The sequence below is a fragment of the Ferrovibrio sp. GW821-FHT12E11 genome, from assembly GCF_058806975.1.
The window spans coordinates 3,227,897-3,452,366 of record NZ_JBXAQG010000001.1 but is presented as its reverse complement, the minus strand read 5'-3'; the positions used below and the strand labels follow the sequence as shown (position 1 = coordinate 3,452,366).

The 224,470-nt window shown below is 63.2% G+C and carries 225 protein-coding genes and 1 tRNA gene (2 of these 226 cut by a window edge); 81 read left to right on the top strand and 145 right to left on the bottom strand.

Going from position 1 to position 224,470, the window contains the following annotated elements:
• The 5 genes in view from pth to AC1ROT_RS17130 are tightly spaced (at most 22 nt apart) and all read left to right on the top strand, a layout consistent with a single transcriptional unit that may run on beyond the window.
• On the top strand, nt 1–341 hold the 3' portion of the coding sequence (pth, locus tag AC1ROT_RS17150; RefSeq protein WP_493000437.1) for an aminoacyl-tRNA hydrolase. It extends 313 nt beyond the left edge of the window; 341 of the gene's 654 nt are visible here — the last part of the coding sequence; its start codon lies off the left edge, out of view; its stop codon occupies nt 339–341.
• Nucleotide 342: 1 nt separating this feature from the next.
• Complete coding sequence (gene ychF / locus AC1ROT_RS17145) at nt 343–1,443, top strand: redox-regulated ATPase YchF (RefSeq protein ID WP_493000436.1); 1,101 nt, start codon at nt 343–345, stop codon at nt 1,441–1,443.
• Nucleotides 1,444–1,463: 20 nt separating this feature from the next.
• Nucleotides 1,464–1,928 carry a MaoC family dehydratase gene (locus AC1ROT_RS17140; protein ID WP_492971346.1) on the top strand — a complete coding sequence of 155 codons (465 nt, stop codon included), beginning with the start codon at nt 1,464–1,466 and terminating at the stop codon, nt 1,926–1,928.
• Between the two features lie 8 nt (nt 1,929–1,936).
• Nucleotides 1,937–2,383 carry a MaoC family dehydratase gene (locus AC1ROT_RS17135; protein WP_493000434.1) on the top strand — a complete coding sequence of 149 codons (447 nt, stop codon included), beginning with the start codon at nt 1,937–1,939 and terminating at the stop codon, nt 2,381–2,383.
• Nucleotides 2,384–2,405: 22 nt separating this feature from the next.
• Nucleotides 2,406–3,062 carry a dienelactone hydrolase family protein gene (locus AC1ROT_RS17130; RefSeq protein WP_493000432.1) on the top strand — a complete coding sequence of 219 codons (657 nt, stop codon included), beginning with the start codon at nt 2,406–2,408 and terminating at the stop codon, nt 3,060–3,062.
• A gap of 7 nt (nt 3,063–3,069) precedes the next feature.
• Here AC1ROT_RS17130 and AC1ROT_RS17125 read toward each other — a convergent pair whose 3' ends face one another.
• The 6 genes from AC1ROT_RS17125 to petA form a co-directional block, all read right to left on the bottom strand.
• A complete protein-coding gene (locus tag AC1ROT_RS17125) occupies nt 3,070–3,924 on the bottom strand; it encodes a VOC family protein (protein ID WP_493000430.1) in 855 nt (284 codons plus the stop codon).
• 22 nt (nt 3,925–3,946) lie between these two features.
• The gene (locus tag AC1ROT_RS17120) at nt 3,947–4,477 is read right to left on the bottom strand and encodes an adenine phosphoribosyltransferase (protein ID WP_492971350.1); all 531 of its coding nucleotides are present in this window, start codon (nt 4,475–4,477) and stop codon (nt 3,947–3,949) included.
• A 22-nt stretch (nt 4,478–4,499) separates the two neighbouring features.
• Nucleotides 4,500–5,564: an S-methyl-5'-thioadenosine phosphorylase gene (locus AC1ROT_RS17115; protein ID WP_493000429.1), complete on the bottom strand. Its 1,065-nt coding sequence runs from the start codon at nt 5,562–5,564 to the stop codon at nt 4,500–4,502.
• Between the two features lie 122 nt (nt 5,565–5,686).
• On the bottom strand, nt 5,687–6,451 hold the full coding sequence (locus AC1ROT_RS17110; RefSeq protein ID WP_493000428.1) for a cytochrome c1: 765 nt from the start codon (nt 6,449–6,451) through the stop codon (nt 5,687–5,689).
• A gap of 13 nt (nt 6,452–6,464) precedes the next feature.
• Nucleotides 6,465–7,718, bottom strand: a complete 1,254-nt coding sequence (locus tag AC1ROT_RS17105; RefSeq protein ID WP_492971353.1) for a cytochrome b — start codon at nt 7,716–7,718, stop codon at nt 6,465–6,467.
• Between the two features lie 12 nt (nt 7,719–7,730).
• Entirely contained in the window at nt 7,731–8,264 is a 534-nt protein-coding gene (petA, locus tag AC1ROT_RS17100; RefSeq protein ID WP_492971354.1) for a ubiquinol-cytochrome c reductase iron-sulfur subunit, read from the bottom strand.
• 200 nt (nt 8,265–8,464) lie between these two features.
• Between petA and AC1ROT_RS17095 the strand changes: the two genes are divergently transcribed.
• Together AC1ROT_RS17095 and hemF are read left to right on the top strand one after the other, a co-directional pair.
• A complete protein-coding gene (locus AC1ROT_RS17095) occupies nt 8,465–8,953 on the top strand; it encodes a tRNA (cytidine(34)-2'-O)-methyltransferase (RefSeq protein WP_493000427.1) in 489 nt (162 codons plus the stop codon).
• Nucleotides 8,950–9,819: an oxygen-dependent coproporphyrinogen oxidase gene (gene hemF, locus AC1ROT_RS17090; RefSeq protein WP_493000426.1), complete on the top strand. Its 870-nt coding sequence runs from the start codon at nt 8,950–8,952 to the stop codon at nt 9,817–9,819. The genes AC1ROT_RS17095 and hemF overlap by 4 nt, the downstream gene beginning before the upstream one ends.
• A gap of 576 nt (nt 9,820–10,395) precedes the next feature.
• On the opposite strand, the gene AC1ROT_RS17085 is transcribed toward hemF, so the two are convergent.
• Genes AC1ROT_RS17085 through AC1ROT_RS17070 form a run of 4 tightly spaced genes read right to left on the bottom strand, consistent with a single transcriptional unit; the run spans nt 10,396 to nt 13,210 of the window.
• Nucleotides 10,396–11,661 carry a CCA tRNA nucleotidyltransferase gene (locus AC1ROT_RS17085; RefSeq protein WP_493000425.1) on the bottom strand — a complete coding sequence of 422 codons (1,266 nt, stop codon included), beginning with the start codon at nt 11,659–11,661 and terminating at the stop codon, nt 10,396–10,398.
• Nucleotides 11,662–11,667: 6 nt separating this feature from the next.
• The gene (locus AC1ROT_RS17080; protein ID WP_492971358.1) at nt 11,668–11,922 is read right to left on the bottom strand and encodes a DUF6111 family protein; all 255 of its coding nucleotides are present in this window, start codon (nt 11,920–11,922) and stop codon (nt 11,668–11,670) included.
• Complete coding sequence (locus AC1ROT_RS17075) at nt 11,919–12,629, bottom strand: CoA pyrophosphatase (protein ID WP_493000424.1); 711 nt, start codon at nt 12,627–12,629, stop codon at nt 11,919–11,921. The genes AC1ROT_RS17080 and AC1ROT_RS17075 overlap by 4 nt, the downstream gene beginning before the upstream one ends.
• Nucleotides 12,626–13,210: a DUF1285 domain-containing protein gene (locus AC1ROT_RS17070; protein ID WP_493000423.1), complete on the bottom strand. Its 585-nt coding sequence runs from the start codon at nt 13,208–13,210 to the stop codon at nt 12,626–12,628. The genes AC1ROT_RS17075 and AC1ROT_RS17070 overlap by 4 nt, the downstream gene beginning before the upstream one ends.
• A gap of 47 nt (nt 13,211–13,257) precedes the next feature.
• On the opposite strand from AC1ROT_RS17070, the gene AC1ROT_RS17065 reads away from it, so the two are divergent.
• Genes AC1ROT_RS17065 through AC1ROT_RS17050 form a run of 4 tightly spaced genes read left to right on the top strand, consistent with a single transcriptional unit; the run spans nt 13,258 to nt 20,055 of the window.
• The gene (locus AC1ROT_RS17065; protein WP_492971361.1) at nt 13,258–14,256 is read left to right on the top strand and encodes an AAA family ATPase; all 999 of its coding nucleotides are present in this window, start codon (nt 13,258–13,260) and stop codon (nt 14,254–14,256) included.
• Complete coding sequence (locus tag AC1ROT_RS17060) at nt 14,253–15,173, top strand: DUF58 domain-containing protein (protein WP_492971362.1); 921 nt, start codon at nt 14,253–14,255, stop codon at nt 15,171–15,173. The genes AC1ROT_RS17065 and AC1ROT_RS17060 overlap by 4 nt, the downstream gene beginning before the upstream one ends.
• A 3-nt stretch (nt 15,174–15,176) precedes the next feature.
• The gene (locus AC1ROT_RS17055) at nt 15,177–17,942 is read left to right on the top strand and encodes a DUF4159 domain-containing protein (RefSeq protein WP_493000421.1); all 2,766 of its coding nucleotides are present in this window, start codon (nt 15,177–15,179) and stop codon (nt 17,940–17,942) included.
• A gap of 10 nt (nt 17,943–17,952) precedes the next feature.
• A complete protein-coding gene (locus tag AC1ROT_RS17050) occupies nt 17,953–20,055 on the top strand; it encodes a hypothetical protein (protein WP_493000419.1) in 2,103 nt (700 codons plus the stop codon).
• 4 nt (nt 20,056–20,059) lie between these two features.
• Here the strand turns inward: AC1ROT_RS17050 and AC1ROT_RS17045 are convergent, their stop codons facing one another.
• On the bottom strand, nt 20,060–20,581 hold the full coding sequence (locus tag AC1ROT_RS17045; protein ID WP_492971365.1) for a GNAT family N-acetyltransferase: 522 nt from the start codon (nt 20,579–20,581) through the stop codon (nt 20,060–20,062).
• Nucleotides 20,582–20,866: 285 nt separating this feature from the next.
• Complete coding sequence (locus tag AC1ROT_RS17040; protein WP_492971366.1) at nt 20,867–21,811, bottom strand: LysR family transcriptional regulator; 945 nt, start codon at nt 21,809–21,811, stop codon at nt 20,867–20,869.
• A gap of 114 nt (nt 21,812–21,925) precedes the next feature.
• Here AC1ROT_RS17040 and wrbA point away from each other — a divergent pair, with 114 nt between their 5' ends.
• On the top strand, nt 21,926–22,525 hold the full coding sequence (gene wrbA, locus AC1ROT_RS17035) for an NAD(P)H:quinone oxidoreductase (protein ID WP_492971367.1): 600 nt from the start codon (nt 21,926–21,928) through the stop codon (nt 22,523–22,525).
• A gap of 55 nt (nt 22,526–22,580) precedes the next feature.
• The gene (locus AC1ROT_RS17030) at nt 22,581–23,312 is read left to right on the top strand and encodes a pirin family protein (RefSeq protein ID WP_493000418.1); all 732 of its coding nucleotides are present in this window, start codon (nt 22,581–22,583) and stop codon (nt 23,310–23,312) included.
• Here AC1ROT_RS17030 and AC1ROT_RS17025 read toward each other — a convergent pair whose 3' ends face one another.
• The gene (locus AC1ROT_RS17025; RefSeq protein ID WP_493000417.1) at nt 23,313–25,730 is read right to left on the bottom strand and encodes a DUF3772 domain-containing protein; all 2,418 of its coding nucleotides are present in this window, start codon (nt 25,728–25,730) and stop codon (nt 23,313–23,315) included. It lies immediately after the preceding gene.
• A gap of 191 nt (nt 25,731–25,921) precedes the next feature.
• Between AC1ROT_RS17025 and AC1ROT_RS17020 the strand changes: the two genes are divergently transcribed.
• The 4 genes from AC1ROT_RS17020 to AC1ROT_RS17005 all read left to right on the top strand — a co-directional run bounded on the left by AC1ROT_RS17020 (nt 25,922) and on the right by AC1ROT_RS17005 (nt 31,409).
• The gene (locus tag AC1ROT_RS17020) at nt 25,922–27,355 is read left to right on the top strand and encodes a dihydrolipoyl dehydrogenase family protein (RefSeq protein WP_493000415.1); all 1,434 of its coding nucleotides are present in this window, start codon (nt 25,922–25,924) and stop codon (nt 27,353–27,355) included.
• Nucleotides 27,356–27,373: 18 nt separating this feature from the next.
• On the top strand, nt 27,374–28,798 hold the full coding sequence (locus AC1ROT_RS17015; RefSeq protein WP_492971371.1) for a sensor histidine kinase: 1,425 nt from the start codon (nt 27,374–27,376) through the stop codon (nt 28,796–28,798).
• Nucleotides 28,799–28,935: 137 nt separating this feature from the next.
• Nucleotides 28,936–29,496, top strand: coding sequence for a hypothetical protein (locus tag AC1ROT_RS17010; RefSeq protein ID WP_493000414.1), 561 nt, complete (start codon nt 28,936–28,938; stop codon nt 29,494–29,496).
• Nucleotides 29,497–29,567: 71 nt separating this feature from the next.
• Nucleotides 29,568–31,409 carry an adenylate/guanylate cyclase domain-containing protein gene (locus AC1ROT_RS17005; RefSeq protein ID WP_493000413.1) on the top strand — a complete coding sequence of 614 codons (1,842 nt, stop codon included), beginning with the start codon at nt 29,568–29,570 and terminating at the stop codon, nt 31,407–31,409.
• A 3-nt stretch (nt 31,410–31,412) separates the two neighbouring features.
• Here the strand turns inward: AC1ROT_RS17005 and AC1ROT_RS17000 are convergent, their stop codons facing one another.
• Nucleotides 31,413–32,921 carry a 3-hydroxyacyl-CoA dehydrogenase gene (locus AC1ROT_RS17000; protein ID WP_493000411.1) on the bottom strand — a complete coding sequence of 503 codons (1,509 nt, stop codon included), beginning with the start codon at nt 32,919–32,921 and terminating at the stop codon, nt 31,413–31,415.
• Between the two features lie 137 nt (nt 32,922–33,058).
• Between AC1ROT_RS17000 and AC1ROT_RS16995 the strand changes: the two genes are divergently transcribed.
• Together AC1ROT_RS16995 and AC1ROT_RS16990 are read left to right on the top strand one after the other, a co-directional pair.
• A complete protein-coding gene (locus tag AC1ROT_RS16995) occupies nt 33,059–33,523 on the top strand; it encodes an Hsp20 family protein (RefSeq protein WP_492971375.1) in 465 nt (154 codons plus the stop codon).
• A gap of 23 nt (nt 33,524–33,546) precedes the next feature.
• A complete protein-coding gene (locus AC1ROT_RS16990) occupies nt 33,547–33,792 on the top strand; it encodes a DUF1150 family protein (RefSeq protein ID WP_492971376.1) in 246 nt (81 codons plus the stop codon).
• A 47-nt stretch (nt 33,793–33,839) separates the two neighbouring features.
• Here AC1ROT_RS16990 and ptsN read toward each other — a convergent pair whose 3' ends face one another.
• From ptsN to AC1ROT_RS16940, 10 genes are all read right to left on the bottom strand, one after another.
• Nucleotides 33,840–34,304, bottom strand: a complete 465-nt coding sequence (gene ptsN / locus AC1ROT_RS16985) for a PTS IIA-like nitrogen regulatory protein PtsN (protein ID WP_492971377.1) — start codon at nt 34,302–34,304, stop codon at nt 33,840–33,842.
• A 54-nt stretch (nt 34,305–34,358) separates the two neighbouring features.
• Nucleotides 34,359–34,688, bottom strand: coding sequence for a ribosome hibernation-promoting factor, HPF/YfiA family (hpf, locus tag AC1ROT_RS16980; RefSeq protein ID WP_492971378.1), 330 nt, complete (start codon nt 34,686–34,688; stop codon nt 34,359–34,361).
• Between the two features lie 197 nt (nt 34,689–34,885).
• Nucleotides 34,886–35,533, bottom strand: a complete 648-nt coding sequence (gene can / locus AC1ROT_RS16975) for a carbonate dehydratase (protein WP_492971379.1) — start codon at nt 35,531–35,533, stop codon at nt 34,886–34,888.
• 10 nt (nt 35,534–35,543) lie between these two features.
• A complete protein-coding gene (gene rpoN, locus AC1ROT_RS16970) occupies nt 35,544–37,097 on the bottom strand; it encodes an RNA polymerase factor sigma-54 (protein WP_493000409.1) in 1,554 nt (517 codons plus the stop codon).
• A gap of 13 nt (nt 37,098–37,110) precedes the next feature.
• Complete coding sequence (gene lptB / locus AC1ROT_RS16965) at nt 37,111–37,899, bottom strand: LPS export ABC transporter ATP-binding protein (RefSeq protein ID WP_492971381.1); 789 nt, start codon at nt 37,897–37,899, stop codon at nt 37,111–37,113.
• Entirely contained in the window at nt 37,896–38,507 is a 612-nt protein-coding gene (locus AC1ROT_RS16960; protein WP_492971382.1) for an LptA/OstA family protein, read from the bottom strand. Before AC1ROT_RS16960 ends, lptB begins: the two co-directional genes overlap by 4 nt.
• A gap of 5 nt (nt 38,508–38,512) precedes the next feature.
• Nucleotides 38,513–39,196 (bottom strand): LPS export ABC transporter periplasmic protein LptC, encoded by a 684-nt coding sequence (lptC, locus tag AC1ROT_RS16955; RefSeq protein ID WP_492971383.1) that lies wholly within the window; start codon nt 39,194–39,196, stop codon nt 38,513–38,515.
• An 8-nt stretch (nt 39,197–39,204) separates the two neighbouring features.
• A complete protein-coding gene (locus tag AC1ROT_RS16950) occupies nt 39,205–40,314 on the bottom strand; it encodes a KpsF/GutQ family sugar-phosphate isomerase (RefSeq protein WP_493000406.1) in 1,110 nt (369 codons plus the stop codon).
• A gap of 142 nt (nt 40,315–40,456) precedes the next feature.
• Nucleotides 40,457–41,071 (bottom strand): ribonuclease D, encoded by a 615-nt coding sequence (locus tag AC1ROT_RS16945; RefSeq protein WP_493000405.1) that lies wholly within the window; start codon nt 41,069–41,071, stop codon nt 40,457–40,459.
• Between the two features lie 59 nt (nt 41,072–41,130).
• Nucleotides 41,131–41,217: transfer RNA gene (locus tag AC1ROT_RS16940), tRNA-Leu, on the bottom strand.
• Nucleotides 41,218–41,397: 180 nt separating this feature from the next.
• Here AC1ROT_RS16940 and AC1ROT_RS16935 point away from each other — a divergent pair.
• Complete coding sequence (locus tag AC1ROT_RS16935; RefSeq protein WP_493000403.1) at nt 41,398–42,513, top strand: NAD(P)/FAD-dependent oxidoreductase; 1,116 nt, start codon at nt 41,398–41,400, stop codon at nt 42,511–42,513.
• The gene (locus AC1ROT_RS16930; protein WP_493000401.1) at nt 42,513–43,379 is read left to right on the top strand and encodes an SMP-30/gluconolactonase/LRE family protein; all 867 of its coding nucleotides are present in this window, start codon (nt 42,513–42,515) and stop codon (nt 43,377–43,379) included. The genes AC1ROT_RS16935 and AC1ROT_RS16930 overlap by 1 nt, the downstream gene beginning before the upstream one ends.
• Here the strand turns inward: AC1ROT_RS16930 and AC1ROT_RS16925 are convergent.
• Both AC1ROT_RS16925 and AC1ROT_RS16920 read right to left on the bottom strand, forming a co-directional pair.
• The gene (locus AC1ROT_RS16925; RefSeq protein ID WP_493000399.1) at nt 43,366–44,301 is read right to left on the bottom strand and encodes a fumarylacetoacetate hydrolase family protein; all 936 of its coding nucleotides are present in this window, start codon (nt 44,299–44,301) and stop codon (nt 43,366–43,368) included. The genes AC1ROT_RS16930 and AC1ROT_RS16925 overlap by 14 nt on opposite strands.
• A 6-nt stretch (nt 44,302–44,307) precedes the next feature.
• The gene (locus AC1ROT_RS16920) at nt 44,308–45,084 is read right to left on the bottom strand and encodes a cyclase family protein (RefSeq protein ID WP_144069049.1); all 777 of its coding nucleotides are present in this window, start codon (nt 45,082–45,084) and stop codon (nt 44,308–44,310) included.
• 137 nt (nt 45,085–45,221) lie between these two features.
• Here AC1ROT_RS16920 and AC1ROT_RS16915 point away from each other — a divergent pair, with 137 nt between their 5' ends.
• The 7 genes from AC1ROT_RS16915 to AC1ROT_RS16885 are packed head-to-tail and all read left to right on the top strand — an operon-like array spanning nt 45,222 to nt 51,863.
• Nucleotides 45,222–45,956, top strand: coding sequence for a GntR family transcriptional regulator (locus AC1ROT_RS16915; RefSeq protein ID WP_493000397.1), 735 nt, complete (start codon nt 45,222–45,224; stop codon nt 45,954–45,956).
• A 50-nt stretch (nt 45,957–46,006) separates the two neighbouring features.
• Nucleotides 46,007–46,954 carry an ABC transporter substrate-binding protein gene (locus AC1ROT_RS16910; protein ID WP_493000395.1) on the top strand — a complete coding sequence of 316 codons (948 nt, stop codon included), beginning with the start codon at nt 46,007–46,009 and terminating at the stop codon, nt 46,952–46,954.
• Complete coding sequence (locus tag AC1ROT_RS16905; RefSeq protein WP_493000393.1) at nt 46,951–47,760, top strand: ABC transporter ATP-binding protein; 810 nt, start codon at nt 46,951–46,953, stop codon at nt 47,758–47,760. The genes AC1ROT_RS16910 and AC1ROT_RS16905 overlap by 4 nt, the downstream gene beginning before the upstream one ends.
• Entirely contained in the window at nt 47,757–48,518 is a 762-nt protein-coding gene (locus AC1ROT_RS16900) for an ABC transporter permease (protein ID WP_493000392.1), read from the top strand. Before AC1ROT_RS16905 ends, AC1ROT_RS16900 begins: the two co-directional genes overlap by 4 nt.
• Nucleotides 48,515–49,288 carry an ABC transporter permease gene (locus AC1ROT_RS16895; protein WP_493000390.1) on the top strand — a complete coding sequence of 258 codons (774 nt, stop codon included), beginning with the start codon at nt 48,515–48,517 and terminating at the stop codon, nt 49,286–49,288. The genes AC1ROT_RS16900 and AC1ROT_RS16895 overlap by 4 nt, the downstream gene beginning before the upstream one ends.
• Before the next feature lie 8 nt (nt 49,289–49,296).
• Nucleotides 49,297–49,872, top strand: coding sequence for a cupin domain-containing protein (locus AC1ROT_RS16890; RefSeq protein ID WP_493000388.1), 576 nt, complete (start codon nt 49,297–49,299; stop codon nt 49,870–49,872).
• Between the two features lie 17 nt (nt 49,873–49,889).
• A complete protein-coding gene (locus AC1ROT_RS16885) occupies nt 49,890–51,863 on the top strand; it encodes an acetoacetate--CoA ligase (protein WP_493000386.1) in 1,974 nt (657 codons plus the stop codon).
• On the opposite strand, the gene AC1ROT_RS16880 is transcribed toward AC1ROT_RS16885, so the two are convergent.
• Nucleotides 51,860–52,759, bottom strand: a complete 900-nt coding sequence (locus AC1ROT_RS16880) for a DMT family transporter (protein ID WP_493000384.1) — start codon at nt 52,757–52,759, stop codon at nt 51,860–51,862. The genes AC1ROT_RS16885 and AC1ROT_RS16880 overlap by 4 nt on opposite strands.
• A gap of 222 nt (nt 52,760–52,981) precedes the next feature.
• Between AC1ROT_RS16880 and AC1ROT_RS16875 the strand changes: the two genes are divergently transcribed.
• Nucleotides 52,982–53,977 (top strand): TAXI family TRAP transporter solute-binding subunit, encoded by a 996-nt coding sequence (locus tag AC1ROT_RS16875; RefSeq protein WP_492971397.1) that lies wholly within the window; start codon nt 52,982–52,984, stop codon nt 53,975–53,977.
• A gap of 141 nt (nt 53,978–54,118) precedes the next feature.
• Nucleotides 54,119–56,143: a TRAP transporter permease gene (locus tag AC1ROT_RS16870; RefSeq protein WP_493000382.1), complete on the top strand. Its 2,025-nt coding sequence runs from the start codon at nt 54,119–54,121 to the stop codon at nt 56,141–56,143.
• Between the two features lie 4 nt (nt 56,144–56,147).
• On the opposite strand, the gene AC1ROT_RS16865 is transcribed toward AC1ROT_RS16870, so the two are convergent.
• From AC1ROT_RS16865 to AC1ROT_RS16855, 3 genes are all read right to left on the bottom strand, one after another.
• Nucleotides 56,148–57,929 carry a glycoside hydrolase family 17 protein gene (locus AC1ROT_RS16865; RefSeq protein ID WP_493000380.1) on the bottom strand — a complete coding sequence of 594 codons (1,782 nt, stop codon included), beginning with the start codon at nt 57,927–57,929 and terminating at the stop codon, nt 56,148–56,150.
• A 38-nt stretch (nt 57,930–57,967) separates the two neighbouring features.
• Nucleotides 57,968–60,622, bottom strand: a complete 2,655-nt coding sequence (locus tag AC1ROT_RS16860; RefSeq protein ID WP_493000378.1) for a glycosyltransferase — start codon at nt 60,620–60,622, stop codon at nt 57,968–57,970.
• Between the two features lie 193 nt (nt 60,623–60,815).
• On the bottom strand, nt 60,816–61,289 hold the full coding sequence (locus tag AC1ROT_RS16855) for an Lrp/AsnC family transcriptional regulator (RefSeq protein ID WP_492971401.1): 474 nt from the start codon (nt 61,287–61,289) through the stop codon (nt 60,816–60,818).
• Between the two features lie 138 nt (nt 61,290–61,427).
• Between AC1ROT_RS16855 and AC1ROT_RS16850 the strand changes: the two genes are divergently transcribed.
• Genes AC1ROT_RS16850 through AC1ROT_RS16840 form a run of 3 tightly spaced genes read left to right on the top strand, consistent with a single transcriptional unit; the run spans nt 61,428 to nt 64,012 of the window.
• Entirely contained in the window at nt 61,428–62,396 is a 969-nt protein-coding gene (locus AC1ROT_RS16850; protein ID WP_493000376.1) for a DMT family transporter, read from the top strand.
• 11 nt (nt 62,397–62,407) lie between these two features.
• On the top strand, nt 62,408–62,785 hold the full coding sequence (locus tag AC1ROT_RS16845; RefSeq protein WP_493000375.1) for a VOC family protein: 378 nt from the start codon (nt 62,408–62,410) through the stop codon (nt 62,783–62,785).
• 21 nt (nt 62,786–62,806) lie between these two features.
• A complete protein-coding gene (locus AC1ROT_RS16840; protein ID WP_493000373.1) occupies nt 62,807–64,012 on the top strand; it encodes a pyridoxal phosphate-dependent aminotransferase in 1,206 nt (401 codons plus the stop codon).
• Here the strand turns inward: AC1ROT_RS16840 and AC1ROT_RS16835 are convergent.
• Nucleotides 63,993–64,367 (bottom strand): hypothetical protein, encoded by a 375-nt coding sequence (locus AC1ROT_RS16835; RefSeq protein ID WP_493000371.1) that lies wholly within the window; start codon nt 64,365–64,367, stop codon nt 63,993–63,995. The two genes, AC1ROT_RS16840 and AC1ROT_RS16835, sit on opposite strands and share 20 nt — an antisense overlap.
• 155 nt (nt 64,368–64,522) lie before the next feature.
• Nucleotides 64,523–65,716, bottom strand: coding sequence for a class I SAM-dependent rRNA methyltransferase (locus AC1ROT_RS16830; protein WP_493000370.1), 1,194 nt, complete (start codon nt 65,714–65,716; stop codon nt 64,523–64,525).
• Between the two features lie 78 nt (nt 65,717–65,794).
• On the opposite strand from AC1ROT_RS16830, the gene AC1ROT_RS16825 reads away from it, so the two are divergent.
• From AC1ROT_RS16825 to AC1ROT_RS16815, 3 genes are read left to right on the top strand one after another with little or no spacing between them, the layout of a single operon-like run.
• Nucleotides 65,795–66,205, top strand: a complete 411-nt coding sequence (locus tag AC1ROT_RS16825; RefSeq protein ID WP_493000368.1) for an HIT domain-containing protein — start codon at nt 65,795–65,797, stop codon at nt 66,203–66,205.
• Nucleotides 66,206–66,222: 17 nt separating this feature from the next.
• The gene (locus AC1ROT_RS16820; RefSeq protein WP_493000366.1) at nt 66,223–66,513 is read left to right on the top strand and encodes a SemiSWEET family sugar transporter; all 291 of its coding nucleotides are present in this window, start codon (nt 66,223–66,225) and stop codon (nt 66,511–66,513) included.
• 43 nt (nt 66,514–66,556) lie between these two features.
• Nucleotides 66,557–67,573, top strand: coding sequence for a TAXI family TRAP transporter solute-binding subunit (locus AC1ROT_RS16815; RefSeq protein ID WP_492971409.1), 1,017 nt, complete (start codon nt 66,557–66,559; stop codon nt 67,571–67,573).
• A 102-nt stretch (nt 67,574–67,675) separates the two neighbouring features.
• Here the strand turns inward: AC1ROT_RS16815 and AC1ROT_RS16810 are convergent, their stop codons facing one another.
• Nucleotides 67,676–68,338, bottom strand: coding sequence for a glutathione S-transferase family protein (locus tag AC1ROT_RS16810; protein ID WP_493000364.1), 663 nt, complete (start codon nt 68,336–68,338; stop codon nt 67,676–67,678).
• A 122-nt stretch (nt 68,339–68,460) separates the two neighbouring features.
• Here AC1ROT_RS16810 and AC1ROT_RS16805 point away from each other — a divergent pair, with 122 nt between their 5' ends.
• The 3 genes from AC1ROT_RS16805 (at nt 68,461) to AC1ROT_RS16795 (ending at nt 71,543) form a co-directional block, all read left to right on the top strand.
• Entirely contained in the window at nt 68,461–69,834 is a 1,374-nt protein-coding gene (locus tag AC1ROT_RS16805; protein WP_493000362.1) for a leucyl aminopeptidase family protein, read from the top strand.
• A gap of 200 nt (nt 69,835–70,034) precedes the next feature.
• Nucleotides 70,035–70,235 (top strand): hypothetical protein, encoded by a 201-nt coding sequence (locus AC1ROT_RS16800; RefSeq protein WP_492971412.1) that lies wholly within the window; start codon nt 70,035–70,037, stop codon nt 70,233–70,235.
• Nucleotides 70,236–70,862: 627 nt separating this feature from the next.
• Nucleotides 70,863–71,543 (top strand): LuxR C-terminal-related transcriptional regulator, encoded by a 681-nt coding sequence (locus AC1ROT_RS16795; RefSeq protein ID WP_492971413.1) that lies wholly within the window; start codon nt 70,863–70,865, stop codon nt 71,541–71,543.
• A 5-nt stretch (nt 71,544–71,548) separates the two neighbouring features.
• On the opposite strand, the gene AC1ROT_RS16790 is transcribed toward AC1ROT_RS16795, so the two are convergent.
• Entirely contained in the window at nt 71,549–72,079 is a 531-nt protein-coding gene (locus AC1ROT_RS16790; protein WP_493000360.1) for a hypothetical protein, read from the bottom strand.
• A 109-nt stretch (nt 72,080–72,188) separates the two neighbouring features.
• Nucleotides 72,189–72,854, bottom strand: a complete 666-nt coding sequence (locus AC1ROT_RS16785; protein WP_492971415.1) for a LuxR C-terminal-related transcriptional regulator — start codon at nt 72,852–72,854, stop codon at nt 72,189–72,191.
• Between the two features lie 357 nt (nt 72,855–73,211).
• On the opposite strand from AC1ROT_RS16785, the gene AC1ROT_RS16780 reads away from it, so the two are divergent.
• The 5 genes from AC1ROT_RS16780 (at nt 73,212) to AC1ROT_RS16760 (ending at nt 76,971) form a co-directional block, all read left to right on the top strand.
• A complete protein-coding gene (locus AC1ROT_RS16780; RefSeq protein WP_492971416.1) occupies nt 73,212–74,009 on the top strand; it encodes a CsgG/HfaB family protein in 798 nt (265 codons plus the stop codon).
• Nucleotides 74,006–75,022, top strand: coding sequence for a hypothetical protein (locus AC1ROT_RS16775; protein WP_493000358.1), 1,017 nt, complete (start codon nt 74,006–74,008; stop codon nt 75,020–75,022). Before AC1ROT_RS16780 ends, AC1ROT_RS16775 begins: the two co-directional genes overlap by 4 nt.
• Before the next feature lie 84 nt (nt 75,023–75,106).
• Nucleotides 75,107–75,514, top strand: a complete 408-nt coding sequence (locus tag AC1ROT_RS16770) for a hypothetical protein (RefSeq protein WP_493000356.1) — start codon at nt 75,107–75,109, stop codon at nt 75,512–75,514.
• Between the two features lie 24 nt (nt 75,515–75,538).
• Nucleotides 75,539–76,498, top strand: coding sequence for a tetratricopeptide repeat protein (locus AC1ROT_RS16765; protein ID WP_493000354.1), 960 nt, complete (start codon nt 75,539–75,541; stop codon nt 76,496–76,498).
• Nucleotides 76,495–76,971, top strand: coding sequence for a hypothetical protein (locus AC1ROT_RS16760; protein ID WP_493000352.1), 477 nt, complete (start codon nt 76,495–76,497; stop codon nt 76,969–76,971). The genes AC1ROT_RS16765 and AC1ROT_RS16760 overlap by 4 nt, the downstream gene beginning before the upstream one ends.
• A gap of 136 nt (nt 76,972–77,107) precedes the next feature.
• On the opposite strand, the gene AC1ROT_RS16755 is transcribed toward AC1ROT_RS16760, so the two are convergent.
• Together AC1ROT_RS16755 and AC1ROT_RS16750 are read right to left on the bottom strand one after the other, a co-directional pair.
• The gene (locus AC1ROT_RS16755; RefSeq protein ID WP_493000350.1) at nt 77,108–77,524 is read right to left on the bottom strand and encodes a TfoX/Sxy family protein; all 417 of its coding nucleotides are present in this window, start codon (nt 77,522–77,524) and stop codon (nt 77,108–77,110) included.
• A gap of 264 nt (nt 77,525–77,788) precedes the next feature.
• A complete protein-coding gene (locus tag AC1ROT_RS16750) occupies nt 77,789–78,559 on the bottom strand; it encodes a GGDEF domain-containing protein (RefSeq protein WP_492971422.1) in 771 nt (256 codons plus the stop codon).
• Nucleotides 78,560–78,741: 182 nt separating this feature from the next.
• On the opposite strand from AC1ROT_RS16750, the gene purE reads away from it, so the two are divergent.
• The 3 genes from purE to AC1ROT_RS16735 all read left to right on the top strand — a co-directional run bounded on the left by purE (nt 78,742) and on the right by AC1ROT_RS16735 (nt 80,908).
• A complete protein-coding gene (purE, locus tag AC1ROT_RS16745) occupies nt 78,742–79,293 on the top strand; it encodes a 5-(carboxyamino)imidazole ribonucleotide mutase (RefSeq protein WP_493000348.1) in 552 nt (183 codons plus the stop codon).
• Nucleotides 79,290–80,387: a 5-(carboxyamino)imidazole ribonucleotide synthase gene (locus AC1ROT_RS16740; protein WP_493000346.1), complete on the top strand. Its 1,098-nt coding sequence runs from the start codon at nt 79,290–79,292 to the stop codon at nt 80,385–80,387. The genes purE and AC1ROT_RS16740 overlap by 4 nt, the downstream gene beginning before the upstream one ends.
• 146 nt (nt 80,388–80,533) lie before the next feature.
• Nucleotides 80,534–80,908 (top strand): hypothetical protein, encoded by a 375-nt coding sequence (locus AC1ROT_RS16735; RefSeq protein WP_493000344.1) that lies wholly within the window; start codon nt 80,534–80,536, stop codon nt 80,906–80,908.
• 22 nt (nt 80,909–80,930) lie between these two features.
• Here the strand turns inward: AC1ROT_RS16735 and AC1ROT_RS16730 are convergent, their stop codons facing one another.
• Both AC1ROT_RS16730 and def read right to left on the bottom strand, forming a co-directional pair.
• Nucleotides 80,931–81,581, bottom strand: a complete 651-nt coding sequence (locus AC1ROT_RS16730; protein ID WP_493000343.1) for a COQ9 family protein — start codon at nt 81,579–81,581, stop codon at nt 80,931–80,933.
• Nucleotides 81,578–82,111, bottom strand: coding sequence for a peptide deformylase (gene def, locus AC1ROT_RS16725; protein WP_493000341.1), 534 nt, complete (start codon nt 82,109–82,111; stop codon nt 81,578–81,580). Before def ends, AC1ROT_RS16730 begins: the two co-directional genes overlap by 4 nt.
• A 207-nt stretch (nt 82,112–82,318) precedes the next feature.
• On the opposite strand from def, the gene rpsU reads away from it, so the two are divergent.
• Both rpsU and AC1ROT_RS16715 read left to right on the top strand, forming a co-directional pair.
• The gene (gene rpsU / locus AC1ROT_RS16720) at nt 82,319–82,525 is read left to right on the top strand and encodes a 30S ribosomal protein S21 (RefSeq protein WP_492971429.1); all 207 of its coding nucleotides are present in this window, start codon (nt 82,319–82,321) and stop codon (nt 82,523–82,525) included.
• 116 nt (nt 82,526–82,641) lie between these two features.
• Entirely contained in the window at nt 82,642–84,306 is a 1,665-nt protein-coding gene (locus AC1ROT_RS16715; RefSeq protein ID WP_493000340.1) for a sensor histidine kinase, read from the top strand.
• A 3-nt stretch (nt 84,307–84,309) separates the two neighbouring features.
• Here AC1ROT_RS16715 and AC1ROT_RS16710 read toward each other — a convergent pair whose 3' ends face one another.
• From AC1ROT_RS16710 to AC1ROT_RS16655, 12 genes are all read right to left on the bottom strand, one after another.
• Nucleotides 84,310–85,515, bottom strand: coding sequence for a cytochrome-c peroxidase (locus AC1ROT_RS16710; protein WP_493000339.1), 1,206 nt, complete (start codon nt 85,513–85,515; stop codon nt 84,310–84,312).
• Nucleotides 85,512–85,916: a hypothetical protein gene (locus tag AC1ROT_RS16705; RefSeq protein ID WP_492971432.1), complete on the bottom strand. Its 405-nt coding sequence runs from the start codon at nt 85,914–85,916 to the stop codon at nt 85,512–85,514. Before AC1ROT_RS16705 ends, AC1ROT_RS16710 begins: the two co-directional genes overlap by 4 nt.
• Nucleotides 85,917–85,921: 5 nt before the next feature.
• On the bottom strand, nt 85,922–86,755 hold the full coding sequence (locus AC1ROT_RS16700; protein ID WP_493000337.1) for an amidohydrolase family protein: 834 nt from the start codon (nt 86,753–86,755) through the stop codon (nt 85,922–85,924).
• A gap of 123 nt (nt 86,756–86,878) precedes the next feature.
• Entirely contained in the window at nt 86,879–87,988 is a 1,110-nt protein-coding gene (locus AC1ROT_RS16695) for a 5-methyltetrahydropteroyltriglutamate--homocysteine S-methyltransferase (protein ID WP_492971434.1), read from the bottom strand.
• Between the two features lie 23 nt (nt 87,989–88,011).
• Nucleotides 88,012–88,725, bottom strand: coding sequence for an ABC transporter ATP-binding protein (locus AC1ROT_RS16690; protein WP_493000335.1), 714 nt, complete (start codon nt 88,723–88,725; stop codon nt 88,012–88,014).
• Complete coding sequence (locus AC1ROT_RS16685; RefSeq protein WP_492971436.1) at nt 88,718–89,473, bottom strand: ABC transporter ATP-binding protein; 756 nt, start codon at nt 89,471–89,473, stop codon at nt 88,718–88,720. The genes AC1ROT_RS16690 and AC1ROT_RS16685 overlap by 8 nt, the downstream gene beginning before the upstream one ends.
• Nucleotides 89,470–90,495, bottom strand: coding sequence for a branched-chain amino acid ABC transporter permease (locus tag AC1ROT_RS16680; protein WP_493000333.1), 1,026 nt, complete (start codon nt 90,493–90,495; stop codon nt 89,470–89,472). The genes AC1ROT_RS16685 and AC1ROT_RS16680 overlap by 4 nt, the downstream gene beginning before the upstream one ends.
• A gap of 9 nt (nt 90,496–90,504) precedes the next feature.
• On the bottom strand, nt 90,505–91,365 hold the full coding sequence (locus AC1ROT_RS16675; RefSeq protein ID WP_493000331.1) for a branched-chain amino acid ABC transporter permease: 861 nt from the start codon (nt 91,363–91,365) through the stop codon (nt 90,505–90,507).
• An 85-nt stretch (nt 91,366–91,450) separates the two neighbouring features.
• Entirely contained in the window at nt 91,451–92,608 is a 1,158-nt protein-coding gene (locus AC1ROT_RS16670; protein WP_493000329.1) for an ABC transporter substrate-binding protein, read from the bottom strand.
• Nucleotides 92,609–92,761: 153 nt separating this feature from the next.
• Nucleotides 92,762–93,742: a PDR/VanB family oxidoreductase gene (locus AC1ROT_RS16665; protein WP_493000327.1), complete on the bottom strand. Its 981-nt coding sequence runs from the start codon at nt 93,740–93,742 to the stop codon at nt 92,762–92,764.
• A gap of 12 nt (nt 93,743–93,754) precedes the next feature.
• Nucleotides 93,755–94,474 carry a GntR family transcriptional regulator gene (locus tag AC1ROT_RS16660; RefSeq protein WP_493000325.1) on the bottom strand — a complete coding sequence of 240 codons (720 nt, stop codon included), beginning with the start codon at nt 94,472–94,474 and terminating at the stop codon, nt 93,755–93,757.
• A gap of 2 nt (nt 94,475–94,476) precedes the next feature.
• The gene (locus tag AC1ROT_RS16655) at nt 94,477–95,562 is read right to left on the bottom strand and encodes an aromatic ring-hydroxylating dioxygenase subunit alpha (protein ID WP_493000323.1); all 1,086 of its coding nucleotides are present in this window, start codon (nt 95,560–95,562) and stop codon (nt 94,477–94,479) included.
• Between the two features lie 152 nt (nt 95,563–95,714).
• On the opposite strand from AC1ROT_RS16655, the gene AC1ROT_RS16650 reads away from it, so the two are divergent.
• Complete coding sequence (locus AC1ROT_RS16650) at nt 95,715–97,136, top strand: amidase (protein WP_493000322.1); 1,422 nt, start codon at nt 95,715–95,717, stop codon at nt 97,134–97,136.
• 4 nt (nt 97,137–97,140) lie between these two features.
• On the opposite strand, the gene AC1ROT_RS16645 is transcribed toward AC1ROT_RS16650, so the two are convergent.
• Genes AC1ROT_RS16645 through AC1ROT_RS16625 form a run of 5 tightly spaced genes read right to left on the bottom strand, consistent with a single transcriptional unit; the run spans nt 97,141 to nt 101,496 of the window.
• Nucleotides 97,141–98,355, bottom strand: a complete 1,215-nt coding sequence (locus AC1ROT_RS16645) for an FAD-dependent oxidoreductase (protein WP_493000320.1) — start codon at nt 98,353–98,355, stop codon at nt 97,141–97,143.
• 1 nt (nt 98,356) lies between these two features.
• Nucleotides 98,357–99,124, bottom strand: coding sequence for an ABC transporter permease (locus AC1ROT_RS16640; protein ID WP_493000318.1), 768 nt, complete (start codon nt 99,122–99,124; stop codon nt 98,357–98,359).
• Complete coding sequence (locus AC1ROT_RS16635; protein WP_492971446.1) at nt 99,121–99,981, bottom strand: ABC transporter ATP-binding protein; 861 nt, start codon at nt 99,979–99,981, stop codon at nt 99,121–99,123. Before AC1ROT_RS16635 ends, AC1ROT_RS16640 begins: the two co-directional genes overlap by 4 nt.
• Nucleotides 99,981–100,988 carry an ABC transporter substrate-binding protein gene (locus AC1ROT_RS16630; RefSeq protein WP_493000316.1) on the bottom strand — a complete coding sequence of 336 codons (1,008 nt, stop codon included), beginning with the start codon at nt 100,986–100,988 and terminating at the stop codon, nt 99,981–99,983. The genes AC1ROT_RS16635 and AC1ROT_RS16630 overlap by 1 nt, the downstream gene beginning before the upstream one ends.
• 16 nt (nt 100,989–101,004) lie before the next feature.
• A complete protein-coding gene (locus AC1ROT_RS16625) occupies nt 101,005–101,496 on the bottom strand; it encodes a VOC family protein (RefSeq protein ID WP_493000315.1) in 492 nt (163 codons plus the stop codon).
• Between the two features lie 270 nt (nt 101,497–101,766).
• Here AC1ROT_RS16625 and atzD point away from each other — a divergent pair, with 270 nt between their 5' ends.
• On the top strand, nt 101,767–102,864 hold the full coding sequence (gene atzD / locus AC1ROT_RS16620) for a cyanuric acid amidohydrolase (RefSeq protein WP_493000313.1): 1,098 nt from the start codon (nt 101,767–101,769) through the stop codon (nt 102,862–102,864).
• Nucleotides 102,865–102,867: 3 nt separating this feature from the next.
• Here atzD and AC1ROT_RS16615 read toward each other — a convergent pair whose 3' ends face one another.
• Nucleotides 102,868–104,073 carry an acyl-CoA dehydrogenase family protein gene (locus AC1ROT_RS16615; protein ID WP_493000312.1) on the bottom strand — a complete coding sequence of 402 codons (1,206 nt, stop codon included), beginning with the start codon at nt 104,071–104,073 and terminating at the stop codon, nt 102,868–102,870.
• A gap of 96 nt (nt 104,074–104,169) precedes the next feature.
• Complete coding sequence (locus AC1ROT_RS16610; protein WP_493000310.1) at nt 104,170–105,069, bottom strand: helix-turn-helix domain-containing protein; 900 nt, start codon at nt 105,067–105,069, stop codon at nt 104,170–104,172.
• A gap of 187 nt (nt 105,070–105,256) precedes the next feature.
• Here AC1ROT_RS16610 and pobA point away from each other — a divergent pair, with 187 nt between their 5' ends.
• Nucleotides 105,257–106,432: a 4-hydroxybenzoate 3-monooxygenase gene (pobA, locus tag AC1ROT_RS16605; protein ID WP_493000308.1), complete on the top strand. Its 1,176-nt coding sequence runs from the start codon at nt 105,257–105,259 to the stop codon at nt 106,430–106,432.
• 4 nt (nt 106,433–106,436) lie between these two features.
• Here pobA and AC1ROT_RS16600 read toward each other — a convergent pair whose 3' ends face one another.
• A complete protein-coding gene (locus AC1ROT_RS16600) occupies nt 106,437–107,429 on the bottom strand; it encodes a pyridoxamine 5'-phosphate oxidase family protein (RefSeq protein ID WP_493000306.1) in 993 nt (330 codons plus the stop codon).
• 18 nt (nt 107,430–107,447) lie between these two features.
• Nucleotides 107,448–108,083: a glutathione S-transferase family protein gene (locus AC1ROT_RS16595; RefSeq protein WP_493000304.1), complete on the bottom strand. Its 636-nt coding sequence runs from the start codon at nt 108,081–108,083 to the stop codon at nt 107,448–107,450.
• Nucleotides 108,084–108,185: 102 nt separating this feature from the next.
• Here AC1ROT_RS16595 and AC1ROT_RS16590 point away from each other — a divergent pair, with 102 nt between their 5' ends.
• Nucleotides 108,186–109,079, top strand: coding sequence for a LysR family transcriptional regulator (locus tag AC1ROT_RS16590; RefSeq protein WP_493000302.1), 894 nt, complete (start codon nt 108,186–108,188; stop codon nt 109,077–109,079).
• Here the strand turns inward: AC1ROT_RS16590 and AC1ROT_RS16585 are convergent, their stop codons facing one another.
• From AC1ROT_RS16585 to AC1ROT_RS16505, 17 genes are all read right to left on the bottom strand, one after another.
• Nucleotides 109,080–110,069 carry an ABC transporter ATP-binding protein gene (locus AC1ROT_RS16585; RefSeq protein ID WP_493000301.1) on the bottom strand — a complete coding sequence of 330 codons (990 nt, stop codon included), beginning with the start codon at nt 110,067–110,069 and terminating at the stop codon, nt 109,080–109,082.
• Nucleotides 110,066–110,983 (bottom strand): ABC transporter ATP-binding protein, encoded by a 918-nt coding sequence (locus AC1ROT_RS16580; RefSeq protein ID WP_492971457.1) that lies wholly within the window; start codon nt 110,981–110,983, stop codon nt 110,066–110,068. Before AC1ROT_RS16580 ends, AC1ROT_RS16585 begins: the two co-directional genes overlap by 4 nt.
• 140 nt (nt 110,984–111,123) lie before the next feature.
• A complete protein-coding gene (locus tag AC1ROT_RS16575) occupies nt 111,124–112,014 on the bottom strand; it encodes an ABC transporter permease (protein ID WP_493000299.1) in 891 nt (296 codons plus the stop codon).
• 3 nt (nt 112,015–112,017) lie between these two features.
• Nucleotides 112,018–112,971, bottom strand: a complete 954-nt coding sequence (locus AC1ROT_RS16570; RefSeq protein ID WP_492971459.1) for an ABC transporter permease — start codon at nt 112,969–112,971, stop codon at nt 112,018–112,020.
• Nucleotides 112,972–113,030: 59 nt separating this feature from the next.
• Nucleotides 113,031–114,644, bottom strand: coding sequence for an ABC transporter substrate-binding protein (locus AC1ROT_RS16565; RefSeq protein WP_493000297.1), 1,614 nt, complete (start codon nt 114,642–114,644; stop codon nt 113,031–113,033).
• 170 nt (nt 114,645–114,814) lie between these two features.
• On the bottom strand, nt 114,815–116,239 hold the full coding sequence (locus AC1ROT_RS16560) for an amidase (RefSeq protein WP_493000295.1): 1,425 nt from the start codon (nt 116,237–116,239) through the stop codon (nt 114,815–114,817).
• Complete coding sequence (locus tag AC1ROT_RS16555) at nt 116,236–116,493, bottom strand: hypothetical protein (RefSeq protein ID WP_493000294.1); 258 nt, start codon at nt 116,491–116,493, stop codon at nt 116,236–116,238. Before AC1ROT_RS16555 ends, AC1ROT_RS16560 begins: the two co-directional genes overlap by 4 nt.
• The gene (locus tag AC1ROT_RS16550) at nt 116,490–117,425 is read right to left on the bottom strand and encodes an N-carbamoyl-D-amino-acid hydrolase (RefSeq protein WP_493000292.1); all 936 of its coding nucleotides are present in this window, start codon (nt 117,423–117,425) and stop codon (nt 116,490–116,492) included. The genes AC1ROT_RS16555 and AC1ROT_RS16550 overlap by 4 nt, the downstream gene beginning before the upstream one ends.
• A 1-nt stretch (nt 117,426) precedes the next feature.
• Nucleotides 117,427–118,635, bottom strand: a complete 1,209-nt coding sequence (locus AC1ROT_RS16545; protein WP_493000291.1) for a diaminopropionate ammonia-lyase — start codon at nt 118,633–118,635, stop codon at nt 117,427–117,429.
• Between the two features lie 206 nt (nt 118,636–118,841).
• The gene (locus AC1ROT_RS16540) at nt 118,842–119,684 is read right to left on the bottom strand and encodes an amidohydrolase family protein (protein WP_493000289.1); all 843 of its coding nucleotides are present in this window, start codon (nt 119,682–119,684) and stop codon (nt 118,842–118,844) included.
• Nucleotides 119,685–119,689: 5 nt separating this feature from the next.
• Nucleotides 119,690–120,727 carry an aldo/keto reductase gene (locus tag AC1ROT_RS16535; protein WP_493000288.1) on the bottom strand — a complete coding sequence of 346 codons (1,038 nt, stop codon included), beginning with the start codon at nt 120,725–120,727 and terminating at the stop codon, nt 119,690–119,692.
• The gene (locus tag AC1ROT_RS16530) at nt 120,717–121,166 is read right to left on the bottom strand and encodes an RbsD/FucU family protein (RefSeq protein ID WP_493000286.1); all 450 of its coding nucleotides are present in this window, start codon (nt 121,164–121,166) and stop codon (nt 120,717–120,719) included. The genes AC1ROT_RS16535 and AC1ROT_RS16530 overlap by 11 nt, the downstream gene beginning before the upstream one ends.
• 65 nt (nt 121,167–121,231) lie before the next feature.
• Entirely contained in the window at nt 121,232–122,758 is a 1,527-nt protein-coding gene (locus AC1ROT_RS16525) for an ABC transporter substrate-binding protein (protein ID WP_493000285.1), read from the bottom strand.
• Between the two features lie 92 nt (nt 122,759–122,850).
• Nucleotides 122,851–123,828, bottom strand: a complete 978-nt coding sequence (locus tag AC1ROT_RS16520) for an ABC transporter ATP-binding protein (RefSeq protein WP_493000283.1) — start codon at nt 123,826–123,828, stop codon at nt 122,851–122,853.
• A complete protein-coding gene (locus AC1ROT_RS16515) occupies nt 123,825–124,838 on the bottom strand; it encodes an ABC transporter ATP-binding protein (protein ID WP_493000282.1) in 1,014 nt (337 codons plus the stop codon). The genes AC1ROT_RS16520 and AC1ROT_RS16515 overlap by 4 nt, the downstream gene beginning before the upstream one ends.
• Before the next feature lie 4 nt (nt 124,839–124,842).
• The gene (locus AC1ROT_RS16510) at nt 124,843–125,664 is read right to left on the bottom strand and encodes an ABC transporter permease (protein ID WP_493000280.1); all 822 of its coding nucleotides are present in this window, start codon (nt 125,662–125,664) and stop codon (nt 124,843–124,845) included.
• A 68-nt stretch (nt 125,665–125,732) separates the two neighbouring features.
• Nucleotides 125,733–126,674 (bottom strand): ABC transporter permease, encoded by a 942-nt coding sequence (locus AC1ROT_RS16505; RefSeq protein ID WP_492971472.1) that lies wholly within the window; start codon nt 126,672–126,674, stop codon nt 125,733–125,735.
• 286 nt (nt 126,675–126,960) lie between these two features.
• Here AC1ROT_RS16505 and AC1ROT_RS16500 point away from each other — a divergent pair, with 286 nt between their 5' ends.
• Genes AC1ROT_RS16500 through AC1ROT_RS16485 form a run of 4 tightly spaced genes read left to right on the top strand, consistent with a single transcriptional unit; the run spans nt 126,961 to nt 132,158 of the window.
• A complete protein-coding gene (locus tag AC1ROT_RS16500) occupies nt 126,961–127,998 on the top strand; it encodes a LacI family DNA-binding transcriptional regulator (protein WP_493000279.1) in 1,038 nt (345 codons plus the stop codon).
• 8 nt (nt 127,999–128,006) lie between these two features.
• Entirely contained in the window at nt 128,007–129,434 is a 1,428-nt protein-coding gene (locus AC1ROT_RS16495) for an amidase (protein WP_493000277.1), read from the top strand.
• Nucleotides 129,427–130,599 carry a fumarylacetoacetate hydrolase family protein gene (locus AC1ROT_RS16490; RefSeq protein ID WP_493000276.1) on the top strand — a complete coding sequence of 391 codons (1,173 nt, stop codon included), beginning with the start codon at nt 129,427–129,429 and terminating at the stop codon, nt 130,597–130,599. The genes AC1ROT_RS16495 and AC1ROT_RS16490 overlap by 8 nt, the downstream gene beginning before the upstream one ends.
• A 29-nt stretch (nt 130,600–130,628) precedes the next feature.
• Nucleotides 130,629–132,158, top strand: coding sequence for a UxaA family hydrolase (locus AC1ROT_RS16485; RefSeq protein ID WP_493000274.1), 1,530 nt, complete (start codon nt 130,629–130,631; stop codon nt 132,156–132,158).
• A 9-nt stretch (nt 132,159–132,167) separates the two neighbouring features.
• Here AC1ROT_RS16485 and AC1ROT_RS16480 read toward each other — a convergent pair whose 3' ends face one another.
• The 12 genes from AC1ROT_RS16480 to AC1ROT_RS16425 are packed head-to-tail and all read right to left on the bottom strand — an operon-like array spanning nt 132,168 to nt 142,666.
• Nucleotides 132,168–133,100: a VOC family protein gene (locus AC1ROT_RS16480; protein WP_493000272.1), complete on the bottom strand. Its 933-nt coding sequence runs from the start codon at nt 133,098–133,100 to the stop codon at nt 132,168–132,170.
• A gap of 17 nt (nt 133,101–133,117) precedes the next feature.
• On the bottom strand, nt 133,118–133,921 hold the full coding sequence (locus AC1ROT_RS16475; protein WP_493000270.1) for an aspartate dehydrogenase: 804 nt from the start codon (nt 133,919–133,921) through the stop codon (nt 133,118–133,120).
• Nucleotides 133,921–135,567, bottom strand: a complete 1,647-nt coding sequence (locus tag AC1ROT_RS16470; protein WP_493000268.1) for a thiamine pyrophosphate-binding protein — start codon at nt 135,565–135,567, stop codon at nt 133,921–133,923. Before AC1ROT_RS16470 ends, AC1ROT_RS16475 begins: the two co-directional genes overlap by 1 nt.
• The gene (locus AC1ROT_RS16465) at nt 135,560–136,423 is read right to left on the bottom strand and encodes an IclR family transcriptional regulator (RefSeq protein WP_493000266.1); all 864 of its coding nucleotides are present in this window, start codon (nt 136,421–136,423) and stop codon (nt 135,560–135,562) included. The genes AC1ROT_RS16470 and AC1ROT_RS16465 overlap by 8 nt, the downstream gene beginning before the upstream one ends.
• Nucleotides 136,413–137,243, bottom strand: coding sequence for an alpha/beta fold hydrolase (locus AC1ROT_RS16460; RefSeq protein WP_493000264.1), 831 nt, complete (start codon nt 137,241–137,243; stop codon nt 136,413–136,415). The genes AC1ROT_RS16465 and AC1ROT_RS16460 overlap by 11 nt, the downstream gene beginning before the upstream one ends.
• Nucleotides 137,221–137,979, bottom strand: coding sequence for an SDR family oxidoreductase (locus AC1ROT_RS16455; RefSeq protein ID WP_493000263.1), 759 nt, complete (start codon nt 137,977–137,979; stop codon nt 137,221–137,223). The genes AC1ROT_RS16460 and AC1ROT_RS16455 overlap by 23 nt, the downstream gene beginning before the upstream one ends.
• 10 nt (nt 137,980–137,989) lie before the next feature.
• Nucleotides 137,990–138,604 (bottom strand): cupin domain-containing protein, encoded by a 615-nt coding sequence (locus AC1ROT_RS16450; RefSeq protein ID WP_493000262.1) that lies wholly within the window; start codon nt 138,602–138,604, stop codon nt 137,990–137,992.
• A gap of 42 nt (nt 138,605–138,646) precedes the next feature.
• Entirely contained in the window at nt 138,647–139,711 is a 1,065-nt protein-coding gene (locus tag AC1ROT_RS16445; protein WP_493000261.1) for a Rieske 2Fe-2S domain-containing protein, read from the bottom strand.
• Between the two features lie 19 nt (nt 139,712–139,730).
• Nucleotides 139,731–140,525 carry an ABC transporter permease gene (locus tag AC1ROT_RS16440; RefSeq protein WP_493000260.1) on the bottom strand — a complete coding sequence of 265 codons (795 nt, stop codon included), beginning with the start codon at nt 140,523–140,525 and terminating at the stop codon, nt 139,731–139,733.
• A 34-nt stretch (nt 140,526–140,559) separates the two neighbouring features.
• The gene (locus tag AC1ROT_RS16435) at nt 140,560–141,534 is read right to left on the bottom strand and encodes an ABC transporter substrate-binding protein (protein WP_492971487.1); all 975 of its coding nucleotides are present in this window, start codon (nt 141,532–141,534) and stop codon (nt 140,560–140,562) included.
• A 32-nt stretch (nt 141,535–141,566) separates the two neighbouring features.
• Nucleotides 141,567–142,361, bottom strand: a complete 795-nt coding sequence (locus tag AC1ROT_RS16430) for an ABC transporter ATP-binding protein (protein ID WP_493000258.1) — start codon at nt 142,359–142,361, stop codon at nt 141,567–141,569.
• Nucleotides 142,358–142,666 carry a recombinase-like helix-turn-helix domain-containing protein gene (locus tag AC1ROT_RS16425; RefSeq protein ID WP_492971489.1) on the bottom strand — a complete coding sequence of 103 codons (309 nt, stop codon included), beginning with the start codon at nt 142,664–142,666 and terminating at the stop codon, nt 142,358–142,360. Before AC1ROT_RS16425 ends, AC1ROT_RS16430 begins: the two co-directional genes overlap by 4 nt.
• A gap of 129 nt (nt 142,667–142,795) precedes the next feature.
• Between AC1ROT_RS16425 and AC1ROT_RS16420 the strand changes: the two genes are divergently transcribed.
• Complete coding sequence (locus tag AC1ROT_RS16420; RefSeq protein WP_493000256.1) at nt 142,796–144,262, top strand: aldehyde dehydrogenase; 1,467 nt, start codon at nt 142,796–142,798, stop codon at nt 144,260–144,262.
• 11 nt (nt 144,263–144,273) lie between these two features.
• A complete protein-coding gene (locus AC1ROT_RS16415; protein ID WP_493000254.1) occupies nt 144,274–145,053 on the top strand; it encodes an SDR family oxidoreductase in 780 nt (259 codons plus the stop codon).
• A gap of 5 nt (nt 145,054–145,058) precedes the next feature.
• On the opposite strand, the gene AC1ROT_RS16410 is transcribed toward AC1ROT_RS16415, so the two are convergent.
• The 6 genes from AC1ROT_RS16410 to AC1ROT_RS16385 all read right to left on the bottom strand — a co-directional run bounded on the left by AC1ROT_RS16410 (nt 145,059) and on the right by AC1ROT_RS16385 (nt 151,853).
• Nucleotides 145,059–145,997, bottom strand: a complete 939-nt coding sequence (locus AC1ROT_RS16410; RefSeq protein WP_493000252.1) for a 2-hydroxyacid dehydrogenase — start codon at nt 145,995–145,997, stop codon at nt 145,059–145,061.
• A complete protein-coding gene (locus AC1ROT_RS16405; RefSeq protein ID WP_493000251.1) occupies nt 145,994–147,604 on the bottom strand; it encodes an ABC transporter ATP-binding protein in 1,611 nt (536 codons plus the stop codon). Before AC1ROT_RS16405 ends, AC1ROT_RS16410 begins: the two co-directional genes overlap by 4 nt.
• A gap of 2 nt (nt 147,605–147,606) precedes the next feature.
• Nucleotides 147,607–148,443, bottom strand: coding sequence for an ABC transporter permease (locus tag AC1ROT_RS16400; RefSeq protein ID WP_493000249.1), 837 nt, complete (start codon nt 148,441–148,443; stop codon nt 147,607–147,609).
• Nucleotides 148,440–149,411: an ABC transporter permease gene (locus AC1ROT_RS16395; protein ID WP_492971495.1), complete on the bottom strand. Its 972-nt coding sequence runs from the start codon at nt 149,409–149,411 to the stop codon at nt 148,440–148,442. Before AC1ROT_RS16395 ends, AC1ROT_RS16400 begins: the two co-directional genes overlap by 4 nt.
• An 81-nt stretch (nt 149,412–149,492) precedes the next feature.
• Nucleotides 149,493–151,049, bottom strand: coding sequence for an ABC transporter substrate-binding protein (locus tag AC1ROT_RS16390; protein ID WP_492971496.1), 1,557 nt, complete (start codon nt 151,047–151,049; stop codon nt 149,493–149,495).
• Nucleotides 151,050–151,076: 27 nt separating this feature from the next.
• The gene (locus AC1ROT_RS16385) at nt 151,077–151,853 is read right to left on the bottom strand and encodes a class II aldolase/adducin family protein (protein WP_492971497.1); all 777 of its coding nucleotides are present in this window, start codon (nt 151,851–151,853) and stop codon (nt 151,077–151,079) included.
• Between the two features lie 119 nt (nt 151,854–151,972).
• Between AC1ROT_RS16385 and AC1ROT_RS16380 the strand changes: the two genes are divergently transcribed.
• Both AC1ROT_RS16380 and AC1ROT_RS16375 read left to right on the top strand, forming a co-directional pair.
• On the top strand, nt 151,973–152,683 hold the full coding sequence (locus AC1ROT_RS16380; protein WP_493000248.1) for a GntR family transcriptional regulator: 711 nt from the start codon (nt 151,973–151,975) through the stop codon (nt 152,681–152,683).
• Nucleotides 152,680–153,708 (top strand): histone deacetylase family protein, encoded by a 1,029-nt coding sequence (locus tag AC1ROT_RS16375; RefSeq protein WP_493000246.1) that lies wholly within the window; start codon nt 152,680–152,682, stop codon nt 153,706–153,708. Before AC1ROT_RS16380 ends, AC1ROT_RS16375 begins: the two co-directional genes overlap by 4 nt.
• A gap of 9 nt (nt 153,709–153,717) precedes the next feature.
• Here the strand turns inward: AC1ROT_RS16375 and AC1ROT_RS16370 are convergent, their stop codons facing one another.
• Nucleotides 153,718–154,941 (bottom strand): NAD(P)/FAD-dependent oxidoreductase, encoded by a 1,224-nt coding sequence (locus AC1ROT_RS16370; RefSeq protein WP_493000244.1) that lies wholly within the window; start codon nt 154,939–154,941, stop codon nt 153,718–153,720.
• A 219-nt stretch (nt 154,942–155,160) separates the two neighbouring features.
• On the opposite strand from AC1ROT_RS16370, the gene AC1ROT_RS16365 reads away from it, so the two are divergent.
• Nucleotides 155,161–155,847 carry an ImuA family protein gene (locus tag AC1ROT_RS16365; RefSeq protein WP_493000242.1) on the top strand — a complete coding sequence of 229 codons (687 nt, stop codon included), beginning with the start codon at nt 155,161–155,163 and terminating at the stop codon, nt 155,845–155,847.
• Between the two features lie 15 nt (nt 155,848–155,862).
• Here the strand turns inward: AC1ROT_RS16365 and cysW are convergent, their stop codons facing one another.
• The 7 genes from cysW to phnC form a co-directional block, all read right to left on the bottom strand.
• Nucleotides 155,863–156,717: a sulfate ABC transporter permease subunit CysW gene (gene cysW, locus AC1ROT_RS16360; protein WP_493000240.1), complete on the bottom strand. Its 855-nt coding sequence runs from the start codon at nt 156,715–156,717 to the stop codon at nt 155,863–155,865.
• 14 nt (nt 156,718–156,731) lie between these two features.
• Nucleotides 156,732–157,586: a sulfate ABC transporter permease subunit CysT gene (gene cysT, locus AC1ROT_RS16355; RefSeq protein ID WP_493000238.1), complete on the bottom strand. Its 855-nt coding sequence runs from the start codon at nt 157,584–157,586 to the stop codon at nt 156,732–156,734.
• An 87-nt stretch (nt 157,587–157,673) separates the two neighbouring features.
• Nucleotides 157,674–158,675 carry a sulfate ABC transporter substrate-binding protein gene (locus AC1ROT_RS16350; protein ID WP_493000236.1) on the bottom strand — a complete coding sequence of 334 codons (1,002 nt, stop codon included), beginning with the start codon at nt 158,673–158,675 and terminating at the stop codon, nt 157,674–157,676.
• Between the two features lie 45 nt (nt 158,676–158,720).
• The gene (locus tag AC1ROT_RS16345) at nt 158,721–159,827 is read right to left on the bottom strand and encodes a sulfate/molybdate ABC transporter ATP-binding protein (RefSeq protein ID WP_493000235.1); all 1,107 of its coding nucleotides are present in this window, start codon (nt 159,825–159,827) and stop codon (nt 158,721–158,723) included.
• A gap of 207 nt (nt 159,828–160,034) precedes the next feature.
• A complete protein-coding gene (phnE, locus tag AC1ROT_RS16340; protein ID WP_492971506.1) occupies nt 160,035–160,847 on the bottom strand; it encodes a phosphonate ABC transporter, permease protein PhnE in 813 nt (270 codons plus the stop codon).
• A gap of 60 nt (nt 160,848–160,907) precedes the next feature.
• Complete coding sequence (gene phnD / locus AC1ROT_RS16335; RefSeq protein WP_493000233.1) at nt 160,908–161,909, bottom strand: phosphonate ABC transporter substrate-binding protein; 1,002 nt, start codon at nt 161,907–161,909, stop codon at nt 160,908–160,910.
• Nucleotides 161,910–161,950: 41 nt separating this feature from the next.
• Nucleotides 161,951–162,832 carry a phosphonate ABC transporter ATP-binding protein gene (gene phnC, locus AC1ROT_RS16330; RefSeq protein WP_492971508.1) on the bottom strand — a complete coding sequence of 294 codons (882 nt, stop codon included), beginning with the start codon at nt 162,830–162,832 and terminating at the stop codon, nt 161,951–161,953.
• A gap of 161 nt (nt 162,833–162,993) precedes the next feature.
• On the opposite strand from phnC, the gene AC1ROT_RS16325 reads away from it, so the two are divergent.
• A complete protein-coding gene (locus AC1ROT_RS16325; protein ID WP_493000231.1) occupies nt 162,994–163,689 on the top strand; it encodes a DUF1045 domain-containing protein in 696 nt (231 codons plus the stop codon).
• On the opposite strand, the gene AC1ROT_RS16320 is transcribed toward AC1ROT_RS16325, so the two are convergent.
• Genes AC1ROT_RS16320 through phnG form a run of 8 tightly spaced genes read right to left on the bottom strand, consistent with a single transcriptional unit; the run spans nt 163,686 to nt 170,017 of the window.
• Nucleotides 163,686–164,237, bottom strand: coding sequence for a phosphonate degradation HD-domain oxygenase (locus tag AC1ROT_RS16320; RefSeq protein WP_493000229.1), 552 nt, complete (start codon nt 164,235–164,237; stop codon nt 163,686–163,688). The genes AC1ROT_RS16325 and AC1ROT_RS16320 overlap by 4 nt on opposite strands.
• 25 nt (nt 164,238–164,262) lie before the next feature.
• Nucleotides 164,263–165,408, bottom strand: a complete 1,146-nt coding sequence (locus AC1ROT_RS16315; RefSeq protein WP_493000227.1) for an alpha-D-ribose 1-methylphosphonate 5-triphosphate diphosphatase — start codon at nt 165,406–165,408, stop codon at nt 164,263–164,265.
• Nucleotides 165,405–166,109, bottom strand: coding sequence for a phosphonate C-P lyase system protein PhnL (phnL, locus tag AC1ROT_RS16310; protein WP_493000225.1), 705 nt, complete (start codon nt 166,107–166,109; stop codon nt 165,405–165,407). Before phnL ends, AC1ROT_RS16315 begins: the two co-directional genes overlap by 4 nt.
• Nucleotides 166,110–166,116: 7 nt before the next feature.
• A complete protein-coding gene (phnK, locus tag AC1ROT_RS16305) occupies nt 166,117–166,893 on the bottom strand; it encodes a phosphonate C-P lyase system protein PhnK (RefSeq protein WP_493000223.1) in 777 nt (258 codons plus the stop codon).
• Nucleotides 166,890–167,822: an alpha-D-ribose 1-methylphosphonate 5-phosphate C-P-lyase PhnJ gene (locus AC1ROT_RS16300; protein WP_492971514.1), complete on the bottom strand. Its 933-nt coding sequence runs from the start codon at nt 167,820–167,822 to the stop codon at nt 166,890–166,892. Before AC1ROT_RS16300 ends, phnK begins: the two co-directional genes overlap by 4 nt.
• Nucleotides 167,819–168,919 carry a carbon-phosphorus lyase complex subunit gene (locus AC1ROT_RS16295; RefSeq protein ID WP_493000221.1) on the bottom strand — a complete coding sequence of 367 codons (1,101 nt, stop codon included), beginning with the start codon at nt 168,917–168,919 and terminating at the stop codon, nt 167,819–167,821. The genes AC1ROT_RS16300 and AC1ROT_RS16295 overlap by 4 nt, the downstream gene beginning before the upstream one ends.
• Before the next feature lies 1 nt (nt 168,920).
• Nucleotides 168,921–169,535, bottom strand: a complete 615-nt coding sequence (gene phnH, locus AC1ROT_RS16290) for a phosphonate C-P lyase system protein PhnH (RefSeq protein WP_493000220.1) — start codon at nt 169,533–169,535, stop codon at nt 168,921–168,923.
• 2 nt (nt 169,536–169,537) lie between these two features.
• Nucleotides 169,538–170,017 carry a phosphonate C-P lyase system protein PhnG gene (gene phnG, locus AC1ROT_RS16285; protein ID WP_493000218.1) on the bottom strand — a complete coding sequence of 160 codons (480 nt, stop codon included), beginning with the start codon at nt 170,015–170,017 and terminating at the stop codon, nt 169,538–169,540.
• 116 nt (nt 170,018–170,133) lie between these two features.
• Between phnG and phnF the strand changes: the two genes are divergently transcribed.
• Nucleotides 170,134–170,865 (top strand): phosphonate metabolism transcriptional regulator PhnF, encoded by a 732-nt coding sequence (gene phnF / locus AC1ROT_RS16280; RefSeq protein ID WP_492971518.1) that lies wholly within the window; start codon nt 170,134–170,136, stop codon nt 170,863–170,865.
• A gap of 23 nt (nt 170,866–170,888) precedes the next feature.
• On the opposite strand, the gene AC1ROT_RS16275 is transcribed toward phnF, so the two are convergent.
• The 8 genes from AC1ROT_RS16275 to AC1ROT_RS16240 all read right to left on the bottom strand — a co-directional run bounded on the left by AC1ROT_RS16275 (nt 170,889) and on the right by AC1ROT_RS16240 (nt 179,275).
• Entirely contained in the window at nt 170,889–172,793 is a 1,905-nt protein-coding gene (locus AC1ROT_RS16275; RefSeq protein ID WP_493000216.1) for a bifunctional sugar phosphate isomerase/epimerase/4-hydroxyphenylpyruvate dioxygenase family protein, read from the bottom strand.
• Nucleotides 172,794–172,813: 20 nt separating this feature from the next.
• A complete protein-coding gene (locus tag AC1ROT_RS16270; protein ID WP_493000214.1) occupies nt 172,814–173,689 on the bottom strand; it encodes an SMP-30/gluconolactonase/LRE family protein in 876 nt (291 codons plus the stop codon).
• Nucleotides 173,689–174,567, bottom strand: coding sequence for a shikimate dehydrogenase (locus AC1ROT_RS16265; RefSeq protein ID WP_493000213.1), 879 nt, complete (start codon nt 174,565–174,567; stop codon nt 173,689–173,691). Before AC1ROT_RS16265 ends, AC1ROT_RS16270 begins: the two co-directional genes overlap by 1 nt.
• A gap of 82 nt (nt 174,568–174,649) precedes the next feature.
• Entirely contained in the window at nt 174,650–175,399 is a 750-nt protein-coding gene (locus AC1ROT_RS16260; protein ID WP_492971522.1) for a TetR/AcrR family transcriptional regulator, read from the bottom strand.
• Between the two features lie 4 nt (nt 175,400–175,403).
• Nucleotides 175,404–176,336 carry an alpha/beta hydrolase gene (locus AC1ROT_RS16255; RefSeq protein WP_493000211.1) on the bottom strand — a complete coding sequence of 311 codons (933 nt, stop codon included), beginning with the start codon at nt 176,334–176,336 and terminating at the stop codon, nt 175,404–175,406.
• 57 nt (nt 176,337–176,393) lie between these two features.
• Nucleotides 176,394–177,401 (bottom strand): DctP family TRAP transporter solute-binding subunit, encoded by a 1,008-nt coding sequence (locus AC1ROT_RS16250; protein ID WP_493000209.1) that lies wholly within the window; start codon nt 177,399–177,401, stop codon nt 176,394–176,396.
• Between the two features lie 33 nt (nt 177,402–177,434).
• Entirely contained in the window at nt 177,435–178,718 is a 1,284-nt protein-coding gene (locus AC1ROT_RS16245; RefSeq protein WP_493000207.1) for a TRAP transporter large permease, read from the bottom strand.
• A complete protein-coding gene (locus AC1ROT_RS16240) occupies nt 178,715–179,275 on the bottom strand; it encodes a TRAP transporter small permease (RefSeq protein ID WP_493000205.1) in 561 nt (186 codons plus the stop codon). The genes AC1ROT_RS16245 and AC1ROT_RS16240 overlap by 4 nt, the downstream gene beginning before the upstream one ends.
• 245 nt (nt 179,276–179,520) lie before the next feature.
• Between AC1ROT_RS16240 and AC1ROT_RS16235 the strand changes: the two genes are divergently transcribed.
• Complete coding sequence (locus AC1ROT_RS16235; RefSeq protein WP_493000204.1) at nt 179,521–180,498, top strand: dienelactone hydrolase family protein; 978 nt, start codon at nt 179,521–179,523, stop codon at nt 180,496–180,498.
• A 130-nt stretch (nt 180,499–180,628) separates the two neighbouring features.
• Here AC1ROT_RS16235 and gyrB read toward each other — a convergent pair whose 3' ends face one another.
• The 6 genes from gyrB to rpsT all read right to left on the bottom strand — a co-directional run bounded on the left by gyrB (nt 180,629) and on the right by rpsT (nt 188,255).
• On the bottom strand, nt 180,629–183,070 hold the full coding sequence (gyrB, locus tag AC1ROT_RS16230; RefSeq protein ID WP_492971528.1) for a DNA topoisomerase (ATP-hydrolyzing) subunit B: 2,442 nt from the start codon (nt 183,068–183,070) through the stop codon (nt 180,629–180,631).
• 12 nt (nt 183,071–183,082) lie between these two features.
• Nucleotides 183,083–184,279 (bottom strand): DNA replication/repair protein RecF, encoded by a 1,197-nt coding sequence (gene recF / locus AC1ROT_RS16225; protein WP_493000202.1) that lies wholly within the window; start codon nt 184,277–184,279, stop codon nt 183,083–183,085.
• Between the two features lies 1 nt (nt 184,280).
• Complete coding sequence (gene dnaN, locus AC1ROT_RS16220; RefSeq protein ID WP_492971530.1) at nt 184,281–185,399, bottom strand: DNA polymerase III subunit beta; 1,119 nt, start codon at nt 185,397–185,399, stop codon at nt 184,281–184,283.
• A 191-nt stretch (nt 185,400–185,590) separates the two neighbouring features.
• The gene (gene dnaA / locus AC1ROT_RS16215; protein ID WP_492971531.1) at nt 185,591–187,072 is read right to left on the bottom strand and encodes a chromosomal replication initiator protein DnaA; all 1,482 of its coding nucleotides are present in this window, start codon (nt 187,070–187,072) and stop codon (nt 185,591–185,593) included.
• A gap of 47 nt (nt 187,073–187,119) precedes the next feature.
• On the bottom strand, nt 187,120–187,563 hold the full coding sequence (locus tag AC1ROT_RS16210) for a rhodanese-like domain-containing protein (RefSeq protein WP_492971532.1): 444 nt from the start codon (nt 187,561–187,563) through the stop codon (nt 187,120–187,122).
• A 428-nt stretch (nt 187,564–187,991) separates the two neighbouring features.
• Entirely contained in the window at nt 187,992–188,255 is a 264-nt protein-coding gene (gene rpsT, locus AC1ROT_RS16205) for a 30S ribosomal protein S20 (protein WP_492971533.1), read from the bottom strand.
• Nucleotides 188,256–188,389: 134 nt separating this feature from the next.
• On the opposite strand from rpsT, the gene AC1ROT_RS16200 reads away from it, so the two are divergent.
• The 3 genes from AC1ROT_RS16200 (at nt 188,390) to ggt (ending at nt 193,141) form a co-directional block, all read left to right on the top strand.
• A complete protein-coding gene (locus AC1ROT_RS16200) occupies nt 188,390–189,040 on the top strand; it encodes a hypothetical protein (RefSeq protein WP_493000200.1) in 651 nt (216 codons plus the stop codon).
• Between the two features lie 87 nt (nt 189,041–189,127).
• Nucleotides 189,128–191,464 carry a bifunctional salicylyl-CoA 5-hydroxylase/oxidoreductase gene (locus AC1ROT_RS16195; protein WP_493000199.1) on the top strand — a complete coding sequence of 779 codons (2,337 nt, stop codon included), beginning with the start codon at nt 189,128–189,130 and terminating at the stop codon, nt 191,462–191,464.
• Between the two features lie 72 nt (nt 191,465–191,536).
• Nucleotides 191,537–193,141 (top strand): gamma-glutamyltransferase, encoded by a 1,605-nt coding sequence (ggt, locus tag AC1ROT_RS16190; protein WP_493000197.1) that lies wholly within the window; start codon nt 191,537–191,539, stop codon nt 193,139–193,141.
• On the opposite strand, the gene AC1ROT_RS16185 is transcribed toward ggt, so the two are convergent.
• Complete coding sequence (locus AC1ROT_RS16185) at nt 193,138–193,668, bottom strand: carboxymuconolactone decarboxylase family protein (RefSeq protein WP_493000195.1); 531 nt, start codon at nt 193,666–193,668, stop codon at nt 193,138–193,140. The two genes, ggt and AC1ROT_RS16185, sit on opposite strands and share 4 nt — an antisense overlap.
• Before the next feature lie 79 nt (nt 193,669–193,747).
• Here AC1ROT_RS16185 and AC1ROT_RS16180 point away from each other — a divergent pair, with 79 nt between their 5' ends.
• Nucleotides 193,748–194,080 carry a winged helix-turn-helix transcriptional regulator gene (locus AC1ROT_RS16180; protein ID WP_493000193.1) on the top strand — a complete coding sequence of 111 codons (333 nt, stop codon included), beginning with the start codon at nt 193,748–193,750 and terminating at the stop codon, nt 194,078–194,080.
• Here the strand turns inward: AC1ROT_RS16180 and AC1ROT_RS16175 are convergent.
• Both AC1ROT_RS16175 and AC1ROT_RS16170 read right to left on the bottom strand, forming a co-directional pair.
• Entirely contained in the window at nt 194,066–195,049 is a 984-nt protein-coding gene (locus AC1ROT_RS16175; protein WP_493000192.1) for a YeiH family protein, read from the bottom strand. The two genes, AC1ROT_RS16180 and AC1ROT_RS16175, sit on opposite strands and share 15 nt — an antisense overlap.
• Nucleotides 195,050–195,060: 11 nt before the next feature.
• Nucleotides 195,061–195,636 carry a hypothetical protein gene (locus tag AC1ROT_RS16170; protein ID WP_492971540.1) on the bottom strand — a complete coding sequence of 192 codons (576 nt, stop codon included), beginning with the start codon at nt 195,634–195,636 and terminating at the stop codon, nt 195,061–195,063.
• A 203-nt stretch (nt 195,637–195,839) separates the two neighbouring features.
• On the opposite strand from AC1ROT_RS16170, the gene ispH reads away from it, so the two are divergent.
• From ispH to rnhA, 3 genes are read left to right on the top strand one after another with little or no spacing between them, the layout of a single operon-like run.
• Nucleotides 195,840–196,802 (top strand): 4-hydroxy-3-methylbut-2-enyl diphosphate reductase, encoded by a 963-nt coding sequence (gene ispH / locus AC1ROT_RS16165; protein ID WP_493000191.1) that lies wholly within the window; start codon nt 195,840–195,842, stop codon nt 196,800–196,802.
• A gap of 10 nt (nt 196,803–196,812) precedes the next feature.
• Complete coding sequence (locus AC1ROT_RS16160; protein ID WP_492971542.1) at nt 196,813–197,802, top strand: homoserine kinase; 990 nt, start codon at nt 196,813–196,815, stop codon at nt 197,800–197,802.
• Between the two features lie 4 nt (nt 197,803–197,806).
• Nucleotides 197,807–198,316, top strand: coding sequence for a ribonuclease HI (gene rnhA, locus AC1ROT_RS16155; protein ID WP_492971543.1), 510 nt, complete (start codon nt 197,807–197,809; stop codon nt 198,314–198,316).
• Nucleotides 198,317–198,327: 11 nt separating this feature from the next.
• Here rnhA and AC1ROT_RS16150 read toward each other — a convergent pair whose 3' ends face one another.
• A complete protein-coding gene (locus AC1ROT_RS16150) occupies nt 198,328–198,810 on the bottom strand; it encodes a peroxiredoxin (protein WP_492971544.1) in 483 nt (160 codons plus the stop codon).
• Between the two features lie 124 nt (nt 198,811–198,934).
• Nucleotides 198,935–199,732, bottom strand: coding sequence for a protein-disulfide reductase DsbD domain-containing protein (locus AC1ROT_RS16145; RefSeq protein WP_493000189.1), 798 nt, complete (start codon nt 199,730–199,732; stop codon nt 198,935–198,937).
• A gap of 109 nt (nt 199,733–199,841) precedes the next feature.
• Here AC1ROT_RS16145 and AC1ROT_RS16140 point away from each other — a divergent pair, with 109 nt between their 5' ends.
• The gene (locus tag AC1ROT_RS16140) at nt 199,842–200,429 is read left to right on the top strand and encodes a YqgE/AlgH family protein (protein ID WP_492971546.1); all 588 of its coding nucleotides are present in this window, start codon (nt 199,842–199,844) and stop codon (nt 200,427–200,429) included.
• Between the two features lie 3 nt (nt 200,430–200,432).
• Here AC1ROT_RS16140 and AC1ROT_RS16135 read toward each other — a convergent pair whose 3' ends face one another.
• The 12 genes from AC1ROT_RS16135 to coxB all read right to left on the bottom strand — a co-directional run bounded on the left by AC1ROT_RS16135 (nt 200,433) and on the right by coxB (nt 211,423).
• On the bottom strand, nt 200,433–201,026 hold the full coding sequence (locus AC1ROT_RS16135; RefSeq protein WP_493000187.1) for a GNAT family N-acetyltransferase: 594 nt from the start codon (nt 201,024–201,026) through the stop codon (nt 200,433–200,435).
• A gap of 26 nt (nt 201,027–201,052) precedes the next feature.
• Nucleotides 201,053–202,315: a M16 family metallopeptidase gene (locus tag AC1ROT_RS16130; protein WP_492971548.1), complete on the bottom strand. Its 1,263-nt coding sequence runs from the start codon at nt 202,313–202,315 to the stop codon at nt 201,053–201,055.
• A complete protein-coding gene (thrC, locus tag AC1ROT_RS16125) occupies nt 202,312–203,724 on the bottom strand; it encodes a threonine synthase (RefSeq protein ID WP_493000185.1) in 1,413 nt (470 codons plus the stop codon). The genes AC1ROT_RS16130 and thrC overlap by 4 nt, the downstream gene beginning before the upstream one ends.
• Before the next feature lie 8 nt (nt 203,725–203,732).
• A complete protein-coding gene (locus tag AC1ROT_RS16120) occupies nt 203,733–205,223 on the bottom strand; it encodes a carboxypeptidase M32 (RefSeq protein WP_493000184.1) in 1,491 nt (496 codons plus the stop codon).
• A 4-nt stretch (nt 205,224–205,227) separates the two neighbouring features.
• Nucleotides 205,228–205,959 carry an SURF1 family protein gene (locus AC1ROT_RS16115; protein ID WP_493000182.1) on the bottom strand — a complete coding sequence of 244 codons (732 nt, stop codon included), beginning with the start codon at nt 205,957–205,959 and terminating at the stop codon, nt 205,228–205,230.
• A gap of 4 nt (nt 205,960–205,963) precedes the next feature.
• Entirely contained in the window at nt 205,964–206,263 is a 300-nt protein-coding gene (locus AC1ROT_RS16110; RefSeq protein ID WP_493000180.1) for a DUF983 domain-containing protein, read from the bottom strand.
• A 92-nt stretch (nt 206,264–206,355) separates the two neighbouring features.
• Nucleotides 206,356–207,165 (bottom strand): cytochrome c oxidase subunit 3, encoded by an 810-nt coding sequence (locus tag AC1ROT_RS16105; RefSeq protein ID WP_492971553.1) that lies wholly within the window; start codon nt 207,163–207,165, stop codon nt 206,356–206,358.
• A 23-nt stretch (nt 207,166–207,188) separates the two neighbouring features.
• Nucleotides 207,189–207,782, bottom strand: coding sequence for a cytochrome c oxidase assembly protein (locus AC1ROT_RS16100; RefSeq protein ID WP_493000179.1), 594 nt, complete (start codon nt 207,780–207,782; stop codon nt 207,189–207,191).
• A complete protein-coding gene (locus AC1ROT_RS16095) occupies nt 207,779–207,916 on the bottom strand; it encodes a cytochrome c oxidase system small membrane protein (RefSeq protein ID WP_492971555.1) in 138 nt (45 codons plus the stop codon). Before AC1ROT_RS16095 ends, AC1ROT_RS16100 begins: the two co-directional genes overlap by 4 nt.
• Complete coding sequence (locus tag AC1ROT_RS16090) at nt 207,913–208,857, bottom strand: heme o synthase (RefSeq protein WP_493000177.1); 945 nt, start codon at nt 208,855–208,857, stop codon at nt 207,913–207,915. The genes AC1ROT_RS16095 and AC1ROT_RS16090 overlap by 4 nt, the downstream gene beginning before the upstream one ends.
• Before the next feature lie 30 nt (nt 208,858–208,887).
• Nucleotides 208,888–210,507: a cytochrome c oxidase subunit I gene (ctaD, locus tag AC1ROT_RS16085; RefSeq protein WP_492971557.1), complete on the bottom strand. Its 1,620-nt coding sequence runs from the start codon at nt 210,505–210,507 to the stop codon at nt 208,888–208,890.
• A 31-nt stretch (nt 210,508–210,538) separates the two neighbouring features.
• Nucleotides 210,539–211,423, bottom strand: coding sequence for a cytochrome c oxidase subunit II (gene coxB, locus AC1ROT_RS16080; protein ID WP_492971558.1), 885 nt, complete (start codon nt 211,421–211,423; stop codon nt 210,539–210,541).
• Nucleotides 211,424–211,651: 228 nt separating this feature from the next.
• Here coxB and AC1ROT_RS16075 point away from each other — a divergent pair, with 228 nt between their 5' ends.
• The 4 genes from AC1ROT_RS16075 to AC1ROT_RS16060 all read left to right on the top strand — a co-directional run bounded on the left by AC1ROT_RS16075 (nt 211,652) and on the right by AC1ROT_RS16060 (nt 218,336).
• On the top strand, nt 211,652–214,975 hold the full coding sequence (locus AC1ROT_RS16075) for an EAL domain-containing protein (RefSeq protein WP_493000176.1): 3,324 nt from the start codon (nt 211,652–211,654) through the stop codon (nt 214,973–214,975).
• Between the two features lie 112 nt (nt 214,976–215,087).
• Nucleotides 215,088–216,527, top strand: a complete 1,440-nt coding sequence (gene tldD, locus AC1ROT_RS16070; protein WP_493000175.1) for a metalloprotease TldD — start codon at nt 215,088–215,090, stop codon at nt 216,525–216,527.
• Between the two features lie 25 nt (nt 216,528–216,552).
• On the top strand, nt 216,553–217,365 hold the full coding sequence (cysE, locus tag AC1ROT_RS16065; RefSeq protein ID WP_493000173.1) for a serine O-acetyltransferase: 813 nt from the start codon (nt 216,553–216,555) through the stop codon (nt 217,363–217,365).
• Nucleotides 217,366–217,451: 86 nt separating this feature from the next.
• Nucleotides 217,452–218,336, top strand: coding sequence for a hypothetical protein (locus AC1ROT_RS16060; protein WP_493000171.1), 885 nt, complete (start codon nt 217,452–217,454; stop codon nt 218,334–218,336).
• On the opposite strand, the gene AC1ROT_RS16055 is transcribed toward AC1ROT_RS16060, so the two are convergent.
• Nucleotides 218,317–219,681 (bottom strand): glutamate--cysteine ligase, encoded by a 1,365-nt coding sequence (locus AC1ROT_RS16055; protein WP_492971563.1) that lies wholly within the window; start codon nt 219,679–219,681, stop codon nt 218,317–218,319. The two genes, AC1ROT_RS16060 and AC1ROT_RS16055, sit on opposite strands and share 20 nt — an antisense overlap.
• Nucleotides 219,682–219,843: 162 nt before the next feature.
• Complete coding sequence (locus AC1ROT_RS16050) at nt 219,844–220,602, bottom strand: 16S rRNA (uracil(1498)-N(3))-methyltransferase (protein WP_492971564.1); 759 nt, start codon at nt 220,600–220,602, stop codon at nt 219,844–219,846.
• A 40-nt stretch (nt 220,603–220,642) separates the two neighbouring features.
• Between AC1ROT_RS16050 and ubiA the strand changes: the two genes are divergently transcribed.
• Nucleotides 220,643–221,584 carry a 4-hydroxybenzoate octaprenyltransferase gene (ubiA, locus tag AC1ROT_RS16045; RefSeq protein WP_493000170.1) on the top strand — a complete coding sequence of 314 codons (942 nt, stop codon included), beginning with the start codon at nt 220,643–220,645 and terminating at the stop codon, nt 221,582–221,584.
• Nucleotides 221,585–221,638: 54 nt separating this feature from the next.
• On the top strand, nt 221,639–222,391 hold the full coding sequence (locus AC1ROT_RS16040; RefSeq protein ID WP_492971566.1) for a hypothetical protein: 753 nt from the start codon (nt 221,639–221,641) through the stop codon (nt 222,389–222,391).
• Here the strand turns inward: AC1ROT_RS16040 and AC1ROT_RS16035 are convergent, their stop codons facing one another.
• Nucleotides 222,392–223,126 carry a hypothetical protein gene (locus tag AC1ROT_RS16035; RefSeq protein WP_493000169.1) on the bottom strand — a complete coding sequence of 245 codons (735 nt, stop codon included), beginning with the start codon at nt 223,124–223,126 and terminating at the stop codon, nt 222,392–222,394. It abuts the gene before it with no gap.
• A 75-nt stretch (nt 223,127–223,201) separates the two neighbouring features.
• Between AC1ROT_RS16035 and AC1ROT_RS16030 the strand changes: the two genes are divergently transcribed.
• Together AC1ROT_RS16030 and AC1ROT_RS16025 are read left to right on the top strand one after the other, a co-directional pair.
• Nucleotides 223,202–224,113, top strand: a complete 912-nt coding sequence (locus AC1ROT_RS16030; protein ID WP_493000168.1) for a DMT family transporter — start codon at nt 223,202–223,204, stop codon at nt 224,111–224,113.
• Nucleotide 224,114: 1 nt separating this feature from the next.
• A protein-coding gene (locus tag AC1ROT_RS16025; protein WP_492971569.1) for a UbiD family decarboxylase crosses the window boundary here: on the top strand, nt 224,115–224,470 show its 5' portion. It continues 1,159 nt past the right edge of the window; the window shows 356 of its 1,515 coding nt (coding positions 1–356); its start codon is at nt 224,115–224,117; the stop codon falls past the right edge of the window.

Sequence of the window (224,470 nt, the reverse complement as noted above, 5' to 3'; positions counted from 1 at the left end):
GCGGCGGCCATGCCGGACATAACGGCCTGCGCTCCATCGATGCGGCGATCGGTCCCGATTACCGCCGACTGCGCATCGGCATCGGCCACCCCGGCAAGGATCGCGTGCTGGGCTATGTACTGCAGAATTTCCATACGGACGAGCATGTGTGGCTCGATCCGCTGCTGGGTGCCATGGCCGCCGAGGCCGGCTACCTGGCCAAGAACGACGATGCTGGCTTCATGACCAAGGTGGCGCTGCTGCTGCAGCCGCCCAAGGCCGAAAAGCCCCAGATCGAAAAGCCGAAGGCCGAAAGGCCGAAGACAGACAAAAGCAACAAGACAGACTCGAAGGACGCGTAACATGGGTTTCAAATGTGGCATCGTCGGCCTCCCCAATGTCGGCAAGTCGACGCTGTTCAATGCGCTGACACAGACGGCAGCAGCGCAGGCAGCCAACTATCCGTTCTGCACCATCGAGCCGAATACGGGCCTGGTTGGTGTGCCGGATGAACGCCTGGATGTGCTGGCCGAGATCGCAGGCTCAGCCAAGATCATCCCGACGCAACTCACCTTCGTCGACATCGCCGGCCTGGTGCGCGGCGCCTCTAAGGGCGAAGGCCTGGGTAACCAGTTCCTCGCCCATATCCGCGAGGTCGATGCGATCTGCCATGTGCTGCGCTGCTTCGAAGACGGCGACATCACCCATGTGGAAGGCAAAGTCGATCCCGTCGCCGATGCCGACACCGTCGAGACCGAACTGATGCTGTCGGATCTCGAAAGCCTGGAGCGTCGCGCCGAGCAGACCGCCAAGCGCGCCAAGCAGGGCAACGAGGAAGAAAAGGCCCGCCTCGCCGTCATGGAAAAGGTGCTGGTGGCCCTGCGCGCAGGCAAACCGGCCCGCACTGTGGTGCCGACCGAGGACGAGAAGAAGCTCTACAAGGAGCTGATGCTGATCACCGCCAAGCCGGTGCTGTATGTCTGCAATGTGGAGGAGGCCTCGGCCGCCGAGGGCAATGCCTTCTCGGCCCGGGTAAAGGCCAAGGCCGATGCCGAGGGCGCTGCCATGGTGGTGATCTCGGCTGCCATCGAGTCCGAAGTCGCCCAGCTCGACAGCGATGAGGAAAAGACCGCCTTCCTGGCCGATCTGGGCCTGAAGGAAACCGGCCTGACCCGGGTGATCCGTGCCGGCTACGGCCTGCTCGAGCTGCTCACCTTCTTCACCGTCGGTCCCAAGGAAGCCCGGGCCTGGACCGTGCGTAAAGGCGCCAAGGCGCCGGAAGCGGCCGGCGTCATCCACACCGATTTCGAGAAGGGCTTCATCCGCTCTGAAACCATTGCCTATACCGACTATGTGGCCGGCAAGGGCGAAGCCGGCGCCCGCGACGCCGGGAAATTGCGGCTGGAAGGCAAGGAGTACATCGTGCAGGATGGCGACGTCCTGCATTTCCGCTTCAACACCTAAGAGCTGCCCAAAGAGCCACCATGAAATACCTGGAGGATTTCACCGTCGGGCAGACGATGACCTATCCGCCCCACACGGTGAGCGAAGACGAAATCATCGCCTTCGCGCGCGCCTACGACCCGCAACCCTTCCATCTCGACAAGGAGGCCGCCAAGCAATCGCTGTTTGGCGGCCTTTGCGCATCTGGCTGGCACACCGCCGGCCTGATGATGCGCATGCTGGTCGATAACATGATCGGCAAATACGCCAGCATGGGATCGCCCGGCGTGGACCAGCTGCGCTGGGTCAAACCGGTTTTTCCCGGCGACACGCTGCAGCTGAGCGGTGAAATCCTCGATGTCAAATTCTCCCAGTCCAAACCGGATCGCGGCGTCATCACCTCGCGCTACGAAATGCGCAACCAGAACGGCGATGTGGTGCTGACCATGCAGGCCAAGGGCATGTATGCCCGCCGGCCGCCGCAGTCCCAATCCTCTGGGGCCTGAGGCGCGCCATGCAGTATTACGAAGATATCCAGCCCGGTACGGTGCGCGAGATCGGCAGCCACACCTTCACCGAAGCGGCCATCGTTGAATTCGCCCGGCAGTTCGACCCCCAGTCCTTCCATATCGATCCGGTCGCGGCAAAGCAGTCGGCATTCGGCGGCATCATCGCCTCGGGCTGGCATACTGCCGCCACCGTGATGCGCATGATCGTCGATTCCGCCATCGAGGTGGAAGCCAGCCTCGGTTCGCCCGGCTTCGACGACCTCGCCTGGCTCAAGCCCGTGCGCCCCGGCGACACCATCCGGGGGCGCATGACCTGCATCGACAAGACGCCGTCACGCAGCCGGCCGGGCATCGGCTCTGCCCGTTTCCTGATCGAAGCCTTCAATCAGAATAACGAGCTGGTCATGCGCTATACCAGCATCGGCATCATGCGTTTCCGCAACCCCACCTGATCCGGAGATCGTTATGGGTACGATGACCAGCCTGACTGCCGCCGATGGCCACCGTTTCGGCGCCTATATCGCCGAGCCGAAAGGCACGCCCAAGGGCGGCATCGTGGTGATCCAGGAAATCTTTGGCGTGAACAGCCATATCCGGGCCGTCAGCGATGGCTACGCCGCCGACGGCTATTACGTAATCGCCCCGGCGATCTTCGACCGCATCCAGCCTGGAGTCGATCTGGGCTATACCGGCGACGACATGACCAAAGCGCGCGAAATCCGTGGCAAGATGATCTGGGATGGCGTGTTGAAAGACGTCACGGTTGCTGTCGCGGCTGCGGCCCAGGCCGGACGCGTCGGCACCGTGGGTTATTGCTATGGCGGTGGAGTCACCTGGAAGATGGCCTATGCCGTGTCCGGCGTCGCCGCCGCTGTGGGCTATTATGGCGGCCCCTGGGGCGAACTGAAGGACGAGGCGCCGAAAGCCCCGTCCCTGCTGCATTTCGGCGCACTCGACAAGATGATTCCGCTCAGCCTGGCCGAGGAGCTGAAGGTGAAACATCCCTTCATCACCACCCATGTCTATGACGCCGACCATGGCTTCAACTGCGACCAGCGCGCAACTTACAATGCCGCCGCTGCCGTGACGGCGCGACGTCGCACCCTGGCCTTCTTCGACGCCCTGCTCTGAAGTTTCCTCAGCCGCGACTGGAAAACTCCAGGAAGCAGCCATTCGCGGCCTCGGCGGGCACCAGCACGGTACCATCCAGGCTGCGTTCATGGGCAATGCCGGCAGCCTTGAAATAGGCCGCCGCCGCTTCCGTGTTGTGGACGCGGAAACGCATGCCGGCCACAAAGGGCGTCGGGCGCGGCTGATGTGTCAGGTCCGGGAACAGCGTATCGAGATCGTCGGGTGTGACGAACAGCAGCGTCTCGCGGCCAGTACGCACCGCAACCATACGGTCGGTTCGTACTGCTGCGCCGGCACCGACCAGCTTTTCATACGCCAGTTCCAGCGCCACCGGATTCTCGGTCACAATAATGACGCCGCTGATATGTTCCGCGCCATTGGGATGCACCAGCCATTCCGGTTTGCGCAGCATCTCCGGCGTCAGGTGCTGGCACAGGAACAGCGAGAGGTCCGGCGTGGCCTCAGTCGGCAGATGTACCAGGCTGAAGGCCGGCAGCACGGTCCCCTCGGGCAGTTCCAGCTCGCGCTTCAGATCCTGTGGCGCCGAAGGCTTGAAGCCCGAGGCGGTCAGCTCCGCCACAGCCGCGGCAGAGTCATCGATGCCCAGCGCCACCTTGTGCACGCCCTCGCCCCTGGTCTGCAGTGCCTCTTCCATGCCGGCGGTGTAGCCACCCGCCTCGGCAATGCCGAGCAGCTCATGGTAGTTGGTGGGGAACATCACGCAGTAATTGCCGGTGGCCCAGCCGATATGGCGGCCACGTGGCGTCACCGTGAAGCCGAGCCGCTGCCAGGTCTTACGGGCGGCTTCCAGATCGGCCACCGCCAGCACGGTGTGATCGAGGCCGATGATGTGATGCGCCACGGCGATACTCCGGAAAAAAAACTCAGTGCCCGTCGAATTCGCAGAGCGACAGGACCTCGACATTGAGCGCTTCCAACCGTTTGCGGCCACCCAGTTCGGGCAGGTCGATGATGAAGGAGCAGCCGACCACATTACCCTTGTGCGCGCGGATCAGCTTGATCGCCGCCTCGGCCGTGCCGCCGGTGGCGATCAGGTCATCGACAATCAGCACATTCTCGCCCGGCTGGATGGCATCGACATGGATTTCCATCGAATCGGTGCCGTATTCCAGCTGGTATTCCTGCGACATGGTCTTCCAGGGCAGCTTGCCGCGCTTGCGCACCGGCACAAAGCCGACTGAAAGCTGATGGGCGATGGCGCCGCCGAGAATGAAGCCGCGCGCCTCGATGCCCACCACCTTGTCGATCCGGGTGCCGGCCAGCGGCTGCACCATCTCGTCAACGGTCTTGCGGAAGCCGCGAGCGTCCTGCAGCAGCGTGGTGATGTCGCGGAACATGATGCCCGGCTTCGGATAGTCGGGAATGGCGCGAATCTTGTCCTTAATACCCTGCATGATTGCGGGTTCCTTCCTATGGTCAGGCCTTGAGGATACGGCCGGCGACCGCATCGAGTTTTTTCAGTACCTTGGGGTCGCGCTTTTCCGGCGCAGTGATCAATGCCGTGTCCAGAACCCGGTCGCAACCCTGCGGGCAATGATCGGGGCGTTCGCGCAGATAGGGCACCGTCTTTGCCACCAGCGACTGGCCCTTCTCGGCATTGCCAAGCAGCACGCGGATAACGGCGGCGACGTCCACATGATCGTGATCCGGATGCCAGCAGTCATAATCGGTGACCATGGCAACCGAGGCGTAGCAAAGCTCGGCTTCGCGGGCCAGCTTGGCCTCTGGTGCATTGGTCATGCCGATCACGTCGCAGCCCCAGCTCTTGTACAGGAAGCTTTCGGCCTGGGTGGAGAATTGCGGCCCTTCCATGCATAGATAGGTGCCACCGCGCTGCGCCGTGATGCCGGCGTCCTTCGCGGCCGCCTCCAGCGCATCGCCCAGGCGCGAGCAGACCGGATGTGCCGCCGAGACATGGGCCACCATACCGGTGCTGAAAAAACTCTTCTGCCGCATGAAGGTGCGGTCGATGAACTGATCGACGATCACGAAACTGCCCGGCGGCAGATGTTCCTTGAACGAGCCGCAGGCCGAAACCGAGATCACATCATGACAGCCAACACGCTTGAGCGCATCGATATTGGCGCGATAATTCACTTCGGACGGTGAATGGACATGGCCACGGCCATGGCGCGGCAGGAAGACCAGCTCGGCACCATCCAGCTCCCCGAACAGCAATTCGTCGGACGGGTCGCCCCAGGGCGTGGAAACCTTGCGCCACTTCGTCTTCTTCAGGCCGGCCATGCCATAGAGGCCGCTGCCGCCCAGCACCCCGATGCGGACCGGGTCGCCCTTCTTGGCGATATGCGGCTTCGGGATGCCGGCCGATTTGTTGCCGCCCGCCACCGACTTCGCGGCAGCCCTGGCCACGGCGGCGGCAGACGTCGTCACTTTGCGAACCAGCGTTTTGGCCTTGGCTTTCGCAGCGGGTTTTTTCGCCGGCTTGCGGGCGGGCGCCGCTTTCTTCTTCGCTTTTGCCATGGCTGAAAATCTCCGTCTGGACCGGCCGAACGCCGCGCGAGACTTAAGCAAACCGCCCCTTGCGGCGCAACAAAAAAGGCCGCCGTTTCCGGCGGCCTTTTCCTAACTTGATTGAGATCCGATCAGTGCAGCTTGGCCCAGATGCGCTTCTTGGCGAAGAAGAACAAGCCGGTCAGCACCACCAGGAACACCATCACCTTGAAGCCCAGGCGCTTGCGATCTTCCAGCTTGGGCTCGGCGGCCCACATCAGAAAGGCCGATACGTCATGCGCCATCTGCTCGACACTGGCCTTGGTGCCATCGGCATAGGTCACCTGGTCGTCGTTGAGCGGCTTGGGCATCGCGATCTGATGGCCCGGGAAATACTCGTTGTAATGCAGGCCTTCGCCCACCGTGGTGCCGGCCGGAGCCGTCTTGTAGCCCACCATGAGGGCATGGATGTAATCCGGACCCTGCGCGCGAGCCTTGGCGATCAGCGACAGATCGAGCGGATAGGCGCCACCGTTGGAAGCACGCGCCGCCTTCTCGTTCGGGAAGGGCGACGGGAACTTGTCGGAGGCCAGCCCCGGGCGCTTGAACATCTCGCCCTGGTCGTTCGGGCCGTCATTGACCTCGAAGGTGGCCGCCAGAGCCTTCACTTCGGCATCGTTGAAACCGATGTCCTTCAGATTGCGGAACGCGACATACTTCATCGCGTGGCAGGCCGAACAGACTTCCTTATAGACCTGATAGCCGCGCTGCAGCTCGCCACGGTCGAACGTGCCGAACGGGCCGTTGAAGCTCCAGTTCTGCTTCGGTGCCACCGTTTCGTTGCCCGCGGCAAAGGCCGGGACGGTCAGACCCAGGGTCAGGGCGGCGAGGATCGCACGCATGGTCATCGTCTTCATGGTTCGATCCCCCTTACGCTTTGCTGCCGGCGGCGCCAGTGGCGTCGCCTTTAAGCACAGCCTCGCTAATCGAGGCAGGCAGCTTCAGCGGCTTCTCGAACCAGCCGACCAGCGGCATCAGGATGAGGAAGTGCGCGAAGTAATACACGGTGCAGACGCGGCCGATCACCAGGGCCATGCCTTCCGGCGGCAGGCCGCCAGCATAGGTCAGGCCGACGCAGGCGATCAGGAAGACCCAGAACAGCTGCTTGTAGATCGGGCGGAACTTGGCCGACCGCACCTTACTGGTGTCGAGCCAGGGCAACAGGAACAGGATCAGGATCGCGCCGAACATCAGCAGCACGCCGCCCAGCTTGTCGGGCACCGAACGCAGGATCGCGTAGAACGGCAGGAAGTACCATTCCGGCACGATATGCTCCGGCGTCACCAGCGGGTTCGCCGGGATATAATTGTCCGGGTGGCCCATGAAGTTCGGGGCATAGAACAGGAAGAACGAGAAGAAGATCAGGAACACGCCCACGCCGAACGCATCCTTGATCGTGTAGTACGGATGGAACGGGATGCGGTCCTGCGGGCCCTTGGTATCGATGCCCAGCGGGTTGTTGGACCCATGCTGATGCAGCGCCAGCACGTGCAGGATCACGATGCCGACGATCACGAACGGCAGCAGGTAGTGCAGCGAGAAGAAACGGTTCAGCGTCGGGTTGTCGACGGCGAAGCCGCCCCACAGCCAGGTCACGATCGGCTCGCCGACCAGCGGGATGGCCGAGAACAGGTTGGTGATCACGGTGGCGCCCCAGAAGCTCATCTGGCCCCAGGGAAGCACGTAGCCCATGAAAGCGGTCGCCATCATCAGCAGGAAGATGATCAGGCCGAGGAACCACAGAATTTCGCGCGGCGCCTTGTACGATCCGTAGTACAGACCGCGGAAAATGTGGATGTAAACCACGATGAAGAACATCGAGGCGCCGTTGGCGTGCATGTAGCGCAGCAGCCAGCCATAGTTCACGTCGCGCATGATGTGCTCGACCGAGTCGAAGGCCATCAGGGTATGCGGCGTATAATGCATGACCAACACGATGCCGGTGAGGATCTGGACCACCAGGCAGAGGCCGGCAAGCGAGCCGAAATTCCACCAGTAGCTCAGATTCTTCGGCGTCGGGTACTGGGTGCCGACCATGTGGTCGAGCGTGGAGAAGACCGGCAAGCGGTATTCGATCCACTTGACGAGCGGGTTGGCAAAGAAGCCGGAATTGTTGTCAGCCATCGGTTGGGGTCCTTAGCCGATGCGGATGCGGGTATCGTTGAGGAAGGCGTACTGCGGCACGGGCAGGTTCGCCGGCGCAGGGCCTTTGCGGATGCGGCCCGAGGTATCGTAGTGCGAGCCGTGGCAGGGGCAGAACCAGCCGCCGAAATCGCCCTTCTGGCCGAGCGGCACGCAGCCCAGATGGGTGCACACGCCCATCATGACCAGCCATTCGGGCTTCTTCACGCGGTCGGCGTCCTTGGCCGGATCCGGCAGGGCAGCCGTGTCGTCCTTCTGCGCCTGCTCGATCTCCGCAGGCGTACGATGCCGCACGAAGACCGGCTTGCCACGCCACAGCAGGGTGACGCTCTGGCCGGCGGCGATCTGGCTGAGATCAACTTCGGTGCTGGACAGCGCCAGCACGTCGGCCGACGGGTTCATCTGATGCACGAACGGCCAGATGGCTGCTGCCGCACCCACCGCACCGAACGCCCCCGCAGCGATGACAATAAAGTCCCGCCGGGTCGGCTCGGTCGTCCCGGCCGTCTGGGTCCCTGTCCCTGCCATAGATCCCTCGAAGATAATAAGACTTGGAAACGTGACGCGATATTTCTCACTATATGTTGGCGAAGTCCAGCACTTAGCCGGACGGATGCGACAGGTTGCCGCAGGGGTCTTGAGGTTGGAATCACGCCGGCAAACCGCCAAAAAACCGATAGCGCTTCGCAGCGTCCCGAAGCCCGATTCAGAACCCCCTTTGGAAGGCCATGCGGCTCGCCCTTTTTGAACCCGATCTGCCGCCCAATCTGGGCACGATTCTGCGCCTGGGTGCCTGCCTGGCAATACCGGTGCATGTCATCGAACCCTGCGGCTTCCCCTTTTCCGTCCAGACCGTGCGGCGCAGCGCCCTGGACTATCTGGAACATGCCGAGATCCACCGGCATCTCAGCTGGCAGCATTTCCTGGCCGAGAAGCCGCCCGGCCGCCTGCTGCTGATGACCACCAAGGCAGCCGTGCCTTATACGGAGTTCCGGTTTGCCGCCGACGACATCCTGCTGATGGGCCGGGAAACCAAGGGCGCGCCCGATTATGTGCACGAGGCCGCCGATGCCCGGCTGGTCATCCCGATCCGCGCCGGTTTGCGCTCGATCAATGTCGCAACCGCAGCCGCCATGGTACTGGGCGAGGCCCTGCGGCAATGCGATGCCTTTCCGTCGCGTCCCGCCGGGATGCAGCAAGGAGACCCGCAATCATGAGTGACGCCCTGCACGCCGATCCTGCCATTGCCGAACGCCAGCAGCGCGCGCGGACCTGGTTCGAGGAATTGCGCAACCGCATCTGCTCCGCCTTCGAAAAACTGGAAGACGACCTGACCGGCCCCCTCAGCAGCCGTCCCGCCGGACGCTTCGAGCGCCAGCCGTGGGACCGCCCGGGCGGCGGCGGCGGCGTGATGAGCGTCATGCGGGGCCGGGTCTTCGAAAAAGTCGGCGTCAACATTTCCACCGTGCATGGCGAATTCAGCGAAGAGTTCCGCAAGCAGATACACGGTGCGGGTACGGATGGACGCTTCTGGGCATCCGGCATCTCTCTGGTGGCGCATATGCAGTCGCCGAAAGTGCCCGCCGTGCACATGAACACCCGCTTCCTGGTCACCAGCAAGGCCTGGTTCGGCGGCGGCGCCGATCTCACACCCATGGTTCCCGACGAAACCGACACCGCCAGCTTCCATGCGGCGCTCAAGAGCGCCTGCGACCGCGCCGATCCGGGCTACTACCCGCGGTTCAAACAGTGGTGCGACGATTATTTCTACCTGCCCCACCGTAACGAGCCACGCGGCGTCGGCGGAATCTTCTTCGATCAACTCGACAGCGGCGACTGGGAACGCGATTTCGCATTCACAAAATCGGTCGGCGAATCGTTCCTCGAATCATATCCAAAAATCGTGCGCCGAAGCCTGAATGATTCGTGGTCGGCGGCCGAAAGAGAGCACCAACTGGTCCGTCGCGGACGCTATGTCGAGTTTAATTTGCTCTACGATCGCGGCACCACATTCGGTCTGAAAACCGGTGGCAACACAGAAGCGATTCTGATGTCGATGCCGCCGGAAGTGAAATGGCCGTGATTAAAAAAGACCAGATTTCATGCGGCTTTTTTGCACGTCGTAATTCTCGCAAGTCATCGCGCGCGTTTTACTTGAGCAATGCTTTTTCGTTCGCGCGACATGCTGTCGAGTGTTGCGGATTAGATACGCGCTTAACCATTTTTTAAGCGCGCGCAAGATTTAGTGGTTAATACTGCAGCGTTGTGCTACAGATATACCTGTTCGGGAAACATTTCCCGAAAACTTCGTTGCGGTGAAAACCGCACTCTAATCCATGGAGGAGAAACTCATGGCTGCGAAGAAAAAGGCCGCTAAGAAGAAAGTGGCGAAGAAGGTTGTGAAGGCTAAGAAGGCCCCCAAGGCCAAGAAGAAGGCTGCCAAGAAGAAGGCTGCCAAGAAGAAGTAAAGTTAGTACCTGAGTTTGTGGTCTCGAGCTCCACATCGACGTCCGGGTTTGCGGCGCCGACGTGGAGCTCGAGTTCTTTTAGGGACCTGGCCATCTTTACTTGATGCGCCGCTGACAACAGTCCCATCGGCCGGAAAATCGGCCAATATTCTTTGAAAATCAAAAATTTAGCCTAGGATCGACTGGCTTCGCTATTGCTGAGCCGTCATTTGCACGCGCTGCAGCAATCGCTGCATGCAGGCCTCGCGGTTCGGCCGGAAACCTTCCCCTGCCCACCATTCCTCCAGTTCCTTGAGCAGGGCGCTGACCGTCGGTCCGGGCGTGAAGCCCACCGCGAGGACATCGGCCCCGCGCAGGGGGAAAACCGGGCGGCGCCAGGTGGTGCTGGCCACGGCAAGCCGGATCGCCAGGTCTTCATCCAGAAGACCGGCGCTTGCTGCCAGCAGGGCGTAATCGCGGCAGCGCTCGACGCCGGCCCGATAGAACGCAACCTGATGGGACGATTCGTCCGCCACGGCGGCCGGATCGAATGGCGGCGGCGCCAGCAGACCCTCCATACGAAGGCGCTGGGCATTCGACAGCTTCAGCCGGTCAGCGATCCGACCGGCACAGACTGCATCATCGGCAGGGAGCAGCACGGCCAGGCGCGGCCAGACCTCGGGCTGCACCTCGCTCTGCATCGCCAGTATCTGCTGCAGGGCAACCAGGCGGCCGAAGCGGATCGCATCGAACTGCGCCTCAGGCAGCAACGCCGGCAGCACCCCGCTGTCCTGCATCAGCAGCAGGGCATCCCCTGCATTGGGTAGCGCCAGGATTTTCAGAAGCTCGTCGCGCACCCGCTCGCCCGACAGGCGCTCCAGCTGATCCGCCGCCGCCGCACAGGCCGCCAGGGACGCCACATCCGGCGCCCCTTTGGCAAAACGGGCGTGGAAACGGAAAAATCGCAGCACCCGCAGATAATCCTCTGCCACGCGGGCTGCCGGGTCGCCGATAAAGCGCACAATACCTGCCACCAGGTCGGCGCGGCCGTCGGTGAAATCATGCAGCCTGCCGTCGGCATCGGCATACAGCGCATTGATGGTGAAATCGCGCCGGGCCGCATCCTCGGCCCAGTCGCTGCCGAAAGAGACGACCGCATGGCGGCCATCGGTGGCAACATCGCGGCGCAGGGTCGTGACCTGGAAGGTCGCCGGGGGCACAACGGCGGTAACAGTGCCATGGGCAAGGCCGGTGGGCACCGCCTTCAGCCTGGCCTTCTCCAGCCGCTTGATGACAGTGTCCGGCATTTCGGTGGTTGCCAGATCAATATCCTCGGGCTGCAGGCCCAGGATGGCATCTCGCACGCAGCCGCCGACGAAACGCACCGTGGCGCCGCCGGCAGACAGGGCCTGCAACAGGGCAAGCGTGGGGGCCGCCGTCATCCAGCCGGGCGCGGAGATGCGGTCGGGCAGAGCCATGGCGGCTTACTGACCGATGCGGCCGGGCACCACCCGGCCATCCTCGAAGCGGGCCGGCGCATAAGAGCCCAGCTCTTCGTCGAAGAAGGCGCCCCAGATCACGAAGCTGAGGATCATGAGCAGCAGGCCGATAGCGGCAAGCCAGTACCAGGGCGTGACCTCGGGGCCATCCTTGCCGCTGCGCTTCACATGCCAGATGTAGACGCCGTAGAGAAGGAACGGCAGCAGCAGCGGCAGGATGTGGACGATAATGCGGCTCACAGCCCGCCCCCAGTCTGTATATCGGCCTGTATATCGGCGGTCTGGGCGTCGCCATGCAGCAGGTCATGCAGATTACGCAACATGCCGGCGGTGGCGCCCCAGATGTAATAGTCGCCATAGGGCATGGCCCACCAGTGGCGTTCCACGCCGTTGAATACGCCTTTATGGCGCTGGTGGTTGCGCTGGTCCATCAGGAAGGCCAGCGGCACCTCGAAGACCTCGGCCACCTCGTCACGGGCCAGCGTCAACGCAAAACCCGGTCGCACCAGGCCGACCACCGGCACCACCACGAAGCCAGTGCCCGTCACATAAGGGTCCAGTGCGCCCAGAATGGTGACATGGCCGCGATCCAGTCCGATCTCCTCCTCGGTCTCACGCAGCGCCGTGGCAATCACATCGGGATCTTCCTGGTCGACGCGGCCGCCGGGAAAGCTCACCTGGCCGGCATGGTTGGAAAGATGCGCGGTGCGCTTGGTCAGGATGACCCGCTCGCTGTCATCATAGGCGACCAGCGGCACCAGCACGGCAGCCGGCATCAGCGGGCCTTTGCGCGTCGGCTGAAAGCCGGGATTGAGCTGGAAGTCGCCTTTGCCGGCCGCATGATAGTCGCGCGGAATGGCGTCGAAGGCCGGCACCGGCTGCAGCTTGCTGCGCAGGTGTTCGACGGCAGGCGTGCTGTCGATGATCAGCGGTGCGGCGGAATTCATGCCGCGTCTCCCATGACGAAAAACTGTCCCGCACTCTGCAGGCCCAGCACGGCGCGGCCATCCAGCATGCGCTCTTCCGCCATCTCGACCAGCTGATAGTAAACCGGCCGGGCGATCAGGGCCTCGAGCCGGTCCCGCACAAGGATATAAGGAGAGGGCTCGCCGCTCTGCGGGTTGATCTCGATATGCAATGGATGCGTGGCATCCAGCGGCACCACATCGTCGACATTGGTCCGGAAAGCGACCAGGCGCTCCTCGCCCGCCCCGGCGACGGTTAACTCAACCGCGAGGAAGGGTGCATCGTCGACTCGGATCTGACATTTCTCGGCCGGGGTCACCAGAACGAAGCTGTCATCCGGCTCCCGGCGCAGGATGCTGGCAAACAGCTTGACCATAGCGGGACGCGGAATCGGGGTGCCCATATAGTGCCAGCTCCCGTCCCGCGCGATCCGCATGTCGATCTGACCGCAAAATGGCGGATTCCACAGATGCACTGGCGGTTTTTTACGCAAACCGTCCTCACCCCCGAACCGGGCGATCACATCCTGGAGAGTAGGTACCTTGGTGGTGGCGGCGGACATATGAGACATCTGGGCTTTCGTTTCGCTTCTACTATATACTCATTCCCATGCACAATTTGAGCGATACGGCCGAACATATCGTCCCCGAGATCGAACGGATCGGAGGCAGGCTTGGAACAGCCCGCGACGCCGTTGGCCGGGTCATCTTCGGACAGGGCGATGTGGTGGAGGAAACCCTCATCACTTTGCTGGCCGGAGGCCATGCCCTGCTGGTCGGCGTACCCGGCCTCGCCAAGACCAAGCTGGTGGAAACCCTGGCCAAGGTTCTGGGCCTGGATGCCCGCCGCGTGCAGTTCACACCCGATCTGATGCCGGCCGATATCGTCGGTTCGGAAGTGCTGGAAGAAAGTGAAACGGGCCGCCGCTCGTTCCGTTTCATTCCCGGCCCGGTCTTCTGCCAGTTGCTGATGGCAGACGAAATCAACCGCGCCAGCCCGCGCACCCAGTCAGCCCTGCTGCAGGCCATGCAGGAGCGCCAGGTTTCGGTGGCGGGTCAGCGTCACGAACTGCCGGCACCCTTCCATGTGCTGGCAACGCAAAATCCGCTGGAGCAGGAAGGCACCTATCCGCTGCCGGAAGCCCAGCTCGACCGCTTCCTGCTGCAGATCGATGTGCGCTATCCCGACCGCGAGGCCGAGCGGCGCATGCTGTTCGCCACCACCGGCGCCGCCGAAGACCCGATCCCGACCGTGCTGAATGCCGCCGACCTGATGGCTGCCCAGCGCCTGGTGCGCCGCATCCCGGTGGGTGAGAGCGTGGTGGAAGCCATTCTCAACCTGGTCCGCAACGGCCGCCCGGAGGAAACCACCATCGACGGCCTGCGCGAGCAGATCGCCTGGGGCCCCGGCCCGCGCGCCAGCCAGGCACTGATGCTGGCGGTGCGCGCCCGCGCCCTGCTGCAGGGCCGCCTCGCTCCGTCCATCGAGGATGTGCTGGCGCTGGCCGCTCCGGTCTTGCGCCATCGCATGGCGCTCACCTTTGCCGCCCGCGCCGAAGGCGTCACCGTCACCGATGTCATCAACCGCCTGACCGCACCGTTGCGATGAGTGAAGCGGCGGCGGCCGGGTTAACAACAGCCAATGCCCGGCGCCAGCGCGCCGAACACTTTGCCGCATTCCTGCCGCCGCTGCTGGTTGCGGCGGAACGCGTCGCCGCCACGGTCGAGCAGGGCGTCCATGGCCGCCGCCGCGTCGGACCCGGCGATGCCTTCTGGCAATTCCGCCGCTACAGTCCTGGCGATGCCCTGACCCGCATCGACTGGCGCCAGACCGCCAAGCGCCAGACCGCCTTTATCCGCGAAAATGAATGGGAAGCCGCCGAAAGCGTCTGGCTGTGGCGCGATCCTTCGCCCTCCATGCGCTGGAAATCGCCGCAGGGGCAGGAACAGAAAGACGAACGTGGCGACCTGTTGCTGCTTGCCCTTGCCCACCTGCTCCTGCGTGGTGGCGAACGCATCGCCCTGCTCGGCCATCCGCAACGCCCTTCATCCGGGCGCCTGGTGCTGGAGCGCATCGCCGAGCGCCTGATCCGTTCGCGGTTCGAGACCGCCGAGGCCAGCCTGCCGCCGACCCAGCCGTTGCCACGCTATGCCCATGTGGTGCTGCTTGGTGACTTCCTGTATCCGGTTGCCGAGATCGCCAGTCGCCTGCGCGGCTTGGCCGATATGGGCGTGAAGGGCACCGTGCTGCGCATTGTCGATCCGGCGGAAGAAGATTTCCCCTATCGCGGTCGCACCCGCTTCCTGGGACTGGAAGGCGAAAACCCGCTGCTGGTGCCGCGCGCCGAAACCATGACCCAGGACTGGCGCGCCACCTTTGCCGCGCATCAGCAGGAGCTGGCCGAGATCTGCCGCCGGCTCGGCTGGCGCCATATCAAGCATCGCACCGACCGTCCGGCCCAGACCGCGCTGCTGTCGCTCTATCAGGCCCTGCAGGGCGAACGCGCTCTGGCGATGGGACGCTGAACCATGTTCTCGCTCGGCGCCCTTGCCTTCGCCACCCCCTGGGCCCTCGCCGCCCTTGTCGGCCTGCCCGTGCTGTGGTGGCTGCTGCGCATCACCCCGCCGCAGCCCAAGCTGGTCACCTTCCCGCCGTTGCGCCTGCTGCTGTTGCTGCGGCCCAAGGAAGAGACCCCTGCCCATACACCGCTATGGCTGCTGATCCTGCGGCTGCTGATCGCTGCCCTGGCGATCCTGGCCCTCGCTGAACCGATCCTGAATCCGCAGGTGGCACAGCGCGACGGCAATGCCCTGGTTCTGGTGATCGATGATGGCTGGACGGCGGCACCGCGCTGGCGTGAAAAGCTGGCCCGCGCCAGCGATATCCTGGATGCCGCCGAACGCGACGGCCGCCCCGCCCTGCTGATTACCACCGCCGCACCGGTCAATGGCGAACCCCTGCAGCCCGGACAGCTGGTACCCGCGGCCGAACTGAAGCCCGTGCTGGCAGCGCTGCAGCCGAAAGCCTGGCCGAGCGACCGCGCCGTGCTCGTGCAGACGCTGCAGCAGTCCCGCCTGCCCGACTCTGCCGACGTCGTCTGGCTCGCCGATGGCCTGCGCGATGATGAAAACGGCGAAGCGGCCTATACGCTGGCCGAATGGCTGCGCCGTCTGGGGCCGCTCAGCGTAATAACGACAGCGTCGGATGACGGTCCGCTGGCGCTGCTGCCACCCACAACCAGCACCCAGGGCGACACGGTCACCCTGCGCCGGCCGGGCGGCGCCACGGCCGAACTCGGCGTCACGCTGCGGGCTGTCACCGATCAGGGCCGCGTACTGTCGCGCGAGACCATCAGCTTTGCCAGCCGTGCCGATACGGCGACGCTGAAACTCGACCTGCCGACCGAGCTGCGCAACCAGCTGGCGCGCCTGGAAATCGAACAGCAGCCCAGTGCCGGCAGCGTGCAGCTGCTGGATGACCGCTGGCGCCGCCGCCCCGTCGGTCTGGTGTCCGGTGGCGCAGTCGAAACCCGCCAGCCGCTGCTGGGCGATCTGTTCTATCTCGAACGCGCGCTCACACCGTATGCCGAGCTGCGCATTGCCACCATTGCCGAACTGCTGCAGCGTGAAATCGCCATGATCGTGCTGGCCGATGTCGCCCAGGTGGTGGCGAGCGAAGGCCGTCAGCTCGACGACTGGATCGACAAGGGCGGTGTGTTGCTGCGCTTTGCCGGCCCGCGCATGGCCGAAGCCAATGACAGCCTGCTGCCGGTGAAACTGCGTCAGGGTTCGCGACAGCTGGGCGGAGCGCTCTCCTGGTCGCAGCCGCAGCGACTGGGCAACACGCCGGAAAGCAGTCCCTTCTACGGCCTCAGCGGCAGCAACGAAGTCACCGTCAGCCGCCAGGTGCTGGCCGAACCCGAGCCGCAGCTGGGCGACAAGACCTGGCTGCGCCTGGAAGACGGCACGCCGCTGGTCACCGCCATCCAGCGCGGCAAGGGCTGGCTGATCCTGGTGCATACCAGTGCCAATACGCTGTGGTCCGATCTGGCGCTCAGCGGCTTCTATGTCGACATGCTGCGCAAGGTGATCGACCTGTCGCAGGGCGTGGCCGTCACCGGCGAAGCCGCCGATGTGCCGCTGCCGCCGCTCAGCGTGCTGGATGGCTTCGGCCGCACGGTCGAGCCGGGCCCGGCCGTGCAACCGTTGCCCGCGCGCGGTCTCGCGACCGCCAAACCCGGTCCGCGTCATCCGCCGGGCTGGTATGGCCGCCTCGACAGCCGCCAGGCGCTGAACGCCGCCAATGCCGAGACGGCTTTGCGCCGCATCGACCGCTGGCCGTCCGAGGTCAGTCTGATCAATCTCGACAACACCGCGCGCGAGATTCACCTGCTGCCCTGGCTGCTGGGCGCCGCCCTGCTGCTCTTCCTGGCCGACTGGCTGATCGGTCTGGGCCTGCGCGGCCTGCTGCCGCGTCTGCGCCGCCCCGCGGCGGCCATGCTTGCTGTCGCCCTCCTGGCTGCTGCTGCCACTAGTGCCGATGCGCAGCCGCGCCGCAGCACTCTCTCGGCCAATGACGAATTCGCCCTCAAGGCCTCGCTCGACCTGCGGCTTGCCTATGTGGTGACCGGCCAGGCCGATATCGACCAGATGAGCCGCTCCGGCCTCTACGGCCTTACCGAGACCCTGTTCCGCCGCACCTCTATCGAGGCGGGCGAGCCGATCGGCGTCAATCTGGAGGCCGACGACATCTCGCTGGTGCCCTTCCTCTACTGGCCGGTGACGCCGCAGCACCCGCAGCTCTCCGATGCAGCACTGCGCCGGCTCGACCACTACATGAAGACCGGCGGCATGATCCTGTTCGATACCCGCGACCAGGCCATGGGCCTGAGCGGCACGGCAGCCAGCCCGAACACCGAAAAGCTGCGCCAGTTGCTCGCGCGCCTCGATATCCCGCCGCTGATGCCGGTGCCCGACGATCACGTACTGACCAAGGCATTCTACCTGCTGCAGGATTTCCCCGGCCGCTACAGCGGCGGCACGCTCTGGGTGGAGCGCAATCCCGGCGGCGACAAGGACGGCGTTACCTCTATCGTCATCGGCAGCCATGATTTTGCCGCCGCCTGGGCGATGGACACCAACGGCCGGCCGCTAGCCGTCACCGTGCCCAACATTCCGCGCCAGCGCGAATATTCGTATCGCTTCGGCGTGAACCTGCTGATCTACACCCTCACCGGCAACTACAAGGCCGATCAGGTGCATGTGCCGGCGCTGCTCGAGCGTCTGGGTAACTGAGTAGAGCAGCATGAACAGTGCATTGACCTTCGAATTCGCTCCGCTGGTTCCTTGGCCACTGCTGCTGGCCTGCATTGTCGCAGCGCTGTTGCTGACCGTCCTCGGCCTGTGGCGCCGCGCCCGCGGCACGCTGCTGCGCGCCCTGGTCGCCGTGCTGGCCATCGGCACGCTGGCCAATCCGGTGGCGCGCAAGGAAGAGCGCAGCACCCTGCCCGATATCGCCGTGGTGGTGGTGGACGAAAGCCCCAGCCAGGGCATTGGCGACCGCCAGAAGCAGGCGGAGGAAGCCGAAGCCGTGCTGCGCGAGAAACTTGGCGCGGTCGAGAACCTGGAAGTGCGCGTGGTGCGCGGCGGCAAAGCTGCAGCCGAGACCGCCGACCGCGATGAAGGCACCCGCCTGTTCTCAGCCCTCACCCTGGCACTCAGCGACCTGCCGCGACACCGTCTGGCCGGCAGCATCCTGATCACCGATGGCCAGGTGCATGACCTGCCGGGCGATGTGGCGGCCGCCCAGGACGTCACCGGCGCGCCGGTGCATGTGCTGCTGACCGGTCAGCCCAACGAACGCGACCGCCGCCTGGTGGTGCGCAATGCGCCGACCTTCGGCATGGTCAACCAGGACCTCAATGTCACGCTGCGCATTGACGATACCGGCGCTGCGCCGAATGAGATGGCGCAACTGCGTTTCCGCCAGCAGGATGCCGGTGAACAGACCCTGTCGGTGCCGGTTGGCCGCGATGTGACCGTGCCGTTCAAGCTGCCGCGCGCCGGGCGCAGCCTGCTGGAATTTGAAGTCGCCCCGATCCCGAACGAGCTGACGCCGCTGAACAACCGCGCGGCGCTGTCGGTCAACGGTGTGCGCGACCGCCTGCGCGTTATGTTGGTCACCGGCGAGGCCCATGCCGGCGAGCGCGTCTGGCGCAACCTGCTGAAAGCCGACCCCAATGTCGATCTGGTGCATTTCACCATTCTCCGGCCGCCGGACAAGCAGGACGGCACGCCGATCCGCGAGCTGTCGTTGATCGCCTTCCCGATCCGCGAGCTGTTCGAGATCAAGCTCAATGAGTTCGACCTGATCATCTTCGACCGCTACCGGCGGCGCGGCATCCTGCCGACCGCGTATTACGAGAATATCGCCAAGTATGTCGAACGCGGCGGCGCCTTCCTCGAGGTCTCCGGTCCGGCCTATGCCACGCCGCTCAGCATCTACCGCACGCCGCTGGCCGATAGCTTCCCCGGCCGGCCGACCGGCACCGTGCGCACCGAGCCCTTCACGCCGCAGCTGAGCGCTATCGGCAAGCGCCATCCGGTGACGGCCGGCCTGCCCGGTTCGGTCGGTGAAAGTGGCGCACCGTCGTGGAGCCGCTGGTTCCGCGTCATCAGTGTCGACGTCACACGCGGCTACAGCGTGATGGAAACGCCGAACCGCGAGCCGCTGCTGATGCTCGACCGCATCGGCAAGGGCCGCATCGCGCAATTCTACTCTGACCATATCTGGCTGTGGTCGCGCGGTTACGAAGGCGGCGGCCCGCAGGCGGAACTGCTGCGCCGGCTGTCGCACTGGCTGATGAAGGAACCCGATCTGGAGGAAGAGGCGTTGCGCGCCGAGGCCAAGGGCGGTCGTCTGGAAATCGAGCGACGCAGTCTGACCGAAAGCCGCGAGCCGGTGACGATCACAAGGCCCGACGGATCCGAAGCCAGGATCAGCCTGCAGGAGCGCGGCAACGGTATCGCCGGCGGCGTTCTCCCGGTCGAGATGCCAGGCATCTACCGCGTGAAGGACGGCGACAAGGAAACCGTGGCCACTGTGGGCGCCATCAATCCGCGTGAATTCGCCGATGCCCGCGCGACCCCTGCGCTGCTCAAGCCGCTGGCCGATGCAAGCCAGGGCAGCGTGCGCTGGTTGCGCGACGGGCTGCCCGAGGTGCGTATGGTCGAGAAGCCGAGCCGCATCGTTGCTCGCGAACAGGGCGGCCGCAACTGGATCGGGCTGTATCGCCAGAACGACTATACCGTCACCGGCCTGACGCTGACGCCGCTGGCGCTGCCGCTCGGTGTACTGACCGCGATGCTGCTGGCCATGCTGCTGATGTGGCGGCGCGAAAGCCGCTAGCGGCTCACGCTGCGACCTTGCGGCGGCCGCGCGGCGGCTTGCCCACCAGACCGTTCACGCCGTTCAGCGCTCCGGCCGCCAGCTCCATCACCTGGAACCGCTCGCGTTCGACCCAGCCTGGCATCTCCAGTCCGCGCTCGGCGGCACCGGTGAAACCAAAGGGCTCGTAGTAGGGCTTATCGCCGACCAGAATGCACAGGGCGTGGCCCAGCCGCGTGGCGGTGTAGAGGCTGTGGCGGATCAGCGCCCGGCCGATGCCCTGCCCCTGGCAATCAGGATGCACAGCGACGGGACCGAGCATAACGGCCGGTGTGGCCGCGTCGCCAATGGCCACCGGCCAGTAGCGGATCGAGCCCAGCACCTTGCCGTCTTCGTCGCGCACGACGAAAGCCAGCGGCTTCATATGAGTTACGCCCTCGCGCAGCCGGTAGACGGTCTTGCGCGTGCGCTCCGAACCGAAAGTGAGGTCGAGCAGGGCGTCGATCTGGGCGGCGTCAGCGGGCCGCTCCGGCAGAATGGGATACATGAGTTTGCTTCCAGCAACGAAATCGGAGACCAGAGGCGGTCGGTCGGCCTTAGCCTTCCGTCCGGTTGGCCGGTTCGTGCTCATGTCGGAAGCAAATGTCTGTCGGGAATCAGATAGCGACGATGACCTGGCTTCAGTGGGCACGACCAGCCGTAACGCACCGCTTTCGCATTTGCGGTGCGCCAATACGGGCTCGTCGATGTCGCCACTGGCGGGTCATGACACAAAATCCTGTTTGTCGCGAAACGTCGATTAGCATAGCCGGCCGGGGGCGTAAACCCGGTTTCACGCGGATTTCATATTCCCATGCCGGCCTGTGTCCGCCAGAACACACTCCCAGGGCGGCTCCGGCCCGAACTTGGCAGCGTAAAAATCAATGAAGGCCCGCACTTTCGGCGTCAGGTAGCGCTGCGCCGGATAGACGGCATGGATATGCAGCGGTGCCGGCTCGTAGGCCTCCAGCAGTGGCACCAGCCGACCGGCGGCGATGTCCGGACCGACGATGAAACTGGGCAGACGGGCGATGCCATGGCCGGCCATGGCGGCATCGCGCAGCGAGTCGCCGTTGTTGGTCGTCAGCCGGCCGGAAACCTTCACCGCATAGGGGCCGCCGGGCCCTTCGTAATGCCAGGTGTCCGGCTCGGGCAGGTATTTGTAGAGCAGGCATTCATGCTGGCGCAGGTCATCAGGCTTCAGCGGCACGCCAGCCTTGCGCAGATAAGATTCGGAGACGCAGGTGATCGGTCGTACCGGCGCCAGACGCCGGGCATTCAGGGTCGAATCGGCCAGCTTGCCGATGCGGATGGCGACATCCACCTCTTCTTCCAGCAGGTCGACCGTGCGGTCGTTGAAGGTCAGATCCACCTTCAGCTCGGGGCACAGCGCCAGCAGTTCGGGCAGCAGCGGCGCCACATAACCGAGGCCAAAACTCATCGGCAGGTTGACCCGCAACAGGCCACGCGGCAGGGCCTGCAGATTCTGTACGGCGGTTTCGGCCGCTTCCGCTTCCTGTATTACGCGCTGGGCATGCTCCAGCACGATGCGTCCGGTTTCGGTCAGCGACAGCCGGCGCGTGGTCCGCTGCAGCAACTGCGCACCCAGACGCTGTTCCAGCCGCGAGATCTGTTTGGAAACAGCGGATTTGGAGAGCTTCAGCGCCTCGGCGGCAGCACTGAAACTTTCCAGCTCCACAACCCGGGCAAAAACGGCGAGATCGGCCAGATGGTCCATACGACTGTTTCCTTATAGAAACAATCATATTCCAAACGAGTTATTGTTTCAATATGAGAAAAGCCTACTTTGGCTCTCGAACCAAACACCACCCCAGACCGCCAGGAGGCGATAATGACCAAGGTTCTCGTGCTTTATCATTCGATGTACGGCCATGTTGAGAAGATGGCCGAGGCTGTTGCCGCCGGCGCCAAGGAAGTCCCCGGCACCCAGGTGACGATCAAGCGCGTGCCCGAGACCATGCCGGAAGAGGCCTTCAAGAAGGCTGGCGGCAAGTGGGACCAGGCCGCCCCGATCGCCGATCCGGCCGAACTGGCCGACTATGACGCCATCATCTTCGGCACCGGCACCCGCTTCGGCAACATGACCAGCCAGATGCGCAGCTTCCTCGACCAGACCGGTGGTCTGTGGGTCAAGGGCGCGCTGGTCGGCAAGGTCGGCAGTGTCTTCGTCTCCACCGGCACCGGCGGCGGCAACGAGACCACGGTCAGCAGCTTCCATACCACCCTGCTGCATCATGGCCTGGTGATCGTCGGCCTGCCCTACGCGATCCCGGAAACGATGGATATCAGCGCGGTCAAGGGCGGTTCGCCGCTTGGCGCCGGCACTATCGCTGGCCCGGATGGTAGCCGCCAGCCGAGCGAGACCGAACTCAAGACCGCCCGTTTCCAGGGCAAGCATGTGGCGGGCATCGCCGCAAAGCTGAAGGCTTAACTCTACAGACTCCGGCGACGGCTGATATGATCGGCCGTCGCCGATGGAGGACCCCATGATCCATGTTGTTCCCTTCGACAAACTCGGTCGCATGAATATCGACTGGCTGAACAGCCGGTTTCACTTCAACTTCTCGGGCGTTGCCGCGCCGATGGGCTATGGCTTCGGGCCGCTACGCGTCTGGAACGATGACGAGATCGCCGCGCAATCGGGCTTCCCGATGCATGGCCATCGCGACATGGAGATCATCACCTATGTCACCAAGGGTGCGATCAGCCATGAAGACAGTCTGGGCAACAAAGGCCGCACCCCGGCCGGCGACGTTCAGGTAATGTCTGCAGGCACCGGCATCATGCATTCGGAATACAACGCCGAAGACGAGATGACGCATCTGTTCCAGATCTGGATCGAACCGCGTCAGGCCAAGCTGAAGCCGCGCTGGGATCAGGCCCAGTTCCCCAAGGGCGACCGCGCCAACCGCCTGGTGCCGCTGGCATCTGGCGAAGAGGCGGTGCTCTCGGCCAATACCGGCACGCTGCTGATCCACCAGGATGCCACGCTCTATGGCGCCCTGATCGAAAAGGGCGCCGTTGCAACCTATGAGCAGAAAGCCGATCGCATGGGCTATCTGGTCGTGGCCGACGGCAGCGTGGACGTGAATGGCACCGTGATCGAGACCCGCGGCGGCGCGGCTCTGGCTGGCGATGGCCCGCTGGAGATCAAGGCCGCCGATGGCGCCGAGATCCTGCTGTTCGATCTGCCGCGCCCGCAGCAGCAGCCGAACTAACTAGTCCGGCTTACGATCATCATCAGGCCCTGGACGGCGCAAGCCGCCCAGGGCTTTTTCTATGCGCTCTATATCCGCCAGATGCAGCGTATTCGGGCCGCCATAGGGCAGGCCGATGCCGGATTCCTTCAGGCATTTATGGATTGAAAAGCGCAGATCGCTTTCGATCAGCTGCCGCCGTTCCACATCGGCAATATGCCCCCGCAAGGCAAATAGCAGTGTGCCGGCGGCAAAGTCGCGGAAGATCACCTGTGGCGTCGGCATGCTGAGGACCTCGTCATGGTTCTTCAGGCAATCGAGCAGCACATCGCGTGCTTTTTCCACATCCACGGCATAAGACAGGTTGATGTTGATATCGACCCGGCCAAGCCGGTTGCGATGCGTCCAGTTCATCACCGGACTGGAAATCAGCTCTGAATTCGGAATGATCACCGAAGCGCGCGGGAAGGTCTCGATTTCCGTGGAACGCACGTTGATGCGGCGGACATAGCCTTCCTTGCCGCCGACCACCACCCAGTCGCCAACCTTGACCGGCCGCTCGATCAGCAGGATCAGGCCAGAGACAAAATTGTTGACGATATTCTGCAGGCCGAAACCGATACCGACCGACAGCGCACCGGCGATGATGGCAAGATTTGAAAGATCGAGACCGACAGCCCCCACACCGGCGACGATGGCCAGAAGATACCCGACATAGGTCAGACCGGTGACCATGGAATTGCGCACACCGGGATCGATGCCGCTCTGCTGCTCCAGTCGTGCATTCAGCCCGCCGCTCAGCAGACGCGTTACGCCAATGCCGATGACCAGGATCACCAGGGCCGCCAGGATGTTGCCCAGCGATATGGTGACCGGTCCGATGCTGACGCCATAGAACAGCTCAAGGGTATAGCTGATCAGGGTGGCGCGGTTCATGCCCCAAGCCAGTGCCAGGAAAATCAGCAACAGCAGGAACAGCACGATATCGGCCAGCAGGCCCAGCATCAGGCGCGTGGTGGTGCTCAGCGGGCCGCTGAGCCCCAGGCCCTGCCGCCAGGCGCGGAAACGGCTCTCCGGATTCTCGGCCAGGTTGGCGAGCCCGTCCCGGATGGCATTGCGGACCAGGACATAGGCTGCCAGGGTCAGTGCCGAGCCGAGCAGACCGTAAGAGAGGAAAGCCGCAAAGCTGTAGAACCCGAGCAGGATGGCGGCGAAGGACATGAGGTTGAGGCCGAAATTCAGGCCGGCCAGCAAGCGCAGCGGACGCCATTCATTGGGCAGGCCACGCCACAGGCGCGGATCGGCAAATCCGAGATTGGCCAGCACCAGGAACAGCGCCACGGCCGCGATCACCAGATCGCGACCTGCCGTGCCAAAGTCCGGCACGCGCGAGGGGGCCACCAGCAGGGCCAGAAGCACGATGCCAATAGCGAAACCAAGCGTACGACGCAGCAGGCTTTCCCGCCCTTCTTTCGCCAGCGGGATCAGAGCCCAGGCGGGCTGTCGTGGTGCCAGCGCGGCCTGCGCCAGACCATAGGCCAGCAGAGCGATACTGAAAGCCAGCATCAGGGCGTAGACGATGTCGCCCAGCAGACCGGTCACCCAGGCATTGCCGGCAAGGACACCATAGGCGACCCACAGCATTGCCAGCGGCATGGCGGTGCGGCCGACAAGTTCGGTGAAGGCCGCGATGGTTCGCCTCACCTGCGAGGGATCCTCGGCATCGGCATGGGCGCCATACTGACGGCGCAGCCAACGCTGCACCGGGATCAGCAGCACAGCGGCCACCAGCACGACAAGCACCATCTGCAGCAGTGTGGTGGAAACCGGCCGGCGCTGGTCACTGCCCGCCCACCATTGTTCGGGTGCCGCCAGCACCTGGGCGGAAACCGCCTGCACTTCGGCAAAACCTTCGCGCCAGAACGCCGGATTGAATGGCGACGGACCGCGATAGATCAGCTGACGGGTAAACTGCCGGCGTGCCTGGTCGGCCACTTCGTCCTGCAGGGCGACAATGCGGGCCAAGGCCAGGTCGGTCTGCTTGACGCTGTCCTGGCTGGCCTGCAGCCGTGCGTTCAACTGTCGGCGCGAATCGACAACCGCCTGCGATTCACGCGGCTGGCCGGTCGCCGGCGGCGGCCCGAGCGCATCGAGCTGGGTCTGGTTGGCCGTCACCGCCTGCTTTGACAGGTCGCGTTCCTGCGTCGCCGTCACACGCAGGCGATCCAGACCACTCCGCAGGGCGGCAAAGTCATCGTCATTCAGGCGCGGATCGCGCAGCGTCCGTTCCACACCACCCAGCACAGCCGGCCAGTCTGTCGGCGCCGGTCGGTCTGTGGTCGCGGACGCAGGCGTCTGACCGCCAGCCGGCGCAATGCCCAGCGGCGCAATGAGCAGGGCCAGCAGGAGAACAATAATCCGCAAGGGTGAGGCGAGCATGGCTGTGAGCATCAGGAGAAATCGATCTGGTTTGCGGTCCGGATGCAGGACCATGGTTCTGTCAGGACGGGCACGGCCCGCCTTGTGCCAATTTACCCTCTTTGCCGCCGGATTGGGGCAAAAACTGGGCATTCGCACCGGTTCGGGGAGGATAGCTTGACTTCGGGGGGACTGCTGTCTTTGCTGGTCTCATGAGCGAACAGATGGATTGCGATATCGCCGTGATTGGCGCCGGTGCCGGCGGCACAGCCGTGGCCACCGGCGCCGCCGTTCTGGGGGCGCGCACGATCCTGATCGAACGCGGTCGCATGGGCGGCAATCGCCTGAATGGCGGCGACCTGCCGATGGCTGCACTGGCCGCAGCCGGACGCCATGCCGTGGCCTGGCGCAGCGCCGCTGCCTTCGGCATCCGCCAGGACGAACCCGAGATCGATTTCGCCGCTGCGATGCGCCGCGTGCAGGCCACGGTCACGGCCAGTGCGCCCAATGATTCGACTGAGCGGCTCTCGGCCTTTGGCGCCATCGTGTTACAGGGCGAGGCCCGCTTCACGGCGCCCGATCGCCTCCGTGTCGGCGACCGGATCATCCGGCCGCGCCATGTGGTGATCGCCACCGGCGCACAACCCATCGTTCCGCCCATCGAAGGCCTGGTCGCCATTCCCTATCTCACGACAAACACCGTGTTCAGCGCGCTGAGCGAGCGGCCGCTGCATCTGCTGATCCTCGGCGGCGGTTCCAGTGGTGTCGAAATGGCGCAGGCCTTCCGCCGCCTGGGCACACGCGTCACCCTGATCGAACGCCTGCGTTGCCTGAACGACTGCGATCCGGAGCTGAGCAGCCTGCTGGTGGACGCCCTGCGCGATGATGGCGTCATTCTGCATGAACAGACGGAAGTGACCCTGGCGGAGAACACTGTCTCCGGTATCGTCCTGACGCTGCGTCATGCCGATGGCAGCAGCACGCGCATCGCCGGTTCGCATCTGCTGCTGACGGCGGGACGCACAGCCGCCGTGGAGGATCTCGATCTCACCGCTGCCGGCGTCACAGCGGATACGCGCGGCGTTGTTACCAATGCGCGCCTGCGCACCGCCAACCGACGCATCTGGGCTGTCGGCGATGCTGCCGGTCGACCGGGCGGCACCGCTGCCGCCCAGCATCAGGCTACCGTGGTGCTGAAAAACATCCTGTTCCGCCTACCCGTCAGCAGTGCGGCGGCGGCGATTCCTCAAGTGGTCTATGGCGATCCGGAACTGGCCAGCGTCGGCCTCTCGGAAGCCGAGGCCCGCGCCCGTCATGGCCGCATCCATATCCTGCGGAGTCCGTTCGCCACCAATGACCGCGCCCAGGCCGAAGGCCGTGGCGATGGTCTAGTCAAGGTGATCGCCAGTGCAGCCGGCGGCCGTATTCTGGGTGCTGCCATTGCCGGACCACAGGCCGCAGACCTGATTCAGCCCTGGCTGCTGGCCCTTGGCAAAGGCATGAGCCTGGATGCCCTGCAGGCGATGGCGGTGCCGCATCCGACCCGTGGCGAAGCCGGCAAGCGGGCAGCCGGCGATTTCTACCGGCCCAGACTGCTGAGCCCGATGACGCGCCGGATCGTGCAGTTTCTCGCCCGCTTCGACTAACGGACTATAATAACCATCATGGACGGGGAAGCAGAAGCCAGGCAGACGACGCCACCGGCGCGCCAGATCAGCGCCGCGAGCCTGTCCGGCCGCCTGCTGCTGCTCACCATTGTCTTCACGATGATCCTGGAAGTCCTGATCTACCTGCCGGCGATGGCCCGGTTCCGCATCAGCTTTCTGGAAGCCCGTATCGAACTGGCGGATCAGGCCGCACTCGCCCTTCTGGCAGCGCCCGATGGCATGGTCAGCGCGGAACTGGAAGCCGAGCTGCTGCGCAATGTCGGCGGCAAGCTGGTGGCGATGCGGCGCAAGGAGTCCAACGCCCTGATCCTCAGCGACCGCCAGGATCTGCCGATGCTCGGCCGCCCGATGGATCTGGTCAACTGGCAATGGTGGGAAGCCATCATGGATGCCGGCATGACCCTGGTCGGTCGGGCTGATCCTTATCTGCGTGTACTCGGTCCCTCGCCGCGCGATCCGCAGACCCGTATCGAGGTGGTGCTGTCCACCGAGCCACTGGCCGAGGCGCTGCGTGACTTCTCCTGGCGGGTCTTCTGGGTCTCGCTGGTCATTTCGGTCTTCACCGGCGTCCTGGTCTATATCAGCCTGCAATGGCTGCTGGTGCGGCCGATCCGGCGTCTGATCGACAGCATCGTCGGTTTCCGCGCCGCACCGGAAGACGCGCGCCAGATCATCCGTCCCTCGCAGCGCCGTGACGAGCTTGGCCTGGCCGAGCGCGAATTACGTGCGATGCAGCAGGACCTGCGCCAGGCGCTGACCCAACGCATCCGCCTGGCCCAACTCGGCATCGCGGTCAGCAAGATCAGCCACGATCTCCGCAACATGCTGGCGGCTGCACAACTGGTATCGGATCGCCTGGAATCCTCCGCCGATCCGACTGTGCGCCAGGTGGCGCCGCGACTGGTGGGGTCGATCGACCGTGCCATCGCGCTCTGCGCCCAGACCCTGCGCTATGGCAAGGCCGAAGAGCGCGCTCCCGAGTTGCAGCGCATTGCCCTGCGCGACATGGTCGAAGAGCTGGCGGCCACGCTTGGTCTGGCCGATTGCGGCGAGGTGCGCTGGCACAACGCCGTGCCTGCCGACCTGCTGGTCCTGGCCGACCCCGATCATATGCACCGCATCCTGAACAACCTGACGCGCAATGCCGCGCAGGCAATGCCCGATGGCGGCGACATCCGTATTGCCGCTGCCGTCAGCGGCACCGAAGTTGTCATCGAGATCGCCGATAGCGGCGGCGGCCTGAGCATGGCGGCACAGGACCATCTGTTCGAGCCTTTCCGCGGCGGTCGCAGCGGCGGCACCGGCCTGGGACTGGCGATTGCGCGTGAACTCAGCCGCGCCCATGGCGGCGATCTTGAACTGGCGCGCACCGGACCGCTCGGGACGACCTTCCGGATTCGCCTGCCGAATCCGGCTGGATAACCGGCAAAAGTGTCGGGGCATGGCTAACCGGTTTTAACCATATCACTTAACTGTATCTTCAAAGGATTGGAGACGATAATGCACGCACGGCCAGAACGGCCGGGCAGGCCAGATGGCGCTGCGCAGGAGAGAAGCCCATGCGTGCGATGCTGACGATCCGAACCCTTCTTCTACCGGTCTTGCTGATCGGCCTGCTGGCCGGCTGCGCCGACGAGCGCAAGAATCTCACGCCGGCCGCGCAGGCAACGGCGCTGGGTCTGGGCTACGAAATCATCAAGACCAAAATCGAGCGACGCCTCGAAGTGACCTGCAATCCGCTGAACCTGATCAGCGATGGGACCTATTGCGTCAGCAACTACAAGCCGACCGACCGGCAGGAAGTGTTCTGCTTCAAGACCCTGGCCGGCGTCGACTGCTATGCCGAACCCGATCCCTATTCTCTCGAAGGCCGTCAGCTGCCGGGCCCGCCGCGCGTACTGGCCGATCCGCCGATGCCGATGCTGCCGCCGGGCCGCCGCCCCCATCCGCCGCAGGTGGCCACCGCGCCGATCGGGGCTGAACCCACGACCATCGTTCTGCCTGCCGATCAGCCCGGCCCTGCCGTCATCATGACGGCTCCGGCGACCGAGACTCAGGCCCAACCGGCCGACCGCCCTGCGGCCGGACCCACCGAAATGAAACCGGCGAAAACCATGTAACAAGACAGTGAGGGCTGTGGCCATTCGGGCCGACCCTCTTGTCTGTCGGCGTGGCGTGCTAGGTTCTGGCCATGTCGCGCGATCACAGCCGTGAATGGATCTGGGACCTGCCGGTCCCACCCGATGCCCTCTGGCCCTATCTTTCCGACACGGCCCGCTTCAACGAAGCTGCCGGCACGCCGCGTTATGCGGTCGAGGAAATCCCGCAAGCCGATGGCTCGGTGACCCGCCGCGCCAGCGCCAGCTATAGGGGTGTTGCCGTCGAATGGGACGACCCGCCCTATGAATGGATGGTCAACCGCGCTTTCTGCCAGATGCGGGTGTTCCGGCGCGGCCCGCTTTCCCATCTTGGCCTCGACTTCCGGCTGGAGCCCGGCCCGCACGGCGGCAGCCGGCTGACCTATCAGCTGCGCGGTGCACCGCGCGGGATTGTCGGCAGGCTGCTGTTCGCTACCGGTCTGCTCGACCGTATCGGCGGTGGACTGGAAACAATGGTCCGCCAGGCCGCTGCGTACAGCACCGGCATGGCGGTACAGCCCTTCGAATACACCCCACCGCCGCCGGCGCCTGAACAGCAGGCCCGTCTGCAGGCCCTGACCCGGCAACTGGCGGCCAGCCCCTATCATCACGACATGGCTCAGCGTCTGGCCGATCATGTGGCCACCGCACAGGAAGTCGACCTCGTGCGCATCCGCCCGCGCAAACTGGCGCGTGACTGGCAGCAGCCGGTACGCCCGGTCACCGAACTCTGCCTCGAAGCCACGCGACTGGGCCTGCTGAATCTTTCGTGGAACCTGCTCTGTCCGCGCTGCGGCGGCGCCAAAGCTTCTGCCGCCAGTCTCGACCAGTTGCCCAAGGCCGCCCATTGCCCGTCCTGCAACATCGCCTATGACGGCAACTTCACCCAGAACGTGGAAATCAGTTTCCGGCCCGCTCCGGTCATCCGCAGCATCGGTGAAGGCGAGTTCTGCATGGGTGGCCCCCATGTCTCGCGCCATATCCTGGTGCAGCAGATTCTGCAGCCGGGCGAGACGCGCCAGATCGGCGGCATCCTGCCGGCAGGCGAATACCGGCTCCGTGCGCTGGAGCCGGGCGGCGAATGCGTGATCCGCCATGAGAGCGGGATTTTCCCCATGGCGGTTGCGATTGATCGCGAGGCACCGGGCTTCGCCATCGAAACGCAACCCGGCCCGGCCATCGGCGTCATCGCCTTCCGCAACGCCAGTTCGCGCCCACTGACCTTTGTGGTCGAGGATCGCGGCTGGCGCAGCGACGCGCTGACGGCTCATGAGGTCACCACCCTGCAGGCCTTCCGGGACCTGATGCCGATGCAGGTGCTGCGGCCGGGTGAGGATGTCGGCATCGACAGCATTACCTTGCTGTTTACCGACCTGGAGGGATCGACCGCGCTGTACGAGCGGCTGGGCGATGCGGCGGCTTATCGCCTGGTCCGGCGGCATTTCGGCTTCCTGGCCGCTACCATCCGTGAACACGATGGCGCCTTGATTAAAACCATCGGCGATGCCGTGATGGCGGCTTTCGCCACGCCGGAACAGGCCGTGCGGGCCGGCCTTGAAATTCGCGATCGCATCGGCGCCTTCAATGAAGAATACCGCGCGGAGACTCTGCGCGAGGGCGAGAGCATCGATGCCGCCATCGTACTGAAGATGGGCCTGCATGGCGGCCGCTGCATTGCCGTCAATCTGAACGACCGGCTGGATTATTTCGGCAGCACGGTGAACATGGCCGCCCGCCTGCAGGGCCGCAGCCGCGGTGGCGAAGTCATCCTGTCCGCGCCGCTGGCTGCCGATCCGGCCGTGGCGCCGCTGCTGGCAGATCGCCGTCTGCAGCATGAAAGCGCCGCCCTGAAGGGCTTCGACAATCCGGTGCCCTTCGTGCGTGTTCTGGCCTAGGCCTCAGTCATCCGTCAGGGCCGAGAGGCCGAGCAGCGCGCGGCGACGCAGCCACAGGCTGGGGCGATAACGGTCGTCGCCGGTGATCGCCTGCAGCTGGGTCAGGATGGTATGCACCGTTTCCAGCCCCATGGCATCGGCCAGCGCCAGCGGACCGAACGGATAGTTCAGCCCCATCGTCATCGCCTTGTCGATATCGGCCGGTTTGGCGATCCGGATCTGCGCCATCTCACATCCCAGGTTGGCCACCATGGCAGCGATACGCTGGCCGATGAAACCGGGGCTGTCATGGATCGTGGTTACGGCGCGGCCGGCGGCATGCAGCTTGGCCACCAGGCCATCCAGCAGGTCGCGGCGCGCGCCCGGCGCGCGCATCAGTGTTAGCCGCTTGTCCAGCTTGCCGGCAATATCGAGCGCGAACAGCCGACGATGGTCGAAGCTGCGACGGGCCGCATAGCCCGAACAATCCTCGCCCAGCGGCGCACAGAGAATCGGACTGTCGCCGTCATCGAACCCGCTGACCTCGAAGCCGAAACTGCGCAGCAGTTCGCGCAGAGCCTCGTCGTCTTCCGCCAGCGCCACCCGGGTAATCGGGGGTGCGCTGGCCGGCGCATCGGGGGAATCCGGCATCGCCTTGCCATCGGCGTCATAGGCAAAGAAGCCCTGTTTGGTCTTGCGGCCAAGCTGACCACTCTCCCGCAGGAGCTGATGCAGCGGCGAGGTCGCCAGCCGGCGATCATAGAAATAGCCTTCGTGAATGATCTGGCTGACTGGGAAATTCACGTCGATGCCGGTCAGGTCCATCAGCTCGAAGGGCCCCATCTTGAAGCCCCAGTTGTCGCGCATCACGGCATCGACCTGGGCCGGTGTCGCAACGCCTTCCGACACGATGCGTAAGGCTTCCTGCGTGTAGGCGCGGCCGCCCAGATTGACCAGGAAGCCGGGGCTGTCCTGCACCACCACCGGCACACGGCCCATACGCTCGCCAGCCTCGACCAGGGCGGCAATAGTGCTGTCGCTGCTGCCCGGCGCCCGGATCACTTCCACCAGCTTCATCAGCGGTACGGGATTGAAGAAATGCAGGCCGGCAATCCGGTCGCGATGCTGGCAGGCGGCAGCAATAGAGGCGATGCGCAGCGATGAGGTGTTGGAAGCCAGCAGACAGTCTGGCCGCACCACGGCTTCCAGCTGACGGAAAACCTCCTGCTTGATGGTCAGATTCTCGACAATGGCTTCCACCACCAGATCGGCAGGCGCGAAAGCCTTCACATCCTCCACCACACTGAGGCGCTGCTTGGCGGCTTCGGCGGCGGCAGCTTCCATGCGGCCCTTCACCACCATCTGATCGAGCTGCAGCAGCACGGCGTCGCGCGCCTTGACGGCGGCGCCAGGCGCAGCGTCGAACAGCAGCACGGTCATGCCGCTGGTCATGCCCACCTGGGCAATGCCGCGGCCCATCGCGCCGGCGCCAACAACGCCCAAGGTTCCGATTTTCTGCCTAGATTCGGCCACAATTACCTCCGGATTTCCGGTCACATCCTGCCCACAAGGCCCTTGATCCGCAAGCCGGCCCACCCCACATCTTCTTTCGTCGGAGTGCCTGTGAGGGCTCCGACGGACCTCGCTTAAGATGTAAGGAGTCCGCAACTATGACCACACGCGTTTCCCTGTTCTCCAGTCCGCTGCTGCTCGGTTTCGACCATGTGGAGCGGATGATCGAGCGTGCCACCAAGGCAGGCTCCGAGGGCTATCCCCCCTATAATATTGAACAGATTGCCGAAGACGGCCTGCGTATCACGCTGGCGGTTGCCGGCTTTGCTGCCGGCGATCTGTCGATCACGCTGGAAGACAACCAGCTTGTCATTCGTGGCAAGCAGGTGGACGAAAAAGAGCGCATTTATCTGCATCGCGGCATTGCCGCGCGACAGTTCCAGCGCAGCTTCGTCCTGGCCGATGGCATCGAAGTGACCGGGGCCGAACTGAGCAATGGCCTGCTGCATATCCTGCTGCGCCGCCCCCGGCCGGAACCACAGGTCCGCAATATCGCTATTACTACAACTGACGGCGGACGATCCGATGCAGTCGGCGTCACCGGTAAGCCCCGCGGCGCCTGAACCGTCGCCGGAAGGAGAAAAACATGGCCACCCCGAACGATCACGACACCTACGTCAATAACCGGCGCATGCAGGATGCCATGACGCCCGAAACCTTCGCCAATCTCGGCGCGCCGGACTTGGCCTATGTCAGGCCGGTGCAAACCGAGGAGGGTCTGGTGTGGGGCGTCTATGCCGCCAACGGCAACCAGCTGGGCTGGGCGCCGGATCGCGACCTGGCATTTGCCGCCGCCCTGCAGAACGAACTGCTGGCCGTCAGTGTGCACTGACTGCGGCATGGCCCGATGATTGGCCGCGCCGCCTGGGTATCTTTGCCTCAGGCGGCGTGGCTGGTCGGGCTGTCGGTGAGCAGCGCGTAAATCGCGTCGGCGCTTTCGGCACCACGCAGCTTCTCGCAAACGCCCTTGTCACGCAGAAGGCGCGATACACGCGCCAGGGCTTTCAAATGATCGGCGCCGGCCGCTTCCGGCGCCAGCAGCAGAAAAATCAGATCGACGGGCATCTCGTCGATCGAGTCGAAGTCGATCGGCCGCTCCACGCGGGCGAACAGCCCGTAGAGCTTGTCCAGACCGGCCAGGCGGCCATGAGGAATGGCGATGCCATTGCCCACGCCGGTGGTGCCCAGCCGTTCGCGCTCCAGCAGCGTGTCGAAAATCGCCCGCTCATGTTGACCGGTGATCCGCGCAGCACGCGCTGCCAGCTCCTGCAGAGACTGTTTCTTGCTGTTGGCTTTGAGATTGGCGACGACGCCGTCAGGACTCAAAAGCTGAAAGATTTCCATGGGGAGAGATGCCTCTGCCTCTGATGCCGTGTCATGCCCTGCCGCCCACGCGGCTCAGGCAATGTCTCCGGCAACAGGCTGTTGACGCGGATGGTGGTTGCGTCGCTTGCGCTTGTCGCGCCGAACCTGCTTGGCCAGCTTCTCCAGAGCCTGGTCGAAGCTGAGATAGATTTCCGTACCCTCGGCCTCTGCCTGCATGGCAATGCCCGAACCGACATGCACCGCGCAATGGCAATGATACATCGAGCCATCGCGCTTGAAGACAACCTCGGCCTTAATGGCATTGTCCATATACTTGGACACGGCGTTGGTCAGGTTTTCCTCGACGTATTCCCGCAGGGATTCGCCAAGGTCAAGTTGCTGTCCGGACGTCAGGATTTTCATGATGCGTTGAAACCCGAGTTCAATCGGTCAGAGCATGATTGTAGTACGGCGGCACGCGCCCGTCATGCGGCGCGGACCATAGACAAGGCCACTACCCCTGTCAACCGCATCCACCCTCCCTAACCTGTTGATATTGTTAATACCCACAGGCATTCGTGGCTGTGGATATCGGCGAGCAGAAGCGGTTTGGACCCGCTTTAGGGTCTGTCCGATTCCGGCGCAGTCCGGAATATTTCGGCCAAGCCCTCAGGACTCGATATGGTAACGCCAAGATCGCGTATCAAGCCATTGGAAATACCATAAACCCAGCCATGCAGGCTGAGATCCTGACCGCGATGCCAGGCGTTCTGCACGATGGTGGTCTTGGCCAGATTGAAAACCTGTTCGCGTACGTTCAGTTCGCAGAGCGCGTTGACGCGCTTGTACTCGTCAACAATGGCGACAAGATCGTCCTTGTTCTTGTCGAACACATCGCGGATCGGTCGCAGCCAATGATCGATCAGGCCGAGCTGTTGGGGCTGCATCGCCGCACGCACACCACCGCAGCCATAATGGCCGGTGACGATCACATGCTTCACCTTCAGGAATTCGGTGGCGTATTGCAGCACGGCCAGGCAGTTCATGTCGGCCGGATGCACCAGATTGGCGACATTGCGGTGCACGAAGAGTTCGCCCGGATCGAGGCCGACGATTTCGTTGGCCGGCACGCGGCTGTCGGCGCAACCGATCCACAGGTAAGACGGGTTCTGCTGATGCGCCAGCCGGCCGAAAAAACCGGGATCGGCGCGCAGCTTCGACATCGCCCAAGCGCGGTTGCTTTCAAAAAGCGGTGCAATATCGGCCATCGGTGATCCTTCACCCTACCTTCAGCAGGCCGGCCTTCTTAAGGCGCCGGCGCTCGACCGAAGACGGAATATTCATAGCCTCGCGATATTTCGCCACGGTGCGGCGGGCAATGTCGACACCCTTGCCGGCCAGCATCTCGACGATCTTGTCGTCCGAGAGCACATCCTCGGTCGGCTCGCCGTCGATCAGGATCTTGATGCGATGGCGGATCGATTCCGCCGAGAAAGCTTCGCCGCCATCCGTGGCTGCAATGCTGGCTGTGAAGAAATACTTCATCTCGAAAATGCCGCGCGGCGTCGCCATCGTCTTGTTCGAGGTCACGCGACTGACCGTGCTTTCGTGCATTTCGATGGCTTCCGCCACCGCGCGCAGGTTCAGCGGCTTGAGATGCGAGACACCATGGCGCAGGAACGCATCCTGCTGGCGCACGATCTCGCTTGCCACCTTCAGGATGGTCTGGGCGCGCTGGTCCAGAGACTTGACCAACCAGTTCGCCGAATTCAGGCAGTCCGACATATAGGTCTTGGTCTGTTTGAGCTGACCATTGTTGCGGTCAACCGCCTTCTCCGCCTTGGCGACGCGGGCGTAGTAGCGGCTGTTGACCAGCACGCGCGGCAGGGTGTCGCTGTTCAGCTCGACCAGCCAGGCGCCGTCGTTGCCGCGCCGCACATAGACATCGGGCACCAGCGTCTGCACCGGTTCGCCACCGAACAGCAGGCCGGGCTTGGGATTCAGGGCGCGGATTTCCTGCACCATGTCGGCGATATCTTCCTGGTCGACACCGCAGATGCGCATCAGACCGGCGAGGTCGCGTTTGGCCAGCAGTTCCAGATTGTCGAGCATGGCCTGCATCGCCGGATCGAGGCGATCGCGCTCGCGCAGCTGCAAGGCCAGGCATTCCTTCAGCGATCGGGCGAACAGGCCGGCCGGCTCGATGGTCTGCAGGTCCAGCAGCACCGCTTCCACTTCATCGGCCTCGATCCCCAGCCGGTCGGCGATCTCTTCCAGCGGCTCGGCCAGGTAGCCAGCATCGTCCAGCGCATCGATCAGGGTCTGGCCGATCAGACGGTCGGTCGCATTAGCCGGCATCAGCAGCCATTGCTCCTGCACATGCTCGCGCAGATTCTGCGCCTCGGTCAGCGTCTGCTCCAGACCGCCGCCTTCGTCCTCGAACCGGGAGTCGCCCCCGCGCCCGCTGATATGGTTGCTGCTCAGACCCTGCTCGGGGCCAGCCGCATCGTAGCCGCTGTCGTTGTTGAAGGTGTTGTCCCCATCGGCATCGACATCGAGCGACTCACGCGCCCGATCCGAGATGCCATCGGAATTCAGATCCAGCCGCTCCGGCGCGGCTTCACCGTCACTAACCTCGAAGGCATCGCGGGTATCTTCGCCCGGCCCCTCGCCATCAATGCGCTCGAGCAGCGGATTGCGCTCCAGTTCCTGCTCGACATAGGCGATCAGTTCCAGATTGGACAGTTGCAGCAGCTTGATCGCCTGCTGCAACTGCGGCGTCATAACAAGGGCCTGACCCTGCCTAAGCTCAAGACGAGGCCCCAATGCCATGCTTACGGGCCCGTCACCAGCTGAACCGCTCGCCGAGATAGACTCGGCGGACGTTTTCGTCGGCTACGATCTCGGTCGGGCTGCCTTCCATCAGAACCTTGCCATCATGCAGGATGTAGGCACGGTCGATGATGTCGAGGGTCTCGCGCACATTGTGGTCGGTGATCAGCACGCCGATGCCGCGATCCTTCAGATGCGACACCAGTTCGCGGATTTCGCCCACCGCAATCGGATCGATACCGGCCAGCGGTTCATCCAGCAGCATGAAAGAGGGCTGGGTTGCGAGCGCGCGGGCGATTTCGCAACGGCGGCGTTCGCCGCCCGACAGCGCCAGTGCCGGCGTACGCCGCAGATGGGTGATCGAGAATTCGGCCAGCAGATCTTCCAGCATGGCCTCGCGGCGGTCGGTTTCCGGTTCCACCAGTTCCAGCACGGCGCGGATATTCTGCTCGACCGTCAGGCCGCGGAAAATCGAGGCTTCCTGCGGCAGATAGCCCATGCCGAGCCGGGCGCGGCGATACATCGGCAGGCCGGTGATCTCATGCCCATCCAGCGTGATGGCGCCATGATCGGGCGCGATCAGGCCGGTCATGATGTAGAAGGTGGTGGTCTTGCCGGCGCCGTTCGGCCCGAGCAGGCCGACGGCCTCGCCACGCTGCACATACAGCGAAACATCACGCAGCACCGGGCGCTTCTTGAAGCTCTTGCCCAGACGGTGCGCGGCCAGGCCGGGACTGGGGTTTTCCGCCACCAGTCGCAGGCCGTCACTGGCCGTTTCGGATTTTGGGCCCGCAATATTCATCGGCGCGGCCCGGGAGTCGGCGCCGGCTGCGGCTCGGCATTGTTCGGAATGATCACGGCCTGCACACGCCCGCCGGGGATGGGGTCGCAGACGCTGCGGCCGCTGTCCTGATACATCACAGCACGCGCGCAGCGCACGGTGTTCTGGTCGCTGGTCATCAGCACATTGCCGGTCAGCGTGATGGTCTTCTTCTCGACATCGTAGATACCGAGTTCACCCTGGGCGCGTTCTTTCGGCGTCGAGACAAAGACATTGCCCTTGGCCTCGATCTTGGTGATCGAACTGGCATCCGGCCCGCCGGGGGCGATGGAGGGACCGGCGGCCTTCTGCGGCTGGGCCGGCCGTCCCGGCGTCGCAGCGGCCGGTTGAGTGTCACGATTACGATAATGCACGAACAGCTCGTCCGAACGCAGGCGGCTGTCGCCCTGCACCACGTCGACCTTGCCGCGGAAAATCGCCAACTGCTTGTCCTGCTGCACTTCCAGCGTGTCGGAGCCAATATTGATCGGCTGGTTGTTGTTGGCGGCGCCCATAGCGAACTGCGCCTGTGCCGGTGCGGCACCAGCCAGCACACAGGCCATGACGATCAGCGTCGAAGATATCCGCATCGCGATCAGCCCCGTTTGTCCTGCTGGAAAATCTTGGTCTTCACGCCATTGATGAACAGTATGACCTTGCCGCCTTCGTAGACGCGCAAGCCATTGGCATTGATCGTGCCCATATCCGTCTGGCCCCAGACCTTCTCGTCACTGGCGATCACCTTGGTCTGCAGATTGACCTCGGCGGAATGCCCATGCATCTCATAGCCCTTGTCGCCGAACACGGCGACATTGCCGAACAGGTGCAGCAACTGGCCAGTACCATTGTAGATGCCTGTGTCGGAGGTCAGAGACCACCACTGGCCGTCGTTCATCGAGAAGTCTGCCTGAACGCGATCCAGCGTCACCTGCTTGTCATCCTGCGGATCCTGGATGGCGCGATCGGCGGTGACCACATAAGGCTGGCCGCTGGAGTCCGAACCGCGATAGCGCGGGTTGTTCATGACCAGTGCGCCGGTATCCGTATCGACCCGGGTCGCCCAGATCGACATCAATGCGGAGCGTTTGTTCAGTTGCGGCCATGCGAAAACCGCAATCAGCATACCGAACGCGATGGTCGGCAGGATGAATTTCATGAACCGCACGAAACGACGGCGGCGCGGCAACTGCGACAGAACGCTGGCGGCGTCGCGCGGCGTGAAGCCGGCGTTGCGCTGGCGCGCGTCCGCTTTGATCTGGTCGAGGCCGGTCGCCATCATGCCGGTCCTCACGTGATGCCGGCTCGCACGCAATCGTGCATGTGAAGGATGCCGATCGGCCGATTGTTCTCAACCACGAAGAAGGCCGTGATGCGCCGACTGTTCATTTCGCGCAAGGCCTCAACGGCCAGAAGATCCTGGCGGATCGTCATCGGCGACTTGGTCATCACCGTTTCGACCTTCTGCGACAGGAGATCGCCTTCGATGTGGCGCCGCAGATCGCCGTCGGTGATGATGCCAACCAGCCTGTCCTTGTCACGGCCGGATTTGCCGACGATGCCGATGCAGCCGAAACTGCGCCCGGCCATGGTGACCAGCGCCTCTCGCATCGGCGTGCCCGTCGAGACCAGAGGAATCTCCGCCTCGACATGCATCAGGCTTTTCACCTTGATCAGTTGCTTGCCCAGGCGGCCACCCGGATGGAAGACGCGATAATGGTCGCGGGTGAAACCCTTGCGCTCCATCAGACCGACGGCCAGCGCATCGCCCAGTGCCAGCATCATGGTCGTTGAGGTGGTGGGCGCGAGCCCCATCGGGCAGGCTTCTTCCACCGGCGGCAGTACCAGAACAACATCCGAGGCCTGGCCCAGAGCCGATTTGGCCTTGCTGGTCATGCCGATCAGCGGAATCCCGAACCGCTTGGCATGGGCGATCAGGTCCGCCATTTCCGGGACGTCGCCGGAATTCGACAGGCAGAGCAAGACGTCTCCATTGGTCACCATGCCCAGGTCGCCATGACTGGCTTCCGCCGGATGGACGAACATGGCGGGCGTGCCGGTCGATGCCATGGTGGCAGCGATCTTGCGCGCGACATGACCGCTCTTGCCCATGCCCGATACGATGACGCGGAAATGGCTGCCTTCCCGGCTGACATTCATCAGGATGTCGAGAGCTTTGCTGAACCTGTCATCCAGGCCGGCGGCAAGTGCGGCCAGGCCATTGGATTCCATCAGCAGGACGCGGCGACCGACCTCGATATCGGGACTGCCCGGACGGCGGCGACTGCCAACCTGCACGACCTTGGCCGAAACGGCTTTGGTCGCGGCAGTCGCGGACGAGGCTTTCGCACGTTTTTTTCCGGCGCGCTTGACGCGCGCGACGGAGGGTGCGGATGTCATGATCTACCCACTGCTGGCAATACACTAACAAGAATCGTGCCAAGTATGGAGAATCAGGGCCGGAATTGCAAACCAGATGACCGGATCGCAGCCAATTTCAGCAACTTGTGGAAAAAATCGGCTTTTGGGCTAAACGCCGGGATCAATGGGCGAAAATATCGTCCTCGGGCCAGCCGGCCAGATCGAGGTCGGCCCGCGCGGGCAGGAAGCGGAAGCAGGCCTCAGCCAATGCCATGCGGCCTTCGCGCACCAGCATGCCATCCAGCACCGTCTTGAGCTGATGCAGATTCAGCACATCCGACGCCGCGTAGCGCTGCTGCGCTTCGGTCAGATCGTGGGCGCCCCAGTCCGAAGACTGCTCCTGCTTGGAAATCTCCACCCCGATCAGGTCGCGGCAGAGATCCTTCAGACCATGGCGGTCGGTGAAGGTGCGCACCAGCTTCGACGCCGTGCGCGTGCAGTAGACCGGCGCGGTTTCAGCGCCGACATACTGTTTCAGCGCCGCCAGATCGAAACGGGCGAAGTGAAACAGCTTCAGGATTTTCGGGTTTTCCAGCAGTCGCTTGAGATTGGGCGCGGCATAGCCGGTGCCGGAGCGGAACTGCACCAGATGGGCATTGCCATCGCCAGAGGAAAGCTGAACGACGCAGAGCCGGTCGCGGAGCGTCCGCAGCCCCATCGTCTCGGTATCCACAGCCACCATCGGGCCGAGATCGAGGCCGTCCGGCAGGTCGTTCTGATATACGGTGATGGCCATTCTGCGATGCTCTCTCTCATGCGGGCGCATCGGAAATCACGATGCGGCAATCGAGGAATTGGTGCCCAGGATAAGACTCGAACTTACACGACCTTTCGGTCACTAGCACCTGAAGCTAGCGCGTCTACCAATTCCGCCACCTGGGCAATGGTTCGAAACGACCCGAAGGCGTCCCGACCGAGGCGAGTGTTTACGGCCCCGGCCTGGAGAAGTCAAGCGCCGCCCCGCAGCATTTCGGAGCTATTAATGACAGGGGTTGCAAGGACTTGCTCCCCTGCGGATAACTGGGCGGCAGACGGGTGAACACGGGCGAATGGCTGGGCGGAATGGATAGCGTCGAGTGTCTGGTGATCGGGGCGGGCGTGGTCGGCCTGGGCGTGGCCCGGGCCCTGGCCAGACGGGGTCGCGAAGTGGTGATCGCGGAGGCCGCCAGCCTGATCGGCAGCGAAACCTCGTCGCGCAATTCCGAGGTGATCCATGCCGGCATCTATTATCCGGCCGGCAGCCTGAAGGCCCGGCTCTGCGTTGAAGGCAAACAGGCGCTTTACGCCTACTGCGCCGAGCGCGGCGTCGCCCATAACCGCTGCGGCAAACTGATCGTCGCCGCCGATGACAGCCAGATCCCCGATCTGGAGGCGCTGAAGAAAAAGGCTGAGGCCAACGGCGTCGATGACCTGCAATGGCTGACCCGCGACCACGCCGTGGCGCTGGAACCGCAGTTGCATTGCGTCGCTGCCCTGCTCTCACCTTCCACCGGCATCATCGACAGCCATGGCCTGATGCTGGCCTATCAGGGCGAGGCCGAAGACCACGGCGCCATGCTGGCGCTGAACGCGCCGGTGATCCGCGGCGACGTCGCCAATGACGGCATCGTCATCGAAACCGGCGGCCCGGATGCGATGGTGCTGAAGGCAAAACTGGTGATCAACGCCGCCGGTTTTGCCGCGCAGGGCATCGCCGCCAAGATCGAGGGCATTCGGTCCGACAGCGTGCCCGGCTGCTACTATGCCAAGGGCAACTACTTCGTGTTGTCCGGTGTGAAGCCGCCGTTCTCGCGACTGATCTACCCGATCCCCACCCCCGGCGGGCTCGGCACCCATGTCACCATCGACATGGGCGGCCAGATGCGGTTCGGCCCCGATGTCGAATGGATCGACAGGGTCGACTACAATGTCGATCCGGCGCGCGGCGAACTGTTTTATGCCGCCGTGCGGGAATACTGGCCCGGCCTGCCCGATGGCGCGATCCAGCCGGGCTATGCCGGCATCCGGCCCAAACTCAGTCGCGGCGGCGGCAAGGCTGGTGACGACTTCCTGATTCAGGGGCCGGACCAGAATGGCGTGCCGGGCCTGATCAATCTCTATGGCATCGAAAGCCCGGGTCTCACGGCTTCGCTCAGTATCGGCGAGATGGTCGCCGATATGGCAGAGAGAATGAACTGATGGACGCGACCTGCATTCTGGACGGTAAATTCGCCCTGGCGGAATCGCCGGTCTGGTCGGCAGGCGATCAGAAGCTCTGGTTCGCCGACATCCATGCACCGAACCTGCATCGCTTCGATCCGGCGACACAGACCCTGGAAACCTGGGGAATGCCGAGCGCGCTGGGCAGCCTTGCGCCGACCCGCGGCCAAGAATTGCTGCTGGCGCGGCGCGACGGCATCTGGCTGTTCGATCCGGCCACCGAACATGAAACCCTGCTGGCCGCCTCGCCGCTGGAAAATGCACGCTTCAACGATGGCCGTTGCGACCGTCAGGGCCGCTTCTGGGTCGGCGGCATGACCGATGACCGCCAGCCCGATACCGCGCTCTATCGTCTGGAGGGCGACCGCGTGCTGCGGCAGGGCCTGGTCGGCGCCATCGCGATTTCGAACGGTCTGGCGTGGAGTCCGGATGGGACAACCATGTATCACGCCGACACACCGACGATGTGCGTCTGGACCTATGACTACGACGTGAAGACAGCCTCGATCTCGAACCGCCGGCTGTTCCTCGATCTGCGCGAAACGGCTGAGCGCCCGGATGGCGCCACGGTGGATTCTGCCGGCAACTACTGGGTGGCGCTCTATGGCGCCGGCAAGGTGGCGCAGATCTCGCCAGACGGCAAACGCCTGCGCGATGTGCGCCTGCCGGCCAATGCGACGACCATGCCCTGCTTCGGCGGGCCGGATTTCAAAACGCTCTACATTACGACGGCACGCCAGCGGCATACGCCCGAGGACCTGGCAAAAACACCGCTGGCCGGCGGCATTTTTGCGATCCCCGTCGAGATTCCGGGCTTGCCGGAAGTGGCGTTTATTTCTGCCTGATCACGCGGTTGCGCAGGATACCGATCTTCTCGACCTCCAGCTCCACCACATCGCCATCCTTCAGATAGCGGCCATGCTCCAGGCCGCAGCCGTCACCCACCGTACCCGAACCGAAGAACTCGCCCGGATACACGGTCTCATCCGATGACACGCGCGCCAGCAGATCCTCGAACTTGTGATGGATGGTGCTGGAATTGCTGTCGCACCAGGTTTCGCCGTTGACTCGGGCCTGCATGCGCAAGGCATAGGGATCACCGATCTCGTCCAGGGTCACCAGGAACGGGCCCATCGAATTGCCGGTATCGAAATCCTTGCCCTTGCAGGGACCCAGCATGCTCTGCATCTCGATCGACTGCGCGTCGCGGGCCGAGAAATCGTTGAAGATGGTGAAGCCGAAGATGTGGTTGCGGGCCTCGGAAGCCTTGATGTTCTTGCCGGTCTTGCCAAGGAAGAAGCCGAATTCCAGCTCGAAATCCATCACCTGGCTGTAGCGCGGCCAGATTACGTCGCCTTCGGGGCCGTTCACCGAAAAGCGGTTGGACTTGTAGTAGATGGGAATCTGGTACCAGGTCGGCGGCACCTTCACCTTGCCCATCTTGATCAGCAGCGGACCGAGCAGCGGCTTGCGCATGATGGTCATGCGCTCCATCGCCTGCTGCACATGCTTCTCGAACAGCATGCTGTCGCGGATCTGCTCCGGCACCAGCACCGGCGCATGCAGCCTGGCCTCGCCCAGCGTCACGCGCGTCTCGGCGTGATCCTGCAGGCTTTTCGCCCTCGCCTTGGCCTCGTCGCCGCCCTTGATGATGGCCAGCGTGCTGTCAAAGCTGCCGCCGAGATCGACAATCGTCGCGCCGTCAGCAGTGAGCACGCCGGGACGCTTCTCGCCATGCGCCGCATGGCTGTAGGTGCAGAATTTCATCTGTGATTATTCCTCGAAGATGGCGACGGCGCGGGTCCAGCCGGCGGAAGCGCCGCGGATCTTGTGCGGGAAGCAGGAAATGGTGAAGCCGAACGGCGGCAACACTTCCAGGTTATGCAGCTTCTCCAGATGGCAGTAGCCGATATGGCGGCCGGCCTTGTGGCCTTCCCAGATCAGCGAGGCATCCTGGCTCTCCTTGAACTTCTCGGCGGTATGCACAAAGGGGGCATCCCAGCTCCAGGCATCCGTGCCGGTGACGCGCACGCCGCGTTCCAGCAGATACATGGTGGCCTTGTAGCCCATGCCGGCGCCGGTGCTGACGTAGTTCGGCTTGCCATAGGCTTTGCCGGCCGCTGTATTGACCACGACGATGTCGTGTTCCTTCAGCGTATAGCCGATGCGCTTGAGCTCGTTCTCGACATCCTTGTCAGTCACGACATAGCCGTCGGGCAGCTTGGTGAAGTCGAGTTTCACGCCGTCGCCGAAGCACCATTCCAGCGGCACTTCATCGATGGTCCAGGCGCGCTCGCCGTGGTTCATCGTCGAATGGAAATGATACGGCGCATCCAGATGCGTGCCGTTATGGGTGTTGAGCTGCACATTCTCCACCGCCCAGCCCTCGGCCTCGGGCAGGTCTTCCTCCTTCAGGCCGGGGAAGAACTTCACCACGTCCGACGCGCTGTCCTTGTGACGGATGTAATCGATCTTCGGGCCGAAGCCCGGCGGATCGGACTGGACGTCATTTTCGAGAAAGATGGAGAGGTCGACGAAGCGACGGGGCATAATTCCTCCCAAGGAATCAATTAGGGGACCGGCTCTGGTGGGCGGTTGCCGGCCACAATAACGACCACGGAGCATTTTGTCGATTTTTTTCTTTTTTGTCGTTGACAGCTTCCGCGTCCCGTCGTCACAGTGACCCCATGGGAGACGAGAAGAGCAAAGCCGATATCCGCGACCTGGCCGCCGAAGCCGGCAGCCTGACGGAATCGGCATACCGGAATATTCGCGCCGACATCATCGCCGGCCGCCTCCCCCCCGGCACCAAGCTGCAGATCGACGACCTGAAATCCCGCTACGGCCTCAGCGCCAGTCCGCTGCGCGAAGGCCTCGCCCGGCTGATCAGCCAGGGCTTCGTCTCAGCCGAAAGCCAGCGCGGTTTCCGCGTTGCCGCCATGAGCGCCGAGGACCTGGCCGATATCACGCTGGCCCGCCAGGTGGTGGAGCCCGCCGCGCTGAAGCGCGCCATCGAGCGCGGCGACGATGCCTGGGAGGGCGCCATTCTCGCGGCTTATCACCGGCTCGACCGCTATGTCGCCCGCATGGAAGGCCAGACGCTGGAGAATTTCACCGAGTTCAGCGACCTGCACAAAGGCTTCCACGTCGCGCTGATCGCCGCCTGCGGCTCGCCGCGCCTGCTGGACGAGCAAAGCCGCCTCTACGATCAGGCCGAACGCTATCGCCAGGGCATGATGCAGAATTTCATGGTGATCGGGCATGGCGTGCTGATGCGCGAACACAAGCAGCTTATGGACATGGTGCTGGCGCGCGACGCCGACAGCGCCTGTACCAGCCTGCAACACCATCTCGGCCACACTTACGAATTCTGCTACGGCGAAAACGCCGCGGCGAATGCCAGGCAGGCGGCGCCGCCGTGATTGCCTGACAAAAAAGAACAACAACGCGGATACATCCTCGGGAGGAAACCATGACCGCAAGAAAAACCACAGCGCTGGCAATGATCGGCGCCCTGATTGCCGCCGGACTGTCGATGACAGTCATGGCGCAGACCAAGGTCAGCGTCGGCTATACCGCCGTCACCGACTTCTCAACGCTGTTCGTCGCCAAGGAGCGTGGCATCTTCGCCAAGCATGGCCTGGATGTCGAGCCGGTATTCATCGCCATCAATTCCAACATCCCCGCCGCGATCCAGTCGAATTCCGTGCAGATCGGCGGCCCGACCCCGTCGGTCTTCCTGCAGGCGGTGGATGGCGGCCTCGATCTCGTCACTGTCGCCGGCACCGGCGTCACCTCGCCCGAGGCCGTGAAGGGCGTCGGCGTGGTCGCGCGCCCGGAAGCCAATATCAAGAATCCGCAGGACTTCGTCGGCAAGAAGGTCGGCGCACCCGGCATCGGCGCCTTCCTGCATGTGCTGTTCCGTCAATGGCTGGTGGAAAAGGGCGTCGACCCCAAGAAGGTCAACTTCGTCGAAGTTTCCTTCCCCACCATGGGTGACATCCTCAAGGCCGGCACGGTGGATGCCGTGGTGACCGCCGATCCCTTCATGGCCCGCATCGTTGGCGCCGGCACCGGCACGGTGGTGGCGAATTACCTGGCCGATCTGCCGTTCGACAAGCCCAGCATCATCTACACCACGACGCGCGACTGGGCGGCCAAGAACCCCAAGGCGGTGAAGGCCTATCAGGACTCGATCACCGAAGCGGCCGCTTTCATCAAGGCCGATGAGGGCAAGCTGAAGACCCGCGAGGATATCGGCAAGCATATCAAGCTGCCGCCCGAGATCCTGGCCAGCATCAACATCTCCAATCCGAACCCGGTAGTCTCGGTCGATCAGCTCAACTGGTGGATCAAAGTGATGCAGGGCCAGGACATGCTGCAAGGCAAGCTGGACGCCGCCAAGCTGATCGTGAAATGACCCTGTCCTCCAGCAAAGTGGTCGCCATGCCGCGCAGCGTGAGCCAGGATGACCTGATCACGTTCCGCGGCGTCGATCTCGATCTCGCCGGCCGCCGGATTCTGGAGGGCATCGACCTCCAGATCCGGCGCGGCGAATTCGTCTGCGTCATCGGCCCGTCGGGCTGCGGCAAGACCACCATGCTGCGCCTGATCGCCGGCCTGTTCACGCCGACCAGCGGCACCGTCGATTATGACGGCAAGCCGGTGACCGGGCCGCGCCGCGACATCGCCATCGTCTTCCAGGATTACGGCAAGGCGCTGCTGCCCTGGCGCACGGTCAGCGGCAATGTGGCGCTGGCGCTGGAAGCCATCAACATGCCGCGCGCCGAACGGCCGGCGCGCATCCGGGCCCTGCTGGAAAAGGTGGGCCTCGGCAAGCACGCCGACAAATTCCCCAACCAGCTGTCCGGCGGCATGCAGCAGCGTCTCCAGATCGCCCGCTGTCTGGCTCAGAATCCCAGCGTCCTGCTGATGGACGAGCCTTTCGGCGCCCTCGATGCCATGACCCGCCAGGGGTTGCAGGACGAGATCCTGCAGATCGTGCGCTCGACCGGCACCACCGCTTTCTTTGTCACCCACGATCTGGAAGAAGCGCTGTATCTCGGCGATCGCGTGGTCGCGCTGCATCCCAATCCCGGCCGCATCGGCCAGATTTACGATGTGCCGCTGCCGTATCCGCGCGACCAGTTGACCACCCGCGAGCATCCCGAGTTCCTGCGCTTGCGCCGTTCCCTGTTCGACTTCATCAAGGACGCCGAAGCTTGAAGAACTGGCGCGGACTTGTGGTGCCACTCGGCCTGCTGCTGCTGGCCGAGATCGCGGCGCTGATCGCACCGGTCAAAAGCGACACGCTGGCACCGCCGAGCCAGATTTTCGGTGCCGGCCTGATCGGCATTGGTGACGGCACCATCCTGAAAGCCACCGGCCAGACCCTGCTGGCGACCCTGGGCGGGTTGGGGATCGGCGTCGGGCTCGGCCTCGTCTTCGGCATCCTGCTCGGCCTGTTCCTGATTCTCGATCGCCTGTTCGAATTCCCCGTCGAAGCCTTTCGCCCCATCCCCTCGGTGGCGCTGCTGCCGATTGCTATGATCGGCTTCGGCTTCGGCTACAGCATGGAAATCGCCATCGTCGCCTTCGCCAGCTTCTGGCCCGTGCTGATCCTGACCAAGGCGGCCATTGCCGGCATCGAGCCGCGCCTCCTGGAGGTCAGCCGTGCGCTGGGCTTCAACCTCTTGCAGCGGGTCTGGAAAATCGTTCTGCCGGCTGCCCTGCCGCGCATTTTCGTCGCCTTCCGTCTGGCGGCCGGCGTGGCGCTGATCGTCGCCGTCACTGTCGAGATCGCCATCAATCCCCTGGGTCTTGGCTATGCCATGATGGCGGCGCAGCAGTCGCTCAATCCCGCACTGATGCTGGCGCTGCTGCTGTGGATCGGCGTAGTCGGCTGGGGCTTCAATGCCCTGCTGCTGGTGCTGCAGCAGCAGCTGTTCCGCAATATCGGCGGCGCCGTGGAGATGCATCCATGAAGCGCTTCGGCACGTTCCGTATCCTGTGGATGATCGCCAGCATCGGCGTCGGCCTTGCCATCGTCTGGCTCTGGCAGGTCGCCGCCGACAATCGCTGGGTCTCGCCTGTTTTCCTGCCCGGCCCCGACCGCGCCTGGGCGGCGCTGGTGCGCGGCTTCAGCCGTGGCGAACTGCTCGTCAGCCTGACCGGCACGATCGAACGCATGGTCTATGGCTGGCTGCTGGCCTCGCTGGTCGGCGTGGCGCTCGGCGCCCTGATCGGCATCTCGGCGCGCGCGCGGGTCTATCTCGGCCCCATGCTGGAATTCCTGCGCCCGCTGCCTGCGTCGGCCATCATTCCGGTGGCCATCGCCCTGCTCGGCCTGTCGGACGGCATGGTGCTGGCGGTGATCGCCTTCGGTGCGCTCTGGCCCATGCTGCTCGCCACCATCCACGGCTTCGCCGCCGTCGAGCCGCGGCTTTATGAAGTGAGCCGCGCGCTGGGGCTCAGCCGCCTGGAAGTGATCTGGAAAATCGCCCTACCCAATGCCATGCCCGACATTCTCTCCGGCATGCGGCTCGGCCTTACCATCGCGCTGATCTTGGCCGTGGTGGGCGAGATGCTGGCTGGCCGCCAGGGCCTGGGCCAGTGGATTCTGCTCGCCGCTCGCGCCTTCCGCGCGCCTGACCTGTTTGCCGGCGTCATCCTGCTCGGCCTGCTCGGCTTTGCCAGCGCATTGGTGCTATCGGCCGTCGAGCAGCACCTGCTGCGCTGGCGCAAATCCCACTAGGAGATCACATGAGAAAGCCCCGCCGCATCGTTACCGGCCATAACGCCGCCGGCAAATCCGTGGTCGCCATCGACACGGTGATGGCGCCGACCCTGGAAAAGCCCGAGATCGGCGTCGCTTTCTTCGAGGTCTGGAATACCGCCGGCAGCCCGGTGACCGTCGATAATGGCAAGGACCCGACGGACCGCAAACTGCAGATCGAGCCGCCGAAGCAGGGCAGCATCATCCGCTTTGTCGATTTCGGTCCCAAGCGGCCGGATGCACCGGCCATGACCAAGGAACTGGCGCAGGCCGCCTTCGCCCTGGTCGGTTCGGCCCATGCCTCGACCTGGAAGCCGGACAGTCCGCATCCGATGATGCATCGCACGGAATCCATCGATTACGGCATTGTCGTCTTCGGCGAGATCACGCTGGTGCTGGACGACGGCTCGGAAACCCATCTGCAGGCCGGCGATGTGGTGGTGCAGCGCGGCACCGACCATGCCTGGGAAAACCGCTCGCCCGTCAATCCGGCCCGCATGGCCTTCATCCTGCTGGATGGTGCATTTTCTCCGGAAGTGCGTAAGCTGATCGAAAAGACTTGAAGCTTCCGGGAGAGAGTATGACCGAGACCCAGACCCCCGCCCTGCTGTGGACTCCGACGGCCGAACGTATCCGCCGCAGCCAGCTGCATAAATACATGCAGTGGCTGCGCAGCGAGCGCGCCCGCGACTTCAAGGATTACGATAGTCTGTGGCGCTGGTCGGTCAGCGATCTGGAGGGCTTCTGGGCCTCATTGTGGGATTATATCCAGATCAAGGCATACAAGCCCTACGACAAAGTGCTGGCGAAACGCGAGATGCCGGGCGCGCAGTGGTTTACCGGCGCCGAACTGAATTTCGTCGACCAGGTCTTCCGGCACGCCACCGATACCAAGCCGGCGATCCTGTATTCTTCCGAGACCCAGCCGCTGCAACAGATGTCCTGGCGCAGCCTGCAGGACCAGGTCGCCTCCGTCGCCGCGCATCTGCGCAGCATCGGCGTGAAACGTGGCGACCGCGTGGTGGCCTATGCGCCCAACACGCCGGAAACCATCATCGCCTTCCTCGCCGTTGCCAGCATCGGCGCGGTCTGGTCGGTCTGCTCGCCCGATATGGGGCTGAATGCCGTGCTCGACCGCTTCCGCCAGATCGAGCCGGTGGCGCTGTTTGCCGTGCCGTCGAGCCACTACAACGGCAAGCACCTCGACAAGGGCGACGTGCTGACCGCACTGATCGCCGAGCTGCCCACGGTGCGGAACCTGATCCTGCTGCCGGGCCGGAGCGACCACCCCCTGCCGGCCCGCGTACAGACCACCGGCTGGGCCGACGTGATCGCAAAGCCTGCAGAGATGACGGTGGAACCGGTGTCCTTCGACCATCCGCTCTGGGTGGTCTATTCCTCGGGCACCACCGGCCTGCCCAAGCCGATCGTGCATGGCCATGGCGGCGTGGTCATCGTCATCATGGTGATGACGGCCCTCCATAACGATCTCGGGCCCGACGATATCTTCCACTGGTATTCGAGCACCGGCTGGATCATGTGGAATGCCCAGGTCGCCGGCCTGCTGGTCGGGTCGACCATCGCCATCTATGACGGCAGCCCGAGCTGGCCCGACTGGAATCGGTTGTGGCAGTTTGCCGGCGAGGTAAAGGCCACCTTCTTCGGCGCCGGCGCTGCTTTCTATGCCAACTGCCAGAAGGCCGGCGTGGAGCCGCGCAAGGTCGCCGACCTGTCCAGCCTGCGCACGATCGGATCGACAGGTTCACCGCTCTCGGAAGATTCATACGCCTGGATTTATGGCCAGCTCGGCAAGGACATCTGGCTGGCGCCCATCTCCGGCGGCACCGATTTCGCCGGCGGCTTCGTCGGTGGATGCGTGCTCAAGCCGGTCTATGCCGGCGAGATGCAGGTGCGCTGCCTCGGCGCCGACATCCAGGCTTTCGACGACCACGGCAAGCCGCGGACCGACGAGGTGGGTGAACTGGTCTGTGCGTCGCCACTGCCCTCCATGCCGCTGTTCCTGTGGAACGACAAGGACGGCAAACGCTATCACGACAGCTATTTCGACGTGTATCCGGGCATCTGGCGCCATGGCGACTGGCTGCGCATCACGCCGCGCGGCGGCGCCATCATCTATGGCCGCTCGGATGCCACCATCAACCGCTACGGCCTGCGGCTCGGCACATCCGAAATCTACCGCGCGGTGGAAGAACTGCCCGAGGTGCTCGACAGCCTGGTGGTCGACCTCGAATTCCTGGGGCGCGACAGCTACATGCCGTTGTTCGTGGTGCTGCGCGAGGGCATCGTGTTGGATGCCGCCCTGAAGGAGCGCATCAACCAGGCGATCCGCAAGGCTGTATCAGCCCGCTTCATCCCGAACGATATTTTCCAGGTGGCCGAAGTGCCGCGCACGCTGTCAGGCAAGAAGTTGGAAGTGCCAGTGAAGAAAATCCTGCTTGGCCAGCTGGCCGACAAGGTTTCCAATCCCGGCACCATGGCCAATCCCGGCAGCCTCGCCTGGTTCGTCGATTTCGCGAAACACCGTGCGGCCTAGGTGCCCGGCCTGAGCTGCGCGCGCCGCGCGAGCAGGATGCCGCCCAGCACCACGATGCCGCCGGCGATCTGCAGCGGCGCCAGGCCCTCGCCCAGCCACAGCCAGCCGAAGAAGGCCGCCGCCACCGGCTGGATCAGTACCACCAGCGAGGAAAACGATGCCGGCAGGTGGCCGAGCGCATAGGCGATCAGGCTCTGCCCCAACGCATGGCTGATCCAGGCCAGGCCGAACAGGATCGCCCAGCCGTTCAGGCTGGCCGGCCACAACCCCTCGCCCATCAGCCAGGTGGCCGGCAGCAGCACGAGGCCCGAGACCAGGCTCGACCACAGCATGATCTCCTGGCTGCTATGGCGGCCGCGCAATTTGGCCACCGCAATCATATAGGCGCCATAAAACATCGCCGTGGTCAGCGCCAGCAGATCGCCGAAGACATTGTCGCCGCCGATCTGGAAGCTGGCGCCAACCAGCATCATGGCGCCGCAGATCGAAACCAGCAGAGCCACCAGGAAGGCGCGCGAGATTTTCTCGCGCAGCACCAGCCAGGCCCCCAGCGTCACCACAACAGGCGCAAAATTGGATAACAGCGTCGAATTGGCCACCGAGGTGTATTTCACCGCCAGGTGCCAGAAGAACAGATCGCCCGCAAACAGCAGGCCGGGGATCAGCAACACGCTCCAGGGCGGCATCCCCGGCAGCGATGGCCGGCTTTCATCCGCCGGCCGCAGATGCCAGACCAGCCAGAGCGGCGGCACGGCCAGCATCGTCCGGTAGAACCCCGTGGCGGTCGGGCCGACTTCCGAGATGCGCACAAAAATCGGCGAAAAAGCGATGGCGATGGCGCCCAGAATGAGGGCGCCAAGCGCGAGACGGCTGGCAGAGACGGGGGACGACGACATGGAGAGGCAACACGCTGTTTTTATATCGCCAAGGGCTTAGCCCCTGGGGCGGGGAAACACAACGGCGCGATTGCCGCGTTTTTACGCAAATCACTGAGAGCACACATTCTTGTGCGCTGCAGTAACGGCGATTAAGGGTTGATTTGCAGGGCTGCCGTTCCGTATCGTCTGGACGCTGATTTCAAGAACGCCGTCGATGACGGCATCCAGGAGGAAACAACAATGAAACGCCTTATGTTTGGCGCGGCCCAGCTCCGCAATGTCGCCTTGGCCGGCCTGCTCATCGCCGCGCTCGGCGCCCCGGAAAGCGCCGTGGCGCAGGCCAAGAACCTGTCGATCGTCACCGGCGGCACCGGCGGCGTTTATTATCCCCTCGGCGGCGGCCTCGCCAATCTGCTGACCAAGCATGTGCCGGGCTGGCAGGCGACGGCCGAAGTCACCGGCGGCTCGGTCGATAACCTGAAACTCGTCGGCGCCAAGCGCGCCGATATCGGCTTCAGCATGGCCGATGCCTCGCTCGACGCCTCGCGCGGCGAAGACAAGTTCAAGGGCGCTGCCGTGAGCCATCGCACGCTCGCCGTGCTGTACCCGAACGTCATGCATGTGGTGACGACGGCTGCCAGCGGCATCAACACGATGGCCGATCTGAAGGGCAAACGCGTCTCCACCGGTTCGGCCGGTTCGGCCACCGAGGTGATGGCCTTCCGCGTGCTGGAAGCCGCCAATCTCGACAAGGACAAGGACATCAAACGCGAGCGTCTCGGCGCCGCTGAGTCGACCAACGCGGTCAAGGACGGCAAGATCGACGCCTACTTCTGGGTTGGCGGCGTGCCGACTTCGGCCGTCACCGATCTGGGCGCCACCCCTGGCACCAAGCTCAAGCTGATCGACCATTCGGAAGTCGTTGCCAAGATGAACGCCAAGTACGGCCCGCTCTATGCCACCGGCAAGATTCCGTCGGGCACCTATCCGGGCCAGGACAAGGACAATGCGATGTCCAGCGTCTGGAACATCCTGTTCGTGGCCGACAGCATGCCCGATGATGTGGCCTACAACATCACCAAGACCATCTTCGAGAAGCGCGACGAATGGGCTCAGGTTCATGCCGAGGCCAAGAACGTCAAGCTGGAGAGCCAGCTGAAGGATAATACGCCGGTGCCGTTCCATCCGGGCGCACTGAAGTATTTCGCTGAAAAGGGTGTCAAGACCGGCAGCTGAGCCGAACGCGCTTCACCATAAACTTCGCGTAAAACTACAAGAGCCCCGCCCCGGCATTGGCCGCGGCGGGGCTCACTGTTAAAAGACAGGTCAGTTCAGACAGGGTAAGCCGCAACCGAAGCGGTATCGGGGGAACCGGGTATGACGCAGGAAACAACCAAGAGCAGCACCGAGGCGATGATTGAGCCCGGCGCCCTTGATAGGGAAACCCAGCGCAAGGTCGAGGAATATATCGAGCAGGAAGAAGGCGCCGCCAATCGCCTGTCCGGCTGGACCGGCCACCTGATTACCGCCATCGCCGTCATCATGACCCTCTTCCACATGTATGCGGCCTACGACATCGTACCCACGCAGGAACTGCGGCCGATCCATGTCGGCTTCGTCATGCTGCTGATCTTCCTGCTCTACCCGGTCGCCCTGCGCTTCCGCGACCGCATCCGCTGGTGGGATGTGCTCACGGCCCTGATCGGCATCGCCACCATGGCCTATCTGGTGATGGGCGGCGACGACCTGACCGATCGCGCCAGCCTGCCGAACCAGACCGACGTGATGGTCGGCGCGGTCTTCATCGTGCTGATCCTGGAGGCCACGCGGCGCACCACCGGCCCGATCATGCCCGTGGTCGGCATCCTGTTCATTCTCTACGCGATGTTCGGACCTTATCTGCCGGCGCCCTGGACCCACCGCGGCTACGATGCCGAACGCCTGGTCGGCCATCTCTACATGACCCTGGAAGGCATCTTCGGCTCGGCCGTCGATGTCTCCTCCAGTCTGATCATCCTGTTCACCATCTTCGGCGCCATCCTGCAGTTCTCCGGCGCCGGCAAATTCTTCATCGACTTCTCCTTCTCCGCCATGGGCGGCAAGAGCACCAGTTCTGGCCGCGCCATCGTTCTGTCCTCCTTCCTGCTTGGCGGCCCGTCGGGCTCGGGCGTCGCCACCACGGTGACCATCGGCTCCGTCGCCTGGCCGATGCTGAAGAAGTCGGGCTATGTCGCTTCGGCAGCCGGCGGCCTGCTGGCGGCTGGCGGTCTGGGTGCGATCATCTCGCCGCCGGTGCTGGGCGCCGCGGCCTTCCTGATCGCTGAATTCCTCAAGATCTCCTATCTCGACGTCATCCGCATGGCGGCGATCCCCACCGTGCTCTACTACTTCTGCCTTCTGGCGATGGTCGAACTGGATGCCGGCAAGTACAACATCGCCGATGTCGACCTGGGCAAGCGCGACAGCCTGTGGACGCTGACCAAGCGCTACGGCTACCACTTCAGCTCGCTGTTCTCGATCGTCATCCTGATGCTGCTCGGCTTCTCGCCGGTGCTGTCGGTGTTCTGGGCGACGATTGCCGCCATCGTTGTGAGCTACTGCCGCCGCGAGAGCGCGTTGACGCCGAAGAAGCTGATCGAGGCGCTGGCCGCCGGCTCCATCGGCGTGCTGGGCACGGCGGCGACCTGCGCCGCGGCCGGTATTATCGTCGGCGTGGTGACGCTCACCGGCCTGGGGCTGAAATTCAGCGCCATCGCCATCGCCTATGCCGGCGGCAGCCTGGTGCTGACCGCGATCTACACGGCGCTGATCGTGTGGATCGTCGGCCTCGCCGTCCCGGTCACCGCGTCCTACATCATTTGCGCGGTGATCGCCGCGCCGGCCCTGATCCAGCTAGGCGTGCCCGACTACGCGGCCCATATGTTTATCTTCTATTACGCCGTGCTGTCGGAAGTCTCGCCGCCCACCGCGCTGTCGCCCTTTGCGGCGGCCGCCATCACCGGCGCCGACCCCTACCGCACCACGCTGCAGTCGTGGAAATACACCATGCCGGCTTTCCTGGTGCCCTTCGTTTTCGTGCTGGATCCGAACGGCGTCGGCCTGCTGCTGGTAACGCCCAAGGGTGGCGACTGGATGCAGATCGTCACTGTGACGCTGGCCACCGGCATCGGCATCTGGGCCTATGCCGGCGCCACCCAGGGCTGGCTGTTCGGCAAGACCGGCTGGCCGGTACGCGTCGCGCTGATCCTGGCAGGCACGCTGCTGCTCTTCCCGACGCTGATCGACGCCTTCTTCGACGTCATCACCATCGATCAGATCGGCCCGCTCAAGATCGCCGGTGTGGTGCTGGCCTTCGGTCTCGCCGCCTACCAGCGGCTGCGCGCCAAAGCCCTGGCAACCTGAAAACTTACGCGCTCGCCGGCACGGCCACACCGTGCCGGCGGCGCAGCGCCAGAAACAGGTTGCCGAGCAACGGCAGCGCATAGACGGCGGTGAGCAGGCACCAGAGAACCGCCTCGCGGTTGTTCAGCTTCTCCAGCAGCAGCGCCAGCACCGGCAGGCTCAGCAGCAGGAAGACCAGCACCGCCTCGACGCCAAGCCGCAGACCCGGCGCGGCATCGCGGATATCGGCAAAGCCGGCCGCCAGGGCAAAGCGTCCCAGCCCGTCATCCTCACGGGCCGGTGACGGCGCCAGCCACAGCACCAGCAGGCGCAACGCCAGGAAGCCGCCGACCGGCAGCAGGAAATAATCCATCGGGAAATCGCGGTAACGGCCGGCCGCCACCAGCATGACGCCGTGATAAATCACCCACAGCGCCAGCAGCGCGTACAGCCATTCGGCCTGGCGCAGGCGGCGCAATGCCGGCGGAGCATGCAGCAGGACAGGCATCTGCCGCAACTCGGCCAGGCGCGCCCCCAGCGGCTGCAGCGTGAGCAGCGGCCGCGCCACGCCGTGCAGACGGTCCAGCAGTTCGCGCAGCAGCAAAACGGCGAAGATCGCCTGCAGGCTCACCAGGATGGCCGCTTCCGTCACATGCACCCAAGAATAGTTGTATTCCAGCCCGCGCTCGATGGCGGCAGCAAGCAGCGCGCCGATCCCCTGCACGAAGAAGACCGCGGCGGCGATGCCGGACGCCGGCAGCGCAATCACCGCCTGCGCATGCAGCACCAGGAGGATCAGGGCGATCAGCACCGACAGACCGGCAAACAGCGGCCATTCCGGCAGGTTGGAAACCTTGCCGCCGACATCGAATTTCGGCTGACGCAGTTCATCCAGCACGCCCCAGGCACCGCCGACCGTGCCTTCCAGTTTCACCTTCCACGGCTGGTCGAAAGCCTCGACCAGGTTGTAGGACAGCCCCTCTTTCTGGGCCAGGCGCATGAAATCGGCGATGAAGCCGGCGGCCTCGGTGCGCGAGGGCACGGCATCGCGCCGCGAACGGCCTTCCGACGGCCAACCAACCTCGCCAATCGTGATCGGCTTGCCCGGCAGCTTGGCCTGCACGGTGCGATAGACATCCATGATATGCGGCATCGAATGCGACGCCGCGATCGGCATGTCCTCCCAGTAGGGCAGGAAATGCACGGTGACGAAGTCTACCTCGTTCAGCAACTGCGGGAACCGCAGCCAGAATTCCCAGACGTCGGCATAGGTCACCGGTTGCTTCACGGCCGCCTTCACGCGACGGATATAGCCGATCAACTGGTCGGCCGTGAGGTCCTTGCGCAGCAGAACCTCGTTGCCCACCACCAGCGACTTGATCGCATCCGGGTATTTGTTGGCGAGCGCGATGGCGGCTTCGACTTCCTTTTCGTTGATGGCGAGATCGGCACCGAGCCAGACGCCCTGCATCACGTTGAGGCCGAGCTTCCGCGCCTCCGGCGGCACCACATCGAGACCCTCGCGCGAGGTATAGGTGCGGATGCCGCGCGCAATGCCCTTCAGGCTATGCAGGTCTTCGATCACCTGTTCGGCGGAAGGGTAGACCATGTTGAGCGGCCCCTGTCCGCGACGGAATGGCGCAAAGGACACGCTTTCGATCATGCCGAGCTTCGGCCCCTTCGGATCCTGCCCCACCTGCACCGGATGATTGGGCAGCCACCAGCCGATCACGTTGACGGCGGCACCGATGGCAATGCAGATCAGCAGCCACAGAAAGCGGGGGGCCGGCTTGGGCGGCACAGTCATGGGAAGCGTCCGTCGGGCTGGAACTGGCGGGAAAAGGATTACTGGGCCGGGCTGCCCTGCGATTCCGGCGCCGTCACGGGCGCGGGAATGGCGGAAGTTTTGCTCGGCGGCTTCGGCGCGGTGCTGATGAAAGCCAGCAGCAGCGAGGCCCAGTAGGGCACCGACTGCGCCCACATCACCACCGCCCACAGCCGCGCTTCCGGGTCTTCGCCGCCCTGGAAGTTCCACATGCCGATGCCGGCCAGCAGCAGCAGCACGGCGATCAGGGTTTCTTCCTGGGCCATGATGAAGGCCTGCACCACAGCGGCCTGGTCCTCATGTTTGGGCGTGCGGATGAACGGCAGCTTCGACGTGAACAGGCCGTAGATCATCGCCTTGGCGATCGTATAGGTCAGCGCCAGACCGGCGAGGCCGGCGCCCAGTCGCTGCCGCAGGCTGCAGGGCACGCGGATTTTGTAGAGCCAGAGGAACTGCGCCAGCTTGGCGCCGAACACCGCCACCACCGGCAGCAGGAACAGCGCCAGCGGCAGTTCGAAATATTTCGGCAGCACCAGCACGCCGACGGTCCAGGCCAGCGAGGTGACGGCGAAGACCAGGCCCAGCGCATCGGCGAACCACGGCAGCCAGCCGGTGATGAAGTGATAGCGCTGCATCGGATCGAGCTTGCGCTCGTCGCCCGGCAGCATGTCGCGCCAGTGGCGCTTGATGATCTGCACGGCGCCATAGGCCCAGCGGAAACGCTGGCTCTTGTAGCCGGAGAAGGTGTCGGGCGTCAGGCCGTAGCCGTAGCGCTTGTCGGTGTAGACCGAGTGCCAGCCGCCGGCCAGCAGGCGCAGGCCCATCTCGGCATCCTCACAGATGCACCACTCGGCCCAGATGCCTACATGGTCGATGGCGGCGCGGCGCACCAGCGTCATGGTGCCATGCTGGATGATGGCGTCGCGTTCGTTGCGCTGGACCATGCCGATCTGGAAGAAGCCGGCATATTCCCAGTTGATGTATTCCTTGAAGCGGTCGTCGCGCCAGTCGTAATGGTCCTGCGGGGCCTGCACGAAACCGACATCGGCACGGTCGAAATACGGCACCAGCGACTTCAGCCAGTCGGGCTCGACCAGATAGTCGGCATCGATCACGCCGACGATCTCGGCATCCTTGGCGGTGTTGCGCAGGGCAAAGTTCAGCGCGCCGGCCTTGAAGCCCTTCAGCGGCGAGACATGGAAGAAGCGGAACTTGTCGGCGCCGAGCTGCTCGCAATACTCCTGCACCGGCCGCCAGACCGCTTCGTCCTTGGTATTGTTGTCGATGATCAGCACCTCGAAATTCGGATAGTCGAGGCGGTTGAGCGCATCCAGCGTGCGCTTCACCATTTCCGGCGGCTCATTATAGGCCGGGATATGGATCGAGACCTTGGGCCAGGCGCGTTCGATATCGGTGCGGAACGGCAGGAAGTGGCGCTGACGCCGGTTGGCCCAGATCACTTCGGAAAGCTCCAGCCCTTCCGCCAGCACCACCATGAACAGCAGCAGCAGTAGCGGCAGCAACATCGCCCACATCAGCGCGATGCCCGGACTCATATACGTACGCAGGCCGGAATCGACCACCATCACCAGCGCACTGGTAATCACCTGGATCAGCGCGATGAAAAAGACGCGGCCGGAGAACCGCAGGTCGGACCAGCGCGCCAGGAACCAGGCCATCAGCGGCAGTGCCAGCAGGATCGAGGCGGCGGCCAGTTGCGGCCAGTGCGGCCGGTCGCTGACCGGGCCCACCATGGGGAATTTCGGCGTGCGGTCCGCATTGAAGACGCCCCAGTAGGCGCCGACGGAGCCTTCGATATTGCGCTTCCACGGCTGGTCGAAGGCTTCCTGGATGTAATAGTCGAGGCCGCGCTGGTTGGCGATGTTGAGGAAGGCGCGCAGGAACGCGGCCTGCGTGGTCGGGCTGGGCACGGCGTCGCGGCGCGTGCGGCCTTCCGACGGCCAGCCGATTTCGGTGATCACCACCTTCTTGGTCGGGAAGGCGTCTTTCACCTGCTGATAGCGGCTGAGCGCGTATTCCACCGCCTTTTCCGGCGACTGGCCTTCCCAGTAGGGCAGCAGATGGATGGCGATGAAATCGACCTCGCGGCCGAGCTGCGGATAACGCAGCCAGATGTCCCAAGTTTCCGGCGTCGAGACTTCCACATGGCGGCCACGATTGTTCAGGCCGGTGCGCACGCGGCGGATATAGTCGACCAAATCCTGGATCGGCATGTCGGCGCGCAGCAGCGTCTCGTTACCGACCAGCACGCGCGTGATGTTCTGCTGCGTGGCCACGGTGTCGATCAGCTTGGTGATCTCTTCCTCGTTGCGCTCGAGGCGACCATCGAGCCAGCTGCCCTGCATCACCTCGAAGCCGTAGCGGCCGGCGATCTCCGCGATCTTGCCCTGGCCGTCGAGCGTCGAGTAGGTGCGGATGCGCTTCACCTGGCCCGACAGCACCTGCATGTCGTTTTCGATTTCGGCGTCGCTGGGGAAACGGTTGTTGCGCGGATCCTGGTCGCCGCGGAACGGCGAATAGTCGATGCCCGCGATCACTTCACCCCAGGGCCGCGGCTCGATCGGCCGGTTCATATAGGCCCAGCCGGCGAGGTTGAGCACAGCAACGATGAGAAGGACGAACAGTCCCGAATAGCGCATGGCGGACTTGGACACGGATGCCCCGGAGCAAGAAGGAAACAAAAACTGGCCGACGGCACCGGAGCAACCGTACCGGCCCGGACCGCCATCACCGGAGGCTCCGGCTGGCCGTCTGAATAGGCAGGCAATATGGCGGCTTTACGGCGGTCGCCGGACTATACGGGCGGGCCTGAAAAGAGTCGAGAGGACGGCGGTTTACCGCCCATGGTCAGGCTTTGGCAGGGTCCAGCGGCAACGGTCCGTCGGTCTTGGCCGCCCGCAGCGCGAAATTGGACCGCACATCCTTCACCATCGGCAGGGTGATCAGGCGGTGACTGAGCCATTGTTCATAGGCCGCAAGGTCCGGCACCACGACTTCGGCCAGGAAGTCGGCCTCGCCCGAGACCATATGGGCCGCCACCACCTCCGGCATGGCGACCAGCGCCGCCTGCAACGCGGCGGCATTGCCGGCCGAATGCTTCTCCACGGTGATGCCGACAAAGACCGTGAGCCCAAGGCCCAGTCTCGGCCGGTCCAGCAGCGCGCGATAACTGCGGATATAGCCCTCGTCCTCCAGTCGCTTGACCCGGCGCAGGCAGGGCGACGGCGACAGCCCGACCTTCTCGGCGAGATCGACATTGCTGAGGCGGGCATCCGCCTGCAGGGCGGTCAGGATTTTCCGGTCCAGGCTATCCAGGTTCATATTTGGCACTATCTGCCTCATATCCTGACATATATTGACATATATTGCTGAGATAATGACAACCCGAGCAGAATTAGCAAGGACATGCCGCCGGATTTGCGGCGATCCTGCGCCTGCCGACCGTTCCGGAGTCCCGCCATGTCCGCCGACAGCAGCCTTGCCGTGCCGCCCCCGTCCACCACCGTCGAACCCGGCCGGCTGCTGGGCGCCGCCGCCGCGCTGGCCACCATCCTGCTCTGGGCCATTGGCCTCGTGATCACCCGCTTCGGCCTCACCTCGGGCACGCTGTCACTGTGGGACGTGATCTTCCTGCGCATGGTGCTGCCTGCTGTGCTGCTGCTGCCGCTGCTGTGGCGCCTGCCCGCCCCACCTGCAGGCCGGCGGCGCAGCCGGCATGTTCTGCTGCTGGGGATCATTGCGGCGGGCGCCGGCCTGCCCTTCATGCTGTCCGGCAGCACTGGAATGTTCTTTGCCCCTGCCGCCCATGCCGGCGCGCTGATGCCCGGCAGCATGCCGCTGTTCGCCGCCATGCTGGCTGTGCTGTTCCTGGGCGAACGCTTCACCACCCAGCGCCGCATCGGCACCGTGCTGATGCTGCTCGGTGCCATCGCCGTCGGCGGCTGGCAGGTCATCGCCGGCCAAACAAGCGAAACGGGGGGAAGCACCTGGCGCGGCGACCTGCTGTTCGTGTTGGCCGGCGCGATGTGGGCCTGCTACACCGTGGCGCTGCGCAAAAGCGGCATCGGCGCATGGCAGGCCGCTGCGCTGGCCTATACCAGCGCCTTCGCCCTCTACACGCCGGTCTATCTGCTCTGGCTCGACAGCCGACTGCTCACCGCACCGGTCTTCGATATCGGCCTCCAGATCGTGCAGTCGGTCGCCTCCGGCCTGCTCAGCATGGCGCTCTACGGCTATGCCGTTCGTCGCCTCGGCGCAGCTCCCGCCGCCGCCTTCGCCGCCCTGACACCGGCGCTCACCGCTCTGCTGGCCGTACCGCTGCTCGGGGAATGGCCCGAACCGGTCACCTGGGCCGGAATCGTGGCGGTCAGCCTGGGCGTTGCGCTGGCCAATGGCGCGTTCGCCCGCTATGCTCGGACTAACCAATAAGGAGGTTAGGTATGTTCGATCACATTTCCATCGGCGTGCGCGACATCGCCCGCTCCGGCGCCTTCTACGACGCGGCATTGCAGCCGCTCGGCTATACCCGGCTCTATCAGGGCGATTACGGCGTGGCCTATGGCGCCAAACAGCCGCAATTCTGGATCGACCGCACCGACAGCCCGGTGCCCGCCGATCCGAAACACTGCTTCCATCTCTGCTTCCGGGCTGAAAGCCGTGCTGCCGTCGATGCCTTCCACGCCATGGCGCTCCAGAACGGCGGCACCGACAACGGACCGCCCGGCCTACGCCCCCAATACACCCCCACCTACTATGCCGGCTTCATCGTCGATCCCGATGGCTACCGGATCGAAGCCGTGTGCTATTCGCCGGATTGAACAACCACCTATACTGAGCTCATGCTGAATCACATCGACACGGTTTTCACCCCGCCCGCCGCCTCGCCCCGCAGCGATGTCGAAATCTACCAGATGTGGGAAGTCTTCAAGGCGGTGAATGCCCGGGTGAAGGCCGGCGGCAAGGTGGTCAGCCTGCTGGCGGGCGAACCGACCCTGCCGCCGCCGCAGGCTGCCGTTCGGGCCGCGCAGGACGCGCTCTCCAGCGGCAGGCCACTGGGCTACACGGAAGCGCTCGGCATTCCGGCCCTGCGCGAAGGCATCGCGCAGCTTTATCGCCGCCGTCACGGCCTCGAGGTGCCGGCCAGGCGCGTCGCCGTCACCGTCGGCACCTCGGCGGGGCTGATGATGGCCTTCATGGCCGCCTTTTCGGCAGGCGACACAGTGGCCGTAGTGGAGCCCAGCTATCCGGCCTATCGCGGCACGCTGAAAGCCATCGACCTGATCCCGCATCGCCTGAGCACCGACGCCGCCACCGGCTATCGCGTGACGCCGGCGATGATCGACGCCCTGCCGCCGGAAGTGAAAGGCGTAGTGATCGCCAGCCCGGCCAACCCGACCGGTACCATGCTGTCGGCCGACGAACTGGGCGCGATCTATGACCTGTGCCAGCGCAAGGGCCTGTGGCTGATCGTCGACGAGCTGTATCACGGCGTCACCTATGACAAGCCCGCCGATACCGTGTTGGCCGCCGGCGACGACGTCATCGTCATCAACGGCTTCTCCAAATACTGGGGCATGACCGGCTGGCGTCTCGGCTGGCTGGTACTGCCCGACCGGCTGGTGCAGCGGATCGAGGGGCTGCATGGCTCCCTGCAGATTTCCGCGCCCACGCTCTCGCAGCTCGCCGGCATCGCGGCGCTGGATGCCGAGACCGACCTGCTGGCCCGCGTCGACTCCTACCGCCGCAACCGCGCTGCCCTGTTGGCCGCCCTGCCGCGCTTCGGCATCACGCGGTTCGCGCCACCCGACGGCGCCTTCTATCTCTATGCCGATGTTGGCGACTTCACCGATGACAGCGTCGGCTTCTGCAAGCGTATCCTGGAGGAAACCGGCGTCGCGCTGGCGCCCGGCGTCGATTTCGACACCGCCGACGGGCGACACTTCCTGCGCTTTAGCTTCTGCATGGACTCCGCCATCGTCGACGAGGCCATCGCGCGGCTGGAACCGTGGTTCAAGAGCCTGAATCTCAGAACAGCGGCCGGTTGAAGTAGATATCGTAATTGGCCAGGCCCTGCTGCCGCATGCATTGCGACACGCCGATATTGTAGTCGCGATAGTCGTAGATCGGTTCGCGGCGGGTGTCGCAGGTCTCATAGCCGCCGTAGCACCGGCCCTTCTTGTTGCAGTGGCGCGGCTCCTGGCGGCAGGTGGTGTGGATTTTCTCGCCCACCTGGCGGATCAGCCAGCGGTTCCGGGCCTTGCAGCCGTCCCATTCCTCATAGGCGGCATAACATTGCTCACGGTTGGGCAGGCTGTCGCAGTGATAGGCGGCGCAGGCAGGCAACAGTACGGTCAGCGCCAGCAGCAGCACCATGCGGGACAGGTATCGGGGGGCGGACATGACAGTCCTCGGCCAGGCGCGGGCTTCCGCTGGTCAGCCGATCTTGCTTGGGCGACGCGCCCGCCATGGGACACGCCGGTCTTTTTCCGGAAGCCTGCCTCAGGCGAAACGATGCTGCGCCATGGTGGCGGAATTGCGGCGCAGGCGTTCCGACTTTAGTCAATCTGCAGCAGCTGCCATTTCAGATAGGCGCTTTCCGGCAGATGCGGATGCACCGGATGGTCGGCATTGGCGCCGCCGCTGTACAGGATGCGGCCCGAACGGCCGGCGGCATTGAGCCCGATGGCGATCTCCTTGGCGAAGACCTCACCCGGCAGCAGATGCGCACAGCAGGCAACGAACCAGATGCCGCCCGGCCGCACCAGTGGGGCCGCCAGTTTCGCCAGCTTGCGATAGGCGCGGCTGCCCGGTCCGAGATCCTTGCGGCTTTTGACGAAGTTCGGCGGGTCGGTGACGACGACGCCATACTGCGCCTTGTCCGTGTTCAGCTTTTCCAGCGCCAGGAAGGCTTCCGCCTTCTCGAAACGCGCCAGCTTGGCCAGGCCATTGTCCTTCGCCGCCTGCGTCGCCTGTTCGATGGCCAGCTCCGACCGGTCGATACCATGCACGCTCTTGGCGCCGGCCTTGGCAGCGGTGAGCGCGAAGGCACCGGAGTTGCAGTAGAGATCGAGCGCATCCTGGCCCTTCGCCAGCGCCGCCAGCTTGCCGCGCGCCTCGGCCAGATCGAAATACCAGCCGGTTTTCTGGCCTTCCAAGAGGTCGAGGGCAAAACGCGCACCGCCCTCTTCCACCACGGCGCCGCCATCCAGCTTGCCGGCTGCCAGCCGGATTTCCTGCTCCAGGCCTTCCAGCGCACGCACCGGCGCGTCGTTGCGCAGCACCACCGCGCGCGGCTTGAGTAACGCCTGCAGAACATCGAGCAGCAGCGGCAGCAGGGCTTCGGCGCCGGCCGTATTGGCCTGCACGCTCAGCACGTCGTCATAGCGGTCGATCACGAAACCGGGCATGCCATCGGCTTCGGCATGCACCAGGCGGTAATACGGGCGAGCGAAACAGCGTTCCCGCAACTTCAGTGCGGTCTGCAACCGGGCGGTGAGAAAGGCCGCATCTACTTTCGCGTCGACATCACCGCTCCATAAACGCGCGGCAATCAGCGAATGCGGATTGAAACTCGCGACTCCGAGACCGCCGCCATGCGAGTCGTACAGCCGCACAAGGCTGCCGGGTGGAAGTTTCTTGGCTTCGGCATCGAGTTCTATCTCGTTGGAATAGACCCACGGATGGCCACCCCTAACACGGCGGTCTTCGCGCGCTTTCACGCGCAGAACGGGCAACGCCTTGATTGTCATGGACAAATCCTCATCGAATGGTCTATCAGCGCAGGGCAGTCATCGCGCTGCAAAAATTTTGAGAGCGAACCTTAATCGATGTTCACCCTGCACGACCAGTTGCGCCGCGACACTTTCGCCGTCTGTCGCATGAAGCTTTGTCTGGTCCAGTTGATGAACGACAGCCAGTATCCCTGGCTTATCCTGGTGCCCGCCGTCGCCAACATCACCGAAATCGCCGAGCTGAACGAAAAGCAGCGCAAGCTGCTGATCAACGAGATCGCCCAGGCCCAGCGCGTGCTGCAGCACTGCTACAGCCCGTTCAAACTCAATGTCGCCGCCCTGGGCAACGCCGTGCCGCAGCTGCATGTGCATGTGATCGCCCGCTTCAAGGAAGACCCGGCCTGGCCGAATCCGATCTGGGGCAAGCAGCCGCCGGTGCCTTACGACGATGCCGGCCTGCGCGGCGCCATCGCCAAGCTGCAGAACGCCTTCATTACCCGGGTCTGACTCCCTATACTGCCGGCATGACACCGGAAACCATTGAAGTGATCGGCATGATTGCCGGCGGTATCACCACGCTGGCCTATGTGCCGCAGGTGGTGAAGGTCTGGCGCAGCCGTTCGGCGCGCGACATCTCGCTGGGCATGTTCCTGCTGATGAATGTCGGCATCGCACTCTGGCTGGTCTACGGTTTCCTGATCGGCTCGCCCGGCCTGATCGGCGCCAATACGGTCACGCTCTGCCTCACCGCCGCCGTCCTGGTGGCCAAGCTGAGATTCGACCGGGAGCCGGCCGCCGGTCCGGCTGGTCAGTAGCGCCGACTAGCCAGTCAGACTGGCCCATCGTATAACCGGCGACATGCGCCGCCGGGATTTCCTGCACTCGTCTCTGGCTCTGGGCACTGCCGCCGCAGTCGCCCCGCTGTTCCCCGTGCAGGCCCGCGATACCGGCGGCTTTTTCCGCATCCTCACCGGCTCGGCCCATACCACCGCTTTCCCGGTCGGCGTCACGGTTGCGTCCGCCATCTCCAATCCGCCGGGCAGCCGCGCCTGCGACAAGGGCGGCTCCTGCGGGGTGCCCGGCCTGATCGCCGTGGCGCTCACCAGCCAGGGCTCAGTGGCCAACCTCGCCGCCATCGGCAACGACAGCATCGAAAGCGGCTTCGCCCAGGCCGATCTGGTTGCCAGCGCCTATCAGGGCGAAGGCCTGTATTTCCGCCGGGCCAAGCAGGGCAACCTGCGCGCGCTGGCCAGCCTGTATCCCGAAACCATCCATCTGGTGGTGCGCCGCGGCAGCAACATCACCGATATCCGCGAACTGGCGGGCAAACGCGTCTCCATCGACCGCACCGGCTCCGGCATCCGCTTCAACGCCGAGATCATCCTGACCGCCTATGGCGTGCGGCTGAACCAGCTGAAGCTGCTGGAGGTCGATCCGGGCGAGGCCGCCGACCTGATGGCGAAAGACCAGCTCGACGCCTTCTTCCTGGTCTCCGGCCAGCCGGCGCCGACGGTGGGCGATCTCACCGACCGCGCGATAGCCACCCTGGTGCCGCTATCGGGTCCGCAGATCGCCGGCGCCCTGCGCCGCCATCCCTTCTTCAGCCGCGACGTGATCCCCGCCGGCACCTATAACAACGTGCCCGAGACCGAGACGCTCGGCATCGGCATGCAGTGGATCGGGCCGGAAAGCCTCGACCCGTATCTGGTTTACGAGATTCTGCGTTCGCTCTGGCATCCGCGCAATCGCAAGATGCTGGATGCCGGCCATGCGATGGCCCAGCGCATCCGGCTCGGCACCGCCCTGCTCGGCGTCTCGATCCCGCTGCATGCGGGTGCCGAGCGCTATTACCGCGAAATGAAGCTGATCACCTGAGGCTCAGACGCCCACGAAAGCCAGAGAGTATCTACGGCTTTGAGTGCGGCTCTGGGTCCCCGCTTTCGCGGGGACGACGGGGGAAATTCATCTCTCCCGTTTTCAGTTCTCCGGCAGCGGCGCTTCCCTGGCCGAGGCCGCGATCCACTCCTGCATCGCTGGCAGCGCATAGATCGCGTTCACATAGGCCTCGGAGATCGGGTCCATGGCGACGCCATAGCTGCGCAGGCGGGTAGCCACCGGGGCATACATCGCATCCGCGATGGTGAAGCGACCGAACAGGAACTCGCCGCCGCCATTCACGCCGAACCGGCCGCGGCAGTCCTGCCAGATCTGCTGCACGCGCGCTATGTCCAGCCTGGCCTCGTCGCCGGGGCTGACGCCCTGCTGGGCCAGCGGGCTGAGCTTGCAGATATCCATCGGCAGTTCACGGCGCAGCGCCACGAATCCGGCATGCATTTCGCTCATCACGCTGCGCGCCACCGCGCGGGCGCGCGGATCGTCGGGCAGCAGCTTCGCCTCGGGCCATGTCTCGGCGATATAGTCGCAGATCGCCAGGCTCTCCCACACCGTCAGGTCGCCGTGCTTGAGGATTGGCAGCTTGCCCGCCGGCGAATGCAGCAGGATTTCGGCCTTGGTCTCGGGCCGGCGCAGCACGATCATCACCTCGTCAAAGCTCTGGCCGGTCGCCTTCAAGGCCAGCCAGGGCCGCAGGCTCCAGCTCGAGTAGTTCTTGTTGCCGATGACAAGGGTCAGATCGCTCACAGATTGCTCCTGCGGATAACTTCGTATTGCCCCGTATTTCACAAAACAGGCCGAGACCTTATAAACGAGGCTCCGGTTTCCGCCCATCTCCATATTGAGCCATACTTCCTGAGGACGCGCCCGTGCCTGCCACCCTGATTGCCAAGTCTGCCGCCGCCCTGCCTGTCGAGACCTGCACGCCGAAGCAGTGGGCGGCCCGCCTGCCGAAGGAAAAGGGCCTGGTCGCCGGCCTCGCCGCCGCGCAGGCCTTTGGCGCCAAGGCCGGCCAGGTGCTGGTGGTGCCCGACGCGAAGACCGGCAAGCCGGCCCGCGTGATCGCCGGCATCGCCGAGACGCCGGATCTGTGGTCCTGGGCCGCTATCGCCGGCGCGTTGCCGGCCGGCGATTACAAGCTGGCCGATCCGAAAGCCGGCGACGCGGCGGCGCTGGGCTGGGCGCTCAACGCCTATCGCTTCGACCGCTACAAGAAGATCGAAAGAAAGACCGTACGCCTGGTCTGGCCGGCGAAAGCCAACCAGCAGCGCGTGACGGCGCTGCATGACGGCATCGTGCTGGCGCGCGACCTGATCAACACGCCGTCCGGCGATATGGGCCCGGCCGAGCTGGCGGAAGCCGCGCGCGGCGTGGCCCTGCTCGGCGGCGCCGACTTCAGCACCATCATCGGCGACGAGCTGCTGGAGCAGAATTACCCGATGATCCATGCGGTCGGCCGCGCCAGCGTGCGGCTGCCGCGCCTGATCGACCTGCGCTGGGGCAACCCGAAACATCCGAAACTGACCTTGGTCGGCAAGGGCGTCTGCTTCGACACCGGCGGCCTCGATCTGAAGCCCTCGGCCGGCATGCTGCTGATGAAAAAGGACATGGGCGGCGCTGCCGTGATGCTCGGCCTGGCCGCCACCATCATGGCGATGAAGCTGCCGGTACGGCTGCGCCTGCTGATCGCCGCGGTGGAGAACAGCGTCTCGGGCAACGCCTTCCGGCCCGGCGATGTGCTGACCAGCCGCAAGGGCATCACGGTCGAGATCGGCAATACCGATGCCGAAGGCCGCCTGGTGCTCGGCGATGCCCTGGCCGAAGCCGATACGGAAAAGCCCGACTGGCTGATCGATGCCGCCACGCTGACGGGGGCTGCCCGCGTCGCCGTCGGCCCCGACCTGCCGGCGCTCTATGCCGATGAGGATGCGATGGCGCAGGCCCTGCTCGAGGCGGGCCTGAGCGTGGCCGATCCGCTGTGGCGCATGCCGCTGCACAGGGGCTATCGCGAGTATATCGAGGGCAAGGTGGCCGATATCAGCAACTCGGGCGACACGCCTTTTGCCGGTTCGATCACCGCGGCGCTGTTCCTCAAGGAATTCGTTGCCAAGACGAAATCCTACGCCCATCTCGACATGTTCGCCTGGAACCCGAAGCCGCGCGCCGGCCGGCCCTGGGGCGCCGAGGCCACCGGCCTGCGCGCGCTCTATGCGGCCATCGAGAAGCGCTACGGAAAGAAGTGAGGTAAAGGCCCTCCCCCCCCCGGAAAACCGCCCCGAACCTGTCACCAATCGCGGTTTTCTCACAACCGCAGAGCCCGGAAGGCATCTGGTCACAGCCGGGTCACAGGCGTCACAGCCTTATCGGCAGCGCCAAGCCAGGCGTCGCCGTAGTCTCCTCCCAACATCAGTCGAGACGTAAAAACTCAAAAACGGAGACAGCCATGATCATCCCCGGTGCCGCCTTCTTCCTCGTTCTCGCTGTGCTGCAGTTCTTCATCATCGCCGACGGCCTGGTGTCCTGGTTCCATATGGACTGGACCATCGCCGCCAACTTCGCCGCCATGCTCAGCGGCCTGCCGCTGTTCGCCGCCTTCAACCTGATGCGGCCGCGCCGCCAGCCCCATCGTCACGAACGCGCCTGATTTTCTAAAGCCGCCTGATTTTCTAAAGCCGAGCATTTCCAACGAAGCGATATTTCCGCTCCGATAGCCCTCCCCGTCCGACCTGACCTGGAGCCCACCCTCCAGGTCAGGTTTTTTTATGGGCGACGATAAAAAAACACTCCGTACACGCGCTTGCAGCGCCTCTGCAATTTCGAGGTAGATCGGGCATTTTCTGCAAGAGGCCTCGCCTCGGGCGTGCCAAACCAGCGCCGTCAACGGGAACCTACGATGCGGAGTTCCGCGCATCGGATACGCAGTGCGAGAATAGAGTCCGTGCTATTCGGCTTGGATCGTGAGCAGTTAGCGCCACTCGCCAAACACCATTTGAATACGATTGAACGCTATACTCTGCATCGGCAGGGGCGCCGCATCCGGCGTAGGCAGAGGATTTGGCGTCGGTCGCGGCGCAACTCGACGAATAGCAGGGTAGTCATCCGAAAGAGGTACTCAGTCCGGAGACAGCACCCTGAATGGCGGCGCTTCTGCGTGTTCGTCCGTCCGAACGTTCCTTAGAAAAGCAACCGGGATTTCGCTAGGCTCGTTTGCATCACTTCGAACGCAATATTGCACACCACGGGTTACATCTCTTCTGCTAGGAGGGGACGAATGGACGGCACGTCAGTATTGCACATCGATCGCAACCAGCTATTCCGCGAGGGGCTGCGCCGCATCCTGGATGACTCACCCTTCTTTGTCTGTCACGAAGCCGTCGGCTTCTCCGATGGCCTCAAGGAAGTCGCGGCGCAAAAGCCCGGGATCGTCATCATCGATACCAGCGGCTATGGCGAAGTCCTGCCCGAACTGATGCTTACCGCCCGCTCGGTTGTCGTCCCGCCCCGCGTCGTCGTGCTCACCGACAGCGTCGGTATCCCGCGCCTGGCCAGCGCGCTGAGCGCCGGCGTGGATGGCTATCTGCTGAAGGACATGTCGGCCGATGCGCTCAAGCAGTCGCTGCGCCTGGTCCAGATGGGCGAAAAGGTGTTTCCCACCGATCTGGCCCATCTTCTGATCAACAACCGGTTTGTCTCCCAGAGCAACGGCCATGCCGAGCGCAGCAGCGGACTGTCGGAGCGCGAAACCGAAATCCTCTCCTGTCTGGTCAACGGCCATTCCAATAAGGCCATCGCCAACCGGCTGCAGATCACCGAAGGCACCGTCAAGGTGCACCTGAAAGGCGTGCTGAAGAAAATCCACGTCAGCAACCGCACACAGGCAGCGATCTGGGCCCTGCAGAACGGCATCGTGGCCGATGTCGTGCCGGATAATACCCTGATCTCGCGGGCCTGAGCCGCTCAGCTCAGATCGTTAAGCCCGATCCACAGATCGATCGGGGTCGCCGCGCCGCCGGACGGCGACAGGACGCCGCTGGCCGACAGGCCGAAACCCGGATCGAGCAGGCCAATCCACTGCATCATGCTGTCGGCCGCAGAGCCGCTGCGCCCGTAAGGGTGGGTCGCCGCACCGCCAAAGCCGCCCATATTGCCCCAGCCCAGTCCGGTGCCGAGGCCGGTGGGCCAGCCGCGACCAGCCCGCGCACTCGATGTCACCGCCTCACCGCTGGGCAGGCGCAGGAAGGCCTGACCATTGCGGCGCGAAACATCCAGCAGACTGCCATCAGCGCCACGCACCAGGTTGCGCGGCCGGCTGCCCAGCAACTGGGCATTCAGAATCACCTGACGGGCGCCGAAGCTGATGCCGGGGCCGCCGCCGGATCCATAGGGCATATTGCCGGCCTGGGCCCGGGCGCCGCCGCCGGAGACCGCAAGCACTGCCGCCAGAACGAAGGCTCCAAGCAGCGCACGATGGGTAAAAGCAGGCGTCATGGCATGTCTCCCTATCTGGAAAAGGACAGTAAGGCCTTTGCAGGGCGACGTAAGGCCGGATGACGGCCCTGCCTCCTCTGCGCCACCGCTGGGCTTTAATTGCAAATTTTCATGCGCTCGAAAGAGGTATATCTACCTCTGATTTTGTCGTGGTCAGGCCATGGGCCGCGGCAAAAACCGCAACCGCCGTCCGATTCTGCATGCGCAATTTATGCGTCACCAGGTGAACCAGCGTCTTAACCCGGCTCTCGGCCAGGCCGCTGACCATGGCGATTTTCCGGTTCGATAATGCCGATCCGACATAAGACAGCATCTGTAATTCTTCCGGCGTCAGGTGCCCCACCACATCAAGGCGCAGGCGATCGGTCTTCAGGCTGTGCAGCAGTGTGTCCGAGACCGACATGTAACCCTTGATCGCCAGCTCGAGCATATCGACCGGGACATCGCCGTATTCTTCGCGCAGCAGCAGGCCGCAATTATTCTGCGCCCGGCTCACCACATCCAGCATCTGACTGTTCGACAGAATCACCACGGCACGCACGCCAGACAGCGTTTTCTGCGTCGATTCGAGCCGATGATCCCACAGCCAGATCAGATCGTCGGCTTCGATCAGAACGACATCGGCCAGCGCGCAGGTGCGATCGAAGGCATCGCCGATCCGGGGATCGATGATGCCGACCAACTCCCACTGCGTGAGCCGCGTCACTTCGTGATGCAGCGCCCACGCGAGATCGGACTTCCGTGAGGCGACGAGAACGCGTCGACCGGTGGACATTTTACTTCCCTGTTTTTGCCGATGTTTGCTGCGGAGGATCGAAGCGATCCTCCAGACACCACTCTTATATAGGGCGGCACAGCACTGATATCGCTTAGTACGCATGCTGCTGCAAAACAAACAAGGCATCGGCGGTAGCGCTCTACCCAGAGAGCGAAACAGCATCGCAGGCAGCATACCCCCTTTGCGCAGAAATCCGCCCGCCTGATTTCTTTCGTCGCCTGCCGCAGTCCCTATTGTGGCGAAACGAGATCACGGCGTTGGCGCAGACCACGAAATGCAAATTCGGGCGGGCGCCAATACCACAACAGGCGGGAGATAACGGTGCGCTCTTTACCTCTGATAGCCATAGCTGCCTTGTCGCTGAGCGCCTGCTCTGCCCAGGGCGTCTATTCCAAGCAAGGCGTGCGGCCGGCCTACGGGCTGCCCGTCACCAACAACGACACGCCGTATTCGCAGTGCCTGACGGCGCTGGCCAGGCTGCCGGGCAACAACCTGCCGGTGTTCACGGTGGGCGAAGTGGCCGACAAGACCGGCCAGGTCGACCGCTCCAACAACGGCGCCGTGGTCAGCCAGGGCATCACCGAGATGATGATCAGCGCGTTCTACAAGACGCGCCGGGTCTACCTGGTCGAGCGCTTCGACCTGCGCATCCCGCTGGCCGAGGCCCGCATGGTCGAGCAGAAGCTCGCCGTCGCACCGGCCCAGACCGCGGCTCCGATCCGCGCCAGCAACTTCGTCGTCATGGGGGCGCTGACCGAGCTGAACTACAACATCGTCAGCGAAGGTGCGCGGCTCTCGGTCAGCGGCATCGGCGGCGGTGCGCGCACGGTGGTGATCAATGTCGGCCTCGATATCCGGGTCGTCAATTCGCAGAGCTTTGACGTCCGTTATGTCAGCTCGCTGCAAAAACAGATTTTTGGTTATGAGGTCGAAGCAAACGTCTTCCGTTTCTTCGGCTCAAGGCTCGTCGAGTTCGACGCGGGACGTATTCAAAACGAACCGCTGCAGCTCGGTGTGAGGTCCGTCGTCGAAATGGCCGTGTACCAGATCATGACGGATTATATGGGTCTGCCGACCTCGGCCGAGTGCCAGCTCGAACGGACTAGCTACGCAGAAGAATCCCTGTCCAAACCCAAAGGAGAGACCAAATGAAGCGCACTCTGAAAGCTGGCCTTCTGGCCAGTGCATCCCTGGCCGCCATCACGCTGATGATCGCCAGCCCCGCCCAGGCCTTCGACGATGTCGATTGGAAATGGGATCTCAGGATCAATGAGCACATCAATACCAATGTGAGCGTTGATGTGAACATCGACCCGACCGGTCTGGTCCTGGTGGAAAGCCAGCAGATCAACATCGGCGATGTGAGCTCGAAGTCGATCGTCAGCGGCATCTACAACTACCAGCCGTCGACCGGCGGGACCGTGGATCTCGGCACGACCGACATCCAGTTCCATTATGGCATTGGCGGCGTCCTGATCGAGGACGGCTTCAAGAGCCCGAACGTGACGGCTGCCGGCGTCAACGAAACCGACCAGCCGCCGAATATCAACGGCACTGTGACGGCGACCGTTGACCTGGGCACTGTCGAAGTGCCTGCCGTTGCCGCCCTGAATGCCGAAGCCAATCTGCCTTCGGTCATCAGTGCTGCCACGGCCGTCGGCAACAACCTGAGCGTGGCGTCCGAAGTCGGCGTGCAGCTGCATGTCGGCCAGTTCGCCTTCGGTGATGGCAACAGCAGCCCGAGCATCAATGGCTTTGGCGGCGGCGGCAACCACCACCACAACAGCAGCGACAATTCCAACCTGACCCTGTCCGACACCCTGACCAATCTGGTCATGGGCGGCGATCTGGTGAAGGCGAATATCTCTGCCAAGTCGAAGGTGACGGACATCCTGAACGCCACTGTCGACAGCTCGGCCACTGCGGTCGGCAATAACCTCAGCGTCTCGGTCGAGCCCATCTCGCCCCAGAACGCCATGGTCATCGCCGACATCACCCAGTTCGCCTACGCCGATGTGACGGCGAAGTCGAAGGTGTCCGGTGTGTCGATCAATAACTACACCGGCCTGGGCAGTCTGACTCGCCCGGTCGTGAACTCGGTTGCGACTGCGGTTGGCAACAATGCCTCCGTCTCGGTCAAGACCCCGGTGGTTGCGGCTCCGTAACCATCGTTGGTGGCGGGAGAGAGGGTGGTCCCCCTGCCTTCTCTCCCCCTGCCGATACCGTTCCTCTTATCCATGGAGACTGTCATGTTCTGGACCAATCTCTCGTCCCTTGCCGTACTCACCGTACTGGCATTCGCAAGCCAGCCCGCCACGGCCCAGCAGATGGGTCGCGAGGGTTATAACTTCCCTGTCCGCGCCCCCAGCATGTCCGCGCAGTTCGAATTCCAGGAGCGTATGCAGAGCAGCAGCAGCTCGTCCAGCACCGCTGCCGGCATGGGCGCGCTGAACCAGTATGTCACCCAGTACAATTCCAGCTCGACCGCCATCGCCAACATGAACCAGGTCAACCAGACCGTGAATGGCGGAACGGCGACGGCGACCGTATCGGCCGATCAGTCGAGCACCGGCAACCAGGATTCTTCGGCCAGCACCAAGGCCAAGATCGACAATTCGGTTGTCATCAACAAGACCACCAACAACACCCAGCCGTAAGACAGCGCGGCAGGGAGATCGGTCATGCACGGGCGCTGGATGCAGGCCATGGCGCTTTATGCGATCTCCCGCCGCTGCCTGGGTGTCGACGGGGCGCCGGCGGAAATCCGCCCGGCGAATGCCAGGCCGGTCTCGCCAGCGCGGGTCACAATGCTGGCGCAGGCCGCCAATGTCGGCGATGCCCGCGCGCAATACATGCTCGGCGTCCTGGGCCTGGTGGGGAAACTGGGCGCGACGGGCCGGCGCAAGGCGCATGCCCTGCTGGCCGCTGCCGCCATGCAGAACCATGCCGGTGCCTGCTTCGTGCTCGGCATCCTGCACCAGAAGGGCGCGCTGATCCCGGTAAATCCGGTGAAAGCCGTCCATCTGTTCCAGAAGGCCGCGCGCCATGGCCATGCCCGGGCACAGAATGCGCTGGCCCAGCTCATGCTGGCCGGCAGCGGCACCCCGCGCGATGTTGCCGGTGCCATCGCCCTGTTCGAAGTCGCCATCGCGCAGGATCTGCCCGAGGCCAAGGCCAATCTCGGCGCGCTCTACATCCACGGCTATGGCACGACGGAGAAACTGGAACGCGGCATTGAACTGCTGCGGGCAGCCGCCACCAGCGGCGTAACCGAAGCCCAGCATTATCTGGCCTGGCTGTATCAGACGGGACTGCGCCTGCCGCAGAATACCGATGCGGCACGCCTGTGGTATGGCATGGCGGCCGACCAGGGCAAGATCAAGTCGCAATACTATCTCGCCATTCTGCTGCTGCGGCAGAGCAATGAATGCTACGACCCCGTGACTGCGCTGAAATGGCTGCTGGTCGTGGCCACCGGACTCGATCCGGTGCTGAAGGAGGCCGCAGGCAAAGCCATCAACACTCTGGCGCCGCAGCTCTCGGCCGACGCCGTCGCCAGCGCCACCGATGGCGCCCTGCAATGGCTGCATCGCCACAAGGCCCAGGAGAAGGCGGCGTGGACGCCGGTAAAGCAGCAATGACGGACGCCCCCGGTCCTGCATCGCGCGCATCGCGGGCCCGCATCGCCACGGGCAGCCGGCTTGCCGCACTGGTTCTGATCGGTCTGGTGGCCGGCTGCTCGCCGCTGCTGCCGCTGCTGGGCGCGGCGCTCGGCGGGTCTGACGGCAATGCATCGCGGCTGAGCGGGCCGTTTGCCGGCGCGCCGTCGGCGGCCCAGAACCGGCGCCCGGCGGAGTCTCCCGTCGGCGACGGGGTGGCCAATATCGATGACCGGGTGAAACAGGTCTGCCTGGCGCAACTGCCGCCGCCCGAGCCGGCGCCGACCAGCGGCTGCAGTCCGCGCGATGTCTGCCTACCGGGCAGCGAGCGGCCGTTGCGCATGCGGGTCTGCGCTGCCGTTGTCGCCAGCGACGCCGCGCTCTTGGTGCCGACCCCGCCCAATCGCGACTGGCATTGGTCCGGCGAGGCCGCAGTGCCGTCCGGGAATCTCTGAGGCCGGCAATACCGGCCGAACCCGCGCTTTCCCCTCGTCATCGTCATCCCCGCGCAAGCGGGGATCCAGACTATCGGATCGACCGGGCCCCCGCTTTCGCGGGAGCGACGAAATGGGATGGCTGGAACAGTCGGGCTTATCGCGCCTTGCGTTTGACCTTGGCCCCTGCCGCCGCTTTCTTCACAGCTTTCGTCTTGACTGAAGACTTCACCGGCTTCGCGGTGCGCCGCACCGCGGCCAGCGCGTCGCGCATCCAGTCGCGCAGCTCGTCGGCATCCATCAGCACGTCTTCGGGCAGTTCGTACCAGCGCGGGATCGCGCGCTGCTCGCTCTTGCGCGTATAGGTGAACGGTCCCATCCCCGCCGCCGTGAAACGCGGCCGGGTCTGGTCGTCGACCACGAAATACAGCGTGTTGCGCAGGATCACGGCGAACAGCTCGCCGTCGATGCGCAGGCCGCTGCCGCCGAACAGCCGTTCGCGCTGCACCGCGCCCATGCCGGTCGCCCGCATGCCATCGAGCACGTATTCGACAAAGCCGCTGTCCGATGCCACCGGCACCTCCTTGAATTCAGGCTGTCGTTCATTATATGTTCTATTTTCGCTGTTGACCATTGTGAATCGCTGAAAAGCCGAGCCGCGGGAAACTGGACGCCACTGGACAGAACTGGTCCGCAACTGGCCGGAACTGGCCTTCAACTGGCTCGAACTGGCGTCCGATGGGCACGGAACTGGCCCCCAACCGGACGCAACTGGCTCCCAATTGGCAGGGGCCGGCGCCAACCGGTTCTTGAAAATCAACAGCTTGTCGGGAAATTGTCAGCCGCGGGCGGTGCGACGGGCCAGTTTGTGGCTGTACATCATCTGGTCGGCGGCGGCCAAGGCGGCGCCGGGGTCTTCGCCGGGCTTGAGCGGATAGACGCCGTAGGCGGCATCCAGCGGCAGCGACTTGCCCTCCCAGTGCAGCGGCCGGCGGCGGATCGCATCGGCCAGCTGGTCGGCCTTCTCGCGGCCCTGCTGGGCATCGGTCTCGCTCAGGATCACACCGTATTCGTCGCCGCCCAGGCGCGCGACGCTGTCGACCTCGCGGGTGTTGTCGATCAGCACCTGGCCGACCTGGATCAGGGCGGCATCGCCGGCGGAATGGCCATGTTTGTCGTTGATCTCCTTCAGGCCGTTGAGGTCGAAGTAGATCAGGCAGGACGGCCGGTTGTAGCGTTCGACATGGGCCATGGCGCGGCTCAGCTCGCGCACGAAAGCCCGGCGGTTATACAGCGGCGTCAGCGTATCGCGGTCGGCCAGGCGCTCCAGTTCGGCCAGGCGGTGACGCGTGCGGTTGAGTTCGGTGCGCAGCTGGTCCACCTCGCCCATCAGCCGCATGATGGCGTCGCGCACGCGCGGCGTCAGTTCGACTTCGGGGATGCCCATGACGGTGGCGGTGGCGCCGGGATCGGCCACCGGCTTGACGCTCGCGGTGACCGCGCCGCCCTGCGGCGTCACCGGGCGCATGGCTCCGCCCGACGATCCCACAGGAGTCGTCGTCAGAGGCGAGCTCAGCCCGATCGGTCGGCGGTCTTCGATTTTCGCCATGCCTGCTTTCTCCGCCGACCCTTCTGGTGCGGCAGCCTGCGCTATTTCTGCCGCAGGCAGCGTTAACAAACCATGGATCGGCCGGGCTGACCACCATGGCCGCACCCGGGGCGGCAACCGCCGCTTTACAGCCCGACCCCGCTCCCTATAATCCGCCGCTTTCCGCGACATGGAGTAAAACGATGGCGCCGCGTCAGGGTTCGCCGGCCACCCGGAAGTCTTCCGGGAAATCCCAGCAGAAGCCGCTGGTGGGCATCATCATGGGCAGCCAGTCCGACTGGGCCACGATGGAACATGCCGCCCAGGTGCTGGCCGCGCTGGGCGTGCCGGCCGAGCATCGTATCGTTTCGGCCCATCGCACCCCACAGCGACTCTATGACTATGCCCATGCGGCGGCCGGTCGCGGCATCCAGGTGATTATCGCCGGGGCCGGCGGTGCCGCCCATCTGCCGGGCATGGCGGCGGCCATGACGCATCTGCCGGTGCTGGGCGTGCCGGTGGAAAGCAAGGCGCTCAAGGGCCTCGACTCGCTGCTCTCGATCCAGCAGATGCCGGGCGGCATCCCGGTCGGCGCGCTGGCGGTCGGCAAGGCCGGCGCCATCAATGCCGGGCTTCTCGCGGCCGCGATCCTGGCGCTGAACGACCCGGCGCTGTCGAAGCGCCTGCAGGCCTGGCGCGCCAAGCAGACCCGGGCGATCAAGATCGCGCCGGTATCGGAGAAGAAAAAGAAGTGAGCCATATCGCGCCGAGTATTGCTCCTGGCAGCACCATCGGCATTCTCGGCGGCGGCCAGCTCGGCCGCATGCTGGCGATCGCTGCCGCCCGGCTCGGTTATCACTGCCATGTGTTTGCGTCGGAGGCCGATCCGCCGGCCGCCGAAATGGCGGCGAAGATCACACGCGCCGATTACACCGACGACGCAGCGATGGCCATCTTCGCCAGGGCCTGCGCCGTCGTGACCTATGAATTCGAGAATATCCCGCTCGATCCGGTGGCGAAGATCGCCAAGCTCGTGCCGGTGCGGCCCGGCACCGAAGCGTTGCGCATCACCCAGGATCGCATCTTCGAGAAAGAGTTCTGCAACGGCCGCGGCATTGCCACCGCGCCCTGGCGCAAGGTGACCAGCGTCGCCGAGCTGGAATCCGCCATCGATGCACTGGGCCTGCCGCTGGTGCTGAAGACCTGCCGCATGGGTTATGACGGCAAGGGCCAGGTGAAAGTGGCAAAGCGCGAAGAGGCCGCGGCCGCTTTCGCCGCGCTGAAATCAGATCACCTGATCGCCGAAGGCTTCGTGTCCTTCCGGCGCGAACTGTCCGTCGTGCTGGCGCGCGGCCTGGACGGCAGCATCGTCTCCTGGGGTCCGGTGGAGAATATCCACCGCAACCATATTCTCTGGCGCACCCATGTCCCGGCCGTCATCAGCCCCGACCTCGCCGCCCAGGCCGAGCGGATCGCCGCCAGCCTGGCCGAGGGGCTGGATTATGTCGGCGTGCTGGCGGTCGAACTGTTCGACTGCGGCGACCGGATCCTGGTCAACGAGATGGCGCCGCGCGTCCACAATTCCGGCCACTGGACCCTGGATGCCGCCACCACCTCGCAGTTCGAGCAGCATATCCGAGCCGTCTGTGGCCTGCCGCTGGGCTCGGGCGAGCGGCTCTGCGACGCCGTCATGGAGAACCTGATCGGCGACGAAATCGATGCCTGGCCCCGCCTGCTGGCCGAACCGGACACAAAACTGCACCTTTACGGTAAGGCCGAGGCCCGTCCGGGCCGGAAAATGGGCCATATTAACCGCCTTTACCCCAAGGGCCGGGCTCCACAACCATAAGTCTGGCGGAAAGCAGCCAATTCCCCTTGGCGGCGGGCGGCCCAACGTCTATAGTAAGGTTAATAGGAATTAACCAAGACCGCCGAGAACGGTGGTCTTGCCGGCCCCGCGCCAGAATGCGCCACGGTCCGGTGAGGTAGACGATCATGGCGATCGAGAGTGCAGTTTCCGGCGTAGGCTCCTTCCAGCCCCGGACCCAGAGCAGTTCAAGCAGCGGCACCGATAACCGGGCCGTGCAGTTCTCGCTGGACAGCGCACCGGCTGCGGAAGCTGCTGCGCCGCAGATCATTCTGCCCAATTCGACTGCCGCTAAGATCAACTCCTACCAGCAGGCCAGCGCGCTCGCCAACGAGACTTCGAGCAGCTTCAGCGCGTCGGATACCAGCAGCGAAACCGTTTCTGCCCCGCGCTCTGAGCCCGGCCAGAACAACGTCTCGGCGCTGAACTACAGCGCCAGCGGTGCTGCCAATTCGCCCAGCAGCGCCAGCCAGGCCGGTCGCCTGGTCAGCCTCTCGGTCTGATCCCGCCTGACAATTTGAGCCTTTAGGCCCGCCGCAGGTTGCGGAACGGGTTCGGCAGTCTGTCGACCAGCTTGTCGAGCTTGCCCTTGGCCTGCTGGATTTTCATGACATCGCCCAAGCGGCGGTCGAGAAACGCCGCCGTGGCGGCAAAGCCTTCCGACTTGTCGTCCAACCAGTGCAGCAGGGTTGCGCCATAGACGCCGGCCAGCAGCATGCGCTTGGTGTAGAAGTTGAAGTCTGTGGCGGTGTCGCCGGCCGCATACCAGATCGCATCCACCGTGCGGTAAAGCTGCCGCAGCGCGCGCGGCGCATGGGCTGGCAGGGTTTCCAGGGCCAGCGCACGCCGCACCGCCTCGCGATGGGCGGCCACCAGTTCCAGCCGCACCAGCACCGCCGTCTTGACCCGGTCGCGCACCTTCATCGCCGCGAGGTCACGGCTTTCCAGGGCATGCAGCATGGCCCGGTCGGTCTCCGCCACCCAGAAATCCAGCGCCTCAGCCGCGCCGCCGGGAAAGGCCCGCGCCACCATCGCCGCATCCTGGCCGCTGTCGCTGGCCGCCTGCATCAGGGCCCTGGCAGTCCAGCCATCGAAGGCGATATGCGGCAGCAGCGCCGCCAGCAGGGCGCGTTTTTCGGTCAGAAGATGCCCAGAAAGATTTTCAGTTTCGCTCATTCTTCCTGCTCCTCGGCTCGCAGGCTGGCACGGTGGCGCAGCTCGCTCTCGAATACCAGATCCTTCAGGTCGTCCATGCGCTGGGGATAGAGAATGCCGTCCAGATGATCCAGCTCGTGCTGCACCACCCGGGCATGCCAGCCGCCCACCTCGCGCGCCAGCTGCTGGCCGTCGGGCAGCGTGCCCTCGTAGCGGATGCGCGTATAGCGCGGCACCAGGCCGCGCAGCCCCGGCACCGACAGACAGCCCTCCCAGGCCATGTCCTGCTCCTCGCCCAGCGGCTCCCAGCGTGGATTGACCAGGGTGACCAGCTCGCGCTCGCCATTGCCCTCGTCCGGGGTCAGGAACACCGCCACCCGGAGCGGCACATGCACCTGCGGCGCCGCCAGCCCCTGACCGGGGGCATCGATCATGGTATCCACCATGTCGCCGATCAGCTGGCGGATTTCCGGGGCCGTCGGGTCGGGGACCGAGTCGGCGGGCCGGGCCAGAACCGGATGCCCCATCTTCGCGATCTTCAGAATAGCCATGGCCCGAGCCTAAGTCAGCCGGACGGGCCGGCCAAGCCGCCAGAAGACTTATTTCCATCAAAGGCTTAACACTGGGCAAGATTCCCGCCGGCTTATCCACAAAGCCGCTTCACAAAGCCCTGCCCCCATGCTAGAACCCGCCACCTGCCGGGGCTCGCGCCCCGCAACCGAATTTCTATTGCCACTCCCGAAAGGATGGGACCCGACGTGCAAGTCCTGGTTCGCGACAACAATGTCGATCAAGCCCTGAAGGCGCTGAAGAAGAAGATGCAGCGCGAAGGCATTTTCCGCGAGATGAAGCTGCGCGGCCATTACGAGAAGCCGTCCGAGCGCCGGGCCCGTGAAAAGGCCGAGGCGATCCGTCGCGCCCGCAAACTGGCGCGCAAGCGCGCCCAGCGCGAAGGCTCGGTCTGAGACCCCTTCTCCAGACACGCATCGAACGAAGCCGCCGCAAGGCGGCTTTTTTCATGGCGGTTTTTCAATCTCTTTTGGCCTAGACTACGCCATCAACAGCAAGGGAGCTCGGCGGCTTGCATCAGAATGAGCTGCTCCTGCAGGGCCTCGACCACCTCGACCAGGGTATAAGCGTCTTCGACAGCGCCCTGAAGCTGGTGGCCTGCAATCGCCGTTATCTCGAACTGCTCGACTTCCCGCCGCATTTCGGCACGCCGGGTACATCGGTCGAGACCTTCTACCGCTTCAATGCCCGGCGCGGCGAATACGGCCCCGGCGACCCGGAAACCCAAGTGCAGGACCGCATCGCGCTGGCTGCGCAATTCCACCCGCATCAGATCGAGCGGGTCCGCCCCAACGGCGTGGTGCTCGACATCCGCGGCACACCCTTGCCCGGCGGCGGCTGGGTCACGGTCTACAGCGACATCACCGAACGCAAACAGGCTGAAGCGGCGCTGCTGCGCGCCCAGAGCGATCTGGAGCGCGCCGTCCAGGATCGCACGACAGAACTGCGCGACAAGAACCAGCTGATGGATGTGGTGGTGGCCAATGTCAGCCACGGCATCAGCCTGTTCGATACCGAACTGCGGCTGCTGGTCAGCAACGATCTTTTCCTCAGGCTTTTCGACCTGCCGCCGGAACTGGGCCAGCCCGGAACGCCCTTCGAGGCGTTGATGCGCTGGAATGCCGAGCATGGCGAATATGGCCCCGGCGATGTGGAAGAGATGGTTGCCGAACGTGTGGAACGCGCACGGGAAATGACGCCGCATCGGATGCAGCGCACGCGCCCGAACGGCCGGATTATCGAAGTGATCGGCACGCCGGTGCCCGGTGTCGGCTTTGTCACATCGTATTCCGACATCACCGAACTGCGTCGTGTGCAAGACCAGCTGCGCGACCTGGCCCATACGCTGGAAGCGCGTGTCGACGAGCGCACGGTGGCGCTGACCAAATACATCGCCGAACGCGAAGCCACCGAGCGCGAACTGCTGCATGCCAAGGAAATGGCCGAAGTGGCCAATCGCTCGAAAAGCGCCTTCCTGGCCAATATGAGCCACGAATTCCGCACGCCGCTCAATGCCATTATCGGCTTCTCAGAATCGCTGCTTGCTGGCTATTTCGGCCAGATGACACCGAAACAGCGCGAGTATGTCGACGATATCCACAAGTCCGGCGAACATCTGCTGCAGCTGATCAACGACGTTCTGGATCTTGCCAAGGTGGAAGCCGGTCGCATGGAGCCGCATATCGAGGCGCTCGATCCCCGGCATGTGGTGATCGACAGTCTGGAAATGATGCGCCTGCAGGCCGAGCGCGCCAATGTCGACCTCAGCACCACCGTGCCCGACGGCCTGCCGCTGCTGCATGCCGACGAACGCATGCTGCGCCAGATGCTGCTGAACCTGCTGAGCAATGCGGTCAAGTTCACGTCGGCCGGCGGCAAAGCCTGGGTTGCCGTCACGCTGCGCGACCAGGTGCTGCATATCGCTGTGCATGATACCGGCGTTGGCATGGCGCCACAGGATATCCCCAAGGCCCTGGCGCCGTTCGGTCAGGTCCGCGGCGTGCTGAGCCGCGATCACCAGGGCACGGGCCTGGGGCTGCCGCTGGTAAAATCCCTCGCTGAACTGCATGGCGGCCACCTGACCCTGCAATCAGAGCCCGGCAAGGGAACGGTAGCGACTATCAGTCTGCCGCTGCGGCGGACCGAGAACGTCAGGCCGGAACAGAAAAGCGCCTGACCCTCAGGGACAGGCCGCGCGGGCCGCGCGCTGCAAGCCCGCATAGTGTTGCGGCGTCTCGTCGCCGGCACTGAGAGAGGTGAGGAAAGCCAGCAGATCGCCGGCCTCCCCGGCGCTCAGGCGCAGCGGTTTCAGGATCGCCTCCCCATCGGCATGCAGCCGGTCTTCGTCCAGGTCGGAGTAATGCATCACCACATCGCGCAAGGCCGCCTTGCTGCCGTTATGCATGTAGGGCGCGGTGGCGGCCAACTGGCGCAGGCCCGGTACCTTGAACTCACCCCAGTTGCGATGGAATTGCGTCACATGCCGCACCGGCACGGCGGCAGCGCCATCGGGGTCGTCGTTATAGGATCCGAGCAGGTTGAAGCGATTGTCCTTCAGCCGGGCAATGCCCTGATGCCGGCCGGGATCGACGCGCTTCGTCGAACCGCTGCCGACGAAGAACGGCAGGCCGGTATCGTGGAACTCGCCATTGGTGAAGGCCGGCCCGACATGACAGGTGGCGCATTGGCCCCGCCCGATAAACAGTGCCAGGCCACGCTGGGCCGGCGGCGGATACAACGCCATGGCCGCACGGTCATTGGCCGCCAGCGCGTCGCGAAAATCGTCAAAGGCTGTGCGCGCGGTGACCAGGGTCTCCTGGAATGCAGCCAAAGCCTTGGCCGCCAGCACCAGCAGCGCTTCGTCATTGAGTGCAGCGGCATCGGATTGCACGGCCCGGGCCAGACAGGCCAGTGGCTTGTCCTCACGCAGCAGCCGGGCCGTCGCTGCGGCTGATCCTCCCATTTCCTCGGGTGCAAGAATGGGGCGAATGGCGGCAGCCCAGAGGCTGTCGCTGGCCCCGTCCCAGCCATGCCAGCGCTGCAGCCGCGCATTGAGCAGACCCGGTGCGTTGCGATCCAGCAACTGCATGCCCAGGCTCTGCGGCCGTCCGTCGCCCCAGCCTTTATCGGGCTGATGACAGCTCTGGCAGGAAATATCGCCGCGCGCCGACAGGCGCGGTTCGCCAAACAGCACAGCGCCGAAACGGATGGCTTCGGCATTGCCCGACAGGCGATTGGTGCGATCCGGCGGCAAGGCCGGCGGCCAGGGCCCATGAGACAGAATGCGGCGGACCAGCGGGGCGCTGTCGAAGGACGGCAGATCGGCAGCGATCGCCGCCATGCTGCCCAGCAGTATGCAGAGGCCAGCCAGAACCGCGCGGATCATTGCGCGTCGTAGCGGAAGGTCAGCCTTTCGGAAGCGCCGACACCGGCGAAGTCGAAGCTGAACTCCCATTCGCCCGGCATATGCAACAGCAGACCTTCGGCGCGATAGACGCCCCAGTCCTTCTTGATGATCTTGGGCGTGTAATTCATGCCATGACGGTGCGCCGGCATCTGCGCATCGACCTGGGTCATCCGTGGCAATTCGGCCATGCGGGCATCACAGATCCAGATATCCAGCGCAAAGGGTGTGTTCAGCGGAATCGGCGCCGGATCGGACAGCGCGATCACCTTAAAGCGCGGCCCTTCGACGATCCGGGCGTTGATCGGGATATCGGCGCAGGCCAATGCCGGGCCGCCGGCCAGAACCAGCAGCACCGCCAGAGCCACTGGTCGCAGCAACATCGGACTCACTGCCCCTTGAATCCGGTGCGCGCGAACAGCGCCTCGGCATTGCGATAGGCGATCTTTTCCGCCAGCGGCACCGGCAGGTCGACCAGCCAGCCGCGCGACCATTTGGCGTGCTCCTCGATATAATGCCAGCGCTCGGGCGTGAAGGTATCCGTGCCGACCATGAAGCGATCCGGGAACGCCTCGAACAGGGCGCGCCAGGCGGCATCCACCTTGCCCTGGCTCGCATGATCGTTGCGGAAGGCCAGATCGGCCCAGAGATTGGGGTGGCGTTCCAGCAGGGCACGCACCGCATCGGGGCGGTCGAAGCCGGAATGGGCCCAGAGGATCAGGGCATCCGGATCCTGCCTGAACATCCGTTCGACCGCATCGGCATCGCTATGGGCATGCAGGAACAGCCTGTTCTGCTTGGCCAGCTGCACCATGCGGCGCGGCACCGGCAGATCGGCATCGGCGCCATAGAGGTGGAATTCGCCGATCCCGACATAGCGGTACTGCGCCAGCCGTGCCTCCAGATGAGTGACGATGGTGTCGTCACGGAACCAGGTGCTGAGTTCGCCGCGGCTGCGATAGGGCCGCAGGACCGGCACGATCAGGTCGGGTGCCGCCTTGTAGAGCCGCTGGGTGCCCTCATCGCTGGAACTCGATACCGCTACCTTGCGCAGATTGGAGCGACGGAGGATGGCAATAGCCTCCTCCGTGGGCACCGAGATCCAGGCATCATGGCTGTAATGCACATGGGCATCGATCAGCGGCATCACGGCCGGCTGGGCCTGGACCGCCAGGCTGGCAGTCATGATCGCGGCAAAGGCAAGAAGGCTGGGTCGAATCATCGGTCGCTCCGGTTGACCAGGCCAGTTTATGCCAGAACCGGGCCTCCGGCACGGTAACAAAAACGACAGCGGCCCCGCAGGTTAATGCGGGGCCGCCGGGTTTTTTACTGCAGGATGCCGAGATTACTTGCCCCAGACTTCCTCGGCGAGCTCGACGATCATGCGCAACTTGGCCCACTGCTCCTCTTCGGCCAGCACATTGCCCTCTTCGGTGCTGGCAAAGCCGCATTGCGGGCTCAGGCAGAGCTGGTTGAGGTCGGCATATTTGGTCGCCAGCTCGATACGCTTCCGGATGTTGTCCTTGGTCTCCAACTGACCGGTCTTGGAGGTGACCAGGCCAAGGATGACCTGCTTGTCACCCTTGGGCAGGAAGCGCAGGGGCTCGAAGCCGCCCGACCGCTCGTTGTCATATTCCATGAAGTAGCCATTGACCTTGATCTTGTCGAGCAGCACTTCGGCCACCGGCTCGTAGCCACCCTTGGAAATGAAGGTGGAGCGGAAATTGCCACGGCAGAGATGCATGGTGATCTGCATGTCGGCCGGCCGGTCGGCGATGGCCGTATTGATCATCTCGGCGTATTTCATCGGCAGGCTTTCCGGATCGTCGCCGCGCTGGCGCGACAGCTCGATCTGTTCCGGATCGCAGAGATAGGCCAGGTTGGTTTCATCGAGCTGCAGGTAGCGGCAGCCGGCCGCGGCGAAATCCTGGACGGCCTTCTTGTAGGCCTGACCGAGGTCTTTGAAGAAATCATCCAGGTTCGGGTAGATGTCCTTGCTGATGGCGTTCCGGCCACTGCGGAAATGCAGCACGCTGGGCGACGGGATGGTCATCTTCGGCGTCGCCTTGGCATGCGCCTTAAGGAACTTGAAGTGATCGACCATCGGATGGCCGGAATAGCCGATCTTGCCGGTGACCCGCACACCTTCGGCACGCGTCTGCACGCCGGAGAACTGGATGCCCTTCTCGGCCGAGGTGTAATACTCCACGCCATCCAGACCACCGAGGAAGTCGAAATGCCACCAGGAGCGGCGGAATTCGCCGTCGGTGATGCTCTGCAGGCCGACATCCTGCTGTTTTTTAATGACCTGCTCGATGGCCTTGTCCTCGACCGCTTTGAGCTGGTCGGCGCTGATCTTGCCGTCCTTGCGCTGGGCACGGGCTTCCTTCAGTTCCTGCGGGCGCAGCAGGCTGCCGACATGGTCGGCACGGAACGGCGGCTTCTGGCGTTGCATGTTTCTCTCCCTCTTCAATGAACTCAATGGGCAGTATCGGATACCGAGAGCCAGCCCTCAAGCCGCGCCGGATCGGCCCGCAATTCGGCGCTGTCGGCGGCATGCACGATGCGGCCACGCTCCAGCACCACCACGCGGTCGGTGATGGCCAGCAGTTTCTTGGCATTCTGTTCGACGATGATCGCCGACAGCCCCTCTTCCCGTGTGATGCGGCGCAGGGCCGCCAGCAGTTCCTCGACGATGATCGGCGCCAGGCCTTCCAGCGGCTCGTCCAGCAGAACCAGCTTCGGGTTCAGCATCAGGGCGCGGCCGACGGCCAGCATCTGCTGTTCGCCGCCTGAGAGCTGGTTGCCCATATTGCGGCGGCGCTCGGCCAGGCGCGGAAACATCTCGAAGACGCGATCCATGCCCCAGGGCCCCGGTCGCGCCACCGCGGTGAGGTTTTCCTCCACTGTCAGCGAGCGAAAGATATTGCGCTCCTGCGGCACCCAGCCCAGGCCGGCGACGGCACGGCGATCCGAGCGCAGGCTGGTGATATCCTGACCGCCCAGACCGATGCGACCGCCGCGGTAACGGGTGGCGCCGACCAACGTGTTGATCAGCGTGGTCTTGCCGGCGCCGTTGCGACCCAGCAACGCCAGCGACTGGCCGGCTGCCAGGCTGAACGTAACGCCATCCAGCACGATGGCTTCGCCATAGCCGGCGCGCAGGTCCTCGACCACCAGAAGCTCAGACATCGACCAGCTCCTCGCCGAGGTAGACTTTCTTGACGCGCGGGTCGCGGGCGATCTCGGCGGCCGGACCTTCCACGAAAAGACCGCCATTCACCAGAACCGAGATCGTTTTGGCGAAGCGGAACACCAGCTGCATGTCATGCTCGATCAGCACCAGCGAGACCGCGGCCGGCAGTGCCGCGATGACATCGAGAATCTGGTGCCGCTCGGTTTCCGGCACGCCGGCAGCGGGTTCATCCAGCAGCAGCACGGCCGGTTTGGCCGCCAGCGCCACGGCGATTTCCAGCAGGCGCTGCTTGCCATAGGCGATCGTCTCGGTGCGCTGGTCACGCACATCGATCAGGTTCAGTTGCAGCAGGAGGGCTTCCGCCTCGTCGACCAGATCACGGCGCTGCCCGACCGGGCGCCACCAGCCGGTTGCGGCACCCTCGCGCTCGGCGATTGCCAGCACGATATGCTGCAGCGGCGTGAGATCGGCGAACAGCTGGTTGATCTGGAAGGTCCGCGCCAGGCCGCGTTTGACCCGCTTGTAGGGCGGCAGTGCGGTGATGTCTTCGCCTTGCAGCAGGACGCGGCCCGAGGTGGGCTGCAACACGCCGGTGAGCAGGTTCACAAACGTGGTCTTGCCGGCGCCATTCGGGCCGATGAGCGCATGGCGCGCCCCGGCCGGCAGCGAGAAGCTGACATCATTGGTGGCGACCAGGCCGCCGAAAGCCTTTCGCAGAGCCTGGGTTTCGAGGACGGCGCTCATTTTGCGCCGCCTTTCCCGAACCGGGCCGACACCCATTCGCGGCCGGACTGCACGAAGCCGAGGATGCCACCCTTGCCGAACAGCACGACGGCGACCAGTACAAGGCCGAGCCAGAACTGCCAGTATTGCGGCGTGATGGCGGCCAGGAAGTCATACATGAACTTGAAGATGATCGAACCGATAACAGCGCCCCACAACTGGCCGCTGCCGCCCAGCACGAGAATGAGCATGGCGTCGGCGGAGCGGTGGAAATCGAGAACATCGAGCGAGACGAACTGCGAGGTCTGCGCCAGCAATGCGCCGGCGATACCCGCATAGACAGCGGCGATGGTGTAGATGGTCACCAGCCGCAGGTTGGTCGGCACGCCCATCGCGCCGGTGCGCAGGTTATTGCCCTTGATGGCGCGCAGCAGCAGGCCGAAGGGCGAATTCACCAGCCGGCGCGCGATGTAGAACAGAATGAACAGCACGGCGAGGCTGTAGCCGTAGGCCGTCTTGCCGAAGATGTCGAACTCGAACAGGCCCAGCACCGGGCCCATGGTCACGCCGGTGAGGCCGTCGGCGCCGCCGGTGATGCTGCTGAACTTGTTGGCCAGTTCGCGCAGGATCAGCGCCACGCCCAGCGTGACCATCAGCTTGGTGAGATCCGAACCGCGCAGCAGCAGGAAGCTGGTGACAAACCCGAGCAGGCCGGCCGCAATACCGGCTACGAACAGCCCGGCGATGGGATCGGTGAAGCCATGCTTGCCCAGCAGCCCGGCAACATAGGCGCCCAGGCCGAAAAAAGCGCCGTGGCCGAGAGAGACGATGCCCGCATAGCCCAGGATCAGATCGAGCGACAGCACGAACAGCGCAAGGATGGCGATCTCGTTCAGCAGCAGCACCTTGCTGGGGGCCAGCCAAAACAGACTGACCGCAACAAACCAGAACAGGATTTCCAGCAGGCGCCAGCGCGCCGGCGCCAGCAGGACGCCGGTTGCCGTGGCGGTGTCGGGTCTGAAGTAAGACAGCAGAGCGGACATTACAGGGCCTCAGCGCGCATTGGCACGGCCGAACAGGCCCTGCGGCCGCACGATCAGCACAACCACCATGATCGTGTAGATGATGAAGCTGCCCACGGTGGGCACATAATACTTGCCGGCCACATCGGCGATGCCGAGCAGAATCGAGGCCAGCAGCGGACCGGTCAGCGTGGTGGTGCCGCCGACACTGATCACCACCAGGAAATAGATCATGAATTTCAGCGGGAATGTCGGGTCCATGCCGAGGATCTCGGCGCCCAGCACACCACCCAGTCCGGCAAGGCCGGAGCCGAAAGCAAAGGTAAAGGTGAAGATGAGATTCACATTGATCCCCAGGCCGCGGGCGACGCGGGCATCGTCCACGGCGGCGCGCAGCTGGCTGCCGAAGCGGGTACAGGACAGGATCAACTGCAGGGCAATCGCCAGAACCAGACAGATGGCGATGACAAACAAGCGATAAACGCCAAAATTCACGCCGAAGAAATCGATGCGGCCACGCAGGGACGGCGGCAGGGTGATCAACTGCTGCTGTGCGCCCATGAAATAGTCGATCGCGGAAACCGCCATGAACACCAGGCCGATGGAAAACAGAACCTGGTCGAGATGGCTCTTCGTATAGAGGCGGGCATAGAGCGTCCGCTCCAGCACAGCGCCAAGCGCCGCAGATACCAGGAAGCCGGCAGGAATGCAGAGAAAGAAGGAAACTCCGAAACGATTCATCAGCACGACGGTGAGATAGCCGCCAGCCATGGCGAAAGCGCCATGGGCAAGGTTGATGAAGTTCATCAGGCCCAGCGTCACCGACAGGCCGCAGGCCAGCACGAACAGCACCATGCCATAGGCAAAGCCGTCGAAGAGAATTGTAAGCACACCGATCTCTTTTTTAGAGGAGGTCTCTTTCGAAAAACGGCCGGCGGGATGAGCCGCCGGCCGCTGTTACGTCAGGCAGGTTCGCTCAGCGGGCCTTGATGTTCGGAATGTTTGCGAATTCGACGTTGTAGAGTTCGCCATTCACCTTCTCGACCTTGCGGATATAGACCGTCTGGGTCACATCGCGCGTTTCCGGATCAATGGTGACCGGACCGCGCGGGCTGGTCCAGCTCTGGCCCTTCATGGCTTCCAGCAGCTTGGTGCCGTCGGTGTCGCCATTGGTCTTCTTCAGCGCCTGGTAGATCAGGTGCATGCCGTCATAACCGCCAACGCCATGGAAGTTGGCGCGAAGGCCGGTGGCCTTCTTCATGCCTTCGACCACCGCCTTGTTTTCCGGCGAATTATGCGCCGCCGAATAATGGAAGGAGGTGACAACGCCCAGCGCCGCATCGCCCATGCCGTTCAGGATGTCGTCATCCGTCACGTCGCCGGTGCCGATCAGCCGGATACCGTCCTTGGCGAGCTCACGCTCTGCGAACTGCTTCATCACGGCCGAGCCGATGCCCGAGGGAACGAAGACGAAGAGCGCATCCGGCTTGGCATCCTTGGCGCGCTGCAGGAAGGGCGCAAATTCCGGATTGGCCATCGGCACGCGCAACTCAGCCAGCACTTCGCCGCCGGCCTTGGTAAAGCCTTCCTTGAAGGCCTTTTCGGCATCGAGACCCGGGCCGTAATCGGCAACCAGCGTGACCACCTTCTTGATGCCGTTCTTCGCGGCCCAGTCGGCCAGCGGCGCGGTAACCTGCGGCAGGGTGAAGCCGGTGCGCACGATATAGGGCGACTGGGCCGTGATCATCTGCGTGGCGGCAGCCATCACGATGGTCGGAATCTTGGCCTGGGTGGCAATCGGCGCCGTGGCCAGCGCCAGCGGGGTGAGACCGAAGCCGGCCAGCACGGTGACCTTCTCGTTGACCACCAGTTCCTGCGCGATGCGCTTGGTAACATCGGCGACGCCGGTATCGTCCTTGACGATCAGCTCCACCTTCTTGCCGGCAACCGTATCGCCGTTCTGGGCCATGTAGAGTTTGGCCATGCCTTCGATCTGACGACCGGTCGAGGCGAAAGGCCCGCTCATCGGCAGGATCAGGCCGATCTTGACCGTCTGCTGCGCATAGGCGCCAGCGGAGGCGAAAACGCCGAGCGCCGTGGTGGCAACAGCGGCAAGAAGATGTCTGCGGTTCATTGGTTTCCTCCGGTTTTTATTTTTTTGATGCCTCGTTCGGTATTCGCACACGAGTACACCTGTCCAACACTTGTCACGGACTTTGGCGAAACGCCCAAAAGATGCAAGTGGAATCTAGAATCATTTTACTTCAGAACCCATGAGCCACCTGCATCACTGATCGGCACGCCAGGCCGTGTCGATAACCACGCCGCCCTGAACCGCACGAGAGACGCAGGCACAGACCCGATGATTCTCCTGTTTCTGGGTTTCGCTCAGGAAAACGTCGCGATGGTCGAGCATACCTTCCACAGCAACGACATCCACTGCACACAAACCGCACTCGCCGCGGCGGCATTCCGACATCACCTCGACGCCAGCGGCCTCCAATGCATCGAGCATCGACTGGTCCTGCGGCACAGTGATTTCCAGGCCCAGTCGCGGCACTTTCACCCAGAAACTTTCGCTGGCCTGCAGGCCGCCACTGCCGAACGTCTCGAACCGCAAAGCCGCAAGCGGGCGGCCGAGCGACGTCCATGCCACGCGCAGACCGGCCAGCAACCGCGCCGGTCCGCAGAAATAGATATCGGTATCGGCCGGTACGTCAGCCAGGGTCGCCATCAGGTCGAGGCGCTGGCCTTCATCGGAGACGAACACCTGCAGCCGATCGCCCAACTGAATCTGCAATTCGGTCGAGAATGCCAGTTCGTTACGACTGCGGGCGGCATAGAGCAGGCGGACGTCGGCTCCGCGCTGCACCAGAGCCTGCGCCATACCGGTCAGCGGTGTGATACCGATGCCGCCAGCGATCAGTAGGTATCGCGGCGCATCGAACTGCAGCGGGAAATGATTGCGCGGCGGGGCGATCTTCAGCTTCGCACCCGGCAACAGGTTATGCAGTGCTGCCGATCCGCCGCGGCTGGAATCGACTTTCTTCACCGCGATACGATAGCAACGCCGGTCCGGCAGCCCGACCAACGAATAAGACCGCACATCCTGACGGCCGTTGATCTCAACCGCGATATTGATATGACTGCCAGGCTCGTAAGCCACGGCCGGACCATTCTGCGGTACGATCTCGAACAGGCGAATTGTCGGACTCAGGTCCTGCGTCGCGGCCAATTCGGCATTAATCCAGGCGTTTGATATCTGCATGGCGGGTCCGTATCAGGCGTTTTGACGGATCAGCGCCATGCCAGGCACCATGTCCCGCACTGTCTGATGCTCCAGAGCAACGACAAGATTGCGGTGGGCGACACGCGAATGTTCGCGCATCAACGCCTCGGCGCGCGTACCTTCGCGGCGCTCGATAGCTTCCACCACGCTGCGATGCTGTTCCTGGGCTACCAGCAGAATAGCGCGCGACTCCGGCAACACGGCCTGCACCTCGACAAAGGCACTGGGCGAGGCAAATGGCAGGGCCGATGCACGCTCGATCTGGCGTGCCACCACCCGGCTGCCCGACAGGTGGATAAGCAGCTGATGAAATCGCTCGTTCAACTCGACATAGTCAGAGAAGGTATCCCCGCCATGCTCACCCTGTACCAGACCGTCCAGCTTGCGCAGGCAGCCCCTGATTTCGCCCATCTGTCCCGGACTGGGACCGCGTTCCGCCGCCAGTCGCGCCGCCAGCCCCTCCAGAGTGCCACGCATTTCGATGGCGTCGAAAATATCGGCCTCGGAAAAATGCCGCACCATGTAGCCGCCGGATGGCAGCATTTCCAAGAGACCCTCTTCTTCCAGTCGCACCAGCGCGGTGCGCACCGGCGTGCGCGATACGCCGAGCCGGTCGACCACCGCAAGTTCCGACAGCCGCTCGCCCGGCTTCAGTTCGCCACTGAGGATCAGTTCGCGCAAAGACAGGATCGTCTTGAGGGACTGCGACATCTTTATTCCGCCGCCGCTGAAAAAATCCGCGCTTGTTCGGCGGCGATCATATGATCGATCTTGCGGCGCGCCCACATCGAGCCGGCATCGATATTCAGGTTGTAGAACAACCGGCCAGGATTGGCATTGATGGCTTTCTGCTGCGCTTCCAGGATGATCTCGTCTTCGCGGAAGATGCCCGCAACGCCTTGGCGCAATTCCGTGGTCAGGTTCTGCTCACTGAGCCGGTAGTTACGGGCAAAGGCCCAGAAGTAATGACAGGTGGTGGCGGTTTCCGGCGTGATGGCATTCAGCACCTGCCCATTGACGCCGTGGCTGCGATCCCCCTCGGGCGCGCCGCTACCGGCGGGGGCTACCCCGACATCAATCACCACCGTGCAAGGCGCCTCGAAGCGGATGATCTGCCAGCGATCGACCCGGCCGGGCTTGCCCAGTTGCCGCGCCCAGAAAGGCGGTGCCTCGATATCGCGCATCCAGCGGGTGACCGTGGCGAAGCGTTCGCCATGGGTGACATCGAAAGGCGCTTCCGCAACAGCGCGGTTGCCGATGCTGGAGCCATGCACGAAGGTCTCATGCGTCAGATCCATCAGGTTATCGACCACGAGGCGGTAATCGCAGGCCACCTGGATCAGTTCGCCATCGCCGGCCCAGGCCGGATCGTGGTTCCAGTGCAGGTCAGGCACCAGGGCCGGATCGGCGAGCGCTGGATCGCCCATCCAGATCCACACGAAGCGGTGCTTCTCGAGCACCGGATAGCTGCGCACACAGGCCGAGGGATTGATGGTCTCCTGCGACGGCATATGGGTGCAGCGCCCACGCGCATCGTAGACAAGGCCGTGATAGCCGCAGACCAGGCTGCCATCGGGTTGCAGATGGCCCTTCGACAATGGCAGCAGGCGATGCCAGCAGGCATCTTCCAGCGCGACCAGACGATCATCGGGCTGGCGGTACAACACCAGCGCCTGACCGCAGATGGTGCGCGGAAACAGGCTGCGCTTGATCTCGTGATCCCAGGCCGCCGCATACCACGCATTGCGTGGCCAGGGCTGGCTGCCGGCATCCATCGTGAAAGGCTGAGTGCTGGCCATTCCGACGTCTCCTCCTCAATTCTTCCATCCTGTATACAGCAAGTGGATAAATTGAACAAATTTTCACCTATTGTTCTAATATTATTGTCATTACGGGATACATTCAGCGAAAGAATTGCCGGGGAAACGGCAAAGCCGTATTCAGGATACAGATGCCGACCATCGACCAACCCTGGCGCCTGAGCGCCGCCGAACTGCAGGCCGCCTATCGGACCGGCATGCTGTCACCCGTCGATGTGACGCAGGCTGTACTCGACCGGATTGCAGCCCTCAATCCCACACTGAACGCCTTTGTGCATGTTGATGCCGAGGGGGCCCTGCGCGCCGCCAGGGCCAGTGCCGCGCGCCACAAGAGCGGACAGCCGTTCGGCCCCATGGATGGCGTACCCGCATCGATCAAGGACAGCCTGATTGTCGGCGGCCTGCCGGCCACCTGGGGCAGCCGGCTGCTGGAGAACAATCTGCCGGTGGAAGACGAACTGCCGGTTGCGCGTCTGCGTGCCGCGGGCGCGGTACTGCTGGGCAAGACCAATGTGCCGGAATTCACGGTGCAGGGTTACACCTGCAACCTCCTCTTCGGCGCCACCGGCAATCCCTGGAATGCCGATCTCACGCCCGGCGGCTCCAGCGGCGGCGCGGTCTCGGCTGTTGCCGCGGGCCTCGGTCCGATTGCGCTGGGTACCGACGGCGGCGGCTCGACGCGGCGGCCGGCCGGCCATACCGGACTGGTGGGCCTGAAACCCAGCATCGGCCGGGTCGCCCGCAGCGGCGGCTTCCCCGAAATCTACAACGACCTGGAGGTTGTTGGCCTTTTCGGCCGCACCGTCGATGATGTGGCGACAACCCTTGGTCTGCTGTCGGCGCCCGATCCGCGCGACCGTCATTCCCTCGCCTTTACAGCGGCGGTCACAACGGCCGAAACACAGGCGACCACACAGCCACGCCGCATTCTGTATGTCCCGCGTTTCGGCACCAATCCCGTCGAGCCGGCCATCCTCGCCTCGGTCGACGGTGCAGCCGAGCAGCTCCGGCGCATGGGCTGCGAGGTCGTGGCTGGCACCCTGCCCTTCGATATCGAGGCCGCCACAGCCAGCCTTGCCGTATTGATGCCGACCGGTCTGGCGATGATCGTCGATCGTCTGGGTGGTCCAGAGAAGATCTCGCCGGCACTGCTGGGGATGTATGAAACCGGCAAGGCCATCGATGGCAGCGCCTATCTCGCTGCGCTCAACCATGCTGTCGAACTACGGCGGCAACTGGCCGGCTTCTTTGCCGATTACGACGCGATCCTGACGCCCGCCACCGCGGCGCAGCCCTGGGACAAGACCAAGGTCTATCCCGAGCAGATCGACGGCAAAACCGCAGGCCCGCGCGGCCATGCGGTATACACCGGCTGGGTCAATCTGGCCGGCCTGCCGGGTCTGTCGCTGCCGGCGGCACCCGACGCGCAGGGTCTGCCCATCGGCTTCCAGTTGATTGGCGGTTTTGGCAGTGATGCGGCGCTTCTGGCTCTTGGCCGACGCTATGAAGCAGTCGCGCCGGACATGATGCGCTGGCCGCCACTTTTCCCCTGACCGCTCAGGCGGCCGGAACGTCGCGATACAGTTTCGCCAGCTTGGCGCGGAAGTCCGGCCGGGTCTTCTTCAGGCTGCCGGAAACCGGATCGGCCCCCGCCAGCATCGTATCGGTGGCATCGCGGGAGAAATCGATCACGAATTCCACGCGTGCCTGACGGCGCTGTTCGATCTTTTCCAGCACGGCCGCCACACTGGGCGCCGGGCCGGTGAAGGCCGCACGCAGCTCGGCCACGGCAACACAGGCATCCTCGATAGCCTGGGTGGCGCCCTGCCCCAGCGTCGGCACCATCGGATGCGCCGCATCGCCCAGAAGCAGAATGCGGTAATTCGGATCGCAGAAAATCGGCGCGGCCTCCTGCAGCCTGGCCCAGTGAATCTCGCTCATATGGCTGCAGATCGCGTCGATCAGAAATTCGCATTGCCGGCTGGGCTTGACGCCTGGCGGCGTATACAGGCTGCGCAGCACATCGGCGCGCTTGGCTTCCGCCGGCACATCCTCCTCCGGCAGGATCGGGAAAGATCCGGAAATGTAAGTGGCGTTGCCCGGCACACGGAAGGCCAGCAGGCGATTGGGGCCGTTGAACCACTGTTCGTAATCATCGACCAGGTCGGGCTGAGCCTGTTCGATCAGCAGACGATAGATACAGACGCCGAGGAAATGTGGCCGCGGCTTACCCAGGAATGTTTCCCGCACACGGGAATAACGGCCATCGCCCGCCACCAGCAGATCGATACCGTCGAGGATGCTTTCCTCGCCGGTCGTCTGGTCGGCAACTTCCACCACGATAGGCCCGGTTTCGCCGGACCGGGCGTAGCGCATGCTCAGGACTTCCGTGTTGAAACGCACCTGCTGCTGCACCGGCTGACGCAACAGGGCATAGAGCTGCGACCAGCGGATACGGATACCCGGATTGTCGGCCACATCCGACAGCGGCAGGTTCATCAGCTCCTGCCCGTCGGTGAGCGAAATGCGCCAGCTGGACCAGGGCAGGCTGGAGGCCACGAGCAGATCGGCCAGCTCGGGCAGGAAGCTGCGCAGTGCCTTGATCGCGTTCGGGCCGACATTCAGCCCCGTTCCGGCATCGGCATGATCGTTCGCACTGGCGCGCTCCAGGCAAATCACCTCGACATCGGGGAGGTGGCGCAGGCCATAAGCGAGGATGCTGCCGGCAACACCCGAACCAACGATAACGATACGCGTACGGCCGTTCTTCATGTTACTTGCCGCCCCAATGCACGAAGGTTTTCTCGATCGTCAGAAAAATCCAGTTCATGCCATAGCCGAGCGCGCCGGCGGCAAAGATCGCCGCATACATGGTCGGCATCTCGAACAGCATCTGCGCCTCGATCAGGCGATGACCGATGCCATCGCTGGAGCCGATGAACATCTCCGCCACCACGATGATGACCAGCGACAGCGAGATGCCGTTGCGCATGCCGATAAAGGTCTGCGGCAACGATTCCCAGAAATAGACATCGGTCAGAACCTGCAGCCGGTTGGCGCCCATCACCTTGGCCGCCAGCACCCGGGTCTTGCGGGCATTCATCACGCCATAGGCGACATTGAACAGGATCACCAGCGAGGCACCGAAAGCCGCCACCGCAATCTTGGTCTTGTCACCAACCCCGAACAGCACAAGGAACAGCGGAAACACGGCCGAGGCCGGGGTCGAGCGGAAGAAATCGATGACGAACTCGACCGAGCGATACAGCTTTTCTGCGGCACCGAGCATGACGCCGAGCGGGATGGCAATGGCCGAAGCGATCAGGAAGGACAGCACCGTGCGATAGATGGTCTGGGCAAAATCCAGCAACAGAGGGCCGCCGACCAGACCATCGACCAAGGCCTTGAAAGCCTTCTGCGGGGGTGGCAGCAGAACGGGATCAGCGATCTCAAGCAGCGTCGCTATCCACCACACCAAAATCAGCAGCACGACGCCCAGCACCGGACGTAGGCGACCAAAGACCGACGACCAGACACTCACAGCTTGGCCTCCCGCCGGAAGATTTCCAGACAATGACTTTTGATCGCGACGAATTTCGGGTCGGAGAGGGTTTCGGCTGAACGCGGGCGCGGCAGTGGTACTTCGACAAAATCCGCAATCCGGGTGGGGCGGCGCGTCAGCAGCAGCACATAATCCGCCAGATAGACGGCCTCTTCCAGGTCATGACTAACGATCACCATGGTGGTGTTCGTCTCCATGAAAGCCTTCTGCATCTGGTCGCGCATGAACAGCGTCATTTCGTAATCGAGCGCCGAGAATGGCTCGTCGAGGAACAGGACTTCCGGCTCCATCACCAGAGATCGCATGATCGATACGGTCTGCTGCTGGCCGCCCGAGAGTTCGTAGGGATAGCGGTTGAAATCGATCTTGACCTGGAAGCGGCTGAGCAGCTTATCGACCCGTTCCGTCCGCTCCCTTTTGCTCAGTCCCATCAGCTTGAGCGGGTAGTGGATATTGTCGATGGCGCGCAGCCAGGGAAACAGCGCTTCGCGATAATTCTGGAACACATAACCGATGCGGGTTTCGTCGATCGTCTTGCCATCGAACAGAACTTCGCCGCTGTCCATCGGCAGAAGGCCGGCGATCATGTTGATGATCGTACTCTTGCCGCAACCGTTCGGGCCGAAGACCGAGACCACCTTGCCGCGCGGCAGGTCGAGATCGAACTTGTCGTATAGGGGGCTGCCCTGAAACTGCTTGGACAGGCCACGCACGGTGATATGCGTGCCGGGCGGAAACCAGCGATAGGATTTTTCCACCGGCTGAGCCAAGGAGGCCGGTTCTGCAACCGGCACTCCCTTGACCAGACGCATCGCCGAACGGGCGCGTGAGAGCATCAGCTGGTGGCCTTCTTATCCAGCACCACCAGATATTTTCCTGTCTCGACCGGATCCTTGATCACGCCGCTCTGGATGGTGAAATCGATCACCTTCTGGAAGTCTTTCTTGTCCTGGGCCGACAGTTGGTCGACCATCAGCATGCGCGGCATCGGAATGGTCATCGCCAGCTCCGGCGGAGTGAAGGTATTGCCCTTCAGCAATTCGCGGGTCGTCGGATCCTGTTCGATATCCTTCAGCGCCTTGCGCCAAGCTGCCGAAAAGCGCTTGGCCACATCGGGGCGCTCCTTCATGAACTTTCCGGTGATGGCGCCACCGGCCATATAGGCATAGGCCTCTTCCCGGCCGATGATGTATTTCGACACCACGCCGGCTTCCACCGTACGCGCCGCACCCATGCTGTTCATCACACTGGCATTGGGCTCGAGCGTATAGCCGTAATCGAAGGTGCCGGCCTTCATAGCATCGGCATGCAGGTTCATCGCCAGTTCGGTCAGCGTGTAGTCGGCGCCTTCCTTCATGCCAACCGCGCCCAGCACGGCGCGCGCCATGGCCATATTGCCCGCGCCCGGCGCCGACATGATCTTTTTCGGCGCGCCCGTGCCCTTGATGTCCTTCACCGTCTTGGCGTCGAGGCCGGTCTTGGCCACGAACTGCTCCATCTGGGCGAACTTGTTCTGGCCATAGAGGGACATGTAATAGACCAATCCCTCCTTCTTGGTGTTGGCATTCATGCCGTCGACAGTGACGAGATTGGCGCCGGCATCGAGGTCATTGGTTAGCATGCCCTGCACGATCGGCGGCGCACCCATCAGCTTGACCATCTCGGCGTCGATATTCTGTTCCTTGAAGTAGCCGCGCTCGACGGCGACGAAATACGGCAGCGCCGAAGATACCGGGAAGACGCCAACCTTGACCTTATCGGCGGCTTCGACTGCCGGACTGGCAGCAAGGGCGAAAACGGCAGCGCCGGCCAGCATGGCGGCACGGAAGAAACGGATGGTCATGGGTCCCTCCTCAGGATCAGGCAAGTGCGAATTGAGCTGGTGCAAAAAAGCTGGTGCCCGCGATATAGCGGCGTTCGGCGGACATATCGGGCAACGGCCCCTGTTCGGCACGGCCATCGAAGGTGAGTTCGAGTTGCACGCCGCTCGGGTCGTAGACGAAAAGCTGCCAGTAGGTGGTGTTGGGGACGAGAAATTCGCGCCAATCGAGGCGATGGTCGCGGAAACGCGCGATGAAGTCGTGATACCCGACCGCCGTCAGCGAGATATGATCGATGGCAGCCGTGCCCGACGGCGCCTTACCTTCAGGGCCGAGGGCCGGGCCTCCGGCGTAGATATGGATGATCGCCTCGCCTACAGGTGTTGGCACTGCAATCCAGGCGCCGGGATAGCCGAAATCCGGCCGCGCCACTTCTGACAGTCCGAGCACGTCACAATAGAACCAGCGCGTCCTGGCCAGATCCGCCGTCTTGATTGCTACGTGAAACAGGCCTGTGATGAGTGCCGTCATGGCTCCGCTGCGCTTGTATGTCTGCGCATGTAACTGTGCATACAATGTGCCAGCGCCTGTTTGATTGAGATCGTTGGATAATCGGGGCACGACTCGACAGCCCGCAGCTTTACCGGGAAACCCTGCCATGACCGAGGTTGCAGGCCGCCCAAGTGGGCAGCAACCTGCGCCCATTATTTAGGCGATCGAAGGTCTCAAGGGGCCTGACTACCCCTCCGCAGGCGCGGAATGCATCTTGCTACGCACGACCTCTGTTCCACGGAGTATTCCATGCAGGCCTTTGTCCACCGTCTTACCATGAGCCATCCGGGAGATGTGTCGGCACTGGCGGCATTGCTCGACAGCGGGCAATTACGAGCCGACGAGATCGTGGCCGTGATCGGCAAGACCGAAGGCAATGGCGGCGTGAACGATTTCACCCGCGGCTATTTCACAATGGCCTTCTCTGCGCTTATGACCGAGCGCACCGGCCGGACGCGCGAGGACATCGTCAGAACCGTGCCCTGCATCCTTTCCGGTGGCACCGAAGGTGTATTGTCGCCGCATTACATGGTGTTCAGCCGCACAGATGAAAAGACGAACGCTACCGACAAGCGTCTGGCCATCGGCGTGGCTTTCAGCAGCAAGACGCCGCCCGAAGCCATCGGCCGCATAGCCCATGTGGAAGCGATTGCAGATACCGTGCGCCAGGCCATGCAGGACGCCGGCATCGATAACCCGGCCGATGTGCATTTCGTCCAGGTGAAGGCACCCTGTGTGACGGTGGCCCGCGCCCAGGATGCCGCTGCGCGCGGCGCCAGTGTTCTGACTGCCGATTCCGGTCGGTCGATGGCCTATGCCCGCGTTGCCGGTGCCTTTGGCGTTGCGCTGGCGCTCGGCGATGCCGCCCCGGAACAGGTCACTGAAGCGGCGATGTTCACTGACTATGCCGTGCAGTCGGATCGCGCCAGCATTTCCTCGGGCGTCGAAGTCGACTGCAACGAGGTGATCGTCCTGGGCAATGCTCCGGGCTGGGGCGGCGACCTGCAGATCGCGCATCGGCCCATGCGGGATGCTCTGGATATCGCCGGCATTGCAGCCGTGCTCAACGATCTGGGAATTACAGCGACACCGCAGGTTTCAGCCGCCGATGCCGCCCGCATTCACGGTGTGCTGGTCAAATGCGAACCGGATCGCCGCGGCCTGATCCGCGGCAACCGCCATACCATGCTGGACGATACCGACATCAACGCCCAACGCCATATCCGCGGCGCGGTTGGCGGTCTTGTCGCCGGCATGCTGGGCGATGGCCGGATTTTTGTTTCCGGCGGCGCCGAACATCAGGGACCCGATGGTGGCGGCCTGATCGCCATCATCGCAAAGACCTGACCCTCAAAGACCGAGGATCAGCTTGGACATGATATTGCGCTGAATCTCGTTCGAACCGGCATAGATCGTCACCTTGCGCTGGTTCAGGTAGCGGGCGGCAACGCCATCGGCGTAATCCGGCCCGATCACCGGCGTATTCGATCCTTCGAACAGTGGCGAGTATGGCGCGGCGTAATAACCGATCGCTTCGGCCGAAAGATCGCTGACCAGCTGCTGCAGCTCGGTCCCCCGGGTTTTCAGCATCGATGAAGCCGCGCCCAGATTCTGACCGCTCTTGGTGCCGCCCAGAACCCGCAGTTCCAGCATTTCCATGGCCATGATGCTCATTTCGGCATCGGCCAGTTTGGCCGCGAAATCCGGATCGGCGGCCAGCGGCTGTCCCTGCTTCTGCTCCGCCTTGGCGATCTTGCGCAGATGCGACAGATGGCGCTTCAGATGGCCCGAATAGGCATTGCCGCGCTCGAACTCCAGCAGGTACTTGGCGCAGGTCCAGCCCTGGTTCAGTTCACCGATCAGATTATCCTTCGGCACCTTAACGTCATCGAAGAAGACCTGATTGACTTCCTGCATACCGGGGGTCGACTCATCGATGGTGATGATCGGTGTAACCGTGACACCCGGCGACTTCATATCGATCAGCAGGAACGAGATTCCCTCCTGCGGCTTCTTGGTTTGCGCCGTCCGCACCAGGCAGAAGATCATGTCGGCATGCTGCGCTTCCGAGGTCCAGATCTTGCTGCCATTGCAGAGGAAATGATCTCCCTTGTCCTCAGCCTTCATCTGCAGGCCGGCAAGGTCCGATCCTGCACCCGGTTCAGAGTAGCCCTGACACCACCAGACATTGCTGGCCAGGATATCGGGCAGGTACTTCTTCTTCTGGGCCTCAGTGCCGAATTTCATGATCACCGGCGCCAGCATGCGCGGGCCAAAGGGCACCGTGATCGGCGCACCTGCCGTGCTCATTTCCTGCTCGTAGATATAACGCTGGGTCGGGGTCCAGCCTGGCCCGCCATACTCAACCGGCCAGTTCGGCGCCAGCCAGCCTTTTTCGTTCAGCGCCTTCTGCCAGCGGATATGCAGATGCTTGGCGATATAGCCGGTACGCGTCCGGACCATGGCCGCCTGCATCTCTGCGTCGAAATTCTTTTTGATGAAGGCGCGGACCTCATCGCGGAACGCCAGCTCTTCGGCCGTGAAATTCAGGTCCATGTCCCTTGCCTCCCGGATCGTCTTTAGCCCAGATTATATCAGGCAATTCCCTGCGCAAGCTGCGGCCGCGGACAGCGTGGCGGCCCTGCCGCAGCGTCAATCGGCATTTGCCGGTACCTGCGCACCGCTCATCTTGAATTGACGTGGCGCCATGCCGGTACGTCGGGTGAAAAAACGTGAGAAATAGGCCGGGTCCCGGAAACCAAGAGCATAGCCGGCTTCGGCGACATTCATCGACGTATAAAGCAGGTTGCGCTTGGCCTCGATCAGCAGTCGGGCATGGATCACATCGAGTGGCGCCTTGGCGGCAACCCGGCGGCAGGCTGCCGTAAGACGCTTCTCCGTAACAGCCAGATCCGCAGCATATAGGCTGACCGGTCGGTGATCGCGATAATGCGCCTCGACCAGCATGCGAAACCGGGCAAACAGGCCCGCATCGGCATCCTGCGTCAGGGCGCTCTCGCGATCGGCCTGCTTTAAGCGGGCCAGGGTCACAAAGACAAGGCGGAGATGAGCGGCAATAGCATCCATCTGACCGAGTGCATTCCAGCGGAACTCTTCGGCAATGGCGGAGAAATTGTCCTGCAGGCGGGCGGCTTCGGCTGTCCCTGTTCCCAGGGGCAGCAACGCCGTTTCGGTCATTCCCGCAGCCAAGGTGCTTCGGCCCCGGGGGCCGAGAATATCGTCGGCAAAGCTGTCCGAAAGCGTCACCACCCAGCCCTCGGTGCCGGGCCGGAAGCGATAACCATGCACCACCCCGGGCGGCACGGTGACCAGGGTGGGCGCGTTGAAATCCTGGATCAGGCTGTCGGCGCGCAATTCACCGCCGCCGCCGACAGCCAGCAGCAGCTGGAACAGGTTCGAATGGCGATGGGGCGCGATATGCCAATCGTGCAAGAGACTGCGGGCAGCAATGGTTTCGACATGCAGGAAATGCAGCTCCGCCTCTTTGTCCGCTTCTCCATATAGAAAGAATCTTGGAATAATTTCAGACATTTATCTTTCTTCTTTGCATCACGACATACACTCGTTCCGGCAGGTTAGAATGCTATCCGCTTTGCGGAAAAGTACAAGATAAGCGCCGCTGCGTCCATTTCACTTCCGGCATGCGCAAGCCATGGTCCTGCGCAAATTGCCGGCGCAAGGCGGCAGGCACAGGATGAGGCCGGGAGGAAAGACACCCATGCGTACCCAAGTCGGGATTATCGGAGCCGGTCCGGCCGGACTCCTGCTCTCCCATCTGCTGCATCTGGCCGGCATCGAGTCCGTGATCCTGGAAGCGCGGGATCGCGCTTACGTCGAAGGCCGCATTCGGGCCGGTGTGCTGGAGCAGGGCACCGTCGACGTGCTGAACGATACCGGCCTTGGCGCGCGCATGAACAGAGAGGGCCTGCTGCACCACGGCACAACGCTGCGGTTCCGCGGCCGCAACCATCATATCGATTTCGTTGACCTCACCGGCAAGGCCGTCATGGTCTACGGCCAGCATGAAGTGGTGAAGGATGTGATCGCCCAGCGGCTGGCCGATGGCGGCAAGATCGCATTCGAGGTCAGCGACGTCGCCGTCCATGACATTGCCAGCGACAAGCCGCGCATCACCTGGCGCAACAAAGACGGCACGGCTCAAAGCCTGGATTGCGATTTCATTGCCGGCTGCGACGGTTTCCACGGCATCTGCCGTCCCGCCATACCGGCAGATGTGCTGAAGATCTACGAACGCGTCTACCCCTTTGGCTGGCTCGGCATCCTGGCGCGTTCAAAGCCCGTGCAGGAGGAACTGATCTACAACCAGCATGACCGTGGTTTTGCACTGTTCAGCATGCGCTCGCCCGAGATCACCCGACTGTACCTGCAGTGTCAGCCAGATGAGGATATCGCCAACTGGCCCGATGATCGCATCTGGGAGGAATTGCATATCCGGCTGGCCGGTGAAGACAACCTGAAGCTGGAAGAAGGGCCGATCATTCAAAAGGGCGTGACGCCGATGCGCAGCTTTGTCGCCGGGCCGATGCGCCATGGCCGGCTGTTCCTGGCCGGCGATTCCGCACATATCGTACCACCCACAGGCGCCAAGGGCATGAACCTTGCCGTGGCGGATGTGCGCTATCTGTCGCGCGCCCTAGAATCCCATTACGGCCGCAAAGGCAGCGAACTGCTGGATGGCTATTCCGACTTGTGTATGCGACGGGTCTGGAAGGCGCAGCGGTTTTCCTGGTGGATGACCTCATTGCTGCATCGCTTTGACGAACGCAGCGATTTCGAAAATCAGGTCCAGCTTGCCGAGTTGGACTATGTCGTCTCGTCACGCGCCGCTAAGACCAGCCTGGCCGAGAATTACGTCGGCCTTCCGTTCGAGTGATCTGTTACCAAACGCCCGTATGGACCAGCTGCGGTGCATAGGCCGGCGCCGACCAGCGCAACGGCAGCACCTCGTTCAGCCACAGGCCACGCTCGATGGTGAAGCGCATCAGTCGCAAAGCACCGTCGAATGCCGCCACCTCCGGCGCATCCCAGACCACGGCGGCACTGCCGGTCACCGTCAGCACATGGCCGGCGGAAAAATCGACGAACAGCAGGCCGGCACGCGGATTGGCCGCGATATTGCCCAGCGTGTTGAAGAAATTGTTGCCACTGAAATCCGGCACGGTCAGCACGGTATGACCGTCCTCTTCCGTGACCTTGACAAAACCGGGACGTCCGCCGCGATGGGATACATCGACGCCATGCACGGGATCGATGCCATCCGCACCGGCCGCCGCCGTGGCGATGAAGAAGGTATCCGACTGGCGGATCAGTGCCGTGGCGCGATCCGATAGCTGCCCCCGCTCCTCAGTGGCCTCCGGCGCCAGCTCCAGGGTGTCCATGAAGAAAGGCTGCCGTGCCTGAATATATTGTGGGCAGTTGCCGAAGCTCTGGTTCACCTGCAGCACGAAGCCGCCGCTATCGACCGAAAGCACGCGACCATTGGCGCGGTTGCGCCGCCGCGTTTCCGGCTGGATGCCCAGCAGGCCAAGCGGTGCATTCTTCACCAGGTTCTGCGCCAGCGGATCGCCCGGCAACGGGGCAGCCGCCACGGTCAGCAAGCGTGGATCGGGCGAGCCGATGAAGCCGGGCCGGCCGACCAGGATGGAAGCCCAGGGTCGGCGCGCCTCATCCAGGCTGCCGACGACCAGGGTCGGCAGCTGAGTGAAGAATTCGCGATGCTGCTCCGGCATGAATTCCCGCAGCACCTTGCGGCCGGCCATTTCCATGCGCTCGCGCACACCAGCGCGCGCCTGCAGCGCCTGCTCACCCGCATGCCAGGGCGAGCCCTGCGACCAACCCGGCAGTCCCTCATTCGGATTCATTACGGCCATGACAGCCTCCCTTCTTGCTTACGCAGCCGCCGGAACGGCGCTGCGCGGCATACCGACGAAACCGGGGAGGGCCTCGATGCGGCCGAGCCAGGCGCGGATCTGCGGATACGGCTCCAGCGACACGCCACCCTCGGGCGCATGCGCGGTGTAGGAATACAGCGCCACATCGGCGATGGTCGGCGCATTGCCAGCCAGCCAGGACTGCTGGGCCAGATGCGCGTCCATCACTGCATAGAGCTGCGCCGCGATCTGCTTGGTGCGCTCATGGTCGAAATTGGCGCCGAACAGCGTCACCATGCGCGCCGCCGCCGGACCCGACGCCAGCTGGCCGGATGCGACCGAAAGCCAGCGCTGCACATGCGCGGCCTGTACGGCACCCTGCGGCAGCCAGGTGCCCGTCTTGTCATAGGTCTTGGCCAGGTAGACCAGGATCGCCGTGCTGTCGGAGATCGTCACATCGCCATCCTCCAGCACCGGCACCTGGCCGAAGGCATTGCGTGCGAGAAAACCCGCCGTCTTATGCTCACCGCCCCTCAGATCCACATCGATCAGTTCAGCCGGCAGGCCGAGCAAAGAGAGAAAAAGCTCTACGCGATGGGCATGGCCGGACAGGGCAAAGCGGTGCAGGCGGAGGGTCGAAGCAGGAGCGGTCATGGCAAAATCCTCAAGATACATGCCGCTCAATATGCTCTTGCCCTGGATTTAATTAATAACCGTAATTGACAAGTCACTATTTCATATTATGAAATAATAGCCATGGACCGGCTGGACAGCATGCGCGCCTTTGTCGCCGTGGCGGAAGCGCAGAATTTCGCCACGGCTGCGCGGCAGCTCGGCCTCTCCGCCCCCGCGGTTACCCGCGCCATCGCCACGCTGGAGGATCGGATCGGCACGCGCCTGCTGCACCGGACCACGCGTGTCGTGCGGTTGACTGAGGCCGGCGCCACCTTCCTCACCGACTGCAAGCGCATCCTCACCGAGCTGGACGAGGCCGAGGCTTCGGCCGCCGGCCTGCATGGCCAGCCACGCGGCACCCTGAACCTGACGGCCTCCGTGATGTTCGGCCGTATCCATGTGGCGCCCGTGGTGCTGAAATTCCTGGATGCCTATCCCGAAGTGACCGTGCGCACCCTCTTCGTCGACCGTGTGGTGGACATCATCGACGAAGGCTTCGACGTCGCCGTACGCATCGCCCATCTGGCGGATTCATCGCTGAATGCCGTGCGCGTCGGCACCGTACGGCGTGTTGTCTGCGCCTCGCCCCGATATCTGGCTGAGCATGGCCTGCCGAAAACGCCCGAAGACCTACATGGCCACAGCGTCATGCAGTTCTCCAATACATTGGCGCCGCAACCCTGGATCTTCCGCGATGAGGCCATGACGCCACACAGCCGGATGATCGTCAATTCCGCCGACGTGGGCATCGCCGCAGCCCTTGCCGACAAGGGCATCACGCGGGTGCTGTCCTACATGATCGCGCCGCATGTGCTCTCGGGCGCGCTGCAGATCATCCTCGCGGGTCACGAACTGCCGCCGATACCCGTGCATCTGGTGCATCGAGAGAGCCGACGGCCCAACGCCCGCGTGCGCGGGTTTATCGACTTCGCGGCATCGCACCTGCAGGCCGCACTGGCAAGCCTACCCGCCTGATCAGGCGGCAACCAGCTCGTTGATGCGGATGCAGCGCGCCATATGCTGGGCGCCAACCGCCACCGGCTCCGGTGTTGCAGTCATGCAGGCTGCAGCAGCATATTTGCAGCGCGGCGCAAACGAACAACCCGGCGGCAGGTTGGCCAGATCCGGCGGCGCTCCCGGAATGGCATCCAGACGGGCGCCGGACATGGCGTCATGCGCCCGCGAAGCCAGCAGGCCCTGCGTATAAGGATGGCGCGGATTGCGGATGATATCGCGCACGCTGCCGGCTTCAACAATGCGGCCGGCATACATCACCGCGACCCGATCCGCAACTTCAACCGCCACACCGATATCATGGGTCACCAGAATCACCGACAGGCCCAGTTCGCGCTGCAAATCGCGCAACAGCAGCAGGATCTGAATTTGCACGGTGGCATCCAGGGCTGTCGTCGGCTCATCGGCCAGCAAAACCTGCGGATTGCAGGCAAGTGCCAATGCGATCATCGCACGCTGGCGCATGCCGCCCGACATCTCATGAGGAAAGGTCTGCAGCCGGCGCTCGGGCGACGGGATGCGCACCTTCTGCAACAACGCCAGAGCACGGGCATAAGCCTCGGCATTCGAAACCGGTTCATGGCGGCGAATCGCTTCGACAATCTGGGCGCCCACGGTATAAACCGGATCCAGCGCCAAGAGCGGTTCCTGGAAAATCATTGAGGCCGTCTTGCCGCGATAGTCGGCAAGGGCGCGCCCCGAGAGCGCCATTACATCATGGCCGGCCACCGTAATGCCGCCGCTGCTTTTGGTGCGCTTTTTCGGATGCATGTTCAGGATCGAGCGGAGCGTCACGCTTTTGCCTGAACCCGACTCGCCCAGCAATGCCATCACCTCGCCGCGTGCAACACTGAAAGTCACGCCATTGACGGCATGCACAGGCTTGCGACCGGCAGTAAAGGTGACGTTCAGATCGCGGACATCGATCATCGGGACGGCAGTCTCACTCATTGCGCGGCCTCCAGAGCCGGCGGGGATGCCGAATGGCCAGATCCCGGCTGGTACATCAGGCACGATACCTGTTGGGCAGCAGCAGTGATGGCAAGCTTCGGCACTTCGACACTGCAGGCCGCTTCGGCGCGGGTGCAGCGAGTGTGGAAACGGCAACCCGACGGCGGATTGATCGGATTCGGGGGATCGCCGTATAGCGGCGCTTCCAGGGTACGGGCATCCGGATCCATCGCCGGCATCGAGGACAGTAGCGCACTGCTATACGGATGCGCCGGCCGTTCGAAAATATCGCTGGCAGCGCCGATTTCGGCCACCTTGCCCAGATACATCACCATCACGCGATCGGAGATAAACCGCACCACATTGAGGTCATGTGAGATGAAGATATAGGTCAGTCCGAATTCTTCCTTCAGATCGAGCAGCAGGTTCAGCACCTGCGCTTCCACCGATTTGTCCAGCGCGGATACGGCCTCGTCCAGGATCACCAGGCGCGGCTCCAGCGCCAGGGCGCGGGCAATGTTGATGCGCTGACGCTGACCGCCCGAGAGTTCATGCGGATAGCGACCAGCAAACCGATTCGGCTCCAGGCCGACGCGGGCGAGCAGGTCATGGGCCCGGCCGATTGCTTCGCGACGCGAGACGCCATGTACCTGCGGGGCGAAGGCAATCGAATCTTCGATGGTCAGGCGCGGGTTGAGCGAGGCATAACTGTCCTGAAACACCATCTGCACCTGACGGCGATAGTCAGGCAGCGGCAGATCATGGCCAACCGCCTCGCCATCAAAAACGATGTCGCCGCGATCCGGCTGGATCAGGTGCATCAGCAATCGCGCCGTAGTCGACTTACCACACCCGGACTCGCCGACAATACCCAGCGTTTCGCCCTTGATCAGGTCGAAATCGATATCATCCACGGCACGGACCACGCTTGTGGTTCGGCCCAGCAGACCCTTTCCGGCGGGAAAATGCTTAACCAGTCCACGGACTGTGAGCAGCGGCTGTCGCGGGCCGCCACGGTCACGCGGATCAATGGCTAAATCCTGATCCGTCACGGTCATGCGCGCACATCCATGGCAGAACGCAGGCTATCAGAGAACAGATTGAAGGAGATCGAGGTAATGAAGATCATCACGCCAGGCAATGCCGCAACCAGCGGATTGACATAGATCGCCGTGCGCAGGGTATTCAGCATCAGGCCCCATTCCGGTTCCGGCGGCCGAACGCCCAGCCCGAGGAAGCTGAGGCCTGAAGCCAGGATCATCGAAACCGAGATCAGGCTGGTGGCATAGACAAAAATCGGACTCAGTACATTGCCCAGCACATGCACCCGCACGATGGTCGGCCCGCCGGCACCGCTGGCCCGTGCCGCCTCGACATAGTCACGATTACGCACCTGGGTGGTGACGCTTTCCGCCACGCGCGTGATCGGCGGAATAAACACGATGGTGAGCGACACCAATGCGTTGGTCAGGCCTGCACCCAGCGCACCCGACAGCGCCACAGCCAGCAGTACAGAAGGAAAAGCGTAGAAGATATCGATCGTACGCATGACGGCCGTGTTCAGCCTGCCACCAACATAGCCGGCAAAAACGCCCAGACTCGAGCCGATCACAAACGCCATCAGCACCGGGGTGACGCCCATGAACAAAGACAGCCGCGCACCAAAGATCAGGCGCGACAGCATGTCGCGGCCCAACTCATCGGCGCCAAGCGGATAACCGGGCGTACCGACCGGACGCAAACGGCGCAGCATCGAACCTTTGATCGGATCGGCCGGTGCCAGATAGGGGGCGAAAAGCGCCATAAGAACCAGCGCCACAATGAGCGCCAGTGCAATCATGGCAACGGGGTCACGACTGAGACGCCGGATCACACCACGCCAGTAGCCTTCCGAAGTCTGGATCGGTGCAACTACGGCCTTATCGTCAAAGGTTCCAACCGCCATTGCTCAGCCCCGCTGGATGCGCGGATCGAGCGCCGTCTGCAGCACGTCGACCAACAGGTTGAGCATGACAAAGAACATCGCCAGGACCAGGATTGTGCCCTGTAGCAGAGGCAGGTCACGCTGGAAAATCGCCAGATTGAGCAGGAAGCCGGTGCCCGGCCATGAGAAGACGGTCTCGATCAGAATCGAACCGCCGAGCAGATAGCCCAGCTGCAAGCCCATCACAGCCAGCGCAGTCGGCGCGGTGTTCTTCACCACATGGCGGAATATCCCGCGATCCATCAGGCCTTTCGCACCAAGGGCGTGAATGAATTCCTGCGACAGGATTTCCGCGACCAGGGCCCGAATGGTGCGCGCGATCACGCCCATTGGAATCACCGACATGGTGATGGCCGGCAGGATCAAGTGGCGCATATGCGCCCAGTCCCAACGCCAGTCGGCCGATCCACCCGGCCCAGCGCCGGTGGCCGGCAACCAGTTGAGCTGCACCGAGAAGAAGATCACCAGCACCATACCGAGCCAGTAATGCGGCACGCTGACGCCGAGAACCGAAAGGAAGGAAGCAATGCGATCCACTACCGAATCGCGGAAATAGCCGGCGACAAAACCGAAGAGGCAACCGAAGAAAAAGCCGATCAAGGTCGCCACGGCAGCCAGCATCAACGTATTGCCAACAGCCCGCATGACCTCAGTCAACACCGCCCGCCCGCTGGCAATCGACACGCCGAGGTTGCCCGTCAGGACATTCCCGAGCCAGATTGCGTATTGCAAGGGTAAGGGTTTGTCGAAGCCATAAATCTTGCGCATCTCTGCCTGTAATTCGGCAGATGCATCGACCGGCATCACCGCAGTCAGCGGATCGCCCGGCGTGATATGCACGAGCATGAAGCAGACGAGGCTGACCCCGAACGCAACGGGCAGCACATAAATCAGCCGTTTGAGGGCATAGATAAGCATGGGGCGCCGGGTTTTGAGATAGAAAAGGCCGGCCCTGCTGGTCAGGGCCGGCCGTCAACTCACTTGGTTATCGAGATCGGTGAGAAGTCCTGGAACCAGTTCTGCGCCTGCACGAAACCCTTGACCTTCGAGGTCATGGCACGCGGATTCACATCATGGGTGATCATCAGGAAGATGGCATCATCCACATACTTTTCATGAATCTTCTGCATCACCTTGGTCTGGGCATTCGAGTCGAAGGTGTTGCGCACTTCGTCGAACAGCTTGTCCATATCAGGATCGCAATAATGCCCCCAGTTGGTGCCGGCCGGCGGCGCCAGATTGCACTGCAGATGGCGGATCACGCCCGTGAAGGGGTCCTGGATGAAATAGCTGTAGTTCATCGCCGTGCCGCCGCGCGAGCTCTCATGCTTGGAACCCGCACGCCAGATGTTGATCAGCGTATTCCACTCGACCACTTCGAAGTCCACCTTGAGACCGATTTCAGCCAGGTTCTGCTGGACGAATTCGTTCATCGGCAGCGGCAGCATCTGGCCCGAACCCGAGGGCGAGATCAGCACCTTGGCGGTCAGCGGCTTTTCGGGGCTATAACCGGCCTCTTTCATCAGCTTCTTGGCTTCGGCCAAATCGGTCTTGACCTTGAAACTGGGATTGCCGAACCACTGGTGCCCCGGCGGGAAGAATCCGGTGGCCGGGATCATCAGGCCGCTCAGCAGTTCTTTCATGCCTTCACGGTCAACCGCCAGGTTGGCGGCCTTGCGCACGCGAATGTCGTTCCAGGGCGAACCCTCGGCACGCGACAGATGCCAGGTCCAGTTATGCGGATAGGCATTCGTGATGATAGTGAAACCGCTGCTTTTCAGCGACGCGACCGTGTCCGGTGCCGGCGCCTCGATCCAGTCGACCTGGCCGGAGCGCAGCGCAGCAACGCGGGCATTGGGCTCCGGCAGCGGCAGCAGCACCATCTTTTCTAATTTTGGCACGCGGGCCTTGTCCCAGTAATCCGGGTTTGGCACCAGTTCGGCGCGTTCGCGCGGCACGAAAGCAGCCAGTTTCCAGGGGCCGGTGCCCGACGGAGTCTTGGCGAATTCGTCCCAGGTTTTCACCTTCTCGAACTGCGCCTTGGACGAGAACATGATCCAGGCCAGCTGATAGGGCAGCGTGGCATCCGGCGCCTTGGTGATGATTTCCAGCGTCAGCTTGTCGACAGCCTTGTAGCTGGCAATGGCGGGAATGCGCGAGCGGCCCTGCGCCGACTGCCGCGGATCGAATTGCGGCGCATCCTTGTTCAGCAGCTTTTCGAAATTCCAGACGGCGACTTCAGACGTCCATTCGCTGCCATCATGGAATTTGACGCCCGGGCGGAGCTTGAAGGTCCACTTGGTCTTGTCCGTGGCATCGACGCCCCAGCTTTCCGCCAGACCCGGCGTCAGGTCGGAGGGCTTGTCGAACTTGCTCAAATCCCAATTGATCAGCGAGTCATAGACCGTATAGCCCATGAAGCGCATGCCTTCACCGCCATTGTCGGTCTGGCCGGTGGTCAGCGGAATATCGGAGGCCGTCATACCGATGCGCAGGACACCCTGCGCCTGTGCCTGCATGCCGGTCAGTCCGCATAATGCAGCGGCGGCCAGCAGGCCGAGAACTTTGGGAGCAACTTTTTTGGAGACCATGACCTTCACCCCAGGTTGGACGATAGGAGCGAAGACGCAAGGTCCGTGCCACAGGCGAAAGAGTTGATTCTGTGTGCACAAACAACCCCGGCAGCGGCTGATGCTTATCTGAAGCCAAAATCTGCCTTTAAATTAAGCAGTGCCTCTGCCGGGGAAGTAGTCATGAACAGTTAACGAGGCAACCTCTCATAGGTCGGCTGCTTCGCTTCATATGCCCCGCCCAGACGGTACAGCGTCGCCTCGTCAAAAGGCTTGCCGATCAGCTGGAAACCAACCGGGAGGCCGCCGCGGACGAAACCCGCAGGCACGGTCATGGCCGGCAGGCCGAGATAATTGATTGGCCGGGTCAATCGGGTCAGCGAGGCAATCGTCTTGGCTGCCTCCGGTTTGCCGGCTACATCGGTCTCTTCCAGTGTCGGCGCCGGTTTATCGGCCACCGGGGCAAAGACCGCATCGGCTCCCCCCATCGCCTGCAGGAAAGCGGCCGTCGCCTCGCTGCGCCAGCGCTGTGAATCGATGTAATCCACGGCGCTGAGAGCAAGCCCATTCTCCAGACGACCGCGCACTTGGTCACTGTACAGACTGGGGCGCGTCCGCAGCCATGGCGCATGCAGGGCCGCCGCCTCGGCGGAAACCATGACAAAAGATGCCGCCGTGATCATCTCCATGTCCGGTGGCGTCATCTCGATGATTTTCACGCCCAGCTTGGCAAATGTCTTGAGGACAGCCTCCAGGCATTCGGCGCTCGGCTTGTTCAGCTTGTCCCAGAAATAACGGCGCGGCACAGCCAGTTTCAGACCACGGACAGCGCCCGACTGCACGGCCTTCACATAGGCATCGACCGGCCGGTTACTGGCGGTCGGGTCGCGCGGATCCGCGCCGGCCAGAATCTCCATCAGCAGTGCGCTGTCTTCCACCCGCCGGGTCAGCGGCCCGACCGTATCAAGCGAATAGCTGAGCGGCATGGCAGCCGCGCGACTGACCCGCCCCCAGGTCGGTTTCATTCCGACAAGGCCGCAATAATGCGCCGGCTGGCGAATTGAACCACCGGTATCGGAGCCCAATGCACCAAAAACCATGCGCGCTGCCACGGCGGCGGCAGACCCACTGGACGATCCACCCGTGATACGGTCGGTATTCCAGGGGTTATGGGCATGGCTATAGTGATAGTTGTGACCGGTCGGGCCGAAGGCGAACTCGGCCATATTGAGACGACCAAGATCGAGCGCGCCTTCCGCATCCAGTCGCTGCAACGCAGTCGCTGTCTCTGTGGCTTTCCAGTGCCGGCGGATGGCTGAACCGCAACTGCTTTCCTTGCCCGCCCGGAAATACATATCCTTGTGTGCCAGTGGCACACCGGCCAACCGGCCCAGCTTAGCGCCGCGCTTGCGGGCACGGTCGACAGCTTTGGCCGCCTTCAGTGCGACTTCGGCCTCCAGCTTGAGAAAGGCATTCACCTTCGGCTGCCATTCGGCGATGCGCGCAAGGCTGGCTTCGGTCAGGGCCTGGGATGTCACCTGTCCCTTGGCGACGGCGCGGGCGGCTTCGGCCAGACCCAGATTGATCAGCGAGTCACCTGGCAGCTTCTTGTTCATTTGCGCGAGACTTTCTTGCTTTCGGCAGCCGCCGAAGGAAACAGGCCCGGCTCGCGCTCAAAGGCAAGCTTGTGGGCCACAGTGCGGAATTTGGCGACGGCAAGACCAAGGCTGCCGGCGATGATATCGGCGCGGCCGGGGCGCAATTGCACACCAGCCTCGGCAAACAGGCCAGCGACCAGTGGCGGCTGCAGGGCCGCGGCCGGCTTTGCCGCCGGAGTGATCGGTGTAACGACAGCCTTCTTGGGTTTCATGGCGGTGGCTCGGCTCCCTTGCGCGCAGTGATCAGCCCATAATGCTGCGGCATGCGATGGGCCGCAAAGTTGAATGTGGTATTCTTGTAGCTGGCGCAGGCATCAAGGTCACAGACGGCCACAGCCAGCTCGTCGCCGTCCCCCCGGGTCGCGGCCACCGTCATGCCCGATGGCGCGATGATCTGCGTCCCGCCGATCATCGGCACCCCTTCTTCGTTGCCGGCCTTGGCCACGCCGACGACCCAGCAGCCATTCTGATAGGCGCCTGCCTGCATCACCAGCTGGTTATGAAACAGGGAATGGGCATCGTGATCCGGAGCCGGTGGGTTATGTGCCGGCGTATTATAGCCAAGCAGGATCATCTCAGCACCCTGGAGGCCCATAACCCGATAGGTTTCCGGCCAGCGTCGGTCATTGCAGATGCACATGCCAAGAATGCCGCCAAAGGCTCGCCACACCTGGAATCCGGTGTCGCTGATATCGAAATACCGCTTCTCCAGATGCTGGAATTGGCGCCAGGACTCATGCTCGGCATGACCGGGCAAATGCACTTTCCTGTATTTACCAATAATGGCGCCGACCTTATCGACCAGAATCGATGTGTTGTAACGCCGAATCTGGCCATCCTGCTCGGTGAGTTCGGCATAGCCAAGAGAGAATCCCAAACCGAGGCGGCGCGCCTCACCGAACAGCGGCTGCGTTTCCGGACCCGGCATACGGCGTTCGAAAAACGCATCAATCTCTGCCTGATCGGCCATGAACCAGCGCGGGAAGAATGTTGTCAAAGCCAGTTCGGGGAAAACCACCAAATCGCAACCCATCCGTGCCGCCTCGCGCAGATGGGCGATCAGACGCTCTATCACCTGTGCACGCGTGTCGTTGCGAGCAATCGGACCAAGCTGCGCCGCGCCAACGGTTACCAGACGCGCCATATCACAGCCTCCCCTGCACGGCTTCTGCCGATCGCCCGACGATTTGTTCATAGAGTGTCGGATCAGTAGCCCCCTCGCTGCCAAAAACCAAAACGCGGGACGTCGCATCAAGCTGCAAGGCTGCAGTCATCCCCGGGACAGATCGTACTGCCAGTGCCCCCGCCAAACCGGCAACCGCGGACTCACCAGCAACAACCGGCACATCAGCAGCAGTCGGCGCAGCCAACAGCCGCATCAACGCAACGGCTGATTCATCGCCAATGGTCATGAATGCATGCGCGCCAATCGACAGAATATCCCAGGCAATCAGCGATACCTCGCCACAGGCCAGGCCCGCCATGATGGTATCCAGCCTGCCTTCAACCGTGACTGGCCGGCCGGCCCGAGCACTGTGATACAGGCAATCGGCGTTATCTGGTTCGACGACCACGAAAACAGGGTGATCTGCATCGCTTTCCCATAAATAGGCCAGCGCGGCAGCCGCCAGGCCACCGACCCCGCCCTGAACGAAGACATGCGTCGGTTTATCCGGGCATTGCGCCAGCGCTTCCCCTACCATGATCGAATAGCCCTGCATCACATCGCGCGGAATATCTCGATAGCCGGGATAGGAGGTATCCGAAATGACAATCCATCCATTCGCTGTGGCATCCTGCTGGGCCTGACGCACGCTGTCATCGTAATTGCCGCGCGTCCGTACCACACGTGCACCGTAGGACGAAATTGCCGCCTCACGACCGGGACTGACCAGAGCGTGGATGTAGATGACACAGGCGCAGCCGAACAGCGATGCCCCCCAGGCAACCGAACGCCCATGATTGCCATCCGTGGCACAGGCTACCGTGACGCTGGCGACAACATCACGATACCGCCCGGACAGAAGATCGTCACTGCTGATATCGGACGGACTCCGCCCGATTGTCGATGCGATGATACGCTGCAGTTGACGCATCACCGCATAGGCACCGCCCAGGGCCTTGAAGCTGCCCAGACCAAATCGGCCACCCTCGTCTTTATACCAGATCGCGCCAAGGCCATGCGAAGCTGCCAGGCCTTTAAGGTCATGCAACGGCGTCAGCGCGTAGGATGGCCAGGACGCAATCTCGCTGCGCGCAGCATCATGAGCTGCCAGAGATTGTATGGCTTTCAGATGGTCGGGGTATGGCTTGCCGGTCTGGCAACGCGGATTGACGAAACATTCAATGGACATGGTTTTCGATCAAGCAAGTTATCTGCCAAACTGAAAGCCGCCCGGCAGCGGATCAATAATGACAACCGGTTCATCGCCCTGCTTAAACGTTATGCAAGCGCCTCCATAGCAAGCGCACCTCGCCAGCATCGTCAAGCGGGAGAAAAACTTTTCATCTTTGCGACGGTCACTTTAGACACGCGATCAAGGTCAGGGCAAGCCCACGGCTAAAGCCCGTAGAACCTCACGGCATTGCCGCCATAGATGGCTGCCTGTTCGCTCGCGTTCAGAACACCCAGAACCTCGTCGCTGACCCTGAGCCAGTCAGCATAGCCGCCGGCCAGCGTCATGACCGGCCAATCACTGCCCCAGATCAGGCGTTCGGGCCCGAACAGGTCACGCAGCACGATCAGGTATGGCATCAGGTCGGCAACCTGCCAGTCGAGGCCTGCTTCCGTTAGCAGGCCGGAGAATTTGCAGCAGACCTGCGGATGTCGGGCCAGAGCCTGCAGGCCGGCGCTCCAAGTCTCTGCGCCTGCCGGCGCCGCCTTCCAATGCGCGATCTTTGGCTTGGCAGCATGATCAATCACCAGCTTTAGATCAGGATAGCGGCATGCCAGAGTTTCTATTATGCCCAGATGCTGAGGATGGATCAGGGCGTCGAAGCACAGACCGTGCCGGATCATGGCGCGAAACACCGGGTCGAATTGCGCCTGCAGAATCCAGTTCGGATCGTCGATGAATTCCAGCATGGGTCGCAGGCCACGCAGAGCAGGTTCGGCCGCGCGGCGGTCGACTTCGGCAATGGCATTCCTGGCTGTGAAGTCGACCCAGCCCACCACACCCCGAACTGAGGGCGTTGCAGCAGCGATTTCCAGCAGCAGGTCGGTTTCGCGGGCCGTATTGTCGGCTTGGACCAGAACCGTGCCGGTTATGCCCGCCGACACCAACTGCGGCGCCAGATCCGCTGGCATGAAATCGCGACGTATTTTTGCATGCGCGTTATTCATCCAGGCATAGTCGCTGCGATGCAATTGCCAGTAATGCTGATGCGCGTCGATCCGGAGCATGACCCTTACACCGGTACCGGCGCATCATGCGGTAACAGATCTGCGGCCTTGAATTCGGCCCACAACGCCACCGGAATGGGCTGTTCATACAGCTCGATGTTCAAGGTAATTTCTTCAGCGCTTCTTGCTCCCGGCACGACAGAGACCACGGCCGGGTGGAATGCCGGAAACTGAATAGCGGCCGCCGCGAGTGAAACATGGTAACGGTGGCACAGCGCTTCCAACTGCGCCGCACGTTCCAGAATAGCCGCCGAAGCCGGTAAATAATCGTAATACGCACCCGGGACTGGGCCGCTTGCCAAGATACCGGAATTGTAAGGTCCCCCGATCACGACGCCGATCTGCCGCTGCTGACAGGCCGGCAGAAAGCTTGCCAGTGCCGACTGGTCAAGCAGCGAATATCGACCCGCGAGCAGAAAGCAGTCAAAATCGGCATGTTGCATGGCTTGTTCGCATATCTGCCATTCATTGACCCCGAGACCAATGGCCCCGATCAAACCCTGGCGGCGCAACTCGGCCAGGGCCACGTAAGCGCCATCCATCGCTTCACGATAGCGCCGTGGCAGAGCTTCCCCGTGACAGGCTGTATCAAGATCGTGGATATAAACAATATCGATCCGATCGACGCCCAATCTTTGCAGGCTGGCATCCAGCGAACGTTTGACCCCATCGGCGCTGTAATCGCACCGGCGGCGCTTGCCCTGCAGTCCGACATAAGGTCCGTCCTGCCGGATACTGGCATCGTCATCCAGCAGCCAGCCGACCTTGCTCGAAAGCACATAGTCGCCGCGCGGAATACCTGAAAGAGCATGGCCCATCCGGCTTTCGCTGAGCCCGCTGCCATAAAGCGGTGCCGTATCAAAGTAACGAATGCCACGATCATGGGCGGCCCGAACCACGGTCATCGCTTCTGTGGTATCGACAGTCCGATAAAGGTTACCAAGCGGTGCCCCGCCCAACCCCAACCCGGTCAGCGTCAGAGCCGTCCGACCCAATGCCCTGCGACGCTCCACACGATGATCCTGCATCAGTTCAAGCGACATAACCCGGCTTGCCTTGGGCGATCACACCCTTCTTGATAATCAAATTGGCATACGGTCGTGCGTCTCCTGTGGCGACAATCGCAAATGCTCTGGCGGAACGGTCATAAAACTCTTCACGCTTCACTTGCTCCACAGCAAAACCCGGAACGATCCGTGCCAAAAGCTGGGTCAGATCCTTCAGGGCCGGAGCATCCTGATCCTGTGGCCTGACCGGCTGCATAAGTGCGAGGGGTGACGGCACAAAATCGTCCAACGGCAGTAATTTCAGAATCGCTTCGGCCAGACGCGATACGTCAACACCAGCCGCCGGCATAAGCCGCCGCGCCAATCGAGCCGCGGGGAAATTCGCATCCGCCAATACCAGTTCATCCCCGTGGCCCATGCTGGCCAGGGTATGTAAAAGATCGGCATCAATAACAGTCGGGATACCCAGCAACATGAAAAGGCTCACTTGTTGGCCGGTCGCCTGCCGGACTGACTCCAGCCCGGCAGGCTTCCGATGGCTCAATTGCTCTTCTTGATATTCCAATAAACCGGAATGGCAGCGTTCAGAATGCCATCCACTTTGGTGGAAACACCGCGCACCAGCGATAGCTGGCCGAGCGGAACATAGGGTACAGTTTCTTCCGCTCGCAGCTGCAATGCCTTGGCGATTTCCTGACGCTTGGCCAGGTCAGGCGTCACGGCGAACTCGCTCCGCATCTTTTCGATCTGCTCGTCGCAGGGCCAGCCGAACCAGGCCGCGTCGCAGTTGGAACGCAGGCCGAGATGGCCAAGCGGATCCATCATATCCGCACCGGTAGGCGCCGAAATGAACAACGACCAGCCACCTTCATTCATCGCCTTCTTGCTGGTGCGCCGCGCCGTCAGCGTGCCCCAATCCATCGACTGTGGCTCGACCTTCAGGCCGATGTCGCGCATCAGCTGCTCGGCCACCGAACTGAAGGTGTTGGTGATCCCAGCCTCGGTGCCATGGAGCACCACCACCGGCGAACCATCATAATTAGCTTCTTTCACCAGCTGCCGGGCCTTGGCCAGATCCTGTTTTACCCAGCCGGCATCCGTGTAATAGGGCGAGGTGCACATGTAGAAAGACGGGCAGTCCTTATACAGCTTGGGATCTTCCACATAGGCGCGCAGGAAAATGTTCTGATCGACCATGTAGCGAATGGCCTGCCGGATTTTCGGATTGTTGAACGGAGGCTGCAGGCTATTCATACGGAATACCACCTGCACACCGAGCGAATCCTGCGGCAGCACTTTGACTTTGTTGTTCTTGGCCAGAAGGCCAAGCATATCCGGCGGTACTTCCTCGAAGATATCGACTTCACCGGCCTGCAGAGCATTCAGTGCCGTCTGCGCATCGGCCATATAAAGCCACTCGACTCGGTCGACATTGGCCTGCTTGCCACCGGCGAGACCCGAAGCCGGCTCGCTGCGTGCCTTATAATCCGGATTGCGGATGTAAACGACCTTGGAACCAGGCACCCATTCATCCTTTTTCATGATGAACGGCCCCGAACCAACCGGGTCGGTGAGTGACTCCGTCGCCGGCGTCTTGGCGATACGTTCCGGCATGATGAACGGAACATTCGAGCTGGGCTTGCTCAGCGCATCCAGCACCAGGCCCCATTTCTGCTTGAGCACCAGCTTGACTGTCTTGCTGTCGGCGGCCTCAAGGGTTGCGGTATTCGTCATCAGCTGCTGGCCCAGGCCGTCGCGCTGGCCCCAACGCTGCAGAGAAGCGACCACATCCTTCGCCGTTACGGCCTGACCGTCGTGGAACTTCAGGCCATCGCGCAGCACAAAGGTCCAGGTCATGGCATCCGTGCTGACCTCATACTTTTCCAGCATCTGCGGCTTGATCGCCAGTTTTTCATCCATGGCAAACAGCGTGTCGTAAATCATGTAGCCATGATTACGCGCCATGTAGTCGGAATTAACGATCGGATCGATCCCCTTGAGATCGCCGAACGGCCGGATGCGCAGGACATTGCCCTGCGCTGCCGCCAGTCCGGTTTGCAGGAGCATTGCAGCCGCAGCCGCAAATGCGAGGCCCCGCCATTTGAAAGCGTTTTTCATAAGATTCCTCCCTCTGTTTATCTGCGTTTGTTTTACTGACTTCATGGTGAAACGATCGGGTGATGACAGGCAACGCGATGCTGTGGCGCCAGTTCGATCAACGGCGGCGGCGCTTCAGCACAGACCGAGGTTGCGCGCGAGCATCGCGTACGGAAGCGGCACCCGCTTGGCAGAGCGCTGGCGCTTGGCACTTCGCCTTCCAGCAGGCTGCGCTTACGACGGGCGCGGGGATCCGGCGATGGTACGGCCTCCAGCAAAGCTCTCGAATACGGGTGCGCCGCAGCGGAAAAGAAGCGTTGCCGCGGCGCCATCTCGACGATGGCACCCAGATACATCACTGCAACAGTCGTGCTGATATATTCCACGACCCCCAGGTCATGACTGATGAACAGATAGGATAGACCAAGGTCGCGCTGCAGGTCGGCAAGCAGGTTCAAAATCTGCGCCTGCACTGAAACATCCAGTGCCGAAACCGGCTCATCGGCCACAACCAGAGACGGATTCAGCGCAAGCGCCCGTGCGATGCCGAGCCGTTGCCTCTGGCCGCCGGAGAACTGATGCGGGAAACGGTCGCGCTGATAGCCGGCCAAGCCGACACGGTCGAATAAGGCATCAACCGTTCGCGCACGACCCGCACCATCGTCAATGCCATAGTTGATCAGGGGTTCCGCAACAATCTCGGAAGCCGAAAGTCGCGGGTTGAGCGAAGCGAACGGATCCTGGAATACCATCTGAATACGTCTGCGTGCCTGCCGCAGACTTTCGCCGTCAAGATCACCCAGATCGGTGTCATCAAGCAGGACGGCGCCCGCGGTTGGCGTGACAAGGCGCAGGATCAGTTTGGCAACGGTGGATTTACCGCAACCGCTTTCACCCACCAGTGCCAAGGTTTCTCCACGCGGGATGATGAAGGAAACACCATCGACCGCTTTCACGGCACCGGTTTCGCCACGCCCGAACCACCCGCGGCGGAACGGGTAATGTTTGACCAGACCACGAACTTCAAGGACAGTTGTCATTGTGCGACGGCCTTCCGCTGTCCGGGAACCGTTGCATGCCAGCAGGCAGTGGCATGCCCGCTGCCGTTGGGCAGAAGTTCGGGTGTAACACGGCACGCATCGTCGGCTCGGTCGCAGCGTGGCGCAAAGCTGCAACCGGATGGCATGTCAAAGGGCGACGGGACCATACCCGGGATTTCACGCAGACGATCCGAGGCGGTACGGTGCAGTGCCAGACGCGGCACAGAATCCATCAGCCCGCGGGTATAAGGGTGACAAGGTGCATCGAACAGGTCGTTCACGGCAGCAGTCTCGACACTGCGACCGGCATAAAGAACCATGACGCGGTTCGCAACCTCGGCAACGACGCCAAGATCATGCGTGATCATGATGACGGCCGCGCCGGTTTCGGTACGAATTTCATCCAGCAACGCCAGAATCTGCGCCTGGATGGTTACATCGAGAGCGGTGGTCGGCTCATCCGCGATCAGCAATTGCGGACTGCAGGCCAAAGCCATGGCGATCATGACGCGTTGACGCATACCGCCGGAGAGTTGATGGGGGTACTGGCGCAAGCGCCGCCTGGCATCCGGGATTCGCACCTGCTCCAGCAGACGCACCACCTTTTCGTCTGCTTCATGACGCGTCAACCCCTGATGCAGGCGCAGCACTTCGCCAATCTGCCGTCCGATGGTCAAAACCGGGTTCAGCGACGTCATCGGCTCCTGAAAAATCATCGCAATCCGATTGCCTCGGATGCGACGCATGGCCGGCTCATCCAGCGTCGTCAGGTCCACACCGTCGAACATGATCCGACCAGCGGTGATGCGGGCGATGCGTTTTGGCAGCAGCCGTAGAAGGGCCAGCGCCGTGATGCTTTTGCCGCAGCCGCTTTCGCCAACCAGGCAAAGGGTTTCCCCGTGATCGACCGTGAAAGAAAGATCACGCACCACTGGCAACGTGCCATGCGGCAGCTCAAACGATACCGTAAGGTTTTCGACGGTCAGCAGGGGTTGAATGTGACGTGTCATGGTCTCAGCCCTGCCGGCGCGCGAGGCGGGGATCGAGAGCGTCTCGCAGCGCATCGCCCACCAGATTGACCATCAGTACGAGCAGCGCCAGGAACACGCCGGGAAACGCCACGATCCAAGGGGCGCGTTGCAGGTATTGCCGCCCCTCCGCCATCATGTTGCCCCAGCTGGGCACTTCCGGCGGCGTACCGGCGCCAAGGAAAGACAGCACGGCCTCCAGGATCATCGCCGAGGCAAAGACATAAGTTGCCTGCACCAGAACCGAGGCAACAGTATTAGGCAGCACATGCCGCAGCAGCAGTCGGGGCAGGCGAGTACCGTTGGTAATGGCAGCGTCGATATAGTGCTGCTCACGAATACTAAGGACAGCGCTTCGCACCAGGCGCGCCATGCGCGGGATTTCCGGAATGCTGATGGCGATCACCACATTCTGCAAGCTGGAGCCAAACAGCGACATCAATGCTATGGCCAGCAGAACACCCGGTATGGCCATAATGCCATCCATGATCCGCATCACGATGCCATCCAGTCGCCGCAGAAAACCGGAGACCAGGCCGATTGTTACCCCAAGAATGGTAACCAGCACTGCGACCAGAGTGCCCACTGACAGCGAGACGCGGGTACCGTGAAGGGTGCGGGACAGGATCGACCGGCCAAGGTGATCGGTACCGAACCAGTAGTCCTCGCCCGGGGGGCGCAACCGATAGATCGGGTTGATCGACTTCGGATCCGGCAACAGATAAGGCGCTGCAGCCGCGACTGCGATCAGAGCCAGCAGTGCCAAAGCGCCGAACAGGATGATCGGGTGACGACGCAGAAACGCCACGACATGGTTAGCCCGACGCATCCAGGCAGGAGCAGCGGCAGGGCCAACGGTATCACTAACGGTCATGACTAGTACCGGATCCGCGGGTCGAAGAGCATATAGCTCAGGTCGACCAACAGATTGATTACCACGTAGACGGCCGCAAACAGCAGGATCAGCCCCTGCACCACCGGATAGTCGCGGCGCAAAATCGCGTCGGCCGTCAACCGGCCAAGACCCGGGATATTGAACACGGTCTCGGTGACCACGACACCACCCAGCAGCGCCGCAACACCGACACCAATCACCGTAACGATTGGCACGGCAGCATTCTTCAGAGCATGGCCGACGAGGACCGGCTGCGGTGCCAACCCCTTGGCATGAGCGGTACGCACATAATCCTCCGCCAGCACTTCCAATACGCTGGCGCGTGTAACCCGCGCCAGCAAAGCTGCGTAAAGCAGCGCCAGCGTTATTGCCGGCAGAGTCAGGCTGCGCAGGGAGCCGAACAAGCCGTCTTTCAAAGGGGCATAGCCCTGGGTCGGGAACCAGCCAAGTGTCAGCGCGAAGACATATGCGAGCAGAAAGCCGACCACGAAAACCGGCGTGGAGAATCCCAGTACGGCAAAGCCCATGACGGCACGGTCAACCCATCCGCCTGCGCGATAGGCAGCAAGAACGCCCAGCGGAATTGCAAAAGCGACTGAAAGCAGGATGGTGTACAGGGTCAGCAGCGCCGTCGGCTCTATGCGCTGGGCGATGAGACTGGTTACCGGCAGACGCGAGAAGATCGAGGTGCCGAGATCTCCCTGGGCCAGACGGCCGAACCAGCCGACCATCTGCTCCAGCACCGGGCGATCGAGTCCCAGTTGCTGGCGGATCGCTTCGATCTGCTGCGTGGTGGCGTAATCACCGGCAATCACGATGGCCGGGTCGCCCGGGGTCATCTGCAGCAGCAGGAAAACGAATACTGCCACCAGCCCCAGCACCGGAATTGTGGCCAATACCCGGCGCAGCAGATAGCCAATCATGCCGCCTCCATGGTCAAAGCCCCATACTGCGCAACCACCGTTCCCTCCAGCACCGCCATGCGGCATTATGTAAAACGTTTTACAAACCTGTGCCAGATTCGATTTGCTTTGGCAAGAGCGATTCAGAATTTTGACAGGATGGCGCATCTTGCGATGCAGCAAAATCCTTCGCTATTGCAGTATTAATGCATGTTCCCGGCCGCGTATGGATGCAACCTCTTGTCAGCCCTAGAGGCCTCTGCCATAACTTAATGCATATATTAAACGTTTCAATCTGAGCAGGATCATGGCGACAATCCGCGATGTGGCACGACTGGCCGAAGTTTCGGTGGCAACAGTGTCCAATGCGATCAACGACCCCAACCGGGTCAGTGACGAATTGCGGACCAGGGTGCTCAAAGCTGTCGAAACCCTGCAATACGCGCCACGTGCAGCGGCACGCAGTCTGCGCAAACAGTCCAGCGGGCTGATCGGCCTGATCGTCGCCGATATCACCAACCCCTTCTTCACCGAACTGGTCCAGGCGGTTGAGGTGCTGGCCAGCCAGCGTGGTTATTCCGTCCTGCTATGCAACAGCAACGAGGAACCGGCCCGCGAGGAAAAACATCTGCAGGTTCTACGCTCGCAATGGGTGGACGGCGTGATCCTTGCCACCACCGGTGAAGCCTCGCTTAGTCGCACGGCTTTGCTGTCACAGATGCGCTTTCCCATCGTGCTGGTCGACCGCGCCTTCGAGGGCTTCGGTTTCGATGCTGTGGTGTTGGACAACCGTCTTGCTGCTTACCAGGCGACAGAGCATCTGATCCGCCGCGGCCATCGCCGCATTGGCCTGATCTCTGGCCCAGCCAGTGTCACCACCGGCGCAGACCGTCAGCGTGGTTACCGCGAGGCCTTGCATGCCAGCGGCCTGCCCTTCGACCCGGCGCTGGTCTTTGAAGCAGGGTTCCGTGAGCAACAGGGGCATGACGCCACTGTAACTCTGATGCGCCTGTCGCAACCGCCGACCGCCCTGTTCGCGGCCAACAATCTCATGGCCATCGGCATGATGCGGGCTTTAAGCGATCTGGGTCTGCGCTGCCCGGACGACGTCTCGGTCATCAGCATCGATGATTTTCCCTGGGCCGATGTGTTCCGCCCCCGCCTGACCACAGTGGCCCAGCCGGTACGCGAAATGGGGGAAACCGCGGTCAGCCTGCTGATGGATCGTATTTCGGGGAGTCGCCAGGGGACCGGCAGCCTGCATGTGCTGGAGTCCAAGCTAGCCATCCGTGAATCCTGTGCGGCGCCGTTATCCTCGTTGGCGCCAGTCGACCTGGTCCGTTGAAGGTCAACATGAGTAACGATCTGATCAAGCTGTCCGCTGTTGCCGTCCACGACTTACTGCATCGGCGCGAAATCAAGCCGATTGACCTCGTGGAAGCCTCCATCCACCGCATTGAAGCCACGGACGGGATGGTGAATGCCGTGCCGACCCACTGCTTCGAGCGGGCCCGCGAACAGGCAGAGAGCCTTAATCCTGCCAGTACACTGCTCGGCGGTATTCCTTGCGTGATCAAGGACAATGCCGATGTGGGCGGCGTGCGCTCCACCGGCGGCACGCCCATTTTTTCTGATCGCGTCGCCATGCAGTCCGACCGGACGATTGCACTGATCGAGCGCAATGGCGGTATCCCGATTGGAAAATCCAATCTCTCCGAACTAGGCGGCGCCAATACTACCAATGCCGTGCTAGGTACGACGCGCAATCCCTGGAACACGGCACTGACCTGCGGCGGCTCCACCGGCGGATCGGCCGTGGCGCTCGCCACCGGCCAGGTCTGGCTCGGCCATGGCAACGATGCCGGCGGTTCGCTGCGCATTCCGGCCAGTTTCTGTGGCGTTGCCGGCCTGCGCCCGTCGCTCGGTCGCGTGCCCCGCCGTAGCGCGCTCAATCCGTTTGAGATGATTTTCGTCGACGGCCCGATGGCCCGTGATGTCAGCGACCTTGCTCTTTTCTTCGACGCCATGGTCGGCTTCGATGCCACCGATCCGGTATCGGCTCCGTCCGACGACGGCCCTTTTCTCGGCCATGCCCGTCAGCCTTCAAAACCGCTGCGCGTGGCATGGTCCGACGATCTCGGCTGCCTGCCCATGCAGGACGAGGTCCGGAATCTCGGCGGCCGCTTCGTAAAGCAACTGGAATCCAGTGGCGTTCAGGTACACCGCGACAGTCCGGATTTTACCGGCGCGCTCTCCGCCCTGCTGACGTTGCGTGGGGCTGCCTATGTTACCACCTGGGAGCCGTTCCTCGCACGTCATCGCAGCCGGTTCACGCCGGAAGTGATGAGCGATATTGAGCGTGGCCTGCAGCAGTCGGTTTCGGATACCGGTGCGGCAGAACGTTATCGCGCCGAGATGTATCGCCGCGTGATCGCATTCCTCCAGGACCACGATGTCCTGATCACACCCAGCGTGACCGCCCTGCCCTTCCCGGTATCCCAGCGCTGGCTGACCGAAATCGATGGCCAGCCCCAGCAGAGCTATATCGACTGGATCGCAATTACCGCCATCACGTCGCTACTGGGCTGTCCGGTTCTGGCATTGCCGGTCGGTTTCTCTAAGGCCGGTCTGCCATTCGGCGTACAGATCATTGGCCGGCCGCGTTCGGAAGCCCAGTTGTTTCGCACCGCAGCATGGATCGAAAAACTGCTCGCCCTGCCGCTCAATATCATTGATCCTCGTGCTCCCGTTTCCGCCGATCAGGACACTATCCATGCGTGATACCGTTCTCGCCGCCTGCCTGCCTGAAGATCATGACCAGGCCACACTGGTCGGACGGGCCTGGACCAAGGGCAACCCGGCAGGCCCCGTCGTCGCGACATTGCGCGGCGAAGATGTTGTGGATCTTTCTGCACTGGCCGCGACCAGCAGCGAACTGCTCGACCGGGACAATCCGGCAGCCGACGTGGCAAAAGCGGCCAAGGCTGCTCCGGTGATCGGCCGGCTCGCCGACCTGCTTGCCAATACGGCTACGCAGACAGCGCCCTATCTGCTGGCGCCCTGTGATCTGCAGGCGGTGAAAGCCGCTGGCGTCACTTTCGCCGATAGCCTGATCGAACGCGTCATCGAGGAACAGATTCGCGGCGACGCCAGCCGCGCCGAAGCCGTACGCGCCGAGATCGCCGCCGCCATGGGCGGAGAATTGGCCCGCATCAAACCCGGTTCGCCGGAGGCCATGCGTCTACGCGAAACCCTGATCAAGCGGGGGGCTTGGTCGCAGTATCTGGAGGTCGGCATCGGCCCCGATGCAGAAATCTTCACCAAGTGCCAGCCGATGGCATCTGTTGGTACAGGCATGGACGTCGGGATCCATCCGGAATCGACCTGGAACAACCCAGAACCGGAAGTCGTCCTCGCTCTGAACAGCAAGGGACAGATCGTCGGCGCCACACTCGGCAACGACGTGAACCTGCGCGACGTGGAAGGCCGTAGCGCTTTGCTGCTAGGCCGAGCAAAGGACAACAACGCATCCTCGGCCATCGGCCCGTTCATCCGACTGTTCGATAACCATTTCACGCTGGATGACCTCCGTCGTGTGGAGGTCATCCTAGTGATAGAAGGACGGGACAATTTCCGCCTGGAAGCCAGTTCACATCTGGCCAAAATCAGTCGTGACCCGCTTGATCTGGCCGAACAGGCTTTCGGCAGCAGCCATCAATATCCGGACGGCGCCATGCTGTTCACCGGCACGATGTTTGCGCCAATCCAGGATCGCGATGCACCCGGCATGGGCTTCACACACAAACCCGGCGATATCGTCACTATCCGGTCACCCCGGCTTGGTGGGCTGGTCAACCGGGTAGATTTCTGCGACCGGCTTCCGCCATGGTCGTTCGGCAGTCGTGCACTGATGCGCAACCTCGCACAGCGCGGCCTGTTGCGTTAAACTGCCGGTCAAAGTCGTGGGAGGGCTGTATGCTGGATCGTGTCTCGACGGTGATACGTCTGAACGAAAATGACAATGTGGTTGTGGCGCGCAGCGAGATGCAGCCCGGCATGAGCGTGGAAGGCGGTAACGTCACTTGCCGCAGCATCATCCCTGCGGGCCATAAGGTGGCCACTGCGCCGATCGGCCAAGGCGAAGCGGTGCGCAAGTACAACCAGATTATCGGCTTCGCCTCCATGCCGATCGAGCCCGGGCAGCATGTGCATACCCAGAACATGGTCATGGGCGATTTCAGCCGTGATTATGCCTATGGCGCTGACATGCGCCCGACGCTGTATTTCCCCGATGGCCAGCAGGCTACATTCGAGGGCTATATGCGTGAGAATGGCCGCGCTGGCACGCGCAACTATCTGGGCGTCATCACCAGCGTCAACTGTTCAGCTACAGTGGCACGCTATATCGCTGACGCCTTCAAGGGTGACGCACTGCGTGATTATCCCAATGTCGACGGCGTGGTCGCCATCGTGCATGGCACGGGCTGCGGCATGGCGGATACGGGCGAAGGCTATAGCAACCTGCAGCGCACGCTCTGGGGCTATGCCCAGCATGTGAACTTCGCCGGCGTCCTGATGCTCGGCCTGGGCTGCGAAGTGGCCCAGATCGATTTCATGATGGAAGCGCAGGGCCTGAAGCACAGTCCGCGCCTGCAGAGCATGACCATCCAGGACAGCGGCGGCACGCGTAAGACCGTGGAGCGCGGCGTCGCCCAGTTGAAGGATATGCTGCCGGCCGCCAACGCCATCCAGCGCCAGACCGTGCCGGCCTCGCACCTGACACTCTGCCTGCAATGCGGCGGTTCGGACGGCTATTCCGGCATCACCGCCAATCCGGCACTGGGGGCGGCAGCCGACCTGCTGGTCCGCCATGGCGGCACGGCCATCCTGAGCGAGACACCGGAAATCTATGGCGCGGAGCATCTTCTGACCCGCCGCGCAGAAAATCCTGCCATCGGCGAAAAGCTGATCGAACGGATCCGCTGGTGGGAAGGTTATTGCGAGCGCAACGGCGGCTCGATGGACAACAATCCGTCGCCCGGCAACAAGAAGGGCGGCCTGACCACCATCCTGGAAAAGTCGCTGGGTGCGGCGGCCAAGGGCGGCACCACCAACCTGCGCGGCGTCTACAAATATGCCGAGCCAGTGGATACCAAGGGCTTCGTCTTCATGGACACGCCCGGCTACGACCCTTGCTCGGCTACCGGACAAATCGCCGGCGGCGGCAATATTATCTGCTTCACCACCGGTCGCGGCTCAGTGTTCGGTGCCAAGCCGGTGCCCTCGATCAAGCTGGCGACCAACTCGGCCATGTATCGCCGCATGGAAGAGGACATGGACATCAATTGTGGTGCCGTACTGGATGAAGGCATCAGCGTCCCGGATATGGGTCAGAAGATTTTCGACAAGATCATCGACGTGGCATCCGGCAAGCCGTCCAAAAGCGAAGAGCTCGGCTTTGGCGATGCCGAATTCGTGCCGTGGCAGATCGGCGCGACGATGTAACGGCGTAGATCAGTGGGCCGAGGCGCTGTCCTTGGCCTTCTGACGCCGCGTTTCGCCATCGATGCCGCCGGCGACCGCCCATTCGGCAAAGATTTCCGGCTTCTTCTCGAATTCGCGCGGCTGCCACTTCTCGGTCAGGTAATCCTCGTCGGTGTAATATTCGACCAGACCGCCGGCCGGATTCTTCACATACCAGAAGAAAGCTGAAGAGATCGGATGCCGGCCCGGCCCGAGCTGCGTCTCCCAGGCCTGGCGGTTGATATACATGCCGCCGCCAATCACTTCGTGGAAGTCACGCACCGTGAAGGCGACATGGTTGATGCCGGCCTTGCCGTTCGGACTCTTCAGCAGGAAAAGATTGTGGTGCCCACCCTCGGCGTTGCAGCGCAAGAACAGGCCGGTGCCCGGATAGCTGTCGGACAAATGGAAGCCGAGCGTTTCGATGTAGAATTTCTGCATCGGTTCGATCTCGGGCACGAACAGCACGTAATGGCCGATATTCACCGGCTCTGCCCGCTGGTAGATCGGGCTCGGCGTGTCGATACGGCGATGCTGGTCGATGGTATTGCTGGCAGCGCCGGTGACCTGCACCTTGCGGCGTCGGCTGACACGGAACGAGATCGCCAGGCCACAGGGATCGACACAGGCGAAACCGTCCGGACGCTTGGTCAGGGCAATGCCGGCTGCCTTTAGCCTGGATTCCAGTGCCTGAAGGTTCGCCGCAGTATCGATGCCCCAGATGCCTTCGCGCAGGGTCGGACCGGTTTCGAAAGCCGGCGACAGCCCGGGATCGACAGCCGCACGCAGTTCCACCGTGCAGCCGTCCAGGGTCTCGAAACGGCCATCGGTCGTTTCCGTCAGGCCCCAGTCAGCAAAGAAGCGACGGCAGAGCGCCATATCCTCGACGCCGTATACGACGCCATCCACACCCAGAATCGACATCCTGCTACTCCTTGAACTCAGATCTGCACGGGCCGCAGGCGATTGAGGATCGCCCGCACTGTGCTGTAAGCCGCCAGCGACGAGGTCTTGGGGTTGCCCTTCAGCGGCTTGCCCTTGATCACCAGATGCATCTCGCCGAACGCGCCCTGCGCCTCGATCTCATGGATATTCGCCTGTACGCCCGGATCAGCGATCATGCGAACTTCCGTTGCATCAAGCCCGAGCCCCGCCAGTGCCACTGTGGCGGCGACATTGGCGTTCTTCGGGTAATCGCGCGCCGCCGCACGGGCCGTACCGGTATAGAAGATTGCCGCCTGCTTCAGTTCATCCAGATCGACCGCCTGCTCTGCCGGCGTACCCTTCCAGGCACCCGGCGGCTTGCGGGATATATAGGAAACCCGATCCAGTCCGCCAACCAGGGCTGCGTTCAGGGCATCGATGCCCGGTACCGCGCCAGCCGGCAGGATCAGCTTTGCCTCGCCCTGCCGCGCTGCGCTTTCCAACGCAGCCAGCAGCGCGTCATCGCCAAGAGCCCCGATAGAGGCCACCACCAGGTCGATGCCGCGCCTGAGCAATGCCGGGCCATAGGCTTTCACAGCCGAATGGCTGGCGCATTCCGCCGCCAGGGCCGGCGTGAAAGCCAGATCGTCCAGGTTGTCAATCACCCGCAGATCCGGCAGCTCGGCCTGAATGGCGGCAACCCGCTCCGGACGCACCAGCACCGCGCCGACCGAGAATAGCCCAGTCCGCTTTGCCGCGGCGCGCACTTCGGCCGCGATTGCGCCGTGGCCGATCAGCAAGATCTGCGGCAGACCGGCCATTACGAGGCCTTGCGTACCGGCGGGCCGGCAAAGGCGCTGGCATAAGGACCGATCGCCACCATATCGACCTCGATCATCCGCGGCCCGGTTTCGGTCATTGCCTGCGCCAGCGCGGCCTCCACCTTGCCGATGTCGTTCAGCAGGGTGTGCTTCCAGCCGAGGCTTCGTGCCAGATCGGGGAAGGATGGCGTGTGGAGATCGACGTAATACTTGCGGCCACCGAACTTGGCATCCTGGATATTGCGGATCACGCCATAGCCGCGATCATTCATCACGATCAGCAGCATGTCAGCCTTTTCCTGCGCCGCCGTCGCCAGCTCGCCGACACAGAGCATCAGGCCACCATCGCCAGACAGCACCACGATCTTGCGGCCCTTGGCGCCGACGGAGGCGCCGACGCCCATCGCAGCGCCCATGCCGATGCCACCGCCCAATGCATGCACGCCGTTGCGCGGATCGAACAGCTTCAGCATCCGGTTGCCCCAGGTGCTGTTCGACACCGTCACGTCGCGCACCCAGACATAGTCGCGCGGCACGGCCTTCTGCAGGGCATCGACCAGCTTTTCATAGGGTCCGAGACCTTTGCGGAGCTGGATTTCCGCTTCGTCCCGTGCGGCCTTCGTGTCTTTCGCAAAAGTCGGATCGATCTGCAGCCGACCGCTGAGACGCGACACCAAGCCGGCAAGCGCCGCCTTGGCATCGGCGGTCATGAACAGGTCGGCGGTATAGCCGCGGCCGTGGGCCATCGGGTCGGCGTCGATCTGCAGCAGCGGTTTGGGCAGGCGCAGAGTATATTTCAGGGTCTCGTTGCCGCGCAGACGCGACCCCACGACCAGCATGGCGTCGCAGTTGGCGTAAAAGGCTTCGACCGGCGGGGACAGGTTGAAAGCACCCAGGGTGCGGGCGTCGTCTTCCGGCAGCACGCCACGGCCCTGCACACTGGTGACAACCGCAAAGCCAAGATCCGCCAGTGCCTTGATCTCCGCCGCCGCATGCCGCGCACCGCCACCGGCCCAGATCAGCGGGCGCTTGGCATTGGCCAGTTTGTCTGCAAATGCATCCAGCGCGGCCGGATCAGGCTGCGCCACCGGCACCGGCACGGGCCCCAGTTGCGCCGGCAGGTCGACCAGCGCTTCCTGCACATCGATAGGAATTTCCACGCTGACCGGACCGGTCGGCGCGGTCAGCGCCACGCGCACAGCTTCCTGCAGGGTGCCCAATGCCGTCTCCGGCGACCAGACGCGGAAAAAGGCCTTCGACACGGCCTTCAGCATGCCGGGCTGGTCGGTCGCTTCGTGGATGTAGCTCCAGCGCTTGTCGAGATAGGCGCACTCGATCTGGCCGGTGAGGTGCAGCAGCGGCGTACCGGCGGTCTGCGCCTCCACCATGGCGCCGGCAGCATTCCCCGCCGCCGTGCCGGTGCTGGTGATCGCCACGCCCAGATGACCACGCACGCGGGCAAAGGCATCGGCCATGTTGACCGCACCCGCCTCGCCCCGGCTCGGCACGAAGCGGATGGTGTTGCGCTGGCCGAAAGCATCCAGGATCGGCATGTTGTGGATCGAGATGACGCCGAAGGCGGTATCGACACCACAGGCCTCGAGGAAACGGGCTGTCAGCTCGCCGACAGTGATCTGTTCAGACATGAAGCGACTCTCTGATGGTCTTGGCAGCCGGCTTGGATTCAGCCACCGGCAGCGGTTGGGGGTGGCGCGGCGCCTCGCCGCGGATCCACTGGGTTATCTCAGTGGCGGCTTGCAAGATCGAGTCTTTCAGGCCGCCATGCATGGCGGCGGTATCGATATAGGCATCGACAGCGGTGATGTTGATCGCCGCCACGATCCGGCCGGCGCCATCGCGCACCGGCGCCGCCACCGAGCTGACGCCGCGCTCGAAAAAGGACTGGCTGGTGGCATAGCCGCGGCTACGGTCCTCGTTCAGCACATCCTTGAGGGCTGACACCGTTGTCGGCGTCTGCTCGCTGTAGCGCGGCATGCTATCTTCCGGAAACAGCTGCTGCAGAGCAGCGTCATCATGGTCGATTAGCAGCATCCGTCCCATCACGGTGGCATGGATGGGGAACCGCGTGCCGATATTCACCGTGCTGGAAATCGTGGTGCGCGCCGGGTAGCGCGCCACATAGACGATCTCGCGGCCATCGGCGACCGCCATATGGGCCGACAGGCCGGTTTCATCGCGCAGGCGCTGCAGGATCGGCTGGGCGGCCTCGACGATATCGAGCGAAGCCAGGTATTCGAAACCATGCCCCAGAATCGCCGGACCGAGCTTGTAATGTCGCTCATCTGCCTCACGGCGCACGAAACCCATCGATTGCAGGGTATGCAGCAGGCGGAAGACCGTGGAGCGCGGCAGCTGCAACTCCTGCGCGATATCCGGTGCGGTCAGGCTCGGCCGCTGGCGCGAGAACAGCGACAGCACGGCCAGTCCCTGCGCCAAGGCCGGCACTACATATTTTCCCTGCGGAATGCGATCAGCGCTCATCATGGGCCTCCGCGAATTGCGCCAGAATGCCGGTGAAGCGTTCTGGCTTTTCGAGATACAGCGCATGCCCTGCGCCGGGAATGACATGGACCGGTGCCTGCGGCCGCAATGCTGCCGCACGCTGGTTGGCTGCCGGCGGCGTGATCACGTCGCTGTCGCCATAAATGATCTGCATCGGCATCGCGCCCGGCAGGCAGGCGATATCGGCCAGGGCGTTACCACCGGACAGCATCCGCGAGGCCTGGCCATAGCCTGGCATCTGGACCAGCGCCATGGCATCGATCACCACCTGGCGCATCTCTGGTGTGGCATCCGGCCCCAGCAGGCGCGGAGCGCGCTTCTCGGCCATGGCCCGTGCGCCCATGGTGTTCATATCGTCGAGCCGGCTGTTCAGCAGGCGGTCGCGCTCTTCGGCCGGCAGGTTGGCATGGCCGATGGCAATGCTGCTGAGCGTGAGCGTCTGGATGCGATCCTGATGCTCGGCGGCGAACCGCGACGCGATCAAGGTGCCGAGCGAATGGCCAACCAGATGGCAGCGCCCGATACCGAGGGCATCGAGGAAACCGTTCAGCGCCGCGCCATAGCTGCCAGCATCGGGCATATCAGCCGCAAGCGGTGTCGACTGGCCATAGCCCGGCGCATCCCAGGCGATCACGCGGAAACGGTCGGACAGGTCGCCCAGCTGGTTGCGCCAGGACCGCGAAGCTGAGCCGATGCCATGCAGTAGCACAAGCGGCGTCCCGCGCCCGGCTTCCAGATAGGAAATCCGAGCGTCGCCGATGGCCGCGATGCGCGGCTCAATGGAAGACAAAGCCGCCATTGACAGGCAAGAGTTGGCCGGTGACGAAGCCGGCGCCGTCACCCAGCAGGTAAACGACAGCTCCGGTAACATCCTCGGGCATCTGGGCGCGCGGCATGGCGCGTCCGTCCACATAGAGGCGCTTGCGCTCCTCCGGTACATATTCCGTGGCTTCCACCAGCACCAAGCCGGGTGCGATGGCGTTGACCGCAATGCGATCCGGCCCCAGTTCACGCGCCAGCGAGCGCGTCATGCTGATGATCGCGCCTTTGCTGGACACGTAATGCAGCAGGCGCGGCGCACCCCAGAGCGCGGTATCGGACGCGAGGTTGACGATCCGCCCGCCAGCTTTCGACTGTCGCAGCAATGGCGCCAGCGCCTTCACCATTAGCCAGGTGCCGCGCACATTTACGCCCATCACCCGATCCCAGGTCTCGATATCGATTTCCTCGAAGGTCTTGCCGCCGATCCCGGTGGCGATGGCGGCATTGTTGACCAGGCCGTCGATATGGCCGTAGCGGGTCTTCACAGCCTCGCCGAAGGCGGAAATCGAGACTGGATCGGCCAGATCGACCTTCAGGAAGGCCGCATCCACGCCGGCCTTGCGCAGGGTATCGGCGGTCGCCTCCCCCCATTCAGCATTCAGGTCGGCGACGACAATGCGGGCTGCCCCGGCGGCAGCGCAGGCTTCGGCAAAAGCCTTGCCCAGCCCGCGCCCGGCGCCGGTCACCACGATGGTGCGATCCCGCAGGGTCATCTGTTCTCTCTTACTCGGCCGCCGAGGCCTTGGCAGATTCGGCTGCCGCAGCGGCAGCTGCGATCTCGCGGCGACGCTTGCGCAGCTCCATCAGCGGATGGCCTTCCGGATAATCCGGAACGTTCGGCTTGGACACACCCAGCATGACGCACATCAATGCCTCTTCCTGACCTTCGTTCTTCAGGCCGCGGAACACGCCCGGCGGCACCGAAACCACATCGCGATCGGACAGCACCGTATCGAAAGTCTCGCCATCCAGTTCGAAGAACAGCCGCAGCTTCTGCGCCTTCAGCACGAAGAACACTTCTTCGGCGTCATAATGCACATGCATCGGACCTTCGCAGCCGGCCGGCAGGATCATGGTCGAGAAGGTAAAATGCTCGGACGGGATGGTGTTGGTGTCGTTGCCCACGCCGGTGGCACCGGTGCCGATATAGCGGCACTGGGCGCGCCGGTATTTCGGATCGAAGTCGGCCTGGAATTTCAGCGCATTCCAGTCGTACTGGCGGGTCGAGTACCGCGCAATGCGCGATTCGATCCACTGCTGCAGCGACTTTTCCTGCGGCTTCTCCCAGGTCGGGAACCAGTCCTTGGCGAATTTGGCAACCTTCTCAGCGATACTCATGGCAATCCTCCTTCAGGATGCTTCGCTTCAATCCAGAAACTGTCAGGCCACGTCAGCCGCACGCGGCGCTTCACCTGCACAGGCTTTCGCCGCCGCCAGTGCCTGCACCTGATCGCGGGCCGATTTCAGCAGCACGGTGCGCACACGGCCCAGGCCGGCGTCATGCTGGTAGAGGAATTCACGCTCGCGGGCCTGCGGCGCCATCGCCTCCAAGATCACGCGATCCTGTTCCAGCACGGCCCAGTGCAGGCCTTCCAGGCGGGCGCGATAAAGGAACTTCCAGGTATCGCGCTGCCAGCCGGCGATCTTGCGGATTCGCCAGAAGAAGACGCGGCAGTTCTCTTCATCCACCGGCGCCACCATGCCGACGATGGTGAACGGACCGCCCGGACCGGCCTGCTTGCCATAGGGGATTTCCAGGCGCAGCCAGAGCGAATTGGTGATGCCGAACTCGGTCCAGTCGAAATTGACGCCACGCTGGCCGGCCTTCTCGAAGACAAAGCCGGTATCGGTCTTGCGCAGCTTCATCTCGGCATGCTTATCGCCGTCGGCCATGGAATGCGATTGCGCATGCAGATAGGCCCCGTGCATCGGGTCCATCACGTTGTCGATGGCGTAACGGTAATTGCACTTCCAGTGCGCCGTACACAGGATCGACTCGTAATCGGGCGACACCAGCTCTTCCGGCAGCAGCAGGTCATCGGGTTCGGCATGCAGCGCATCGCCGAACCAGACGAAGATCGTGCTGGCCTTTTCCTGCACATGATAGCTGCGCACGCAGCGCTTGCCTTCCATCGGCGCATTGGCCTGGGCTGGCACGCGCGGCACGACGCCGTCGCTGCGCACTTCCACGCCGTGATACCAGCAGGCAATCTTGTCGCCGAGCGCCCAGCCCAGCGAGAGCCGTGCGCCGCGATGCGGGCAGCGGTCTTCCAGACAGTGCAGCTTGCCGGTCTCATCGCGCCACAGCACGATATTTTCCGATAGCCGAGTCAGGCCGACCGGACTGGTGCCGACCATCCAGCTTGGCGCGACCGGATACCAGTAATTGCGCAAACCCCGGTTCAGCAGGGCTTCGGCGTCTTTCATCTCACTTGCGGCAGCCATGGGGCGGGCCTCCTTCAGGTCAGACGGGGGCGCGCGAACGCGCCGGCATGTAATGCAACACCCGGCCCTCGACAAGCACGATGATGCCGTAGAGCACGATGCCGATCAGGGTCAGGAGAATGATGGCAACAAAGACCATGGCAGTGTTGCCAGCACCCTCGCCGAAGGTGAGCAGGTAGCCCAGGCCGGTATTGCCACCGACCAGCTCGCCCACCACCACGCCGATCACGGCCAACGTGGCAGCGATGCGCAGGCCAGCAAACAGCGGCGGCAGGGCGGCCGGGAATTCGATCTTCCAGAACACCTGGAAACGGTTGGCGGTGAACGAACGCGCCAACCGCACGATATCGGGGTCGATGGCACGCACAGCGCCCAGCACGTTGATCATCACCGGAAAGAAGACAATCAGGATGCAGACCAGGATCTTCGGATAGACGGTATAGCCGAACCAGATGATGAACAGCGGCGCGAAGGCCACCTTCGGCGCAATCTGCAGCGCCAGGATATAAGGCGACAGCATAAACTCGGCTGTCGGCGACATGCCCAGCACAAAACCGGCCAGGATGCCCAGCAGTGCACCGAGCACGAAGCCGACACCCACCTGCATCGCCGTGATGCCGGTGTGGAAGATCAGCTTGTCCTTGGCCAACATGCGCAGGAACTCGTCCCAGACCAGGCTGGCCGGCGGGATGATGAAATGCGGAATCCCGAACCAGCCCGGCACCCATTGCCAGGCCGCCACGAAGACGACGAACAGCAACAGGCTGCCAGCCATCATGCGGCGAAGATGCGGTTGGGACAGTACGGCTTGCATTCTCATTCACTCCCGCCGGCGCGAACCGGTTGGCTTATTGGACGAACTGGTTGGTGTAGAGGTCCTTGATCGCGGTCTTGTCGCGAATCACGCCTTCCTTGACGTAGAAATCCTGCAGGGCGCCGAGACGGCTCTCGTCGACCGCGCCGAGCTTGGTCTGGCCCGGATAGACATACTGGTTGTAGAGCTTAAAGGACGCGACGATGAAGGCCTCGTTGCCGTTATGCTCCGGCACCGCCTTCACATAGTCGGCCGCGGCAGCAGTCGGATTATCCATGATATCCTTCATGCCCTTCAGCGTGGCGCGCACCAGCTTCTGGATCAGCTGCGGATTCTTCTGGATTACGTCGTCAGCTGCGATGATCGCCTGCGCCATGCTCTTGAAATGCACGTCGGAGGGGATGATCTCGATGTTCATCTTCGCAGCCTGGGCCTGGGCGGTCCATTCCGGCACGGCGGCCATGGCATCGGCCTCGCCCGCGACGAACAGCTTCCAGACGTTGACCGGGCCGGCGGCCTGGGCATTCACGTCATTCTTGGTCATGCCTTGGGTGGCGAGCATACCCAGCAGCGCGAAATAAGTGGTGTCCTGGTAAGCCATCGCGGTGATGGTCTTGCCTTTCAGGTCCTTGATCGACTTGACGCCCTTGTCCTTGTTGATGACCAACTGCATCAGCGAGCCGCCGCCGAGCAGCGCCACCGTCTTCACCGGCACGCCGTTCGGGCGCACGATGATCGAGGTATCGCCGATGCCACCACCGATCACGGCGTTACCGGCACCGACCTGCTTGGCGACGTCGACGCCGCCCTTGCCGATCTGAAAGGTGACATTCAGACCTTCGGCTTTGAAATAGCCGCGCTGTTCGGCCACCATCCAGGGGCCGAAAGCTGGCAGCGACTTCGGCGCCGGCAGCAGATAGGTGACATCCTGCGCGCGGACATCCTGGACGCCCGCAGCCGCCATCGTCAGACCGAAACCGGCAAGGCCGGCGAGAACAAATTTACGCATCACATTCCCCTCCATGTTGATGAGTCTCAAAATCACGCCGCGGCCTGCTCGACATGCAGCAGGTCCATCAGCCGTTTCACATAGCCGCCGACCTTCGGGTCCTGGCGGCGCGCCATCGGGTTGGCGCGGTCCGGAATTTCCACCACGATCTCTTCGATGATGCGGCCCGGACGATGGCTCATCACCAGGATGCGGTCGGACAGCGCAATCGCCTCGACCAGGTCATGGGTGATGAACAGCGCCGTCTTGCGCGTATGCGCCAGCGTGCGGCCCAGATCCTGCTGCAGCACCATCTTGGTCTGCGCATCCAGTGCCGAAAACGGTTCGTCCATCAGCAGTACGCTCGGCTCGACGGCCAGGGTGCGGGCGAGTGCCGCGCGCTGGCGCATGCCACCGGACAGCTGATGCGGGTAATGCTCGACGAAATCGCTCAGGCGGCACTTGTCGAGCAGCATCAGCGCGGTTTCGCGCCGCTGCGCCGCTGCCGCGCCCTGGATTTCCAGGCCGAGTTCGACATTCTCGCGAATAGTGCGCCAGGGCAGCAGCAGATCCTTCTGCAGCATGAAGGCGACATGGCGGTTCGGCCTGGTCACCAGCTCGCCATCGACATAGACCTCGCCTTCCGTCGCCGGATCGAGGCCCGAACCCATGTTCAGCAGCGTGCTCTTGCCGCAGCCGGACGGGCCGATCAGCGACACGACCTCGCCATCGGCAATGCTGAAGGTGACGTCTTCCACCGCCACCACCACGCCACCCTGCCGCGGATTGGCAAAGCGCTTGGTGACAGTGCGGAATTCGAGCCGCGGCGTGCCGACCTTCAGGCTCATGCGCTGTAACCCTGTGCGAGACGCGCCATCAGGCTCTGGTAGTTGGCATCGGTCCAGGTGCCGTCGGGATGGCGCGGGCCGCGCGCATTCAGCGCCGCCACGATAGCCGGCAGCTCTTCCACGCCTTCGCGGAACATAGCCATTAGCGTATCGGCCAGCGTGCTTTCGAAATCAGTGAGGTCTGCCGGGCGGGTCTGCCACGGGATATTGCCGGTCTTGCCGGGATGTTCGATGGACTCCGGGCCGCCCTTGTTGGGTTCCCCGGCCGTTACCGGGACATCAGCCAGATAAGGATTGAACTCCATCGGACCCTCCGTTCGAATAGGCCTTGATGTTCCACTAATAAAACGTCATTTCCTATATGCAACATCGTAGGGTTCGGCTAGGCTTCTTGTAAAGCTGAATCTGTCTCTTCTCTTTCATCGAAACGCCGCATGACTGTCTTGCCGCTTTATCTCGCCGGAGACTGGCGCCAAGGGCGTGGCGCCCCGCTCGTCACCCGCAATCCCGCCGATAACAAGGACTTGGCCACAGTCAGCACGGCCGATACGGCCGATGTGGACGAAGCCGTCCGCAAGGGTCAAGCCGCCATGCAGGATCCGGCCTGGCGCGACCTGCTGCCGCATCAGCGCGCCGTCTATCTGCATCGCATCGCGAGCCTGATCGAGCGCGATGCCGAGCGACTCGCGCAACTCCAGCGCCAGGACAACGGCAAGCCGATCCTGGAAACCCGCGCGCTGGTCGGCAGCGCCGCCGGCACCTTCCGTTTCTTCGCCGCGGCCTGCGAAACCATGGAAGGCGATGTCACGCCATCGCGCGGCAGCTATCTCTCGCTCAGTCTGCACGACCCGCTGGGCGTCATCGCCGCGATCACGCCATGGAATTCGCCCATCGCCAGCGAGGCGCAGAAAACCGCGCCGGCTCTTGCCGCCGGTAATGCCGTTATTATCAAGCCGTCGGAATTCTCGCCGCTGCTGGCACTGGAACTGGCGAAGCTGGCCGAAGAGGCCGGCCTGCCGAAGGGCCTGCTGAGCGTGCTGCCCGGCACCGGCGCTGTCACCGGTGCGGCGATCGTGGCGCATCCCGGCGTCGCCAAGGTCACATTCACCGGCGGCACGACGACCGGCCGCGCCATCGGCCATGTGGCGGCTGAAAAGATCATGCCGGTGTCGCTGGAGCTGGGCGGCAAGTCACCGAATATTGTTTTTTCCGATGCCGATATCGAGCAGGCGATCAACGGCGTGCTGTTCGGCATCTTCTCCAGCCAGGGCCAAAGCTGTATCGCCGGTTCACGCATTTTCATTGAAGACAGCATTTACGCTAACTTCCGTGATCGACTGGTGGAACGCACCAAGGCGCTCCGGATCGGCGATCCGGTCAGCGAGCGCACCCAGATCGGCCCGCTGATTACGCCGCAGCAGCGCGACAAGGTCGAAGGCTATGTCGCGCTCGCGCAGCAGGAAGGCGGTCGCCTTCTGTGCGGTGGTACGCGGTCTGCAGAGCCCGATCTGAAAGACGGCAACTATTTCGCGCCAGCGCTGATCGAGGGTCTGCGCAACCGCAGCCGCACCGCGCAGGAGGAGATCTTCGGGCCCGTCGGTGTGCTGTTGCCCTTCCGTGACGAAGCCAGCCTGATCGCCGAAGCCAATGACAGCGTCTACGGCCTTGCCAGCGGCATCTGGACCAGCGATTTCCGCCGGGCCTGGCGGCTTGGCCGCGCGCTCAATGCCGGCACCGTCTGGGTCAACACCTACAAGCAGTTCAGCATCGCCACGTCGTTTGGCGGCAATGGCGAAAGCGGCATCGGCCGCGAGAAAGGCCGCGACGGCATCAAGGCCTATATGCGACAGAAGAGTATCTATATCGACATATCGGGTCGCCCGATTCCGTGGGCTGACTGAGGGAGCTTGTAATGGATCTCGGTATCAGGGGGCGCACCGCCATCGTCTGTGCCGCCAGCAAGGGACTGGGCCGCGCCTGCGCCGAAGCGCTGGCCGCTGAAGGTGTCAACATCGTGCTGAATGCGCGCGACGCCACAGCACTCCGGCAGGTCGCCGAACAGATCGCCACCACTCATAGTGTGACCGTCACGCCGGTGGCCGCCGATCTCTCCGCCGAAGCCGGCCGCGCCGCCCTGCAAGCCACCTGCCCGGCGCCGGACATCCTGGTCAACAATGCCGGCGGCCCGCCACCCGGCGATTACAGCAGTTGGTCGGATGCCGACTGGAGCAATGCGTTGGCCACCAACATGCGCGCACCGATCGCGCTGATCGGCCATTACAGCAAGGGCATGGCCGAGCGCGGCTTTGGCCGCATCGTCAACATCACATCCAGCGTGGTGCGCCATCCGATCGATGCCCAGGGTCTGAGCGCCGCGGCGCGCAGCGGCCTGCATGGCTTCGTCGCCACCATCGTGCGCGGCCTGGCCAGGAACAATGTCACCGTGAACAACCTGCTGCCCGGCCCGTTCGCCACCGACCGCCTGCTGTCGAATTTTGCTTTCCGCGCAAAGAAGGAAGGTAAACCGGTGGATGATGTTGTGGCGACGCGCAAAGCCGAACTGCCGGCCGGCCGTTTTGGCGATCCGGCGGAACTGGGACGCCTCTGCGCCTATCTATGCAGCGCGCAGGCCGGCTATATCAGCGGCCAGAGCATCGTGCTGGACGGCGCCGCGCACCCGCAGGCGCTCTGAACGTATCAGTAGCCGCTCTGGCGATCCACGGCGTGCAATGGCCGCTGGCCAGCCATGATGGCTTCGGCCGTCCGCAGGAGAGTCTGCTGCAGGGCCTCAGAACTGACATCGCAGGCATCATGCGGCGTCATCACGATCTTCGGGTGATCCCAGAAGACATGACTCTGCGGCAGTGGCTCGACGGCAAAGACATCCAGAGACGCGCCTGAAAGGTGGCCGGATTCCAGCGCCGCCAGCAGGTCGGCCTCGACCATATGCTCACCACGACCGACCTGGATCAGGTACCCGCCCGGCCGCATGGCCGAGAACAGCCTGCCATCCAGGATGTCGCGTGTCGCCGCGGTCAGCGGCAGCAGATTCACCAGCACTTCGGTTTCCGCCATCATCGCCATCAAGCCATCAGCACCATGAAAACCGCGTACGCCCGCCGCCATCGGCTTCGGCGTGCGGCTCCAGGCCAGCACCGGGAAACCCAGCGCGGTCAGCGCTTGCGCCACGGTCTGTCCGATCTGCCCGTAGCCCAGCAAGGCCACCGGAACATCACGTGCGGCGCGCTGCAGCAAACGGCGCCATATCTTCGCCTGCTGCTGCGCCCGGAAGACATCGAAGCGGCGCTGGTGACAGATCACATGCCAGGCGATGAAGCCCGCCATCATCTCTCCCTGCGCCGGATCAACCACCCGCACTACATCCACATGCGGCGGCAGGCTGGGACAGGCCAGAACGTTGTCGGCGCCGGCGCCGATGGTGCAGACGGCTTTCAGGTTGGGATAATGCGTGAAGGCATCGGCATGCGGATGCCAGGCCAGTGCAATGCGAACATCTTCGGCCGGGGTGACCGGATGATCGATAGTCTGGATGCGGTCGGCGATCCCGTCCAGCGCGTCGCCGTAATAGTCGCGCAGGTTCAGCTTCCTGCTGATCACGGCACAGCGCATCGTCATGCCGCTCCCGCCTGCCGGCCAGGTACAGCCGCCAGAAGCTCGCGCGTATAGGCATGCTCTGGTGCCGCAAATAGCGCGGCCGCCGATTTGAGCTCGACGATCACGCCCTTCTGCATCACGGCGATGCGATCGCAGATCTGCGCCGCCACCCGCAGGTCATGGGTGATAAACAGCATCGACAATCCCAGCCGCTGTTTCAGATCTTCCAACAGACGCAGCACTTGCGCCTGCACCGACACGTCCAGTGCCGAAACCGCTTCATCGGCGACCAGGATTTCCGGGTCGAGTGCCAGGGCGCGGGCAATGCCGATGCGCTGACGCTGACCCCCGGAGAATTCATGCGGGAAACGTTCGATGGCACTGGCATCCAGGCCCACCATATGCAGCAACTCGCCGGCGCGCTGCATCGCCTTCTCCGGCGCCATGCCATGGGCAATCGGCCCGTCGGCAATAATGCGACCGACCTTGCGACGCGGATTGAGCGAGGCAAACGGATCCTGGAAGACCATCTGGATACGGCGGCGTTCGGCACGCAGGGCCTTGCCGCCGACCAGCGTCAGGTCGGTGCTGCCCAGGCGCACGCTGCCGCCATCGGGCTTGATCAACTGCATCACCAGCCGCGCCACCGATGACTTGCCTGAGCCGGACTCTCCCACCAGTCCCAGCGTTTCGCCCTGGCGGATGCTGAAGCTGACATCCTTCGCCGCCTCGACCCGCCGTGCCGGCCGGAACCAGCCGCTGCTGGTGACATAAGTCTTGTTCAGGCCGATCACGTCGACGGCCTTTGGGCGATCTTCCAGCGATGCGCGCACCGGCGGCTGCATTGACGGTACCGCGGCCAGCAACGCCTGGGTATAGGACTGCTGCGGATTCTGCAGTACGGCTTGCGCCTCGCCTTGCTCGACCAGCTTGCCATGCTGCAGAACAACGACGCGGTCGGCGATCTCAGCCACCACGCCGAAGTCATGGGTGATGAACATCACGGCCATATTGCGCCGTTTCTGCAGGTCGCGGATCAGCTTCAGGATCTGCGCCTGCGTGGTGACATCCAGCGCCGTGGTTGGCTCGTCGGCCACCAGCACGGCTGGCTCCAGGGCCAGGGCCATGGCGATCATGGCGCGCTGACGCTGGCCGCCGGAGAGCTGATGCGGATAGGCGCGGATGATGCGCTCCGGATCGGGCAGACCGACTTCACGCGTCAGTTCCAGCGCCCGCTTTCGGCGCTCCTTCGGGGTCAGCAAGTTGTGCGCCTCGAACATCTCTGCCATCTGCTCGCCGATACGCATCAGCGGATTGAGCGCCGTCATTGGTTCCTGGAAGACCATGGCGATGCGACGGCCACGCCAGCCGAGCCAAGCCTGTTCGTCCAGCGCCAGCAGATTCTGGCCACCGAACAGGATTTCACCGCCCTGTGGCGTCACCGCCTTGGGCAACAGTCCCATCAGGGCATGGGCGATCATCGACTTTCCTGAACCGGACTCGCCCACCACGCAGAGGATCTTGCCGGCATCGAGGTTGAAGGACACATCGTCAACCGCAAAGCCACGGTCGCCGCCGACGGGTAGCGCCAGCTTCAGGTTCCGGACCGAGACGACCCCACCACTCACGCTCAGCGCTCCTTGGTCATGCGCGGGTTGAGCGCGTCGTTCAACCCCTCGCCAATCAGGTTAAGCGCCAGCACCGTGAGCAGGATGGCGATGCCAGGGAAGACCGTGATCCACCAGGCCTGACGAATGACGGTACGACCGGCGCCGACCATGTAGCCCCAGGACATCAGGTTGGGATCACCTAACCCGAGGAAGGACAGCGAAGACTCCAGCAGGATGGCAGTGGCGATCATCAGCGAGGCCAGCACGATGATCGGCGACAGTGTATTGGGCAGGATTTCGCGCCAGATGATCCAGGCATTGCTATGCCCGGTGACCACAGCAGCCTGCACATATTCGCGGCTGCGCAGTGACAGCACCTCGCCGCGCACCAATCGCGCCACCGGCGGCCAGCTCACAATGGCGATAGCCGCAACAATGGAGAAGATGGAAGGCTGCATGATCGCCACCAGCACGATGGCAAGCGCAAAACTCGGGATGGTCTGGAAGAATTCAGTGAAACGCATCAGAGCGTCATCGACCCGGCCACCGGCATAGCCGGCCACGGCGCCGAGTGGCACGCCGATGATCAGAGCCACCACGGTGGACACCAGTCCCACCATCAAAGACACGCGGGCACCATGGATAAGACCCGCCGTCACATCGCGGCCCAGCGCATCGGTGCCGAACAGGAAACCATCGACCACCATCGGGGCCAGAAATGGCCGCTGTATCATGCGCCAGGGTGATTGCGGAAAGACCAGCGGGCCGATGATCGCGACGATCAACACCAGTGTCAGGATGACCAAGCCGATCAGACTGCCCGGATTGCGCAACATGGTTTTCCAGAAGTTGCTCATGCGCCCAGCTCGATCCGCGGGTCGACCAGCCGATAGATCAGGTCGGTCACCAGGTTGAAGATCAGCACCATGGCCGAGGAGACGATAAAGACGCCGAGCAGCAGGTTATAGTCGCGCTGCAGCAGGGCGTCGTACATCAGGCGGCCAATGCCGGGCCAGGCGAAGACGGTTTCGGTCAGCACCGCGCCGCCGACCAGCGTACCGGCCTGCAGCCCGGCCAGGGTCACCACCGGCAGCATGGCGTTGCGCAACACGTGCCGGCGCTGGATCACGGCATCCTGCAGGCCCTTGGCGCGCGCCGTCTTGATGAAATCGAGCCGTACAACCTCCAGCATCGAAGCGCGGGTCATGCGGGTATAGGTCGCCATAAAGAAGGAGCCGAGCGTGACCGCCGGCAGAACCAGATGGGCAGCAACATCGGTCACATGGCGCAGGCCGGTATAGCCGGCGCCGACGGTCTCGTAGCCGAAGCTGGGCAACCAGTCGAGATGAACCGAGAACAGCAGCACCAGCATCAGCGCCACCCAGAACAGCGGCGTGGCGTAGAAGACCAGCGACAGCGTGGTGATCACCGTATCGGTCCAGTGGCCCGAGCGCCGCGCCGCCATGCCGCCAAGCAGCACACCGAGCCCGAGTGAGATGACGAAGGCGCTGCCCGTCAGCAGCAGCGTCGCCGGCAGGCGGTCGAGGATCAGCTTCGATACCGGCATCTGCTGGCGGAAGGAAAAGCCGAGATCGAAACTGGCGATGCCCGACACATAGAGGAAGAGCTGCTTGTGCATCGGCTGGTCAAGGCCGAATTTCTCACGCAACTGCGCGACGAACAGCTCGTCGGTGGCGCCGGCCTCGCCGGCCATAACCACGGCCGGGTCACCGGGCGCGGCTCGGATCAGGAAGAAGTTCAGCACGATGATCGCCAGCAGAACGATCACCGCCTTCACCAGGCGTTGGGCAATGAATGACAGCATGATTACTCAGGTCGACAGGGGAGGCCGATAATGCCCCCCCTGCGGTAACCATGGTCGCCGCAGGGGGGAGATAACCTGAGCTTACTTGTCGATCCAGGCGTCGCGGAAACCGTCGTTCACACCGATACCGGTGGTGACCAAATCCTTGACCCTGCACTTGGTGATCGTCGGGAATTCCAGTTCCAGCAGCCAGGCGACCGGAACGTCGTCGATCAGGATCTTCATCACCTGATTGTAGAGTTCCTGGCGCTTGGAGTCCGGATAGGCAGTGGCGGCCTCAGCGAACAGCCGGTCGACTTCCGGATTGGAGTAGCCTTCGACATTGTTGAAGGGCGAGCCCTTGGCGATGTTCGAGGTTACATAGTTACGGCCGACGCCCAGCGCCGGGTCGCCATACTGGTAGAGATAGCTGAAGCCGATGTCGTAATCCCATTCGCCGAGCTTCTGGTTATAGCCCGGCACGTCGGTAGCGACCATCTCGATATTGATACCGACATCCTGCAGATTCTGGCGCACCGCCTCACCCCAGCGGGCCCAGGTCTCACCATAGGGCAACGGCATGAAGCGAACCTTCTCGCCCTTGTAGCCTGCTTCCTTGAGCAGCGCCTTGGCCTTGGCCGGATCGTATTTGTACTTGGCCAGGCTCTTGTCGAAGAACTTGGTGGCCGAGGAGATCGGGCCGACCGCGACTTCACCCAGGCCGTTCCACACCACGTTCTTGGCAAAGTCGCGATCCATCGCGTACATCACCGCTTGGCGGAACAGCTTGTTCGACGTCGGGCCCTGGCGGTTGTTCAGCCACATCCAGGCCAGCGGGCCGAAATACTCCCAGCCTTTGCCGGTGACGCAGACATCCTTCATCTTGCTCAGGCGCGGCACGTCGAAATTCTCGACCGAGCCACCGGGCAGGATGTCGACCTTGCCCGTCTCGAAGGCCACCGAGCGCGCGGCGGCATCCGGGATGACGTGCCAGTAGATCTCGTCCAGATACGGCTTGCCCTTCACATGGTAGTTCGGGTTCTTCACCAGCTTGATGAAGCTGCCCTTCTGCCACTCCTTGAACATGAAGGGACCGGTGCCGATCGGCGTGTTGTTCGCCGGCGCCGTCTTCCAGTCGATGCCATCATAGATATGCTTGGGCACCATCGGCATCGAGCCGACCTCGAAGATGCCGATGAACGGGCCGAAGGCCTGTTTCAGCTTGAACACCACGGTGTAGTCGTCCGGGGCCGAGACGCTGTCGACCTGTACCAGGTTGGCGCGGGCGCGCGGATTGGTCTGCTTGATGAATTCCACAGTAAACAGCACATCGGCCGCCGTGAACGGCTTGCCGTCATGCCAGGTGGCGGTCTTCACCAGCTTGAAGGTATAGGTCTTGCCCTCGTCGGTGATCGCCCAGCTCTCGGCGAGGCCGGGCTGGGGCGCCAGCTTGGCGTCGTAGCGCAGCAGGCCTTCGTAGATATTGCCGGCCACCATCTGGACCGGGCCATTCTGCAGCATGGCCAGCATCAGGCCGGGCGGTTCCGGCTGGATAATGGCGTTGGCGATGCCGCCCGCTTTCTGCGCCATCGCGCCGGTGGCGAGACATGTGGCGATACCGGTGGCAACGAGTAGACCGATCAGGCTTTTCTTCAGCACAGCTAACCCCCTCTGTGTCAGTATCTGTCAGGTGCGGTAGTCGGGATCCGTACGCTCCAACATCCGCTTGAAAGCCTCCCATTCGATGTCCGGCTTGTTGCCGGCTTCTACCCTGTCGTAACCCACGCGGTATTGTTCCGCGGTCTTTTCCGGAATGCCCGGTGGCGCCTGCATGACAGGCGCGCCGGCCGACTGGATCGCCAGCTGCGCCCGGCAGGAGCGTTCCAGGTTGAACATCAGCTTGAAGGCCTCCGCCACCGAGCGGCCGCAGGTGAGCAGGCCGTGGTTGCGCAGGATGAATACATTCTTGTCGCCCAGATCGGCGATCAGCCGCTGGCGTTCGTCCAGGTCGAGCGCGATGCCTTCATAGGTGTGATAGGCGACGCGGCCGTGGAATTGCATCGACCACTGGTTCAGCGGCAGCAGCCCCTCTTCCTGACAGGAGACCGCCACGCCGGCCACCGTATGGGTGTGCAGCACGCAGACCACGTCGGGCCGGGCGGAATGGATGGCGCTGTGGATAGTGAAGCCGGCCGGATTGATCTCCAGGCCCAGCGGATCCTCGATGACTTTGCCGTCGATATCGACGGTGACCAGGTTCGAAGCCTTAACCTCCTCGAACCGCATGCCATAGGGATTGATCAGGAAGCGGTCATGGCCGCCGGGAAGACGCGCCGAGATATGGGTGTAGATGCTGTCGTCGAGGCCGTGGCGGTGGATCAGGCGATAGGCAGCGGCGAGATCGGTTTTGGTCTGCCAGGACAGGTCGTGACTTTTGTCCAGGCTACGAATGGATGCACTCATGGGTCTTCGCCTCCGCAAACAGGGCGTCATCCTGTCATGGCTTTGAAATGACTCGCAATCGAAAAGTGTCGACAGTCGACGATTTGTGAGATAGACCGCTTCTTCAAGGACATACCCTGATGCGCCTCGCCTCAAAGCCGGTCGGTTTGCCCGCCATCGTGAGCCAGGATCTGGTCAGCCAGATCGCCCGGTCGCTCACCGCTGCGATTATTTCCGGGCAGCTGTCGCCCGGCGCCAAGGTGGCTGAGGCCGTCGTGGCGCGCGAACTGGGGGTCAGCCGCGCGCCGGTGCGCGAGGCGGGCCGCCTGCTGGAAAGCCAGGGATTGCTGGTGGCGATTCCCGGCCGCGGCTTTTTCGTCCGCACCCATGCGCCTGACGAGATCGACGACCTGTATGACCTGCGCATCTGCATCGAAAAACACGCTGCCGTCCTCACCGCCGGCCGCCTGACGCCGGACGGCCGCGCGGCGCTGCGCCGCCAGCTCGACGTGCTCTACGAGACTGCCGCCTCCAACGATCCCGCGCGCCAGGTAGAAGAGGATTATCGCTTCCACCGGCTGATCTGCGAGATGTCGGGCAACCGGCGCCTGCTGCGGCTGTTCGACGACCTGGCGTCCGAACTGCGCATCGTGATCGGCCTGATCGGCCGCCTCTACGACGATCCGCACCGCATCGCCGAAACCCATGAACCGTTGCTGGCTGCCATCGAAAGCGGCGATGTGGCGAAGATTCATGAAGGCGTGGAATACCATCTTGGCGACGCCTGGCGCGGTGTGGCGCAACTGGTGCGCACCCTGCCCGCCAATCAGACGACGGAGAAAGTCCCGTGAAAGCCGTCTACAGCGATGCGCATCAGAGCCACGATCCGCAGTTCTTCCTGGTGCGCGGAGTGGTCCGCAAGACCACCGAGCAGCCCGAGCGCGCGACGCGCCTGCTCAATGGCCTGAACAGCGGCAAACACACTATCCTTCCGGCCCAGAGTTTTGGCAGCGGCCCGCGCGCCCGCGTGCACAGCCCCGATTATCTCGCCTTCCTGGAACACGGCTTTGACGAATGGCAGGCGCTGGGCGATTCCAATGCCGAGATGATCCCCAATATCCATGCCCAGCGCAGCCAGGATACCAGCTATCCCACCGGCATCGTCGGCAAGCTGGGCTGGCATACTTCCGATACCGCCTGCCCCATCGGCGCCGGCACGTTTGCCGCCGCCTGCGCGGCGGCCGATGTCGCCACCACGGCGGCGCAGATGGTGCTGGATGGCGAGGATACCGTCTATGCGCTCTGCCGCCCACCCGGCCACCACGCCTATCGCGACATGGCCGGCGGCTTCTGCTACCTCAACAACAGCGCGATTGCGGCCGCGCATCTACGCCAGAAGCATGAGCGCGTCGCCATCCTGGATGTCGATGTCCATCACGGCAACGGCACACAGGGCATCTTCTACGATCGCGGCGACGTGCTGACCGTGTCGATCCATGCGCATCCGGGCAGCTATTATCCGTTCTACGTCGGCTATGACCACGAACGCGGCAGCGGCGCCGGCACCGGGGCCAACTTGAACATACCGCTGCCGCTGGGCACCGGCGATGCCGATTACATGGTGGCACTGGATCGCGCCGTGAAGACGATCAAGGCCTTTGCGCCGGGCGCGCTGGTGGTGGCGCTGGGCCTCGATGCTTCCGAGGAAGATCCTCTGCAGGGCCTGAAAATCACCACCAAGGGTTTCAGTCAGATCGGCGCGGCGATTGCCCGCATTGGCCTGCCTACTGCACTGGTGCAGGAGGGCGGCTATCTCTCCGACATCCTCGGCGTCAATCTCGCCGCCGTGCTGGCGGGCTACGAAACCGTGCGCTAGCGGTCATCCCTAACGATCTACCGCGAACAGGTCTTCCGCCCAGTGGCGCTTGCCGGCGACCAGTGACGCCAGCATGTCAGCCGCGATGGCGCTGAAAGTGATGCCGTTGCCGCCATAGCCATAGGCGGCATAGCAGTTCGGATGCGCCGGCACCCGCCCGATCAGGGGCAGGCCGTCGCTGGTGGTACCAAAAAAGCCCGACCACACTGTTGCGATCTCGGTTTCGATGGTCGGCAGCAACCGCTTCAGTTTGTCGATCAGGATGGCGGCCTTGCCCGGCGTCAGCGCATCGCGGGCCGGGGCCGCGGTGATCGCCTCGTCTTCGCCGCCCACCAGGATGCTGCCATCCGCCGTGCCACGCATATAGAGATAAGGATCGGAGGCCTCCCAGATTGGCCCCTTGCCCGGCCAGGGAATGCCGCGCAACTGCGGCGCCGTTGCCAGCGCCCAGGTCGACACGATCTGATGCCTGTGCGCCGGCACGAAGGGCGGCATTTCATAGCCGGTGGCGAGGATCAGGCAGCGCCCGCTGATGACGGCGCCATGATCGGTATGCACCGCGACGCCATCAGCGGAGAAATCGTAATCGACCGCGCGCGACGGCGTGAACAGGCGTGCGCCGCGCGCCACGGCGGCTGACAGCAGGCCATGAGCCAGCGCCATCGGATTGACGTCGCAGGCATCGGCCGACAGCAGCGCCGCTCCGCGATCGATGCCGAACCGATGCACCAGATCGTCACGGACCAGGTATTCCAGCGGCAGGCCGGCGCGATGCCGCAGCCGGTATTCCTCGCGGAGCTGCGCCGCATCGAGCTGGTTGCCGGCAAGGAACAGCGATGGCCGCCAGGCCGCATCGCAGGCGATGCCGAGTCCATCGATGGCCCGGCCGATCTCCTGTACGGCGGCATAGGCGTAATTGAATATCTTCGCCGCCTGCTCATAGCCGATGCGGGTTTCCAGCTCGACCATGGGATTGTCGATCTCCCATTGCACGATGGCGGTGCTGGCCGCCGTGCTACCGCGTTGCGCGGCATGCCGGTCGATCAGGGCCACCGCATGCCCGGTGCGGCTCAGCCGCTCGGCGATGAAAGATCCGGTAATGCCGGCCCCGACAATTACGATATCGGTCTTGCAGGATGCGAACGGACTTTCAGGCAGCGACAGTTTCGGGGCCTGCAGCTCCCAGTAGGATTGGCCGGAGCGCAGCTTCAGGGACACGGTTTGATCGGACATGAGGACAGCCAAACGCCCGCCCCCCGGGGCAAGTTGCCTCGGCCGGGCCCAACCGCGACGTTCCGTTGATGCTCCGGCCATGCGGATAGCAGTGTCTTTTCAAATACTTGCCCAAGAATGCTCCAGACCGAACGGGAACATTAAAGAGAATTAATAAAGAACATATTGTGTCCATACGAGATCGATGATAGAACATGAGAACATTCTTCGGAGGTTCCCATGACCCGCCCCGCCACCATCGAACGTTTGCGCAGCCGTCTGTCCCAGTTCTCCCTGGACGGCACTTTCCTGCGGCCCGGCGGCAACCTGAAATTCGGTCTGGCGGCCATCGACCGCGTGCTGCCCGGCGGTGGCATGGGCTGCAGCGGCCTGCATGAAATGACCGGCGACTACACTGCTATCACGATGTTTCTGGCGGCCCTGACCAGCCGCAATCCGCGTCAGCAGCCGGTGCTGTGGATCACCCCGGACCAGCAGCTCCGCGCCACCGACCTGGCGCAGCAGGGCCTGGATCACCGCCGCCTCACCATCGCCTGGACGTCGCGCCCGGCCGACCGCCTCTGGGCCATGGACCAGAGCCTGCGCGAACTCGGCTATGGCGCCGTGATCGGCGAATTCGACAGTCTTGAAGATACGGATGTCCAGCGCCTGCAGACCGCGGCCGCGCGCAGCAACAGCGTCGGCATCGTGATCCGGCGCGACCGCGTCGCGGCCGCTGCGGCGCTGACCCGCTGGCGCATCGAGCCGGCGCGCAGCGACGGCCGCCATACCTGGCTGCAGATTTCACTGGAGCGCAGCAGCAACGGCCGCACCGGGTCCTGGCTGTTGGAATGGACGCCGGAAACCCACAGCTTCCGCCTGCTGGCCGACCTGGCCCAGCCCGATCAGGCGGCAGCAGCCGCGTAAGCCTGTTTTCTTAGGTCAGTGTAGCGGCGCTTGCCGCTTCTGGATGCGTCGTTCCAGTGCTGCCTTGATCACCAGGGCGATCAGGGCAATCAGCGCCAGCGTGCTGGCCGCGGCAAAGGCGCCGACGGCATTGTAGTCGTGATAGAGCAGTTCCACCTGCAGCGGCAGGGTATTGGTTTCGCCGCGCACATTGCCTGACACCACTGAGACCGCGCCGAATTCACCGATGGCGCGGGCGGCGCAGAGCACGGTGCCATACAGCAGCGCCCAGCGGATATTGGGCAGGGTTACGCGTAAGAACGTCTGCCAGCCGCTGGCGCCCAGCGTCACGGCCGCCTCTTCCTGCTCGCTGCCCTGCGCCTGCATCAGCGGGATCAGCTCGCGTGCCACGAACGGGCTGGTAACAAACAGCGTGACCAGGAAGATCGCCGGCAGGGCGAACATGATGCGGATGTCGTATTGCTCCAGCAGCGGCCCCAGCAGCCCCTGCCCGCCATAAAGAAGGATATAGATCACGCCGGCGACGATCGGCGAAATGGAGAACGGAATCTCGATGGCGGTCAGCAGCAGCTTCTTGCCTGGGAATTCGAACTTCGTGATCGCCCAGGCTGCCGCGACCCCGAACAGGATATTCACTGGCACCACGGCCAGCGCGACCAGTACCGTCAGCAGGATCGCATGCAGGGTTTCGCCATGCAGGATGTTGCCGACATAAGTGCCGACGCCCTTCGAGAAAGCCTGGGCGAAGATCACCAGGATCGGCGTCAGAATGAACAGGATGGTCAGCACCACGCCCAGCCCGATCAGCAGGCGCGGCACCCAGTCGACCGACGTCTTTCCCTTTGGAAAGGGCGATTTCTGTGCAGGCATTGACGACATTGCCATCACCCGCTCTTGCGCTTGTAGCGCATATGCCAGGCCTGCAGCACGTTGGTCAGCAGCAGGATCGTGAAGGCCGCAACCAGCAGCACCACGGCGATGGCCGAGGCGGCGGGATATTCGTATTCCTCCAGCCGGATGAAGATCAGCAGCGCGGCGATCTCGGTTTTCATCGGCAGGTTGCCGGCAATGAAGATCACCGCGCCGAATTCGCCGAGGCAGCGCGCAAAGGCCAGCGAGCAGCCGGTCAGATAGGCCGGAAAGATGGCGGGGAAGATCACCTTGCGGAAAATGGTGCCGCGATAGGCGCCAAGCGTGGCGGCGGCTTCCTCGATATCAGGCTGGATGTCTTCCAGCACCGGCTGCAGCGTGCGCACCACGAAGGGTGCGCTGGTGAAGGCCATGGCGATCGCCACGCCAATCACGGTGTAGACCACGGTGATGCCGGCGGAATCCAGCAGACCGCCATACCAGCCGTTCTTGGAATAGAGCGCGGTAAGCGCGATGCCGGCCACCGCGGTGGGCAGCGCGAACGGCAGATCCATCAGCGCGTCGATGATGCGTTTGCCGGGAAAGTCGTAGCGCACCAGGATCCAGGCCATCAGCAGGCCGTAGGCGGCATTGAACAGCGTCGCCAACAGGGCCGCGTAGGCCGTGACCTGCAACGAGGCGAGCGTGCGCGGGCTGGTGATCAGGCGCCAGAAGTCGGCCGGGCCGATCTCGGCCGATTTCAGCAGCAGCGCAGCCAGCGGCAGCAGCACGATCACTGCCAGGTACAGCAGGGTGGTGCCGATGGTGAGGCCAAAGCCGGGAAGGACATGCCGGGGGCGCGGCCCGGCATGGGGAACAACAGCAGTCATGGTGGGGACTATAGTGGAGAACCGCCCTCGGAGAGAACCGTCCCGTTCGGCGTTGATCCGGCCGGGACGGTTTCCGTCAGATCGGCCTCAGCGGTTGACGAACACCTGGTCCAGCGTGCCACCTTCGGAGAAATGCTCCTTGGTGACCTTGTCCCAGCCGCCGAACACATCTTCCACGGTGACCAACTTCACAGCCGGGAACTGGCCCTTATACTTTTCAGCCACTTTCGGGTTGTGCACGCGGTTGAAATTCTGGGCGAGAATTTCCTGACCCGCCTCGCTGTACAGGAACTGCAGGTAGGCCTTGGAAACCTCCTGGCTGTTGCGCTTGTCCGCCACGCGATCAACGACCGCCACCGGGAATTCGGCCAGGATCGACAGCGACGGCGTCACCAGGTCGAAACCCTTGTCACCGTATTCCTTGCGGATGCCGTTGGTTTCGGCCTCGAAGGTGATCAGCACGTCGCCGATCTCGCGCTCGACGAAGGTGGTGGTCGAACCGCGGCCACCGGTATCGAAGACCGGCACATTGGCGAGGAACTTCTTCACGAAGTCCTTGGCCTTGGCATGGTCGCCCTTGTTCTGTTCCAGCGCGAAGGCATAGGCGCCGAGATAGGTATAGCGCGCATTGCCCGAGGTCTTCGGATTGGGGAAGACCGACTTCACGTCGGGACGGGCCAGATCGCTCCAGTCCTTGACGTTCTTCGGGTTGCCCTTGCGTACCAGGAAGGCCGGCAACGAATAGAAGGGCGAGGCGTTGTTGGGGAATTTCTTCTGCCAGTCGGGGCTGAGGAATTTGCGGTCGGCCAGAATCTGCACGTCGGTGAACTGGTTGAAGGTCACCACGTCGGCCTGCAGGCCTTCCAGGATCGAGCGGGCCTGCCGCGAGGTGCCGGCATGCGACTGCTTGATCTCCAGCGTCTGCCCGGTCTTGGCCTTCCACTCGGCGGCAAAGACCGGATTGATCTGGGCGAACAGTTCGCGTGCGATATCATAGGAGACGTTGAGGATTTCAGAAGGCTTGTCCTGCGCCATCACAGGCGAGGCGGCGAGAACAAGGGCTGTCGCGAAAGTGGCGAGCCGTTTCATGACGGAAGTTCCTTTTTTCATTCTGGCAGAGGGTCGGGACGGAAATCAGAGGGCGGCGCTGCGGATGCCGCGGGTATCGGCAGCCACAACGGGCACGCGCGGATGCGGCGGGGCGAAGATGCGGCCGCGCAGGATCTGCAGCCGTACCGTGTCGCCGCGGCGCAGCTGGCGGTCGCGCACCGCCTCGCGCGGCAACTCTACCTCGATCGGGCGGTCGACTCCGGGCAGCTCGATATCGTAGCGGAAGCTCGGACCGTTCGAGGCCGTGCCGGCAATGCGCGCGGTGGCGGCGCTGTCGGGCAGCAGGTCAATCTCATGTGGGCGCACGAACAGGGTCACGTCGCCGTCGCCGGCCGCCATGCGGGCCACGGCGCTGGTATCGGCATTGGGCAGCACCAGGCGGCCGTTCTGCAGCGCGGCCGGCAGTTCGTTCACGCCGCCGAGGAAGCGGGCCACGAACGGGCTGGCCGGATTCTCGTAGATTTCGTCGGGCGTGCCGATTTGCTCGATGCGGCCCTCGCCCATCACCACCACACGGTCGGCCAGTTCGAAGGCCTCTTCCTGGTCATGGGTGACGAAAATGGTGGTGGTGCCAAGCTGGTCATGCAGCTCGCGCAGCCAGCGGCGCAAATCCTTGCGCACGCGGGCATCCAGCGCGCCGAAGGGTTCGTCCAGCAGCAGGATTTTCGGCTGGATGGCCAGCGCACGCGCCAGCGCCACGCGCTGCCGCTGGCCGCCCGAAAGCTGGGCCGGATAGCGCTGGCCCAGGCCGTCAAGCTGGACCAGCGAGAGCAGCTGGTCGACGCGGGCCTTGATCTCGGCGTCGGCGGGGCGTTCGTCGCGCGGGCGGACGCGCAGGCCGAAGGCGATATTCTCGGCCACCGTCATATGCTGGAACAGGGCGTAATGCTGGAAGACGAAGCCGACCTTGCGCGCCTGCGGGTCGAGCGCCAGCCAGTCGGCACCGTCCACGCTGACCTGCCCGGCATTGGGCCAGTCGAGGCCGGCCAGGATGCGCAGCAGCGTCGTCTTGCCCGAACCCGAGGCGCCGAGCAGCGCGATCAGCTCGCCATCGGCGATATCGAGGTCGATACCGCGCAGCACGGGGGTGCTGCCGAACTGTTTGACGATGCCCTGAATGTCGATGGCCATGATCTGTCTTCCCGTCGCTCCCGGCGGGTGCCAGGAGGTTTTACGAGAATATAAGGCAGGCTTGTATTTTTAACCACAGTATTTTGTTAATTTAATTTTTTAACTAAATAAAATTGTGAAATAAAGGCAAAACCTCATTTAATACATTGAAAAAGAAAAGACTTGCCCCGGAGGAGCAGGTCCTGACGCCGCCTGGAGATGCTGGCTTCAGATAAAAGATTTGCGGATTCGGGCCGATACGACGTCCACGGCACTGACCAGCAGGATGATCATGATCATCACCGCGCAGGTCTGGGCGAACTGGAAGCCACGGATGACTTCCCACAGCACCACGCCGATGCCGCCCGCCCCCACCATGCCCACCACGGATGCCGAGCGGACATTGGCCTCAAAGCGGTACAGCGAATACGACAGCCATAGCGGCATCACCTGGGGAATCACGCCATAGACGATTTCCTCCAGCACATTGGCGCCGGTGGCGCGGATGCCTTCCACCGGCTGCGGGTCGATCGCCTCGACTGCTTCGGAGAACAGCTTGGCCAGCGTGCCGGTGGTATGGATCCACAGCGCCAGCGCGCCGGCGAAGGGCCCCAGGCCGACCGCGACCACGAACAGCATCGCGAAAACCATCTCGTTGATCGACCGCAGCGCGTCGAGCACACGCCGCACCGGCTGGTAGACCCACCAGGGCGCGATATTGGCCGAAGCCAGCAGGCTGAGCGGTACGGCGCAGAAGATCGCCAGCACGGTGCCCCAGATCGCGATATGCAGGGTGACGACCAGTTCACTGAGGTAGTAGCGCCACTCGCGGAAATCCGGCGGGAAGAAATCCTTCAGGAAGGTCGCCATGTTGCCGGCATCGTTGATCAGCGCCATCGGCCGGATCTCCGCGCCCTGGTAGGACCAGACCAGCATCGCGGCCAGCAGGCCGTAGACCAGCATGCGGCCCAGCGAGGTGCGCAGGCCCGGCTTGGGCGGATGGATCGGAAGATCGGCAGCAGTCAGGGCCGTCGTCGCCATGGCGGAACCTCGTCGATAAAAAAGCACCGGCGCGGCCATCCGCCCCGGTGCGATGCAGTCTTACGAACCGAGCTGCTTGGTCAGCTCGGCCAGCTTGGCGTCGATCTCGGCCAGCTTCTTGGTCTTTTCGGCGGCATCCATGTTGGCGTCGCCTTCCAGCTTGATCTTGTCGCGGAACAGCGCGAGCTGGCGGATCGGCAGGAGCTGCTTGTTCGACGACTCCTTGAACGGGCCCCACTGCAGGTCGGTCAGCACCTTGGTCTCGGCGGCCACCTGGTCGGCGGTCTTGCCGGCGGTCTGGGTGCCGTAGGTCATAAAGAAGGTCTTGATCTTGGCCTTGTCGCCATCGGCCAGATCCTTGCGCCAGACGATCGGGTCGGACGGGATCAGCGGCGACTTCCAGATCGCCTTGACCTCGGCGGCCTTGGCCGGCTGGGTCTTCTGCAGACGCTCCATGTTCTCGGTGTTGTTGGTGGCGACATCGACCTGCTTGTTGGCCACGGCCAGGGCGTTGGTCTCGTGGTTGGCGGCGACCACACGGCTGAAATGCTTGCGGATGTCGACGTTGTTCTGGCCCCAGGCATAGAAGCTCGGCACCAGGAAGCCCGAAGTGGAGTTCGGATCGCCGTTGCCGAAGGTGTACTTGCCGGGTGCAGCCAGGATGTCCTGCAGCGAGTTGACCGGGCTGTCCTTGTGCACCAGCAGCAGCGACCAGTAACCCGGCGAGCCGTCCTTGGCGGTGGTCTGCACGAAGATTTCGCCGTCGGCGCGGTCGACCGCCTGCATGGCGGAGGCATTGCCGTACCACGCCATCTGCACCTTGTTGAAGCGCATGCCTTCGATCACGCCGGCATAATCCGGGGCGAAGAAGGCATTCACCTTCATGCCGGTCTGCTTCTGCATGTCGGCCAGGAATGGCTCCCAGATGGCCTTCAGGTTCGAGCTCGACTCCGTCGAGATGATGCCAAAGTTCAGTTCCTTCAGGCCCTGTGCCTGGACGGCGGCGGTGAAGCCGAGCGCCAGGGTGGCAACAGTGGCCGTGAGCAAGGTGCGACGCAACATGGTTATTCTCCCGATTGGTTCTAGATAAAACTGAAAAGAGGTCAGGCCGGCAGGGCCTGCATGCGCGGCAGCAGGCGTTCTTCAGCCTCTGCCGACGCGGCCGGCAGATCCTCGCCCAGCCCGGCAATCCGGCCACCCGAGAGGGCGCCGAAATCGAGATCGCTGTGCTCGCCATAGATGCCGCGCAGCAGGGCGGCGGTGACGGCCGAGGCCGGGCCATCGAACATCACCCGGCCATCGCGCAGGGCCACCACGCGGCGGCAGAATTTGAGTGCGAAATCCACCTGATGCAGCGACACCACGACCGTGACGTTGTCGGACTGATTGATATCGGCCAGCGCCGCCATGACGCGGCGCGAGGATTCGGGATCGAGCGAGGCGATCGGTTCATCGGCCAGGATCACCTTGGCCTGCTGCACCAGCGCACGGGCGATGGCGGCGCGCTGCTGCTGGCCACCCGAGAGCGTGGAGGCGCGCTGGAAGGCGCATTGCGCGATCCCGACCCGGTTGAGCGCCGCGACAGCCTCACGGCGCTGGTCGTCGGTGAAACGCTGCAGCATCGTGCGCCACAGCGGCATGCGGCCGAGATTGCCGGCCAGCACATTGGTGATCACCTGCATGCGGCCGACCAGATTGAACTGCTGAAAGACGAAGCCGATGCCGGCGCGAGTCTGCCGAATGCCAGCGGCGATGCGGCCTTCCTGCTGCACCATGCGGCCGTTCACGGCAATCTGCGCCTGGGGATCGCGGTCACCCGGCATCAGGCCGGCGATATGCCGCAGCAGGGTGGACTTGCCCGAGCCGGACGCCCCGATCAGGGCCACCATTTCGCCCGGCTGGATAGTCAGAGTCACGGCATCGAGAGCGCGCTTGCCTGTACGGAAGGTTTTCGATAGATGGGCGATCTCGATGGCGGCGCGCATGTGATTCCCTTGGGCTCAATCGCTGGCTTCAGGGCTGATAGCAACGCTATGTGACACTTCGATTGCAGTTGGGCGACGCCGGGGTGAAATCCCCGCTCCCCGGCCCGGCTGGCCCGGTTACCCACAGGATGTTTCCATCTATTGTCTAGGATATGCCGCCGATGGCCCCCCGCTTCGCTCTCTATACGGCCCCAACCGCCGACCATCCACTGCATGACTGGGCCGCGGAATGGCTGGGGCGCGACCCGGAGTCGGGCATCGATTACCCGCCCGCTCCCGCCGCCGGCCTGCGCGCCGACCGCATCGCCGACCTGACCGCCGACCCGCGACTGTACGGTTTCCACGGCACCCTGAAGCCGCCCTTCCGCCTGGCTGAAGGTTACGACGAAGCGCAGCTGATCATGGCGATCGAACGGTTTGTCGCCACCCGCAAGGCCCCGCGCGGACCGCAGCTGGCGGTCGCGGCGCTCGGCCGTTTCATCGCCCTGCGCCCCTCCGGCCCCGCCCCCGACCTGGAAGCGCTGGCGGCAGACTGCGTGCGCGACTTCGACCGCTTCCGCGCGCCGCTTTCGGAAACCGAACTGGCAAAGCGGCGCCGGGCGAAACTGACCGAGCGCCAAGAGCAGTATCTGCAGACCTGGGGCTATCCCTATGTGCTGGAGGATTTCCGTCTGCACTTCACCCTGACCGGAACGATTGCGGATGACACGGAACGTTCAGCGCTGCTGCGCCATCTGACGCAGGTCTGCGCCCCCTTCACCAATACGGATTATGTGGCTGAAGAGCTGTGCCTGTACGTGCAGCCGGAGGCAGATGCCCCGTTCCGCATCGCCGGGCGCTATCCCTTCGGCGGTTAGGCCGAAGCCCGCAGGGCGGCCGCAACAATCGGCCGGTAATGCGCCAGGTCGGGTGTCCTCAGGCGCGGCGACTTGGCCGCATCGTCCCAGCGCCGCAGCTTCACGGCATCCTCGGCATAGGGCTGCGCGATGAAGGCCGCAGCCTCAACATCGGAATAGATGCCACCCTGCACTTCCAGGCTGGTCTTCGACCCCTGCGACAGGCCGGCCCAGTAGCTCTGTTCGGCGCGGCAGAGATAGCGCTTGGCGTCCACATGCAGGCGCACCGGCGCCACCACCGCTGCGGAGAAATGCCGGCCGAGCCAGTCGGCGGCAATCGTCTCATGCTCGGCATCGATGCCCTTCTCCGCCAGGCCTTCGTCGCCTTCATCGACCAGATGGCCGATATCGTGCAGCAGCGCGGCGGTGATCAGTTCCGGCGACGAGCCCATGCGTTCGGCATGCATGGCGCATTGCAGAGCATGTTCGAGCTGGCTGACGCCTTCGCCGCCGTAGCGCTCGGCGCCGGCCTTCTCAAGGAGAGTCATGATCTGATCGAGTACCACCATGGCGCCGCTCCGTTGGTCCTGCCGTCTACATCACCCGGTTACCGGCACGCCAGACCGCGCGCACCACCGGAGTCTCTTCCACCAGACTGACGCGGATCATGTCTGCCCGGCGCCCCGTCTCCAGTGCACCACGATCGGTCAGGCCGATGGCTTCGGCCGGATTGACAGACACCATGGCAATCGCCTGCGGCAAGCTGATGCTTTCGACCTGCCCGGGCAGCGAGAAAGCCGACTGCAGCATGCTGCTGGGCACGTAGTCGGATGAGATGATGTCCAGATGTCCGGCCTCGGCCAGCGAATGGGCCGAGATATTGCCGGAATGCGAACCGCCCCGAACCAGATTCGGGCCACCCATCATCACCTTCATGCCATGCCGGCGCGACAGTTCGGCCGCTTCATGGGTGGTGGGGAATTCCGCCACCACCATGCGGTCCTGCGCAGCTTCGGTCACATGTTCGGCCGTCGCATCGTCATGACTGGCCAGCGGCAGGCCCTTGTCATGGCACAGCGCGACGACAGAGCGGCGATTGGCCTTACCATGGGCCTCGGCGGCAGCGATCTGGTTGGCCATGAACTGGTCCATGGCTTCATCCGACAGGCCGAACTTGCCCTGATAATACTGGCGGTATTTCTCGGGCTTCACGAACTGGCGTTGGCCCGGGGTGTGATCCATGATCGAGATCAGCTTCAGCCAGCTCAGGGCTGTCATCGGCTCGACCAGCTGCATCAGGTCCTTGAACGAGACCTCGCAGCGCAGATGCAGCAGGTGTTCGGCTCGCAGCATGCCGTCTTTCTGGGCGGCCTCGATCGCCGTAATCATGTCGCGCAGGATTTCCATGCGCACCGCACCGTCGCGCACGTCACCCACGGCAATGGCGTCCAGCACAGTGGTGATGCCGGCCGCGGCGATCTGGGCGTCGTGGCTGATAACCGCCAGGCGACCGGGCCAGCGTACGCCCGGCCGCGGCGCGAAATGCTTTTCCAGATTGTCGGTATGCAGCTCGACCAGGCCGGGCAGCAGGTAATCGCCGCCGAAATCGACCGCACCGGCCACCGCCACGTTATGATCGTCGATATCGGAAATCACGCCATCGCGAACCAGCAGGCTGCCGGTGATCTCGGTTTCGCGACCGATGATCCGCGCGTTGGTGACAACCAGGTCGGAACTCATGCTGCAACTCCTACCGCTTCCATGGGCAACAGACGGGTGGTGATGGCGGCGCGGGTCTCCGCGTCGTGAACGATGGCCACGATGGCAGTGCCACGCTGCCGCGCATCATTAATCAAGTCTATGACAATTTTGCGATTGCGCTCATCCAGCGATGCTGTTGGTTCATCGAGCAGCAGAATCGGGTAATCCGCGCAGAAGCCGCGGGCGATATTGATACGTTGCTGCTCGCCGCCCGAGAAGGTGGCGGGCGGCAGGGACCACATTTTTTCCGGCACTTGCAGCCGGGTCAGCAGCCCCGCGGCCCGTTCCCGCGCCGCATCGATGCCGGCCCCGCGGGCCAGCAGCGGCTCGGCCACGATATCCAGGGTCGACACCCGGGGAATGACCCGCAGGAACTGTGTCACATAGCCCAGCGTCTGGCGCCGGATCTCCAGCACGATTCGCGGTACGGCGCCGACGATATTCATCTGCTCGCCGTTATGGCGGATCAGGATGCGGCCCTGCTGCGGCCGGTAATTGCCATAGATCGAGCGCAGCAGCGTCGATTTTCCCGCGCCCGACGGTCCGTGCAGCGTGACACATTCACCGGCCGCCACGCTGAGCGAGGTATTGTGCAGAACCGGCAGGGCAACGCCGCCGCGCAGATGCAGGGTGAAGGTCTTTTCCAGGTTCTCGACGCGGATCATTTCGGGATTGCTCATCGCCGCCTCACACGCTCAGGACCGACGAGACCAGCAGCTGCGTATAAGCATGTTGCGGATCGTCCAGAAGCTGGTCGGTCAGGCCGGCCTCCACCACCTCGCCCCGCCGCATCACCATCAGGCGATGAGCCAGAAGACGGGCAACACCCAGATCATGGGTCACCACGATCACGGCAACATTGTATTCCTGCACCAGTCGTCGCAGCAGGTCGAGCAGACGCGCCTGCACCGAAACGTCCAGACCGCCGGTCGGTTCGTCCATCAGCACGATACGCGGCCGGGTCACCAGATTACGAGCGATCTGCAGACGCTGCTGCATGCCGCCGGAGAAGGTGCGCGGCAGGTCATCGACGCGGTCGGGCGAAATCTCCACGGCTTCCAGCCAGTCGAGCGCTGTATCGCGCAGATGGCCGTAATGCTTCTGGCCTACCGCCATCAGCCGCTCGCCGATATTGGCGCCGGCGGAAAAACCCATGCGCAGGCCATCGCGCGCATGCTGCTGCACGAATCCCCATTCCGTGCGCATCAGGTGTCGCCGCTGCGCATCCGACGCCGTTGCGAGATCGACGATATCGCCGGCCGCCGTACGATACTGCACACTGCCGGAGTCGATGGAAAGACGCCCGGCGATCGCGTTCAGCAGCGTCGACTTGCCTGAACCGGACTCACCCACGATGCCAAGCACTTCGCCCGGCCAGAGTTCAAAGGATACATCGCGACAGGCGATCTGCCGGCCGAAGTTTTTATGCAGGCCCTCGACGCTGAGCAGCGGCATCTCGATCATTCTGCAGCCTCCGGCTTGGCAGTATAGGGCGCGCTCATGCGACCGGTGTGGCCGGCCTCGCGTCGCTCGCCGCAATAATCGGTATCGGAGCAGACGAACATCCGGCCACCCTTGTCATCAAGGATCACCTCATCCAGGAAGCTGTCACTGGCATTGCAGAGCGCGCAGTTCTCCGGCCAGCGTTCGATCTCGAAAGGATGATCCTCAAAATCCAGCGGCTTGACCTCCGTATAGGGCGGCACAGCATAGATACGCTTCTCGCGGCCAGCGCCGAAGAGCTGCAGGGCCGGATTCATATGCAGCTTCGGCGTATCGAATTTCGGGATCGGCGAGCAGCGCATCAGGTAGCGGCCATTCACCAGAACCGGATAGTCATAGGCCGTGGAAATATGGCCATGCTGCGCGATATCCTCATACAGCTTAACATGCATGACGCCATATTCCGACAACGCGTGCATCTTGCGGGTTTCGGTCTCGCGCGGCTCGAGCCAGCGCAGCGGCTCCGGGATCGGCACCTGGTAGACCAGAATCTGGTTCTCATGCAGCGGCGTTTCCGGCACGCGGTGGCGGGTCTGGATCAGAGTCGCGTCGCGGGTCTTTTCCGTGGTGGCGACCCCGGTCATGCGCACGAAGAAGCGGCGGATCGACACGGCATTGGTCGTGTCGTCGGCACCCTGATCGATTACTTTCAGCACGTCGTCGCGACCAATCACCGCCGCCGTCACCTGCATGCCACCGGTGCCCCAGCCATAGGGCAGCGGCATCTCGCGGCTGCCGAAGGGGGCCTGGTAGCCGGGAATCGCCACCGCCTTGAGGATCGCCCGGCGCAGCATGCGCTTGGTCTGCTCGTCCAGGAAGGCGAAATTGTAGCCATCAAGCGTGGCAGATGCCTGATAGGTCTGCTGCCCGAAAGACTGTTGAATCGTCATTGGGCGGCCTCCTCGAGAGCAGCATCGCTCTGCGCAGCAATCTCGGCGCGCATCAGGCGCACCAGCGCCAGCTCGGCCTGGAAGTCCACATGATGCGGCAGCTTCAGATGCTGCACGAAGCCCGAGGCTTCGACATTGTCGGCATGATAGAGGACGAATTCCTCATCCTGCGCCGGTGCGGTGATATCCTCTCCCAGTTCTTCGGCGCGGAGCGCGCGGTCGACCAGGGCCATCGCCATCGCCTTGCGCTCGGCCATGCCGAAGCTGAGGCCATAGCCGCGGGTGAATTTCGGCGGTTCGGTCTTCGAGCCTTTGAACTGATTCACCATCTGGCATTCGGTGATCTCGATATCGCCGATATCGACGGCAAATCCCAGTTCGGGAATATCGACCACCACGCCGACACTGCCTGAGCGGATTTCACCCACAAAGGGGTGTGACTTGGCGTAGCCGCGCTGGGTGGAATAGCCCAGCGCCAGCAGATAGCCTTCATCGGCGCGCGCCAGATTCTGCAGTCGCACATCCCGACCGGCCGGAAACATCATCGGTTCGCGAGTGAGATCACCCACCGGCGCGCTATCGGCATCAGGCAGTTCGCGCTCGATCAGATCCTCGGCATTCAGCAGATCGACCACCTGCGGCAGATGATCGGCGACCTCACCCTTGCCCTGCGCGGCCTGCACCTGCTGGCCCGCCAGCAAGGTGAAATCAAGCAGGCGATGGGTATAATCGAAAGTCGGGCCGAGCAACTGGCCGCCGGGCATGTCCTTGAAGCAGGAGGAAATGCGGCGCGACACCTGCATCGCCGTGGTATCGATCGGCTGTGACACGGCAAAGCGCGGCAGCGTCGTGCGGTAGGCCCGCAGGAGAAAGATCGCCTCGACCTGGTCGCCGCGCGCCTGCTTCAGAGCCAGCGCGGCCAGCTCCGGATCATAAACCGAACCTTCGGTCATCACCCGATCCACACCCATGCTGAGCTGTTCGCGAATCTGCGCCACATCCAGCTCGGCAACCGAGGTGTCGCCACGCCGGTCTTCCGCCAGCAGCTTGTGGGCATTCTCGATGGCGGCCTCACCGCCTTTCACTGCCACATACATGTCAGGCTCCCGCGATGGCAATGGTCGTGCTGCGCGGCAGGCCGATCAGGTCATTGCCGTAGGCAAGGTAGATGTCGAGTCCACGCGGAAACGCGCCGCTCAGCATGGCGCGCTGGCGCCAGAAAGAGGCCGGCAGGCCGCAAAATGACATGGCAACGGCGTCCTTGATGCCCGGGCCGCGCCAGATCATGGCATCTGGGCCCTGCAGGCTTGGGACCTGGATCAGCAGGGTCGCGCCGCGCTCAGGCGCTTCATCCGTGCCGAAGCTGAAATCCTCCAGCGATCCCATCTGCCCTGCAGCCAGCATGGCAACAGCCGCCCGGGTGGATTCGGCCGCGACAGGCGCGCCAGTATGAAAGGCCAGCCAGCTGCGCGTCGCTTCGCTATTCAGCCCAGGCCCGAGCCAGACCGGCGTATCGAGGTCGCAAAGCGTCAGGACGGCGCCGGCCAGCGCCGGTTCCAGGCTGGGCGGATGGCCAACCTCTGTAGCAATCGTCGTTTGCTGTCCGGGACGGGCCATCGCGTTCAGCATGGCGCGGAACGCGATCTGGCTCTGCTGCACCGGATCGGCGAAACCGGCGGCGGGCGCCCCCCGTACATGAAGAGTGGCGTTCATACTCAGTCCTCCCCGCGAACGAGTGTGAAGAAATCGACTTTGGTGGCGGCCACCTTCGCAGCACGCGCCTGACGCGCGGCCTGAAGCCGCTGCTCAGCCGGCGCCACCAGGTCGCGCTCGAGGCGGGCAGCCTGCGTCGGGTCCTGCATCACGGCATCCAGCAACGCGACCAACTCGGCCTTGCGGTGATCGCGGCCCTGCACATAGCCAACACCCATCGCGCCATCCGGCTCCAGCGCGACCACGCAGCGCGTGACGGTCATCTCCCCGAAATTGAACCGCTGACCGACTCCGCCGGCCCGCGCCCGCACCATCGCCAGACCGGTTTCCGGCTGCTTCAGCCGCCGGTATCCCGGCTGATCCGGAAGAGCCAGCCAGGCAGCCTCCAGGGTCGGGCGGTCAATGCGAGCCAGCAGTTTCAGACGGCGCTGCCGGGCGGTCTGCTGTGCCAATGAAGCGGGCTGGGAGGCTGTCGCGGTCATGTAGACCTCTTGTGCAATTGTCTAAATTGGTCTAGACATCTACATATCTACTCCGACGACCGGGCTTCATCAAGCCATGTCTTCGCGAATCTTTTATGACGTCGGCAGGATGCGAGATGCAGGGCAGTATCGAACGCGGCAGCGGCACCACAGTCTGGCGGCAGATCGCCGCCGTGATGGAACAGGCCATCCGGCGTGGCGATTACAAGCCGGGCATCCAATTGCCAACCGAAAAGCACCTGGCCGGCAGCTTCGGCGTCAACCGTCACACGGTGCGACAGGCCATGAACCGCCTGGCTGAAACCGGTCTCGTGCGGATCGAACAGGGGCGCGGCATGTTCGTCGCCGATGGTTCGCTGGATTACCCGCTGGGTGCGCGGACGCGCTTTACCGAGAACCTGCTGACCAAGCAGAAAAAACCGACCCGCGAACTGATTAGCGCCGACCAGATTATCGCCCCTATCGATATCGCGCGTGCCCTAGGCATTCCCGCAGGCGCCGCACTATGGGAAATCGAAACCCGCAACAGCGCCGATGACCGGGCCGTCAGCGTCAGCAGCCATTTCTTTTCGGTGGAGCGCTTTCCCATCATGCCGGAGTTGTTCCGGCGCAGCGGGTCGATCACCGGCGCGCTGAAAGCCGCTGGCGTCAATGATTACCACCGGCGCACCACACGGGTGATGGCACGCCTGATCACGGCCGGCGACGCCAGATTGCTGAACCTGCCGCGCACGCGCCCGGTCCTGATCAGCGAAACAGTCAATGTCGATGAACGCGGCAAACCCGTGGAATTCGTACGCGCCCGCTTCATTGCCGATCACGTCACGCTGACCATCGAGCATGAGTGAGCACTCGGCATGACGCCTGGCCGTTACAAACTCATCAGAGACTCCCGGATCCGACGCTGAGCCTGGGCCGCCATGCGGACAGGCGCGTTGGCGGCGCCATACTGGTCATACCCGCCGACCCGCTGGCAAACCTCAAAGAAAAACCGGTCTTCAAAGGTGTCGGTGAAGACATGATAAAACTCGCCACCCTGGCCATCGCGGTCGTAGAGGATGTTGTGCTGTCGCAGGCGCTCGATCACGTCGTCGGTTAAGGGGAACTTCGCCGACAAGTCGTCATAATAGTTGGCGGGAATAGTCAGGAGCGACACCCCTTTCTCCCGCATGCTGCCGACCGCGTCGAAGATATCCGTGGTCGAGAACGCAATGTGATGGACACCCGCGCCGGAGAAGGTCGATACCGACCGGGCCGTCGCCGTATTGCGGTCTTCCGAGAAACTCAGCGGCAGTCGCACAGCACCATTGGCACTGCGAACAGCGCGGCTGCGCACCAGGCCGTAAGGATCCGGCAGCACCCAAATGCTTTCGGGGCGGAGCCCCAGAACCGAGCGATAGAACAGGACCCAGGAATCCATCTGACCCGACGGAACGGCCTGGGCGATATGATCGATGACGCCGACATGATCCTCGCCACCGGCCTCTTCGAGGATGAAATCCATCGAGAAGTCGAAATCCTGATCAACAAAATACAGCAGACTCCCGTCGAGTGAACGGAAGGCCGGAATATTCCGTTCGTTCGGCCCGATGCGCCCTTCATAGCGTGTGCACTGATAGGCATCCGCCCGGCTCTGGATCTGGATCTCGTCATCGACCCGCAGGCAGACCGCACAGATCGACGGGCCATGAACGATATAATAGGAATGCGCGAAGGAATCGGGCTCGGCATTAAGGACGATGTTGGTTTCGCCCTGCTTGTACAGGGACACGTTCTTCGATTTGTGGCGCCCTGCCTTGCGGAAACCCAGGCCACTCAGCATGGTGGCCAAGGCATCCTTACTCGGACCATCAACCGCGAACTCTATGAAGGCGATGCCCTTCAATTCCGGCATTTGCGGTGCGGCAAACAGTTCGACGCGCTTTGCTATCGTCTGTGTTGGTGTTCCGGTTGCGGCCTGAACCTGCAGGCGCATCTGCTCTTCCAGATAATTGAGCGACCGCATGCCATCAACTGCAGTGAGCCGGGTGGAAGCAGCCCGAAAATCATCATTGAAGATTTCCAGCGACAGCGGCCCGGTATAGCCAGCCTCCAGCGCCTTCAGTGTAAAGGTCGCGACATCGAAATCGCCCTGTCCGGGGAAGCAGCGGAAATGCCGGCTCCAGGAGAGGATATCCATACTGAGCTTCGGCGCATCAGCCAACTGCACGAAAAAGATCTTGTTTCCCGGTATCTCCGTGATGGCATCCGGCGTATCGCCGAGCGCCAGGGTATGGAAGCTGTCCAGCACGACACCGAGATGAGGGTGATTGGCTTTCTTCACCACCTCCCAGGCCCGCCCGTAGGTATTGATATGGGTGCCCCAGGCCAGTGCCTCGAAACCGATTTTCAGCCCCCGCTTCCCGGCGCGCTCTGCCAGTTCGTACATCTGGGCCGCTGAACGCTCGGCATCGCCAAGAGCATCCGGTGCCACATTGGAGCAGACCAGCATCAACGGCGCACCAAGCTCGGCCATCACGTCGAATTTCTTTTCGGCCCGGTCAAGGTTACGCTTGAGTTGTTCGTCCGATACGCCCTCGAAATCCCGGAACGGCTGGAACAACACGATTTCCAGGCCGAGGTCGCTGGCAAGACTGCGAACCTGACGGGGCGAGCCGTTAAAGAACAGCAGATCGTTCTCGAAGATCTCGACGGCATGAAACCGCGCCGCGGCCACGGCCTCGAGCTTTTCCGACAGTGTGCCACTTAAAGACACAGTAGCAATGGAACGACGCATGGCATCCTCCGATTGAATGGTTAGCCGCCAAAGCGGGCTTCAGGCAGGCCTTTAACACCGACATCCAGCGCCAGCACGGCACCGGCCAGCGGCTCGGCCACAAGCTGTTCCGGCGTCAGGAATTTACGAGCCGTGGTTACATACAGGGTGGTCAGGTCAGGGCCACCGAAGCAGACGCAGGTGGGATTGGTAATCGGGACCTCAATGGTACGGTCAATCCGCCCGTCCGGTGCATAACGGACGACGCGACCGCCGGCAAAGATCGCATTCCAGATGTAACCGTCTGCATCGACACAGGCGCCGTCTGGCCTGTCCTTAGCGGTGGAGTGATCGAAAAAGACACGGCGATTGCTGAGATCGCCATCATCGCCGATATCAAAGGCCCAAATGGTGAAGCGACGCGTATCCGCCATATAGAGCGTCCGGCCATCCGGTGAGACGCAGATCGTGTTCGTGACAATGATATCGCCAAACAGCCGCGTCGCCGTGCCATCAGGATCGATGCGATAGAAGGAGCCGTTTGGCCTTTGCAGCTGGTTATCCATACTGCCGACCCAGAACCGGCCCTTGGCGTCGCAGCGACCATCATTCAGGCGGTTACCCACCCCGTCCCCTTCGACCTGACTGAATAGCGTCACTTCTCCGGTGGCTGGGTCAAAGAAATGCAGTGCCCGGTCGATGGCGACCATCAAACTGCCGTTCTTCCGCAGGGCCAGGCAGCCCAGAAAATCTCCGGGCATAGGAAACGAACGGTGGTTCCCGCTGGCCGGCTGCAAGCAATGCAAGGTGGGATTCTCGATGTCGATCCACCAGAGCGTCTGGGTACGATCACACCACAACGGTGTTTCACCCAACCGGTCCTGCGTGTGAATGACGGTCCGGATTTCAGGAATCATCAGTCGACAACTGCGAGCCTGGCATCGCGTTTGACCACCAGATCGTTGAAGAGACGCGTCATACGCCGCGCATCAGGGGCGATGCCTGTGAAGAGCCGGAAAGCCTCTGCGGCCTGATGCACGCACATCCCGGCACCAGTAACAGTCGCACAGCCTTTCAAACGCGCTTTATGGATCAGCTCGGTAATCAGCGGTGTGTAGACGATATCCGCGACCCAATGACCCGGGGCAATCAACGCCTCATCGATAGCCATGCCGGGATACCCCATCATGCCGATCGGCGTTGCGTTAACGATGCCTGAGACTGCACCAGCCACGTCAGCCGCATTGATAACCGCATGGCAGATATCGGTTGACGAAATACGGTTGATATCGGCCACCAGATTGGCAGCGCGCGTCGCATCCTTGTCAAAAATATGCAGATGACGAACCCCGAGGTCGAGCATGGCCCAGGCAACCGCTTTCCCGGCACCACCCGCGCCCAGCAGGAGGACCGACTTGCCCTTTGCGGCATTCACACCCAAAGCCTCTTCAAAGCCCCGCTGAAAACCGATGCGATCCGTGTTGTAGCCCGTGGTCTTGCCGTCCGCATCGACCACCACAGTATTCACCGCACCAATTTCTCGTGCCTGGGGAGAGACTTCGTTCAGATATGGCAAGACGGCTTCTTTGAACGGGTGCGTGACGTTCACACCGGCAAAGCCAATTGTATGAAGACACTGAACCACATCATTCAGCGAGCGCTTCATGATGCCAAGGTCCATCAAGTGATAGAAACCATGCGCACCGGCTGCCACCATCGCATCTTCGTGCAAGGCAGGAGACAGCGACTTCATGATATTCGTGCCGATCAGCCCAACTAGATATCGGTCGGTCATGGCATCAACCTGTTCAAGTTCATCAATAAACGTACTGGTTCGTATATTTTAGAGACCGGGAGTAACGATACACCAACATCATCTACCGCTTCACGAAACGGACGATCTGCTCGACGACGTTATCACGGCGCGCGCGCACCGATTTCACCGATGTCATATCACGATCAAAAATGATCGAGAATGTATGCCGGTTGGAGACATTGAAGAAGCAGAGCGCGCTGATGGCCCAGTGAATATCGATAGGATCAAGGCCCGTGCGAAACACCTTGGTCGTACATCCGCGTTCGTAAATCCGGCGAACCGCTGCGATAGCGGGGACATTAAGGGTCCGGATCTTTTTCGACTGGCCCAGATATTTTCCCTTATGGATATTCTCGTTCATCACGAGATTGATGAAATCCTGGTTTGATCCTTCATAGTCATAGGTGAAGCCGACCAGGCGACGGAGTGCTGCTTCAGGCTCCAGGTGATCCAGGTCGAGCTGCGTCTCGATCGCGCGAATCTTGCTGTAGGCATCTTCCAGGACGGCAACATAAAGACCTTCCTTGCCGCCGAAGTAATAGTAAACCATTCGCTTGCTGGTATGGGTGCGAGCCGCGATCTCGTCAATACGGGCGCCACTCAGGCCCTTGGCCGAGAACTCTTTGGTTGCAACATCCAGGATATTGCGTTTGACCTTCTCCGGGTCGTTCGTGCGACTGCTCTGACGGACAGTCTTGACGGTCGCGCCCTTGGCCGGCTTGCGGCGCCCGATCTGTGCGCTTGCCCCGGATGCGCCTGCCTTACGCTTCACCATTCGACCGCTGCCCTTTTCCTGAGTATTGGGTGTCATGTCCCTATACCGCATAGAGCTGGTGTAACCAATTGCAAGCCGCATCAAATTCCCGGCGGACCGCCTGGGAATACTGCATGGCTCGCAAATATCCATGAATCAGCCCCTTGCCCATATGCAGGTTCACCGGCACGCCGCTCCGGCTCAAGACCTCGGCATAGGCCAGCCCCTCGTCCAGGAGCGGGTCGTTTTCGGCGACAGCCACAAAGGCTGGCGGGAGGCGATGGTGATTCGACGCCCGTAACGGAGCAACCAGGGCGCTTTTGTTGCGCACGCCGTCGCTGCCGCAATAGAGGTCCCAGGTATGGCGAACGGCGGCCGTGGTGATGATCGGGGCGTTCGCATTCCTGGTATAGGACGGCCGGGTCAGGTCGGTATCGACCACCGGATAAAACAGCAGCTGGCCCTTCAGGTTCTGGGGCCGGTCGCGAAAGACCAAGGCCATGACGGCAGCCAGATTGGCGCCTGCACTGTCGCCGCCGACACTGACCGCGTCGGATCGGATCCCAAGTTCGGCCGCAATATCGAAGACCCAGTAAACGACCGTCTCACAGTCCATAACTGCCGCCGGGAATGGGCGCTCGGGTGCCAGGGAATAATCGACGCTCACGACCGTCTGACCGGTTTTGGCCACGATCCCGACGGCAATCTCGTCATGGGTCTCGGGGCTGCCCTGCACGAAACCGCCACCATGCATATAGATCAGGCAAGGCGCCCGTTCGCTCCGGACCTTGCGAAAGACCACAACCCGGACAGTGCGCAGGCCGTGGCGAGCGACCATGACCCTGGCTTCAATATCGGTTGGAAGCGGCTGCCGGGCATCGGCGGCAATGCGATCAATGATGGCCCTGCGGTCCTGCACCGAGGCATTTGGCGCCAGGCCGGCCCAGGCAGCACGCCACATTTCAATGAACGGACCAAGTTCGGGGTCAATCATCGCGATGTCGCCGGGAATGGAAGCGGGCGAAGCTAACGGCTCCGCCCGCCCCCGATCTTACTTCTTACGGATCTGTTCAAGCTGGCTGTACATCAGCTTGACCAGCTCGGGATCATTGGCAGCAGCATACTTTTCGACGACCGGCTTGGCCGCATCGCGGAAGCGGGCCTTCTCGGCCGGGGCGATTTCATTGACGGTCATGCTGCTCTTCAACTTGGCCATCAACTCGGCCTCGTCCTTGTCGGCAGCGTCACGCAGGTAAGCCTGCGCAGCCGCGGCCGCGTCGGTGATGACCTTGCGCTCATCCGCATTCAGCTTGTCCCAGGTCGGCTTGCCGAAAACCAGGGTGGAGGCGAACTGGATATGCTGGGTCAGCGACAGGAACTTCTGCACTTCGTAGAGTTTGGCCGAAACGATAGTGGTGGCCGGGTTTTCCTGCCCGTCGACCGTCTTCTGCTCCAGCGCGGTGTAGACTTCGGTGAACGGCATCGGCACGGCATTCGAACCGAGCGTGTTGAACAGGTCGATATAGGTCGGAGCCTGAAGCACGCGAATCTTCAACCCCTTCATGTCTTCGACCTTGGTGACCGCCATCTTGCTGTTGGTCAGATTACGGAAGCCGGCACCCCAGTAGGCTACCGGCATCAGACCCTTGTCTGCCGCCAGCTCGGTCAGCTTCTTGCCGAATGGGCCATCCAGGAGCTTTGCCGTCTCGGCATTGCTCTCGAAGACGAAGGGCAGGTCCATCAGACCGAACTCCTTCACCACGCTGACCATGATGCTGGTGGCGATCAGGGTGGCGTCGACCGTGCCGCCGCGAAGGGCGGCGACCGTCTGCACGTCACCGCCGAGGGTGCCGGCCGGGAAGACCGTTACCTTCAGCTTGCCCTGGCCCTTTTCATTGACCTGATCGGCAAAATACTTGGCGCCGCGTCCCTGGAAGGTATCCAGGTTGACGGCGAAACCGAGGCGCAGGTTGCGCTCGCGGATCTGGGCTTCGGCGGCCGAGGTCGTCAGGCCAGCGGCCAGAATGGCCGTGGCGGCCAGCAGTGTTTTGAAACGCATGGGTAATCCTCCCTTTATGGTTTTCAATTCCAGTTACCGTGCAAAGAAGAAATTCGCCGGGCCGGTAACAAGCCACGGAAATACGATCAGCAGGGCAAGAACGACCAGCTCGGCGACCATGAAGGGCCAGACGCCCCTGATGATATCGTCCATGCTGATTCTGGAGACGCCGGCAACCACATTAAGCACAGTGCCGACCGGCGGCGTGATCAGGCCGATGGAGTTGTTGATGATGAACAGGACGCCGAAATAAACCGGATCGATGCCCGCCGCCTTGATGACCGGCATCAGGATCGGCGTCAGGATCAGGATGGTCGGCCCCATGTCCATCGCCGTGCCGACGATGACAACCAGCACCATGATGATGACCATGAGCAGCATCGGCTGATCGATGAAGGGCTGCACCAGATCGACCATTGTGCTCGCCACTTCGGAAACCGTAATCAGCCAGGCGGACAGCATGGCGCCGGCGACCAGAAACATGATGACGCTGGTGGTCATGGCCGCCCGCACCATAATGCCGTACAGCGCGGCCAGTTTCACCTCGCGATAGATGACCGTACCGACGAACAGGGCATAGACTGCCGCCACCACCGCAGCTTCGGTTGGCGTGAAAATGCCAAATTTCAGGCCGAAGACAATGATGAACGGCAGCCCGAGCGCCCAGAATCCATCAATGAAACTACGCAGAATCTGTTTGCCGCTCTGCTTGGGCAGGCGTTTGGCATTGTCGGTCTTTGATACCCACCACCAGGCCACGCAAAGGCCAAGGGCCAGCAGGATACCGGGAACGATTCCAGCGAGGAAAAGCTTGGTGATGGAGACGCCGCCGACGACCCCGAAGATAACGAATCCGATACTGGGCGGAATGACGGGACCGATGACGCCGGACGCCGCAATCAGACCACAGGACCGCGATTTGTCATGCCCCGCCCCGACCATCATGGGAACCAGAATTGCTGACAGAACGGCTGCATCGGCAATGGCTGAGCCCGAAATGGCCGACAGGAAAGTGGCCGCCAGGATGGCAACATAACCGAGCCCGCCCTTCACATGGCCGATCAGCGCTACCGCCACATCGACGATGCGTTTCGACAGACCGCCGACATTCATGATTTCGCCGGCCAGAATAAAGAACGGCACGGCCAGCAGCGGAAAACTGTCGACGCCGTTAATGACATTCTGCGCCACGATCTGCGGATCGAGCAGATCGAGGTAATGCATCAGGGCGGCACCGCAGACCAACAGGGAGAAAGCCAGCGGCATGCCGATTGCCATCGAGCCCAGCAGGGAGGTAACGAAAATCGTGATGGTCATGGCTGACCGCCCTGCCCCTTTGCCGGGGGCAGATGCTTGTTTAACTCCCCCTGCTCTTCGCTTTCGGTGACCGCGACAAGCTCTTCATCGCTCAGCTTGTTGGCAATGGCCCGATACAGGTCATAGGCAATCATCGGCAACGCCGACGCGCTGAATGCCACGCCCGCCGCATAGAAAACGCCACTCGACAAGCCGGAAACCGGCGCTGGAACATCCATGTTGATCAGCATCTGCGTCCAGCTGCCGGACAACAGCAGCCAGGTGACATACAGCATGAGAAGTTCGCTGACGATCAGACACAGCCGTTTTCCGTTACGCGACAGCAGCATGACGACCGATTCGAGGCCGAGATGCTGGCGTTCACGCAGCGCAACGATTGCACCAAGGAAAGTGAGCCAGACAAAGGCCCAGCGTGAAAGCTCCTCGGAGACGCTGATACCGGAATTGAACCCGTAGCGCAGGACCACATTGCCAAAAACCATGACGACCATGGCCGTTAACAAAACGACCAGGACGAGCTTCAGGAATCGAAAGTAATAGTCGGCCACTGCGCTCATTCAGTCCTCGGACAGCAGCTGTTGCAGCCGCATTAACGCGTTTCCTCGACCGCCCCGACGAATGTACGGTTTGGTACATTTTTGTCGGGGCAAAATGTACGAACTGGTTCATTCTGTCAACAGCAGCGCCAATGATGCGGCGCAGCATTCACAACTTTCATTTCTCGATAGTGAATTCGTATGGTAGTTTTCCAGCAGAATGTACCGTTTAGTACATTCCAAGAATGCAAAAAACCGGAGGAAACATGGTCAGGACATTGCTGCTCGCCGCGATGGCGACGCTGATGATTGGTGCCGTTCACGCCCAGCCGCTTGCCGACAAATCATTGCCGGTGCGCGTGGAGTTGCACCCGATTCCCACGCTGACCATCACCGATACCCAGTTCCTGTCTGGCGATACCAAAGGCAAAGACGTGACGCTGGGTGGTGAACTGAGCATCGCGCAGGGCTCAGGTCGTTTGCCGGTGGTCATTCTCATGCACGGATCGGGCGGCGCCGGTTCCAATACGCAATACTGGCGGCGTCATCTGAACGGTATGGGCATCTCGACATTCGTCATCGATGGGATGACGGGCCGCGGTCTGACCGGCGTAGGTGACAATCAGATCCTGCTGGGCCGCCTCAATTTCATTCTGGACATCTACCGATCGCTGGAAATCCTGGCAAAGCATCCCAGGGTCGACCCCAACCGTATTATCCTCATGGGCTTCTCACGCGGCGGCCAGGCAGCGCTTTATGCCAGCGTCGAACGCTTCCACAAGCTATGGAACAAGAGTGGCGCCAATTTCGCAGCCTACATCGCCTTCTATCCGGATTGCGGCACCACCTATCGTGAAGACGGCAAGGTCGCAGCCCGGCCGATCCGCATCTATCATGGCACCCCGGACAATTATAATCCGGTGTCGTCCTGCAAGCCCTATGTCGAACGCCTGAAGAAGGCTGGCACCGATATCCTGCTGACCGAATATCCGAACGCGCCCCATGGTTTCGACAACCCGCTGGGCGCCAATCCCGGAGTGCCGACCCGAGCCGATCAGTCGGTGCGTGAATGCAAAATCAGGGAGAACGACCAGGCTGTCCTGATCAACGCGGCAACCAATGCGCCCTTCACCTACAAGGACGAGTGCGTGCGCATCGGCCCGACTGTCGGCCACGATCCGGACGCCACCCGCGCCGTCACTATAGCAGTCAGCGAGTTCGTACAGGGCGTTTTGAAGCCGTAGCACTGCCGTTCAGGCAATCGCAAAGGATATCCATCGTAAAAAGGGGCTCCTGTCATATCGTCAGGAGCCCCATTCCGCGATCTGTGCTTACGAAGCTGGCTGAGGCAAGTGGTGCCCCAGAACACTCCCATCAGATATCGAGATTGACCACGTTCAGCGCATTGCTCTGAATAAAATCCCTGCGTGGTTCGACAACATCCCCCATGAGGGTCTCGAAAACATTGTCGGCATCTTCGGCATGATCCACCCTGACCTGAAGCAGGCTCCGTGCCTCGGTATCCAGCGTGGTTTCCCATAGCTGTTCGGGGTTCATCTCGCCCAGACCCTTGTAGCGCTGCATGGTAATCCCGCGCTTGCCGGTTGCCTGCACGCGCTCAAGCAGGTCGATGGGGCCGCGGATCTTGTGCAATTCGTCCTTGCGACGCAACTCAGCCAGACTCAGATACGTGGCCTGCAACTCGGTCGCCATCTCGTTCAGCTTGCGGGCTTCCGCCGAGCGGAATAGCTGGCCATCCAGCAGGTAACTTTCGGTGTAACCGCGCAGGCTCCGCTTCACGCTGAACGCGCCATCGCCCGTCGCTTCACAGATCCAGCCGCGCTCCAGATCAGGGGCGAGGGCATTCAGTCGCTTGGCCAGCGCTTCGGCCGCCGCTGTGGCCCTGGCCGGATCATTGGCAATATCGGTTTGCAGCATGCCCAGGATAGCCGCCTGCTCGACAATCCAGGGATTGTAGCGTTTGCCGATGGCAGTGAGCAGGGCGCGGGCCATGCGGGCATGCTCTAGCAGCACGCGCAGATCATTGCCGGCGCGCTGGTTGCCGTCCTGCAACTGTAGAACTGCTCCTTCCATGCCTTCATTGATCAGAAACTCTTCCAGCGCCGGCTCGTCCTTCAGGTAACGCTCCGACTGGCCGCGCTTGACCTTATAAAGCGGCGGCTGGGCGATATAGAGATGGCCGGCATCGATCAGCGGCTTCATTTGCCGGAAGAAGAAGGTGAGCAGCAGGGTGCGGATATGGGCGCCGTCGACATCCGCGTCAGTCATAATGATGATCTTGTGGTAGCGCAGCTTGGCCGGGTCGAAGTCGTCATGGCCGATGCCGGTGCCCAGCGCGGTGATCAGCGTGCCGATTTCCTGCGAGGACAGCATCTTGTCGAAGCGCGCACGCTCCACATTCAGGATCTTGCCGCGCAGCGGCAGCACCGCCTGGAAGGCGCGATTGCGCCCCTGCTTGGCCGAGCCACCCGCGGAGTCACCCTCGACGAGGAAGAGTTCAGCCTTGGCCGGGTCGCGTTCCTGGCAGTCCGCCAGCTTGCCCGGCAGCGAGGAAATATCCAACGCGCCCTTGCGGCGGGTCAGTTCGCGCGCCTTGCGCGCCGCTTCGCGGGCTGCGGCGGCTTCCACCACCTTGCCGATGATGGTCCGCGCATCGGCGGGATGCTCTTCCAGCCAGCTCGCCAGCAGGTCGGTGACCATGCTCTCGACTGCCGGACGCACCTCCGACGACACCAGCTTATCCTTGGTCTGCGAGGAGAATTTCGGATCCGGTACCTTCACCGACAGCACGCAGGTCAGGCCTTCACGCGAGTCTTCGCCGGTGATCGAAACCTTCTCTTTCTTGAGCACGCCGCTTTCGGTCGCGTAATTGTTGATGCAACGGGTCAGTGCGCCACGGAAACCCGCCAGATGGGTGCCGCCATCGCGCTGCGGGATGTTATTGGTGAAACAGAGCATCGTCTCGTGGTAGCCATCGTTCCACTCGAGTGCGACTTCAATGCTGATGCCGTCACGCTCGCCCCGGATGGCGATCGGCGGCTTGTGCAGCGGCGTCTTGTTACGATCCAGATAGGCGACAAACGCTTCGACGCCGCCTTCATAGCGCAGCTCGATCCGCTTCGGTTCGACGCCACGCAGGTCTTCCAGAACAATCTTCACGCCATTATTCAGGAACGCCAGTTCGCGCAGGCGATGCTCCAGCGTGGCGAAATCGAACTCGGTCTTGGTGAAGGTTTCCGACGATGGCAGGAAGGTGACTTCGGTGCCGCGCTTGCCGTCGGCCGGACCGACTTCAGCCAGCGGCCCTTCGGCATCGCCATGGCGGAAGCGCATGTGATAAGCCTTGCCACCACGCCAGATGCGCAGATCCAGCGTCACCGACAATGCGTTCACGACCGACACGCCCACTCCGTGCAGGCCACCCGAAACCTTGTAGGAATTCTGGTCGAACTTACCACCGGCATGCAGCTGGGTCATGATGACCTCGGCCGCCGAAACGCCTTCTTCGGGATGGATATCGACCGGGATGCCGCGACCATTGTCGCGCACGGTGACCGAGCCATCCGGATTAAGGCCGACATAGGCCTCGTCGCAATACCCGGCCAGGGCCTCGTCGATCGCGTTGTCGACAACTTCGTAAACCATGTGGTGCAGGCCGGTGCCATCATCGGTGTCACCGATATACATGCCCGGGCGTTTACGTACCGCATCCAGGCCCTTCAGCACCTTGATGGCGGAAGAATCGTAATTCTCGCCGTTGCCCTCATTGCCCTGCGGATTCACTGCTTCGCTCATCGCTCTACAACCTCAACTGATCGGGGCACGCGGCGTCACCACGCCATCGGCCACCGTGAAAAACTCGGCCTGGCCGTCGAGCCCTGCAAACAGGTCCTCATCCGTCCCGGTCAACCAAACCTGCCCGCCGATGGCGAGCAATTCCTCGTACAGCGCCGCACGGCGCCGGCCGTCCAGATGTGCCGATACTTCGTCCAGTAGCATCAGCGGCGCCATGCCGCGACGGGCGCGGATCAGGCGGGCATTCGCCAGCGTTATGGCGATCAGCAGCGCCTTCTGTTCGCCGGTGGAGCATTGCGCCGCCGGCTGGTCCTTGTCGGCATGCCACACCGCCATATCGCTGCGATGCGGCCCCTCGGTCGCCGTGCCGGCCTCGCGGTCGATGCCGCGCCGCTCGGCCAGAAACCGACGGAATGTCTCTTCCGCCGCCAGCGCCGGTCTGTCTGCCAGCCAGCCCTCGATGAGGCCCTGCGCCGCCAGACGAGCCTTGGGGAACGGCCCCGTCGCCAGCACCATGCCCGCTTCCAGCCGGGCCAGACCCTCGCGCCGGGCCGCGGCGACCGCCACACCATGCTCGGCCATCTGGCTTTCCAGGGCCGCCAGCCAGGTCGGATCGACCGCACCAGCCTTCAACAGGCGATTGCGTTCCCGTGTCGCCCGCTCATAGGCCGCCACCTGGCGGGCATGCCCGCCATCGAGACCATAGACCAGCCTATCCATGAACCGCCGCCGCGTGGAGAGTCCATCAACGAACAGACGATCCATCTGGGGCGTCAGCCAGACGACATCAAGATACTCGGACAGGCCGTTTGCACTCGACGCCGGCTCACCATTGATCCGCACCACGCGACGCTCACTGCCGTCATCGCCACCGGCGGTGTCCGCCAGTCCGGTGCCGATGGTGACCAGACCGACACTGCTGGCCAGCTCGGCATGGGCAGCCCAGCGGCAGACGGCGACCGTGCTGCGGCTGACTTCGGAAAGGCGCGCACGACGCAGACCGCGTCCCGGGCTGAGAAAGGACAGTGCCTCCAGGATATTGGTCTTGCCGGCACCATTCGGCCCTGTCAGCACCACGGGACGGCCGCTCAGGCGTAACTGCAGCTCGGCGTAATTGCGGAAATCATGCAGGCTGAGCGACAGAACGGCATGACCGCCTGCTGCGCCTTCGTAAGCCTGCTCCGCAACCCGTGCCGCGCTGTGCAACAAATCAGACTCGCATCGGCATCAGCACATAGAGCGCATCATCGTCGCTCGGGTCGCGCACAACGGTGGGCGCCAGTGCATCGGCCAACAGGAACCGCACATTCTCGCCTTCAATCTGCCCCGCGATATCCAGCAGATAGCGGGAATTATATCCGACCTCGACCGGCGCGGAACTGTAGGCGGCCGTCAGCTGTTCGGAGGCCGACCCCTGATCCGGGCTGGTGGCCGAAAGCTCGATCCCATCGGGCTTCAGCGACATCTTCACGGCGCGGCTCTTCTCGGTGGAGATGGTGGCGACGCGGTCGACGGCGGCGGCAAAGGCCTTGCTGTCGACTTCCATCACCTTGTCGTTGTCGCGCGGAATCACGCGCTCGTATTCAGGGAAAGCGCCGTCGATCAGCTTCGACACCAGCACCAGATCGCCGATGGCGAAGCGGATCTTGGTGTCACTCAGTTCGATGCGGGCTTCGCTCGAACCGCCTTCCAGCAGTTTGCGCAGTTCGTTCACCGTCTTGCGCGGCACGATCACGCCCGGCATGCCGGCAGCGCCGGCCGGCAGTGGCGCTTCCACGCGGGCGAGGCGATGGCCGTCGGTGGCCACCGCACGCAGCATCGGCACGCCCGCGCTGGAGGCCGCATGCACGTAGATGCCGTTCAGATAATAACGGGTTTCTTCGGTCGAGATGGCAAAGCGCGTCTTGTCGATCAGGCGACGCAGCTGTTCGGCCGGCAGGGTGAAGCCATGCGGCAGTTCGCCGGCCGCCATCACCGGGAAATCTTCCTTCGGCAGGCAGCTCAGCTTGAAGCTGGAACGGCCGGCGCGCAGGTCCAGGCGCTGCTCCGATGCAGTGAAGGTCAACTCGACCTCCGCACCCTCGGGCAGCTTGCGCACGATGTCGTAGAAGGTATGGGCCGCCACCGTGGTGGCGCCGGGCTTGGAGACCTTGGCCGGCAGCTTCTCGACCACGGCGATGTCCAGATCGGTGGCGGTCAGGGCAAGCTTGTCACCCTCGGCTTCGAGCAGCACGTTCGACAGGATCGGGATCGTGTTCCGACGCTCGACCACGCTCTGGACGTGGCTCAGGGCGGTCAGCAATACGGCGCGCTCGATGGTGAGTTTCATAGCTGAAAACCGGTCTGTTTTTGTTGTTTTACGGCAGGCTTCTGCCGAGTCCGGCAACTATATCAAACCCCCCTTTTGTACGCGAGGCATTTGCCCCTGTTTTGGTCCGTTTTTGCATGTGCGAAGGGGCCGCCTTGCGGCAGCCCCTTTGAAAATATAACTATCTGATTTTTATGGATAAAGCTAAAAAATCAGCTTTCCAGTTTGCGGCGCAGCAAATCGATGTCTTCCGCAAAGGCGGCATCGATCTCGCGCAGCTCCTCGATCTTGCGCACGGCATGCATCACCGTGGTGTGGTCGCGACCACCGAATTTGCGGCCGATTTCCGGCAGTGAACGCGAGGTGAGCTGCTTGGCCAGATACATCGCCACCTGGCGCGGACGCGCCACAGCGCGCGCGCGGCGGGGGCTGTGCATGTCGGCAAAGCGGATCGAGTAATGCTCGGCCACGCGCTTCTGGATTTCCTCGATCGTCACCTTGCGGTCATTGGCGCGCAGCAGATCCTGCAGCACTTCCTGGGCCGAACTGACCGTAACGGGCTTGCCTACCAGGCTGGCATAGGCCGAGATGCGGTTCAGGGCGCCTTCCAGCTCACGCACGTTCGACGTGATCCGGCGGGCGAGGAATTCCAGCACATCCTGCGGGATATTGGTCAGGCCGTTCTTCTCGGCCTTGGCCTGCAGGATAGAGAGGCGGAGTTCAAAGTCGGTCGGATGGATATCGGCAACCAGGCCCCAGCCCAGACGCGAGCGCATGCGCTCCTCGATGCCTTCCAGATCCGACGGCGAGCGGTCGCCCGAGACGATGATCTGGCGGTTCTGGTCGCACAGCGCGTTGAAGGTATGGAAGAATTCTTCCTGGGTGCTTTCCTTGCCGGCGATGAACTGGATGTCGTCGATCATCAGCACGTCGACCGAGCGGAACTGCTCCTTGAAGGCCATCGTGTCCTTGAAGCGCAGGGCACGGATGAACTGGTACATGAACTTCTCGGCCGAGAGATAGACCACCCGGCGCTCGGGGAAGCGCTGGCGGATATGCCAGCCGATCGCATGCATCAGATGGGTCTTGCCCAGGCCCACGCCGCCATAAAGGAACAGCGGGTTGTAGGTCACCGTCGGGCTTTCGGCCACGCGCAGCGCGGCAGCGCGCGCCAGCTCGTTGGACTTGCCGGTGATGAAGCTGTCGAAGGTGAAGCGCGGGTCGAGCGGCGCGGAAAGTTCGCGCTCGATATCGTCCATGTCGCGCACCTGCAGGGCAGGCAAACCGGCGATCGTGGACTTGGTCGGCGCCGGACGACCGACAGCCGGCGGCGCGATGGCAGACTCCGGCTGCACGATGGCGGCCGAGACCGTCTTGGCCTGCGGGGACTGGGTCGCACCAGTCGGGCGCACATGGATGACCACGCGGCGAACCTCGGCATTTTCAAGCCGCCAGATTTCACGCAGACGTTCGCTGTAGTGATTGGCCACCCAGTCGCGCATGAAACGGGTCGGAACGGCCAGATGGACGTCGCCGTCCTTGGCCAGGCCCTCATCGGCCAACGCCAGCGGCTTCAGCCAGGAATTGAAAGCAGCATCGCCGAACGATACCCGCAGGCGGGCGCGCACGCGCTGCCACTGCACATCAAGGGGTTCGCCGCCCAGTTGGCGCGGGGCTTCGGAAAGCTCAGGCATGGAGACAGATTGCGGCTGTGGATGCGACGACTTGACCATGTCCGACCTCAGCTCTGAACCCAGGCGAGACCGGCAGCCTTCCAGCCACTCAATCGTCCACGGTGCTTATCTGTATCAAGATCGCCTTCGAAACCGCCGGCGACGTTATAGCAGGGCGCGAAACCGGCGGCCGTCATCGCCTTGGCGGCGGCACGCGAACGGGCACCCGAACGGCAGATGAAATACAGCGGCTGACCGGGCTTGAGGCCCTGGGCGCGCAATTCATCTGCAAAGCGAGGATTAATACTCATCTCAGGATACATCTGCCAGGATACGAGGACAGGACGCTTTCCCAGCTGGCCGAGATCCGGCGCGCCGACAAAGCTCCACTCTGGTTGGGTTCGAACGTCGATCAGTTGGGCGTTCGGATCGTTTGCGAGCTGGTTCCAGGTTTCGGTCGTCGAGACATCGCCTGCATAGTCTTCATCCCCCGCCTTCACCGAAGCCAACATCCCCAACCTCGCGCCACGTTCTATTGTTTGAAATCTGTGTTTTCGTCACGCGTGCTGCAGGCTGTTTCGGGAAGACGTCTACCATCCGTGAAGCGCTATTTTTGCGCTCTGCGAGGTTTGTCTGAACCCCTTCACTGCGTGCCAGCCGGGGCATTAAAGGGAAATCACAGGGGCCACGCAAGCGGACAGATGAAGACTCCCCGAAAAAAAATTTCTCTGTGGCAGAATTAGAACTTGTCGTTGCGCGTAACGTGGCGGGCGCATAACGCACGGACTAATCCCCTTGGCGTAAAACGTCTGCGAACACGGCAACCGAACGATCAAGTCCTTCGCAGTCGCATAAAAAAACATCGCCCGCTGCAGAACAGACGGGCGATGCTTTTTTAAGGGGATTTAATTCCGAGCCGCGCCTGCTGGCGCGGAGGAAATCAAGCCATAGCTTTGACGCGGGCGTTCAGACGCGACAGCTTGCGCGAGGCCGTCCGCTTTGCGACGGCGCCCTTGCTCACGCCCTTGTCCAGGGCGGGCTGGGCTTCCTGAAGCAGGGTCTTTGCCGTGGCCTTGTCGCCAGTGGCAATTGCCGTTTCCAGCTTCTTCACGGCGGTGCGGACCTTGCTGCGACGAGCGCGGTTCACAGCAGTGCGCTTCTTGGTCTGGCGGGCGCGCTTCTCCGCGGACTTGTGCTGAGCCATAGCTTGCAATTTTCCGATAGTTGATACTGCCTTGCGGCGAAATCGAGGCGGGCGTTATAGCCCCGCCCCCGGCACGCGTCAACCCGCAAAGACCGCCTTTTACACAGGCTGCCAGGCCGGCATTTTGCCGCGATTTGCAGGCGCTTAGCCTGTTCGAGGGTGACTTGCAGGCCGCCGCCGCCGCCGGCATAGTTGCCGTCATGCCAGACATCGCCTTGATCGCGCAAGCCATCTATCTGCTCGGCGGCGTCGCCAGCCTCATCCTGATCACACGCAGCCCCCTGCCCGCAGCCCTGTTCTGGGGGACTGGCGCTGTGCTGCATCTGGGCCTCGCCGCCGCAGAATTCGCCGGTCTGGTCGGCTGGTCGGGACTCGCCGGCCTGGAAGCCAACCTGCGCTATCTTGCCTTTACGCTGGGCCTCACGGGACTTGCACTGGGGGCGGCTTTCAGCCTGATCGTGCCGCCAGGGGCAAAACAAATGACCTTGTTCAGCGGCATCGCTCTGGCCATTCTGATCGCAATAGGCGTCGATCGCCTGCCGATTGGCATATTGCCGCTGCCCCTCATCCTGCTGGGCATCCTGCTTCTGGCCGTAGTGATCGGTTTGCGCCACCGCCCAGTGCCGGCCCGCTGGCTGTTGCTGGGGGTCCTTGGCGTCGCTGTGGCTGAACTGGCCCGCTATCGCTATCTGGGCTTTGTGCCGGTCCCGGCGACCGCTCTCGCCCGCGCCTGTTTCGGCCTTGCCCTGATCGCTTTCGGCCTGACCGCCCATCGCGCCCGGTAGACGGGTTCACCAAGCGGCTTGCCGGAATATATTTTAAATATAAAATATCTCGCGTGACCGGCTTCGGCCATACCAGCGGGGAAGACCATGCGCGTGACGATCATTGGGGCCGGCCCTGCCGGTCTGTATCTGGCCCTGCTTATGAAAAAGGCGGATGCCGGGCATCAGATCACCGTTTACGAGCGTAATCAGCCCGATGACACCTTCGGCTTCGGCGTTGTCTTCTCTGACGAGACGCTGAACCAGTTCCTGGCCGAGGATGCCGCCACCGCCCAGGCCATCCGCGATCATTTCGCCTACTGGCATGAGATCGATGTGGTGGCCGATGGCGAGACCGTCCGTTCGGGTGGTCATGGCTTCTGCGGTCTGGCCCGCAAGAAACTGCTGCAAATCCTGCAGGAGCGTTGCGCCGCGGAAGGCGTGATCCTGAAATTCCACAGCGAGCAGCAGGATTTCGAAGCCCTGCGCCGCGATTGCGACCTGCTGGTCGGCGCAGATGGTATCAACAGCCAGGTGCGCGAAACCTGGAAAGACACCTTCCAGCCGAGCCTGGACTGGCGGCGCAACAAATTCGTCTGGCTCGGCACTACCCTGCCGCTGGACACCTTCACCTTTGTCTTCCAAGCCAACCAGCATGGCCTGTTCCAGGTCCATGCCTACCGCTTCGAAGACGGCCTCTCGACCTGGATCGTCGAAACCACCGAGGAAACATGGCAGCGCGCCGGCCTGGACAAGGCCAGCGAAGCCGACACCATTGCCTATTGCGAAACACTGTTCGCGCAGCAGCTGAAAGGCCACAAGCTGCTCAGCAACCGCTCGATCTGGCGGACCTTCCCCACCATCAAGTGCGGACGCTGGGTGCATGAGAATGTCGTGCTGATCGGTGACGCCGTACACACGGCGCATTTCTCGATCGGGTCCGGCACCAAACTGGCCATGGAAGATGCCATCGCCCTCAGCCGGGCGCTCAATGCCGGGCATCCGTCCGTGCCGGCAGCCCTGAAAGCCTTCGAGGATGCACGGCAGACTGAGGTCTCGATCCTGCAGCATGCCGCCCAGGTCTCGCTGGAGTGGTTCGAGCATACCGACCGTTACCGGGATTTCGAGCCGATCCAACTGGCCTTCAGCCTGCTGTCGCGCTCCAAACGCATCACCTATGAGAATCTGCGCCTGCGCGACCCTGCCTTTACCGGCCAGATGGACCGCTGGTTCGCCGAGAAGACCGCCGATCAGCTCGGCATGGCGCCGCCGAAAGGCAATCCGCCCCCGCCGATGTTCAACCCTTTCCGCCTGCGCGGCATGACGGTGGAGAATCGCGTCGTGGTCTCGCCGATGTGCCAGTATTCGGTTGAAGATGGCGTTCCGAATGACTGGACGCTGGTACATCTGGGCAGCCGTGCCATCGGTGGCGCCGGCCTGCTGATCACCGAAATGACGGATATAGCCGAACAAGCGCGCATCACGCCGGGCTGCACCGGCCTGTGGAACGAGGCCCAGGCCCGGGCCTGGCGCCGGATCACCGATTTCGTGCATGGCAACAGCAGGGCCAAAATTGCCATCCAGCTGGCCCATGCCGGCCGCAAGGGCGCCACCTGCCTGCCATGGGCCGGTGGCTACGATGCACCGCTGCCGGAACAGCAGGCATGGCCGATCATCGCCGCTTCGGCCCTAGCCTATCAGCCGCAAAACCAGGTGCCGCGCGCCATGACCCGCGCCGACATGGATACGGTGCGCGATGATTTCGTGGCCGCAACAAAATTGGCCATTGCAGCCGGCTTCGACATGATCGAACTGCACATGGCCCATGGCTATCTGCTGTCCACCTTCATCTCGCCACTCACCAATATCCGGACCGACGAGTATGGCGGCAGTCTGGAAAATCGCCTGCGTTTCCCGCTTGAGGTCTTCGATGCCATGCGCGCGGTCTGGCCGCAGGACAAGCCGATGTCTGTGCGGCTCTCGGCTGTCGACTGGGTGCCGGACGGTCTTGCCATCGAAGACTCGGTGGCGATTGCGAAAATCCTGAAGACCCATGGCTGCGACCTGATCGACGTTTCAGCCGGCCAGACTACCACCGACGCCAGACCGCAATACGGCCGCATGTTCCAGACACCCTTCGCCGATGCGATCCGCCAGGAAGCCGGCATTGCCACCATGGCTGTCGGCGCGATCACCTCAGCCGACCAGGTCAACACCATTGTGGCATCGGGCCGTGCCGATCTCTGCGCCCTGGCCCGGCCGCATCTGGCCGATCCCTATTTCACCCTGCATGCGGCCGCCGACTATGACTGGCGCGGCATCTTCTGGCCGCCGCAGTATCATGCCGGACGGGACCAATTGTACCAATTGCGCACCCGCGAACGCGAAGAGGCCCAGGCAGCCGATGCTTTCGCAAAGCAGCGCGCGAGGCGCGACGAAGTCTGACCCAGGCCCTGTCGCATCCGGAATAGTCTGGTGTAGGCTCGGCGCTTCAGCCTGTTCGGAGTTCAGCCAGCCATGCGTGATCTGCACCTGCCCGGCCGTTCGGTGGCCATGGGCCGCAACGGCGCCGCCGCCACCTCGCACAGCCTTGCCACAGTCACCGCTATCGAGATTCTGCGCCGCGGCGGCAACGCCGCCGATGCGGCGATTGCTGCCTGCGCGGTGCAATGCGTGGTCGAACCGGGCTCCACCGGCATTGGCGGCGACAATTTCGTGCTCTACGCACCGGCCGGGACCGATACCAAGAAGGGCGGCAAGGTCTATGGCCTGAACGGTTCGGGCCGTGCACCCAAGGGCCTGAGCGCGGATCTGCTCTTGAAGCAGGGCATCAAGGAAATCGCCCTGACCTCGCCGCATGCCGTTACCATTCCCGGCGCCGTCGATTCCTGGAGCAAGCTGAACAAGCGCTTTGGCAAATTGCCGCTGGCCGACCTGCTGCAGCCGGCTATCCGTTTCGCCGAAGACGGCTTCCCCGTCACCGAGCGCGTCGCCACGGACTGGGGCCGCAATGAAGCCAAGCTGAAAACCGACCCGAACACCGCGCGGATGTGGCTGAAGGATGGCTTGCCACCCAAGGCCGGCGCGGTCTTCCGCCAACCCGAACATGCCAAAGTATTCCGCGAGATCGCGCAGAAGGGCCGCGACGGCTTCTACACCGGCTGGGTCGCCGAGGACATCGTGTCCTATCTGCAGGGCCTGGGCGGCACCCATACGCTGGACGATTTCGCCACCCAGGAAGCCTTCTGGGTCGATCCGATCGCCACCCGTTACAAGGATGTCGAGGTTCTGGAGATTCCGCCCAACGGCGTCGGCATCATCACCCTGCTGATGCTGAATATCCTGAGCGGTTTCGATCTTGGCAAATACGACCCGGTCGGCGTCGAACGGTTCCATATCGAGGCCGAAGCGACCCGGCTGGCGTTCCAGGCCCGCGATCTGTATGTCGCCGATCCGGCCTTTGCCGATGTGCCGATACAGAAATTGCTGTCGATGGGTTTTGCCGATGAACTGCGCGGTCGTATCGATCTGAAAAAAGCCATGCCCGCACCGGGTCCGGTGGGTGGTGCAGCCTATCGCGACACCGTGTATCTCACGGTTGTGGATGCCGAAGGCAACACCTGCTCCTTCATCAATTCGCTGTTCTGGCCCTACGGCACCGGCCTGTGCAGTCCGAAGACCGGCGTGCTGCTACAGAACCGTGGTTGCGGCTTCAAGGTCCAGCCCGGCCATCTGAACTGCGTCGAGCCGCTGAAACGTCCGCTGCACACCATCATCCCGGCCATGGCGCTGAAGGATGGCAAGCCCTGGCTCAGCTTCGGTGTGATGGGCGGCGGTTTCCAGCCGGTCGGCCAGAGCCACGTTCTGACCAACATGGTGGATTTCGGCATGAACGTGCAGGAAGCCATCGACTGCGCACGCGGCTTCCATGTCGCCGGAAAATTCGAAGCCGAGCGCGGCATCCGCGAAGATGTGCTGCTTGGGCTTGCCAGTCTCGGCCACGAGATCAAGCAGGCCGAGATGCCCCATGGCGGCGGCCAGGCCATTATGATCGATGCCGTGAATGGTGTGCTGCAGGCCGGCTCCGACCCGCGCAAGGATGGTTGCGCTCTGGCGTTCTAGGCAGCAGGCGGAAATCGCGGGGCATCCGGTTCCAGAGCGATCCCGGTGGCGTTCACCGTGAACGACACCAGATGATAAAAACCGACCAGCGCGATGATTTCGATCAGCTGGTCGGCTTTGTAATGCGCGGCAGCCCTCTGCCATAGCGCATCCTCTACGGTGCCGGTTTCGACCAGCGCATCGGTCATCCCGACCAGCACGGATTCTTCCGGTGCCCAGCCTGACGCATCGCCATGTACGGTGGCGACGATCTCAGCCGCACTGAAGCCGGCCTTAGCCGCGAAGAATCCGACATGCACGCCCCATTCGTATTCCGCCTTCAGCCGCGCCGTGGTGCGCAGGATCACCAGCTCGCGCTGGCGTAAGCTGATCGAGCCCCGATCGAGCAGTCCGCCGCCGGCCCAGCGCGTCAGGACGCGCGGGTTATGCGCAACGGTGCGAAAAAGCGCGATATCGGCCGGCATCTGCGCCAGTGCCGCGGCAGCTTCGGTGGAATAGGGCTGCGGGATCGGATCGAGACGGGCCATGACGGGAAGCTCCTGTTGTGCTACAGAAATCGTAGCGGCAATTTACCGCTATTATTTCCGTAGCGCAAGCGAGGTCGCCATGACGACACCCCTGCCCCGCCAGCCCGTGCGCGGTTCCCGGTCCGGCCGCCCGGTCATGGCCGCCCTGGACCTGCTGGGACGGCGCTGGAGCCTGCGAATCCTCTGGGAGCTGCGTGAGAGCGTCCTGACCTTCCGGGCGCTCCAGACTGCCTGTGGGGAGCTTTCGCCCAGCGTGCTGCAGCAGCGGCTCAAGGACCTGCGGGCGTCCCGGTTGCTGGACCATGACGGCAGAGGCTATGCGCTCACCGCCACGGCCCGCCGGCTGATGCCGGTGCTGCTCGCCCTGCAGGACTGGGCCGAGGCCTGGTCGGCCGAATTAGAGGAAAAGTAGTAGTCCGGTCAGCACGACAGCGAGCAGGATCACCGTCTCGGCCAAGATCAGCGCCAGCGGCTTCCAGCCCAGCGCAAAGAGCTCGGCGAATGACGTCTTCACCCCGAGCCCGGCGATGGCGACCAGCAAACACCAGCGCGAGACGTCCGAAACGCCCTCCACCAGCATCGGCGGCAGGGTCACGATGCTGCCCAGTACCACCAGCGCGACGAAGCCGATCAGGAAATGCGGCAACAGCGGCTGCGTCTGCTTCGTGCCGGCCTCCCCCGCCTTGCGATAGATCAGGCCGATGCCGACCACGACCGGCAGCAGGCAGGCCACGCGCACCAACTTCACGAAGGTGGCGACATCGCCGGCCTGCGGCGACACGGTGAGGCCGGCGCCCAGTACCTGCGCCACATCGTGGATCGTGGCGCCGAACAGCACGCCGGACGCAGTTTCCGACAAGCCGATGGTCTTGGCCAGCAGCGGATAGATCACCATTGCCAGCGTGGACAGCGCGGTCACGCCGATCACGGTGAGCAGTGTCAGGCGTTCGGACTGCGGCGAGCGCGGCAGGGCTGCCGAAATCGCCATGGCGGCAGACGCCCCGCAGATGCCGACGGCGCCGCCCGACAGCAGGCCTTCCGCGCGGCTGCGGCCGGCAAATTTGGCCAGCAGCAATCCGCTGCCGATCGCAACGACCACGCCACTAACCGCCAGCAGCACCGGTACCGGACCCAGATCGGCAATCCGCTCGACCGTGATACGAATCCCCAGCAGCGCCACGCCGACGCGCAGGATGCTGCGCGCCGCCATGTCTATGCCTGGCCGCACACGCGGATCGGCGCTGAGAAAGTTGAAGGCCATGCCCAGCAGCAGGGCGAGCAGAAAGGGCGGGCCGCCGTAATGGTCGGCAATGAAGCCAACAGCCAACGCAACCGTGGCTGCCACCGTCAGGCCAGGCAAGGGACGGCGAAGACGATCCATCGGATTGAGACTCAGAAGCCGCGCTGCTGACGGTTCCTGTCGAGCTGCTCGCGCGGCACTTCCAGGCCGACCAGGATTTCGATTTCCGTGGTGCGACGACCGGCCAGCGGGATCACCTGCTCCAGCTCTTCTGCCACAGCGATGCGGCGCTGGCCTTCTTTGAAGGGTACGCGGGCGACGAAACCGGCGCGCGACAGCACAGTCTGCTGCTTATCGACAATGGCGACAAAATACGGCACCAGCGCTTCGGGCGCATTGGCCGCCGGCCCGCGGGCCGCAGCGACCTGCAACGTGAAGCTCACGGTAACGGCCGTGACTTTATCGTCGTATTTGCAGCTGCCGTTGTAGTCGAGGATTTCGGTTTCGAAGGTGACGTCGGTGAGATCGCGACCCGTCCCCTGACGATATTGAACTGCCTTGTAGGCGTCGCCGAGAATTCCAACCCGCGGGCAGGGCGGCAGGCGCTCGCGCTTCGAGCCGCAGCCGGCCAGCAGGGCGCTGAGAAGTATGACCGCCGAGACGGCAAATAGCGGGGAACGGGAGAAACGCAGGGTCATGGCGAAACGCTTACCGATCCGGTGGGTCATGCAGGGCCGGCCGGCAGGCGGCCTTTCCTTCACGCGACGAGTGTATTAGGTTGCCCAGCAGTTTTCCCGGGCTTTCCCTGTATAGAAGAGGGGCCCGCGGGAGACAAGCGACAGGCCAGCAAGCCGTTGATCTGCCATGCCTGATCCGCCATCCCGGCCCCGAATCGAAGCCCTGAGTCCCCCGAAGCGAAGCCCTGAGTCCGATGTCCGCTGCCGCCCTTCCCCCGATCGCCCTCGTGCTGGCTGCCCCGCGCGGCTTCTGCGCCGGGGTAGACCGCGCCATCCAGATCGTCGAGCGGGCTCTGGAGCAGTTCGGTGCGCCGGTCTATGTCCGTCACGAGATCGTCCATAACCGTTTTGTCGTCGACAGCCTGGCCGCCAAGGGCGCCATCTTCGTTGACGAGCTGGATGAGGTGCCGGCCGGCGCTCATGTTGTTTTCTCTGCCCATGGCGTGCCGAAGTCGGTGCCGACCGATGCCCAGGCCCGCAAGCTGTCTTACCTGGATGCCACCTGCCCGCTGGTCAGCAAGGTGCACCGCGAGGCCGAACGGCATCACCGTGAGGGCCGCCGCATCATCCTGATCGGTCATGCCGGTCACCCGGAGGTGATCGGCACCATGGGCCAGCTGCCGCCGGGCGCTGTGCTGCTGATCGAAACGATTGCCGATGTCGCCATCCTGCAGGTGCAGGAGGGCGAACCGCTGGCCTATATCACCCAGACGACCCTGTCGGTAGACGATACGGCAGATATTATCGCCGCCCTGAAACAGCGCTTCACCCAGATCGAAGGGCCGAAGAAGGAAGACATCTGCTATGCCACCACCAATCGCCAGGTGGCAGTGAAGGCGATTGCCGCCCATAGCGATGCCGTGCTGGTGATCGGCGCACCGAACTCCTCCAACTCACTGCGTCTGGTCGAGGTGGCCAAGCGCGAAGGCTGCGCCGTGGCGCAACTCGTGCAACGTGCCGTCGATATCGACTGGGCTGCATTGGCCAGCGTGACGTCGGTAGGCATCACCGCCGGCGCCAGCGCACCGGAAGTGCTGGTCGAGGAAGTGATCGCGGCCTTCCGCGAACGCTATGCCGTCACGGTTCGTGAGATTCATACGGCCACCGAAGCGGTGCAGTTCAAGCTGCCCGCCGCCCTCGACTCTTCTGCCGCCTGAACCCGACACCATGGCTGTCTATACCGAAATCGATGAAGACCAGCTCAATGCGCTGCTGATGCGCTACAAGCTCGGCTGCGCCTTGTCCGTCAAGGGCATCGCCGAAGGTGTGGAAAATTCCAACTATCTTCTGGGCACCGAAACCGGCAGCTATATCCTGACGCTGTATGAACGCCGGGTGAAGCGCGACGACCTGCCCTATTTTCTCGGCCTGATGGATCATCTCGCCGGCAAGGGCCTGGCCTGCCCGACGCCCATCCATGACCGCGACGGCAATATCCTCAATGAAGTCGCCGGCCGCCCCTGTGCGATCATCAGTTTCCTGAACGGTGTCTGGCCCAAAAAGCCGACCGCGAAGCAATGTCAGGAACTGGGTGCCGCCACGGCGCGCCTGCATCTGGCAGGCAAGGATTTCCCGCTGCACCGGCCGAATGCGCTGAGCGTCGACGGCTGGGACAGGCTAGTGACAGACTGCGAAGCCAAGGCTGATACTGTCATGCCGGGCCTCGCCCACGAGATCGCCCGCGAATACGACGCCCTGAAAGCCGCATGGCCGGAAACCCCCGGCCGCGCCGGCGACAAGCCCCTGCCGCATGGCGTGATCCATGCCGATCTTTTCCCCGACAATGTCTTCTTCATCGGAGAGAAATGCAGTGGCCTGATCGACTTCTATTTCGCCTGCAACGACTACTTCGCCTACGAACTGGCGATCAATCTCAATGCCTGGTGCTTCGAGGCCGATGGTGCCTTCAACGTCACCAAGGCGCGGGCTCTGATCAATGGCTATGAAAGCGTGCGGCCGCTGACCGATGGCGAGGTCCATACCCTGCCGCTGTTTGCCCGGGGATCGGCGCTGCGCTTCCTGCTGACGCGGCTCTATGACTGGCTCAATCAGGTGCCGGGCGCGCTGGTGAAGCCGAAGGATCCGCTGGAATACTGGAAGAAGCTGAAATTCCACCGTCAGGTTCTGGGCGCATCGGCCTATGGCATCGAACGCTGAGCCGATGTCGGACGATTTACTCGATGTCGAGATTTTCACCGACGGCGCCTGCCTGGGCAACCCCGGTCCCGGCGGTTGGGCAGCGCTGCTGCGGCGCGGCGGCACCGAAAAAGAACTGAGCGGTGGTGATCCGGCCACCACCAACAACCGCATGGAACTGCTGGCTGCCATCATGGCACTGGAAGCTCTGAAAAAACCCTGCAGCGTCGCGCTCTATTCCGACAGCCGCTATGTCATCGATGGCGCCACCGGCTGGCTGCGCTCATGGAAGGCACGCGGCTGGAAGACGGCCGACCGCAAACCAGTGAAGAATGTCGATCTGTGGCAGCGTTTCGAGCTAGCAGTCGCGCCGCACAAGGTGAGCTGGCACTGGGTGCGCGGCCATGACGGGCATGTGGAAAACGAGCGTGTCGATGTGCTGGCGCGCGATGCCGCCACCGCCATCGCCGGCGATACGATCAAGCCGAAAAAGAAAAAAACCGGCCCGGTAAATCCGGGCCGGTTTGATCGCTAGAAAGCTGAAACTCAGATCTGGCCGAGCAGAGTGCTGGCATCCGACACTTCAAACGCGCCGGGCTTCTCCAGGTTAAGCTGCTTCACCACGCCGTCATCAACCAGCATCGAGTAGCGCTGCGAACGCACACCCATGCCCCGCGCAGTGAGGTCGAATTCCATGCCGATGGCCTTGGTCAGTTCGCCCGAGCCATCGGCCAGCATCACCACCTTGTCGCCGACATTCTGGGCCTTACCCCAGTTGCCCATGACGAAAGCGTCATTCACCGACAGGCAGGCAATGGTTTCGACGCCTTTCTTCTTCAGGTCGTCAAACTTCTCGATGAAGCCCGGCAGATGCTTGGCCGAGCAGGTCGGCGTGAAAGCACCCGGCAGGGCGAACAGCGCCACTTTCTTGCCCTTGAAGAATTCGGCAGCCTTCACCGCCTGCGGGCCCTGTTCGGACATGACATAGAGCGTGGCATCGGGAATGCGGTCGCCAACCTTGATGGTCATGATTTCCTCGTCTTGGTTTGAATCTTTGGCCGATCTGGCCATTGGAACGGCCGGGATAAAATGATCCGCCCGGCCACAGGATACAAGGGTCGGAATGGCCGGCAACCGGCCATTGTTTAGCGCCTCATGGCTGTACGACCAGCTCGGCACTCAGGGCCGGATCGACCAGCGTCAGACGCAAAGGCCGGCCGGCCGAGCCCGGGGACATGGTCACCGGTAATTCGAAGCGTATCTCGCGCCGGTCATTCATCAGGGCCACATGGGGACGCCCGAACCAGCTGTCCGGCGCGCCTTCAACAAACAGGTCCGGACTTTGCAGCGGTATCGTGCTGCGCAGGGCGACAATCAGCAGGTCAGGTTTGAGCCGCAGCAGCTGCAGGCGCAGATCGGCAGTCGCTGCGGCCTGGGGTACGCGGGCCTGCCATTTGGCAAGCAATGCCTGATCGGCCGGCACGGACGCGCCAGCGCGATGCTGCACGCGGTCCATGCGCAATATGCAGATATCCTTGCACACGCCATATTCAAGCGTCAGGTTCAGCTTGACCGGCTGTGCCGCATCCTGGCGTTCAATGCGGATCGGCAGCACCACTTCGTCGGTGTAGCCATAGATGTCGTTATGGCCGAGGGGGATTCGTTGTGGTGCCGGCCACAATACATCCGCACGCGCCAAATTCTGCGAGGCCGACCAGTCGAACTGGGCCGGTACCCCGCCCTCGCCCGGGGTGCGCCAGTAGAATTTCCAGCCCGGGGCGAGTCGCACCGCCAGTCCAATCTCATCGGCGGCGCCCTGAACAAAAGCCAGGCGCACCGGTGCAGACGAGAACTGCAGCTCTTGCGTTGCAGCCGGTCGTGACCAAATGACAAGAAACGCTGCAATTCCAAGGGCGATACAGGAAAAGAGGCGGAAACGTGCGGTATTCATACAGCGACTCTGTCCTCTGGCCCGTCAATTGCAAGGGTTTCAGCAGGCCAGCCGGGTAGACAAGCCGACCGGCTGGGGTAACATTCAGGTGAAACCCGGAGGGTGACGCATGACGGGTACCAGCGAAAGCAAGGCGCTATCAGGTTATCTTGAGCGGCAGCTGCTGATTGCCATGCCGACGATGGGCGATGCCCGTTTCGACCGCACCGTAATCTATATGTGCTCGCACAATGCCGAAGGCGCCATGGGCCTGGTGATCAACAAGCCCTATCCCGGCCTGACCTTTCCCAATCTGCTCACCCAGCTCGGCATCGAACCTGCCGCCGATAACGACATTGTGGTCCGCCTGGGTGGCCCGGTGGAAACCGGCCGCGGTTTCGTGCTGCATTCCACCGACTACATGCGTCAGGGCAGCGTGAAGATCGACGAGGATAACGGCATCGGCCTGACCGCGACGCTGGATGTGCTGCGGGCGATTGCCAGCGGCAGCGGCCCGCAACGCAGCCTGTTCGCCCTTGGCTATGCCGGCTGGAGTGCCGGGCAGCTGGATACGGAAATCCAGGAGAATGCCTGGCTGGCTGCGCCTGCCGACCCGGATCTGATTTTCGAATCCGATCTCGATGCCCTGTGGGATCGTGCCGTGCGCAAGATCGGTATCGATGTGGCCAAACTGGCGACCGTGTCAGGTCACGCCTGACCTCTAGGCCTGGTCCGGCAGCGGCGCATCATTGGCCAGCCGTGCATAGAGTTGATGATCGCGCCACACGCCATTGATCTTCAGGTATTCCCGTAACACGCCTTCGGTACGGAAGCCGGCATGGGCCAGCAACCGGCGGCTGGGTGCGTTTTCCGGCAGGCAGGCCGCTTCAAGCCGATGCAGCTTCAGGGTTTCGAAGCAATGCGTGGTCATGACGCGGAGAGAGTCTGTCATAAGGCCCTGGCCGATATGCGGCTTGCCGATCCAGTAGCCCAGCTCGCCGCATTGCGCCGCGCCCCGCCGGATATTGGACAACGTGATGCCGCCGACCAAACCATCGTTGCGCCGCAGATAGATGAAATAGGCTTCCCCGTGATCCTGCCGGCGCAACCGGTCGAACCATGTCAGCCGACGGCGGAAACCTTCGCGAGTGAGAGAGTCTTCCGCCCAGGTCGGCTCCCAGGGTTGCAGATGCTCGCGGCTGATGGCACGCAGCGTGGCCCAGCTTTCGTAATCGTTGATTTCGGGCGAGCGCAGATAAATCCGTTCGCCATGCAGACTGGGGATAGCCGGAGGGAGGAAGCGGCCAAACAGCATCTGTTCGCCTCCCCCGTCCCGTCGCTTCAGCCGAACCGGGCCGCGAAGCGCGAATAACTCTCCAGCCGCTCGACCGGCCCCAATGCTGCCACTGTCGGCGGTGCAGAGCGCATGACCCGCTCAGCCACGCTCTGTACGGCCTTGGCATCAACCTGGTCGACCGCCGCCAGGACCTCGTCCAGATCGAGCGGGCGGCCAAACAGCAGCATCTGGCGGCCAAGCTGCTCGATGCGCGCACCGGAGCTTTCCAGCGACATCACCAGCCCGACTTTCAGCTGGGCACGCGCGCGCTGCAGCTCGTCGCCATCGACCTTGCCGCAAATCTTGCTGAGTTCTTCGGCCAGAACCGGCATCAGCTCTGGCAGTTTCTCGCCGCCGGTGCCGGCATAGATCGTCATCAACCCGCCGTCGCGATAGGAGGACGGGTAGGCATAAACCGAGTAGGCCAGACCGCGCTTCTCGCGCACTTCCTGGAACAGCCGCGATGACATGCCGCCGCCAAGCACCGTGGCGTAGACCTGCATCGCGTAGTAGCCGGGATCGTCATAGGAGAGCCCGGGCAGCGCAATGGCGACATGGGCCTGCTCCAGATCGCGTACGGCCCGCTTCTCGCCGCCGCCGCCGTAAAGCGCCGTCTGCTGCGCCGGTCGCGCCATACGGTTCAGACCGCCGAACAAACGTTCGGCTTCAGCCATCAGCCGGTCGTGATCGACCGCGCCTGCCGCCACCAGAACAAGATTGGGGCCATGATAGAAGCGCGACAGGAAGCCCTGCAGGTCCTCGCGTTTCATGCCGGTGACGCGATCCACCGTGCCAAGGATCGAACGCCCGAGCGACTGCCCCGGGAAAGCGGTTTCCTGCAGATGGTCAAAGATGATGTCGTCGGGCGTATCTTCCGACTGGCCGATTTCCTGGATGATGACTTCGCGCTCGCGCTCCATCTCGTCCTTGTCGAAGACCGAATGCTGGAGGATGTCGGCCAGGATATCGAGCGCCAGGCCGGTATCTTCGGCCATGACCCGGGCGTAATACGCGGTCTGTTCACGCGAGGTGAAGGCGTTCAGATGACCGCCCACGGCCTCGATTTCTTCGGCGATCGCCAGGGCCGAGCGCCGCTCGGTGCCCTTGAAGGCCATATGCTCCAGCATATGGGCGACGCCGTTGATCTCGGGCGTCTCGTCGCGCGCGCCGGCATCGACCCAGATGCCGACGGAGACGGTCTTGACCTGCGGCATGGCCTCGGAGACCACGCGCAGACCGTTGGAAAGAGTGCCGATACGAACTGTCATGTTTTCACTCTACGCGTTTCGATGAAATCGCGCACCTTGGCATAATCGTTGGCCAGAACGGTCTGTCGTTCGGCCCGGTCGAACAGGTCGGCCAGGCGCGGCGGCAGAGCCGGATGGCGGCCGGTAGCAGCCTCGACAGCGGCCGGGAATTTTGCCGCATCGGCGGTGGCCAGGGTCACCAACGGCGTTTCGGCCGGCAGGGCCCGGGCAGCACGCTGCTCGGCGGCGACCACCAGGCCAACGGCTGTATGCGGATCGACCAGCAGGCCGTTGCCGGCCTCAAAGGCCGTCTTCAGCATGGCTTTCGTCTTGGCCTCATCGGCCTTGCCGGCGGCGAACAGTTGCTTGGTCTCGGCGAGCGCATTGGGCGACACCGTGAAACCGCCATTCTTGTCCAGATCGCTCATCAGTCGGCGGATTTCGGCGCCGTCGCGACCATGCATATCGAACAGCAGGCGCTCGAAATTGCTCGCCACCTGGATATCCATGCTGGGGCTGATGGTCGGCTCGACACCGCTTTTGCGGTACTCGCCGCCAGCGATGAAGCGCGCGAGGATGTCGTTGCGGTTGGTGGCGACGATCAGTTTGGCGATCGGCAGGCCCATTTTGGCAGCGCAATAGCCGGCGAAGATGTCGCCGAAATTGCCGCTCGGCACGCAGAAGGCCGGCGCACGATCCGGGCCGCCCAGGCTGAGCGAGGCAGTTACGTAATAGACGATCTGGGCCATCACGCGCGCCCAGTTGATCGAATTCACGGCCGTGAGGCCAACCGTGTCGCGGAAAACGGCATCGTTGAACAGCGCCTTCACCATCGCCTGGGCATCATCGAAGGTGCCTTCCAGCGCAATGGCATGCACATTGGCATCGGCAACCGTGGTCATCTGTCGGCGCTGCACGTCCGAGACGCGGCCATGCGGGAACATGATGAAGATGTCGAGATTGGCGCGACCGCGGCAGCCCTCGATGGCGGCCGAACCGGTATCGCCCGAGGTGGCGCCGACGATGGTGGCGCGCTTGCCCGACCGCGTCAGCGCCCAGTCGAACAGCCGGCCGAGCAGCTGCAGCGCCACATCCTTGAAGGCCAGCGTCGGCCCGTGGAACAGCTCCAGCACCCAGTCATTATCGCCGCTCTGACGCAGCGGCACGACCGCCTGATGCCCGAAGGTGGCATAGGCCTCATCGATCATGCGCTGCAGATCCGTATCGGGGATGCTGCCGCCGACGAAGGGTTTGATGATGCGGAAGGCAACCTGCGCATAGCTCAGGCCCTGCATGGCGCGCCAGTCCGCCATGGAAAACTGCGGCCAGCTTTCCGGCACATACAGGCCGCCATCGGTGGCGAGGCCAGCCAGCAGCACACCCTCGAAATCGAGGGTCGGGGCCTGGCCGCGGGTGGAAACGTAGCGCATGGCGGGACTCAGTTCAGGTAGCGGGCTTTGAGATGCGCCTTGAAGGCGGCGGTGCTTAAGGGCTTGCCAGTCGCCTGGCGCAGCAGCTCATCGGTGGTGAGCAGCGCGCCCTTGCCATGCACATTCTTGCGCAGCCAGCGCAGCAGCGGCTTGAAATTGCCCTTGGCGATACCAGGCAGGATTGTCTTGTCCTGCTCTTTCGCCGCGGCAAACAGTTGCGCGGCCGACAGCGCGCCCAGCGTATAAGTCGGGAAATAGCCGATCGAACCAACCGCCCAATGAATATCCTGCATGCAGCCGACGCTGTCGCTGGGGACCTCCACACCGAGCAGGGTCTGCATGCCATCGTTCCAGGCATAAGGCAGATCGGCCAGCGGCAGGTCGTCGCTCAGCATCGCCTGCTCCAGGCGATAGCGCAGGATGACATGGGCCGGATAGGTGGCCTCATCGGCATCGACGCGGATCAGGTCGGGTTTCACACGTGCATAGATGCGCTGCAGGTTGGCATCCGACCAGGCCTCGCCAGTACCGCCAAACGCCTTGCGCAAGACCGGGCCGGCATAGGTGAGAAATTCCATGCCGCGGCAAACTTGCATCTCGACCAGCAGGCTCTGGCTTTCATGCAGGACCATGCCGCGCGCCTCGCCTACCGGCTGGTCGCGCCAGGCCTTGGGCAGGCCAAGCTCGTAAAGCGCATGGCCGGTCTCGTGCAGCACGCCCATCAGCGATTTGGTGAAATCAGCTTCCTCGTAGCGCGTAGTGATGCGCACATCGTCGGGAATGCCCCCCGTGAAAGGATGCAGGCTGACATCCAGGCGGCCGTGATTGAAATCGAAACCGAGCGCCTTCATGAATTTCAGACCGACGGCGCGCTGGGTCTCGACCGCGAAGGGCCCCTGCAACGGCAGCGGCTCGGGCCGCTTGGCCTGCTTGCTGAGCGCCTTGTCGATAAACCCGGGCAGAAAACCGCCCAGATCGGCAAACAGCTTGTTGATCGTCTCGGAGCGGCCGCCGGGTTCGTATTCGTCCAGCAGCGCATCGTAATGGCCCAGGCCGAAAGCCGCCGACTTCGCAGCCGCCACCTCACGGGTCAGCTCCAGCACCGGCTTGAAGGCTTTGGCGAAACTCTTGAAATCGTCGTTGCGGCGCGCCTTGCGCCAGACCATTTCGCAGGCCATCGAGGCCTTCGAACGCGCTTCCACCAGTTTCGATGTCAGTGCCGTGGCATGGCGCCACTGCCGGCGCATCTCGCGCAGGTTGGCGCGCTGCCAGTCGGTCAGGCCCTTCTGCTGGGTTTCGGCCTCGCCCAGCAGGTCGCCCAGCCTGGGGTCGGTGATCCATTCGTGGCGCAGCACATTCAGGGTCGCCATCTGCTCGGCACGCGCCCTGGCGCCACCCTCGGGCATCATGGTCGACTGATCCCAGCCCAGCATGGCCAGCGCACCGTTCACCGCACCGATACGGTGGAATTGCTGCTCCAGGGCTTTGTAGCGCTTCATGGGTTCAAGCCTTCGTGCCGGCGTCGCGTCCCCGCCGCCGATGCCATAGCACATAAATCACCGCCAGCACCACGGCACCGCTGTACCAGGTGAAGGCATAGGACAGGTGATTGTTGGTAAAGCTGAGCCGGGTATGGCCCGGCCGTGGCCAGCCGCCCGGCACGGTCACGCTGGCATCGGCATCGATGAACAACTGCGGCGCATCGCTGATGCCCGCCGCCTTCAGCATCCCCGCCGTGTCGCCCGAATACCACAGGTTCCGCCTCAGATCGTTTTCGGGGGTGAAGGCGCCCTGGTTCCACGGGGCCCGGGCAATGCCGGTGATAACCTGCTCGCCCTCCACTTGCCCCTGCAGGCGGCGCGCCGGCTCCTTGTCCTCGGCCGGCACCCAGCCGCGGCTCACCAGCACATGGCCCGGCGCATCGGTGCGCTTGAGCAGGGTGATGATGTGGTAGCCGAAATTGCCACGCTCGGAATGCGCCAGCAGATGGAATTCCCTGTCGTGGTCGAATACGCCTTTGACCACCACGCGACGGTAATTCCAGGCTTCGGCATCGACCTGACCGACCGGCAGCGGCACCGGATCGGCCTTCAGACCCTGCTCGACGCTTTCAATCAGGTCGAGCTTCCACAGCAGGCGCTGGACCTGCCAGCTGCCCAGGAAGAGCAGCAGGATGAGGGCGGGAATAGTGAAGAGGGTCGGCCAGAAGGCCGGCCGGAAACCAAGAATCGTCAACGGGTCACTCGCGCAGTAATTCGATATCGGACGACGCCTTGTGGCGGTATTGCTGGGCGATCAGCACGCCCTTGAACGGTCGCAGCATGCCGATGGCGCCACCCAGGATAAGTGGGGTCCAGAGCGCCATATGCAACCACATCGGCGGCTCGAACCGCAATTCGACCCAGAGCGCCAGGCCGACCACAATGAATCCGAGGATCAGGATGACAAAGACGGCGGGGCCATCGCCGGAATCGACCGTGGCGTAATCCAGGTCGCAGGCCGGGCAGCGCGGTTTGACCGTCAGCAGCCCGTCGAACAACGGGGCCTCGCCGCAGCGCGGACAGCGGCAGCGAAGCCCCGTGGAGAACGACGATAGCGGCGGATAATACGGCGCCGCCATCGGACTGTGGCTCAATGGGCGGCCGGTGCGCCCGAACCCCACCAGTAGATGGCGGTGAACAGGAAGAGCCAGACCACGTCGACGAAGTGCCAGTACCAGGCGGCCGCCTCGAAGCCGAAATGATGGTCGGACTTGAAGTGGCCCTTCATGGCGCGCAGCAGGCAGACCAGCAGGAAGATGGTGCCGACGATGACATGGAAGCCGTGGAAGCCGGTCGCCATGTAGAAGGTCGAGGCATAGATGCCATCCGTGAAGCCGAAGGCGGCATGGCTGTATTCGAACGCCTGGCAGGCGGTGAACAGCACGCCGAGGATCACGGTCAGCGTCAGACCCTGGATCAGGCCCTTGCGGTCGTCATGCAGCAGCGCATGGTGCGCCCAGGTCACCGTGGTGCCCGACAGCAGCAGGATCAGGGTATTGACGAAGGGCAGTTCCCAGGGGTTGAAGGTCTCGATCGTCGCCGGCGGCCACTGGTGACCGATCGCTTCGGTCGGATAGAGCGCGGCGCCAAAGTAGGCCCAGAACCAGGCGACAAAGAACATCACTTCGGAAGCGATGAACATCACCATGCCGTAGCGCAGATGCAGCTGCACCACCGGGGTATGATGGCCGTCATGCTCGGCTTCGCGGATCACATCGCGCCACCAGGCAGCCATCGTGTAGAGCACGATGACCAGGCCAGGCACGGTCCACAGGTAGCTGTGGCCATGGAAGGCATAGACCGAGCCGATCGCCAGCACGAAGGCGCCCATCGAACCGATGAACGGCCACGGGCTCGGATCGACAAGATGATAATCGTGGTTGCGGGCACTACTGGCCATATCAGACCCCCTGGTTACAAACGCTAGTTGGTGGAGCCGGCCGCAGTGCTGCGGTCGGAAAGGCGGGTTTCATCCGGCTTGCGGAAGAAGGTGTAGCTCAAGGTAATCTCGACAACGTCACGGGTCGTCGGATCTTTCAGGATGTCCGGATCGACGAAGAAGGACACCGGCATGTCGACGCTCTGACCGGCCTGCAGGATCTGCTCCTCGAAGCAGAAACAGGCGATCTTGTTGAAATACTGTCCGATCTTTTCCGGCGTCACATTGAAGCTGGCCTGGCCGGATACGGCGCGCGCGGTGGGATTGGTGGCGCGATAGAAGATCAGCGTCTCCTCACCCGGCTTCACCACCACCTGGCGCTGCACCGGCTGGAATTTCCACGGCATCCCCGGCGCGGTATCGGCATTGAAGCGCACAGTCACCGTGGCTTCATCGTCACCGGTCGCGCCCGGCGCAGCCTTGGCACGCAGCGGCGTGCCGGCAAAGCCCGTCATGCGGCAGAACAGGTCATAAAGGGGCGCCGAGGCGAAGGACAGCCCGATCATCACGGCAAAGACAGCAGCGCAGCTGAGAGCCACGCGGCGATTCTTGCGTTGCTGTTCAGGCGTCAGGCTCATGCCGGCTGCATCCCCGTCATCTTGGCGATGGTGATGAAATAGAACAGCAGCACCAGGGCGAACAGCACCAGGGCCAGTGCAACATTGCGCGCCCGGCGGCGCTTGGGATCGTTCTGCTGCGACATGGCGCTCATGCTCCCCAGCCAAGCCCGCGCTCGGCGAGCAGCAAGGCGAAGAGCAGGAACAGGTAGAGGATCGAGTAAGCGAACATATGCTTGGCGGCCCGGTCGCCCGTGCTGCGCCAGATCCGCAGGGCGAGCGCCAGGAAAATCACCCCGAGCAGCGCCGTGGCGCCGCCATAGAGCGGGCCGGCAAGGCCAAGCGCCCAGGGACTGAGCGTCACCGGCACCAGCAGCAGGCTGTAGATCAGAATCTGGCGACGCGTCTCGCCGTCGCCGGCCACCACCGGCAGCATCGGCACGCCGGCGCGGGCATAGTCGTCCGAACGATAGAGTGCCAGCGCCCAGAAATGCGGCGGCGTCCACATGAAGATGATGGCGAACAGCAGCAGCGGCAGCAGGGCGAGATCGCCGGTAACGGCAGCCCAGCCGATCATCGGCGGGAAGGCGCCGGCGGCGCCACCGATCACGATGTTCTGCGGCGTACGGCGCTTCAGCCACATCGTGTAAATGAAAACATAGAAGCCGATGGTGAGCGCCAGGATGGCGGCGGCGACCCAGTTGACGCCCAGGCCCATCACAAGGATGGAACCGGCCGACAGTACACAGCCGAAGCCAAGCGCTTCCTCGCGGCTGACGCGGCCCTGCGGGATCGGACGACCCTGCGTGCGCTGCATCACCGCATCGATATCGGCGTCGTACCACATGTTGATCGCGCCGGACGCGCCGGCGCCGATGGCGATGCAGAGTAGCGCCGTGATCGCCAGGGTCGGGTGCAGATGGCCGGGCGCCAGCACCATACCGACCAGGCCGGTGAACACGACCAGCGACATCACGCGCGGCTTGAGCAGCGCGAGATAGTCGGCCGGCCGGGCTTCACCCGTCTTGCCGTAAGCGCCATCGAGGCCGGCATTGCCGGCCTCGTTGCGCTCCGAAATGTAACTGGCGTCGGACACCCGTTGACTCCTGGGGCTGGAGCGCCGGCCTTACTTGATGACCGGCAGCTTTTCGTACTGGTGGAACGGCGGCGGCGAAGACAGCGTCCACTCCAGAGTGGTCGCACCCTCGCCCCACGGATTGTCAGCGACTGCCTTCTTCTTGATGAAGGCATAGATCACCGAACCGACGAAGAACAACGTCGAAGCGAACGAGATATAGGCACCGATCGAGGCGACGTAATTCCAGCCGGCGAAGGCATCCGGATAATCCGGGATACGACGCGGCATGCCCTGCAGGCCGAGGAAGTGCATCGGGAAGAACAGCAGGTTCACGCCAATGAACGTCGTCCAGAAGTGGATCTGGCCTGCCGTCTCGCTCAGCTCATAGCCCGACATCTTGCCGAACCAGTAATAGAAACCGGCGAAGATGGCGAACACGGCGCCGAGGCTGAGCACATAGTGGAAATGCGCCACCACGTAATAGGTGTCATGCAGGTAGGTATCGACGCCGGCATTGGCGAGCACCACACCGGTGACGCCACCGACCGTGAACAGGAAGATAAAGCCGATGGCGAACAGCATCGGCACGGTGAAGCGGATCGAACCGCCCCACATCGTCGCGATCCACGAGAAGATCTTCACGCCGGTCGGCACTGCGATCACCATGGTGGCCGCCGTGAAATAGGCGCGCGTGTCGACGGCGATGCCGGTGGTGTACATGTGATGCGCCCAGACGACGAAGCCGACGACGCCGATGGCAACCATGGCATAGGCCATGCCGAGATAGCCGAACACCGGCTTCTTCGAGAAGGTCGAGATGATCTGGCTGATGATGCCGAAGCCGGGCAGGATCAGGATGTACACTTCGGGATGGCCGAAGAACCAGAACAGATGCTGGAACAGGATCGGATCGCCACCGCCTTCAGGCTTGAAGAAGGCGGTGCCGAAGTAGCGGTCGGTCAGCAGCATGGTGATGCCACCGGCCAGAACCGGCAGCGACAGCAGCAGCAGGAAGGCGGTGACCAGCACCGACCACACGAACAGCGGCATCTTGTGCAGGGTCATGCCCGGCGCGCGCATGTTGAAGATGGTGGTGATGAAGTTGATCGCGCCGAGGATCGAGGACGCGCCGGCGATATGCAGGCTCAGGATGGCGAAGCCGACCGCAGGACCTGGGTGGCCGACATCCGACGACAGCGGCGGATAGATCGTCCAGCCGCCGCCCATGCCGAGACCGCCGGCCGGACCTTCCACCACGGTGGAGAGCAGCAGGCAGCCGAAGGACGGGATCAGCAGCCAGAAGGAAATGTTGTTCATGCGCGGGAAGGCCATGTCCGGCGCGCCGATCATCAGCGGCACGAACCAGTTGCCGAAACCGCCGATCATCGCCGGCATGACCATGAAGAAGATCATGATCAGGCCATGGCCGGTGACCAGAACGTTGAACAGGTGATGGTTGCCGCCCAGGATGCCGTCACCGGGATTCATCAACTCGGCGCGCATCAGCACCGAGAAGAAACCGCCGATCAGACCCGCCATGACGGCGAAGATCAGGTACAGCGTGCCGATATCCTTGTGGTTGGTCGAATACATCCAGCGGCGCCAGCCGGTGGGCAGATGATGTTCGTCGTGATGGTCGTGGGCCGCGTGGGCGTGAGCCTGAGCCATGACGTTCCCCTACTCTCTCAGTTCAGTGCGGTTACTGGGCGACGCGCGCGTCGGCGAGACGCGGCGACACACCATCGACGGTGGCGAATTTCTGTTTCGCTTCCTCGGCCCACTTCGCATAGGCGTCCTTGGAAACGACCTGCACCTTGATCGGCATGTAGCCGTGATAGGCGCCGCAGATTTCCGAACACTGGCCGTAATAGGTGCCTTCGCGCTCGGCGCGGAACCAGGTCTCGTTGGTGCGGCCTGGCACGGCGTCCTTCTTCACGCCGAAGGCCGGCATGGCCCAGGCATGGATGACATCGGCAGCGGTGATCAGCAGGCGCACATTGGTGTTCACCGGCACAACCACCACATTGTCGGTCTCGAGCAGGCGATGCTGGCCCGGCTTGATCTCGGCTTCAGGAATGATGGTGGCATCGAAGGTGAAGTTGCCATTGTCGGGATATTCGTAAGACCAGTACCACTGCTTGCCGATCGCCTTGATGGTCAGTTCGGCCTTGCTGGTCTTGTCGCCGAAATACAGCAGCTTGAACGACGGCACCGCGATCACGATCAGGATCAGGATCGGCACCACGGTCCACAGCACCTCGATCAGGGTGTTGTGCGAGGTCTTCGACGGCACCGGATTGGCCGAGGCGCGGAAGCGCCACATCACGTAGATCAGCAGCACCAGCACGAAGAGGGTGATCAGCGTGATGACCCACATCAGCAGGTCGTGGAACCGATGCATGTCGGCAGCGACGGGGCTGACAGCGGGCTGCATGCCGAGCAGCCAGGGGGCCGGAAGCCCCGGGGTCTGTTCGGCGGCCATTGCGGCGCCCGACAGCATGACAGCAAGCGCTGCCCCGAAACCGGCCATGGCCGAAAGACGACGCGCGGCCCAGCGGACGGCCGCAAACGAATTCCACCCCATCGTGCAATACCCTCGCTAATGACTTGGGAGTCTAACTCTTTCGAGGCCGGACCATACACCGGCCCATGACGGTCGCCCAGTCTGCCGGCGGCGGTCCAAGGGCTTTCTGCGACGATTTGTCGCTCCGCCCCGAAAGCCCCCCGCCTGACCCCCTTAAGCATTGATTTGGCTTGCGCTTGCGCCGCCGCGGCTGCCCCCCTAATCTGCCCACTCACGGGGGCCAGAGGCATGCTCGATCCGAACCAGCGGAAACTCACGCAGGACATACTCGACTGGCTCGATCGACCCGCATTTACGGTTGAATATGGGCCAGGTGACGACTACCGTTACGTGTCCTGCAATACCGCTTATGCCGCCCTGACCGAAATGAATGCTGAAGCCCTCACCGGCCAGGGGCTGTCCGCCGGCTTTGCCCTTGGCGAGGTCGACAAGGTGCGCGAGCTGCTCGACAGCACCCGCCGGGAAGGCCGGCGCCAGATCGGCAATACCCTGATCCGCTGGGCCAATGGCTGGCTTTGCCAGGGTCTGACCGTCGCCCCGCTGAACGACAACCACGGCCGGGTCACCGGCCTGATGGTCATCGCCGAGGCTAGCACCCCCGAGAAGATGCACCAGGTCGCCCTGCAGGTGGCCGAATACAAGCTGCGCGACTTTGCCGAACTGGCCTCGGACTGGTTCTGGGAAACCGATGCAGATCATCGCTTTACCTGGATTTCCGATTCCTCGTCGGCCCATACCTCGGCACTGCGCGCCCTGTTCCTTGGACGCTGCCGCTGGGAAGTCGCGGTGCAGGGCGATTCGGAAGCCGACCTGCTCTTTTGGGAAGAGCATCGCCGTCAGCTCGACCGCCACGAACCCTTCCGGGGCTTCCGCTATTGCACGATCACGGCCGGCACGGAGCTCTGGATCGAGATCAACGGTAAGCCGGTCTTCGATGCCAATGGCCGTTTCATGGGCTATCGCGGCTCGGGCCGCGACATCACCGACCAGTATCGCCAGCAGCGCCGCATCGAGGCCGCGCTGCGCCAGGCCGAAGAGGCCAGCCGCGCCAAGAGCCAGTTCCTGGCCAATATGAGCCATGAGCTGCGCACGCCGCTCAATGCCATCATCGGCTTCTCGGAAATCATCCGCGACCAGATGTTCGGCTCCGTCGGCGTGCCGCGCTATGTCGACTATGCCCGCGACATCAACGGTTCCGGCACGCATCTGCTGGCGCTGATCGGCGACATTCTGGACATGTCGCGCATCGAGGCCGGCTATTACGCCCTCGACGAAAAGGCCGTCGATCTGTCGGCGGTGATTCAGTCGGCGCTGACTATGGTGCGGCCGCAGGCCGAGCGCGGCGGCATCACGCTGCGCAACCTCTCCTCGGATACCCTGCCGCAACTGCGTGCGGATGAGCGCGTGGTCAAACAGGTGCTGATCAATCTGCTCGGCAACGCCGTTAAATTCACGCCCGCCAGCGGCACCATCGACGTGGTATTCCGCCAGATGCCGGATGGGACACCGTCGCTCACGGTCATCGACACCGGTATCGGCATTACGCCCGAGCGCCTGGAACATATCTTCGAGCCCTTCCAGCTCGCCAAGGCTGAAGTGGCGCGCCAGCATGGTGGTACGGGTCTGGGCCTGTCGATCAGCAAGCGGCTGATGGAACTCCATGGCGGCTCGCTCATCCTGAGCAGCACGGTGGGCAGCGGCACCCAGGCCCAGATGACATTCCCGGGCTGGCGCCTGCTCAGCGACGTGGACGAGAACTGGTCGCCGCCGGAACTGCCCGTGCCGCTCAGCCCGCCGCCTGAAGCGCCCCCGCCCCTCGCGCCCGCCGCCCGTCGGCAGGAACCGGCCGAGACAACCGCTGGCGCGAATCTGGGCGAAACCCTGCGCGTCTTGCTGGGCACCATGAATGAGGGCGTGCTCGGCATCGACGGTCAGGGAATATTGGTCAACATCAGCGACATCTGCGCCCAGATGTTCGGGTACCAGCCTGGCGAACTGATCGGCCAGAATGTCAAAATCCTCATGCCGGAACCCTTCCGCTCGGGCCACGATTCCTATGTGCGCAATTACCTCACCACCAAGCGCGCCAAGATTCTCGGGCTCGGGCGCGATACGCTGGGCCGCAAGAAATCCGGTGAGATATTCCCGATCCATCTGAGCGTCGGCGAATATAACGACGAGGACGGCCCGGGCTTCATCGGCATCGTCCGCGATATCTCCGACCGTCGCGACGTCGAGCTGCGCGCTGAATTCGCCAGCCGCAATGATCCGCTGACCGGCATCCTGAACCGCGCCAGCTTCATCGCCGAGACCGAACGCATGCTGGGCGCCCAGCATCGCCTGGATGGCGGTCTGTGGGTGCTGTTCAATCTCGACATGGATGGCTTCCGCGATATCAATGAAGGCTTCGGCTATCACATCGGCGATATCGTGCTGAAGGGTACGGCCGACCGGCTGGCCGAGATGCTGCCGCGTGAAGCGCTGGTCGGCCGTATCGCCGCCGACCAGTTCGCGGCCCTGGCTGTCGTCACCGATCTCAACAATGCGCTCAACCTCGCGCAGGCCCTGCATGCGCATCTGACCAAGCCGATCGCGATCGAGGGCCGCCTGGTGCCGCTGAAGGTCAGCATGGGCGCGGCCATTATCGACGATCCGTCCGAAAAGATGAGCGATGGCCTGGCCAAGGCCGAGCTGGCCATGAAGCTGGTGCGCGCCGCCGGCGGCGATTCCACGCGCTTCTACAGTCCGGAAATGACACGGGCGGCCGAGCGCCGTCTGCGACTGACCATGAATCTGGACGCCGCCATCGCGCAGAACGAATTCCACGTCGTCTACCAGCCGGTGGTGGAAACGACCAGCGGCGCCATTTGCGCCATCGAGGCGCTGCTGCGCTGGCATCACCCAGACCTCGGTGCCATTTCACCCAGCGAATTCATTCCGCTGGCCGAGGAAACCGGCACCATCATCCAGATCACGCGCTGGGTCTTCGCCAGTGTCTCCCAGCAGATTCGCGACTGGCGCGCCAATGGCGTCGAACCGCGTCGCGTCTTCGTCAACGTCTCGGGCCAGCAGTTCATCCGCGACGATCTGCCGGCGCATTTCCGCAAGATGGCGGCGGAAGAACCGGAACTGATCCCCTTCCTTGGCATCGAGATCACCGAGCAGGCGGCCATCCAGAATATGGAAGCCACCGTGGCGGCGATCCGCGAACTGGCCGAAATCGGCATCGATGCGGCGCTGGATGATTTCGGCACCGGCTATTCGTCTTTGAGCTACATCCAGCGGCTGCCGATCCGCAAGATCAAGCTCGACCGCGCCTTCATCGCCGACCTGCCGGGCAACGACCGCGACATCGCGCTGGTCCGCGCCATGATCGGTATGGCCAACGGTCTTGATCTGCCGGTGGTGGCCGAAGGCGTCGAGACGGCGGCCCAGCGTGACTTCCTGCGCGGAGTCGGCTGCAGCGAGCTGCAGGGTTACCTGATCAGCCGGCCGGTGCCGGCCGCCGAGATCACCGAACTGCTGAAACAGAGCGACCGCCGTCGCCGCTAGGCGTGCCTCCCGGCAATTTGCACGACAAGGGCTGTATTTTCGCCGCGACGGACGCCATATAATCCGGCGATACGCTGATTTCCGCCCGTTATTGCCCGCCACGAGGATTGTCATGACCGGTGCCGCCACTGCCCAGGACCTGTTTTTCACCCGCGCCGGGCTCGACCGTGCGCGACTGGATGGCGTGGTGGGTGATGCCCTTCAGGGGGCCGATGACGGCGAGCTGTTCCTGGAATACAGCCAGTCGGAAAGTTTCAGTTTCGACGACGGACGGCTCAAAGCTGCCGCCTATGACACCACCCAGGGCTTCGGTCTGCGCGCCGTGTCGGGCGAGCAGACCGGCTATGCCCATGCCTCCGACCTGAGCGAGGAAGCGATCCGGCGCGCCGCCACCACCGTGCGCGCCGTACGTGCCGGCCATGGCGGCAGCATGAGCGAGGCACCGCCGGCCACCAACCGCCATCTCTACGGCGACGACAATCCGCTGAACGAGATTCCCTTCGAGCAGAAGGTGCAGCTGCTGCAGGCCATTGACGCCTATGCCCGCGCCAAGGACCCGCGCGTAAAGCAGGTTTCCGTCTCGCTCGCCGGCAGCTGGCAGGCCGTCGCCATCCTGCGTGCCGATGGCAGCCTGATGCAGGATATCCGCCCGCTGGTCCGCCTGAACGTCTCGGTCGTGGCTGGCCAGGGCGACCGCATGGAGACCGGCAGCCGCGGCGCCGGCGGCCGCGTCGGCTATGCCCGCTTCTTCGATCCGGCACACTGGCAGGCGGAAGTCGACGACGCCCTGCGTCAGGCCCTGGTCAATCTGGAATCGGTGCCCGCGCCGGCCGGCGAGATGACCGTCGTGCTCGGTCCGGGCTGGCCCGGCATCCTGCTGCATGAAGCCATCGGCCACGGCCTGGAAGGCGACTTCAACCGCAAGAAGACCTCGGTCTTCTCCGGCCTGGTCGGCGAGCGGATCGCAGCAAAGGGCGTCACCATCGTAGATGACGGCACCATCGAAAGCCGCCGCGGCTCGCTCAGCATCGACGACGAGGGCACGCCGACCGAGAACACTATGCTGATCGAGGACGGCATCCTGAAGGGCTTCATGTATGACCGCATGAATGCCCGGCTGATGGGGGTGAAGTCGACCGGCAATGGCCGCCGCCAGTCCTTTGCCCATAATCCGATGCCGCGCATGACCAACACCTACATGCTGGCCGGCGACCGCGATCCGGGCGAGATTCTGGCCGGCGTCGACAAGGGCGTCTACGCGGTGAATTTCGGCGGTGGCCAGGTCGATATCACCTCCGGCAAGTTCGTGTTCTCCTGCACCGAGGCCTACATGATCGAAAAGGGCAAGCTGGGCGCCCCGATCAAAGGCGCCACCCTGATCGGCGCCGGCGCCGAGGTTCTTAAAAAAGTAACCGCTGTCGGCAATGATCTGCAGCTGGATGCTGGCATCGGCACCTGTGGCAAGTCCGGCCAGGGCGTGCCGGTCGGCGTCGGCCAGCCGACCGTGCTGATCGATGGATTGACGGTGGGCGGCACCGCAAAAGCCGCGTAAACTGCCGGGAAGACGAGAGAGACCCATGCCCGCCATCGCCAACAAGATCGCCACCCACGACCCGGTCTGGAGCAGCATCCGCGAGGAAGCCCTGCGGGCCGCAGCAGAGGAGCCGTTGCTGGCCAGCCTGGCGCATTCCGCCGTGCTGCATCACCAGCGGCTGGAAGACGCCCTCAGCTATATCCTGGCCCAGAAACTGGCCAGCGACGCCCTGCCCGCGCTCGGCATGCGCGAGGTCATCGAGGAATCTTTTGCCGCCGATACCGATATCGGCAATGCCGTGCGTGCCGATCTGGTGGCCGTGAACGAGCGCGATCCGGCCTGCCGCGGCTTTCTCAAGCCGCTGCTCTTCTTCAAGGGCTTCCAGTCGATCCAGGCTCATCGCGTGGCGCACTGGCTGTGGCACCAGAAGCGCGAGACCATGGCTTTCCTGCTGCAGAACCGCTCGTCCGAGGTCTTCGGCGTCGATATCCATCCGGCGACCAAATTCGGCCGCGGCATCATGATCGATCACGGCACCGGCGTGGTGATCGGCGAGACCGCCGTGCTGGAAGACGATGTCTCGCTGCTGCAGAACGTCACCCTCGGCGGTACCGGCAAGGAAACCGGCGACCGTCATCCCAAGATCCGCCGCGGCGTGCTGATCGGCGCCGGCGCCAATATCCTCGGCAATATCGAGATCGGCGAAGGCGCCAAGATCGGCGCCGGCAGCGTGGTGCTGATCCCGGTGCCGGCCCATTGCACCGCCGCCGGCGTGCCGGCCAAGCTGCTCGGCGATTGCGGCTGCGACCAGCCGGCGCGCGAGATGGATCACGGCCTGCCGCCCGAGCTGGATTGATCCCGCCGCCGGCCGTGCGCTACCTTTTGCGCCGTCCCCTTGCCCTGCTCCTGGCTTTTACGCTGGCCGGTCCTGCTGTGCCCGCCATGGCGCAGTCGCTGACCGGCGCGCTGGAATGGCTGCCGCCTGGCAGCCTGTCAACGCAGGCGCTCAGCCATCGCCCCGTGGAAGCGCTGGATGGCGGCGAGAGCCAGAGCTTCTACGTCGAATTCGGTCGCCTGGCCTTCCGCAGCCCCGACATCCTGGGAGGCACGGCGCGCAAGGCCGGGCTGTCCTGTCAGGCCTGCCACGCCAATGGTCATGCGACGACTGCTTTCTTCATTCCGGGGCTTTCGGACAAGCCGGGCAGCATCGATGTCAGCCATGCCTTCTGGAACCTGCGTGGCGAGGATGGCCGGCATAATCCGCTGGAAATTCCGAGCCTGCGCGGCGTGAAGACGAAGGAGCGTTTCGGCCAGGACAAGCGCACGGCGTCGCTGCGCGAGTTCACCCGCCGGGTCATCGTTACCGAGTTTGCCGGCGCCGAACCCGATGGCCTGCTGCTGGATGCACTGGTGGCCTATCAGGAGAAACTCCAGCCGGCGCCGGCCACCGACAGCCGGGTGACTCTGGCGCAGGACCTGGCCGACCTGTTGCGCTATTTCGATGCCCTGCGCGTGCCACTGGCCGAGGAAGAACCGGCGCTGGCCGAACGGATGACCGTGATGATCCGCAGCCAGCTCGGTTTCATCCACGAACGGTTTGCTGAAGACGACATGCGCGGCAGCCGCGGCGCGCTCGAGGAATGGTCGCGCCGGCTGGCCATCATCGCCGGCCTGGCCGAAGGCGGACAATGGCCGCAGGCGCGTGAGGCACTGAAAGACCTGCGCCAGGCCGTGGCCGTGCCGCCGCCCGCCTTTGCCGCCGAGGCGCCGCGCTCGCTCTATGACGAGGCGCGGCTGAAAGAATGGATCAGTAAGCCAGTTCGCTGAAGGCCGGATCGACCGACTTGTTCCAGCGGCCATTATACAGCTTCAGCAAGGCTTCCGCCGGCGTTTCGCCGCTCTCCACGATCCGCACCAGCGGCTCGAGGAAATGCGTCTCATCCTCGCCGGCCGGCGACAGGCGCGAACGCGCCTTCAGGCCGCCCATGGCGATCTGCAGCATCTGTTCGGCGTAATATTTCAGCGGCCGGCCGCGCAGCGGCGTGTGCAAGCCGTATTTCGGCGTATCGATGCGCAGCTGCTCGCGTTCGGCCAGCGTCCAGTCGCGGCACAGGTCCCAGGCCGCATCCAGCGCGCCCTGGTCATACAGCAGGCCGACCCACAAAGCCGGCAGGGCGCAGAGCCGCGACCACGGGCCGCCATCGGCGCCGCGCATCTCCAGGAAGCGCTTGAGCCGCACCTCGGGGAACAGCGTGGTGATGTGGTCGGCCCAGTCGCGCAGTGTGGGCAGTTCGCCGGGCAAAGCGGGCAGCTTGCCGGCCATGAAATCGCGGAAGCTCTGGCCCGAGGCGTCGATATAGGTGCCGTCGCGATAGACGAAATACATCGGCACATCGAGGGCATGGTCGACATAGCGCTCGAAGCTCATCGCATCGTCGAAGACGAAGCCCAGCATGCCGGTACGGTCGGGATCGGTGTCGGTCCAGATCTGGCTGCGGTAGCTCAGGAAGCCGTTCGGCTTGCCTTCGGTGAAGGGCGAGTTGGCGAACATCGCGGTGGCCAGCGGCTGCAGCGCCAGGCCGGTGCGGAATTTCTTCACCATGTCGGCTTCGGAAGAATAGTCGAGATTCACCTGCACGGTGCAGGTGCGCAGCATCATGTCGAGGCCGAGATTGCCTTTCTTGGGCATATAGGCGCGCATGATGCCGTAGCGACCCTTGGGCATCACCGGGATATCGGCGCGGCGCCATTTCGGATTGAAGCCCAGTCCCATCATGGCGAAGCCGAGTTCGCCGCCGATCTCGCGCACCTGCTTCAGATGCGTCGAGACCTCGATACAGGTCTGGTGGATGGTCTCCAGCGGCGCGCCCGACAGCTCGAACTGCCCGCCCGGTTCCAGCGTGATCGACTGGTTGTCCATCACCAGCGCGATGACCTTGCCGTTCTCTTCGACCTTCTCCCAGCCGAACCGCTGCAGCTCGGTGAGCAGGCGCTGGATGCCGACCGCGCCCTCATAGGGCAGCGGCCGGTAGTCGGCGGTAGTGTAGGCGAATTTCTCGTGCTCGGTGCCGATGCGCCAGTCGGCAGAGGGCTTGGAGCCCTGCGCCAGGTATTCGACAAGCTGCGCCTTGGACGTGATGGGCGTCTCTGGGGCCTGGGCGGGACCGGACATGCAATAAACCTCGGTGATTTTTATTATTCGTTTACGCGGGCGGGACGTCAGCGATCCCGGTGACTTCCCCCAGGATGCACAGGTCATAAGTACCGGGCATATGGGGCAGATGGAAACGGATGTCCAGTACCGGAATACCGCCGATGGATGACGGAACGACGACTAATTTCCCCCGGAATTCTCGCGGGCCGATTGTAAAATGGCCATGGCGGCAATCGCCGCCGTCTCGGCCCGCAGGATCGTCGGTCCAAGCGTGACGGGCAAGGCCTGCGGCAGGCTCATCAGACGTTCCAGTTCTTCCGGTGCGAAGCCGCCCTCGGGCCCGACCAGCAGCGCCACCTTCGTCGCCGGCGGCAGGGCCTGCACAGCCGTCAGCAGCGGTTGCGCGTCCCCACCGGTATTATGGGCCCGTTCGGCACAGACCAGCAGACGGCGATCCGCCGGCCAGGCCTGCAGCAGTTTCTCCAGCGTGACCGCTTCCGCCACGTCAGGCACCGTCAGCCGCTCGCATTGCTCGGCCGCCTCGCGCGCATGGGCGAACAGCCGCTCGGCATTCACCTTCTGCATCTGCACCCGTCGGGTGATGACCGGCAGCAGACGACCGGCATTCAGCTCGGTCGCCTTCTCGACAATCATCTCGATGCGGCCCTGCTTGATCGGCGCGAAGCAGAGCCACACATCCGGCGCCGCCGGCTGCGGGCGCAGCAGCGCCTCGACGGTCAGCCGGCAGGCCTTCTTGCCGGCTTCGGCAATCGTGGCGCGAAACTCGCCGTCGCGGCCGTTGAACAGCGCCACGGCCGCTCCGGCCTCCAGTCGCAGCACATGGCGCAGGTAATGCGCCTGGTCCTCGGCCAGCAGGATGCCGCCGCCGATGGTCAGGTCATCGGGCACATGGAGGCGGGCTTTGACGGCGTCGGTCATTGGACTTGTGCGGGTCCCACGGCTGGACTACAGCAGCGTTATGACAAAGCCGGCCAAGAATGACCATAGGCGCGACGTCACCGATCAGGCACCCGCGGACGCAGTGGCCGGCCACTGGGTCGAGCGCTGGCTGCCGGCCGGCCTGCGGCCCTATGCGCGGCTGTCGCGGCTGGACCGCCCCATCGGCACCTGGCTGCTGCTGCTGCCCGGCTGGTGGGCCATCGCGCTGGCCCGTCCGGCCGAGGCCGACCTGGATGTCTGGTTGATCGTCCTGTTCGGCATCGGCGCCCTGGTCATGCGCGGCGCCGGCTGCACCTTCAACGACATCGTCGACCGCGATTTCGACGGCCAGGTGGAACGTACCCGCCTGCGGCCGATTCCCTCGGGCCAGGTCAGCGTGACCCAGGCCTGGCTCTGGCTGGTTCTGCAGGCGCTGGTCGGCTTCGTCATCCTCATGCAGATGAACGGCCTCGCCATCCTGCTGGGCGTCGCCTCGCTGGGCCTGGTGGCGATCTATCCCTTCATGAAGCGCGTCACCTGGTGGCCGCAGTTCTTCCTTGGCCTGGCGTTCAACTGGGGCGCAGTGCTGGGCTATGCGGCCGTCAGTGGCCGGCTCGACTGGACCACGCTGGTCCTCTACCTGTCCGGCATCGTCTGGACGCTGGGCTACGACACCGTCTATGCGCTGCAGGACAAGGAAGACGATGCCCTGATCGGGGTGAAATCCACGGCCCGGCTGTTCGGCAGCCATGCCCGCCTGTGGATCGCCGGCTTTTATGACCTCACGCTGATCGGCCTCGCCCTGGTCGGCTGGATGGCGGCTTTAAACTGGCCCTTCTGGATCTGCCTCGGCCTGGCCGCACTGCATTTCGCCTGGCAGGTGCTGACGTTAAAGCCTGATGACAGTGCTGACTGCCTCGTGAAATTCCGGGCAAATCGCGATACCGGCCTCATCCTCTTCGTTGCCTTCTTATTGGGCTAGCGCTGCCTCAGCATAATCCTTGGCGAATAACGGTGCGCCGCGTATGTTCCGGCCATGACCAAGCGCCGAATCACTCCGCAGGACTTCGCGAGCCTGTACAGCCAATACAACGCCAATCTGGCCTTCGTGGATTGCGGTCGCAAATGCGCCCCGCTGAACGGCGGACAGCCGGTCTGCTGCTCGACCGAGAACGCCATTCCGGTGGTGGACAAGGCCGAATACAAGCTGCTGAAAAGCCGCACCGATCTGTGGTTCGACTACAAGCCGAACGATGCGGTCTCGCGCAAGATCGTCAACGAGCTGACCAGTCATGCCTGCGCGGTCGAGTGCAAGGGCGCCGCCTTCTGCGAGCGCGACAACCGCACCATCGCCTGCCGCTCCTTCCCCTTCTATCCCTACCTGGACAAGGCCGGAAAATTCATCGGCCTGACCTATTACTGGGATTTCGAGGACCGCTGCTGGATCATTTCCAACATGCAGGTGGTCGAGCGCAAGTTCGTCGAGGAGATGGTTGCCGCCTTCGAGCGCATCTTCAAGCTCGACCCGGAAGAATATGAGACCATGAAAAGCCACTCGGCCACCATGCGCCGGGTCTTCAGCCGCAAGAAAAAGATCATCCCGGTGATTCATCGCGATGGCGGCTATTTCAAGATCAAGCCAAAGGATGCCGGCAAGCTGACCGCCTGCACGCCGGATGATTTCAAGAAGTTCGGCCCCTACAAGTCTGAAGCCGCCTATATCAAGGCCGTCAAGGACCTCGGCGGCAAACTCGACAAGGCGCCCAAGGGCGGCTACCTGGCACCGTAATCAGTCCTCGAACAGGAACGTGCCCAGCAGCACCCAGCGGCGGGCATTCGCCTCTTGCTTCGGTTTGGCCCGCAGCGGCGTGGTGTAATGCCAGAACGGCAGGCGATAGGCCGTGACCAGACCGGGCTTCTGCGTCACCTCCACCATCTCGGTGAAATGCCCGGTCTTCGCATAGACCAGATACTGGTCACGCACCGCAGGCGTGGCGAAGCTGATATGCATGTCGAGATAGCCGCGCGCTGCCAGCGGTTCTTCCGGATGGTGGTCGGTATGCGGCCCGGCATAGTCGCCCGTCGCATAGGCAATCGCCTGCAGGCCATACTTCTTTCTTAAAGTCCGCCCGGCCAGCGCGGCGGCGAAGGCGCGATAGCTGTCCGAGCGCAGGCAGCCGATCAGGCCGATCTCTTTTGCCACCCGGAATGCCGCCGAGCGCGGATTGTCCAGATGCGCGGTGCGCTGGCGCATCGTCTTGGGCAGGACTTCCGCGTAATTCTGCGTCTGCTCCCAGATCGTCTCCGGCGGGATCGGCTGCGCCATCTCGCGCAAATGCGACAGCAGCGCCCTGTCGAGCAGGGCGGTGACAGCTTTTGCCTGCCGCAGATCGACCAGGCCGTCCAGGGCCAGAAAGCGCGTGCGCGGATTGGCCAATGCGCCGGCCTGCGCATGGCGGCCGGCCAGCAGGGCATCGCCCTTCACGGTCAGCAGATCAGCGAATTCAGCGGGAAAGCGGCGCATGCCTGTGGCTTAAGCCGCCCGTGAGGCAGGGTCAAGCACTGGTCTATCCAGGGCCCGCCGCCTAATCTGCCGGCCATGGAAGCCGCCTCCTCGCCGCGCGACCTGCGCATCGCCCAGATCCTGCTGTTCCTGACGCCCGCCATGTTCACCACCAACATGGTGCTGGCGCGCGCCACGGCCGGCCTGATCCCGCCGGTGGCGCTGGCCGAGATGCGCTGGCTCGGCGTTGTGATCCTGCTGCTGCCCTTCTGCTGGGCCGAGCTGTGGCGCGGCCGCGCGTCCTTACGCCGCGAACTGGGCCATCTGTTCGTGCTGGGCTTTCTCGGCATGGGCATCTGCGGCGCTGCCGTCTATTACGGTGCGTCGACCACCACGGCCACCAACATTGGGCTCATTTACGCCACCTCACCGGTGATGATCATCCTGCTCAGCCGCCTGCTGTTCGGCGAACGCTTCTCCTTGCGTCAGGGCATTGGCACGGCCTTTGCGCTGGCCGGCGTGCTGGCGATCATCCTGCGCGGCGACCTGGCCACCATCCTGCATCTGACCTTCACGCCGGGCGACCTGATCATCCTCGGCGCCGCCGTTTCCTGGGCGCTCTACAGTGTTTTACTGAAGCACTGGCGCAGCAGTTTGAGCGTCACCGCGCGGCTGGCCGCCATCGCCTTTGCCGGCGTGGTGGTGATGCTGCCGGTGCAGGCCTTCGAACTGGCCGTGGCCGGCCCGCCGGTCTTCAACCTGCCCACCGTGGCCGCCGTAATCACGCTGATCGTGGTGCCGGGCGTCGGCGCCTATGCCACCTTCAGCTACATGACCAAGCATCTGGGCCCGAACCGCACCGGCCTGATGCTGTATCTCGCCCCGGTCTACACGGCACTGATGGCTTGGCTCTTCCTCGGCGAGGCCTTTGCATTCTACCATTGGCTCGGCGCGGCGCTGGTTCTGCCGGGCCTCTATTTCGCCACCCACAAGCCGGATCCGGTCTGACATGCCTTACGCCTCGCTGCGCGACTTCATGACCCAGCTGGAACAGAAGGGCCGGCTGGTGCGTGTGCGCGAGCCCGTCTCCACCGTGCTGGAAATGACCGAGATCCAGACCCGCCTGCTGGCCGAGGGCGGTCCGGCGGTGCTGTTCGAAAAACCCGTGCGCGCCGACGGCACGCCCAGCGACATCCCCGTGCTGGTGAATCTCTTCGGCACCGTCGAGCGCGTCGCCTGGGGTATGGACCGCGAGCCGTCCGAACTGAAGGATGTCGGCGAGACGCTCGCCTTCCTGCGCCAGCCCGAACCGCCCGGCGGCTTCCGCGAGGCGCTCAACCTGCTGCCGCTGGTAAAAACCGTGAT

Coding starts and splice junctions, on each gene's coding strand:
- AC1ROT_RS16035 (WP_493000169.1), bottom strand. CDS start 223,126: ATGCGCCGCTTTCCCGCTGAATTCGCTGATCTGCTGACCGTGAAGGGC.
- AC1ROT_RS16925 (WP_493000399.1), bottom strand. CDS start 44,301: ATGAAATTCTGCACCTACAGCCATGCGGCGCATGGCGAGAAGCGTCCC.
- AC1ROT_RS16705 (WP_492971432.1), bottom strand. CDS start 85,916: ATGTTGCTGCGACCAGTGGCTCTGGCGGTGCTGCTGGTTCTGGCCGGC.
- AC1ROT_RS16880 (WP_493000384.1), bottom strand. CDS start 52,759: ATGTCGTCGTCCCCCGTCTCTGCCAGCCGTCTCGCGCTTGGCGCCCTC.
- AC1ROT_RS16365 (WP_493000242.1), top strand. CDS start 155,161: ATGACCCGCCCCGCCACCATCGAACGTTTGCGCAGCCGTCTGTCCCAG.
- AC1ROT_RS16595 (WP_493000304.1), bottom strand. CDS start 108,083: ATGACCGCTCCTGCTTCGACCCTCCGCCTGCACCGCTTTGCCCTGTCC.
- AC1ROT_RS17045 (WP_492971365.1), bottom strand. CDS start 20,581: ATGTATCCCATTCTGCCGGAGCGGCCCGCTGACGCCGCCCAGATCGAC.
- AC1ROT_RS17005 (WP_493000413.1), top strand. CDS start 29,568: ATGTCGCGCGATCACAGCCGTGAATGGATCTGGGACCTGCCGGTCCCA.
- AC1ROT_RS16635 (WP_492971446.1), bottom strand. CDS start 99,981: ATGCTCTCACGCGCCCGTTCGGCGATGCGTCTGGTCAAGGGAGTGCCG.
- AC1ROT_RS17075 (WP_493000424.1), bottom strand. CDS start 12,629: ATGAATTCCGCCGCACCGCTGATCATCGACAGCACGCCTGCCGTCGAA.
- AC1ROT_RS16960 (WP_492971382.1), bottom strand. CDS start 38,507: ATGCGGATATCTTCGACGCTGATCGTCATGGCCTGTGTGCTGGCTGGT.
- AC1ROT_RS16350 (WP_493000236.1), bottom strand. CDS start 158,675: ATGAAACGGCTCGCCACTTTCGCGACAGCCCTTGTTCTCGCCGCCTCG.
- AC1ROT_RS16485 (WP_493000274.1), top strand. CDS start 130,629: ATGCTGGATCGTGTCTCGACGGTGATACGTCTGAACGAAAATGACAAT.
- AC1ROT_RS16475 (WP_493000270.1), bottom strand. CDS start 133,921: ATGGCCGGTCTGCCGCAGATCTTGCTGATCGGCCACGGCGCAATCGCG.
- AC1ROT_RS16790 (WP_493000360.1), bottom strand. CDS start 72,079: ATGACGCCTGCTTTTACCCATCGTGCGCTGCTTGGAGCCTTCGTTCTG.
- AC1ROT_RS16800 (WP_492971412.1), top strand. CDS start 70,035: ATGATCATCCCCGGTGCCGCCTTCTTCCTCGTTCTCGCTGTGCTGCAG.
- AC1ROT_RS16545 (WP_493000291.1), bottom strand. CDS start 118,635: ATGTCCATTGAATGTTTCGTCAATCCGCGTTGCCAGACCGGCAAGCCA.
- AC1ROT_RS16730 (WP_493000343.1), bottom strand. CDS start 81,581: ATGAGCGAAACTGAAAATCTTTCTGGGCATCTTCTGACCGAAAAACGC.
- AC1ROT_RS16535 (WP_493000288.1), bottom strand. CDS start 120,727: ATGTCGCTTGAACTGATGCAGGATCATCGTGTGGAGCGTCGCAGGGCA.
- hpf (WP_492971378.1), bottom strand. CDS start 34,688: ATGAAAATCCTGACGTCCGGACAGCAACTTGACCTTGGCGAATCCCTG.
- phnH (WP_493000220.1), bottom strand. CDS start 169,535: ATGAACGCCACTCTTCATGTACGGGGGGCGCCCGCCGCCGGTTTCGCC.
- AC1ROT_RS16260 (WP_492971522.1), bottom strand. CDS start 175,399: ATGACACCCAATACTCAGGAAAAGGGCAGCGGTCGAATGGTGAAGCGT.
- AC1ROT_RS16185 (WP_493000195.1), bottom strand. CDS start 193,668: ATGGCCCGTCTCGATCCGATCCCGCAGCCCTATTCCACCGAAGCTGCC.
- AC1ROT_RS16850 (WP_493000376.1), top strand. CDS start 61,428: ATGTCCGCCGACAGCAGCCTTGCCGTGCCGCCCCCGTCCACCACCGTC.
- AC1ROT_RS16145 (WP_493000189.1), bottom strand. CDS start 199,732: ATGAATACCGCACGTTTCCGCCTCTTTTCCTGTATCGCCCTTGGAATT.
- AC1ROT_RS16320 (WP_493000229.1), bottom strand. CDS start 164,237: ATGGTGGTACTCGATCAGATCATGACTCTCCTTGAGAAGGCCGGCGCC.
- AC1ROT_RS16530 (WP_493000286.1), bottom strand. CDS start 121,166: ATGTTGCTGGGTATCCCGACTGTTATTGATGCCGATCTTTTACATACC.
- AC1ROT_RS16995 (WP_492971375.1), top strand. CDS start 33,059: ATGACCACACGCGTTTCCCTGTTCTCCAGTCCGCTGCTGCTCGGTTTC.
- AC1ROT_RS16590 (WP_493000302.1), top strand. CDS start 108,186: ATGGACCGGCTGGACAGCATGCGCGCCTTTGTCGCCGTGGCGGAAGCG.
- AC1ROT_RS16135 (WP_493000187.1), bottom strand. CDS start 201,026: ATGCTGTTTGGCCGCTTCCTCCCTCCGGCTATCCCCAGTCTGCATGGC.
- AC1ROT_RS17020 (WP_493000415.1), top strand. CDS start 25,922: ATGAGCGAACAGATGGATTGCGATATCGCCGTGATTGGCGCCGGTGCC.
- AC1ROT_RS16175 (WP_493000192.1), bottom strand. CDS start 195,049: ATGGATCGTCTTCGCCGTCCCTTGCCTGGCCTGACGGTGGCAGCCACG.
- phnG (WP_493000218.1), bottom strand. CDS start 170,017: ATGACCGCGACAGCCTCCCAGCCCGCTTCATTGGCACAGCAGACCGCC.
- AC1ROT_RS16525 (WP_493000285.1), bottom strand. CDS start 122,758: ATGCTCCTGCAAACCGGACTGGCGGCAGCGCAGGGCAATGTCCTGCGC.
- wrbA (WP_492971367.1), top strand. CDS start 21,926: ATGACCAAGGTTCTCGTGCTTTATCATTCGATGTACGGCCATGTTGAG.
- AC1ROT_RS16470 (WP_493000268.1), bottom strand. CDS start 135,567: ATGTCTGAACAGATCACTGTCGGCGAGCTGACAGCCCGTTTCCTCGAG.
- AC1ROT_RS16210 (WP_492971532.1), bottom strand. CDS start 187,563: ATGTTGGCTTCGGTGAAGGCGGGGGATGAAGACTATGCAGGCGATGTC.
- AC1ROT_RS16565 (WP_493000297.1), bottom strand. CDS start 114,644: ATGGTCTCCAAAAAAGTTGCTCCCAAAGTTCTCGGCCTGCTGGCCGCC.
- AC1ROT_RS17105 (WP_492971353.1), bottom strand. CDS start 7,718: ATGGCTGACAACAATTCCGGCTTCTTTGCCAACCCGCTCGTCAAGTGG.
- AC1ROT_RS17130 (WP_493000432.1), top strand. CDS start 2,406: ATGACCAGCCTGACTGCCGCCGATGGCCACCGTTTCGGCGCCTATATC.
- AC1ROT_RS16950 (WP_493000406.1), bottom strand. CDS start 40,314: ATGACATCCGCACCCTCCGTCGCGCGCGTCAAGCGCGCCGGAAAAAAA.
- AC1ROT_RS16560 (WP_493000295.1), bottom strand. CDS start 116,239: ATGAACAAGAAGCTGCCAGGTGACTCGCTGATCAATCTGGGTCTGGCC.
- ptsN (WP_492971377.1), bottom strand. CDS start 34,304: ATGGAAATCTTTCAGCTTTTGAGTCCTGACGGCGTCGTCGCCAATCTC.
- AC1ROT_RS16275 (WP_493000216.1), bottom strand. CDS start 172,793: ATGCGTCGTTCCATTGCTACTGTGTCTTTAAGTGGCACACTGTCGGAA.
- AC1ROT_RS17030 (WP_493000418.1), top strand. CDS start 22,581: ATGATCCATGTTGTTCCCTTCGACAAACTCGGTCGCATGAATATCGAC.
- AC1ROT_RS16235 (WP_493000204.1), top strand. CDS start 179,521: ATGGTCAGGACATTGCTGCTCGCCGCGATGGCGACGCTGATGATTGGT.
- AC1ROT_RS17085 (WP_493000425.1), bottom strand. CDS start 11,661: ATGGCTCTGCCCGACCGCATCTCCGCGCCCGGCTGGATGACGGCGGCC.
- AC1ROT_RS16515 (WP_493000282.1), bottom strand. CDS start 124,838: ATGACACGTCACATTCAACCCCTGCTGACCGTCGAAAACCTTACGGTA.
- AC1ROT_RS16990 (WP_492971376.1), top strand. CDS start 33,547: ATGGCCACCCCGAACGATCACGACACCTACGTCAATAACCGGCGCATG.
- AC1ROT_RS16890 (WP_493000388.1), top strand. CDS start 49,297: ATGAGAAAGCCCCGCCGCATCGTTACCGGCCATAACGCCGCCGGCAAA.
- AC1ROT_RS17010 (WP_493000414.1), top strand. CDS start 28,936: ATGCGTGCGATGCTGACGATCCGAACCCTTCTTCTACCGGTCTTGCTG.
- AC1ROT_RS16150 (WP_492971544.1), bottom strand. CDS start 198,810: ATGACCATCAAGGTTGGCGACCGCATTCCCGATGCCACGCTCTATGTC.
- AC1ROT_RS16295 (WP_493000221.1), bottom strand. CDS start 168,919: ATGTATGTGGCAGTGAAAGGCGGTGAGGCCGCCATCGAGAATGCCCAC.
- AC1ROT_RS16630 (WP_493000316.1), bottom strand. CDS start 100,988: ATGACCATCCGTTTCTTCCGTGCCGCCATGCTGGCCGGCGCTGCCGTT.
- AC1ROT_RS16180 (WP_493000193.1), top strand. CDS start 193,748: ATGACGACACCCCTGCCCCGCCAGCCCGTGCGCGGTTCCCGGTCCGGC.
- ggt (WP_493000197.1), top strand. CDS start 191,537: ATGCGTGATCTGCACCTGCCCGGCCGTTCGGTGGCCATGGGCCGCAAC.
- phnF (WP_492971518.1), top strand. CDS start 170,134: ATGCAGGGCAGTATCGAACGCGGCAGCGGCACCACAGTCTGGCGGCAG.
- AC1ROT_RS16930 (WP_493000401.1), top strand. CDS start 42,513: ATGGACGCGACCTGCATTCTGGACGGTAAATTCGCCCTGGCGGAATCG.
- AC1ROT_RS16855 (WP_492971401.1), bottom strand. CDS start 61,289: ATGAACCTGGATAGCCTGGACCGGAAAATCCTGACCGCCCTGCAGGCG.
- AC1ROT_RS16760 (WP_493000352.1), top strand. CDS start 76,495: ATGACGGACGCCCCCGGTCCTGCATCGCGCGCATCGCGGGCCCGCATC.
- AC1ROT_RS16415 (WP_493000254.1), top strand. CDS start 144,274: ATGGATCTCGGTATCAGGGGGCGCACCGCCATCGTCTGTGCCGCCAGC.
- phnL (WP_493000225.1), bottom strand. CDS start 166,109: ATGAGCAATCCCGAAATGATCCGCGTCGAGAACCTGGAAAAGACCTTC.
- AC1ROT_RS16505 (WP_492971472.1), bottom strand. CDS start 126,674: ATGATTGGCTATCTGCTGCGCCGGGTATTGGCCACAATTCCGGTGCTG.
- AC1ROT_RS16325 (WP_493000231.1), top strand. CDS start 162,994: ATGGCCCCCCGCTTCGCTCTCTATACGGCCCCAACCGCCGACCATCCA.
- petA (WP_492971354.1), bottom strand. CDS start 8,264: ATGGCAGGGACAGGGACCCAGACGGCCGGGACGACCGAGCCGACCCGG.
- AC1ROT_RS16345 (WP_493000235.1), bottom strand. CDS start 159,827: ATGGCCATCGACATTCAGGGCATCGTCAAACAGTTCGGCAGCACCCCC.
- phnK (WP_493000223.1), bottom strand. CDS start 166,893: ATGATCGAGATGCCGCTGCTCAGCGTCGAGGGCCTGCATAAAAACTTC.
- AC1ROT_RS16410 (WP_493000252.1), bottom strand. CDS start 145,997: ATGACGATGCGCTGTGCCGTGATCAGCAGGAAGCTGAACCTGCGCGAC.
- AC1ROT_RS16495 (WP_493000277.1), top strand. CDS start 128,007: ATGAGTAACGATCTGATCAAGCTGTCCGCTGTTGCCGTCCACGACTTA.
- AC1ROT_RS17055 (WP_493000421.1), top strand. CDS start 15,177: ATGTTCTCGCTCGGCGCCCTTGCCTTCGCCACCCCCTGGGCCCTCGCC.
- AC1ROT_RS16170 (WP_492971540.1), bottom strand. CDS start 195,636: ATGACCCACCGGATCGGTAAGCGTTTCGCCATGACCCTGCGTTTCTCC.
- AC1ROT_RS16120 (WP_493000184.1), bottom strand. CDS start 205,223: ATGAAGCGCTACAAAGCCCTGGAGCAGCAATTCCACCGTATCGGTGCG.
- AC1ROT_RS16075 (WP_493000176.1), top strand. CDS start 211,652: ATGCTCGATCCGAACCAGCGGAAACTCACGCAGGACATACTCGACTGG.
- atzD (WP_493000313.1), top strand. CDS start 101,767: ATGCAGGCCTTTGTCCACCGTCTTACCATGAGCCATCCGGGAGATGTG.
- AC1ROT_RS16055 (WP_492971563.1), bottom strand. CDS start 219,681: ATGTCCGGTCCCGCCCAGGCCCCAGAGACGCCCATCACGTCCAAGGCG.
- AC1ROT_RS16160 (WP_492971542.1), top strand. CDS start 196,813: ATGGCTGTCTATACCGAAATCGATGAAGACCAGCTCAATGCGCTGCTG.
- AC1ROT_RS16555 (WP_493000294.1), bottom strand. CDS start 116,493: ATGAAACCCAAGAAGGCTGTCGTTACACCGATCACTCCGGCGGCAAAG.
- AC1ROT_RS16585 (WP_493000301.1), bottom strand. CDS start 110,069: ATGAGTGAGACTGCCGTCCCGATGATCGATGTCCGCGATCTGAACGTC.
- AC1ROT_RS16060 (WP_493000171.1), top strand. CDS start 217,452: ATGGCGCAGTCGCTGACCGGCGCGCTGGAATGGCTGCCGCCTGGCAGC.
- coxB (WP_492971558.1), bottom strand. CDS start 211,423: ATGGGGTGGAATTCGTTTGCGGCCGTCCGCTGGGCCGCGCGTCGTCTT.
- AC1ROT_RS16865 (WP_493000380.1), bottom strand. CDS start 57,929: ATGACTGTGCCGCCCAAGCCGGCCCCCCGCTTTCTGTGGCTGCTGATC.
- AC1ROT_RS16460 (WP_493000264.1), bottom strand. CDS start 137,243: ATGGCGGCTTTGTCTTCCATTGAGCCGCGCATCGCGGCCATCGGCGAC.
- AC1ROT_RS16825 (WP_493000368.1), top strand. CDS start 65,795: ATGTTCACCCTGCACGACCAGTTGCGCCGCGACACTTTCGCCGTCTGT.
- AC1ROT_RS16100 (WP_493000179.1), bottom strand. CDS start 207,782: ATGAGCCTGACGCCTGAACAGCAACGCAAGAATCGCCGCGTGGCTCTC.
- pobA (WP_493000308.1), top strand. CDS start 105,257: ATGCGTACCCAAGTCGGGATTATCGGAGCCGGTCCGGCCGGACTCCTG.
- AC1ROT_RS17135 (WP_493000434.1), top strand. CDS start 1,937: ATGCAGTATTACGAAGATATCCAGCCCGGTACGGTGCGCGAGATCGGC.
- AC1ROT_RS16610 (WP_493000310.1), bottom strand. CDS start 105,069: ATGTCTGAAATTATTCCAAGATTCTTTCTATATGGAGAAGCGGACAAA.
- AC1ROT_RS16490 (WP_493000276.1), top strand. CDS start 129,427: ATGCGTGATACCGTTCTCGCCGCCTGCCTGCCTGAAGATCATGACCAG.
- phnD (WP_493000233.1), bottom strand. CDS start 161,909: ATGTTGCGTCGCACCTTGCTCACGGCCACTGTTGCCACCCTGGCGCTC.
- AC1ROT_RS16785 (WP_492971415.1), bottom strand. CDS start 72,854: ATGTCCACCGGTCGACGCGTTCTCGTCGCCTCACGGAAGTCCGATCTC.
- AC1ROT_RS16465 (WP_493000266.1), bottom strand. CDS start 136,423: ATGAGCGCTGATCGCATTCCGCAGGGAAAATATGTAGTGCCGGCCTTG.
- AC1ROT_RS16600 (WP_493000306.1), bottom strand. CDS start 107,429: ATGGCCGTAATGAATCCGAATGAGGGACTGCCGGGTTGGTCGCAGGGC.
- AC1ROT_RS16040 (WP_492971566.1), top strand. CDS start 221,639: ATGACCAAGCGCCGAATCACTCCGCAGGACTTCGCGAGCCTGTACAGC.
- AC1ROT_RS16570 (WP_492971459.1), bottom strand. CDS start 112,971: ATGCTTATCTATGCCCTCAAACGGCTGATTTATGTGCTGCCCGTTGCG.
- AC1ROT_RS17025 (WP_493000417.1), bottom strand. CDS start 25,730: ATGCTCGCCTCACCCTTGCGGATTATTGTTCTCCTGCTGGCCCTGCTC.
- AC1ROT_RS16945 (WP_493000405.1), bottom strand. CDS start 41,071: ATGGCCATCACCGTATATCAGAACGACCTGCCGGACGGCCTCGATCTC.
- AC1ROT_RS16660 (WP_493000325.1), bottom strand. CDS start 94,474: ATGTCGCAGTCCCTCAAGACGATCCTGTCTTTGCGCGAACTGATCCTC.
- AC1ROT_RS16380 (WP_493000248.1), top strand. CDS start 151,973: ATGCGCCTCGCCTCAAAGCCGGTCGGTTTGCCCGCCATCGTGAGCCAG.
- AC1ROT_RS16425 (WP_492971489.1), bottom strand. CDS start 142,666: ATGGAGTTCAATCCTTATCTGGCTGATGTCCCGGTAACGGCCGGGGAA.
- def (WP_493000341.1), bottom strand. CDS start 82,111: ATGGCTATTCTGAAGATCGCGAAGATGGGGCATCCGGTTCTGGCCCGG.
- AC1ROT_RS16700 (WP_493000337.1), bottom strand. CDS start 86,755: ATGATTCGACCCAGCCTTCTTGCCTTTGCCGCGATCATGACTGCCAGC.
- can (WP_492971379.1), bottom strand. CDS start 35,533: ATGGCCGATATTGCACCGCTTTTTGAAAGCAACCGCGCTTGGGCGATG.
- hemF (WP_493000426.1), top strand. CDS start 8,950: ATGAGTGACGCCCTGCACGCCGATCCTGCCATTGCCGAACGCCAGCAG.
- ispH (WP_493000191.1), top strand. CDS start 195,840: ATGTCCGCTGCCGCCCTTCCCCCGATCGCCCTCGTGCTGGCTGCCCCG.
- AC1ROT_RS16770 (WP_493000356.1), top strand. CDS start 75,107: ATGTTCTGGACCAATCTCTCGTCCCTTGCCGTACTCACCGTACTGGCA.
- AC1ROT_RS16455 (WP_493000263.1), bottom strand. CDS start 137,979: ATGACCCTGCGGGATCGCACCATCGTGGTGACCGGCGCCGGGCGCGGG.
- AC1ROT_RS16435 (WP_492971487.1), bottom strand. CDS start 141,534: ATGCGTAAATTTGTTCTCGCCGGCCTTGCCGGTTTCGGTCTGACGATG.
- AC1ROT_RS16265 (WP_493000213.1), bottom strand. CDS start 174,567: ATGACCGACCGATATCTAGTTGGGCTGATCGGCACGAATATCATGAAG.
- AC1ROT_RS16520 (WP_493000283.1), bottom strand. CDS start 123,828: ATGACAACTGTCCTTGAAGTTCGTGGTCTGGTCAAACATTACCCGTTC.
- rpoN (WP_493000409.1), bottom strand. CDS start 37,097: ATGGCATTGGGGCCTCGTCTTGAGCTTAGGCAGGGTCAGGCCCTTGTT.
- AC1ROT_RS16480 (WP_493000272.1), bottom strand. CDS start 133,100: ATGTCGATTCTGGGTGTGGATGGCGTCGTATACGGCGTCGAGGATATG.
- AC1ROT_RS16105 (WP_492971553.1), bottom strand. CDS start 207,165: ATGGCCAGTAGTGCCCGCAACCACGATTATCATCTTGTCGATCCGAGC.
- AC1ROT_RS16575 (WP_493000299.1), bottom strand. CDS start 112,014: ATGGCGGTTGGAACCTTTGACGATAAGGCCGTAGTTGCACCGATCCAG.
- AC1ROT_RS16450 (WP_493000262.1), bottom strand. CDS start 138,604: ATGAGTATCGCTGAGAAGGTTGCCAAATTCGCCAAGGACTGGTTCCCG.
- ubiA (WP_493000170.1), top strand. CDS start 220,643: ATGACAAAGCCGGCCAAGAATGACCATAGGCGCGACGTCACCGATCAG.
- dnaA (WP_492971531.1), bottom strand. CDS start 187,072: ATGCCTGAGCTTTCCGAAGCCCCGCGCCAACTGGGCGGCGAACCCCTT.
- AC1ROT_RS16895 (WP_493000390.1), top strand. CDS start 48,515: ATGAAGCGCTTCGGCACGTTCCGTATCCTGTGGATGATCGCCAGCATC.
- AC1ROT_RS17050 (WP_493000419.1), top strand. CDS start 17,953: ATGAACAGTGCATTGACCTTCGAATTCGCTCCGCTGGTTCCTTGGCCA.
- AC1ROT_RS16195 (WP_493000199.1), top strand. CDS start 189,128: ATGCGCGTGACGATCATTGGGGCCGGCCCTGCCGGTCTGTATCTGGCC.
- AC1ROT_RS16395 (WP_492971495.1), bottom strand. CDS start 149,411: ATGCTGTCATTCATTGCCCAACGCCTGGTGAAGGCGGTGATCGTTCTG.
- AC1ROT_RS16875 (WP_492971397.1), top strand. CDS start 52,982: ATGAAACGCCTTATGTTTGGCGCGGCCCAGCTCCGCAATGTCGCCTTG.
- AC1ROT_RS16835 (WP_493000371.1), bottom strand. CDS start 64,367: ATGTCCGCCCCCCGATACCTGTCCCGCATGGTGCTGCTGCTGGCGCTG.
- AC1ROT_RS16370 (WP_493000244.1), bottom strand. CDS start 154,941: ATGTCCGATCAAACCGTGTCCCTGAAGCTGCGCTCCGGCCAATCCTAC.
- AC1ROT_RS16250 (WP_493000209.1), bottom strand. CDS start 177,401: ATGCGTTTCAAAACACTGCTGGCCGCCACGGCCATTCTGGCCGCTGGC.
- AC1ROT_RS16240 (WP_493000205.1), bottom strand. CDS start 179,275: ATGAGCGCAGTGGCCGACTATTACTTTCGATTCCTGAAGCTCGTCCTG.
- AC1ROT_RS16650 (WP_493000322.1), top strand. CDS start 95,715: ATGCCGACCATCGACCAACCCTGGCGCCTGAGCGCCGCCGAACTGCAG.
- rnhA (WP_492971543.1), top strand. CDS start 197,807: ATGTCGGACGATTTACTCGATGTCGAGATTTTCACCGACGGCGCCTGC.
- AC1ROT_RS16500 (WP_493000279.1), top strand. CDS start 126,961: ATGGCGACAATCCGCGATGTGGCACGACTGGCCGAAGTTTCGGTGGCA.
- AC1ROT_RS16270 (WP_493000214.1), bottom strand. CDS start 173,689: ATGATTCCTGAAATCCGGACCGTCATTCACACGCAGGACCGGTTGGGT.
- dnaN (WP_492971530.1), bottom strand. CDS start 185,399: ATGAAACTCACCATCGAGCGCGCCGTATTGCTGACCGCCCTGAGCCAC.
- phnC (WP_492971508.1), bottom strand. CDS start 162,832: ATGCGCGCCGCCATCGAGATCGCCCATCTATCGAAAACCTTCCGTACA.
- AC1ROT_RS16050 (WP_492971564.1), bottom strand. CDS start 220,602: ATGACCGACGCCGTCAAAGCCCGCCTCCATGTGCCCGATGACCTGACC.
- phnE (WP_492971506.1), bottom strand. CDS start 160,847: ATGGCGACGACGGCCCTGACTGCTGCCGATCTTCCGATCCATCCGCCC.
- AC1ROT_RS16665 (WP_493000327.1), bottom strand. CDS start 93,742: ATGCAGATATCAAACGCCTGGATTAATGCCGAATTGGCCGCGACGCAG.
- AC1ROT_RS16910 (WP_493000395.1), top strand. CDS start 46,007: ATGACCGCAAGAAAAACCACAGCGCTGGCAATGATCGGCGCCCTGATT.
- AC1ROT_RS16385 (WP_492971497.1), bottom strand. CDS start 151,853: ATGAGTGCATCCATTCGTAGCCTGGACAAAAGTCACGACCTGTCCTGG.
- AC1ROT_RS17110 (WP_493000428.1), bottom strand. CDS start 6,451: ATGAAGACGATGACCATGCGTGCGATCCTCGCCGCCCTGACCCTGGGT.
- AC1ROT_RS16030 (WP_493000168.1), top strand. CDS start 223,202: ATGGAAGCCGCCTCCTCGCCGCGCGACCTGCGCATCGCCCAGATCCTG.
- AC1ROT_RS16655 (WP_493000323.1), bottom strand. CDS start 95,562: ATGGCCAGCACTCAGCCTTTCACGATGGATGCCGGCAGCCAGCCCTGG.
- AC1ROT_RS17095 (WP_493000427.1), top strand. CDS start 8,465: ATGCGGCTCGCCCTTTTTGAACCCGATCTGCCGCCCAATCTGGGCACG.
- AC1ROT_RS16550 (WP_493000292.1), bottom strand. CDS start 117,425: ATGGCGCGTCTGGTAACCGTTGGCGCGGCGCAGCTTGGTCCGATTGCT.
- AC1ROT_RS16440 (WP_493000260.1), bottom strand. CDS start 140,525: ATGCAAGCCGTACTGTCCCAACCGCATCTTCGCCGCATGATGGCTGGC.
- gyrB (WP_492971528.1), bottom strand. CDS start 183,070: ATGAGCGAAGCAGTGAATCCGCAGGGCAATGAGGGCAACGGCGAGAAT.
- AC1ROT_RS16830 (WP_493000370.1), bottom strand. CDS start 65,716: ATGACAATCAAGGCGTTGCCCGTTCTGCGCGTGAAAGCGCGCGAAGAC.
- AC1ROT_RS16540 (WP_493000289.1), bottom strand. CDS start 119,684: ATGCTCCGGATCGACGCGCATCAGCATTACTGGCAATTGCATCGCAGC.
- AC1ROT_RS17140 (WP_492971346.1), top strand. CDS start 1,464: ATGAAATACCTGGAGGATTTCACCGTCGGGCAGACGATGACCTATCCG.
- AC1ROT_RS16420 (WP_493000256.1), top strand. CDS start 142,796: ATGACTGTCTTGCCGCTTTATCTCGCCGGAGACTGGCGCCAAGGGCGT.
- AC1ROT_RS16815 (WP_492971409.1), top strand. CDS start 66,557: ATGCGCCGCCGGGATTTCCTGCACTCGTCTCTGGCTCTGGGCACTGCC.
- AC1ROT_RS17070 (WP_493000423.1), bottom strand. CDS start 13,210: ATGTCCGCCGCCACCACCAAGGTACCTACTCTCCAGGATGTGATCGCC.
- ychF (WP_493000436.1), top strand. CDS start 343: ATGGGTTTCAAATGTGGCATCGTCGGCCTCCCCAATGTCGGCAAGTCG.
- AC1ROT_RS16690 (WP_493000335.1), bottom strand. CDS start 88,725: ATGTCTGAGCTTCTGGTGGTCGAGGACCTGCGCGCCGGCTATGGCGAA.
- AC1ROT_RS16775 (WP_493000358.1), top strand. CDS start 74,006: ATGAAGCGCACTCTGAAAGCTGGCCTTCTGGCCAGTGCATCCCTGGCC.
- AC1ROT_RS17065 (WP_492971361.1), top strand. CDS start 13,258: ATGCACAATTTGAGCGATACGGCCGAACATATCGTCCCCGAGATCGAA.
- AC1ROT_RS16625 (WP_493000315.1), bottom strand. CDS start 101,496: ATGACGGCACTCATCACAGGCCTGTTTCACGTAGCAATCAAGACGGCG.
- AC1ROT_RS16670 (WP_493000329.1), bottom strand. CDS start 92,608: ATGAACCGCAGACATCTTCTTGCCGCTGTTGCCACCACGGCGCTCGGC.
- AC1ROT_RS16300 (WP_492971514.1), bottom strand. CDS start 167,822: ATGACGATTCAACAGTCTTTCGGGCAGCAGACCTATCAGGCATCTGCC.
- AC1ROT_RS16685 (WP_492971436.1), bottom strand. CDS start 89,473: ATGAGCGCCGTCCTCGAAACCCAGGCTCTGCGAAAGGCTTTCGGCGGC.
- AC1ROT_RS16095 (WP_492971555.1), bottom strand. CDS start 207,916: ATGAGCGCCATGTCGCAGCAGAACGATCCCAAGCGCCGCCGGGCGCGC.
- AC1ROT_RS16885 (WP_493000386.1), top strand. CDS start 49,890: ATGACCGAGACCCAGACCCCCGCCCTGCTGTGGACTCCGACGGCCGAA.
- AC1ROT_RS16935 (WP_493000403.1), top strand. CDS start 41,398: ATGGATAGCGTCGAGTGTCTGGTGATCGGGGCGGGCGTGGTCGGCCTG.
- ctaD (WP_492971557.1), bottom strand. CDS start 210,507: ATGGCTCAGGCTCACGCCCACGCGGCCCACGACCATCACGACGAACAT.
- AC1ROT_RS16820 (WP_493000366.1), top strand. CDS start 66,223: ATGACACCGGAAACCATTGAAGTGATCGGCATGATTGCCGGCGGTATC.
- cysT (WP_493000238.1), bottom strand. CDS start 157,586: ATGACTGCTGTTGTTCCCCATGCCGGGCCGCGCCCCCGGCATGTCCTT.
- AC1ROT_RS16870 (WP_493000382.1), top strand. CDS start 54,119: ATGACGCAGGAAACAACCAAGAGCAGCACCGAGGCGATGATTGAGCCC.
- AC1ROT_RS16645 (WP_493000320.1), bottom strand. CDS start 98,355: ATGAAGAACGGCCGTACGCGTATCGTTATCGTTGGTTCGGGTGTTGCC.
- AC1ROT_RS16315 (WP_493000227.1), bottom strand. CDS start 165,408: ATGAGTTCCGACCTGGTTGTCACCAACGCGCGGATCATCGGTCGCGAA.
- AC1ROT_RS16915 (WP_493000397.1), top strand. CDS start 45,222: ATGGGAGACGAGAAGAGCAAAGCCGATATCCGCGACCTGGCCGCCGAA.
- AC1ROT_RS17015 (WP_492971371.1), top strand. CDS start 27,374: ATGGACGGGGAAGCAGAAGCCAGGCAGACGACGCCACCGGCGCGCCAG.
- AC1ROT_RS16430 (WP_493000258.1), bottom strand. CDS start 142,361: ATGAGCCTGAAGGTCGGCACGCCGCGGCTCGAATTCCGCACTGTCACC.
- AC1ROT_RS16615 (WP_493000312.1), bottom strand. CDS start 104,073: ATGGACCTGAATTTCACGGCCGAAGAGCTGGCGTTCCGCGATGAGGTC.
- AC1ROT_RS16140 (WP_492971546.1), top strand. CDS start 199,842: ATGACGGGTACCAGCGAAAGCAAGGCGCTATCAGGTTATCTTGAGCGG.
- AC1ROT_RS17060 (WP_492971362.1), top strand. CDS start 14,253: ATGAGTGAAGCGGCGGCGGCCGGGTTAACAACAGCCAATGCCCGGCGC.
- AC1ROT_RS16920 (WP_144069049.1), bottom strand. CDS start 45,084: ATGCCCCGTCGCTTCGTCGACCTCTCCATCTTTCTCGAAAATGACGTC.
- AC1ROT_RS17040 (WP_492971366.1), bottom strand. CDS start 21,811: ATGGACCATCTGGCCGATCTCGCCGTTTTTGCCCGGGTTGTGGAGCTG.
- AC1ROT_RS16400 (WP_493000249.1), bottom strand. CDS start 148,443: ATGAGCAACTTCTGGAAAACCATGTTGCGCAATCCGGGCAGTCTGATC.
- AC1ROT_RS16680 (WP_493000333.1), bottom strand. CDS start 90,495: ATGTCCGCTCTGCTGTCTTACTTCAGACCCGACACCGCCACGGCAACC.
- AC1ROT_RS17120 (WP_492971350.1), bottom strand. CDS start 4,477: ATGCAGGGTATTAAGGACAAGATTCGCGCCATTCCCGACTATCCGAAG.
- rpsT (WP_492971533.1), bottom strand. CDS start 188,255: ATGGCTCAGCACAAGTCCGCGGAGAAGCGCGCCCGCCAGACCAAGAAG.
- AC1ROT_RS16130 (WP_492971548.1), bottom strand. CDS start 202,315: ATGACAGTTCGTATCGGCACTCTTTCCAACGGTCTGCGCGTGGTCTCC.
- AC1ROT_RS17115 (WP_493000429.1), bottom strand. CDS start 5,564: ATGGCAAAAGCGAAGAAGAAAGCGGCGCCCGCCCGCAAGCCGGCGAAA.
- AC1ROT_RS16445 (WP_493000261.1), bottom strand. CDS start 139,711: ATGGCTGCCGCAAGTGAGATGAAAGACGCCGAAGCCCTGCTGAACCGG.
- AC1ROT_RS16750 (WP_492971422.1), bottom strand. CDS start 78,559: ATGGCGAAAATCGAAGACCGCCGACCGATCGGGCTGAGCTCGCCTCTG.
- AC1ROT_RS16255 (WP_493000211.1), bottom strand. CDS start 176,336: ATGATTGACCCCGAACTTGGTCCGTTCATTGAAATGTGGCGTGCTGCC.
- AC1ROT_RS16795 (WP_492971413.1), top strand. CDS start 70,863: ATGGACGGCACGTCAGTATTGCACATCGATCGCAACCAGCTATTCCGC.
- AC1ROT_RS16245 (WP_493000207.1), bottom strand. CDS start 178,718: ATGACCATCACGATTTTCGTTACCTCCCTGCTGGGCTCGATGGCAATC.
- thrC (WP_493000185.1), bottom strand. CDS start 203,724: ATGCGCTACGTTTCCACCCGCGGCCAGGCCCCGACCCTCGATTTCGAG.
- cysW (WP_493000240.1), bottom strand. CDS start 156,717: ATGCCTGCACAGAAATCGCCCTTTCCAAAGGGAAAGACGTCGGTCGAC.
- purE (WP_493000348.1), top strand. CDS start 78,742: ATGGCGCCGCGTCAGGGTTCGCCGGCCACCCGGAAGTCTTCCGGGAAA.
- lptB (WP_492971381.1), bottom strand. CDS start 37,899: ATGAATATTGCGGGCCCAAAATCCGAAACGGCCAGTGACGGCCTGCGA.
- AC1ROT_RS16905 (WP_493000393.1), top strand. CDS start 46,951: ATGACCCTGTCCTCCAGCAAAGTGGTCGCCATGCCGCGCAGCGTGAGC.
- tldD (WP_493000175.1), top strand. CDS start 215,088: ATGACCGGTGCCGCCACTGCCCAGGACCTGTTTTTCACCCGCGCCGGG.
- AC1ROT_RS16765 (WP_493000354.1), top strand. CDS start 75,539: ATGCACGGGCGCTGGATGCAGGCCATGGCGCTTTATGCGATCTCCCGC.
- AC1ROT_RS16710 (WP_493000339.1), bottom strand. CDS start 85,515: ATGATCCGCGCGGTTCTGGCTGGCCTCTGCATACTGCTGGGCAGCATG.
- lptC (WP_492971383.1), bottom strand. CDS start 39,196: ATGATGGCGACCGGCCTCGACCAGATCAAAGCGGACGCGCGCCAGCGC.
- AC1ROT_RS16840 (WP_493000373.1), top strand. CDS start 62,807: ATGCTGAATCACATCGACACGGTTTTCACCCCGCCCGCCGCCTCGCCC.
- cysE (WP_493000173.1), top strand. CDS start 216,553: ATGCCCGCCATCGCCAACAAGATCGCCACCCACGACCCGGTCTGGAGC.
- AC1ROT_RS16845 (WP_493000375.1), top strand. CDS start 62,408: ATGTTCGATCACATTTCCATCGGCGTGCGCGACATCGCCCGCTCCGGC.
- AC1ROT_RS16735 (WP_493000344.1), top strand. CDS start 80,534: ATGGCGATCGAGAGTGCAGTTTCCGGCGTAGGCTCCTTCCAGCCCCGG.
- AC1ROT_RS16695 (WP_492971434.1), bottom strand. CDS start 87,988: ATGCAACGCCAGAAGCCGCCGTTCCGTGCCGACCATGTCGGCAGCCTG.